This is a genomic window from Synechococcales cyanobacterium CNB, assembly GCA_030263455.1.
GTDB lineage: Bacteria > Planctomycetota > Phycisphaerae > Phycisphaerales > UBA1924 > CAADGN01.
In genome coordinates this window covers 1-230686 of the sequence record SZOZ01000009.1, presented here as the reverse complement: position 1 = coordinate 230686, position 230686 = coordinate 1, and the positions used below count along the sequence as shown (strand labels likewise).

189 protein-coding genes, 5 tRNA genes, 1 pseudogene and 1 riboswitch (1 of these 196 cut by a window edge) are annotated in these 230686 nt (G+C 68.9%); of the genes and pseudogenes, 101 read left to right on the top strand and 94 right to left on the bottom strand.

The features are described 5' to 3' along the window. The 5 genes from FBT69_10705 to FBT69_10685 all read left to right on the top strand — a co-directional run. Positions 1 to 3315, top strand: partial view of a DUF115 domain-containing protein gene (locus tag FBT69_10705; protein MDL1905261.1) — the 3' portion only. 312 nt of this gene lie to the left of the window's left edge; the window shows 3315 of its 3627 coding nt (coding positions 313-3627); its start codon lies beyond the left edge, outside the window; its stop codon occupies positions 3313 to 3315. Between the two features lie 24 nt (positions 3316 to 3339). Further along, positions 3340 to 4098, top strand: a complete 759-nt coding sequence (locus FBT69_10700) for an acylneuraminate cytidylyltransferase family protein (GenBank protein MDL1905260.1) — start codon at positions 3340 to 3342, stop codon at positions 4096 to 4098. Continuing rightward, positions 4095 to 5156, top strand: coding sequence for an N-acetylneuraminate synthase (locus tag FBT69_10695; GenBank protein ID MDL1905259.1), 1062 nt, complete (start codon positions 4095 to 4097; stop codon positions 5154 to 5156). Before FBT69_10700 ends, FBT69_10695 begins: the two co-directional genes overlap by 4 nt. A gap of 9 nt (positions 5157 to 5165) precedes the next feature. Continuing rightward, a complete protein-coding gene (gene neuC / locus FBT69_10690) occupies positions 5166 to 6371 on the top strand; it encodes a UDP-N-acetylglucosamine 2-epimerase (hydrolyzing) (protein ID MDL1905258.1) in 1206 nt (401 codons plus the stop codon). 97 nt (positions 6372 to 6468) lie between these two features. Then, on the top strand, positions 6469 to 7404 hold the full coding sequence (locus FBT69_10685) for an HDOD domain-containing protein (GenBank protein ID MDL1905257.1): 936 nt from the start codon (positions 6469 to 6471) through the stop codon (positions 7402 to 7404). Positions 7405 to 7491: 87 nt separating this feature from the next. Here FBT69_10685 and FBT69_10680 read toward each other — a convergent pair whose 3' ends face one another. The 13 genes from FBT69_10680 to FBT69_10620 form a co-directional block, all read right to left on the bottom strand. After that, the gene (locus FBT69_10680; GenBank protein ID MDL1905256.1) at positions 7492 to 8124 is read right to left on the bottom strand and encodes a hypothetical protein; all 633 of its coding nucleotides are present in this window, start codon (positions 8122 to 8124) and stop codon (positions 7492 to 7494) included. A gap of 43 nt (positions 8125 to 8167) precedes the next feature. Next, positions 8168 to 9712 carry an aspartate aminotransferase family protein gene (locus FBT69_10675; protein MDL1905255.1) on the bottom strand — a complete coding sequence of 515 codons (1545 nt, stop codon included), beginning with the start codon at positions 9710 to 9712 and terminating at the stop codon, positions 8168 to 8170. Between the two features lie 72 nt (positions 9713 to 9784). Then, positions 9785 to 11461, bottom strand: coding sequence for a DUF1573 domain-containing protein (locus FBT69_10670; protein ID MDL1905254.1), 1677 nt, complete (start codon positions 11459 to 11461; stop codon positions 9785 to 9787). Positions 11462 to 11494: 33 nt separating this feature from the next. Beyond that, positions 11495 to 12637 (bottom strand): hypothetical protein, encoded by a 1143-nt coding sequence (locus tag FBT69_10665; protein ID MDL1905253.1) that lies wholly within the window; start codon positions 12635 to 12637, stop codon positions 11495 to 11497. Between the two features lie 725 nt (positions 12638 to 13362). Then, the gene (locus FBT69_10660) at positions 13363 to 14355 is read right to left on the bottom strand and encodes a hypothetical protein (GenBank protein ID MDL1905252.1); all 993 of its coding nucleotides are present in this window, start codon (positions 14353 to 14355) and stop codon (positions 13363 to 13365) included. Between the two features lie 159 nt (positions 14356 to 14514). Then, a complete protein-coding gene (locus FBT69_10655; GenBank protein ID MDL1905251.1) occupies positions 14515 to 15759 on the bottom strand; it encodes a hypothetical protein in 1245 nt (414 codons plus the stop codon). A gap of 317 nt (positions 15760 to 16076) precedes the next feature. Further along, a complete protein-coding gene (locus FBT69_10650; GenBank protein MDL1905250.1) occupies positions 16077 to 16952 on the bottom strand; it encodes a hypothetical protein in 876 nt (291 codons plus the stop codon). A gap of 121 nt (positions 16953 to 17073) precedes the next feature. After that, on the bottom strand, positions 17074 to 18822 hold the full coding sequence (locus FBT69_10645) for a M3 family oligoendopeptidase (protein ID MDL1905249.1): 1749 nt from the start codon (positions 18820 to 18822) through the stop codon (positions 17074 to 17076). A gap of 114 nt (positions 18823 to 18936) precedes the next feature. Beyond that, positions 18937 to 20205: a hypothetical protein gene (locus tag FBT69_10640; GenBank protein MDL1905248.1), complete on the bottom strand. Its 1269-nt coding sequence runs from the start codon at positions 20203 to 20205 to the stop codon at positions 18937 to 18939. Positions 20206 to 20254: 49 nt separating this feature from the next. Next, positions 20255 to 21691 (bottom strand): hypothetical protein, encoded by a 1437-nt coding sequence (locus tag FBT69_10635; GenBank protein ID MDL1905247.1) that lies wholly within the window; start codon positions 21689 to 21691, stop codon positions 20255 to 20257. Between the two features lie 90 nt (positions 21692 to 21781). Continuing rightward, positions 21782 to 23056 carry a CCA tRNA nucleotidyltransferase gene (locus FBT69_10630; protein MDL1905246.1) on the bottom strand — a complete coding sequence of 425 codons (1275 nt, stop codon included), beginning with the start codon at positions 23054 to 23056 and terminating at the stop codon, positions 21782 to 21784. 125 nt (positions 23057 to 23181) lie between these two features. Continuing rightward, positions 23182 to 24096, bottom strand: a complete 915-nt coding sequence (gene murQ / locus FBT69_10625; protein MDL1905245.1) for an N-acetylmuramic acid 6-phosphate etherase — start codon at positions 24094 to 24096, stop codon at positions 23182 to 23184. Next, positions 24093 to 25184, bottom strand: coding sequence for a hypothetical protein (locus tag FBT69_10620; protein MDL1905244.1), 1092 nt, complete (start codon positions 25182 to 25184; stop codon positions 24093 to 24095). Before FBT69_10620 ends, murQ begins: the two co-directional genes overlap by 4 nt. Positions 25185 to 25411: 227 nt before the next feature. On the opposite strand from FBT69_10620, the gene FBT69_10615 reads away from it, so the two are divergent. After that, the gene (locus tag FBT69_10615) at positions 25412 to 26440 is read left to right on the top strand and encodes a prepilin-type N-terminal cleavage/methylation domain-containing protein (GenBank protein ID MDL1905243.1); all 1029 of its coding nucleotides are present in this window, start codon (positions 25412 to 25414) and stop codon (positions 26438 to 26440) included. A 1397-nt stretch (positions 26441 to 27837) separates the two neighbouring features. Here FBT69_10615 and FBT69_10610 read toward each other — a convergent pair. Both FBT69_10610 and FBT69_10605 read right to left on the bottom strand, forming a co-directional pair. Next, positions 27838 to 28059 (bottom strand): annotated as a pseudogene (locus FBT69_10610) (hypothetical protein). 1306 nt (positions 28060 to 29365) lie between these two features. Further along, entirely contained in the window at positions 29366 to 30604 is a 1239-nt protein-coding gene (locus FBT69_10605; protein MDL1905242.1) for a transcription termination factor Rho, read from the bottom strand. Positions 30605 to 30740: 136 nt separating this feature from the next. Between FBT69_10605 and ptsP the strand changes: the two genes are divergently transcribed. The 17 genes from ptsP to FBT69_10520 all read left to right on the top strand — a co-directional run bounded on the left by ptsP (position 30741) and on the right by FBT69_10520 (position 53546). Continuing rightward, complete coding sequence (gene ptsP / locus FBT69_10600) at positions 30741 to 32672, top strand: phosphoenolpyruvate--protein phosphotransferase (protein ID MDL1905241.1); 1932 nt, start codon at positions 30741 to 30743, stop codon at positions 32670 to 32672. Between the two features lie 318 nt (positions 32673 to 32990). Continuing rightward, complete coding sequence (locus FBT69_10595; GenBank protein ID MDL1905240.1) at positions 32991 to 35354, top strand: Rne/Rng family ribonuclease; 2364 nt, start codon at positions 32991 to 32993, stop codon at positions 35352 to 35354. Positions 35355 to 35360: 6 nt separating this feature from the next. Continuing rightward, complete coding sequence (locus tag FBT69_10590) at positions 35361 to 36608, top strand: 1-deoxy-D-xylulose-5-phosphate reductoisomerase (GenBank protein ID MDL1905239.1); 1248 nt, start codon at positions 35361 to 35363, stop codon at positions 36606 to 36608. Continuing rightward, positions 36601 to 38391: a tetratricopeptide repeat protein gene (locus FBT69_10585; GenBank protein MDL1905238.1), complete on the top strand. Its 1791-nt coding sequence runs from the start codon at positions 36601 to 36603 to the stop codon at positions 38389 to 38391. The genes FBT69_10590 and FBT69_10585 overlap by 8 nt, the downstream gene beginning before the upstream one ends. Positions 38392 to 38449: 58 nt before the next feature. Continuing rightward, positions 38450 to 38716, top strand: coding sequence for a ferredoxin family protein (locus tag FBT69_10580; protein MDL1905237.1), 267 nt, complete (start codon positions 38450 to 38452; stop codon positions 38714 to 38716). Between the two features lie 27 nt (positions 38717 to 38743). Further along, on the top strand, positions 38744 to 40483 hold the full coding sequence (locus tag FBT69_10575) for an LptF/LptG family permease (GenBank protein ID MDL1905236.1): 1740 nt from the start codon (positions 38744 to 38746) through the stop codon (positions 40481 to 40483). Beyond that, positions 40231 to 42171, top strand: coding sequence for a hypothetical protein (locus tag FBT69_10570; GenBank protein ID MDL1905235.1), 1941 nt, complete (start codon positions 40231 to 40233; stop codon positions 42169 to 42171). The genes FBT69_10575 and FBT69_10570 overlap by 253 nt, the downstream gene beginning before the upstream one ends. Further along, positions 42168 to 42866 carry a phosphatase PAP2 family protein gene (locus FBT69_10565; protein ID MDL1905234.1) on the top strand — a complete coding sequence of 233 codons (699 nt, stop codon included), beginning with the start codon at positions 42168 to 42170 and terminating at the stop codon, positions 42864 to 42866. The genes FBT69_10570 and FBT69_10565 overlap by 4 nt, the downstream gene beginning before the upstream one ends. Beyond that, a complete protein-coding gene (locus tag FBT69_10560; GenBank protein MDL1905233.1) occupies positions 42863 to 44002 on the top strand; it encodes an LptF/LptG family permease in 1140 nt (379 codons plus the stop codon). Before FBT69_10565 ends, FBT69_10560 begins: the two co-directional genes overlap by 4 nt. Positions 44003 to 44073: 71 nt before the next feature. Then, the gene (locus FBT69_10555; protein MDL1905232.1) at positions 44074 to 44859 is read left to right on the top strand and encodes a DUF1559 domain-containing protein; all 786 of its coding nucleotides are present in this window, start codon (positions 44074 to 44076) and stop codon (positions 44857 to 44859) included. 95 nt (positions 44860 to 44954) lie between these two features. Further along, positions 44955 to 45026, top strand: a tRNA-Thr gene (locus FBT69_10550). A 168-nt stretch (positions 45027 to 45194) separates the two neighbouring features. After that, on the top strand, positions 45195 to 46412 hold the full coding sequence (tuf, locus tag FBT69_10545; GenBank protein ID MDL1905231.1) for an elongation factor Tu: 1218 nt from the start codon (positions 45195 to 45197) through the stop codon (positions 46410 to 46412). Between the two features lie 152 nt (positions 46413 to 46564). Further along, the gene (gene rpmG, locus FBT69_10540; GenBank protein ID MDL1905230.1) at positions 46565 to 46747 is read left to right on the top strand and encodes a 50S ribosomal protein L33; all 183 of its coding nucleotides are present in this window, start codon (positions 46565 to 46567) and stop codon (positions 46745 to 46747) included. 74 nt (positions 46748 to 46821) lie between these two features. Beyond that, a tRNA-Trp gene (locus FBT69_10535) sits at positions 46822 to 46894 on the top strand. A 53-nt stretch (positions 46895 to 46947) separates the two neighbouring features. Further along, complete coding sequence (secE, locus tag FBT69_10530; protein MDL1905229.1) at positions 46948 to 47622, top strand: preprotein translocase subunit SecE; 675 nt, start codon at positions 46948 to 46950, stop codon at positions 47620 to 47622. 54 nt (positions 47623 to 47676) lie between these two features. Further along, positions 47677 to 48342, top strand: a complete 666-nt coding sequence (gene nusG, locus FBT69_10525) for a transcription termination/antitermination factor NusG (GenBank protein ID MDL1905228.1) — start codon at positions 47677 to 47679, stop codon at positions 48340 to 48342. 302 nt (positions 48343 to 48644) lie between these two features. Next, the gene (locus FBT69_10520; protein ID MDL1905227.1) at positions 48645 to 53546 is read left to right on the top strand and encodes a hypothetical protein; all 4902 of its coding nucleotides are present in this window, start codon (positions 48645 to 48647) and stop codon (positions 53544 to 53546) included. Positions 53547 to 53682: 136 nt separating this feature from the next. On the opposite strand, the gene FBT69_10515 is transcribed toward FBT69_10520, so the two are convergent. From FBT69_10515 to FBT69_10485, 7 genes are all read right to left on the bottom strand, one after another. Beyond that, entirely contained in the window at positions 53683 to 54201 is a 519-nt protein-coding gene (locus FBT69_10515) for a DUF1579 domain-containing protein (protein MDL1905226.1), read from the bottom strand. 3 nt (positions 54202 to 54204) lie between these two features. After that, complete coding sequence (locus tag FBT69_10510) at positions 54205 to 54855, bottom strand: DUF1579 domain-containing protein (protein MDL1905225.1); 651 nt, start codon at positions 54853 to 54855, stop codon at positions 54205 to 54207. A 189-nt stretch (positions 54856 to 55044) separates the two neighbouring features. After that, complete coding sequence (gene ribB, locus FBT69_10505) at positions 55045 to 56232, bottom strand: 3,4-dihydroxy-2-butanone-4-phosphate synthase (GenBank protein ID MDL1905224.1); 1188 nt, start codon at positions 56230 to 56232, stop codon at positions 55045 to 55047. A gap of 426 nt (positions 56233 to 56658) precedes the next feature. After that, positions 56659 to 57849, bottom strand: a complete 1191-nt coding sequence (locus FBT69_10500) for a phospho-N-acetylmuramoyl-pentapeptide-transferase (protein ID MDL1905223.1) — start codon at positions 57847 to 57849, stop codon at positions 56659 to 56661. A 19-nt stretch (positions 57850 to 57868) separates the two neighbouring features. Beyond that, positions 57869 to 59377 carry a UDP-N-acetylmuramoyl-tripeptide--D-alanyl-D-alanine ligase gene (locus FBT69_10495; protein MDL1905222.1) on the bottom strand — a complete coding sequence of 503 codons (1509 nt, stop codon included), beginning with the start codon at positions 59375 to 59377 and terminating at the stop codon, positions 57869 to 57871. Then, positions 59374 to 60984: a UDP-N-acetylmuramoyl-L-alanyl-D-glutamate--2,6-diaminopimelate ligase gene (locus FBT69_10490; protein MDL1905221.1), complete on the bottom strand. Its 1611-nt coding sequence runs from the start codon at positions 60982 to 60984 to the stop codon at positions 59374 to 59376. Before FBT69_10490 ends, FBT69_10495 begins: the two co-directional genes overlap by 4 nt. 24 nt (positions 60985 to 61008) lie before the next feature. Beyond that, positions 61009 to 62265: an S-adenosylmethionine:tRNA ribosyltransferase-isomerase gene (locus FBT69_10485; protein MDL1905220.1), complete on the bottom strand. Its 1257-nt coding sequence runs from the start codon at positions 62263 to 62265 to the stop codon at positions 61009 to 61011. Between the two features lie 128 nt (positions 62266 to 62393). On the opposite strand from FBT69_10485, the gene FBT69_10480 reads away from it, so the two are divergent. After that, positions 62394 to 62732 carry a hypothetical protein gene (locus FBT69_10480; GenBank protein ID MDL1905219.1) on the top strand — a complete coding sequence of 113 codons (339 nt, stop codon included), beginning with the start codon at positions 62394 to 62396 and terminating at the stop codon, positions 62730 to 62732. Positions 62733 to 62747: 15 nt separating this feature from the next. Here the strand turns inward: FBT69_10480 and FBT69_10475 are convergent, their stop codons facing one another. The 5 genes from FBT69_10475 to FBT69_10455 form a co-directional block, all read right to left on the bottom strand. Next, positions 62748 to 63461, bottom strand: a complete 714-nt coding sequence (locus tag FBT69_10475; GenBank protein ID MDL1905218.1) for a type II secretion system protein — start codon at positions 63459 to 63461, stop codon at positions 62748 to 62750. Between the two features lie 871 nt (positions 63462 to 64332). Next, positions 64333 to 65484 carry a hypothetical protein gene (locus tag FBT69_10470; GenBank protein MDL1905217.1) on the bottom strand — a complete coding sequence of 384 codons (1152 nt, stop codon included), beginning with the start codon at positions 65482 to 65484 and terminating at the stop codon, positions 64333 to 64335. Positions 65485 to 65813: 329 nt separating this feature from the next. Next, a complete protein-coding gene (locus tag FBT69_10465; protein MDL1905216.1) occupies positions 65814 to 67277 on the bottom strand; it encodes a hypothetical protein in 1464 nt (487 codons plus the stop codon). An 80-nt stretch (positions 67278 to 67357) separates the two neighbouring features. Next, the gene (locus FBT69_10460; GenBank protein MDL1905215.1) at positions 67358 to 68089 is read right to left on the bottom strand and encodes a bacillithiol biosynthesis deacetylase BshB1; all 732 of its coding nucleotides are present in this window, start codon (positions 68087 to 68089) and stop codon (positions 67358 to 67360) included. A gap of 77 nt (positions 68090 to 68166) precedes the next feature. Beyond that, positions 68167 to 68637: a hypothetical protein gene (locus FBT69_10455; GenBank protein MDL1905214.1), complete on the bottom strand. Its 471-nt coding sequence runs from the start codon at positions 68635 to 68637 to the stop codon at positions 68167 to 68169. A gap of 48 nt (positions 68638 to 68685) precedes the next feature. Between FBT69_10455 and FBT69_10450 the strand changes: the two genes are divergently transcribed. Beyond that, positions 68686 to 70044, top strand: a complete 1359-nt coding sequence (locus FBT69_10450; protein MDL1905213.1) for a tRNA-dihydrouridine synthase family protein — start codon at positions 68686 to 68688, stop codon at positions 70042 to 70044. Between the two features lie 11 nt (positions 70045 to 70055). Here the strand turns inward: FBT69_10450 and FBT69_10445 are convergent, their stop codons facing one another. The 5 genes from FBT69_10445 to FBT69_10425 form a co-directional block, all read right to left on the bottom strand. Next, positions 70056 to 70508 (bottom strand): hypothetical protein, encoded by a 453-nt coding sequence (locus tag FBT69_10445; GenBank protein ID MDL1905212.1) that lies wholly within the window; start codon positions 70506 to 70508, stop codon positions 70056 to 70058. A 54-nt stretch (positions 70509 to 70562) separates the two neighbouring features. Further along, positions 70563 to 70742 (bottom strand): hypothetical protein, encoded by a 180-nt coding sequence (locus tag FBT69_10440; GenBank protein ID MDL1905211.1) that lies wholly within the window; start codon positions 70740 to 70742, stop codon positions 70563 to 70565. Positions 70743 to 71105: 363 nt separating this feature from the next. Continuing rightward, positions 71106 to 72194, bottom strand: coding sequence for an A/G-specific adenine glycosylase (locus tag FBT69_10435; protein MDL1905210.1), 1089 nt, complete (start codon positions 72192 to 72194; stop codon positions 71106 to 71108). Beyond that, positions 72181 to 72450, bottom strand: a complete 270-nt coding sequence (locus FBT69_10430) for a scaffolding protein (GenBank protein ID MDL1905209.1) — start codon at positions 72448 to 72450, stop codon at positions 72181 to 72183. The genes FBT69_10435 and FBT69_10430 overlap by 14 nt, the downstream gene beginning before the upstream one ends. 187 nt (positions 72451 to 72637) lie before the next feature. Further along, positions 72638 to 73303: a hypothetical protein gene (locus FBT69_10425; protein MDL1905208.1), complete on the bottom strand. Its 666-nt coding sequence runs from the start codon at positions 73301 to 73303 to the stop codon at positions 72638 to 72640. Between the two features lie 346 nt (positions 73304 to 73649). Between FBT69_10425 and FBT69_10420 the strand changes: the two genes are divergently transcribed. Then, complete coding sequence (locus tag FBT69_10420; protein MDL1905207.1) at positions 73650 to 74234, top strand: hypothetical protein; 585 nt, start codon at positions 73650 to 73652, stop codon at positions 74232 to 74234. 192 nt (positions 74235 to 74426) lie between these two features. After that, positions 74427 to 75032 (top strand): PEP-CTERM sorting domain-containing protein, encoded by a 606-nt coding sequence (locus FBT69_10415; protein ID MDL1905206.1) that lies wholly within the window; start codon positions 74427 to 74429, stop codon positions 75030 to 75032. Positions 75033 to 75157: 125 nt separating this feature from the next. Here the strand turns inward: FBT69_10415 and FBT69_10410 are convergent, their stop codons facing one another. Both FBT69_10410 and FBT69_10405 read right to left on the bottom strand, forming a co-directional pair. Continuing rightward, positions 75158 to 76819 carry a DUF11 domain-containing protein gene (locus FBT69_10410; GenBank protein MDL1905205.1) on the bottom strand — a complete coding sequence of 554 codons (1662 nt, stop codon included), beginning with the start codon at positions 76817 to 76819 and terminating at the stop codon, positions 75158 to 75160. A gap of 457 nt (positions 76820 to 77276) precedes the next feature. Then, positions 77277 to 78731, bottom strand: coding sequence for a UDPGP type 1 family protein (locus FBT69_10405; protein MDL1905204.1), 1455 nt, complete (start codon positions 78729 to 78731; stop codon positions 77277 to 77279). Between the two features lie 59 nt (positions 78732 to 78790). Here FBT69_10405 and rpe point away from each other — a divergent pair, with 59 nt between their 5' ends. The 8 genes from rpe (at position 78791) to FBT69_10365 (ending at position 85954) form a co-directional block, all read left to right on the top strand. Then, on the top strand, positions 78791 to 79447 hold the full coding sequence (rpe, locus tag FBT69_10400; GenBank protein MDL1905203.1) for a ribulose-phosphate 3-epimerase: 657 nt from the start codon (positions 78791 to 78793) through the stop codon (positions 79445 to 79447). 173 nt (positions 79448 to 79620) lie between these two features. Beyond that, on the top strand, positions 79621 to 80235 hold the full coding sequence (locus FBT69_10395) for a histidine phosphatase family protein (protein MDL1905202.1): 615 nt from the start codon (positions 79621 to 79623) through the stop codon (positions 80233 to 80235). 46 nt (positions 80236 to 80281) lie between these two features. Beyond that, positions 80282 to 81124, top strand: coding sequence for an acetyl-CoA carboxylase carboxyltransferase subunit beta (locus FBT69_10390; protein ID MDL1905201.1), 843 nt, complete (start codon positions 80282 to 80284; stop codon positions 81122 to 81124). Then, positions 81121 to 82989: an apolipoprotein N-acyltransferase gene (locus FBT69_10385; GenBank protein MDL1905200.1), complete on the top strand. Its 1869-nt coding sequence runs from the start codon at positions 81121 to 81123 to the stop codon at positions 82987 to 82989. The genes FBT69_10390 and FBT69_10385 overlap by 4 nt, the downstream gene beginning before the upstream one ends. A 125-nt stretch (positions 82990 to 83114) precedes the next feature. Then, positions 83115 to 84182, top strand: coding sequence for a HEAT repeat domain-containing protein (locus FBT69_10380; protein ID MDL1905199.1), 1068 nt, complete (start codon positions 83115 to 83117; stop codon positions 84180 to 84182). A gap of 270 nt (positions 84183 to 84452) precedes the next feature. Continuing rightward, positions 84453 to 85313, top strand: a complete 861-nt coding sequence (locus FBT69_10375) for a hypothetical protein (GenBank protein ID MDL1905198.1) — start codon at positions 84453 to 84455, stop codon at positions 85311 to 85313. A 70-nt stretch (positions 85314 to 85383) separates the two neighbouring features. Further along, complete coding sequence (locus FBT69_10370) at positions 85384 to 85593, top strand: hypothetical protein (GenBank protein ID MDL1905197.1); 210 nt, start codon at positions 85384 to 85386, stop codon at positions 85591 to 85593. Between the two features lie 287 nt (positions 85594 to 85880). Next, positions 85881 to 85954 (top strand) — tRNA-Asp (locus FBT69_10365). A gap of 93 nt (positions 85955 to 86047) precedes the next feature. Here FBT69_10365 and FBT69_10360 read toward each other — a convergent pair. From FBT69_10360 to FBT69_10345, 4 genes are all read right to left on the bottom strand, one after another. Beyond that, on the bottom strand, positions 86048 to 86812 hold the full coding sequence (locus tag FBT69_10360; protein ID MDL1905196.1) for a hypothetical protein: 765 nt from the start codon (positions 86810 to 86812) through the stop codon (positions 86048 to 86050). Positions 86813 to 86821: 9 nt separating this feature from the next. Continuing rightward, positions 86822 to 87397 carry a hypothetical protein gene (locus FBT69_10355; GenBank protein ID MDL1905195.1) on the bottom strand — a complete coding sequence of 192 codons (576 nt, stop codon included), beginning with the start codon at positions 87395 to 87397 and terminating at the stop codon, positions 86822 to 86824. A 102-nt stretch (positions 87398 to 87499) separates the two neighbouring features. Next, positions 87500 to 87715, bottom strand: a complete 216-nt coding sequence (locus FBT69_10350) for a helix-turn-helix domain-containing protein (protein MDL1905194.1) — start codon at positions 87713 to 87715, stop codon at positions 87500 to 87502. Further along, entirely contained in the window at positions 87712 to 88089 is a 378-nt protein-coding gene (locus FBT69_10345) for a hypothetical protein (GenBank protein ID MDL1905193.1), read from the bottom strand. Before FBT69_10345 ends, FBT69_10350 begins: the two co-directional genes overlap by 4 nt. A gap of 112 nt (positions 88090 to 88201) precedes the next feature. Between FBT69_10345 and rpsU the strand changes: the two genes are divergently transcribed. The 4 genes from rpsU to FBT69_10325 all read left to right on the top strand — a co-directional run bounded on the left by rpsU (position 88202) and on the right by FBT69_10325 (position 93183). Then, the gene (gene rpsU / locus FBT69_10340; protein MDL1905192.1) at positions 88202 to 88420 is read left to right on the top strand and encodes a 30S ribosomal protein S21; all 219 of its coding nucleotides are present in this window, start codon (positions 88202 to 88204) and stop codon (positions 88418 to 88420) included. 316 nt (positions 88421 to 88736) lie between these two features. Beyond that, on the top strand, positions 88737 to 91445 hold the full coding sequence (locus FBT69_10335; protein ID MDL1905191.1) for a sodium-translocating pyrophosphatase: 2709 nt from the start codon (positions 88737 to 88739) through the stop codon (positions 91443 to 91445). 147 nt (positions 91446 to 91592) lie between these two features. Continuing rightward, positions 91593 to 92255, top strand: a complete 663-nt coding sequence (locus tag FBT69_10330) for a PEP-CTERM sorting domain-containing protein (GenBank protein MDL1905190.1) — start codon at positions 91593 to 91595, stop codon at positions 92253 to 92255. An 88-nt stretch (positions 92256 to 92343) separates the two neighbouring features. Beyond that, positions 92344 to 93183, top strand: coding sequence for a hypothetical protein (locus tag FBT69_10325; protein MDL1905189.1), 840 nt, complete (start codon positions 92344 to 92346; stop codon positions 93181 to 93183). 72 nt (positions 93184 to 93255) lie between these two features. Here the strand turns inward: FBT69_10325 and FBT69_10320 are convergent, their stop codons facing one another. The 6 genes from FBT69_10320 to FBT69_10295 all read right to left on the bottom strand — a co-directional run bounded on the left by FBT69_10320 (position 93256) and on the right by FBT69_10295 (position 98332). Next, positions 93256 to 94290 carry a threo-3-hydroxy-L-aspartate ammonia-lyase gene (locus FBT69_10320; GenBank protein MDL1905188.1) on the bottom strand — a complete coding sequence of 345 codons (1035 nt, stop codon included), beginning with the start codon at positions 94288 to 94290 and terminating at the stop codon, positions 93256 to 93258. Positions 94291 to 94695: 405 nt separating this feature from the next. Next, positions 94696 to 95316, bottom strand: coding sequence for a cation transporter (locus FBT69_10315; protein MDL1905187.1), 621 nt, complete (start codon positions 95314 to 95316; stop codon positions 94696 to 94698). Between the two features lie 27 nt (positions 95317 to 95343). Further along, on the bottom strand, positions 95344 to 95529 hold the full coding sequence (locus FBT69_10310; protein MDL1905186.1) for a hypothetical protein: 186 nt from the start codon (positions 95527 to 95529) through the stop codon (positions 95344 to 95346). Further along, the gene (locus tag FBT69_10305; GenBank protein ID MDL1905185.1) at positions 95526 to 96431 is read right to left on the bottom strand and encodes a metal ABC transporter permease; all 906 of its coding nucleotides are present in this window, start codon (positions 96429 to 96431) and stop codon (positions 95526 to 95528) included. The genes FBT69_10310 and FBT69_10305 overlap by 4 nt, the downstream gene beginning before the upstream one ends. After that, positions 96428 to 97303, bottom strand: coding sequence for a metal ABC transporter ATP-binding protein (locus FBT69_10300; protein ID MDL1905184.1), 876 nt, complete (start codon positions 97301 to 97303; stop codon positions 96428 to 96430). Before FBT69_10300 ends, FBT69_10305 begins: the two co-directional genes overlap by 4 nt. 21 nt (positions 97304 to 97324) lie before the next feature. Further along, a complete protein-coding gene (locus tag FBT69_10295) occupies positions 97325 to 98332 on the bottom strand; it encodes a zinc ABC transporter substrate-binding protein (protein MDL1905183.1) in 1008 nt (335 codons plus the stop codon). A gap of 233 nt (positions 98333 to 98565) precedes the next feature. On the opposite strand from FBT69_10295, the gene FBT69_10290 reads away from it, so the two are divergent. Continuing rightward, positions 98566 to 98638, top strand: a tRNA-Ala gene (locus FBT69_10290). Positions 98639 to 98668: 30 nt separating this feature from the next. On the opposite strand, the gene FBT69_10285 is transcribed toward FBT69_10290, so the two are convergent. The 3 genes from FBT69_10285 to FBT69_10275 all read right to left on the bottom strand — a co-directional run bounded on the left by FBT69_10285 (position 98669) and on the right by FBT69_10275 (position 101193). Continuing rightward, positions 98669 to 99097, bottom strand: coding sequence for a hypothetical protein (locus tag FBT69_10285; protein MDL1905182.1), 429 nt, complete (start codon positions 99095 to 99097; stop codon positions 98669 to 98671). Next, positions 99097 to 99771: a DUF433 domain-containing protein gene (locus tag FBT69_10280; protein MDL1905181.1), complete on the bottom strand. Its 675-nt coding sequence runs from the start codon at positions 99769 to 99771 to the stop codon at positions 99097 to 99099. Before FBT69_10280 ends, FBT69_10285 begins: the two co-directional genes overlap by 1 nt. Before the next feature lie 291 nt (positions 99772 to 100062). Further along, a complete protein-coding gene (locus FBT69_10275; protein MDL1905180.1) occupies positions 100063 to 101193 on the bottom strand; it encodes a citrate synthase in 1131 nt (376 codons plus the stop codon). A gap of 77 nt (positions 101194 to 101270) precedes the next feature. Between FBT69_10275 and FBT69_10270 the strand changes: the two genes are divergently transcribed. The 3 genes from FBT69_10270 (at position 101271) to FBT69_10260 (ending at position 103979) form a co-directional block, all read left to right on the top strand. Then, positions 101271 to 102482, top strand: a complete 1212-nt coding sequence (locus FBT69_10270) for a rhomboid family intramembrane serine protease (GenBank protein MDL1905179.1) — start codon at positions 101271 to 101273, stop codon at positions 102480 to 102482. Between the two features lie 115 nt (positions 102483 to 102597). Next, positions 102598 to 103239 (top strand): phosphoribosylanthranilate isomerase, encoded by a 642-nt coding sequence (locus FBT69_10265; GenBank protein MDL1905178.1) that lies wholly within the window; start codon positions 102598 to 102600, stop codon positions 103237 to 103239. Positions 103240 to 103256: 17 nt separating this feature from the next. Next, positions 103257 to 103979 carry an SDR family oxidoreductase gene (locus FBT69_10260; protein ID MDL1905177.1) on the top strand — a complete coding sequence of 241 codons (723 nt, stop codon included), beginning with the start codon at positions 103257 to 103259 and terminating at the stop codon, positions 103977 to 103979. 15 nt (positions 103980 to 103994) lie between these two features. Here FBT69_10260 and FBT69_10255 read toward each other — a convergent pair whose 3' ends face one another. Next, positions 103995 to 104906, bottom strand: a complete 912-nt coding sequence (locus FBT69_10255; protein ID MDL1905176.1) for a hypothetical protein — start codon at positions 104904 to 104906, stop codon at positions 103995 to 103997. 141 nt (positions 104907 to 105047) lie between these two features. Between FBT69_10255 and FBT69_10250 the strand changes: the two genes are divergently transcribed. Both FBT69_10250 and FBT69_10245 read left to right on the top strand, forming a co-directional pair. Next, entirely contained in the window at positions 105048 to 106148 is a 1101-nt protein-coding gene (locus FBT69_10250) for a 6-phosphofructokinase (protein MDL1905175.1), read from the top strand. Between the two features lie 54 nt (positions 106149 to 106202). Continuing rightward, the gene (locus FBT69_10245; protein MDL1905174.1) at positions 106203 to 107204 is read left to right on the top strand and encodes a calcium/sodium antiporter; all 1002 of its coding nucleotides are present in this window, start codon (positions 106203 to 106205) and stop codon (positions 107202 to 107204) included. 11 nt (positions 107205 to 107215) lie between these two features. Here FBT69_10245 and mfd read toward each other — a convergent pair whose 3' ends face one another. The 3 genes from mfd to FBT69_10230 form a co-directional block, all read right to left on the bottom strand. Beyond that, positions 107216 to 110557 carry a transcription-repair coupling factor gene (mfd, locus tag FBT69_10240; GenBank protein ID MDL1905173.1) on the bottom strand — a complete coding sequence of 1114 codons (3342 nt, stop codon included), beginning with the start codon at positions 110555 to 110557 and terminating at the stop codon, positions 107216 to 107218. Between the two features lie 102 nt (positions 110558 to 110659). Next, positions 110660 to 110947, bottom strand: a complete 288-nt coding sequence (locus FBT69_10235) for a helix-hairpin-helix domain-containing protein (GenBank protein MDL1905172.1) — start codon at positions 110945 to 110947, stop codon at positions 110660 to 110662. Positions 110948 to 111102: 155 nt separating this feature from the next. Then, the gene (locus FBT69_10230; protein ID MDL1905171.1) at positions 111103 to 112935 is read right to left on the bottom strand and encodes a hypothetical protein; all 1833 of its coding nucleotides are present in this window, start codon (positions 112933 to 112935) and stop codon (positions 111103 to 111105) included. Here FBT69_10230 and FBT69_10225 point away from each other — a divergent pair. From FBT69_10225 to FBT69_10215, 3 genes are all read left to right on the top strand, one after another. Then, positions 112923 to 113903 carry a phosphoribosylaminoimidazolesuccinocarboxamide synthase gene (locus FBT69_10225; GenBank protein MDL1905170.1) on the top strand — a complete coding sequence of 327 codons (981 nt, stop codon included), beginning with the start codon at positions 112923 to 112925 and terminating at the stop codon, positions 113901 to 113903. The genes FBT69_10230 and FBT69_10225 overlap by 13 nt on opposite strands. A gap of 343 nt (positions 113904 to 114246) precedes the next feature. Further along, complete coding sequence (locus FBT69_10220) at positions 114247 to 114990, top strand: hypothetical protein (GenBank protein ID MDL1905169.1); 744 nt, start codon at positions 114247 to 114249, stop codon at positions 114988 to 114990. Positions 114991 to 115156: 166 nt separating this feature from the next. Further along, complete coding sequence (locus FBT69_10215; GenBank protein ID MDL1905168.1) at positions 115157 to 115738, top strand: hypothetical protein; 582 nt, start codon at positions 115157 to 115159, stop codon at positions 115736 to 115738. A gap of 78 nt (positions 115739 to 115816) precedes the next feature. On the opposite strand, the gene FBT69_10210 is transcribed toward FBT69_10215, so the two are convergent. From FBT69_10210 to FBT69_10185, 6 genes are read right to left on the bottom strand one after another with little or no spacing between them, the layout of a single operon-like run. Then, complete coding sequence (locus tag FBT69_10210; protein MDL1905167.1) at positions 115817 to 117796, bottom strand: hypothetical protein; 1980 nt, start codon at positions 117794 to 117796, stop codon at positions 115817 to 115819. A gap of 55 nt (positions 117797 to 117851) precedes the next feature. Then, complete coding sequence (locus FBT69_10205) at positions 117852 to 119774, bottom strand: hypothetical protein (protein MDL1905166.1); 1923 nt, start codon at positions 119772 to 119774, stop codon at positions 117852 to 117854. After that, positions 119771 to 120985 (bottom strand): ABC transporter ATP-binding protein, encoded by a 1215-nt coding sequence (locus FBT69_10200; GenBank protein MDL1905165.1) that lies wholly within the window; start codon positions 120983 to 120985, stop codon positions 119771 to 119773. Before FBT69_10200 ends, FBT69_10205 begins: the two co-directional genes overlap by 4 nt. Positions 120986 to 120997: 12 nt before the next feature. Beyond that, on the bottom strand, positions 120998 to 122377 hold the full coding sequence (locus tag FBT69_10195) for a hypothetical protein (GenBank protein MDL1905164.1): 1380 nt from the start codon (positions 122375 to 122377) through the stop codon (positions 120998 to 121000). Continuing rightward, the gene (locus tag FBT69_10190; GenBank protein ID MDL1905163.1) at positions 122374 to 123438 is read right to left on the bottom strand and encodes a hypothetical protein; all 1065 of its coding nucleotides are present in this window, start codon (positions 123436 to 123438) and stop codon (positions 122374 to 122376) included. Before FBT69_10190 ends, FBT69_10195 begins: the two co-directional genes overlap by 4 nt. A 45-nt stretch (positions 123439 to 123483) precedes the next feature. After that, positions 123484 to 125556: a hypothetical protein gene (locus FBT69_10185; protein ID MDL1905162.1), complete on the bottom strand. Its 2073-nt coding sequence runs from the start codon at positions 125554 to 125556 to the stop codon at positions 123484 to 123486. Here FBT69_10185 and FBT69_10180 point away from each other — a divergent pair. After that, a complete protein-coding gene (locus tag FBT69_10180) occupies positions 125542 to 127296 on the top strand; it encodes a hypothetical protein (protein ID MDL1905161.1) in 1755 nt (584 codons plus the stop codon). The genes FBT69_10185 and FBT69_10180 overlap by 15 nt on opposite strands. 423 nt (positions 127297 to 127719) lie before the next feature. On the opposite strand, the gene FBT69_10175 is transcribed toward FBT69_10180, so the two are convergent. Further along, positions 127720 to 128178: a hypothetical protein gene (locus FBT69_10175; GenBank protein ID MDL1905160.1), complete on the bottom strand. Its 459-nt coding sequence runs from the start codon at positions 128176 to 128178 to the stop codon at positions 127720 to 127722. A gap of 168 nt (positions 128179 to 128346) precedes the next feature. On the opposite strand from FBT69_10175, the gene FBT69_10170 reads away from it, so the two are divergent. From FBT69_10170 to FBT69_10140, 7 genes are all read left to right on the top strand, one after another. After that, positions 128347 to 128430 (top strand) — tRNA-Leu (locus FBT69_10170). A 298-nt stretch (positions 128431 to 128728) separates the two neighbouring features. Then, positions 128729 to 129847 carry a hypothetical protein gene (locus tag FBT69_10165; GenBank protein MDL1905159.1) on the top strand — a complete coding sequence of 373 codons (1119 nt, stop codon included), beginning with the start codon at positions 128729 to 128731 and terminating at the stop codon, positions 129845 to 129847. A gap of 100 nt (positions 129848 to 129947) precedes the next feature. Further along, a complete protein-coding gene (locus FBT69_10160) occupies positions 129948 to 131996 on the top strand; it encodes a hypothetical protein (GenBank protein MDL1905158.1) in 2049 nt (682 codons plus the stop codon). 60 nt (positions 131997 to 132056) lie between these two features. Beyond that, entirely contained in the window at positions 132057 to 133019 is a 963-nt protein-coding gene (locus tag FBT69_10155; GenBank protein ID MDL1905157.1) for a hypothetical protein, read from the top strand. A gap of 169 nt (positions 133020 to 133188) precedes the next feature. Continuing rightward, positions 133189 to 134292 (top strand): hypothetical protein, encoded by a 1104-nt coding sequence (locus tag FBT69_10150; GenBank protein MDL1905156.1) that lies wholly within the window; start codon positions 133189 to 133191, stop codon positions 134290 to 134292. A gap of 62 nt (positions 134293 to 134354) precedes the next feature. After that, entirely contained in the window at positions 134355 to 136307 is a 1953-nt protein-coding gene (locus FBT69_10145; protein ID MDL1905155.1) for a peptide ABC transporter substrate-binding protein, read from the top strand. Beyond that, a complete protein-coding gene (locus FBT69_10140) occupies positions 136304 to 137311 on the top strand; it encodes an ABC transporter permease (protein ID MDL1905154.1) in 1008 nt (335 codons plus the stop codon). The genes FBT69_10145 and FBT69_10140 overlap by 4 nt, the downstream gene beginning before the upstream one ends. A 19-nt stretch (positions 137312 to 137330) precedes the next feature. Here the strand turns inward: FBT69_10140 and FBT69_10135 are convergent, their stop codons facing one another. The 4 genes from FBT69_10135 to accB all read right to left on the bottom strand — a co-directional run bounded on the left by FBT69_10135 (position 137331) and on the right by accB (position 141388). Then, the gene (locus tag FBT69_10135; GenBank protein ID MDL1905153.1) at positions 137331 to 138236 is read right to left on the bottom strand and encodes a hypothetical protein; all 906 of its coding nucleotides are present in this window, start codon (positions 138234 to 138236) and stop codon (positions 137331 to 137333) included. 118 nt (positions 138237 to 138354) lie between these two features. Continuing rightward, a complete protein-coding gene (locus FBT69_10130) occupies positions 138355 to 139167 on the bottom strand; it encodes a PEP-CTERM sorting domain-containing protein (GenBank protein ID MDL1905152.1) in 813 nt (270 codons plus the stop codon). Between the two features lie 254 nt (positions 139168 to 139421). Further along, on the bottom strand, positions 139422 to 140762 hold the full coding sequence (gene accC / locus FBT69_10125) for an acetyl-CoA carboxylase biotin carboxylase subunit (protein MDL1905151.1): 1341 nt from the start codon (positions 140760 to 140762) through the stop codon (positions 139422 to 139424). Positions 140763 to 140911: 149 nt separating this feature from the next. Then, entirely contained in the window at positions 140912 to 141388 is a 477-nt protein-coding gene (gene accB / locus FBT69_10120) for an acetyl-CoA carboxylase biotin carboxyl carrier protein (protein MDL1905150.1), read from the bottom strand. A 155-nt stretch (positions 141389 to 141543) separates the two neighbouring features. Here accB and FBT69_10115 point away from each other — a divergent pair, with 155 nt between their 5' ends. From FBT69_10115 to FBT69_10085, 7 genes are all read left to right on the top strand, one after another. Continuing rightward, a complete protein-coding gene (locus FBT69_10115; GenBank protein ID MDL1905149.1) occupies positions 141544 to 143166 on the top strand; it encodes a hypothetical protein in 1623 nt (540 codons plus the stop codon). A 14-nt stretch (positions 143167 to 143180) separates the two neighbouring features. Next, a complete protein-coding gene (locus FBT69_10110; GenBank protein MDL1905148.1) occupies positions 143181 to 144311 on the top strand; it encodes a hypothetical protein in 1131 nt (376 codons plus the stop codon). Then, positions 144308 to 147370, top strand: a complete 3063-nt coding sequence (locus tag FBT69_10105) for a VWA domain-containing protein (protein ID MDL1905147.1) — start codon at positions 144308 to 144310, stop codon at positions 147368 to 147370. Before FBT69_10110 ends, FBT69_10105 begins: the two co-directional genes overlap by 4 nt. A gap of 120 nt (positions 147371 to 147490) precedes the next feature. Further along, on the top strand, positions 147491 to 148555 hold the full coding sequence (locus tag FBT69_10100; GenBank protein MDL1905146.1) for a MoxR family ATPase: 1065 nt from the start codon (positions 147491 to 147493) through the stop codon (positions 148553 to 148555). A gap of 78 nt (positions 148556 to 148633) precedes the next feature. Then, on the top strand, positions 148634 to 149095 hold the full coding sequence (locus FBT69_10095) for a GxxExxY protein (protein ID MDL1905145.1): 462 nt from the start codon (positions 148634 to 148636) through the stop codon (positions 149093 to 149095). Between the two features lie 3 nt (positions 149096 to 149098). Then, the gene (locus tag FBT69_10090; GenBank protein ID MDL1905144.1) at positions 149099 to 150064 is read left to right on the top strand and encodes a DUF58 domain-containing protein; all 966 of its coding nucleotides are present in this window, start codon (positions 149099 to 149101) and stop codon (positions 150062 to 150064) included. Beyond that, entirely contained in the window at positions 150061 to 152148 is a 2088-nt protein-coding gene (locus FBT69_10085) for a VWA domain-containing protein (GenBank protein MDL1905143.1), read from the top strand. Before FBT69_10090 ends, FBT69_10085 begins: the two co-directional genes overlap by 4 nt. A gap of 104 nt (positions 152149 to 152252) precedes the next feature. On the opposite strand, the gene FBT69_10080 is transcribed toward FBT69_10085, so the two are convergent. The 6 genes from FBT69_10080 to FBT69_10055 form a co-directional block, all read right to left on the bottom strand. Further along, a complete protein-coding gene (locus FBT69_10080; protein MDL1905142.1) occupies positions 152253 to 153620 on the bottom strand; it encodes an NADP-dependent isocitrate dehydrogenase in 1368 nt (455 codons plus the stop codon). A gap of 129 nt (positions 153621 to 153749) precedes the next feature. Further along, positions 153750 to 154958, bottom strand: a complete 1209-nt coding sequence (locus FBT69_10075) for a PAS domain-containing protein (GenBank protein ID MDL1905141.1) — start codon at positions 154956 to 154958, stop codon at positions 153750 to 153752. Positions 154959 to 155032: 74 nt separating this feature from the next. Then, a complete protein-coding gene (locus tag FBT69_10070; GenBank protein ID MDL1905140.1) occupies positions 155033 to 156499 on the bottom strand; it encodes a tetratricopeptide repeat protein in 1467 nt (488 codons plus the stop codon). Positions 156500 to 156544: 45 nt separating this feature from the next. Then, positions 156545 to 157957, bottom strand: coding sequence for a 3-phosphoshikimate 1-carboxyvinyltransferase (gene aroA, locus FBT69_10065; GenBank protein MDL1905139.1), 1413 nt, complete (start codon positions 157955 to 157957; stop codon positions 156545 to 156547). Positions 157958 to 157968: 11 nt separating this feature from the next. Next, positions 157969 to 158343, bottom strand: coding sequence for a co-chaperone GroES (locus FBT69_10060; protein MDL1905138.1), 375 nt, complete (start codon positions 158341 to 158343; stop codon positions 157969 to 157971). A gap of 113 nt (positions 158344 to 158456) precedes the next feature. After that, positions 158457 to 159212, bottom strand: a complete 756-nt coding sequence (locus tag FBT69_10055; protein MDL1905137.1) for a PEP-CTERM sorting domain-containing protein — start codon at positions 159210 to 159212, stop codon at positions 158457 to 158459. Positions 159213 to 159303: 91 nt separating this feature from the next. Between FBT69_10055 and FBT69_10050 the strand changes: the two genes are divergently transcribed. Beyond that, positions 159304 to 159657, top strand: coding sequence for a PadR family transcriptional regulator (locus FBT69_10050; protein ID MDL1905136.1), 354 nt, complete (start codon positions 159304 to 159306; stop codon positions 159655 to 159657). Positions 159658 to 159964: 307 nt separating this feature from the next. Beyond that, positions 159965 to 160504 (top strand): hypothetical protein, encoded by a 540-nt coding sequence (locus tag FBT69_10045; GenBank protein ID MDL1905135.1) that lies wholly within the window; start codon positions 159965 to 159967, stop codon positions 160502 to 160504. Positions 160505 to 160519: 15 nt separating this feature from the next. Here FBT69_10045 and FBT69_10040 read toward each other — a convergent pair whose 3' ends face one another. After that, on the bottom strand, positions 160520 to 161512 hold the full coding sequence (locus tag FBT69_10040) for a prepilin-type N-terminal cleavage/methylation domain-containing protein (GenBank protein MDL1905134.1): 993 nt from the start codon (positions 161510 to 161512) through the stop codon (positions 160520 to 160522). 1131 nt (positions 161513 to 162643) lie between these two features. Here FBT69_10040 and FBT69_10035 point away from each other — a divergent pair. Further along, positions 162644 to 163408: a hypothetical protein gene (locus tag FBT69_10035; protein MDL1905133.1), complete on the top strand. Its 765-nt coding sequence runs from the start codon at positions 162644 to 162646 to the stop codon at positions 163406 to 163408. Here FBT69_10035 and FBT69_10030 read toward each other — a convergent pair. The 3 genes from FBT69_10030 to FBT69_10020 all read right to left on the bottom strand — a co-directional run bounded on the left by FBT69_10030 (position 163378) and on the right by FBT69_10020 (position 167934). After that, a complete protein-coding gene (locus FBT69_10030) occupies positions 163378 to 164700 on the bottom strand; it encodes a DUF1501 domain-containing protein (protein ID MDL1905132.1) in 1323 nt (440 codons plus the stop codon). The genes FBT69_10035 and FBT69_10030 overlap by 31 nt on opposite strands. A 174-nt stretch (positions 164701 to 164874) precedes the next feature. After that, positions 164875 to 166512 (bottom strand): DUF1800 domain-containing protein, encoded by a 1638-nt coding sequence (locus tag FBT69_10025; protein ID MDL1905131.1) that lies wholly within the window; start codon positions 166510 to 166512, stop codon positions 164875 to 164877. Positions 166513 to 166524: 12 nt separating this feature from the next. After that, positions 166525 to 167934, bottom strand: a complete 1410-nt coding sequence (locus FBT69_10020; protein MDL1905130.1) for a hypothetical protein — start codon at positions 167932 to 167934, stop codon at positions 166525 to 166527. A 259-nt stretch (positions 167935 to 168193) separates the two neighbouring features. Here FBT69_10020 and FBT69_10015 point away from each other — a divergent pair, with 259 nt between their 5' ends. The 13 genes from FBT69_10015 (at position 168194) to FBT69_09955 (ending at position 183492) form a co-directional block, all read left to right on the top strand. After that, on the top strand, positions 168194 to 168886 hold the full coding sequence (locus FBT69_10015; GenBank protein MDL1905129.1) for a cytochrome C: 693 nt from the start codon (positions 168194 to 168196) through the stop codon (positions 168884 to 168886). Between the two features lie 37 nt (positions 168887 to 168923). Then, positions 168924 to 172499, top strand: coding sequence for a 4Fe-4S dicluster domain-containing protein (locus tag FBT69_10010; GenBank protein ID MDL1905128.1), 3576 nt, complete (start codon positions 168924 to 168926; stop codon positions 172497 to 172499). 5 nt (positions 172500 to 172504) lie between these two features. Further along, the gene (locus FBT69_10005) at positions 172505 to 174076 is read left to right on the top strand and encodes a hydrogenase (GenBank protein MDL1905127.1); all 1572 of its coding nucleotides are present in this window, start codon (positions 172505 to 172507) and stop codon (positions 174074 to 174076) included. Between the two features lie 2 nt (positions 174077 to 174078). Then, a complete protein-coding gene (locus tag FBT69_10000; protein MDL1905126.1) occupies positions 174079 to 174678 on the top strand; it encodes a DUF3341 domain-containing protein in 600 nt (199 codons plus the stop codon). Then, positions 174675 to 175469 (top strand): cytochrome c, encoded by a 795-nt coding sequence (locus FBT69_09995; protein MDL1905125.1) that lies wholly within the window; start codon positions 174675 to 174677, stop codon positions 175467 to 175469. Before FBT69_10000 ends, FBT69_09995 begins: the two co-directional genes overlap by 4 nt. Next, positions 175466 to 176818, top strand: a complete 1353-nt coding sequence (locus FBT69_09990) for a hypothetical protein (GenBank protein ID MDL1905124.1) — start codon at positions 175466 to 175468, stop codon at positions 176816 to 176818. Before FBT69_09995 ends, FBT69_09990 begins: the two co-directional genes overlap by 4 nt. Positions 176819 to 176938: 120 nt before the next feature. Further along, the gene (locus FBT69_09985) at positions 176939 to 177343 is read left to right on the top strand and encodes a hypothetical protein (GenBank protein MDL1905123.1); all 405 of its coding nucleotides are present in this window, start codon (positions 176939 to 176941) and stop codon (positions 177341 to 177343) included. Then, positions 177333 to 178259, top strand: coding sequence for an SCO family protein (locus FBT69_09980; GenBank protein ID MDL1905122.1), 927 nt, complete (start codon positions 177333 to 177335; stop codon positions 178257 to 178259). Before FBT69_09985 ends, FBT69_09980 begins: the two co-directional genes overlap by 11 nt. A gap of 575 nt (positions 178260 to 178834) precedes the next feature. Beyond that, positions 178835 to 179377, top strand: coding sequence for a c-type cytochrome (locus FBT69_09975; protein ID MDL1905121.1), 543 nt, complete (start codon positions 178835 to 178837; stop codon positions 179375 to 179377). Between the two features lie 61 nt (positions 179378 to 179438). Continuing rightward, positions 179439 to 181229: a cytochrome c oxidase subunit I gene (locus FBT69_09970; protein MDL1905120.1), complete on the top strand. Its 1791-nt coding sequence runs from the start codon at positions 179439 to 179441 to the stop codon at positions 181227 to 181229. A 12-nt stretch (positions 181230 to 181241) separates the two neighbouring features. Continuing rightward, positions 181242 to 181943: a cytochrome c oxidase subunit 3 family protein gene (locus FBT69_09965; protein ID MDL1905119.1), complete on the top strand. Its 702-nt coding sequence runs from the start codon at positions 181242 to 181244 to the stop codon at positions 181941 to 181943. Positions 181944 to 181955: 12 nt separating this feature from the next. Beyond that, a complete protein-coding gene (locus tag FBT69_09960; GenBank protein MDL1905118.1) occupies positions 181956 to 182654 on the top strand; it encodes a hypothetical protein in 699 nt (232 codons plus the stop codon). A gap of 19 nt (positions 182655 to 182673) precedes the next feature. Beyond that, a complete protein-coding gene (locus FBT69_09955; GenBank protein ID MDL1905117.1) occupies positions 182674 to 183492 on the top strand; it encodes a hypothetical protein in 819 nt (272 codons plus the stop codon). 39 nt (positions 183493 to 183531) lie between these two features. Here the strand turns inward: FBT69_09955 and FBT69_09950 are convergent, their stop codons facing one another. Continuing rightward, on the bottom strand, positions 183532 to 183915 hold the full coding sequence (locus FBT69_09950; protein MDL1905116.1) for a hypothetical protein: 384 nt from the start codon (positions 183913 to 183915) through the stop codon (positions 183532 to 183534). A 136-nt stretch (positions 183916 to 184051) separates the two neighbouring features. On the opposite strand from FBT69_09950, the gene FBT69_09945 reads away from it, so the two are divergent. Beyond that, entirely contained in the window at positions 184052 to 184543 is a 492-nt protein-coding gene (locus FBT69_09945; GenBank protein ID MDL1905115.1) for an SRPBCC domain-containing protein, read from the top strand. Between the two features lie 31 nt (positions 184544 to 184574). Here FBT69_09945 and FBT69_09940 read toward each other — a convergent pair whose 3' ends face one another. Both FBT69_09940 and FBT69_09935 read right to left on the bottom strand, forming a co-directional pair. Continuing rightward, on the bottom strand, positions 184575 to 185012 hold the full coding sequence (locus FBT69_09940; GenBank protein ID MDL1905114.1) for a hypothetical protein: 438 nt from the start codon (positions 185010 to 185012) through the stop codon (positions 184575 to 184577). Positions 185013 to 185031: 19 nt separating this feature from the next. Next, positions 185032 to 185436, bottom strand: coding sequence for a polymer-forming cytoskeletal protein (locus FBT69_09935; protein MDL1905113.1), 405 nt, complete (start codon positions 185434 to 185436; stop codon positions 185032 to 185034). A 219-nt stretch (positions 185437 to 185655) separates the two neighbouring features. On the opposite strand from FBT69_09935, the gene FBT69_09930 reads away from it, so the two are divergent. From FBT69_09930 to FBT69_09920, 3 genes are all read left to right on the top strand, one after another. After that, positions 185656 to 186273, top strand: coding sequence for a hypothetical protein (locus FBT69_09930; GenBank protein ID MDL1905112.1), 618 nt, complete (start codon positions 185656 to 185658; stop codon positions 186271 to 186273). Between the two features lie 162 nt (positions 186274 to 186435). Further along, positions 186436 to 186978, top strand: coding sequence for a hypothetical protein (locus FBT69_09925; GenBank protein MDL1905111.1), 543 nt, complete (start codon positions 186436 to 186438; stop codon positions 186976 to 186978). A gap of 189 nt (positions 186979 to 187167) precedes the next feature. Next, positions 187168 to 188904, top strand: coding sequence for a DUF262 domain-containing protein (locus tag FBT69_09920; GenBank protein ID MDL1905110.1), 1737 nt, complete (start codon positions 187168 to 187170; stop codon positions 188902 to 188904). A 270-nt stretch (positions 188905 to 189174) separates the two neighbouring features. On the opposite strand, the gene FBT69_09915 is transcribed toward FBT69_09920, so the two are convergent. Both FBT69_09915 and lepA read right to left on the bottom strand, forming a co-directional pair. After that, positions 189175 to 189756 carry a hypothetical protein gene (locus FBT69_09915; protein ID MDL1905109.1) on the bottom strand — a complete coding sequence of 194 codons (582 nt, stop codon included), beginning with the start codon at positions 189754 to 189756 and terminating at the stop codon, positions 189175 to 189177. A 12-nt stretch (positions 189757 to 189768) separates the two neighbouring features. Next, entirely contained in the window at positions 189769 to 191694 is a 1926-nt protein-coding gene (lepA, locus tag FBT69_09910; protein ID MDL1905108.1) for an elongation factor 4, read from the bottom strand. Here lepA and FBT69_09905 point away from each other — a divergent pair. Next, on the top strand, positions 191645 to 192823 hold the full coding sequence (locus FBT69_09905) for a universal stress protein (protein MDL1905107.1): 1179 nt from the start codon (positions 191645 to 191647) through the stop codon (positions 192821 to 192823). The two genes, lepA and FBT69_09905, sit on opposite strands and share 50 nt — an antisense overlap. Positions 192824 to 192893: 70 nt before the next feature. Here FBT69_09905 and FBT69_09900 read toward each other — a convergent pair whose 3' ends face one another. From FBT69_09900 to FBT69_09885, 4 genes are read right to left on the bottom strand one after another with little or no spacing between them, the layout of a single operon-like run. Further along, a complete protein-coding gene (locus FBT69_09900; protein ID MDL1905106.1) occupies positions 192894 to 194369 on the bottom strand; it encodes a PDZ domain-containing protein in 1476 nt (491 codons plus the stop codon). 54 nt (positions 194370 to 194423) lie between these two features. Beyond that, positions 194424 to 194966, bottom strand: a complete 543-nt coding sequence (locus tag FBT69_09895) for a phosphoribosylglycinamide formyltransferase (GenBank protein MDL1905105.1) — start codon at positions 194964 to 194966, stop codon at positions 194424 to 194426. Between the two features lie 26 nt (positions 194967 to 194992). Next, a complete protein-coding gene (locus FBT69_09890; GenBank protein MDL1905104.1) occupies positions 194993 to 195343 on the bottom strand; it encodes an STAS domain-containing protein in 351 nt (116 codons plus the stop codon). 21 nt (positions 195344 to 195364) lie between these two features. Then, on the bottom strand, positions 195365 to 195751 hold the full coding sequence (locus FBT69_09885; GenBank protein ID MDL1905103.1) for an acyl-CoA thioesterase: 387 nt from the start codon (positions 195749 to 195751) through the stop codon (positions 195365 to 195367). Between the two features lie 62 nt (positions 195752 to 195813). Here FBT69_09885 and FBT69_09880 point away from each other — a divergent pair, with 62 nt between their 5' ends. Then, positions 195814 to 196446, top strand: a complete 633-nt coding sequence (locus FBT69_09880) for a hypothetical protein (GenBank protein ID MDL1905102.1) — start codon at positions 195814 to 195816, stop codon at positions 196444 to 196446. Positions 196447 to 196465: 19 nt separating this feature from the next. Here the strand turns inward: FBT69_09880 and FBT69_09875 are convergent, their stop codons facing one another. The 3 genes from FBT69_09875 to FBT69_09865 form a co-directional block, all read right to left on the bottom strand. Beyond that, the gene (locus tag FBT69_09875) at positions 196466 to 196924 is read right to left on the bottom strand and encodes a hypothetical protein (GenBank protein ID MDL1905101.1); all 459 of its coding nucleotides are present in this window, start codon (positions 196922 to 196924) and stop codon (positions 196466 to 196468) included. A gap of 85 nt (positions 196925 to 197009) precedes the next feature. After that, on the bottom strand, positions 197010 to 197912 hold the full coding sequence (locus FBT69_09870) for an aminotransferase IV (protein ID MDL1905100.1): 903 nt from the start codon (positions 197910 to 197912) through the stop codon (positions 197010 to 197012). Positions 197913 to 197944: 32 nt separating this feature from the next. Then, positions 197945 to 198907: a cobalamin-binding protein gene (locus tag FBT69_09865; GenBank protein MDL1905099.1), complete on the bottom strand. Its 963-nt coding sequence runs from the start codon at positions 198905 to 198907 to the stop codon at positions 197945 to 197947. A gap of 75 nt (positions 198908 to 198982) precedes the next feature. Between FBT69_09865 and FBT69_09860 the strand changes: the two genes are divergently transcribed. The 3 genes from FBT69_09860 (at position 198983) to FBT69_09850 (ending at position 204041) form a co-directional block, all read left to right on the top strand. Beyond that, positions 198983 to 201433, top strand: a complete 2451-nt coding sequence (locus FBT69_09860) for a hypothetical protein (protein ID MDL1905098.1) — start codon at positions 198983 to 198985, stop codon at positions 201431 to 201433. After that, positions 201433 to 203145, top strand: coding sequence for a type II/IV secretion system protein (locus FBT69_09855; GenBank protein ID MDL1905097.1), 1713 nt, complete (start codon positions 201433 to 201435; stop codon positions 203143 to 203145). The genes FBT69_09860 and FBT69_09855 overlap by 1 nt, the downstream gene beginning before the upstream one ends. A gap of 95 nt (positions 203146 to 203240) precedes the next feature. Then, positions 203241 to 204041: a class I SAM-dependent methyltransferase gene (locus FBT69_09850; GenBank protein MDL1905096.1), complete on the top strand. Its 801-nt coding sequence runs from the start codon at positions 203241 to 203243 to the stop codon at positions 204039 to 204041. Positions 204042 to 204123: 82 nt separating this feature from the next. Here FBT69_09850 and FBT69_09845 read toward each other — a convergent pair whose 3' ends face one another. From FBT69_09845 to FBT69_09830, 4 genes are read right to left on the bottom strand one after another with little or no spacing between them, the layout of a single operon-like run. Beyond that, positions 204124 to 207027: a hypothetical protein gene (locus FBT69_09845; protein ID MDL1905095.1), complete on the bottom strand. Its 2904-nt coding sequence runs from the start codon at positions 207025 to 207027 to the stop codon at positions 204124 to 204126. A 48-nt stretch (positions 207028 to 207075) separates the two neighbouring features. Further along, positions 207076 to 207453, bottom strand: a complete 378-nt coding sequence (locus FBT69_09840; GenBank protein ID MDL1905094.1) for a hypothetical protein — start codon at positions 207451 to 207453, stop codon at positions 207076 to 207078. Continuing rightward, the gene (locus FBT69_09835; GenBank protein ID MDL1905093.1) at positions 207426 to 208007 is read right to left on the bottom strand and encodes a sigma-70 family RNA polymerase sigma factor; all 582 of its coding nucleotides are present in this window, start codon (positions 208005 to 208007) and stop codon (positions 207426 to 207428) included. The genes FBT69_09840 and FBT69_09835 overlap by 28 nt, the downstream gene beginning before the upstream one ends. Before the next feature lie 3 nt (positions 208008 to 208010). Beyond that, positions 208011 to 209087 carry a hypothetical protein gene (locus FBT69_09830; GenBank protein MDL1905092.1) on the bottom strand — a complete coding sequence of 359 codons (1077 nt, stop codon included), beginning with the start codon at positions 209085 to 209087 and terminating at the stop codon, positions 208011 to 208013. A 159-nt stretch (positions 209088 to 209246) separates the two neighbouring features. Here FBT69_09830 and FBT69_09825 point away from each other — a divergent pair, with 159 nt between their 5' ends. Beyond that, on the top strand, positions 209247 to 209843 hold the full coding sequence (locus FBT69_09825; GenBank protein MDL1905091.1) for a biotin transporter BioY: 597 nt from the start codon (positions 209247 to 209249) through the stop codon (positions 209841 to 209843). Between the two features lie 46 nt (positions 209844 to 209889). Here the strand turns inward: FBT69_09825 and FBT69_09820 are convergent, their stop codons facing one another. Together FBT69_09820 and FBT69_09815 are read right to left on the bottom strand one after the other, a co-directional pair. Beyond that, complete coding sequence (locus FBT69_09820) at positions 209890 to 210198, bottom strand: hypothetical protein (GenBank protein ID MDL1905090.1); 309 nt, start codon at positions 210196 to 210198, stop codon at positions 209890 to 209892. 156 nt (positions 210199 to 210354) lie between these two features. Then, positions 210355 to 210927 (bottom strand): peptidylprolyl isomerase A, encoded by a 573-nt coding sequence (locus FBT69_09815; protein ID MDL1905089.1) that lies wholly within the window; start codon positions 210925 to 210927, stop codon positions 210355 to 210357. Positions 210928 to 211019: 92 nt separating this feature from the next. Here FBT69_09815 and FBT69_09810 point away from each other — a divergent pair, with 92 nt between their 5' ends. Then, positions 211020 to 211787, top strand: coding sequence for a prephenate dehydrogenase (locus tag FBT69_09810; protein ID MDL1905088.1), 768 nt, complete (start codon positions 211020 to 211022; stop codon positions 211785 to 211787). A gap of 42 nt (positions 211788 to 211829) precedes the next feature. Here FBT69_09810 and FBT69_09805 read toward each other — a convergent pair whose 3' ends face one another. Next, positions 211830 to 213188: a hypothetical protein gene (locus FBT69_09805; protein MDL1905087.1), complete on the bottom strand. Its 1359-nt coding sequence runs from the start codon at positions 213186 to 213188 to the stop codon at positions 211830 to 211832. Between the two features lie 175 nt (positions 213189 to 213363). Then, a riboswitch (TPP riboswitch) is annotated at positions 213364 to 213490 on the top strand. On the opposite strand from FBT69_09805, the gene FBT69_09800 reads away from it, so the two are divergent. From FBT69_09800 to hflB, 6 genes are all read left to right on the top strand, one after another. Continuing rightward, the gene (locus FBT69_09800) at positions 213478 to 214002 is read left to right on the top strand and encodes a hypothetical protein (protein MDL1905086.1); all 525 of its coding nucleotides are present in this window, start codon (positions 213478 to 213480) and stop codon (positions 214000 to 214002) included. (Overlaps the previous riboswitch by 13 nt.) Continuing rightward, positions 213986 to 215917: a phosphomethylpyrimidine synthase ThiC gene (gene thiC, locus FBT69_09795; GenBank protein ID MDL1905085.1), complete on the top strand. Its 1932-nt coding sequence runs from the start codon at positions 213986 to 213988 to the stop codon at positions 215915 to 215917. Before FBT69_09800 ends, thiC begins: the two co-directional genes overlap by 17 nt. Before the next feature lie 187 nt (positions 215918 to 216104). Then, entirely contained in the window at positions 216105 to 216554 is a 450-nt protein-coding gene (locus tag FBT69_09790) for a DinB family protein (GenBank protein ID MDL1905084.1), read from the top strand. A gap of 26 nt (positions 216555 to 216580) precedes the next feature. Then, the gene (gene bamD, locus FBT69_09785) at positions 216581 to 217765 is read left to right on the top strand and encodes an outer membrane protein assembly factor BamD (GenBank protein ID MDL1905083.1); all 1185 of its coding nucleotides are present in this window, start codon (positions 216581 to 216583) and stop codon (positions 217763 to 217765) included. After that, entirely contained in the window at positions 217762 to 218283 is a 522-nt protein-coding gene (locus tag FBT69_09780) for a hypothetical protein (GenBank protein MDL1905082.1), read from the top strand. The genes bamD and FBT69_09780 overlap by 4 nt, the downstream gene beginning before the upstream one ends. Before the next feature lie 55 nt (positions 218284 to 218338). Beyond that, the gene (gene hflB / locus FBT69_09775) at positions 218339 to 220477 is read left to right on the top strand and encodes an ATP-dependent zinc metalloprotease FtsH (protein ID MDL1905081.1); all 2139 of its coding nucleotides are present in this window, start codon (positions 218339 to 218341) and stop codon (positions 220475 to 220477) included. Between the two features lie 58 nt (positions 220478 to 220535). Here the strand turns inward: hflB and FBT69_09770 are convergent, their stop codons facing one another. Continuing rightward, on the bottom strand, positions 220536 to 221669 hold the full coding sequence (locus FBT69_09770) for a hypothetical protein (protein MDL1905080.1): 1134 nt from the start codon (positions 221667 to 221669) through the stop codon (positions 220536 to 220538). A gap of 164 nt (positions 221670 to 221833) precedes the next feature. Continuing rightward, complete coding sequence (locus tag FBT69_09765) at positions 221834 to 222904, bottom strand: aminotransferase class I/II-fold pyridoxal phosphate-dependent enzyme (GenBank protein MDL1905079.1); 1071 nt, start codon at positions 222902 to 222904, stop codon at positions 221834 to 221836. Positions 222905 to 223006: 102 nt separating this feature from the next. Between FBT69_09765 and FBT69_09760 the strand changes: the two genes are divergently transcribed. Then, complete coding sequence (locus FBT69_09760) at positions 223007 to 225868, top strand: aconitate hydratase (GenBank protein MDL1905078.1); 2862 nt, start codon at positions 223007 to 223009, stop codon at positions 225866 to 225868. A gap of 256 nt (positions 225869 to 226124) precedes the next feature. After that, entirely contained in the window at positions 226125 to 227264 is a 1140-nt protein-coding gene (corA, locus tag FBT69_09755) for a magnesium/cobalt transporter CorA (GenBank protein ID MDL1905077.1), read from the top strand. 65 nt (positions 227265 to 227329) lie between these two features. Here the strand turns inward: corA and FBT69_09750 are convergent, their stop codons facing one another. Further along, positions 227330 to 227650: a multidrug efflux SMR transporter gene (locus tag FBT69_09750; GenBank protein MDL1905076.1), complete on the bottom strand. Its 321-nt coding sequence runs from the start codon at positions 227648 to 227650 to the stop codon at positions 227330 to 227332. 99 nt (positions 227651 to 227749) lie between these two features. On the opposite strand from FBT69_09750, the gene FBT69_09745 reads away from it, so the two are divergent. The 3 genes from FBT69_09745 (at position 227750) to FBT69_09735 (ending at position 230475) form a co-directional block, all read left to right on the top strand. Beyond that, the gene (locus FBT69_09745) at positions 227750 to 228199 is read left to right on the top strand and encodes a hypothetical protein (protein ID MDL1905075.1); all 450 of its coding nucleotides are present in this window, start codon (positions 227750 to 227752) and stop codon (positions 228197 to 228199) included. Positions 228200 to 228477: 278 nt separating this feature from the next. After that, positions 228478 to 228987, top strand: a complete 510-nt coding sequence (locus tag FBT69_09740) for a hypothetical protein (GenBank protein ID MDL1905074.1) — start codon at positions 228478 to 228480, stop codon at positions 228985 to 228987. 141 nt (positions 228988 to 229128) lie between these two features. Beyond that, complete coding sequence (locus tag FBT69_09735) at positions 229129 to 230475, top strand: DUF1080 domain-containing protein (GenBank protein MDL1905073.1); 1347 nt, start codon at positions 229129 to 229131, stop codon at positions 230473 to 230475. Positions 230476 to 230686: the final 211 nt, after the last annotated feature.

The window sequence follows — 230686 nt, the reverse complement described above, 5'->3', positions numbered from 1 at the left end:
GCCGCGCTGGCGCGCCGCATGGGCACCGCAGGATTCGTCGTCTGCTTCGAGCCGGACCCCGGCCTGCTCCGGGCCGTGCTCGAACGGGTGGACTGCTCGGCGTGGCTCGGGGGGGGCACGGTGGCGGTGCTGACGGACTGCGATCCGGTCGCGCTCTCGCACGCCCTGTCCGGGGTGGAGGGCATCCTGTCGCTCGGCGTGAAGATCGTCGAGCACCCCGGGAGCAAGGCCCGGCTTGGCGCGCAGGCGGCACGGTTCGGCGAGGAACTCGCCCGCGTGATGCGGGCCATGCGCACCACCGTCGTCACCACGCTCGTGCAGATGGAGACGACGCTCCGCAACCTGCTGATGAACCTGGACTATTACGCGGGATGCCCCGGTGTCGGCGACCTCGCGGGGGCGTGCGCCGATCGGCCCGCGGTGGTGGTGAGCGCGGGGCCGAGCCTGCGCCGGAACATCGACCTGCTGGCGCGGCCCGGCGTGCGCGACCGCGTCGTCATCATCGCGGTGCAGACCGTGCTGAAGCAGTTGCTCGAACGGGGCATCCGCCCGCACTTCGTCACCGCGCTGGACTGGCACGAGATTTCGCGGCGGTTCTACGAGGGGCTGACAGCCGACGACGTGCGCGGCGTGACGCTGGTGGCCGACGCGAAGGGGAACCCGGCGATCCTCTCGTCGTTTCCCGGGGCGATCCGCTGCCCGTCGGAACCGGTGCTCGACTCGGTGCTTGGAAGTGCGCACCGGCACGACCCGGCAGCGCTGCCCGCGGGCGCGACGGTGGCGCACCTGGCGTACTACCTCGCGCGCCACCTCGGGTGCGATCCGGTCATGCTTATCGGGCAGGATCTGGCGTTCACGGACGGGCAGTACTACGGGGCTGGGGCGGCGATCCACGCCGTGTGGGCGGGCGAGATCAACGAGTTCAACACGCTCGAGATGCTCGAATGGCAGCGGATCGTGCGCCACCGTCGGCTGCTGCACCGCGTCGAGGACGCAGAAGGTCGGCCCGTCTACACCGACGACCAGATGGCCGCCTACCTGGTGCAGTTCGAGCGGACGTTCGAGGAGGACGCGCGGCGCGGGCTGACGACGATCGACGCAACGGAGGGAGGGGCACGCAAGCGGCACACGACGCCGCTGTCCCTCGCGGAGGCGCTCGACCGATATTCGGGCGCAGGGGCACGGCGCGTCGCGCTGCCACCGGCGGAGCGTGACGAGGGCGCGCTCCGGCGCGGGGCGAGCGTCGCGGCAGAGCGGGCGCGCGCGCTGCGCCGCGGCGTCTGGCGCGTCGGCGAGATCAGCCGCGAGACGGCCAGACTGCTCGCAGAGATGCGCGACCACCACGCCGACCAGGCCCGCGTGAACCGGCTCATCGGGCGCGTGCAGGGGCTTGCCCGCGAGGTCGAATCGCTCGGCGCGGCGTACGAACTTGTGCAGCGGCTGAACCAGACGGGCACGCTCCGCCGCTTCCGCCACGACCGCGAGATCGGCCTCGACACGGCGCTCTCGCCGCTCGATCGCCAGAGAAGGCAGATCGAGCGCGACATCGAGAACGTGACATGGCTGGCCGACGCGGCCGACGCGATGGGGCGGATGCTCGACGACACGACTGCCGCCATGGAGGGCGGGCCGAAGGTAACGCGCACGCCTGCGCCCGAGCCGGACGGCGTGCGCGTGTCGCGGGACTCGATCCGCGTCGCGGCGGTCGTCGCTGTCGATCCCGACCGGAGCGGGCTGGGCACGCCACGCCGCCTCGAGGACCGCTTCCTCGGGGGGTTGAACCCGCTTGCGCTGCTGCTGCGCCAGCTGGCGCGAACGCAGCGGGTCCGCCGCGTCGTGCTGTTGGCGCAGGACCCGGCCCGCGTGCGCGCGATCGCCGGCGCTGCGCCAACCGGAGTTGATCTCGCTGTTCGGCGGGTCGAGCATCACCCGCTCGGCGAGCGTCGGCACGCGGTGGGACGGGCGCGGCTGTGGGCGCGATCGTGCTGGCGCGGTGGGCTGGCCAACCAGACCTGTTACGACGAGGCCTTCGACGCCGGGACGCTCGCGGGCGTGATGCGCGACGAGGGCATCGACGCCGCGGTGATCTGCGGCGCGGACTGGGCACTGCTCGACCCCGCGCTCGCCGATGCGGTCGCGGATCGCTGCCTGGAGCGACCGAGCGAGCATCGGTTCACGTTCACGCAGTCGCCGCCGGGCCTCGCCCCGTGCGTTATCGAGCGGACGCTCGCGGATGAGATGGCGTCGCAGGCGCCGGGCGCGGGGCCGATCGCGTCGATGGGTGGGCTTCTGGGCTACGTGCCGGTCGCGCCGGTGCTGGACCCGATCGCGAAGGACGTGTGCGTGCACGTCGAGCCGATCGTGCGTGACGCTGGGGTGCGATTCATTCCCGATGAGCCTTCGCGTGCGCTCGCGCTGTCGCGCCTGGCTGCTTCCTGCGGGGTGCCGTGGGACGAGGCGAATGCGGCGGCGCTCTGCCGCGCGGCGGAGGCGTCGCCGCTCTCGCTGGCCGGCCCCGCGCCGCAGGTGCTCACGCTCGAGATCTGCACCGGGCGGCGCACGGGCGGGCTGCGGGCGCGCACGCTGTGGGGGTCGGGAGAAGCGCCGGAGCGGAGGCCGATCTCGCTCGACATGGCGCGGCGGATTCTCGCGCAGTTCGGGCGGCTGCGGCAAGACGCCGCGGTCACGCTGGCCGGCGCAGGCGACCCGCTGATGCACCCGGCGTGGTCTGAGATTGCGGCCATCGCGCGCGAGTGCGGCATCGCGGGCGTTCACCTGCGGACGAACCTGCTCTGCGATCCGTCCGTCGTTGATGCGCTCGCCCGGTCGGGTGTGGACGTTGTGAGCGTGGACCTGCTGGCGACCGAGGCGGAGGCGTACCGTCGCATGGCCGGCGCCAACCTTTTCGAGGGCGCGCAGGAGAACGTGCGCCGGCTGGTCGCAATCGCGAGCGAGGGGGGGAGGTGGGGCAGCCCGTGGGTCGTCCCTCGCATCACCCGGTGCGACGCGGTGTACGGGCAGGTCGAGAGTTTCTACGACCATTGGCTGATGCACGCGTGGGCGTGCGTGATCGACCCGCTGGCGAGGCCGATCTCGGGCGATCGGATCGCGCCACTGCCGCTGCCGGTGGCGGCCCGCGACCGTCTAGACCGCACGACGATGACCGTGCTCTGCGACGGTCGTGTGCCGATGAGCGGGTCCGACCTGCACGCACGCCAGCGGGCGGGCGACCTGGCGCGGCAGCCGTTCGAGGAAGTGTGGCGCGCGCTGGCGCGGGCGCGCCGCCTGAGTTCGCCGCGTCGTGCGGTGGCGTAGTCCGCCGGGCGGGAGGCGTCGCGGATGAGCGGAACGCGGGTGTGTCGCACGATCGCCGTGGCGCTGGCTCGGGCCGGGAGCAAGGGCCTGCCGGGGAAGAACGTTGCGCCCGTGGCGGGCAGGCCGTGCGTGGCGTGGACGGTCGAGGCAGCGCTGTCGGCACGCACAGTGGACACCGTGCTGGTGTCGAGCGATTCGCCCGAAGTTCTTGCGATCGGGCGCGACATGGGCGCGATTTCGGTCGAGCGTGAGGCCGAGCACGCGAGCGACACGGCGGCGGTGGACGACGCCGTCCGGGCGTGCCTGCGCCGCGTGGCTCGACTCGCGCCTCCGATCGTGCTTGATGACCGCGACCCGTCGGCGTGCGTCGTCATTCTCTACGGCAACGTGCCCGTGCGCCCGGCCGGGCTGATCGACCGGGCCGTAACGCTGCTGTGGAGCGCCGGCTGCTCGTCGGTGCAGAGTTACGCGCCGGTCGGCAAGTTCCACCCGTGGTGGCAGGCGAGGCTCGGCGAGAACGGCCGTGTCACGCCGTGGGAGGGCGACCGGCTCTTCAACGGCGTCTATCGGCGGCAGGAACTCCCGCCCTCGTTTGTGCCCGACGGCGGCGTGCTGGTCGTGTCGCGTCGCGCGCTGTTGCTGGACGAGGGCGTCGCGCCGGGGCCGCACGCCTTTCTCGGTCGTGATCACCGGGGCGTAGCGACGGAGCCGGGCGACGTCGTGGACATCGACGACGCGAACGACCTGGCGGTGGCGGAGGCGCGGCTGCGCGGCGTGCGATGAGGATCGGCGATCGAGAGATCGGACCCGGGCAGCCGCCCTACGTCATCGCCGAGATCGGCGTGAATCACGACGGCTCCGCCGAGCGGGCGGTCGCCCTCGCCGAGGCCGCGGCCCGCGCGGGCGCGGACGCAGTGAAACTCCAGTTCTTCCGCACCGACCTGCTGATGAGCCGCGCCGCGAAACTCGCCGCGTACCAGCGTGCCGCGGGCGAGTCCGACCCTGTGTCGATGCTGCGTCGGCTGGAACTGGGCATCGACGGCATGGCCGCGGTGGTCGATCGGGCGCACGCGCTGGGCTTGCAGGCGATCGTGACGGTCTTCAGTGCGGACCTCGTGGTGGAGGCGGAGCGGCTGGCGTGGGACGCCTACAAGAGCGCCAGCCCCGACGCCGTGAATCGCCCCCTGCTGGAGGTAATGGCCGCGACGGGCAGGCCGCTGATCGTGAGCACGGGCGCGTGCGAAGCCCGTGAAGTGGAGCGAGCCGTCGAATGGCTCGGGGGCGTGCGTGATCGGCTCGCGCTCCTGCAATGCGTCAGCTGCTACCCCACCGCCGACGCCGACGCGGCGATCGGAGCGATGGCCGCGCTGCGCCGCGTGTTCGACGGCCCGGTCGGCTACAGCGACCACACCACGGGCGAGGACACGGGCGCACTGGCCGCGTCGCTCGGGGCGTGCGTGCTCGAAAAGCACCTGACCTACGACCCCTCCGCACGCGGGCCGGACCACGCGGCGTCGCTGGACGCGGCAGCGTTCGCGCGGTACGCCGAGGCGTCCCGGTCGAGCGGGAGGCTCGCGTTCGCGGAACATGATCCGCGCATCGGCCCGCCCGAGAAGCGCGTGCTGGCGTGCGAGACGGACGTTCGGCGCGTCTCGCGCCAGTCGATCACCACGCGGCGCTCTCTCTCGGCCGGCCATGCCCTCACGCTCGACGACCTGGCGATCAAGCGCCCCGGAACGGGGCTGGAGCCGTGGCGGCTCGGAGAGGTCGTGGGTCGGCGCCTCGCGCGGGGTGTGAACGCGGATATGCCGCTCGGCGCGGGCGATCTCGCTCCGGAGTAGAGTGCCCGCATGATCGGCGACGGATGGGACGGTGAGCCTTCGTTGCGACCGGGCGAGTACGAGGACTCGTCGTCGAGTTCGCGCAGGCGCGTGATGGTCGTCACGGGGACGCGGGCGGAGTTCGGCCTGCTGCGCCCGGTGATGGAGGCGGTGCGCCGGCATCCCGAGCTGGAGTTGCTGGTCGTCGCTGCCGGGGCGCACCTGATCCCGCCAGCGGAGACGTTCCGCGAGGTGAAGGCGGCGTTCCCGGTGGCGGACTCGGTGCCGATGCAGAAGGCGAGTGACTCGACGCGCCTCGACGACGCCGAGGCGCTGGGACGGGGGGTGGCACGCTTCGCGCGCTCGATCGCCGGGCTGAGGCCGGACTGGGTGGTCGTGCTGGGGGACCGTATCGAGGCCTTCGCGGCTGCGAGTGCTGCCTCTGTCGGCGGCGTGGCCGTCGCTCACTTGCACGGCGGCGATCGGGCCGAGGGCGTCGCCGATGAGGCGATGCGGCACGCCATCACCAAGCTCGCCCACCTGCACTTGGCCGCAACCGAGCAATCGGCCGAGCGCATCCGGCGCATGGGCGAGCGGGCCGAGTTCGTCCGCGTCGTGGGGTCGCCCGCGATCGACGGGCTGGACGCGATCGTGCCCATGAGCGATGCCGAGGTCGGGACGCTCTGCGGCGGTGTGCCCGAGGCGGTCTTCCTGATGCACCCGATCGGCAGGCACGCGGAGGAAGAAGAGGCGGCGGCGTCCGGCGTGCTGGCGGGGCTGGAAGGGATGTGTGTCGCCGCGTTCGATCCGAACCACGACCCCGGCAGGGTGGGGGTGGCGCGCGCGGTCGAGAGCGCGGCGGGGCGTGGCGCGGTGCGGCGAGTCGGACACCTGCCGCGCGAGCGGTTCATCGGGCTGCTGAAGCGAGTCGCGGAGTCGGGCGGCGTGCTCGTGGGAAACAGTTCGGCGGGCCTGATCGAAGCGGCCGCGTTGCGTCTGCCCGCCGTGGACGTCGGGGCGCGCCAAGGCGGGCGCGAGCGTCCGCCGAACGTCGTCGCGTGCGAAGGCGAGGGAGCGCACGCGGTACGTCGTGCGGTGGAACGGGCGCGGCGGCTTGACCGATCCGCTCTCACTCACCCCTACGGCGAGGGGCGTGCCGGTGAACGAGCGGCGGCGCTGCTGGCCTCGACAGACCCGGGATCGGCCATGCTGCTGCGCAAACGCTGCACGTACTGAGGTCGCTCTGGCGCGGGCGTTCGGTCTGCGCGGGCGGTCCCGGCGGTGTTATCACCCAAGCCGCGCCGGCGGGCGAAGTTGAACCCGCCGTGCGCCGATGAACCGCCCTGATGCGCCGGGGCGAGTACCCGAAGGGAGCGGCAGAATGAGCGTTGCAGTGCAGAGCCGGGAAGAGGCGGTGGCGTCGGCGATTCGCGAGGTGAGCCACATCGCTACGTTGCCAGAGGTCACGCTGAAGATCGTGCAACTCGTCGAGAACCAGAGCTCGACGGCGCAGGACCTCAACCGCGTCATCTCGACGGACCCCGCGCTCTGCAGCCGCATCCTGAAGGTCGTGAACTCGTCGTTCTACGGCCTGCCTGGGCAGATCGCGTCCATCAACCGCGCGATCGTGCTGCTCGGGTTGAACGCGGTGAAGAACATCGCGATCGCCGCGAGCCTCGCCAAGCTCTTCCGGGGGGGTGAACTCACGACCGGCTTCTCGGCCCGCAACCTGTGGGACCACTCGAACGCGACGGCCGTGGCGAGCAAGATGATCGCCGATGCGCTCAAGCTCGGCCTGGCCGACGAGGCGTTTCTCGCGGGCCTGATGCACGACATCGGCATCATCGTCGAGATGCAGGCCGATCGTGCTCGCCTCATCGAGGTCGTCGAGAGCGTGCCGCGCGGTCCGGACGGCGCGCCTCGGGCAGATATGCTCGAAGTCGAGGAGCGTGTCTACGGTGCGAACCACCAGAACTTCGGGGCCGCGCTGTGCGAGAAGTGGAAGTTCCCCGCCTCGTTTGCACGGGTGACCGGGCACCACCACAACCCCTTCGACCTGCCCTTCGAGCAGCGGACACTGCCGCTCATCGTGTACGTCGCCGATCGCCTGGCCGGCGAACTCGAGGGCGGCTTCCGGCTGGACCTGGCCTCCCTGGAGATCGACCCGCGGGCGCTGTCCGACCTGAAACTGACCGACGCCATGCTCGACTCGATCCGGACCGCTCTACCCGAGGGGTGCGCGTCGCCGATCCTCTCACTGGAAGCCTGACGAGCCGGGGCGGGCGCGCCGCGGAAACAGACTCTCTTTCTCCCTCCGGGCGGCTGCATGGGAACATGCGGCCGCCTTTTTGCACGTTCACTCCGACGGAGCGGAGGCTCTCATGCGCTTCGCAACCGCGTCCGCGATCCGTGCTTCGAGCCGCTCGTCGCGCGTTGTCGGCACGAGATACCGCCCACCCTGCGATCGCCCGAGTTCCGGATCGAACGCCCGGCGGCTCCTGCCGACCGACTCGCTCTCCAGCCGCCAGCCCTGCCGGTGGAGCCGGTAGACGGTGACCTCGACGCGCCCCACCAGCGGGGCATCGAGCGAGCGCAGGTCGTCCGCCGCGCCGCCGTCGGCCGACGCGAACGTGACGCGGACTCGACGCTGCTGCCGATTCATCGCGTCGTCCCATTCCTGCTCGATCGTCGACTGCTCCGCGTCCCACGGCGTGGCCAGCCCGCTCGACCATTTCCCGGCCGTGGTCACGACGCCCGCGGCCGCGTCAACACGGTCGAGGTCGAAGCGGTAGTCGCGCAGGGTGTCGCGTGTCGCGTCGATCGCCGCGCCGTACGCGCCTGGGGGGATGGTGAACACGCCGTCGTTCTTCCGCGTCGTGCACCCGGATAGCACGAGAAGTGTCAGACAGGAGACACAGACGGCACGGAGCCGGCGGGCTGATTCGATGGACGGACGGCAGGGTGTGGGCGTGCCAGGCTGCGGGTTCATGGCGTGTGGTACCGACGGTCGTCTCGTGCCGCGTGCGTGTGTCTCAGGGTAGCGTGATCCCGTCTGCCGTGGACTGGATGAGGCGCCAGGCCTCGCGGACGTGGCGTTCCTCGGTGGCCGTCGCCCCGATCGCCATGCGGGCCAGCAGCCGCGGCTGGACGCCGGGGGCGGCGAAGGTCGTGTGCGTCAGGAACGCGCGGCCTGTCGCGTTCACCCGGTCGAGCAGGTCGCGCGTCGCCCGGTCGTCGCCCCGCAGTCGGAAGCACACCAGCCCGAGCGAGCGCGGCACGGGCATCTCGAAGCGCGAGTCGCGCCCCACCCAGCGCTCGAACAGCGCTGCGATACGGCAGTGCTCGCGGATGTACGCCCGGAGCCCCTCGGCTCCGTAGTGCCGGATGACGAACCAGAGTTTCAGGGAGCGGAAACGGCGGCCCAGCGGAACCTGCCAATCGCGGTAGTCGATCACGCCGCCGGACTCCGAGGCCGCGTTGCGCAGGTATTCGGGCGTCACGCTCATGGCGTCGGTCAGGTCGCGCCGGGCGCGGGTCCAGAAGAGGTTGCAGTCGAAGTTCGTCAGCAGCCACTTGTGCGGGTTGATGGCGATCGAGTCGGCCCGCTCCACGCCGGCGATCATCGCCCGGTGCTCGGGGCAGACGAGCGCGCTCCCCGCCCACGCGGCGTCCACGTGCAGCCAGCCGTCGAAGGGCCGACCCAGCGCGGTCTGCCACGCTTCGTCCAGCGTGCGCACAAGGTCCGCGATCGGATCGATCGCGCCGACACCCGTCGTGCCGACCGTCGCAACCACGGCGAGCGGCGAGGGCGCGCCGGGTAGACCGAGCCGTTCGTCGAGCACGGCACGCAGCACGCCGAGGTCCATCGCGCCGCGAGCGTCCGTCGGCACGCTCCAGAGGCGGTCGTCGTCCTCCGGGCCGTCGGCAACGCCCGCGATCATCGCGGCCTTGGCGATGGAGGAGTGCGCCGCCTCGGACGCGATGACCGCGAACGGTTTCTCGATGGCGGACTCGGCAAGACCGATCTCGGCGTCCGCGTCGGCGGGCGTGCGTTGTGCCCGCACGCGCCGCCACTTCCGGCGAGCCGCGACGAGAGCGACGAGAGCGGCTTCGCTCGCCGTGCCCTGAATGACGCCCCCTCCGCCCAGCCCTTTGTTGTCCGCGGTGGATCGGAAGCAGTCGGGCAGGCCGAAGAGTTCGGCGCACCAGTCGAGCATCCGGGTTTCGAGTTCGGTGCAGGTGGGGCTGGTCTGCCAGAGCATGCCCTGCACGCCGAGTCCCGCGCTGAGCAGTTCGCCCAGGATGCCCGGGCCGCTGGCGTTGCACGGGAAGTACCCGAAGAACGAAGGGTGCTGCCAGTGCGTGAGGCCGGGGATGATGAGCGACTCGACGTCGCGCAGGATCGCGTCCCACTCGGCGGCTCGTTCGGCCCGTTCCGGCGGGTGCTCGGGCAGGCGGGCGAGCAGGTCGCCCGGGCGGTAGGCCGAGAGCACGGGGCGGCGATCGACGGTGCGCAGGTAGTCCGCGACGAGATCGACCATCCGGTGGCCGAGCGCCCGGAACTCGTCCGGGGTCATATGGGATTGCGCATCCGCACCGGCATTGTGAGCGGCCATGCTCGAAGTGTACAAGCGAAAGCCGGCCCTGCGTCAGAGATCGGAAGCCGTGACGGTCACTCTGACGACGTGCTCGCACCCGTCCGACGCCGCCAGCACGAGCTCGATCTGGTCGGTGATCAGCCCAGCGCGACGCGGCTTGACAACGAGGCCAACCCGAAGCTCAGGTGAACCTTCGGCATCATCCGCCACCTCTGCCTCGACGTCGAGCAGGTGCTTCAACGAGCGACACGACAGCAGTCGAAGCGGCAGCCCGTCGCGATGGACACAGGTGACCGATGCGACCAACGGGGCTTGGGTCGAAAGAAGAACAGAGGACGGCACAACCTCGACGACTTCCACGAATCTTGCGGTGACAGGGATCATCACATGAGGCATGTCGCTCGTTTCCGTGAACAGGTAGGCCTGACCAGCAAAGACGCCTGATCGCGCCCCGGTCGGATCGAGTTGAAGCATCACCTCATACCGGCCTTCAGCTGGAGCGGAGCGGTTCGCGAGTATGGTGGCCGAAATGCGCGGATTGTCGCCTTCTGCGCGGTAAAGTCGGCCGGCAACTTCAGGAAAGGCAGCGGTGACGTGGACGAGTTGCTGTACGACGCCACCCGATACCGGGGTCTCCCCGAACGCGGCCACGCGCGGCTCAATGCTCCACTGCTGAGAGGCATTTGCGACGCATTCGACGAAGAGTGGGATCGCATCATCCCCGGCGCTGGCCATGAGCGAAAGCGACTGTCGGACGTCACCCGTGCGTCCCGCCAGGTTCAGCGTCATTTCGATCGTGGCGGCTTCGCCCGGTTCCAAAACATCCCGGTCAAGACCGCCGGCCGTGCAGCCGCACGTCGTGCTCAAGTCCGACAACCGCACAGTTACATCAAGGGCATTCCAGATGTGCACATAGCCCGTCAGGAGCTCGCCGGAAACCCGCGAGCCGAAGTCGAGCGTTGTCCTCAGCAGCGGTACTCCAACGGCGTTGACGACTACCTCGGTCTCGGGAATCCCCTCGTCGGGACGCATCAGCCCTTCGGCATCGGCGGGCGTTGCGACGGACGCGCCATGCACGCCTGACGCGTCTTCTGCGGACCGCCAGCTGCCCGTTTGGACTTCGGTTGAGCGATTCGCCTCGATGGCGGCCGGGCGCTTGAACTCCGGCTTCGCACTGCCCGAGACGGCGAGCAGAGGGAGATCGGCCAATCGGTGCTCCGACAGGATGGAGGCCAGCCACGTCTCCGGTTCGATGACGAGTGCCGTGGATGGGTAATCCAGGTAGAGCCACCTGCCGTTGCGATCCCGATGCAGCACCACGAAGTGCCCTGCCGTCAGCCGTTCGCCCGAGAGGGTTCGGACCTCCACACCCTGGGGAATCCAGGCCACGAATGTCCCCCGGAGCGATCCTAGTTGTCCCGACGCGACGGCGTGCGCGCGAGTGCCGAACCCGAGGCGCTCCAGGCCCGCTTTGAGTTCCGACATGCTGTTGCCGACACTACGCGGCGGTACCGCTTCGATGCACCGGCTCAGAGGGACGTGGGAGCCGAGGACGGCCGCCGCAACAAACACGCTGTTGGCGCCGCAATGCCTGGGAAGCGCCTCCGAGGCTGCGTCATCGACCTCGACGAGAGGGGGAACGTCAGCGACCGGTTGCCGAGCCGTTGCCAACGGGGACAAGGAAGCCGCGATAGCGATGAGAAGCCGGAGGCCGGTTGTCGAGTGCATCAATATCGCTCCCCCGGCGTCTCGATCGGCCCGCTATGCGCTCTGACGCCTCCAGACCAACCACCACGTCGCACCGGCGGCACAGAAGAGCGCAGCGGCGACACCACCTCCGATGAATATCCACCATGTATGGGAACCGGCCTCAACGATCTCGGTCGCGGCCTCCTCGGCACGCAGCCGACGGTACTCGGCCTCGCTCGCCCGCACCGCATCGGCCACCTTCGGCTCCACGCCTTCGAGGAAGTTGGCGAGTGCGAGAGATGCATCCTCGTCTCGTGGGAGCGATCGGATAGTGGTGATGTCTTCATCCGAGACAAGATGGTACACCTCGTCGCGAACCAGGTCCGTTACGTTCGCGGGCGGCCTGACCATGGATGCGAAGCGCGCGTCGAAGAGGCCCGGTTCGGTGGAGAGGGTGTTCACTTTCATGCTCACAAGCAGCGTTCCCGCCGAAGACCACTCCATCTCGACCGGAAACCACCCGTGCTCGAACTTCCTGAAGCGGATGACGCGGTACTCGTTGAGTATCTGCTCCCCGGCGCCTGTCGACGGATCATCGATGGCGAGCTCGCGCCTGACCGGCAGGAAATCCCGCTCCGGCGCGAGCCAGTACCGCATCACCTGGCGGACGTTTGACTGCTGCGACAGTTCGATGAGGATCGTCTCCAGGCTGTCGATCCATTGGCCGGTTTCGATCCGTTCGGTCTTCCACGCGGGGTCGCGCAGGGCCTCGCCGAGGGGCAGCTTGAACTCATGGAGCCAGGCGCCCCACAGGCAGCGTGTCGCCTCGAGGTCGATCTGGAACCTGTCAAGCCCGGGCGTGATGAGGACGCCGTCCACAGCGTGCTCTCTCGGAATGACTTTCCACGTTTGCTCGCCGTCGAAGCACATCATCCAGCGTTCATGGATCGGGCCGTCTCTGGTTTCACGCCGCAGGTCGCGCGCGATGAAGATGCGGCCGCCGTCCACCGCGAGCGTGTCCGTGTGGACAGACGAGACGAAATGCTGCGTGACGACGTACTCCGCCCCGAATGACTCCCAGCGTGCGCGATACGCATCGAGAGCGTCACAGAGGGCGTCACGGCTCGGTACCGCGTCATCCTGCGCGGCCGTCGCCTCTGCAAAGAGAATAGACAACGAGAGTGCAATCAATACATGTCGTCGCACTATGGCCATGCATCGGCTCCCCATGGCGCTCGACCCATCTCGATGGACTACGGACACGTGTAGTACAAGCCGCACTCCTGTGCAACGGTGACGGCGCAAGCGCCATTGAAGCACGTGCCCCGCCCAGCTGATGGACAGTTGATCATACCGGTGGTGGTGCAGCCGGATGTCTGAGCGTCGCGGCAGATCATCGACGTGGGGCCGGTCACGCACGTTGTGCAGACGTAGGCGCCTTGCGGCGGGCACGGCATGATCGGAGAGCAGCTGGCGGCTGACACGAAACAGTCGCGGGGTGAAGGCTCTCCCGGTCCACCATCCGCACCGAGGTAGAGGCGCAGCTCGGCGTCGGAGAGCGAGCGGAGTCCGTTTGTGCTGGGCGTGCTCATGTGCGCGAATGCACTCGTGTAGGCGTAGGCGATGAGCGCCAGGACGAGGATGGGGATCGCGAAACCGAACGCGGGGGTGAATCGCACGGTTGCCTCCATTTCTGGTGCCTGCCGTCTCGGTGTCCGATAGCCGATGCGCCCAGCCATGATACCTTGGGGGGGGGGGCAAGAGGTTCTCGTAAGAACTTCGATAAACCCGGGGAAAACACCAGCACACGGTGTCGTCGCGACCCTGTCTCCGGAACATCTCTTCTTGGTCTCTGGGGGCTGGTCGTGCGCCTTCCGATATGTTGAAGAGGCGGCCGCTCGGAAAGAGCGGCCGCCGTTTGTGATCGGGTCGTGTGGGGCTTAGTCGCAGCCCGTGGTGTAGGCGTTGAGGAAGGCGAGAACATCGAGCGTGTTGATGGCACCGTCGAGGTTGAAGTCGGCGGAGGCGTCGCCCGAGGTGTAGGCGTTGAGATAGGCGAGCACGTCGAGCGTATTCACCACGCCGTCGCGGTTGAAGTCGGCGATGCAGAACCAGTCCGGCATCCAGGGGCGAAGATCGATCTTGAACGATTCCTGCTCCGAGAGGACGGGCAGGGGGAGGATGAGGTAGATGCCCACCGCCTCGCCGGGGAGCACTGGCGCATCGAAGGCGATGCGGAGCGTGCCGTCGTCGTCCATCCACGACTCCCCGGCGCGGTCGATCGAGCAGTAGGGGGGCATGTAGGGGTCGAAGTACGGTTCGCGGCTGTTGAGCATCAGCCCGTGGATCGGCTCGTGCCCGGCGTTGATGGCGCCTGTGGCGATCTGTGCCGCGCCGGTCGTGACCTCGACGACGCCGGTGTCGCCGTCGCCGAGCGGGGCGACGGAGAGCATGTCGTAGTGGACGCCGTCGCGCTCGGTGGAGAACTTGATGCGGAGCTGCGCGCCCTCCGGCGTCTTGCCGGTGAAGACGATCTTGATCTCGATGGTCTCACCGTCGGCGAAGGAGCCGGGGGTCTTGAGGATGCACTTGGCGACGGAAGAGGCCGGATCGACGACGGTGTCGTTCTCGCTGTCCTGGATCACGCCGTCGCCGTTGTCGTCCACGCGGTCGTCGTTGCGGTCGAGGACGTCGGCCTCCCTGATGAGCGTGCCGGTCTTACCGACGCCCTCGAGGCCGATCGTCACGTCTTCGGCCTTCTGGCCGGTGGTGTTCTTGACCTTCACGATCACCTGTGAGCTGCCTGCGCCGACCTTGACCCCCGCGCCGCCGCGCGGCACGTCGGTTTGGGCGTGGGCGGCGAGGGCGGCGCCGGCGATGGCGAAGGCGGCGAGCAGGCGGCTCGGGCTGGTTCGGGTCGTCTTGCGGTACATGAGAGGCTCCTCGTTCTCGTGGTGCGTTCGCGTGCCGGGCCGGCCCCGGCCACGGTTCGCCAGCGACCCTTCCTGTCGCCGCTCACGCCATTCGGGCGAAAAAACGGCGGCCGCCCGCGAAGGGGCGACCGCCGCGTGGGGTTCAGGCCGGCAGAGTGCTCAGTCGCAGCCCGCCGTGTAGGCGTTGAGGAAGGCGAGCACGTCAAGGGTGTTGATGACCGTGTCGCCGTTGAAGTCCGCGGAGGGGTGCCCGCTGGTGTAGGCGTTGAGGAAGGCGAGTACGTCGAGGGTGTTGACGACGGTGTCGCCGTTGAAGTCGGCGCGACAGGGCACGATGAGCGGCATCAGGTTGAAGAGGCAGGTGTCGTTGTCCAGCCAGCCGGAGTGGTTCTCGGGGATGTAGGCGTTCCCGCCGAGGACGACCGCGCTCTGGTTCGGCATGAACGACGGCGGCAGGATGAAGAACGCCACCGGCTGGTTCTGGATCGGCGGCCCGAAGACCGTGTTGATCTGCACGAAGGCGTGCCCGTAGGGGAACATCGGGTGCTGGTCCGTGTCCGGCACGGCGTCCGTCAGGCCGCCGATGAAGAGGGCGGAGTGGTTGGCGAAGTCCAGTTCGGCCTGTCCGACCGGCACGATGCCGAGGTTCATGGCGAGCTGCTGCGAGATGCTCGACACGGGCGAGGCGATCATGCGGGCGTGGACGGGCTGTCCGTTGAGGTGGACCGGCAGCGCGAAACTGGTCTCCTCGACGATCTCGTCCTCGTAGTTGTCGTCCTGCTGGACGGGTGCCTGCTGCTGCGCCTGCTGCTGGACCTGGACCCAGCCGGTGCTGCGTTCGTTCTTCTTCGGATCATTCGTCTCCTTGTCGTTCAGCACGAGCTTGTGGCCGTCGATGGTCGCGCCGGCGACGTTCGCGCCGACCTTGGTGACGACGGAGTTGGTCTTCTTCGCCTTGGCGGCGTCGTCCGCGCCTTCCTGCTCGGAGGCTTTCTTCGGCACGTACACCTTGACCTCGACCTCGCGGGCGGGGCCGTTGTTGGTGCCGTCCGCGTTCTTGGGCTGCACCTTGATCTTGACCTTGTTGAAGACGTGGCACTTGACCGAGCCGCCGCCGGTGCCCCCGAGGGTGACCGAGCCGTCGGCCGGGTTCTTCGGGTCGCCGTTCTCGTCGAGCAGGCCCAGCTTCTTCGCGTCCTCGAAGGAGATGGTAGTCGTTCCGCCGGAGTCCACGATCCCCGAGGCCTCCTTGTCGCCGATCGCGACGCCGACCGGGTACTTGGTGCCCTGGTCCTCGGGGCCGGCGGCTGCCGAGAACGCGATGCCTGCGACGGCGACGATCATCGCGGCGGCGCGGGCGAAACGGCGAGAGCGGACATTTCGGTTGCTGCACGGTGTGGTCATGGCTCTGCTTCCTTTCCGGTTGATGGTCGGAGCGTCGAACGGACGCGACGCGGAACACCCGCAGGCTCGCACGGCTCGTCGCTTCAATCAGCGGCCCGGGGCGTGCTGCCTTCGGCACCGGGTGTTCAGCGACGGCGAAGGGCTTCGCTCACGCGGTCTCGGGGTTCGTGGCGCAGCACCGGCGACGGCACAGCAAGCGCAACTCCGCGGCGTCCGGCGCACAGGCGAGAGTGTGGGCAAAAAGGAAACGGGGCCTGGAAGGCCCCGCCCCGGAGAAAGACTCTGACGCGATCGTGAAGGTCCGCGACGATTGCGGCTCAGTTGCAGCCGGCGTTGTAGGCGTTGAGGAACTCGAGCACGTCGAGGGAGTTGATCACGCCGTCGCCGTTGAAATCGGCGCGCGGGTCGCGAGCGTTGTAGGCGTTGAGGAAGGCGAGGACGTCGAGGCTGTTGACAACGGTGTCGCCGTTGAAGTCGGCGCGGCATGGGTTCTGCCAGGGGCCGAAGGCGAAGGTGCCGTCCTGGAACCAGTGGATGGCCTGACCGGGGAAGACGGGGATGAGTTGGTCGAGGAACGGGCCGTAGAGCGGCGTCGAGAAGACCGGGATCGGGCTCCACGGCGCGTTGGCGAAGGTGGTCACGATGCCCTCCGGCGTGTGCTCCCACGAGCCGACGAAGTGCGTCTCCATGCCCTGGGGCGTGAAGTCCATGGGCGCGGCGACGGCGACCTCGGAACTGATCCCGCAGTGCTGCTCCCCCTGGCAGTTGCCGGTCTCGGTGATCTCCGCCGAGCCGGCGTCCTGCCCGCCGTCGTTGACCATGTGGAAGTACCCGGCGGGCGGCGCCGCGGAGCGGATGTCCTTGCCGACTTCGAGTTCCTTCACCTTCGAGAGGCCGGTGCCGGCCTCGCCCTGGTTGCCGCAGCCGCCGTCGTCGATGCGCTTCCACTTGACCCACGTGAAACTGCCGGGGAGGCGCACGACGTCGCCCTCGCCCAGCTTGTCGCCTTCCTTGAGGTCGGTCCACTCGTCCGAGCCGGCCTTCTTCACCTGCACCCCCCCGCTGACGCCGGTGATCTCCACCTCGACACCGGCGAGTGCGCCCGGCGCGAGAACGCCGAGAGCGAGCGAGGCCGCGAGCGCGAGACGCGCGAGCGGACGGAACGAACGAGAACGAACGATCAGACGCGCCATGATCCGGCTCCTGTTGGCTGCGTAGGTGTGCGTTGCGACCGGGACGCTCCCGGCCCGAAGGCGGAGCGACAGCGCGGAACGGGACTCACCCGAACGTATTGCAATTGCGCGCCGGGCGGCGCTATTCGGGGAGTTTCTCGAGTTCCGCCTCGACGCGCTCGACGATGCGCTTGACCGTCTCGGGGCCGAAGTCGAACCGCAGCCCCGCGGCGCGGAAGAGTTCCGGGAGCGGGCGCGAGCCGCCGAGGCTCAGGGCGCGGGTGTAGGCGTCGATGGCGGCCCGCTCGCCCTGTTCCACGGACGTGAGCCACAACTGCAGTGCGCCGAGCTGCGCGATGCCGTACTCGATGTAGTAGAACGCGTGCCCGAAGAGGTGCGGCTGCCGCTGCCACGTCCAGCGCTGCGCGTCCTCAAGCCCGTCCCAGGAGACAGCCGGGCCGAAGCGATCGTCGAGTTCGAGCCAGTGGGCGAGGCGCTGCTCGCGGCTGTGGGTCGGATGGCGGTAGACCCAGTGCTGAAAGGCGTCGATCGTGGCGATCCAGGGCAGCAGCACTACGGAGCCTTCGAGCTGCTGCCGGCGCGCCCGGGCGGCGTCCTCGTCGTCGGGGTAGAACGCGCGGGCCTCGCCCCCCCAGTAGGGCATCGTCAGCAGTTCCATCGACATGCTCGCCACCTCGGCGAACTCGATGGGCGAGTGCCGGTAGTGCAGCAGCGGCTCCTGTCGCGTCAGCATCGAGTGGAAGGCGTGCCCGGCCTCGTGCACCATCGTTTCGACGTCGCGGTGCAGGCCCGCTGCGTTCATGAAGATGAACGGCACGCGCGAGCGGTCGCGCATGTACTGGTACCCGCCCGGCGCCTTGCCGCGCCGGCTGTCGAGGTCCAGGCACGCGCCCCCGGCTGCGCCGCGCGTGTTCGAGCCGTCGCCGAGTTCGGCGAGCATGGCGGCCAGCCGCGGGTCCAGCCGCTCGAACGTGCGCACCGACTTGGCCATCAGGTCGCGCCCGCCCTCGAACGGGCGCAGCGGCGCGCGCCCCTTCACGTCCACCGCCAGATCCCACGGACGCAGGCGGTCCACGCCCAGCGACGCGCGGCGCTCCTTGTTCAGCCTGCGAGCAAAGGGCACCACGATCGCCTCGCACGCCCGGTGGAACGCGAAGCAGTCCTCCGGGGTGTAGTCGAAGCGACGCATCGAGCGGAAGGCGTACTCGACGAACGTCGGGCAGCCGGCGTTCTTCGCCATGCGGTCGCGCAGGGCGATCATCGAGTCGTAGGTCTCGTCGATCGCGTCGCGGTCGCGCAGGCGCCGCTCGGCGACGGCCCGCCATGCCGCCTCGCGCACCGAGCGGTCCGTGGACTCCTGGTACCGGCCCATCTGCGGCAGCGTGCGCTCCTCGCCATCGAACACCACGGTCATCGCCCCGGTGATCTGCTGGTAACGCTGGCTCAGTTTCTCGAGTTCCGTCTGGATCGGCACGTTCTGCTCGCGGAAGAGTTCCACCTCCGCCCGCACGTCGCGCTCGATCACCGCGTAGCGCTCCGTCGGCAGCGGGAAACGCGAGTGCAGTTCGACCTGCCGCTTGTCGAGCTCGAACGCCGCGGGCTTCAACCTCGGCGGCACGGTCTCGATGTACCGCGTGAACGCCTCGGAGGCTTCGCGGTTCTCGGTGTCGCACGTCATGGTGACGTAGAGGTTCGCCTCGGCCTCGCGGCACGCCGCCTCGAGCTCACCACGGTCGATCAGCCACCGCTCCAGGTCCGACGCCGACTCCACCCGACGCTCCAGCAACGCTCGAAAGTACGGCTCCACGTTCTCCCAGCGCGTCGCGTCCAGGTCGGCGGGAACGAAATCGGTGCGAACAGCGGTCTGCATCGGCGTCTGCCTCCATGTCGGTCGTGCGGGGCGGGATGATAGCGGCGCGCACAAGAAAGGCCCCGGACGCGCGTCCGGGGCCTCCCCCTCGTCTGGTTCCGAGAGTCGGTTGTGTCAGCGGCGTCGCAACTGGCGCAACAGTTCCTTCTGGTCCTCGAACCACTGCTCGTCGATGCCGGTGAACAGGCCGAGAATCGGGTGCTTCTTGAACGCGGCCTCCATGATGGCCAGTTCGCGTGCTGCCTTGCCGACGAACGCGCCCCGCTCGCGGTCGTCCTGCGCGGAACGGGCGTTGGCGATCGAGATCTGGTACTTGGCGAAGTTCGACTGGAGGTTGGTCTCCGCCTCGCTCATGCTCCGGCGCCACTCGCGCTGGTGCTTCTCGGCCTTGGAGACCGGGAACGGCACGCCGGGCACCGTCTCGCCCACCCATTCGAGTTCCGCGTACCCGAGCTGCTTCCCGAGCTCCTCGATCGTCGCGGCCTGCCCCTTGGCGAACTTGAAGCGGACGGCCTGGCCGGCATCGAAGGTCAGGATGCGGCCCTTCGGGTTCACGAGGAAGTCGCCCTCCTCGGTGTTGTACCACTCGACATCGCCGTTGGGCTTGATCGTGCACGAGAGCGGGTCGTCGATCTGCATCGAACGCATGATGGCGGGGTGGTGCTGGCCCTTGGCGGACACCTTTTCCATCATGTAGAGCACTTCCTCGAGACCGCGGTCCTTCATGGCGACGAGTGCGCCCGAGTAGCCCGTGCACGCGCCGTAGTTGCCCTGGGGCATGAAGTAAATTTCCTCGATCACGTGGGCGGTCATCGCCGCCGCAGAGATCGCCGACTCGATCCACGCCACGACGTGGAACTTCGGCTTGTACTCGTCGTGGATCACGTCCTGAAGGAAGGAGAGTTCGTAGAGGAGACCCCCGCCCGAGTTGATCTTGAAGACCACCACGTCGACCCCCTCTTCTTCGAGCATGGGGATCGCTTCCTTCAGGGGCTTGTGCGAGAACTGGGTGCCCACCATGCCTTCGAGGGTGAGCACGGCGGCGCGCTTCACGCCCGGCATGCGCGGGCTGGACTTGGGCGAGCCGTCCGGGGCGCGGACAGGGTCAATCGACGCGACCGCCGGGGCCTCGGGGGAGCGTTCGACGCTGGCGATGTCCGCCGGGCCGAAGAACTCGGTGCGCTCGATCCCCGCGATCGTGACCTTGATCCAGACCGCGCCCGCGGCTTCGCGGATGATCTCGCCCTCGAAGACGCGGCCGTCCTTGAGAACGACGCGGTCGGCGGCGTCGGCGGCGGGGAGCGGGCCGAAGCCCAGCCACGCGGACGCGAGCAACGCCGCCGCGACGATCGGGCCACACACAGACCTGCGGATGCGATTCATGGTGTTCCTCATCATCATCTCGATCTTCAGGACCAACCCGCCGGGCGGATCACCGCTTGTCCTTCATCTGTTCCTGCCGGATCTGCTCGATCATCACGTCGATCTGCTGAGGCGACGGCACGTTGTCGAGCCGCATCAGGCCCAGTTTCGCGACTTCCTCGAACCGCTTGAGCACCTGCTGGATGCGCTGGAGGGTGCGGATCTGCTGCGCCCGCGCGGCGGAACGCTGGTTGTAGTCGCCCTGCACCTGGATGCGCCCGAACTCCTCCATGAGCCGACGGATCTCGCGCTCGCCCTCGGTGATGTCCTTCCCCCAGCGCTCCCAGATCTGCTTGGCGCGCCCCTCGATCATGTTGTGCCGGCGGTGCATCTGCAGCTCGAACAGCAGCTCGTCAAGGTTGCTGACGGTGCCCTTCGAGACGCCCAGGTCGCGCGCGATCTGGGGGGTCAAGGTGAGGGTGTTCTTGCCCTCGCCTCGAGCGAGCGCCTGGATGGTGTCCTTGAACTCGTCCTTGGTGCCATCGTTGGTCAGGAGGAACTCGTTGGGGCCTTCGGGGAGTCGTTCGAGCAGTTCGGCCCGACCGCCGACCATGCGGTAGGAGAGGACGTAGTCGGTCCTGGCCATGGCGGTGACGATGCGCGGGTCGTACCCGCCGTGGTTGGCCATGCCGCGGGCGTGACCCATGCCCGCCGAGAACAGCTTCTCGCGGACCATCTCGTCGCCCGTCGTGCCGTACTGGTAGATGAGGTTTCCGATGCCGCCCATCTTGCCGTCGGGATGGAAGTAGATCTCGGGGAAGTTGAACGGCAGGAAGCACGCCCCGCCCATGGCCTTCTTCACCCAGATGACAATGCGGGGCATGTAGCCCCATTTCTGCGGGATCTCCTGCGTGAAGATCGGCTCGATGTCCTCGGCGAGGAAGATCTGGCCGAACGCGGCGGCGTCGTCGGGCGCGTCGCTCCCGTCGCCGAACGTCCAGGCGTTGTCGATCACGACGATGAGCACGTCCGGCTTGTGCTGCCGCGCGTCCTCGAGCACGTTGCGGATCGGCGTGACCGAGATGTCGCGCCCGAAACGGCCGGTCATCTCCATCACGTACACGCCAGGCGCGCCGGGGTCTCCCGTCACGCGCGGGCTGGCGTCGCGCCGCTCGTCGCGCACGTTCGGGGCGGGTGTCTGAGGAGCGTCCGTCGTCGCTACGCCGCGCTGCACTTCGAGGATGTCGGCCTTGCGATAGACCGTCGGCGCGGCGATGCTGCCGACCTTCACCTCGAAGCGGATCTCCGTCGCGGTCTCTTCGAGAACCCGACCTTCGACGATGCGTCCGTCCTTGAAGATGATCACGTCCCTGGCGCGGGCCGCCGTGCCGTCCTGAAGCACCCCTGCGGTTGCTTCCTTCGCAGGGATCGGCGTCAGGACCGCGGCGGCCGCGACCACCACGCTCAGCACCGACACGACCCATCCACGCGCGCGCGCACTGCCCATATGTCTGCTTGCCCTTTCAGCCCGTTCGTTCGGAGTCGGGCCCGTTGCACACCGCTCGGACACCCCCTGAGATGCGACCCCGCACAGATATTAGACCCTCGTCCGGGCCGCAAGTTCCAGCGCAAGAGCCAAAGCCTCGTCTCGGGTTCGGATTCTGTCCTCCAGCTGGGCGTCGTAGACCGCCGAGAGGAGGGTCGCGAACTGAGGCCCTGGCGTCAACCCCGAAGCCGTCAGGTCGTCCCCGGTGATGATCGGCTCCGGCGATAGCCCCGAAGGCGTTGCGGTGAGCGCATGGACACATCTGGCCACTTCCGCCCCCACCTCAGGCCTGTACGCGGTCAACAGGGCGAGAGTTTGGGCAAAGTACCGGGTGGAAGCCAGTCGTTTTCGGGCCGCCACGCCGAGACCCGACCAACTCCCGGGCAGCCCGACCGCCCCCCCCAGCACGGCGCGGAGTTCGTCGCGCTCCTCGTTGCTCAGGCAGAGCGCCCTTCGGCGTGAACGGACCAAGGCGGGGAGTTGGGCTTCGCTTGCGATGTCTCCCCGGTCGATCGCCCAGGCACCGAGACACGCCGCGAGCCCGGTCTCGGGTCCGAGTCGGGCGAGAACCGTCGGCTCGGCATGACGGTGGGGGGCATCCAGAACCGGTCCGTCGAGGGCGAGAGACTGGAGCAACAGCACGGCCCGGGTGCGCGAGGGCCGATCCATCATGCTCCGAATCTCGTCGCCGATGCGCTCCCGGCTCACGCCGCCGAGCGCGGCAGCGTGTTCGCGGATTGCCCTCGCCGTTCCCGCCTCGATCTCAAACCCGAGCCTCGCCGCGAAACGGACGGCACGCAAGGCCCGCAGGTGGTCCTCGGCCAGACGCTGGGCCGGATCGCCCACCGCCCGGATGACCTTGCGCTCGAGGTCCGCGACGCCGCCGACGAGGTCGATGACTCGACCGCGTGCCCCGGGCGTGCCGCCCTCGGCGAAGGGGTCGAGGAAGAGGGCGTTGATGGTGAAGTCGCGCCGGCGTGCGTCGGCCGTCGCGTCGGCGAACTCGACGTGGTCCGGGCGGCGTCGGTCGGAATACGGCCCGTCGGCGCGGAACGTGGCGACCTCGACCGCTACATTGCGCTCCTTCACCAGCACGACGCCGAAACTCGCGCCGACCTCGTTGGTGCGGCGGAAGAGCGAGCGGATGCTCTCCGGGCGTGCGTCGGTGGCCACGTCGTAGTCGGTGGGTTCAAGCCCGAGGAGTTCATCGCGCACACACCCGCCGGCCAGGTAGGCCTCGTGCCCCGCCTCGCGGAGGACGCGGACGATGCCCACGGCCGCGGCACGGGCCTGCTCGCTCGTCCAGGGTTGTTTCGCGGCGGGCACGGCCAGAGTGTAGTGGCCGCGCGTGGGAGCCGGCAGCGAGCAGGAACGCGGTGGACGCGGAGGAGCGCGAAGAGGTCTGTGTCACGATCGGCTCCGATGTGATCGTCAGACCATCACTGGTTTACTCACGCTTCGCCGAGCGCTTCGCCGAGCCGACCTCCGCACGCGCGGAGGCGTTCCTCGGCCGATTCCCGCGCGACGCCGAGCCTGTGCATGACGACCGCCGTCTTCACCGCGCCGTCGGCGCGGGCGAGGAGCGAGAGCGCGTCATCGCGGCCGAGTCCCGTGAGCGTGGCGACGATGCGTGCCGCCCGGTCGCGGAGCTTGTCGTTCGTCGCGCGCACGTCGACCATCAGGTTCTCGTAGACGCGCCCGGCCCGCACCATCAGCGTGGTGGAGATCGTGTTCAAGGCGAGTTTCGTGGCGGTTCCCGCCTTCATCCGCGTCGAACCGGTCAGCACCTCGGGTCCGGTGCGGAGCACGATGAGATGGTCCACTCCCGCAGGAGTCTCGATCTCCGCGCAGACGATGAGCGCGGTTACCGGGCGATCGGGCAGCGACGCGGCACGCTCGATCGCGCCGAGGACGAAGGGCGTGGTCCCTCCGGCCGCGATGCCGATGATCGTGTCGCGTCGCGTGAGCCGCAGGGCGTCGAGATCGGTGTGCGCGCCGTCGTGTTCGTCCTCCTTCGATTCGCTCGAGCGAGTGAGCGCGGGCGCACCGCCCGCGATGATGCCCACGACACGCCCCGATTCAACCTGGAACGTCGGCATGGCCTCGGCCGCATCCAGCACCCCGAGCCGACCGGACGTGCCCGCTCCGACGTAGACCAGCCGTCCGCCCGCCGAGAAGCCCGGCTCGGCCGTCTCGATGAGAGCCGTGAGCGATGGGGCGGCCTGGCGCAGGGCGTCGATCACGCGGGCGTCCTCCTCGTTGATCAGGCGGACACACTCCGCGATGCTCATGCGATGGAGTGACGCGCTGCGCGGGTTGCGCTGTTCGGTCAGAAGGTGCGAGCGGTCGGGGAGAGAGTTGCTCATGGTTTCGCCCAGCAGCCGGCGACAGGCGCCGGTCGCGTGCAGCCGGTGACGCGCGGCAGCGTGATCGGAACGCGATCGTCGCAGAGCGCGCCGAGGACAGCCATCGCGACGGCCTCGCGATCGCCGACGCAGACGCCGTGCGCGGAGGTCGTCTCGGCCGGAGCGGCGCAGCGCGCGCCGATTGTCTCGACGAGAGCGCGGTTGTGCGCACCGCCGCCCGCGAGCAGCACGCGATCGCACTCCCCGACAGCCCGCGCAACGGCGACCGCGATTGCCTCGCAGACCGACCGGCACAGGTCGTTCGGCGCGACGCCCGCGCCGAGATCGGCGACCAGAGCGGCGGACTCGTCCCCCGTGCCGAGCGAGCGTCCGCTCGTCCGCTGCGCTTCGAGGCGGGAGGACAAAGCGTCAACGACGCGCGGTAGTGGGCGGCCCCGCGAGGCGGCCGCGCCTTCGGCATCGAACGGAGCGTGCAGAGCCGCGCGAGCAGCCGCGTCGAGCAGATGGTTGCACGCGCACACGTCCGCCGCCTCGATCGTGTCGAGCGAATCGGACGCCGACTCGACGCGAGGCAGGCGCGTCACGTTGCAGAAGCCGCCGAGGTTCACGATCGTGCGCCGCTCGCCGGGGTCGCCGAAGAGGATCGCGTCCGCGATCGGCGTGATCGGCGCGCCCTGCCCGCCCGCCGCCAGGTCCGCGGCCCTCAGGTCGAACACGACGGGCACGCCCACCTCGCTGGCGAGCACGGCCCCGTTCATCAGCTGCCAGCTCAGCGGCGGCGCGTGGAACACCGTCTGCCCGTGCGCGGCCACAAGGTCGATCACCGCGCCGCGCGACGCGTCTCTCACCGCATCCGCGTGAAGCAGCGCCAGGTCGCGCGCCATCGCGGCGATCTCGCCCGCGGTGTGTGCGCGCCCCGAAGCCAGCGACCGCAGGCGCGTGCCCAGATCGCCCAGCGGCCGCCCGGCTGTCCGCTCGACACAGGCGCGAATCCCCAGCCCGCGTCCCTCGACGCGCACCAGCGCGGCGTCGAGACCGTCGAGGCTGGTGCCCGTCATGCAGCCGACGATCGCGCGAGAAGGTGGCACGGCATGAGCGTACGCAGGGCGAGAGCGTCCCGCGCGCAAAGCCCTTGACCGATCGCTTGCGCCGCGGAGCGCGCTCGTTCATCGTTTCTGAACACGGCGGACCGGAGGCTTGTCGCAATCTGAGCGCGACGCTGACCCGAGCGTGACGCATGGCGAGGTAGTGTTCTGCCCTGAACGCGTCGTGGGGCGCGCAGTCTGGAACACACACGGGCCGGAGGCACACGCTCATGGGAACGCGCACGGATCGTCGGGGGTTCACGCTGATCGAGTTGCTCGTGGTGATCGCGATCATCGCGCTGCTGATCGGGATCCTGCTCCCCGCGCTGGGCAAGGCGCGGCAGGCGGGGCAGATGGCGATGTGCGCGAGCAACCAGCGCACCGTCGCGCAGGGAGTGGCGTTCTACACCGCGAGTCACGACTACTTCCCCGCGGCCTACGTCTACGGGTCGGATGAGTACTCGGGGGAGTGGAAGGTGGAGCAGCAGCAGGAAACCAACCCGATCCCGGCGAACGGGTACATCCACTGGTCGTGGGCGCTGTTCGGCGGGACGGACGGGGGTGCGAACGTGCCGGAGGGCGCGTTCGAGTGCCCGACGATGACGAGCCGCGGCGCGCCGCGGACGAACCCCGGATCGAACACCGATGACTGGGAGCCGGGTCAGCAGAATGACCTCGGCAACGGCCCCGGGGCGCAGACGCCGCGCGACCGACAGGCGGCGCGGGTGGCGATCACGGGGAACGCGGCGCTGTTCCCTCGCAACAAGTTCTGGCCGGGGACGCTGCGGAAGAACCAGCTGGCTCGTGTGGCGTGGATCGACGGGGCGCAGCAGGGCGCTTCGAAGACGATCCTGGCGACGGAGTTCTACGACAACAGGGATCGTTGGACGTCGCTGGCCAGCCACTTTGACGGGCGGATCAAGAGCCATCGCTCGGTGACGCCGTTCATCGGTCGATCGTCGGGGAGCGACGTCTACAACGAGCCGAACTCGGGCGGGGTGCCGCGGTTCGTGTACCCGGACAAGGACTCGATCCTGCCGACGAAGAAGCTCGGGCCGAACATGATCGACAACCCGCTGAGCACGCTGAACGCGGTGGGTCGGCACCACTTCAGCGAGAAGGTGAACTTCGTGTTCGTGGACGCGCACGTCGAGTCGCTGACCGTGCAGGACACGATCAAGGACCGGCTGTGGGGGGACAGGTTCTACTCGATCACCGGGAACAACCGCGTGGACCTGAAGTTCAACAAGTGGGATTGACGGAGGACGGGAGAGAGGAACGAGAGAGGTCGTCGTTGTGATGGCCCCCGCCGGGTGGAGACCGGCGGGGGCCGGAGAGCCGGAAGGACGGAAAAGCCTGACCCGATGAGCGGCCGCCGCGCGGCGGTGCGCGATCGTTACGCCCACACCCCGTACAGAGAGAGGATCATCCATGTCCAGGAAGAATCTGCTCACGTTCGTCGCGCTCGGCCTCGTCGGTGGCGCGGCCTCGATCGCCGCGGCGCAGCCGTACATGGTCAACGGCACTGGCGCCACGCTGCTGCAGTTCGTGTTCAAGCGCCCGGCGTCGACCAACGACTTCATCGACGTCGACGGGGACTGCCTGCTGGCGATCGACGGCGACCAGCTGGCGCCGTTCGATAGCAGTTTCCCGTGGCGGCCGGACCAGCACTGGCAGGTGACGTACCGCGTGGTCGGATCGGTGAACGGGTTCGCAGAGTTGCGGGACTGGGGCTTCACGTACCTGACGATGCCGGACCTCGACGCCGGGGCGAACACCTACACCTCGGCGTTCTCGGATGAGTCGCTGTGGAACCGGGACGTGTTCGTGTCGGCGGGCATCCCGCAGGGGTTCTACAACGCCGCGAACCCGGGCGGCACGCCGGTGCGCTCGCTGATGGACGGCACCTTCCGCGTGACGACGAGCACGGACCCGAGCGTGGGCGGCATCCTGGTGGATTTCGCGGCCATCGACGTGCCGATCGGGTGGTCGGTGCGGCAGGAGACCGGCTCGCCGAAGTTCAATCGCGTGCCCGGCGCGCCCGGCTACGGTGACAACCCCGCGCCGATCGTGAACAAGGACGGGACCGAGGTGGAGACGGAGGACAGTCGCCTCCCGTCGCTGTTCGGGTTCAACGGTCCGATCAACGTCAACTACGGCAACCCGGACGAGTACACGGCCTTCGACACGCTGATCGCGAACGCGCCGGTCGGTGCGATGGTGAACTACGGCGTGGGCCGGGACGAGATGCACATGTCGGACCTGCGGTTCCTGTTCGCGACGGGACGGCTGTCCACGGGTGAGAACCTGATGGCCGTGACGCGCGACGTGGGATCGGGGACGCGCAACGCGTGGGCGAACGGCATCTGCCTCGACCCGTCGTGGTGCGTGGGCGAGAACATCGGAGCGCGGACGGTGAGCACGGCGAACGACCGGCTCGGGCCGGACTTCCAGCCCTCGAACAAGGGCGGTTCGAGCCGGGTCGAGGGCACGGTCATCAACCATCGTCTCGGGATCGGGCACACCGGCGCGGAGCGCGGGGCGTCCGCGGGTTGGCTGACGGGCGGGCGCGCAGACTACCTCGCGGTGATTTCCGACCTGAAGGGCGGCGTGGTCGCGGCGCGTCCGAACCTCGTCAACGTGCTGGACGCGGGGATCAACGGGTACAACATCCAGGGGCCGGCGGTGATCGCGACGCTGGGCGACCCGCTGAGCGCTCCGGCGGAACTCGGCGGGTACGGGATGTTCGAGCCGTACCTGGACTGGGGTTTGGACGGCATCTCCGGGACGAACGACGCGGGCGAGGGCAACTGCCAGTACGACGTGGGCGAGCCGTTCGTGGACATGAACGGGAACGGCGTGCGTGACGCCGTCGAGGCGCGCCCGCCCGAGCATGCGCTCAACCCGGCGATGCGGAACCCGCAGGCCGCCGCGTACGTGAACAACATCACGCGGTCGATCCAGGCGTTCTCGGAGGTTCCCAGCGCCGATGAGAACCTGTTCACGCCGGGCGAGTACATGGCGCTGAACTACGTGCTGGTGGCCGCGTCGCTCAACGTGCCGCAAAACCCGCCGCCGTCGGATGCGTCCTGCGTGCCGCTGGTTCCGAACCCGGACTTCAACCCGGCGTTGTACGACTTCATCCTGAACGAGTCCGGCAACGTGCTGGGCACGCCGCCGTTCAACAGTTTCAACTACGCCACGGCGGGCGTTGCGCCCACGCGCAAGACGGGCGAGACGTACTCCGACGGCGTGGTCGGCGGGGGGAACTACGTCGATCAGGCGGGCAACCCTGTTTCCTACGGCAGTTCGCTGAACATGCGCAACAAGGTGTGCGGCGACTTCAACAACGACGGGAAGCGAGACCTCAACGACGCGCTGGAGATGATGAAGGCGTACCGGGCGCGCAACGGGGGGCCGGCGTGGCAGCCGGGAACGCCGGCCGTGATCGAGATCCTGGGCGACTTCAACGGCGACGGGAACTTTGACGCGGCGGACATCCGCTATTGGGCCGATGGCCTGGCGATCGACCCGGCGACGGGCAGAGTCAACCGCGCCAAGGGCTTCAAGGCGGTCGATGACGCCTGGCAGGCGCTCACCGGCAGCAACAACTTCTTCGGGACGACGATCGCGGGCGGCCTGCCGTACATGAGCGGCGACTCGGCGGCGGACGTGTCCGGGCCGGGCGCGAAGCACACACGCGGGTTCGCGCCGATCGGGCACGACGGCGTGATCGACATGCACGACGTGGACTACATCAAGGCCCAGTTCATCGGCAACCCGTTCGTGACCGATGGCGTGGCGGACTGGGAAGACATCAACGAGGCCGTCGGGTTCGACCTCTCGGGCGACGTGACGGGCGACCTGCGCGTGAACCAGGAGGACGTGAACGCCGTGCTGGCGATCCTCGGGATGGACTGCCCCGCGGACTTCAACGGGGACACGATCGTGAACTCGCTCGACTTCATCGCCTTCCTGAACGCCTACACGGCGAGCGATCCGAGGGCCGACTTCAACGGCGACACGGCGATCAACTCGCTGGACTTCATCGCGTTCCTGAACGCGTACGTGGCGGGCTGCCCGTGACGCGAGCCTGATCGAGAAGCCCCGCACGCGGCGCGCCCCGCCGCGAGACGCCCCCGGCCGTGCGCGGGGGCGTTTTCATGCGCCGCGGCGGGCGTTCGTCAGCGGGCGGAGCCGACGAGTTGGGCGTTGGTGGGGAAGCGTTCGAGAGCGGCAAGGAGTTGTTCGACCTGCTGCGGGGGGGGCATGCTCATGAGCCGGCGGCGAAGGGCGGTGATGGTGGCGAGTTCCTGCTCGTCCATGAGCAGGTGCTCCTTTCTGGTGCCGCTGGCGGCGAGGTTGATGGCGGGGAAGAGCCGCTTCTCGGCGATCTTGCGGTCGAGGATGAGCTCCATGTTGCCGGTGCCCTTGAACTCTTCGAAGATGACCTGGTCGCCCTGTGAGCCGGTGTCCACGAGGCAGGTGGCGAGCATGGTGAGGCTGCCGGCCTCCTCGGTGTTGCGTGCGGAGCCGAAGATTTGCTTGGGGACTTCGAGGGCGCGGCTGTCGATGCCGCCGGTCATGGTTCGGCCGCTGCTGGCGTGCTTGCGTGAGCGGTTGAAGGCTCGGCCGACGCGTGTGAGCGAGTCGAGCATGACGACGACGTGCTTGCCGGCCTCGACCATGCGCTTGCAGCGTTCGACGCAGGTGATGCAGACCTCCACGTGGCGCTCGACGTCGTGGTCATTGCTTGATGCGATGAGGCGGACGCGGTCGCCCCAGGGGCGCGGGTCAGGCTCGGCGGGGCGCGGTTCGCCGTTCGTGCCGGGCGGGCCGTTGGGTCGGGCGGGCATGGAGGGGCCGAGGAAGGTCCGACGGAAGTCGGTGACTTCTTCGGGCCGCTCATCGACGAGGAGGAGGAAGACGTAGACCTCCGGATGGTTGCGGAGGATGGACTCGGCGATGTTCTTGAGCAGTGTGGTCTTGCCGGCCTTGGGGGGGGAGACGATGAGGCCCCGCTGGCCGCGCCCGATGGGACAGAAGAGGTCGATGAGCCGACATGCCGCCGGGCAACCGGGGTATTCGAGGGTGAGGCGGGGCTGGGGGTCGATGGAGGTGAGTTCGTCGAAGGGCTTGCACTCGCGGTAGCGCTCGGGGTCGAGTCCCTCGATGGCGAGGAAGCGTTCGACGACGGGACGGGATTGGCGGGGTGCGCCCGGCCGGCCCCGGCGGCGACGCCGCGGCTTGCGGTGCACGACCTCGACGGTGACTTCGAGGCCCGAGCGCAGAGGCAACTGGTCCCCGAAGTTGACGGGAACGAAAGGATCGTCCGCGCTCTCGACGATTGTCGCGCCGGCCATCTGCCGGACACGACCTTCCGAGCGCTGCGGCCACTCAAGGATGCCGGTCAGCGTCTTCATCCAGACCCGGTTGTCTTCGTCCCGGCGCGGGCCGCGGGGTGAACGCCCCCGACCCAGGCCGCGGGCGGCTTTCCCTCCGAGCGGCGCCGCCCGCACCAGCGATGAATGAGAGCCGTGCGAGGGGTTGAAGTCAAGCATGGGCGGAAAAGCCGTACCGAGGGGATCGGGCGGGAGTGGGCCGGGGCTTGAGGGAAGTATCGAGAGCGGTTCGCATAGGATGCGGCCGCGGCGGCCCCGCGGGTGCGTGGGGCGTACAACGGGTCCGCCGACGCCGATCGTGGTCCTTGCCTCGCGGCCTCACTCCATGCACGTGATCCAGGGCATTCCGGTCTCCCCAGGCGTTGTGATCGCGCGAGCGTTCGTGCTGGGCGACGACCGGGTGTGGGTGCCGCGCCGGTCGCTCGCGCCGGAGGCCGTCGAGGCGGAGCAGGCGCGGTTCGATCGGGCGCTGGCGGACGCGGTCGCGGACCTCGACCGCGTGCATGCCGAGGCGGAGCGAGAGATGGGGTCGGAGGCCGCAAAGGTCTTCCTGTTCCACAAGGGGATGCTGCGCGATCGGAGCCTGATCGACCCGATCCGGGCGAAGATCGCGTCGGAGCGCGTGAACGCGGAGCACGCCGTCACGACGGTCTTCGATGATCTGGCGGCGCAGTTCCGAAGGAAGACGGACTCGGCCTTCACGACGAAGGCGGACGACATCCGCGACCTGGCGAATCGCCTGCTCACGTGCCTGGTCGGGCAGCGGCGTTCGCGGCTGGACGAGATCACCGAGCCGACCGTGGTGATCGCGCGCGACCTGACGCCCTCGCAAACGGCGTCGTTCAACCGGCGCACGGTGGTGGGGTTCGCCACGGACGCGGGCGGGCGGACGAGCCACACGGCGATCGTGGCCAACGGGCTGGGGCTGCCCGCGGTGGTGGGGTGCCACAACGTGACGTCGCTCGCCTCGGACGGAGAGCGCGTGGTGCTGGACGGAGATCGCGGCGTGGTGATCCTGGACCCTGACAATGAGCAACTGGGCAAGTACGCGGGCTACGCGGAGCAGCACCGGCTGGCGGAGCTGTCGCTGGCGGAACTGGCGGACCAGCCCGCCGTGACGCGCGACGGCACGCCGGTGGAGTTGCTCGGGAACATCGAGTTCCCGGAGGAAGTGTCGGCGGTGCTGTCTCACGGCGGGACGGGGGTGGGGCTGTACCGGACGGAGTTCCTGTTCCTGGCGGCGAACCGGGAACCGAGCGAGGAGGATCACTTCGAGGCGTACCGGACGGCGATCGGGCTGCTCGACGGGCGGCCGCTGACGATCCGGACGATCGATTTGGGTGCGGACAAGTACACGCAGGCGCGTGCCGCGGTACCGGAGCGGAACCCCGCGCTGGGGCTTCGGTCGATCCGGTACTGCCTGGCGGAGCGGGCGATCTTCAAGCGTCAGTTGCGGGCGATCCTGCGGGCGAGCGCGCTGGGTCCGGTGAAGATCATGTTTCCGCTCATCACGTCGATCGGGGAGTTGCGGCACGCGCGGCTGATTTTGCGCGACGTGATGGAGGATCTGGCGGAAGAGGGGGTGGCCTTCGACCGTTCGGTGCCGGTGGGGATGATGGTGGAGTTGCCCTCGGCGGCGTTGCAGGCGGGCATTTTCGCACGGGAAGTGGATTTTTTCTCAATCGGGACGAATGACCTCGTGCAGTACACGCTGGCGGTCGATCGAACCAATGAGCGGGTGGCTGGGCTGTACCAGCCTTGGCACCCGGCGGTGGTGATGCTGATCCGCCAGGTGGCGCGGGCGGCCCGGAAGGCGGGCATCCCGGTGTCGTGCTGCGGTGAGGCGGCAGGGGAGCAGGCCTACGCGATGTTGCTGCTCGGACTCGGGCTGCGTACCCTTTCGGTGACGAGCGGCGCGATCCCGCAGGTCAAGCGGCTTGTGCGATCGGTCACGATGCAGGAGTGCGAGCGTGTGGCGCGAAAGGCGCTGACGTTCGATTCGGACGTCGAGGTTTCCGCATACGTGCGGGAGCACGTCCGCAAGATTGTCCCGGAGGCCTCCGGCGGTCGTTCCGCCGGGGGGGGGTAGGCGAAGCCCGAAGCGGCGAGCGCTCCCGAAGCCGAAGGGTGAAGACGAAGAGGCGTGACGCCGCCCGGCGTCGTGCCCGACAGACGAAGCCCCCGGCAGGCTCGCGGCGTGACGCCGCCGGCCGATCCGGGTCGGCGCCCCGGCCGGCGCGAGGGCACGCGCCCGCACGCCACCGGCCGGGACAACGGGACTTGCGGCGTGCGCTCCGTGCGGGCGCGGCGCGCGGGTTCCGACCGGCCGCCCGTTGTGTTTCGGGCGGGCGATCGTCCTCCTCGGGGACGGCGGCGCGCGGCGGTCAGGCCGGCGAGCCAGAAGAAGATGCCATCGACACGAATGCTGATCAACTACGTCCCCGGCGAGGAATGCCGCGTGGCGATCGTGGAGGACGGGAAGCTCGAGGAGTTCCACGCCGAGCGCGTGGACGCCGTGAGCAGGGTGAACAACATCTACGTCGGGAAGGTGACGAACGTCGAGGCCGGGATCCAGGCGGCGTTCGTGGACTTCGGCGTGGAAGAGAACGGCTTTCTGCACGTCTCGGACCTGCACCCGCGGTACTTCCCGGGCGAGGAGGACGCGACGGAGCAGGTGGGGAAGAAGACGCCGCGGCGCGAACGCCCCCCCCTTCAGGAGTGCCTGAAGCGCGGGCAGGAAGTGATCGTGCAGGTGCTGAAGGAGGGCGTGGGGACGAAAGGCCCGACGCTGACGAGTTACCTGTCGATCCCCGGGCGGTACCTGGTGATGATGCCGCTGATGGACAAGGTGGGGGTGTCGCGGAAGGTCGAGGACGAGGAGCAGCGCGCGAAGATGCGCGAGATTCTCGACCAGCTGGAACTGCCGGAGGGGTTCGGGTTCATCCTTCGTACGGCGGGCTTCGAGCGGACGAAGGCGGAACTGAAGCGAGACCTGGCCTACCTGCTGCGGCTGTGGAAGGACATGGAGCAGCGGCTGAAGCAGGGGAAGAAGCCGCGGCTGCTGTACTCGGAGAGCGACCTGCTGGTGCGCGCCCTGCGCGACTTCGTGACGAACGACGTGAGCGAGATCGTGATCGACGATGAGGGCGCGCTGAAGCGCGCGAGCCGGTTCATGAAGATCGTCGCGCCGCGTTCGAGCGTGAAACTGCTGCACTACACCGGCCGGAGACCGCTCTTCCACGCGTTCGGGGTAGAGCCGCAGATATCGAACATGCACGCGCGCGAGGTGCCGCTGCCCTCGGGAGGGCGGCTCGTGATCGACGAGACGGAGGCGGTGGTGGCGATCGACGTGAACAGCGGAAAGAGCCGCTCGGCGCGCGACGCGGAGACGAACGCCTACCGGACGAACCTGGAGGCGGCGGACGAGATCTGCCGGCAGATCCGGCTGCGCGACCTGGGGGGGATCATCATCAACGACCTGATCGACATGCGCGCGTCGAAGCACCGCAAGGCGATCGAGCAGCGCTACCGCGAGCGGCTGAAACGCGACCGGGCGAAGAGCACGATCCTGCCCATCTCGGGCTTCGGCATCCTCGAGATGACGCGCCAGCGCATGCGCGGGAGCCACGAGAGCGTGCACTTCCACGAGTGCCCGACCTGCCACGGCCGGGGGCTGGTGCAGCGCCCGTCGTCGGTGGCGTCGGATGCGCTGCGTGAACTGGCCGCGCTGCTGGAGCACGACCAGGTGGCGCGGGTGGAACTCGTCGTCAGCCCGCGTGTGGCGGGCGAGCTGCTCTCGAACAAGCGTCGGAGCCTGTCGCGGGTGGAGCGTCGGAGCGGCAAGCACGCGGACGTTCGGGTGAGCGAGACGCTGCCGGTGGACCGTTTCTCGCTGTACGCCTACGACGCGTCGGGGGCGGACATCGACGTGTCGCGCCTGCCCGCGCCGAAGGCGCCGGAGTCGGAGTTGAAGCCGTGGGAGGACGCGCCAGGTGACGAGGCGTGGGCGCTCGATCCAGGCGAAGCGCCCCCCCCCGAGGCGGAGGCGGCGGAGGAGGAACAGTCCGTCGAGCCGGAGCCGACGCCGCACCCGATCGAGATGGACGGGCCGGAGGAGGGCGACGAGGGCGCGGGCGAGGGTGGGGGGAAGAAGAAGCGTCGCCGCCGTCGCCGCCGTCGCAAGGGTGCGGGGGAGGGGACAGGAAGCGCGCCCGCGGAAGGCGCGGAGGCGCCCTCGACCGCCGCTCCGGTCGAGGGCGGCGTGTGCGATGACGCCGCTGCGAGCGCGGGCGAGAGCGCGCCGGCCGAAGGCGGTGATGGTGGGGGGAAGAAGAAGCGTCGCCGTCGGCGCCGCCGCCGCAAGGGCGCGGGCGAGAGCAGCGGCGAGCCTTCCGGTGCGGAGGGAACGCCCGAGGGGGCGCCGGCGCGCGAGGCCGAGGAGGGTTCCCACGCCCCGGAAGCGGGGGAGGCTTCGGGCGATGGGCCGCCGGATGACGGCGCGGCACAGGGTGAGTCCGGGCTGAAGAAGAAGCGTCGTCGTCGTCGTCGCAGGCGAGGCGGAGGCGGCGGGTCGGAGGGCGTGGGCGCGAGCGATGGCGTCCGCAGCGACGGGATGGAGCGGACGGGCGAGTCGAGCGCGCCCGCGAGCGCGCCGGCGGTCTCGCCGAACGGTCAGCCCGCGCCGAAGCCGCAGCCCCGGACGCTGTATGCTGCGTCGCGGCGCCGCCTGCTGCCGAGCGAGAAGGCGCGTCTGAAGCCGAAGGAGGAGTGACGCGGGATGGCCGGGCGGGGCGCGACATCGGGAACGGAGATGCTCAGCGTGCGCCGGCTCATCGTGCTCGGTTCGACGGGGTCGATCGGGACGCAGGCGCTCGAAGTGGTGCGGCACCTGAACGGGCTGCACCGGGCCGGGGTATCGCCGGTGCGGTTCGAGGTGGTGGGCCTGGCGGCCGGCCGGAACGCGGGTCTGCTGGCGGAGCAGGCGTGTGAGTTCGGCGTGCGTGAGTGCGCGTTGGCGGAGGGGGGGGGCGTCGAGGGCGTGCGCTGCCGGGTCGGGCCTGGCGCCGCCGAGGCGCTGGTGCGCGAGGTCGAGTCGGACGTCGTGCTGGCGTCGATCGTGGGCGTGGCGGGGCTTCCCGCGACGCTGGCGGCGGTGGAACTGGGGCGCGACGTCGCGCTGGCGAACAAGGAAACGCTGGTCGCCGCTGGCGCGCTGGTTGTGCCGGCGGCGCAGCGAGCGGGCGCGCGGTTGCTGCCGGTCGATAGCGAACACTCGGCGGCGTGGCAGTGTCTCGCCGGTCTGCCGGGGTGCGCGGATTGGCCGCCGATGATCGCGCCCGTGTGCGTTCAGCGGCTGGTGCTGACGGCGTCGGGCGGGCCGTTCAGGACGTGGACCTCTGCGCGGGCGTACGACGCGACGCCCGAGCAGGCCTTGGCGCACCCGACCTGGTCGATGGGCGCGAAGGTCACGATCGACTCGGCGACGCTGGTGAACAAGGGGCTGGAGGTCGTCGAGGCGCACTGGCTCTTCGGGCTGGGCGCGGACCGCATCGGGGTGCTGATCCATCCGGGATCGATCGTGCACGCGATCGCGGAACTGGCGGACGGGTCGGCGATCGCGCAGCTGGGCGCGCCGGACATGCGCGTGCCGATCCAGCACGCGCTCTGCGCGCCGTTGCGGCTGCCGGGGTGCGGGCGTTCGCTGGACCTCGACAGCCTGCGGACGTTCGAGTTCGAGACGCCGTGCGAGGAGCGGTTCCCGGCGATCGGGCTGGCGCGGCGCGTGGTCGAGGTGGGGGGCACGGCGGGCGCGGTATTCAACGCGGCGAACGAGGCGGCTGTGGACGCCTTCTTGCGGACAAGGTTGATCCCATTCGGGCGGATCGTGGAGATCGTGCGAGAGGCGATGGAAGCGATCGCGCCGCGGACGGTACGAACGCTCGCGGACGTGATGGAGGCGGACGGCGAGGCACGGGCGTTCGTGGCGTCGCTCGTGGGCGAGTTGGCGGGGCGCAGCGTTGGCTGATCCGAACCGGGCGATCCAGCAGGCGATCGAACTGCACCGCGCCGGTCGCACGGCGCAGGCCCTGGCCGCGGCGCGCCGGGCAGTGGCGGCGGCGCAGGGGAACGCGAACGCGCACAACGTCCTTGGCGTGATCTTGCTGGAGTCCGGGGACGCGGCGGGAGCGGAGCGGGCGCTGCGGCGAGCGGCGTCGCTTTCGGTGAATGCGCCCGGGCCGCACAACAACCTGGGCAACGCGCTGGCCGCGCTGGGCAGGCTGGAGGAGGCGGAGACGGCGTATCGGCGCGCGCTGGAGATCGACCCGGCGTACGTTCCTGGCGCGCTCGGCCTGTCTCGTGTGCTCACGCTCCAGGACCGGAACGAGGAGTCGGCGGAGGCGGCGGGCGTGGGGGCGGCGGCGAACCCGCGCGACGCGAGACTGCGTGTAAACCTCGGCGGCGCGCTGCTGGCGGCGGGGCGCGTGACGGAAGCGGTGGCCGCCCTGCGTGAGGCGGTCGCGATCGCGCCCGCGGACGCCGAAGCGCTTCGGCAACTGGTGAGCGCGTTGCACTACGACGCGAATGCGTCGGCGGACGAGGTGTTCGAGTTGCACCGGCGGCTGGGGCGGCTGGTCTCGGGCGGGCGCACACCGCCCGCGATGCGACCGTCGGACGCGGGCAAGCGGCCCCTGCGGGTGGGGTACGTGTCGTCGGACTTCCGGGCGCACTCGGTGGCGTTCTTCATCGAGCCGATCGTGGAGCGCCACGACCGCGACGAAGTGCACGTGACCTGTTACATGACCGCGCCGCGGCGCGACGACACGACGGAACGGATCCGGTCGAAGTCGGACGCCTGGGTGGACGCCGCCGGGATGAGCGACGACGCGCTGGTGCGACGCGTGCGCGCGGACGGGATCGACGTGCTGGTGGAGTTGGGCGGGCACACGGTGGGCAACCGGCTCGGCGCGCTGGCGGCGAGGGCCGCGCCTGTGCAGGCGACGTGGATCGGCTACCCGGCGACGACGGGCGTGCCCGCGATCGACGCGAGGCTCGTGGACAGCGCGACGGATCCGGACGGCGCGGAGCGGCTCGCAATGGAACGGCTGGTGCGGCTCGACCCGTGCTTCCTGTGCTATCGGCCGCTGGACGATTCACCCGACGTGCGACGGGGGCCGGTGGAGTCGTCGGGCGTCGTGACGTTCGGCTCGTTCAACACGCTGCCGAAGATGGGCGAATGGACGCTCGCGGCGTGGGCGGACGTGCTGCGCCGTGTGCCCGGGTCGAGGCTCGTGCTGAAGAACATGGGGCTTGCGGACGCGCGGGCGCGGGAACGAATCGCGGCGTTCTTCGAGGGGCGCGGCGTGGAACGATCGCGGCTCGACCTGCTCGGGCCGACGCCGGGCCAGCGCGAGCACCTGGAGGTGTACGGCCGCGTGGACGTGGGATTGGATACGTTCCCGTATGCCGGGACGACGACGACGTGCGAGGCGATGTGGATGGGCGTGCCGGTGGTGACTGTGGCAGGCGGCGCGCACGCGTCGCGGGTGGGGCTGAGCCTGTTGCGCGCAGTGGGGCTTGAGGACTTGTGCGCGCCGACGGTGGAGGCGTTCGTTGAGTCGGCGGTCTTGCTGGCGCGGGATCGGGAACGGCTTGCGTCGCTGCGAGGCGGGCTGCGCGACCGGGTGGCACGGTCACCCCTGTGCGACGCGGCTGGCGCGTGCCGGCGGGTGGAGTCGGCGTACCGGAGTCTGTGGTCGTCGGCGTGCGGGGGTGAGGCGGGGCACGGGTCCGAGCGTGGCCGTCTATGATCGGCGGCGCAGGCCCGGGAGCGGGCCTGGCGGAGCATTCACGCGGAGTCGCCTTGCCATGCCGCACATCATCGGCGAGCCATGCATCGGTACGAAGGACACGTCGTGTGTGGACGTGTGCCCAGTGGACTGCATTCACCCGACGAAGGACGAGCCGGAGTTCGAGACGGCGGAGCAGTTGTACATCGACCCGGACACGTGCATTGACTGCGGTCTGTGCGTGGACGAGTGCCCGGTGAAGGCGATCTACCCGCAGGAAGACCTGCCGCCGGAGTGGAGCAAGTACATCCAGGTGAACCTGGAGTACTACCAGAAGAAGGGCTGAACGGGCGGGCGATCGCTCGTGCGCGTGATGCGTCTGACCATGATCCGAACCGCCCCCTGGACGCTCTGGCGGCACACGACGGCGGAGTTGTGGCGGCTGCTCCTGCTCACCACGGCGGTACTGGTGACGGTGATCTCGTTCGCCGCGGCGGTGAAGCCGCTGGCGGACGGGAAGCTGGGACCGGCGGAGGCGATCCGGTTCGTGCTGCTGGCGATGCCGCCGATGCTGGCGTACGCGCTGCCGTTCGCGTCGGGGTTCGCGGCGACGCTCGCGTTCCACCGGATGGCGCAGGACAACGAGGTGCTGGCGGCGCACGCGGGGGGGGTGAGCCACGGGCGCGTGCTCGCGCCCGCGGTGGCGTCGGGGCTGGTCCTGGCGGGCGTGCTGCTGCTGCTCAACGAGTGGGTGATCCCGCACTTCCTGCGTTCGATGGAGCAGGTCGTCCGTCAGGACGTAACGAAACTGATGGTGCGGTCGTTCGAGCGGGGACAGTCGGTCGAGATCGGGTCGCTGATGATCCATGCGGACACGGTGGTGCAGGTCGATCCGAAGGCGGACCCGAGGCTTGCGGAGATGGGAGCGACGCAGTACCTCGTGCTCGGGGGCGTGGTGTTTCTGGACATCGACCGGTTCGGCGACGTCCGCGACGAGGCGGTGGTGCGGCGGGCGCCGATCGTCGTCGTCCCGGACGAGGACGAGCACGGGCGCAGGCAGAGCCTGGCGTGGGTGCGGCCGGAGCAGGGGTCGGGGGTTCGGCGCGACGAAACGCTGATCCTGTTCGAGCAGCTGCGCCCGTTCAGTTTCGTGGTGCCCAGCGCGTTCGAGGACGACCCGAAGTTCCTGACCTTCGGTGAACTTCGGCGTCTTCGCAACGAGCCTGACCGGATGAGTTTCATCCGCACGCGGACGCGCGACTTGGCGTACCACCTGGCCGAGCGGGCGACGACGGACGCGATCAACGACTCGCTGGTGTCGCAGGGGCGGGTTCGGCTCGAGCGGGCGAACGGCGAGCCGATCGTGGTGCGTGCGGCTGGGATCGCGTGGGATCACCCCGAGCGGGCGTGGAGGCTGATCCCCGCGCGCGATGGCGCGCCGGTCGCCGTCGAGGTGTGGCGGCTCGGTCCTGGCGGAGAACCGGGCGGGGGGGGGGTGACGGAGATCGTGGCGGAGCAGGCGTGGCTGGCGACGCACATGGGCGGACCTCGGCTCGAGGACCGCGACCTGACGCTGCGGCTGACGCTGCGCGGCTTCGCGGCGCGCGGGGCGGGCGCGGAGCCGGGAACGATGGGCGAGGCGCCCGGCGGGCAGTTGGCGGAGCGCGTGCTGGACAACATCCGGCCCGGTCAGAACCCGCTGCCCTCGCTGCTGGCGCTGGACGCGCCGCGCCTGCTCGCGATGGCCGGGCCGAGGGTGACGGGCGAGCGCGCGGACCCGTTCCTGCTCCCGCCGACGCGGGAGTTGAAGCGTCGGCTTGAGCACCTGGACCGCGAGATCACGAGCAAGCAGCACGAGCGCTGGGCGATGGCGACGAGTTGCTTCGTGATGGTCATCACCGGGGCGGTGACGGCGGTGAGGCTGCGTTCGAGTCTGCCGCTGACGGTGTACCTCTGGAGTTTCTTCCCCGCGCTCGGGGCGGTGCTGACGATCAGCGGGGGGCAGTCGCTGGTGCACAACACGGGCGCGCCGGGCCTGCTGATGCTGTGGGGCGGGGTCGGAGGGCTGACGGCGTACACGCTCGTGGCGTACCGAGGGCTGAGGAAGCACTAGTGTCGGATGCAGCGTCCACAGCAGGGGTTCGCACGTTCGCGCCGTGGGCGAGCGGGTGGCGTGCGACGCTGCTGCTCGTGCTGAGCGTCACCGCGCTGCGGATCGTGTATCTCGTCTGGCTCTGCCCGTACACGCTGATCGAGGACGAGGCGCACTACTGGGAGTGGAGCCGACGGCTGGCGCTGTCGTACTACTCGAAGGGGCCGGGGGTGGCGTGGCTGATCGCGGCCTCGACGCGGCTCTTCGGCGATTCGGAATGGGCGGTGCGGCTGCCGGCGGCGCTCGCGTCGGGTGCGTCCGCGCTCTGCGTGGCGGGGCTGGCACGCGACGCCTGCCGGGACGGACGCGCGGGGTTCTTCGCCGCGGGCGTGTTCCTGCTGATGCCGGTGTTCCAGGTCGTCGGGCTGCTGATGACGATCGACGGGCCGATGGTGGCGTGCTGGGCGGCGGCGTGCTGGGCGGGGTGGCGCGCGATCGAGCGCGGGTCGGGTCCGGCGTGGGTTGCCCTCGGCGCCGTGCTCGCGGTCGGTTTTCTGTTCAAGTATGTCGTCGTCCTGCTCGTGCCGGGGCTTGCGTGGTACACGCTGATCCGGCGCGGTTCATCGCGTCCGAGAGCGGGGTGGGGGTGGGTAGCGGCGGGCGTCAGCGTGGGGCTGCTGGGCGTCGCGCCGGTCGCGGCGTGGAACGCGGCGCACGGGTGGCCGACCGTGCATCATCTGCTCGGGCATCTCGGGCTGCCCGGGGGCGACGTCGCGCCCACGCAGGCGGAGGGGGGGGGCTGGCGTTACAACCCGAAATGGACTCTCGAGTTCCTGGGCGGGCAGATCGCGCTGGCCGGCGCGCCGCTCCTGCTCGGCGTCTACAGCGCGGTCGTGGCGATCCGGCGGCGGAGCGAGCCGGCGTGGCCGGGGCGGGCGTTCCTGATCGTCTGCGGCGCGCCGGTGCTGGCGATCTACGTGGCGGTGTCCTTCCTGACCGAACCCGAGGGGAACTGGCCGATGGCGGGCTACGTGACGATGGCGGCCCTCTGCGGGTGGGGCGTCGTGGACGCGATGGACGACGTGCTGCGCCGGCGCACGGCGTGGGGCGCGCTGCCCCGCGGTGAGCGTCCTTGGGCTGGGATCGTGCGTCGAAAGCCGGAGTCGCACCGGCAGATCGCTTGGGACGTCTCGGTCGTGCTGGGGCTGGTGATCGGGCTGGGGGCGTTGCGGATCGACCTGCTGTCGAAGGCGCCCCTCGTCGGGTGGATGTTCCCCCAGGGTCGGATGGGGGGAGCGGACGAGCGCGCGGCGGACGCGGCCCAGCGTCTCGACGCGCTGCGCGAGCGCACGGGGGTTGAGCCGTTCGTGATCGCGCAGCAGTACGGTCGCGCGAGCCAGATGGCGTTCTACCTGCCGGGCCGGCCGACGGTGTACTGCGCGAGCAGCCTGACCGAAGGCCGGGCGACGCAGTACGACCATTGGCCCGAGACGGACCTGCGCAACCCGGAAGTGGAGCGAGCGCTGCTCGGGAGGCCCGCGCTGTTGACGGGGGCGACGATCGAACAGTGGCGGCCTGCGTTCGAGCGGGTGGAGCCGGGGCCTCAGCTGCGCGGGGAGAGCAAGGCAGGAAGGCTCGTGTTCGTGGGGATCGGATACCGTGGGTTCGGCGCGGCGGCGCGGCAGGGGACGGAGGAGGGCGAGCGGTGATCCATCGCACGGTGGCCGAGCGGCAGATGCGGCGTTCGCGGGCCATGACGGCCGGCGCGCTGGCGCTGCTCGGTCTGCTCGCGGTCTCGTTGCTCGACCGGGCCGTGTACGACGCGATCACGTGGCCGCCGGAGCGGAGGGCGGCCGGGGAACTCGAAGACTGGTACCAGATGCTGCGCACGGCGGGCTACCTGCCGGCATGGCTGTCGGTCGGGGCTGCGATCGTGCTCCTGGGACGAGAGGGGGGGGATGACCGTGCCGCGGCACGTCGGGCGGCGACGGTCGTGCTCGGCGCGCTGACGGCAGGCCTCGTGGCCGAGGCGGTGAAGATGCTCGTCGGGCGCGAGCGCCCGGAGGTGTCGGGCGTGGACGGGGCGTGGCAGGGGTACGTCTTCCGCGCGCCCTTCGGGGCGTTCATCGATTCGTCGAACCTCGGGTTTCCCAGCTCGCACGCGGCGACGGCGTTCGGGGGGGCGTTCGCGCTGGCGGCCGCGTACCCCCCCCTTCGATGGCTCGCGCTCGTGCTGGCGTGCGGGTGCGGGCTGACACGGGTGCTCTCCGGGGCACACTTCGCGTCGGACGTCTACGGCGGGGCCGCGCTTGGCTGGGTCGCGTCGCGGTGGTGGTGGCGGGGGTTGTCCGGACGGTGGGGGTGGGGCGGCTCCGCGCTGCCGCGCTGGGAGCGGGTGGGATGAGGCTGCTGGATCGGTACATCGCGCGGCAGTTCCTCGTGAACGTGGTCGTGCTGTTCGTGCTGCTGTTCAGTTTCGTGGTGGCGATCGACGTCTCGCTGAATGTGCACAGGTTCATCGCGAACGCGACGAAACTGGCGCAGTCGGGGAGCGACGCGCAGCCTTCGGGCGCACGGGTGGCCGTGGTGACCGCGTTCCTGGTGGCGGACCTCTGGTGGCCCCGTCTGCTGCAGCTGTTCAACTTCATGCTCGGCCTGGTGATGGTCGCCGCGATGGGCTTCACGCTCACGCAACTGGTGCGACACCGGGAACTGGTCGCGATGCTGGCCAGCGGGCTGAGCCTGCGGCGTGTGGCCGCGCCGATCCTTGCGGTCGCGCTCGTGATGACCGGCGTGCAGGCGCTGAACCAGGAGTTCGCGCTGCCGCGCATCGCGCCGCTGCTGGCTCGAGACACGGGGCAGGCCGGGCAGCACGCCATGGGGGCGTCGCGCGTGCCGCTGGTCGCGGACACGCTCGGGCGGGTGTGGTACGCGAGGGCGTTCGACGCGGACACGGGAGTGCTGGAGGACGTCTACGTCTGGGAGCGCGACACGCAGGGCATGGCGATCCGCCGGATTCACGCGGAGCGGGCGCGATGGCGGGCCGGCGGCTGGGACCTGGACGGCGGGATCGCCGAGTCGCGGACGAACAAGGCCGAGCAGCCCGTGCGGGTGGAGCGGATCGAGACGAACCTGGACCCGACGGAGTTGCGGGTCCGTCGGCACGACGCCTATCGGCACGCGCTGAGCTGGCGCCAACTCGGGCAGATGCTCCGCGTGCTCGACCGGCTGGACCGAGACGCTCCCGAGGTGCGAGCGAGGCGGGAACAGATCCAGCGCGAGCGGTGGGGCCGGGTGTCGATCATGGCGTCGAACGTGCTCGCGTTGCTGATCGCTCTGCCGTTTTTTCTTGTTCGCACGCCCGGTAACATGGTCGCTCGGACGCTGCGGTGTGCGCCCGTGGCGATCGTGGCGTTGCTCGGGGGAATACTGGGTGCGTCCGCGCCGGTGCCCGGGTTGCCGGCAGCCGTGGGGGTGTTCGTCCCGACGGTGGTGCTCGGCCTGGTTGCCGTGGCGTCGCTCTCGACGATCCGGACATAAGGCGGTGCAGCTCAAATCGCGGAGGTTCCCTCGGGGCGGGACGCTGTTGCGAGGGAGCGCGGCCCGCTAAGATGGAACGCACAGGAGGTTCCCGAGTGGTGCAGGGTCGTCACCGTTCGCGGCGCGGGTTCTCCGTGGTCGAGCTGATCATCAGCCTCGCGATCGTCGCGATCCTGGTCGGCCTGCTGCTGCCGCTGCTCGGGCACACGCGCAGCATCGCGCACGAGGCGGTGTGCGCGAACAACCTGCGACAGATCGGGCTGGGGTGGCATGCCTACTTCCAGGAACACGAACAGTTTCCACGCCACACGGACGAGCCGGACTGGCAGTACGGCGGGGTGCGGTTTCTCGGCGGCGGGGAGCTGGCCGTGCTGGACGCGGAGAGGCCCATCAATCCCTACATGGCGGGAGAGGCGCACGCAGAGAGCGGGCGCGTGGCGAGAACGTTCGCCTGCCCGGCGGACGTGGGCATCTATCTGAAGGGGCCTCGCAACGCACCGAAGCAGTCGGTTCTGGACGATCGGACGTGCTTCGAGGCGTTCGGGACGTCGTACCGGGCGAACACGTTCCTGCTGGACTCGACGCGGGCGGGGATCGACGATCTGGCACGCCCGCTGAAGGTCGCGGAGGTGACCGCCCAGCCGAGCCGGTTGCTGCTCGTTGCGGACCCCATCTGGTACATCGCGTCCGGGGCCGAGGGTCCGAAGCAGGGTGTGCTGGATGCGTCGTGGCACTCGGAGCCGTCGGGGGGGAACATGGCGGCGTTCGACGGTTCGATCCGGTTCGTGGTCTTCGGGCCTGGGCCGAGCGACCGGTACGAGTTGATGCCGAGGCCTGAACTGGCGGACGGGGACTGAGGCGGGCGGTTCCGGGGCGTGGCTGGGCCGGTTGACCGTCTGGGGGCTCCGGGTATCATCCGTGCTCGCTCGGTGGCCAGCTGGGCGGCGATTGTGCCGCTGTAGCTCAGTGGTAGAGCGCACCCTTGGTAAGGGTGAGGTCATGGGTTCAAATCCCATCAGCGGCTTGTCCTGCTGAACCGGGCGTAGTGTGGTAGGGGCCGCGAGGTGGGGCGGCCGGGACGGGCGGGCCTGTATTCCCGCGGAGGATCGAGCGTACAACCCCTGGGCGGTGGCCCAGCCGGCCGGCGGGATCGTCGCCGGGAGACAACCGGAACCTGTGGAGGTAGTCGGACATGGCCAAGGGCACCTTCGAGCGCACCAAACCGCACGTCAACGTGGGCACGATCGGGCACATCGACCACGGGAAGTCGACGCTGACAGCCGCGATGTCGGCCCGCTCCGCCGTCAAGTTCGGCGGGCAGGTGAAGACCTACGCGGAAATCACCAAGGGCGGCACGGTCCGCGACGCGAACAAGACCGTCACAATCCATTCGTCGCACACGGAGTACGAGACGGCGAACCGCCACTACGCGCACGTGGACTGCCCCGGCCACGCCGACTTCGTGAAGAACATGATCACCGGCGCGGCCCAGATGGACGGGGCGATCCTCGTCGTCTCCGCCGCGGATGGTCCCATGCCGCAGACCCGCGAGCACGTGCTCCTCGCCCGTCAGGTCGGCGTGCCCTACATCGTGGTGTTCCTGAACAAGGTGGACCTCGTTGACGACCCCGAACTGCTGGAACTGGTCGAGATGGAGGTCCGCGACCTGCTGAACAAGTACGACTTCCCGGGCGACAAGACGCCGATTATCCGCGGCAACGCGAAGGCCGCAGTCGAGAACCCGCGTGACGACACGGCCGGGAAGTGCATCGACGAGCTCTTCGAGGCGATCGACAGCTACATCCCCGAGCCCGCCCGCGAGGTGGACAAGCCCTTCCTGATGTCGGTCGAGGACGTGTTCTCGATCAAGGGCCGCGGCACGGTGGCGACGGGGCGCATCGAGCGCGGCGTCATCAAGGTCGGCGACGCGTGCGAGATCGTCGGCTTGCAGCGCGAGAACCGCAACTCGGTCGTGACCGGCGTCGAAATGTTCAACAAGACGCTCGACCAGGGGCAGGCTGGCGACAACGTCGGCGTGCTGCTGCGCGGCGTTGAGAAGAACGATATCGAGCGCGGGCAGGTCATCTGCAAGCCCGGCTCGATCAAGCCGCACACCAAGTTCAAGGGCCAGGTCTACGTGCTGACGAAGGAGGAAGGCGGGCGTCACACGCCGTTCTTCCCGGGCTACAAGCCGCAGTTCTACTTCCGCACGACGGACGTTACGGGCGGGGTGCTCGAGCTGCAGGGCGAGGGCGGGAAGAAGGCCGAGATGTGCATGCCCGGCGACAACGTCACCATGGTCATCGACCTGGGCGACAAGCCCGTCGCCATGGAGCCGGGGCTGCGCTTCGCCGTCCGCGAGGGCGGCCGGACCATCGGCTCCGGCACCGTCACCGAGATCTTGGAGTGACCGACTCCCCCGCTCGGGCGGGGGTCCATCACGCCCCGGATCGGCGCCGAGCCGAGGGGCAGGCCTAGAATCGGCGCGGCCCGTCGGGAGATCCCCGGCGGGCCGCTTTGACGACCGGGGTAGATGCCCCGAACGGAAAGGACCGCTCGACCATGGCCAAGAAGAAAGCGGTGGCACGCGAGTACGTCTGGCTGCAGTGCACCGAGTGCGGCGACCTGAACTACCGCACGAGCGTCAACACCAAGGGCGGCCTGCCCGAGAAGTTGAAGGAGGGCCTGCGCAAGTACAGCCCACGACTTCGCAAGCACACGACACACAAGATCAAGCGGAAGTAGAGAGGCATTTGGCATCGAGCACTGGGAGCCAGGTTGCTTCTGCCCTCCCTGATGCCTGATGCCTGGTGATTGATACGCCAATAGCTCAATTGGTAGAGCAGCGGATTCCAAATCCGCAGGTTGGGGGTTCGAGTCCCTCTTGGCGTGCTTGGGATGGAAACGACACGACGGCGGGCGCGGGCCTGCCGGTGGGGCCGAGCATGGCGATCGGGATCTACAAGCCGGGGCAGGGGTACTGGGTCCGCGTGCTGACGGCCGTTGGTGCGGGCGTGCTGCTGCTCGCGTGCGCGGCATGGGTGTGGAGTCAGGCCGCGCTCATCAAGATTCCGGCCGGCGCGTGGCGCTACACCCTCGGGCCGACGCAGGGGGCGACCGCTGCCGGAGCGCGGCTCGACGCGCTGGCGATCGACCCGGTGACGGCGCAGCGGGCCTCGTTCGGCGAGGCGGTGGTGCGTTCGATCGATCGGCTCGAGGCGGGCGGGACGCTTATCGTCGAGCCGCCCGTGCTGCGCGACGGGACCAGCCCGGCGGCCATCATCGCGTTCCGGGGCGACGGCGGGTTCGAGGCGTCGATCGCGAGCGTCTCGGCCGTGCCCCTGTTCGAGCAGTTGTACCTCCAGGCCGGGATGGTGGCGGTGGTGCTGCTGGTCGGCATGTGGCTGATCTACCGGTTTACGGCCCGCAGCCCGCGCGCGGTCGAGTTCCTGATCGCGACCGACGGCGAGATGAAGAAGGTGAACTGGTCCACCCGGCGCGAGGTCATCGGCTCGACGTGGGTGGTGATCGTCGCCTGCGTCCTGATCGCCGGGTTCCTGTACGTGGTGGATCAGGCCTTCGCCGCGTTCTTCGACGCGGTCGGCGTGCTTGAGCGCTGACCGACGCTTCGCTCCAACCCTCCACCGCCGCGCCCGCGGCCGGGAGACCGCACCATGTCCGAGCACGAGCGCACGACCGCCGAGCAGACGACCGCCCCAGCCTTCGACGGCCGCCCGAACGAGAAGGCGGACCTGATCCCCGAGGAGGAGCCTGTCCGTCACGAGGGGATGGACTGGTTCGTACTGCGCGTGGCTTCGAACAAGGAGAACTCGGTCCGCGAGACACTGCTCCGCAAGGTGCAGATCGAGGGGATGACGAACCTCGTGAAGCGCATCCTCGTGCCGACCGAGAAAACCAAGACGATCAAGGGCGGGAAGCAGAAGATCACGGAGACGAAACTCTACCCGGGGTACGTGTTCGTGGAGATGCGGCTGGAGCCGGACGGGCGCATCCCGCAGGACGTCTTCTTCCTCATCAAGGAGACGACGGGGGTGGGGGACTTCGTGGGCACGGCCGGTCGGCCGACGCCGATGAAGGAGCACGAGATCGAGAAGATGCTCCGCGACTCGCGCAAGCCGGACGAGGAGCCGACGGTCAAGCTGACGTTCGAGAAGGGCGAGCACGTGCTGATCAAGGAAGGGCCGTTCCAGTCCTACGAAGGGACGATCGACGAACTCTTCCCGGACAAGGGCATGGTGCGCGTGCTGGTGACGATCTTCGGCCGCCAGGCGCCGATCGACCTCGAAGAGTGGCAGATCGCCAAGGCGGACGACCGGTAGCGTTCAGCGCCGGCACGCTCAGACCTGACCCTCGGGTTCCTTCTGATCGACGGCAGCAGCGATGCTCATGGGCAAGCGCGAGGCGCGTGCTTCGTATCACGCCACGACGGTTCCGTACAACACCCGGACGCTGGGGGTCATCGCGGGCAGCCGGCCGGGGGTCGGGTCGGTACCCTTTCACGGGGTTCGAGCGCGGAGGGTGAGGGGCCATGGCGAAGGCAACGGCGGGTGCTGGATCCAGCGGGGCAACCGGGAGAGGCAGCGGTGGTGGCGCGGGCAAGCCGCGGCGGCGGAGGCGCGTAGTGCGCGTCCTGATCGTGGTGGCGGCGCTTGTGGTCGTTCTGCTTGCGGTGGGGCCGATGATCGCAGGGCCGATCGTGCGGGCGCGGGTGGAGCGTGCGGCATCCGGGGCGATCGCGGGGCGGGTCGAGATCGGGCAGGTCTCGCTGTCGTGGTTCGGCTCGCAGCGCGTCGAGCGCCTGCGGCTGGTGGACCCCGAGGGCGGCGAGGTCGCGGTGCTGGATGCGCGGGTTGAGCGCGGGCTGCTCGGTCTGGCGACAAACTGGCGCGATGCGGGGCGGGTGGTGGTGTCGGGGCACGCGACGGTGGTGCGGCGGGCGGACGGCTCGACGAACGTGGAGCGGGCGACCGCGCCTGCGACGCCCGCCCCCCCCTCGGTGCCGAGCACGGAGCCGGTCGTGCTGCCGGCGGGGTTGCGGGCCGCGCTGGCGGTGGAGGGCGTGTCGGTAACGGTGGTGGACGAATCGCTGCCGGAGCGGACGGGGGGAACGATCGCGGCCGCGGCGATCCGAGACCTGCGCGGGAGCGCGAGCGTCGAAGTCGGCAGGCCGTGGACGCTGGAGTTGACGGCCCGCACGCAGACCGGGGCAAGCGCGGCGACGCTGACCGACGGCGGGAACCTGAAGATCACGGCTCGGGTTGACGGGCTGACGGATGCGGCCGGGAAGGTGGACGCGGAAAACGCGAACGGGTCGCTGGCATGGGAGGTAACGCTGCCGGGCGTGGAGACGGGCGGCGAGATCGCACTGGAGGGGGGGGTGGCGCGAACGGTGAGGCCGGCGACCCTGAGCGCGGATGCGCAGGCGCTGGCGGCGATGTTCCCCATGCTCGCGGCGGCGTTCGAGGCAGACGAGTCGGTGGCGTTCACGCGGCTGCCGACGGTGCGGGTCGAGGCGGAGGTCGCCGCCCTGCCGGTGCCGCTGGGGGGGGGGCCGCCGGACCTTCGGCGGGCCTCGGCGACGCTGCTGCTGGCGACGAGCGCGGTGGAGGGGACCGCGCTGCTGCCGGCCTCGCCGCGAAAGCCCTTCGCGGTCGAGCCGATGGAGGTGCGCATCGACGCGACGGACCTGGCGTCGGGCGTGCGCGTGGGGGGGGGGACGAAGGCGACGATCGGCGGCGAGCCGGCGGGCGAGTTGCGGATCGTGCTGTCGGCTTCGGGGCTGCTGGATGATGCGGGCGCGCCGCGGGCGGGGCTGCCGGGTCGGGTGGAGGGGTCGGTCGATCTGACGGGGTTTGCTACGCCGATCCTGCAACCGTTCGCGGAGATGGTGGAGGCGTCGTTGCCCGCGGGCGCGGCGATCGACCTTGGCACAGACCTCGGGCCGACGGTGGACGTTTCGGTGCGCGCCGAGGCGATGCCGGGTGCGGACCCGTCAGCGTCGGCAGGCGCGGTGACGGCGGCGGTGCGCTCGGCGAACGTGGAGGTTGACGCCGCGCTGGCGTACGACGGCGAAACGGTCTCGACTCGTGGCGATGGCGTGCGCGTGCTGGTGCGTTCGGCCGCGCCCGCGCTGGATCGCCTGCTGTCGGCGCGCGGCGTGTCGGTGTCGGAGGGCGCACGGGTGGAGATTCGCGTGCCGTCGGCGTCGGCGCGGGTGGCGGGATTGGCGTCGCCGGACGGGCCGGACCTGCGCGGGGTGTCGGCGATAGTCGAAGTGGACGTGGGCGAGACGCGGGCGCAGTGGCAGCCTGGTCCGAGCGAGCCGTCGCGGCGTGTTGAACTCGCGCCGCTCGCATTGCGCGTCGGCGCGGCCAACCCGGATTCGCCGACGGTGGACCTGCGAGCGTCTGCGAAGGTGGACGGTGAGTCGGCGGGCGTGGTGGAGGTCGGGGTGCGAGGAGGGGGGCTGCTGGACACCGCGGGCCGCCCCGGCATGCCGCGCACGGTGGACGGTCGCGTGAGCGTGCGAGACGTTTCGTCGTCGCTGGTGCAGTCGTTCCTCGCCGATGCGCTGACCGCGGCGGGTCTGAACCTGCCCGACGATCTGGGGCCGACTGTGTCGCTGCTGGCGGTGGCGGCGACGACGTTCGATGACTCGGGAGCGCCGGCGGCGGACCTGGACCTGACGGTGCGATCGCGGCACGCGGACGTGACCGCGCCGCTGCGGTGGGCGGACAACGAACTCTCGAACCGGGAGGAGGGCGTGGTCATCGCGCTGCGCCGCCCGGGGCCGGTCCTGCGGAGGTTGGTGCCCGCGGAGACACGAGTTCGCGTCGGAACAACCGGGTGGGCGCGAGCGGTGGTGAGCGATCTTCGCGTGCCGTTCGACGCGGAGTCGATGATGCCGGTGGTGCATCGCTCGCGGTTCGAGGCGACGGTGACGGCGGGCGAGTTGTCGGCGACGTACGACCCGCTGCCGCCGGGCGTGACGCCGCGGGTGCAGCCGGTGCCGCTGGGTCTGAGCGAGTTGCGGGCGAAGATGAAGGCGGCGCCGGAGGGCGCGCCGCGCGTGGAGCTGGACGCGACGATGACGCACCGCGACAAGCCGTTCACGGCGCAGGCGAGGGCGACGCTGGACGGTCTGATCCGCGATCCGGGGGCCGGCGGGTCGGTGATGGACTCCATCGATGCGGCGGGGGTGAAGCCCGCCGGGACGATCGCGTTGGTCGGCGTGCCGGTCGCGCTGGTGGAGGTGCTGCCGCCGGAGTTGCGGCGCGTGGGCGAGCGGCAGGCGGACACGCTGACGATTGCCCGCGAGATCGCGGGTGAAACGATCGACGTGCACGCGGAGGTGAAGCCAGCAGACGACACGACGGGGATCGACGCCCGCGTGGCGTACGCGGAGGGGAACGCAACGCTGGCGGGCCGGTACTCGCCGTCGGCGGTCGCGCTCGAACGGGCGGTCGTGGCGGCGAAAGTCAAGCCGAGGGCCGCGGAACTGCTCATCGATGCGTTCGCGCCCGATCCCGCGTCGCTGCCGCGGTTGTCGAACGTGGCGGACCTTCACCTGAGCGTGGGCGGCCTGACGATCGCGCTTGCCCCGGACGGCTCGCCGGACTGGGAACGCACCCAGGGCAAGGCGGCGGTCGAGGTGCGCGGTCTCATTCCCATGCGAGGCGTGACCGTGCCGATGGGCGAAGGAAGCCCCCCCCTTCGCGTAGACCACATGCGGATCGACAATATGCGCATCACGCTCGACCTGCCGGCGGGCGCTCTGGGCGACCGCGGCGGCGTGGCGGAGGCCAACGTTGTCCTCCGCGGCTTCCTGACAGCCGAGGGCGTGCTGTTCACGCTCGCCGGCAAGGGCGCCGCGCCCGTCAAGGCACGCGCGCTCGCCGGGCCGGCGCAGGCCTCGTTCACGCTCGACCAGGTCAAGACCTCCTGGGTGGACAAGGTGCTCGATCGCCCGGGACTGCTCGCCGGTGCGCTCGGACCGACGGCGCGCATCGACGCCTCCGCCACGCTGCGCTCGCTCGCCGGCGCTCCCGGCTCGGGTACGTCCGCACAGCCGGACATGTTCTCGCTGGCGATCGTCTCGGAGCGAGTGAACACGGCCGCGCCGATCTCGGTCGCTCTGCACGCGGACCGGATGGAACTGTCCGCGCCCGCCGAGGTGCGGGCGATGATCCATCCCGAGTGGGGAAACAGGTGGGTGTTTGCTCCACCGCCGGACGGACGCCCGCGCTCTCTGGCCTTTGCGGCTCCCACGCCTGCGGTCGTGCGCCTCGAACGGCTCGTGGTTCCGCTCGGCGAGGGGACGGGGCCGCTGCGAGCGCCGACGTTCAACGTGCAGGCGAGCGCTGCGCTGCCGGACACGTCGCTGGTAACGGACGAGGGCGTGGCGTTGAAGATCGGCGGGGTCGCGCTGGACGTTCGGCGCGGGTCCAACCCGAGTGAGCTGGCGTTCACGATGGACGTGCCGCGTTGGACGCTGGGCGACCGGCCCGAGGTGCGCCCCACGAAGAGCCGGATCGCCGGAACGATCGCGCGGTTCGCGGACGAGGCGGGGAACCCGTCGTTCGAGACGGCGGTGGTGAACGTCGAGGCGGGGATCGAGCCGATCCCGACGGAACTGCTGGACGGGCTGGCGAATCAGGGCGGGCTGCTGGTCGATGCCCTGGGCGAGCGAGTGAACTTCTCGGCTTCGGCGCAGAACCTGTCCAAGAACGCGGGAATGCTGCGGGCGTCGGCAGGTTCGCCGAACGCGAACGCGACGGTGCAGGGGCGAATGGCGAACGGCGTCTTCGTCGTCGATCCCGCGAGCAACGCGACGGTCTCGCGGGTGACGACGGACCTGACGGACCGGTTCCGTGCGGCGATCCCGATCGTGTCGCGCTTCGAGAAGACCGAGCGAGACGAGCCGCTGCGAGTGACGCTGGACTCACCGGTCGTGGTGCCGATCGACGGGACGTTCGACGCGCTGAACGGTGACCTGACGCTGGACCTGGGCACCGCGAGTTTCGCGACGAGCGACATGTTCTCGAAGGTGCTGCGCGTGGTGCAGCAGCGCGACGCGGGGCAGGTGGGACGCCGGATGCCCGCGATCAAGTTCCACATGCGGGACGGGGTGGTGACGTTCGACCGTTACCCGCTGCCGCTGGGTGAGTTCACGGTGCACACGGAGGGCGTGATCAACCTGAGCAGCCGGCGTGTGAAGATCCGCTCGGGTTCGGACCGCGACGCGAAGAACTTCCTCGAGCCCGGGCACATGGAGGTGCTGACGGTGGTGCCGGCGGGGGCGGTGGCGCTGGAGACGCTGGATGTCCTGGGCAGCGGGCTGCTGAACCTGCCCGGGAGGGTGCTGCCGGGGCTGAACACGCTGACGAACGTGCCGTTTCGGACGCGCGGGCCGATCGCGGACCCGAAGACGGACGTGGCGGTGGACCTGATCGGGAACCAGTTGATCAACAACCTCAGCCGGCCGGACAAGCTGTTCGAGAACATCGGGGGCGGGCTGAGGTAGAGCGAACTCAAGCGGAGGCGCAGAGGCGCGGAGAGGAAAGAAAAAGGGGCACGGGCATGATGGCTGTGCCCCCTTTGCTCCTCCAGGACGTTCCTGCTTCTCTCCGCGCGCTTCGGGCCTCCGCGCGAGGACGCACTCAGCGCTTTCGCGCGTACTCGATGTGCATGCTCTTGGCCCACTGGCCGTCGGGGGTTTCGAAGAGCATCTCCATGGAGTGGTGGTCGGCGTCGCGCAGGCGGATGACGGACTTCTTGCGCATGGGCGCGCCGGTTTCCGGGTTGGTCATGGAGCCGAGCATGGTCCAGGTCTTGCCGTCAGGCTCGCGCCGTCCCTGCTCGGTCATCATGAAGGTGCAGGCAGTGTCGATCCAGACGCCCTCGTAGCGTTTGTCAACAGTGTTGTAGCCCCAGAAGCCCTTGCCGGCGAAGTTCCCGAAGGGGCCGGGCGTGGGGTCGCCGGCGTAGTCCTGGGCGAGGAACTTGCCGCCGAGGGCGAGCGAGTTGGTCATCGTGCCGGTGGTGATCATCGGATCGCCCGGCCCCATCCACATCTTGACCTCGGCGCGGAACGTTCCGACGAAGGGCTTGAAGGACTCGTGGTGCTCGCACAGCATGTTCATCCCGGCGGAGATGTCATGCTTTGTCGTCTCGTCCAAGGCTCACCTCTCCCTCGTATAGGTGATGACGCCGGTGACGTGCCACTCGCCCGGGTTCTGCGGGTCCGGCTCGAGGAACTCGAGGACGTGGCGGTCCTTGCTCTCGATCTTCCAGACGTTGCGCATGGGGGACTCGCCCATGGGCGATTCGGCAACGCCCTCGATCGTGATCGTCGTGCCGGCCTCGTCGGCTTGGCCGGTCTGGATCCACGCGGCCGTGCTCATGGTGTCGAACCAGACGGAGACGTACTCACGCTTCAGGTTGTCGTAGCCCAGGAAGCCGATGCCCTCGAACGGCTCGCCCATGAAGGTCATCTTGTAGTGCGAGCGGAGGAAGCGGCCCCCGAGAACGACGTCGTACTCGCATCGGCCGTGCTCGACCGTCGGCTCCGGGCCGCCCATCCAGAACTTGGCCTCGGCCTTCCAGGCGCCCGCGAGTTGCGCGAGTTGCTCGTGAGGCTTGCCGGGCGTGGCGAGTTTCTTCATGGCCTCCATCATCTGGGCCATGTCGATCTCTTCCGGCTGCGAGACCGCGCGCATGGTTGCGGCCCCGGGTGCCTGCCTGCCCGCGAATCCGACACCCAGCCCAGCAGCGACTGCGATGCCCGCCGCGCACAACGCCACCACGCCCGTTCTTCCAAAACAGCAGCCCATGTCGATCTCCTTGTGTGGGTTCCATGCCCGCCGGCACCGACCCCGGGCCGTGCGACTTTCGGCGCAGCATGATTTGTTCGGTTTGTAGACGGGGCAGTCCCCGAAGTCAAGGTGGTCCCAATGGGCAAAGAGAGACAGGGCCTTCAAGGCTCTCCACCCCTCCGGGACGAAGCCCTCCTTGTGGGCGAGTCAGGGCCGGTCGGGTCGGGCGGGCGCCAAGTCGTGAGCGTTAGTCGAGGGGCGGACGGGGACGCGTTCGACGACTTCGAGACCAAAGGCATCGAGTCCAGGCCAGTCGGTGCCGTGGTTGGTGATGAGCCGGAGTCGGCTGAGTCCGAGGTCGCGGAGGATTTGGCTGCCGGTGCCGATCTCACGGGCGTGGAGGGGGACGGTCTCGGTACCGGGGCGGGTAAGGTCGGGGGTTTCTTCGGGTCCGGTGGGTCTGCGGATGGCTTGGAGTCGCTGTGCGAGGCCGTCGCCAACGCCCTCGGGGCGAAGGTAGACGACCGCACCCCGGCCTTCGCGCTGGATGAGGCGCATGGCGCCGCGGAGGGTGTCGCCGGTGGGACCTTCGGGGGAGGAGGTGGGGTCGCCGAAGACGTCGCCGAGGAGGTGGCGGCGGTGTACGCGGACGAGCGTCGGCTCGGCGATGGGAACGGGTCTGCCCGAGGCGTCGAGCGTGCCGACGCCGCCCGCCGCGAGGACGACGTGGGGCACTGCATCCACGAGGCTCTCGTAAGCGATGAGCGTGAACTCGCCTTCGCTGGTGCGGATCGGCGAGCCGCCGCGCGGCTCCATTCTGCGGACGAGTGATTCGCGCGCGAGGCGATGCTCGATGATCTGTGCGACGGAGCACATCTTGAGGTTGTGGCGGGCGGAGAAGGCTTGCAGGTCGGAGAGGCGTGCCATCTCGCCGTCATCGCGCATGATCTCGATGATGACGGCCGAAGGGTGCAGCCCGGCGAGCCGGCAGAGGTCGATGCTGCCCTCGGTCTGGCCGGTGCGGACGAGCACGCCGCCGGCGCGGGAGCGGAGGGGGTTGATGTGGCCGGGGCGGACGAAGTCGTCCGGGCGCGAGGCGGGGTCGATGGCGAGGCGGATGGTGCGGGCGCGTTCGCGTGCGGAGACGCCGGTGGTGAAGCCGTGCTTGGGATGGCCGTCGATGGAGACGGTGAAGGGCGTGCCGCGGACGGAGGTATTGACGGGGGATTGGGCGGTGAGTTCGAGGCGGTCGCAGTCGTGCTCGGTGAGGGAGAGACAGAGGTAGCCCCTGGCCTCTCTGAGCATGAAGGTGATGGCCTCGGTGGAGACGAACTGGGCGGGAAGGACGAGGTCGCCCTCGTTCTCGCGGTCCTCGTCGTCGGTGAGGACGATCATGCGTCCGGCGCGGAGTTCGTCGAGGATTTCGGGGATGGGGCTGAACACGGGGGATGGTAGGGCGGGGCTGGTTCGAACGAGCTAGCATGATCGTGTACGCGGTTCGCCCTGGGCGAGCGGCGTCGCACAGGCCGAGGCACGCCGCAGCGAGTCGCACGGCGAGGCACAGCCCGGGCCGTCCACCCCATGCCCTCACAATCCGGTTCCGTCTCTCCGGCGCCCCCGAGGGGTGCGCCGAACGCCGGTGCGCCCGCGTCGCGCACCGGCCGGGTCTCAAACACGCGCGGGTGCCTGACGGTGCTCGTCGGGGTCTCCGTGTTGGGGCTGATCGCGTTCGTCGTGACCTGGGCGGCCATGCTGATGACGCGAGCGCTGGGCCTCTGACGCCGGCTGCGTTTCGGGTCCGCGGTGGTCGCGGCTCGCGTGTCATCGCACCTTGATGGATGCGAGCGCGATCACAGTGAGCACGGCGGTGACGATCCAGAACCGGACGACGACCTGCTGCTCGGTCCAGCCGCCCAGGTGGAGGTGGTGGTGGTAGGGGGCGACGCGGAAGAAGCGTTTGCCGTTGGGGTGGCCGCCGGTGAGCTTGAAGCAACCGACTTGGATGACGACGGACCCGATCTCGGCGAGGCAGACGCCGCACATGAGCAGGACAACGAACTCCTGCCGTGTGGCGACGGCGAGGAACCCGATCATGCCGCCGAGGCAGAGCGCACCGGTGTCGCCCATGAAGACCTGGGCGGGCGAGCAGTTGAACCAGAGGAACCCGAGGCACGCGCCCGCGAGCGCGCCCGCGACGACGGCCAGTTCCGCCGTGCCGGGGACATAGGGGACGAGCAGCGTCTGCGCCCAGCTCTGCGTGCCGGCGATGAGGGCGAGGGCGAGCGAGCCGAGCGCGACGACGCCGCTGATGCCCGCGGCCAGGCCGTCCATGCCGTCGGTGATGTTCACGGCGTTGCTCATGCCGGCGACCATGAGCGTGGCGACGAGAACGTATGCCGGCATGGTGAGGACGATGAGCGAGGAGGAGAGTTCGCGCGTCGGCGTGCCGGTGTCGTAGGTCTTCTGGAAGGGGAGGTTGACGGTGTGGGCGGCCTCGACGGGCGCGCCGGTGGTGCCCGCCGCGTAGGCGAAGTAGCCCACGACGAGGCCGCAGCCGAGTTGAAAGACCAGTTTTTCCCAGGCGTAGAGGCCCTGCCTGCTCTTGACGCCGCGGCGCGAGGCGGTGAGTTTGAGCCAGTCGTCCACGCCGCCGAGAGTGGCCATCCAGACCATGACGACGACAGCGAGTTGGACCCAGCGTGTGGAAACGTCGGCGAGGAGGAGCGTGACGACGAGGGCCGCGCCGACGATGAGCAGGCCGCCCATGGTCGGCGTGTTGGCCTTGCCCGCGCTCACGGTGCGCAGGGCGTCCGCATCGGTCATGCCCGGATCGCCGATCTTGAGACGCAGGAGCGCGGCGATGACGCGGCGGCCGAGAAGCAGGACGATGGCAAAGGCGAGGCCGGCGCCGGCGAGCGCGCGGAACTGCACCTGATCGAGCAGGCCGAAGACGCCGTAGAGGCCCAGGTCGTCCAGCCAGCCGCGGAGTGCGTCGAAGATGAGGTAGAGCATCCGGGCGGTTTCCTGGCGGTCAGCGTGTGTCGGCGTGCGCGGCGGCGAGGGCCTCGACGACCCGCTCCAAGCCGATCCGGCGCGAGGCCTTGAGGAGAACGGCGTCGCCGGGCCTCAGGAGCGAGGCTACCGCGCTCGCGCCGCCGTTGTCGAGCGCGGGGATTTCCGCCGGAGTTCCCCCCCCTCCGGCGTCGCGCCATGCGGCAGCCATGTCGGCGGCGCGCGAGCCGACGAAGACGGCGGCATCGGCCACGCGGGCAGCGGCACGGGCGACCTCGCGGTGGGCGTCCGCGGAGGCAGCCCCGAGTTCGAGCATCTCGCCGAGGACAACGACGCGCCGTGCCGCGCCGACGGATGCGCCCCCGAACGCGGAGAGACCGGCAAGCATGGAATCGGGGTTGGCGTTGTAGGCGTCGTTGAGGACGGTGATGCCTGCGATGCACCGGCGTTCGAGCCTCATGCCCGGTGCGGCGAAGCGGGCGAGAGCCTCGCGGACAGCCCCATCCGGAACGCCGAACTCGCGTGCGACCGCGATGGCGAACGCGGCGTTCGCGGCGTTATGGCGGCCGAGGAGCGGGAGGCAGAAGCGTGATCGCTCCTGATTTCGAGAAGGTGCCCGGGTTACCGGGTGCGGTGCCTCTGTTCCTGGGGGCGGGGTCTTTCCATGCCCCGTTGTGCTCGCATCGCGTTCTCGAACACAGAACTCGACACCACACTCGCGCTCCACGATGTCAACGACGCCGAGGTCGGGAGTCGCGCCGGTTCCGATGCCGACGGTGCGCACGCCCCGCAGCGTGGCGACGAGGCCGGGCAGGCAGGGGGCATCGGCGTTCCAGACGAGCAGGCCTCCGGGGGGAATGACGCGGGCGAGGTCGAACTTCTCCTCGGCGATGCGGGCGACGGAGCCGAAGGCCTCGACGTGGGCGCGGCCGATGCTTGTGATGACGGCCACGTCGGGGCGCAGCGCAGCGGCGAGCGTGGCGATCTCGCCCGGCGAGTTCGTGCCGACCTCGCAGACGACGAAGCGGTCGCCCTCACGTACGCCGAGGAGTGTGAGCGGGACGCCGAGTGCGTTGTTGTAGGACTTGACAGAGGCCGAGCCTCGCAGCCCCCCCCCTTCGAGCGCGGCCCGGACGAGCTGCGTGGTCGTGGTCTTGCCGTTCGAGCCGGTGACGGCGACGATGCGCACGCCGTCGAACGCGCGGCGTCGCTCCGCGCCGAGCCGGAGGAGCGCGCCCGCCGCGTCCGGGACGCGCAGGACGGCGAAGCCCGGCGGCAGGTCGGCGGCGGGGGTGCACGAGGCGTCCTCGACGACGGCGATGGATGCGCCCGCGGCGGCGGCCGCGCCGACAAAGCGGTGCCCGTCGGTACGCTCGCCGCGCAGGGCGAAGAAGACCTCGCCCCGCCGCAGCGTGCGCGTGTCGATGGACGCTCCGAACGGCGCGGTGGCGGCGGTCGGGCGAACGAGCCACTCGCCGCCGACCGCGGCTTGGACGCGCTCGGCCGTCCAGAAGCGATCGTTGCTCACGCCGCTCTCTCCTCTTCGGCCTTCCGCCTCTGCAACTCTTCCCGCGCCACCAGCAGGTCGTCGAAGTCGATGCGACGCACGCCCCCCGCGCCGTCGGGGAGGAGTTGGTAGGTCTCGTGCCCCTTGCCCGCGATGACGATCCAGTCGCCGGTGGCGGCCCGCTGAACAGCGAGGGCGATGGCGCGACGGCGGTCAGGCTCGACGAGCACGCGGTCCGACACCCCCCCCTCTATTCCCGACATGACCTCAGCGATGATGGCATCGGGCTGCTCGCGGCGCGGGTTGTCGCTGGTGACGACGACGGCGTCGGCCAGTTCCGCGGCGGCCGCGCCCATGCGCGGACGCTTCGTGCGGTCGCGGTCGCCCCCGCACCCGAAGACGATCCAGAGGCGTTCGCCGCGCGAGGCATCGACGAGCGGGCGCACGGCGCGCAGGGCGTTGCGCAGGGCATCGTCGGTGTGGGCGTAGTCAATGAGGACGCGCACGCCGTCGCCGGGCCGGTGGGCGGGTTCGAGCCTGCCGGGGGGCGGGCGGAGCGTGGTGAGAGAGCGGGCGATCGACTCGCCGGGGATTGCGCAGGCCGCGTGTGCCGCGGCCACCGCCTGCAGGACGTTCATGGCGTTGTGCCTGCCGACAAGCGGGACGAGGCTCTCGATCCGGCCCCACGCCCCGCCGATGCGGAGCCTCATGCCCGAGGACACCGTCGTCAGGACCATGACTTCCGCCGCGGTAACCCTCTCCTCTTTGGCCCTTTGGCTCTCTTGTCCTTTGGCCATCTTCCACTCCCGGCACCGCACCACACCCGCCGCGCACGATCGGATCATGCGCTCGTGCCACGGATCGTCGGCGTTGACGATGGCGGTGGCGTTCGGCGGCAGCGCGTCGAAGAGGCGTGCCTTGGCTTCCGCGTAGTTGTCCATCGAACCGTGGTAGTCCTGGTGGTCGCCGGTGAGATTCGTAAAGACTGCGGCGGCGAAACGAAGTCCCGCTGTGCGGCGCTGGTCGAGGGCGTGGCTGGAAACCTCCATGACGGCGGCGCGGCATCCGTTCGCCACCATTCGGGCGAGCGACGCACTGATGTCGATGGCCGCGGGCGTGGTGAGCGTGGACACTCGCGGGCCGGAGCCATCGTCGGTGAAGACGGTGCCGATCAGACCGCACGGCATGCCCGCCCCGATGAGGAGTTGCTGCACGAGGTGGGCGATGGTCGTCTTGCCGTTCGTGCCGGTAACGCCGATGAGGGTGAGGCGCGTGGACGGATCGCCGTGGAAGCGCTCGGCGAGGCGGGCCGCGGCGAGGGGTACGTCGTCGGCGACAAGCAGCGTCGCGCCGGGCGGCATAGCGCCGGTGTCGACGGTTGGGTCGGCAAGCACGGCGGCCGCGCCGCGCGCGACGGCGTCCGCGATGAACGCCCGGCCGTCGGCGCGCGTGCCGGGGCGGGCGATGAACAGGCCGCCGGGCCGGACTTGGCGCGAGTCCTCTGTGACGGCACGGATCGCGACGCCGGCGCACGCGCCCGCCGCGCGGATGCCCGTCCCTTCGATAAGTCTGACCAGGTTCATGCTCTCGCGTCCACGATCCGTTCCGGGCTGGGCTGGGCCCTGCATGCCCCGTCTTCGACCCTGCTCTCACTACGGCAGCACGATCATCGCATCGCCGTAACTATAAAATCGGTAGCCGCTGTTGATCGCCTGCACATACGCCCGCTTGAGCCGATCGACGCCGCTCTCGCCGAGCCGCGCGGCGACCATCGCCATCAGCGTCGAGCGCGGCAGGTGAAAGTTCGTCATCAGCCCATCCACCCATCGCCACGGGTAGCCGGGCGTGATGAGCAGGCGCGTCTCGACCGCCGGCGGCGTCGCGCCGGTGCGCTCGCGCTCGGCGGCGTAGGTCTCGAGCGTGCGCCCGGCGGTCGTGCCGACCGCGATCACGCGCCCGCCCTCGCGCCGGGTCCGCTGGACCATGGCGACGGCCTCCGGAGTCATCGAGCACCACTCCGCGTGCATGGGGTGCTGCTCGACGAACTCCGTCTCGACCGCACGGAAGGTGCCCGCGCCCACGTGCAACGTCACGCCGGCGACGCGCACGCCGCGCTCCTCGACCTCGCGGAGCAGCGCATCGGTGAAGTGCAGCCCGGCCGTCGGCGCGGCGACCGACCCGGCGGCAGCACTTGGATTCTCCCCGGTCCTTTCGCCCCTAGGCCCTCCTGCCATTTGCTCCCGCTCCGCGTACACCGTCTGGTACCACTCCCGGTCCTCGGGCGCATCGGTCGCCAGGCCCGCCGCCCGGCGAGCGGCCAGGATGTACGGCGGCAGCGGCGCCACCCCGATCCGCTCCAGCACCTCCGGCGCACGCAAGCCTCGCTCCCCGGCGTCGTCCTCTTCGGCCCTCTGGCCATTTGGCTCTTTGGCCATTTGCTCCACGCGCACGACCCACGCACCCGCCGGCTCCGGCGCGCGTTCGAGCAGCACGAGGACGACGCCGGATTCGCTCTTCCCGCCCTGCTCCTCCTCTTTGGCCCTTTGGCCCTTTGGCTCTTTGGCCATTTGCTCCACGCGCACGCGTGCTCCCTCGCGGAACCGCCTCGCCCGCAGCAGGCAGACCCACGTGCCGGGGGTCGGGCCGTCGTGGAGGTAGAGGCCATCGACGCGGCCGCCGGTGTCCTCGCGCACCCCGGCGAAGCGCGCTGGCAGCACCCGCGAGCGGTTCACGACCAGCATGTCGCCGGGGTGGAGCAGGCTGGGCAGGTCGCGCACGGAGAGGTGATCGAGCCGGTCGGGGTCGCTCCGGCTGAGCACGAGCAGGCGCGCCGAGTCTCGCGGTTCGGCGGGGCGCACCGCCACGCGTTCCGGCGGCAGGTCGTACTCGAGGTCCGCCGTCCGAAGCACGCTGCCTCCTCGCCACGCATGGCGTCGCCGGGGGGCAACGCGCGTCACAGGCCGCAACACACCGGGCGCGCGGCTCGCGATCTTATCGGGCGCAGGAGCGTCGGCGCGGCGTTCACAGCGTGTGCCGCATGAAGGTCTGCCGCGACGCCCATGCTCCGATCCCGTTCGACCTGCACCTGGCCTGCGAGAACCGCGCGGCCCACGAGTGCGCCCGCCGCGTGACGCCGTGCCCGCCGACCGTGCGCGCGCCGTGCGTCGATGAGGTTTCACGCAGCACGCCCGCGCTGAGGCCGGAATCGATCGCCCCGCGTGGGCGCTCGCCCGAGGAACGGGCGAAGAGGCCGGATGCGCCGCGCCTCGCCGAGGTCGCGCCGGTGCCTGTGCGCCCGAAGGTTGAGCGTGTGGAGACGGTGTACCGGGCGCGCCGGTTCATGCCGCGCGGGTCGATGGTGGACGTGGTGGGGTGAGGGGGCGGCCATCGGCTACCGCAGGTCTCGCCCGGAGACTCCGCCGACGGTGTGCATGCCGTAGACGCCGAGACGGTGGAAGGTGCCATCGCCCAGTCCATCGCCCGATCGCACAGGAGGCATGATCTCATCGCCGCTTGCTGCCATGGCTGCGCCATCGGCGAGTGCGAGGTTGAGTCGGCGTCGCGAGAATTTTTCCGGAAAGTACGGCACGGTCGGGAACGACTCGACGAAGACTGCCTTGTGCGAAGGGAAGACGACCTCGCCGAGCCGCGTTGCGCGCCACTGGGAGGGGCCGAAGCGTGTGTGCTCGTCCCAGTATCGTGGATCGGCGATCAGCGAACACGAGTAGTGATACGAGAGCAGCCCACCCGTACCCGGGCGGACGACCGACGGGTGGAGGAGGACGCCCCCGTAGTAATCGTCCGCGAGTACGAACTGCCAGTAATAGAACGCGTGAAAGTACGGCACGTCTTCGATGACGTAGTTCTGGATATGCAGGGTCGAGTAGGGCTGAGCCGGGTCGGTGATCGCGGGGAATGAATCGCGCCACTCGCCCGCATACATCTGGACGATCGCGGCGTGGCTGCGGAGATTCGCCAGGGAAGCCGCATCTCTGGATCGCTCTCGGACGAACGACAGCGCCGGGAGTGCAATCGCGATCAGCACCGCCACGATCCCGGCGATCAGGACGATTTCGATGAGCGAGAACGCTCTCGAGAATTTCACGGCTCAGCCTCCGTTCCGCGGGACAGTGGCGGCGTTTTGCCTCAGCAGGAGGCCACAGAGGAAGCATCCAACCAGGAAGGCATTCCTGCCGATGACCCAGCCCGCGCTCGATCGCTCCGACTGGAACGTGGCGAACGCTCCAAAGCAACCACACTCAGGCGGCCCGGACAGGGCGTACTCGACTGTGTATGCGCCGGTGAACGCAGCGACGACTGTCGCGCCGAGCAAGGGACCGAACCAGCCGGTATGAAAGCAGCCGATCGCTGCGGCGAGTTCAAGACTGGGCACAAGAACTGCGATGGCATCCACAGTACCTCGAGGGATTACCCTCCGGGATGTGATTGCGCGAGCGAATGCGTCGAGTTCCAGAAGTTTTGCGACCCCCGCAGCGCCAAGTACGATTCCCGGCAGCACGACGAGTACACAATCCCAGACGCGACTCTGCGCCCGCGGACTGAGTGCCGGCGACACTGTCAGCCGCCTCCCGGGGGGCCGCCGGGGATCGGCGTGCATCCTCCGCAGCAGGGCCACTCGTCGCGGACGTTCCCGCCGGTCAGCACGGTCGAGGAAGTGTCTTCGAAGCAGAACGGTCCGGAGGGCGAACCGTCGAGTGCTTGGCACTTTACCCACTGATGAGCGATGCCTGCGTAACCGGCCTGATTCTGGACTGAGACCTGCCTTGCCGGAGGGTTACTCGTGAACTCGACGATGCATCGCCCCGGTCCGGGAACCGGTGGTGAGATCTCGCACGCGCCGTACTGTGCACCATGGACATAGCAGCCGGTCCCGACCGCGACGGATGCGATGGTGGCAGGCGTGAGCATGGTGAGCAGGCGAATCGTGAGCGGCTTCTTCCTCATCGCGTGTCTCCTCAGGTGCGCGGGTTCAGACGCCGCGTTACCGCGCGGCGATTGCGGATTGCAAAGGCAGCGACAGCGCCGCCGGAGATTGCCAGTATCCACCACCCGACTCGGCGCAGTCGGGACGTGGAGGTGAGGGGAGTCATCGACATTCGACCAACGATGGCGCCGTCCTCGATCTCGAGTGTTTCACGAGCGCCGGGGCGGTAGTCGCTCACGTTCCGGATACTCAGGGCGCCGCGGATCGCATCCTCTCCATCCCAGGTGGGCCGTCGAGTCACTTTGGCCAGTTCCCCGGCAGTGATCGGCTCGATGGAGGTGACCGTCCAAACCTCGCGCAGTCGCATGTCAGGAGTTCGCCTGACTTCGATCCGGTGGGCCACCCAGTGTTTCAAGAGAGGGTCGAATCGCCAATCCTGAAACCGCACATCGGTGGCGGGTGTGTCGGCGGAAGGTTGGGCGGGCTGGATGACAAGCGACTCGGTGAGCGGCACGCCGTCCGGGGCCATGCGACCACGGAAAACCCAGCGCCAGCCGCCCCGTGAGTCGGAAGTGGCGGTCGCGGTCCAGCCGTCTGTGGCGTCCGGCTCGAACGAGGTAGGTGCCGGCGAGTTGGGCAGGCCCCACGCCTCTCCAATGCCACCATGGAACAGCCACGAGACGGCCCGCCGAGAACTCGCGAGAAGGTTCGCTTCAGCGCCCGTCTCATCTGCGCGCTCGACAAGGCTCAGGCTGGTCGGCCCGAGCCGCCATGTCGTCTCGCCGTCGAAGCCGAAGTCGCCGAACGCCTGTGACGGCCGTTGCGGCACATCCTTGGACAACCGCCATCTGCGAGGGCCGATCCACAGGCGGTACTCCGCGACAAAGTCGGCACCTTCGCGGACGACCCGTTCATTTTCCGCCAACAGGGGACGATTGCTCGCGAGTACGTCGGCAGCGTTCGGAAGTTTCTCGATCGACTCCAAACGAGCCGTGTGGGAGCGTGCGAACTCGGGAGCGGGAATCGTGATGCGGTAGTTGACGAGTGCGGTTGCGCCAGGCGTCCACTCGCCACAGCGGCGCCAGTGCTGCTCAAACCACCGTGCATCGTGCTGCCCGCTTGCGACGGGAGCAATCAGCGCAAGACCAAGCAGCCACATGGCCGAGAAATAGCGTGCCAGCACGCGAGGACTGTAAAGAATGAGTGCGTTGGGGTCAAGACATCCTACAGGAGTGCGTGTGTGCTGCCCCCACCCCCCCCCCAACTTGTTTCCGGAGTCGGCTCCGATGGGGAAGCAGGCCAAGACTCGCAGAACCGCATTCTCGCACATCCACCATCCATGCAAGCGAGTCTATATGCGCCTGGCGGGTCATGCAGCCAGCAATGTTCGGCAAGTCGCATTTTGCATGATGTTAGGGCAACGCGGGGTGCGACTCGCCTACCGTGGCTGTGCTTTGTCGCGTGAGTCTCAACCGAAACAGCTACGCACCATGCGCAGGAACCGGGTTGCTCTCACGCAGCCCTCACGCCTGCCGGCAGGCCGAGTTCGTCGGCTCTTCGGCAGCGTTCGAGTTCGCGGAGGACTTCGAGGATGAGTCGGCGGTCCTGGTCGCGGCCGATGAGCCAGGGGGCGAAGCGCATCTCCTCGTCAAGGTCGTCGCGGATGAAGCGGAGGCGTTCGACCGGGGTTGCCGCGCAGAGGAGGCAGACGCCGACGGCGACGCGGCCGAGCGTCGTCGGGGAGTCGTCGCCGCATCGGAGTTCAGACTCGACAAAGGCGGCATGGTCGAGACGCGCGGGCGGGTCGCCTGAACGGAGGAGGCGGTCGGCGTGCATGAGGGCGGAGAGGGCGCGCCGGTCGTCGCCCGCGGCGAAGCGGGCGGCGGCGAGGCGGAGTTGGACCACCGGGTCGGTGCGGGCGTGTGCGGCGCAGCGCTCGACGAGGGGGGGGGCGTGCGCGACGGCCCACGCGGAAACGGCGCGGGCGATGGTGCGCTCGGCCGGGCTTGGTTCGTCGAGGCGGTCGGCGAGACGGTGCATGAGGGCGGCGTGGTCGGCGATGGGCCGGCGTCCGAAGAGGCGATCCGGGAGGCCCAAGCGGGACGGATGGCGGGCGAGCGCGCCGGCCGCGAGCGCGAGGTTGCGCACCGCCGCGGCGTCGGAGACGGAGAGCGGCGCGGGGGCGTCGATGGTTACGCCCTGCGTGTCGATGCGGTACGGGAAGACGGCGGCGAGCGAGGGCGTCTCGACCGCGGCCCAGTCGATACGTGCTGCATCGCGCCCGGCACGCTCGTTGGTCACGATGCGGACCGGCCCCGTGCCGTGGCGTGAGACGACGGCGTCGAGGCGGTGACGGCGGCAGGCGGCCATGAGGTCGGGCGTGTCGCTGACGCGGAACCAGCGGACGCCGAAGCGGGGGGCGTCGCGGGTGATGGCGGTCGCGTCGGCGTCGGAGAGGTCGAGGCCGATGCGGAGCGGACGGGCGGGCCAGCGGATGCGGTCGTGCAGCGAGCAGAGGACGGATTCCGGATCGGTTGTGCGAGGACGCAGGCTGGGTGCGCCTGCGAGAGCGGCGCGGAGGGCGAGGGAGAGGAGTTCGCCGAGGAGGGCCGCGGCGCGGGTGAGGAGTTCGGCGGAGAGCGAGAGAGGAGGGAGGTTGAAGAGGGAGTGAGGAGTGTTGGTAGATGCGGGCGAGACGCCCGCCCCACCAGCAAGGGTAGAAGTAGACGTAGGAGAAGTCGCGATCGGAGTAGAAGGAGAAGTAGCGAGTGATGCGGCGGATAGAGTGAAGGCGGTCCATGCACAAGCGATGGCGATGGCGAGCCAGAGGCCGATGGGTAGGCCGAGAGAGAGTTCGGCAAGGCTCGGCACGCCGAGCAAGTGCGCGGTGGCGATGACGGCGCAAGAGGTGAGGACGATGGCCCATACCGGCGTCTGGGGCTGGCGCGGCGACGGTTCTGTGGTGTGGCTGGGCATCCGGGCGGATGCATCGGCGCGATGAGGGACGGGTTTGAGCCGCGGAGCGCACCACGAGCGTTATCGGTCGGCGCGTGGCGTCAGAGCGGGAGGGAGTCGAGCGAGGTCAGGCCGAGGGGTTCGCGGGCGAAGAAGGGTTCGCCTGCCTGCGTGCCGATCCGTGATCCGTAGAAGCGGGCGGCGTGCATGAGCCACTCCGGCACCGCACGGTTGCGCTCGTTGACGACGAACTGCGAGCGGTAGGCGAGGATCGACTCGCGCTTCGCGTCCTCGAAGCCGGTGGCGTCGAGGATGAAGGACGGCTCGGGGACGATGCGCAGGTGCGTGCAGAAGTAGTGGAAGAGCCAGCGGGGGTAAATGGGGGGGGGGATGGACTTGACCCCCGAGTCCTGAGTGTTGAGGCCTGAGGACGGAAGCGTGGGACCGGAAGGGGAGGGCATCGTGATGCCGGTGAGCTTGGCGTCGAAGCGGGCGTCCTCGGCGATGCGGGTGACGGCGCGGTGATCGGGGTGCGCGTCCTCCGGGTAGGGGACGAAGAGCACCTGGGCCTGGTGCGCGCGGATGGCGCCCGCGACTGCGTGCCGGGCTTCGATGGTGTGTTGGACGAAACGGTTCGGAAGATCAAGGCACACCCGGCGCACCGGCAGGCCGCGCGGGAATCGCGCGGGATCGGGGGAGAGCAGCCGTGCGGCCTCGGCGGCCTCGCGGGCGCGGGTCTCACGGTCTCCGTGCGGCGTCGGCTCGCCGTCGGTCACGTCGAGGATGAGCACGTCGTGGCCCTGCGCGGCGAGGCGCGCGATCGTCGCGCCCATGCCGAGTTCGGCGTCGTCGGGGTGCGGGGCGACGACGAGAACGTTGGCCACGGCGCAGCTCCGAGGGGTAGTGGGTGTCAGTTCTGCCCGCCGACGACCACCAGGCCGTAGATCACGGTCTGATTGTCGGTGGTGGTTTCGAGTTCGGCCATGACGACGCGGTCGGGCTGCTCGGTGGCGAAGAACCCTCCCCCGCGGAAGGCATCGCCGTATTCGTCGCGGAACTGCTTGAGAGGGAGCGTGATGGTCCGGCCGGCCTCGAAGCCGGCGATGGGTCGGCTGTAACGGCGGTTGATCCAGAGCGTGGACGGGCCGAAGGAGCGTGCGGTGGTGTTGGTGAGCGTGATGACGGGGCCGTCGCGCGCGACCTGCACGTCGAGTTGCTCGCTCGGCTCGATCGTTGCCGGGTAGGGGCGGTCGTAGGGGCCGACGGGGCCGCCGACGAGCGCCGTCGGCACGCGCGAGCACGCGACACACAACACCGGCGCGGCGAGAGCAAGCCCCACGAGGGGGATGCGTGCGGCGTGCGTCGACGGACGGTCGGGCATGGTCGCGGCTCCTGGGGGCGCGGGGCGCTCACCCTATCCTCATAGGGTATGGGATGCTCCGGCTCCAACGCGACCGCGCCCTCGCAGGCCATCGCCCCCGGCGCGGAGGCCGTGGACGCGCGCCGGCTCGCCGAGCGACTTGTGTCGGAGCACGGCCCGAGCGGGGTGCATCCTCGCGTGCGTGAGGTCGTGGCGGGGTTTGATGGGCCGTTCTTCCAAGCGGGGCTGGCGGGGTACTCGGACGCGGCGATGCGGATCATCGCGCGTCGTCACGGGTGCCCGTACTGCGTCACCGAGGCCCTTCTGGACCGCACGCTGCTGGCGGGGGGGCGAGGCTTTGCCAAGGCCGACCTGGGCGAGTTGCACGACAATGTGCCGGGCGGTGCTGAGGACCACCCGCTGGCGGGGCAGCTGATGGGGAGCGAGCCGCGTGAGATGGCGGCGGCAGCCCTGAAACTGGTGGAGCAAGGAAAGCGCGCGGACCGCGAGTACCGGCGACTGGCCTACAACGGCGCGCTCGCGCCGGGGGTCGAGCAGCACCTGCGGCTGCCGGGGGGGGAGCAGATCCGAAGCGGCACATGGCCGCATCGCCAAGTGGCCGAATCGCCGAAGGGGAGTGTTGGTGGAGGCGGGGGCGGCTCGAGCGATGAGATGTCCTTCGCGGCGATCGACGTGAATCTGGCGTGCCCGGTGAAGAAGATCGCGAGCAAGGCGAGGGGGGGGCACTGGCTGGCCGAACCGGAGGGGGCGATCCGCATCCTGGAGGCGGTGCGCGAGGCGTTGCCCGCGAGCGTGCCGACGACGGTGAAACTGCGGCGGTCGTTCGACGACACGCCCGAGATGGCGGCGGCGTGCCTGCGCATCCTCGACGCGGCGTACGACATGGGCTACGCCTGGGCCACCGTCCACGCCCGCACCGTCGAGCAGAAGTACGTCGGGCCGAGCCGGTGGGACGCGCTGCGGGAGATCGTGCGGCACGTGCGTCGGCGCGATCCGGACCGCGTGATCTTCGGCTCCGGCGACGTGTGGAATGCCGAGGACGTCTACCGGATGATCGGGTACACGGGCGCGAACGCCGCGGCCGTGGCTCGCGGGTGCATCGGCAACCCGTGGGTCTTCCGGCAGGCGCGGCAACTGCTCGCGGGCGAGACGCCCGCCGCGCCGAGCGTCGAGGAGCAGCGGGGCGTGCTCGAGGAGCACTTCACGCTCGCGCTGGCGGTCAACGCCGGGGCCAGGCGGCCGGAGGTCTACACCGGAAAGGTGATGCGGAAGTTCGGCATCCGCTTCGCTGAGCACCACCCGAGGTCGGAGGAGGTGCGCCGCCGGTTCGTGGGCGTGTGCAGCCTGGAGGACTGGCGGTGCGTGCTGGAGGAGTTCTATGCGACGCCAGCGGCGTGTCCGGAGTGAACGTGCCGCCGTCAGGAATCGTCCCGCATGACTTGCCAGGAGCGCGACATCGAGTCGTACCACAGGGCTTCCGGACCGTTATAGAGACCGGACTGCCGATAACGGGAGAACACGACCAGATTGAAGTGATCCGCTTCGGATCGCATGATGGCATACGACCACGCGCCATCACCCACCGTCGGCGACTCGATGGCCGACAGGAAGTCTGGCGCCAGATCGTCGAGGGACGCCGGGAGTCTTCCGTTCTGCTCGCGAAACGCCTCGATGGCCGCGATGATCGGCTCGGCTCGGCGCTTCGTCTCTCGGATGTCCGAGTCGCTCCATGATTCTCCGATCGCGAGGAACTCTCGCACGAACTCATTGCGGATCAGGTACATGCCGACACCCGCCGCCGCCACAACAATGAACACGAGCGGAAGGCCGATCAGCAGGCATCGCCGAAACCGTTTCCTTCTGCTGCTCATGCGTGCACCACTAGAGTGAACTCTTGACGGTGTATCCCGAAGGCGACAATGCCATCATTCCTGTTGGGAGAGAAGTTCGACTAGATCAAAGATGTCGCCGCTGTCGACGATGCCATTGGCGTTGAAATCGGCGGTTCGGAAGTCGTTGCCGAACTCCAAGATCGCCGAGACCAGATCCATCTCGTTTACAACGCCGTCGCTGTTCACGTCTCCAACCGGGGCTGGGCCGATCACGCCTCCACGTGTGGAAGCGGGTCGATTGTCACTGGGCCATGGAAAATGAAGAGCAACCCCTTGCCGTCGGCGGCATCTGGGTCTGAGACAATCAGATCTGGGACGCCATCGCCAGTGAAGTCGTCTGCGATGAGCAGGGCCTCGCCGTATCGGGCAGACTGTGCTCTGGCCATCTGCGAACCTGCCGCAAGCACGACAAACAGAACACACAGCACCGTTGTAATACGCCGTATCCTGAGCCTCCCGTTCGATTCGGCTTCGTCGTGGTGGTGAGGCAGGATAGCGTATCCGCGTCAAGTTCGCAAGCGGTTGTCTCCGACTCTGCATAGGTGTTCGGTCACCGCATCCTGTCCGTGCTGCTCATCAGATGGGTTCGAGCAGAATCCTCCGCTGCGGCGTCGAGAGGGGCAGGCGGGCCGCGGCGGTGCGGGTGAGCCAGCGCGAGCCGGGTCGGGCGCGGGCCAGAGCGCGGGCGTCGGCGGAAGCGAGGACGCCCGCGGTCCAGGCGGTGAACTCGACGGTGCGGTGCGTGGTGGCGTGGGTGAAGCGGTCGGCGCGTGAGAGCGGCGCGTCGAGCGCGAGCCAGGCGCGGAGGGTGCGCGCGGCCGCGCGCCGGGCGTGGTGCTCGCGCGTCGGCGCCTGCCAGAGGCTCGCCCACATGCCGGCGGGAGGGCGTGGCTCGACGAGGACGCGGCCGCGCCGGTCGCGCGCGAGGACGGCGTCGCAGTAGAGCGTGGCGCGGGCGGGTTGTGCCGCGGGGCGCGGGAGGTCGTGCTGCGAGCCGTCGCGCGCGGCGATGCAGACGCCGGCGAGGGGGCAGGCGTCGCAGCGCGGGGCGCGCGGCGTGCAGACGGTTGCGCCGAGTTCGATGAGCGCCTCGTTGACGAGGCCGGGGTGGGCGTCGCGCGGGAGGGCGTGCATCCACGCGGCGACCTGCTCGCGGGCCGCGGCGCACGCTCGCGGCGAGGCGGCGGCGAGCGGGAGTGCGTGAAGGCGGATCACGACGCGGGCGGCGTTGCCGTCAGTCGCGGGCACCGGGACGCGGTGGGCGAGGGATGCGACGGCGGCAGCGGTGTAGTCGCCGACGCCAGGGAGCGCAGCCAAGGCAGCGGGGTCGGCCGGGATACGGGCGTTGTGGTGAGCGACGATCGATCGGGCGGCGGCGTGGAGGTTGCGGGCACGCCGGTAGTAACCGAGCCCTGACCAGAGGGCGAGGGCGTCATGCTCGGAGGCGCGGGCGAGCGAGGGGAGGTCGGGGAAGCGGGCGAGGAAGAGCGGGAGTCGTTCGGCGACGCGCGCGACCTGCGTCTGCTGGAGCATGAACTCGCTCACCAGAACCATGTACGGGTCGCGCGGGGCGTCGAGCGGGATCGGGCGCCACGGCAGAGGGCGCGCGGCGCGCCGAAACCACGCGAGCAGCGCACGGACCTGGTCGCGTTCAGTCGGCGGCATGGAGAGCGCGCTCGACGCCGGCGCGGATGGCGGACCATCGCGCCCCGGGCGACTTGGTGACGGTGATGAACGCCGCGTGGATGAGCAGCGCGGTCACGCCCGGCACGGCGAAGAGGGCCTGCGCGAGAGCGTCGTCGCCGGAAACTTCCCCGCTGGTTCGGTACGACCGAGGGATGTCGGCCGGGCAGGGTTCAACGAGGCACTTGAGGGCGTTCGGGTTCGGCGTGGACTCGAACGCGAGGACGCGGTAGGGCATGACGCGATGGTACGCGCGGCGAGAGCACGGCTCGCGCACGGAGCAGCGGCGCGAGGTCGCACGAACCGCCGCGCCGCCCGGGGCGCGAGGCCCCGCACGTCCCGGGGGACGGCTCCGCTCTCCCCTCCAGGGGTGGGAGATCGGGGCGGAGAGGTCCGATGTCGTCGTGTGAGGATGTGAACGGCCGTCAGCGGCGTCGTCGGCAGCAGACCAGGCCGGCCAGGGCGAGCACGCCAATGGTGCCTGGCGCGGGGATGAGAACGACGTTGTCCAGGCCGGAGTTCACGCCGATGTCATTCAGGTTCGCGCGGATGCGCAGGTCGTCGAGTGCGGAGAGCGCAGCGGTGATGTCGCCGAGGGTCGCGGGCAGGTTGGTGTCGAGGTTCGTCCAGCCCATGCCGACGCCGATCGGGACGGAGTAACTTGACCAGCGGAGCGTCGTAGGCGGCAGGTCGTAGCCGAGGATGACGCCGTTGCCGGAGATGGTGATGTCGTACGCGTAGTCCACCTGCTGGGGGTTGTTGTTGTGGGGCGGATCCCACACTCGGCGGTCGAGAGTCAGGAAGGTGCCGCCGATCGCGCCGGTCTTGTTGCCGAGGAACTTGGCGGGCGCAACGAAGGCGGCTTCGCCGGGATCGAAGGTGCCCGGAACGGTGATGAAGCCGCCCGGGTTGCCGAAGCCGAGCACGTGGAGCGCGCCGGCCGTAGAGATTTCGCTCGGGGGCAGCATGGAATCGCTGACGACCCATCCTTCGGTGCCCGTGTCGAACGTGCTGGTCACGATGCCCGCCTGGGCGACGGATGCGGCGGCTGCGATGAACGCGGCGGCGTGCGCGTGCATGGAACGGTTCACGGTTGCTCCTCCCACCCCACGGACTTCCACTCACTTCGGGCCGGGAGCCACCACCGACGGTGCGCCCCGGCCCGGAAACCATGCCACACCGTTTGCCGATCGCAAGGGAAAGCGGGGCAGGTCAGGCGAGATTCGTCGTGTTTCCCGCTTTGAACGCGCCAGAGCCGGTGTTACCACGAGGGACTAGACGTCTTGTACGGCGTTTGAACGGTATTTCGGGGCAAACTTCTTTGAGAAAAATTGCGAGAGACCCCTTTCGCGGCGGTGGGGGAGTCAGGTATGATGGACTCGTACCCGCTGCAACGTGGCGGCGGTCGAATGTGTGAGAAGAGAGGAGTAACAAGCAATGCGGAACGTTTGTGCGCTGCTCGCGCTCGCGGGCACTGCGGCCATCGCGTCGGCCCAGTACACCATGCACTGGTACTGGACTGGTCCTGCCACCCTGGATCCGAGCAACCCGACCGGCACCTACACCCTGTGGGCCCAGATGGGCGGCTCCCCGATCGTCGGCTACGCCGGCTCGATCTTCGACATCAACGCCGGCTGCAAGACCTGCGACGGGTTCATCTCGAACGGGAAGGGCAACCCCGCCCTCGGCGCGCTCTCCAACGCGAACGGCACTCAGATTGACGCTGAGAACATCGTGATGGCGGACACCTTCCAGCTCCCGCCGTTCTTCAACCCGAACTTCGATCCCAGCAACCCGATGTGGGTCTACACGCTGGACATCACCGCCACCTCGTTCAACGGCGGCACCTTCACCCTGACCACCCTCAACCACCTGAACCACAGCATCTATGTCGACCAGTTCGGCACCTCCAAGGAGGCGACCCCGACGATCGACGGCCTGCGGATCACCTGCGTTCCGACGCCGGCCAGCCTCGGGCTGATCGGCCTCGGCGGCCTCGTCGCCGCCCGTCGCCGCCGCTGATCGCGGTCGCGAACGAGCGCGAAGCTCCAAGCTTCTCGAACCCCGCTCGGGATACCCCGGGCGGGGTTTGTTTTTTCTCCAGACAGAACGCCTTCGCTCCCGAAGGGGGTTGCGTGGCCCCACGAACCGTGGTATCAAGTTGAATCTGGGCGATGCGGTCTCTGGGGGCCACACGAGACCAAGAGGCGGACCATGACACGGACCATCACGGCGGCTGCTGCGGCGGTGTGTTCCGCCGGCATCGCCTACGCGCAGTACACCATGGACTGGCGCTGGACCGTCAGCGACACCGGCAACGAAGACGGCATCATCGAGCCGGGCGAGCACGCGCTGCTGGCGCTCCTGGCAGCGTGGGACGGGCCGCCCCCCGTCTACTACGCCGGCTCGGTGTTCGAAATCCTCGGTGTCTCGGGCTGGAACAAGGGGACGCTGCTGGTCGCGGACGGGAACGACACGTTCGGCCAGTTGACCAATGAGGACGGCGTCCCCCAGCCGAACAACGACATCCTCGCCATCGACACCTTCCAGTTGCCCAGGTTCTTCAACCCGCAGTTCTGGGAGGGCAACCCGGTCGTCGTCTACTGGATCGAGTGGGTGCCGGACGACTACTCGCCCCGCACGGTCTCCGGCACGTCGGCGAACCACCTGAATCACTCCCTCTACATCGACGACTTCGGCACCTCCGTGGAAGCGACACCGACGATCGAGGGGTTTTCGTTCCAGGTCGTGCCCGCGCCCGCGAGCGTTGCGCTGCTCGCCTCCGGTGTCGTGTGCGCGGGCCGTCGGCGTCGGTCCTGAGTGTCGGAACGCGCCGGACGGCCTTACAGCCGTAGCCGCCGTGCCGGATGTGGCGCAAAGAGAAACGGGGCGCACCCCGGTGAGTGCGCCCCGCATTCGTTGCTGTCATTGTTGTCGGTCGAGAATCAGCGGTAGAAGTTGGTCGTCTCGACCTTGAGGAGCGGCCGTGTGATCTCGTTGCTGGTCGCCTCGGCCCGGAACGAGACCTGCCCCGGGTTCTTGGCGCGGATCACGACGCGGTAGGTCGCCGCACGGCCGGCTTCGAGGCGGGCGATCGCGGGGAAGGTGATGTTGCGGCCCTGGGCGGTGCCGGTGACGCCGCCCTCGCCGGACGCGCTGACGAACTCCATGGTGTCGCCCTCGTCCATCGTGCAGACGAGCTTGACGCCGGTGAGCGCGGCCGAACCCTGGTTGGTCACGATGAGCGTGTAGGTCGTGGTGTTCCCGACCTCGACGGGGTCGGGGTTGTCGTTGCCTTCGAGCAGCAGGGCCGGGATGCCCTCGACCGCAGTGGTGGTCGGGCAGGAGACGGGGTCGGCGCAGTCGGCGACAGCGCTGGCGTTGGCCGTCACGGAGCCGATGGAGGCCGCGGTCGTGTTGACGGTCAGTTTGCGCGAGGCGTTCGGGGCGAGCGTGCCGAGGTTCCAGACGATCCGGCCGTCTCGGACCGCACCGCCGTCGGAGATGCTGCCGATGGTGACGCCTGCGGGGATGGTCTGCGTGACGACGGTGTTCGTCGCCGGCGCGTCGCCGGTGTTGCTGACGGTGACGGCGAAGTCAACCGGGCGGCCGACGAAACGGCGCTCGGGCGACTCGCAGGCGATGGTCAGTTTCGGCGCGACGACCTTGGTCTCGACCGGCGCGGCGTCGGCGGTCAGGGCGCCGCCCTTGGCCTTCGCGCTCGCCGAGTAGGTGCCCGTCGAGGCCGCCTTGACCTGGATGGTCTGGGCCTTGGCCTGCCCGGCGGCGAGGTCGCCGGCGGAGAGAGTGACGGACGTGCGGCCGTCGAGCGTGGTCACGCCGCGCGGCAGGGCAACGTCAACGGTCACGTTCTGGGCGACGCCCGTGCCGGTGTTGCGGACGGTGACCTCGAGGTTGTACGCATCGCAGAGGAGGACGGTCGAGGGGCCGACCAGCGCGAGTTGCAGCGCGGGCTGGACAACCTGGGTCTCGCTGCAGAGCGGCACCTTGTAGCGGACGTCGGCGCAGGCTGCGATGGTCTGGGCGTTCGATGCGCTGCCTCGGATGCGGATGGTGCGCGACTCACCGGGGGCGAGGCGGTCGATGGTCCACTGGCCCTGGCCCGTGGGAGCGGGGTCAGAGGACGCGAACTTGAAGTTGGGCGACATCTGCTCGGTGAGCACGATGTCCTCGATGGTCGAGTCGGTGTTGTTCGTCAGGCGGTACTCGTAGGTGAACTCCTCGCCCAGGGCGACCTGCGCCGGGGCGAACTTCTCGACGAGGAGCTGCGGCGTGCGGGTGTGGCCCGTCGGGTAGGCCGCGATGACCGAGCCGGTGCGCGGTGCAGGTGCAGGGCGGGGCTGCTCGGCCCGAGGCTCGGGCGCGGGGCGTGCGGCCTCCTGTCCGGCGACGTTGCGGCCCATGCCGTGGGAGAAGCCGGCAGCGTGCGGGGACGCGCCGGTCTTCTGCGCACGCTGCCAGGTTTCCGAATCCCTGTGCATGCCGGAGGAGCCGGTCTGCTCGCAACCGACGATGCCCAGAGCGCCGACGAGGGCGACGGAGGCCGCCGCGGCGCAGACCCACCGAGAGATGCTCTGTTTTCTCATGGATTAAACTCCGAAAAAAGGCCGAACGAGAAGTGAGTTTTCGCGTGCCTGTGTTCGGAACGTCTCTCCCCAGGCCGCGACCTGACGCGGACAACTATTGGCCCGCTCCACCCGGAAATCCTCTCAGGTGCACGCGAGAAGTCGCTGCAGGATGACGTCAGAGCGGCGTGTGTCGTCGCGAGAAGGAGCGGATGCGAGAACGCTCATCCCCGGTGGCTGCTGTAAACACTGTTTTCATAAGCACTTGCGATAGTGTTCGGGAATCGCAAGGCAAGCTATGCCATCGGCACGCTCGCGGTCGTGCAAGCGCAAAGGCACTGACTCGCAGGCTTGATCGGGGTCACAACCGTCGTCTGCAACCGCGAGGGACAGCGTGTGGTTGAGAGTTCGCACGACCGTCGTAGATGAGAAGCGGGCAAGTGGCGGGACGACGAAGCAGCGACGGCCGCGGCGCTATTCACACAACGAGGCTGCTACCAGGCTCGATGATGAGGATGCCCCGGCCATGAAGGAGGTCATCTCGTTCCAGGGCCGTCAACGGGCTGAGTTCGATCGTGCAGTCCGGCACGCGGCGGGTGGTCCCGTCGGTCAGCCGCTCTTCGCGCCACGGTACCTTCACCCCCGCCGCTTCGAGCCAGCGGGCGGCGCGCAGCGTTTGGATCTCGCGGCTGGTTCGGGGGCTGTCCACACCCTCGGCATTCTTGATCGGCGCGAACTCCTCCACGCGATCCGCCTCGTACACGATGGATGCGCGGGCGAGCGGCAGGGCGTCGAAGACGAATCGCTCGAGTTTCACGCCGTTCGGCTCGCGCGGCTCGACGCGCTCGCCGGTGTCGGGGTCGATGCACGGCACTTTCTTCTCCGCCCGGTGCCAGGGCAGGGCGAACGCGGGATCGGAGTTCAGCCGCTCGACGAACTCGACGCTCAGGACGTGGATGGCGGGGCTGCCCGCGAGGAAACGGAGCCTGCCGTCGGGGAGGCGTTCGCGCTGGCGCTCTATCGGCAGGTCGGAATACTCGATGATCCGCAGCCGCCCTCCGGCGACGCAGAACACCCCGAGTTTTTCCTCCGGGTAGGCCTTCGCGAGCATCTTGCTCGACATCTCGGCTGAGGAGTCAGGGGCAGTGGCGTGCAGGCCCAGGAAGACGGGATCGGTGACGCGGACGATGGGGTTGTCCACTTGGAAGTAACTGAGGTGCTCGACGCCGCGCCGGCGCATGTCGTCGAGCGAGCCGGAGACCTTCAGCGCACGAAGTGACCCGCCGTGACCGTCAGGGTTCGTGGCGATCTCGCCCGGCGCCGCGAGCAGGATGCGCCCGGTGTGCAGGTCGAAACTGGGCCTCGTGCCCTGCGGGAAGAACATCACGGCGTCGCGACGGAGGCCGAAGTAGCCTCTCTCCTCGAAGAACGCGACTGTGGCGTCGTGGTTGAGCGGGCTGGTCATCACGTACCAGGGCGGGGGCACGCCGTACTTCTCGCCCGTTTTCCGGATGCCCTCGGCGAAGAACTGGAAGAGCGGCTTGCCGGTGACCGCGCCCGCCGGGTAGCAGCCCTTGGGGCCGTCGTAGCCGAGGCGGGTGCCCTGGCCGCCGGCGACCGTGAAGCAGGCGACCTTGCCCGCGCGGAGCAACGCCTCCCCCGCGGCCCGATACGCCGTTCGGTCCCAGGTCCGCACGGGCGATGCCGGGTCGTTGGGGTAGTACGGGGCCGGCTCGATGTCCGCCGGCAGGTCGATGGGTGGCGTGCCGAGCACGTAGTCGCGCACCAGCACGGGAACGGCGTCAAGGTCGATCGCCTCGATCTGGGCGAGGAGTGCGCGCCGAGCGTCGGGCGACAGGCGGTCGTGGAAGTAGAGCAGGTGCTGCTGGCCGGCGCGTTCGAGTCGGTGGCGGAGAGCGTGCAGGTCGGGCATGTGGGGAGGGTAGAGGGTAGAGTCCGCCCGTGGCCGACCTGTTCACGCGACCGCCGCGCCTGCCGTTGATCGCCCCGTCGATCCTGTCAGCGGACTTCGCGCGGATGGGGGAGGAGTGCCGCGGTGTGCTGGCGTCGGGCGCGGACCTGCTGCACCTGGACGTGATGGACGGGCACTTCGTGCCGAACCTGACGATGGGGCCGGCGCTGTGCGCTTCGCTTCGGCGCGCCTTGCCTGGGGCGTTCCTCGACGTCCACCTGATGGTGGAGGAGCCGGAGCGGTTCGTCGGGCCGTTCGTCGAGGCGGGCGCGAACCACATGACGTTCCACGTCGAGGCGATCGGGTTGGAAGCGTGCGTGCGGCTGGCGGAGCGTGTGCGCTCGCTGGGCGCGACGGCGGGCGTGGCAGTCAACCCGGCCACCCCGGCTGAGGCCGTGCTGCCGGAAGTGGCGGCGTTCGACCTCGTGCTGGTGATGAGCGTCAATCCCGGCTTCAGCGGGCAGGCGTTCATCGGTGCGGTGCTGGACAAGACACGGGTGATCTCGGCCTGCCTTCGCCCGGATCAGCGACTGGAAATGGACGGCGGAATCGGACCGGGCAACGCGGCGGGGGTGCGGGAGGCGGGGTGCGACGTGCTCGTGGCGGCGTCGGCCGTCTTCGGCGTGCCGGAGGCACAGCGAACTCCTGTGATTGTTGCCCTACGCGGGTCACGCTGACGAGCAGAAGTCGGCTTGAGTCAAGGGTAAACACCTGGACAATTGTTGATTGTCAACCGACACGGGGTACCGATGCTACACTGAGCGGCCTCGAACCCCGGACCCGGCGCAGCCGGAGAGTCGCGGGGGCGGAGCAGCGGCCGGGATACGCCGCCGGGGCACGACACGGGCCTATGGCCAAATCCACCGACATCAGGCTGTTGCTGGTCCGGACCGGCGCCACCGAATGGGAGGCTGCGGGTCGTCTCTGCGGCACGTGCGACCTCCCGCTCTCGCTGGAGGGTCGGCGGGACGTGAAAGAATCGGTATCTGCCGTCAACGGCGAGACGGTCTCTGTCGTCCTCTGCGGACCGGACGAAGCGAGCGTCGAGACGGCCAAGGCCTTGGCGGAGCGGACCGGCGCGAAGGTCCGAGAACTCGACGATCTGGCCGAGATCGGGCTTGGCCTGTGGGAAGGCATGTTGGCGAGCGAAGTCGAGGAGAAATACCCCACGGCGTACCGCCAGTGGAAGGACGACCCAACGAGCGTGACGCCTCCAGGGGGCGAGTCGCTCGCGGAGGCCGAGGAGCGCATCATCGGTGCGTTGTCGCGCGGACTGGCCAAGGCGAAGGGTGCCACGAGCGTGGTGCTCCGGCCGATGGCGCACGCGCTGGTGCGCAGCGCGCTGCAGAAGGTGCCTCCCTCGAGGCTGTGGGCGATGATGGACGAGGCGCCGGCGGTCGAATGGCGTTCGGCGCGCCGGGATGAACTGAGAGCGGGCGTCGAGCGCGCCCGCGCCGGAAGTTGACACGACCGCCCGCGCGCCGCAGGCGCATCTGGAAGGAAGCAGGGCCATGACACAGCTGGCGAACCGCAGTTGGAGCGACGTTCGGCCGCAGCGGCGTGCCGCGATCCCCGAGGGGCTGTGGATGCGCTGCCCCGGGTGCGCGCAGATGGTCTACCGCCGGCAGATGGAGGCGAACCTGCACGTCTGCCCCGAGTGCTCGCACCACTTCCGGATCAGCGCGACGGAGCGCGTCGCGCAACTGGCCGACCCCGGCTCGTTTCAGCCGATGTTCACTGACCTTGCACCGGGCGACCCGCTCGGATTCCGCGACCTGAAGGCGTACTCGGAGCGTCTGCGCTCGGAGCAGTTGCGGACGGGGCAGACGGACGCGGCCCTCGCCGGCGTCGCCTTCGTGAAGGGCCGGCAGGCGATGCTCTGCTGCCTGGACCTGACCTTCATGATGGGGTCGATGGGGAGCGTGGTGGGCGAGATCGTGACGCGGTCGATCGAGACGGCGACGGACCGGAACCTGCCACTGGTGATCGTGAGCTGCTCGGGCGGTGCGCGGATGCAGGAGTCGGGCCTTTCGCTGATGCAGATGGCCAAGACGAGCGCCGCGCTCGCGCGGCTCGACCGGGCCGGAGGGCTGTTCATCAGCGTGCTGACGGACCCGACGACGGGTGGCGTGACGGCGTCGTTCGCGATGCTGGGGGACGTGATCCTGGCCGAGCCGAACGCGCTGATCGGGTTTGCCGGGCCGCGGGTGATCCAGCAGACGATCCGCCAGGAACTGCCCCCGGGCTTCCAGCGGAGCGAGTTCCTGCTCAAGTCGGGGATCATCGACCGGGTGGTGTCGCGGCACGACCTTCGGAGCGAGATCGCCCGGGTCATCGACTACGCCGGCAAGTGACGCGCACGCGAGCGAATCAGCGGTCGAACGCGCCGCCCTGCCACCCCCCCCTTCGGCGGCGCGTCGCGTTCGCGCTGGGGCTGCTGCACGCCGCGCTGATGGTGGCGGCGTTCTCGCCGGTGGACATCTGGCCCGCCGCGCTGCTCGCCCCCGCGCCGCTGGTGTGGGTAGCGTTGCGTGCCGATCGGCCGGGAAGGGCCGGGTTCTGGGCCGCCCTGGGCGCCTCGGCGTTCTGGGCGTTCGAGCAGCGGTGGATCGCCGGCGTGGCGATCGCGGGCTTGCCGCTTCTCATCGCGTACCTTTCGCTGCAACAGTGGCTGTTCGTATGGGCGGTCGGGCGCGGGGCGAGGGCGTGGCCGCGGGTGGTTGGTGTGTGGGCGGCGGTGGCATGGGTCGGCGTCGAGTTCCTGCGCGGCGAGATCGTCTGGCACGGATACCCGTGGTACCTCGTCGGGCACCCGCTCCTCGACGCACCGTTCGGTCCGGCAGTGGCGTCGGCGGCTGGCGCGTACTGGGCATCCTTGCTCGTGTCGGCGGTGGGATGCGCGGTCGGCGCGTGGGCGGCGGGGGCGCGCGGGAGGGGCGGGGGACCGCTCCCTGACGGTCGCGGCTCGGTGGGGACTCGCCACTCGTTGACAGTCGGGATGATCGTCGTTGCGATCGCGCTGTGGAGCGCGTGCGGGCTGGCACCCGGGCCGGAGCGGGGGGGGGAGTACCGCGTCGCCGTGGTGCAGACGAACGTGCCGCAGAGCGTGCGGGGCACGTGGCCGCCGCTCCAGCGGCTGACCGACCTCGACTCGTTCATCGCCATGACCATCGAAGCGGCCCGCGAAGGGCCGGACCTCATCGTCTGGCCCGAGACGATGTTCCCGGGCGAGTCCCTCGCGGACGAGGATGCGTGGGCGGAGCGTGCCGCCCGCATCGTGTGGCGCGAGGAACGCCGGCCAGATCCGCCGGAGTGGGAGCGCATCATGTGGCGCGGCCTGGACGGCGACGAGGAGCCGACGCGCATCGAACGGGCCGTTGACAGCGGCGAATGGCTCGTCGTTCCCTCGATGGCGGCGTACGACACGCTGCTGGTCTGGCAGGCGGCGATCGGCGTACCAATGCTCGTCGGCGCGGACGGGTACGAGGGGCTGCGCATCGAGGCGGACGAAGAGGGCGTGCGACCGAGTTACCAGCGGCACTACAACAGCGCGTTCGTGCTGCACGAGGGGCGCGTCACGCCCCAGCGCTACGACAAGCTGCACCTGACGCCCTTCGGCGAGGTCATGCCGTACATCTCGGCGTGGCCCTGGCTGGAACGGACGATGCTGCGGATCGGCGTGGGCGCGTCGGGGATGAGTTTCGACCTCTCACCGGGGCGTGCGTCGGTTGTGCTGCGCGTGCCGCGGCCGGGGGGGGGCGAAGTCCGGGCGGCGACGCCGATCTGCTTCGAAGCGACGGTCGCGCGGGTCTGCAGGAGGCTGGTCTACGCCGGCGGCGAGCGGCAGGCGGACCTGATGGTGCAACTCACGAACGAGGGCTGGTTCGGCCGTGCCGACTCGGGGCGCGCGGAACACCTGCGGCTCGCTCGATGGCGGTGCGCCGAACTCGGCACGCCGATGGTCCGGGCAGCGAACACGGGCATCTCGGCGGCGATCGACCCCCGCGGCAAACCGCTCGCCGAGATGCCGTCGAACTCCGAAGGGGTGCTCGTCGTCAGCCTTCCGCTGGGTGCGGGGGGGACCATCTACGCCCGTGTCGGCGACGCGGCGGGTTGGGTGTCGTTGGCCCTGACGCTCGCTGGGCTGGGCTGGACGGCGACTCGGGGCCGCAGGGGACGAAACTTCGCCAGTCCGTCGGCAGACTCTGCCGACCAATGATCCATCGGACTTGAACGCCGGTGGAAGGACCGGCGTATGACGATCCTCACGGTCCCCAAGGGAACGAGCCGCGACCGTCAGGGAGCGGTTCAAACCCGTCGACCCGATCCTCCGAGGCTGCCACCATGAACACACGATCCACGCTCGCCATGACCATCGCCGCCACGCTGATCCTGGGCGGGTGCGGCTCATCGGGACGGCAGGCCGAGAATCCGACGACGCAGCCTCGCACGGCGGCGAGGAGCGACCGAGCGTCCGATCCGGTGCGGATCACGGGGTTGCGCGAGCAGGCGATCGCGACGCTGACGGAGTTGTCGTCGGATATCGACCCGCAGGTGCGTGCGAACGTGCTCGAGGCACTGGTCATCGCCCCGGCGCGGCTCGAACCGATCGCGGCCGCAGGGCTGCGCGACTCGAACGAGGGCGTGCGCGCGGTGGCGGCGATGGCCGTCGGCAAGGCGCGGCTGACGCGCCTCGCCTCGGCGGTCGAGCCGCTTCTCTCGGACCCCTCGCCGCGCGTGCAGACCTCGGCGATCTACGCGCTGCGGCGCCTTGGGCGCGAAGTGGATCCGACGCCGCTGGCATCGTTCGCGCTGGGCGATCCGAGGCCGTCGGTCCGGGCGCACGCGGTCTGGGCGCTCGGAGAGTTGGGCGATCCGTCAGCATTGCCGCTGCTTCGAGAGGCGGCGGCGCGCCCGATGCCCCGCGCCGGCGATGCGGAAGTGCGCCTGATGCGCCTCCAAGTCGCCGAGGCGATGCTCAAACTGGGCGACGACGAGCAGTTGCATCCCCTCCACGCCGCACTTTTCGTTTCCCGACCCGAGCACTTGGAGACCGCCGCGCTCGCCGCCCAGATTCTCGGGGAGGTCGGCAACCGCTCCTCGATCCCCGACCTGCGGAACCTCGCGGTCTTCCGCGACGAGCGCGGGAACCAGATGCCCGCGGAGGTCCGCCTTGCCGCGGTGGGTGCCCTGGCGAAACTGGGCCAGACCGACGGCTCGTTCATCGCCGAGGAGTACGCGGCCCATCCCAGCCCGCTGGTGCGTGCCCAGGCGGCCGTGGTCTTCGGCGAGACGACCGGTCCGAACAACGCCGCTCGCCTTGAAGCCCTGCTCAGAGACCCGGAGGAGCGGGTTCGGGTGGCGGCAGCAGCGGGAGTGCTCCGGTACGCGGACAGGTCGGCAGGGCGGTGAGTACAGGGTCGGCAAGGCCCCACCCCGGAAGGAGGGCCCCCGCCGGCGTGACGGGCGTTCTGGCAGTCCGCGATTGACAGGCTACGATCGGCCCGGTATCAAACGGGACGCGCGTCCGGCCCGTGGGGGGTCGCCCTGCCGGCGGATCGGCAGCCGCGGCGGCTCGGGACGCGAAGAGGAGCCTGGACCCACCTCCCGCCGATGCGCCCGAGCGGCGTGTCGCGGGGTCGCCGCCACGAGAGGCGGGCACACACGCCCGAGGAGCAGACCGTGCACATTCTCACCAAGGTGTTCGTCGTGTTCGCCGCCGTGCTGGCGCTGGTGCTGGCCGCGCTGACGATGACCTACAGCGTCAACGCGGACCGCGTCGAGGCGGACTATCGCAACGCGCTGGCCCGCGCCGCAGAGGCCGCCGCCGCACGCGACGCCGCGACCAGCCAGTTCTCCGAGATGCAGAACCGGCTGACCAGGCAGGTCGACCAGCTGAGCACGGACAACGCGAACCTGCGCTCGCAGATCCGCGACCTGCTCACCGAGAACTCACGCCTGCTCGCCGACAAGCGCAAGGCGGAGGAAGACGCCCAGTCCACGAAGAACCAGATCGGGGACTTCGTCGAGTCAATCAAGGCCCAGGCGTCGCTCATCGAGTCGTACCGGGCCGAGGTGACCGCGCTGCGCACCAGCGAACTGCGCTTGCGCCGTGAGACCCTCAGCCTCGAAGACAGGCTGAACGACCTCGAAAGCCAGCGGCAGGTCTACGAGCAGACCACCCGCGCACTGCAGGAGCAGCTCGTGGCGACGCAGCGCGCGCTCCAGTCGGCCCAGCAGGGCACGCTCACCGCGGGCGGACGGGCCGACCAGCCCTACGAGGCCACGGGCGCGCTCATCACCGGCCGCGTCACCAAGGTCCGAAAGGACCCCGCCACCGGCCAGACGCTCGTCGAACTGAACGTCGGCACCAACGACCGCGTGGCGGAGAACATGAAGCTCTACGTCGGCCGCGGGCGCGACCAGTTCGTGGCGAACCTCGTCGTCGTGACGACCGACCTGAACAACTCGGTGGCGCGGGTGGACCTGCTCGCCGGCGACGCTGTCCGTGAAGGCGACCTCGTCCTGAGCCGACTCTACTGATGATCGATCCCGCCCACGCACCTTCGGCCGGTTCCCTCCGGCCTTCCGCCTCATCTCCCAGGAGCGACCCATGAGCCAGTTCGGGATGCAGATGCCGGGCGGACGTGCCCACCGCGGCGCAAGCCCCGATGTCTACACCGCCCTGGCCGTGCTGGCGACGCTGGCGCTGCTCGCGGCGTGCGCGTTCGTCTACGTCCAAGGCTCGAAACTCAGCCCCAAGGGCGACGCGATCTCGATCCAGGAGCCGGGCAGGATCACGCTGCCGCAGCAGGGGCGGTGAGTCGGCACGCCTTCACGCGACCCGACGCCGCCGACCCGACGAGCCGCGATCGTGAGGGAGCGGTTCGCACGACACCCGCAACGAGCCGCAACCGTGAGAGGGCTGATGCCCAGGAACTCTCAGGCCACGCCACAGGCCGCGTGGTCACCGGTCTCCCGAGGCAGACTTGACCGGCCCCCGGCATGGCGTATGTTTCCGGTACCCCGGCCCCAAGGCCCGGACGAGCGGCCCGGAGAGGCCCGCTCGGCCCGCCGCCCGCCAGGCCGCGGGGCGACAAGCCGACGATTGGGGCGGTAGCTCAATTGGTTAGAGTACCGGACTGTCGATCCGGTGGTTGCGGGTTCGAGTCCCGTCCGCCTCGCTTGAAAACGCCTCTGGCACGATGCCAGGGGCGTTTTTATTGGACCGATGGGTCACTGGTGCGGGAGGCGGGTCACTATCACAAGTTCGATGGTCATGGTGTCATCAGCCGCTTGGACTCAACATGCTGTTGGCCTGTTCGGGTGATTCTGAACCGTTCACCGTCCCGGTGGACAAGGGCTTTGTGGTCCACCAGCCCGCGCAGAGTCCGGCTGAGGTTTCTTCTCATCGACGGACGTGCCCAGGACTCCAGTTCAGCGTACTTTGCTCCCTCCGGCCCGCGCTGATAGAGCAGCAAGAGCACGAAGTCACTGGCCCCAAGGTCGGTTCGCAGCACCTTCAGAAACCCGTCAAAGTCCTCGATTGCGGGGGCAGCGCGCGTAACGATGCTGTCAACAGTCCGCTGCGCAACATTGGCGGGGACCGAGTGGTACAGCCGCACGAACTCGGCAAGCGCCCAGTCCAACACCGCCACTACCAGCCCGGCATCCTGTAGGTTGGGGTCGATGCCATCCGCAAGGTGTGCGTTGTCCCGTTTGTTCCGAATGTCGTAGACCATCCGCAGAGCACGGGGCAGGTGGAGCCGCACAGAGTCGGGATGCTGGCCGTTCGGGATGTTGCTGAGTGTGCGGATCAGGCCGTCAGTGTTCAGTTGGGTTCCCAGCGGCTCGAACGACCCGGTGGTAATCTGTTGGAGCAAGCGGAACGCGGCTTCGCAGAACCGCCCACCCTCCACGGCACTGAGCCGAAGACCGCCCAAGTAGTAGTTCCGTTTGGCCTCTTGGTGTGCCGACAGCATCTCATCAACCAGTTGGTCATTCAGAGAAGCCGTCAACCCTTGGCGGACTTGTTGCAGCATGGGTTAGCCTCACGCGCCGCTCTTTGACTTTCGGCCCGGCTTGCTCTTGCCGCGTGGTCTGCGGCGTTTGGGTGCATCCGCAATAGCCTGCGCCATAGCATCGCGGTCGGGCAGTGCTTTCACCACGTCTTCGCCAAGTGGAGTGAGTTGCTTCTTTCCGGCTCCAGCGTGAGACAGGAAGCCGCTCTGCGAAACAGCATTACGGGCGGTTGCAGAAGCATTCGAGAACTTCGCACCTGCCGCCTCTGTATTCAGCGCCGTGATGTCTTTGGTCTTGAAGTGGGGAGTGTCGCGGGCATGAGTGAGGAAGTACGCCAAGCATATAAGCCGCTCAAGATCGGTGTGGGGCTTCTTCTCGCGGAGGAAGTCTTTGGCGGTCATCGACTTGATGTCCGTTGCATCGGATGTACGGCTGTTCTTGGCCCCCTTTTCCGCTCCGCCGTTGCCTGCGGGTTCGGACATGCCGAGACCCCTGTAGATCATCGACAGGGCAAAGTCCCGCTGGGTGCTGTCCAGAGGTTCCAAAGCCTCAAGGCACGTCTGAATAGCCTTGAAACTCTCGGCAATCATCGTCTTGCTTTCCATTGCAGGTACTCCATAGCGATGCCATGATTGGCGTCGTGCTGTACGGCTATGGTAGCACCTATCTTGCGGTCAAGCCTCAATCATCCCTGCCCCGCTGGCCGGTCAAGTTGCGGGCAGGCCCGGCCTTGTCAGCACCTCCAGCACGTCATCCAGCCGCCCGGCTTCGATGTAGTGCCTGCCCAAGTGGATCAGGCCGGGGCACTCGCCCGCATGGATGAGACGCCACAGGTCCATCGGAGCGCAGCCCAGGCGGGCGGCGGCCTCATCGACGGACAGCAACGGGCACACCACCCCGTAGTTCCATGCCTTGCCCTTCACGCCACCCCCGCCGCCTCATCCCCACCGGCAAGGTGGGCGCGCTGCCGAAGGTTCGCGGCCACGGCGGGAGTGAGACCGAGCCGGTCGGCGGCGGCTACGTCGATCAGCAAGCCCACCGCCGCCGTGGTCACGGTGTTGGGCAGCAAAGGCCCGATGGAATCGAGCACGCGACGAACCAGCCGCCCGAAGTCGGCATCCTTGGAACCGTCGCCCCAGCGGAAGGCCGTGGCGCTGGCGTGGTACTGAATCACGCCGAAGACCGGCGGCTCATCCAGCGTCGCCATGATCTTGGCGCGCGCCAGGTCGGCAACGTCCGGTACCGCTCTTGAAGCCCGAAAGGTCGGCGCGACACCGATTGAGAGGGCATTCGGCACGCGATCGTCATGTGGTTGCCAGTGGACATTGGGGCCTTGATCGGTCGGCCCGGGCTTCCTTTACTCTTGGCCCCGGCGGGAGGCCCTCGGCCGGCGAGAGGACGGAGCAGGTATGGCGATCAGGATCAAGTCACGCGGCGGCGAGTCGGTCGAGCAGATGATGAAGCGCTTCAAGAAGCTCTGCGAAAAAGAGGGGCTGACGAAGGACATCAAGCGCAAGGAGTTCTACGAGAAGCCCTCCGAGCGTCGTCGCCGGGCCATGCGGAAGTCGGTGAACCGCCGCATCCGCACCGAGACGATGCCAGCCCGGCCCCCGCGCCCGCCCCGCTGAGTCTCCACCCGGTCCCGCAGCCTGATCCCGACCGATGACCGAACCCCCCGCTCTGTCGGGGGGTGTTTGTTTTTGGCTCTTCCGGGGTTGTGGGACCGGGAAGCCGGTGGTGTTCCGCAGCGCGGGCTGAAGCCCTGCGGCTCGGAGTTCTGAGCGTCTTCCGACAGGCTCGGAGTGGGGTTCACCGGCGCGTTAGTGGGGGCTATGCTTTGCCCCCTGTGTTCCCCGCCGGTCGCGCGGGGCCGCGATCGGGTCGGTCGCGGCATGGGGTACCCGTCAGAGTGCAGACCCGGAGACCACGCCGATGAGCCTGTCGATGCTCCCCACGCTGGCCGCGATTGAGAACGTCCCGCCGGTTTTTTACCTTGCACCCGCCGCCGCGCTGGCCGCGCTGGTGATGGCCCGCGTGTTCACCGCGAGCGTGATGAAGCGGTCCGAGGGTGACGACGAGATGGTGCGGATCGCCGCGGCGGTGCGCGAGGGCGCGATGGCGTACCTGGTGCGCCAGTACAAGGTCGTCGCGGTCGTGTTCGTTGCCCTTGTCGCGTTCCTGGCGCTGCTCTCCGCGTTGCACCTTCAGCCCGCGCTGTCGATGCTGGGCGTGCCGGTGGCCGGGCTGCTCTCGGGCGTGTGCGGGTGGTTCGGCATGAGGATGGCGACGAACGCGAGCGCCCGCACGGCGAACGCGGCCAAGGAGTCGCTCAACGACGGGCTGACAGTGGCATTCCGCTCGGGCGCGGTCATGGGCCTGAACGTGGTCGGGTTCGCGCTGCTGGACGCTTCGTTCTGGTTCTTCGTGCTCAACATGTTCACGGACTTCGGCATCGCGGACCTGACGACGATCATGCTGAGTTTCGCGATGGGGGCGAGCACGCAGGCGCTCTTCGCCCGCGTGGGCGGCGGCATCTACACCAAGGCCGCGGACGTGGGCGCGGACCTCGTGGGGAAGGTCGAGGCGGGCATCCCTGAGGACGACGCCCGCAACCCGGCGACGATCGCGGACAACGTGGGCGACAACGTCGGCGACGTGGCGGGCATGGGCGCGGACCTCTACGAGTCGTACTACGGCTCGATCCTGGCGACGATGGCGCTGGGGGCTGCCGCGGCGTTCTCGATCCCGAACCTCGGGGGCGGGGCGGAGGGGTTGGCCTTCAAGCTGGCGGCCGCGCCGCTCGCGCTGGCCGGGCTGGGCATCCTTTGCTCGGTGCTGGGCATCTTCACGGTGCGCACGGCCGAGAACGCGACGTTCGCGCAGCTGCTTAAGGGTCTGCACAAGGGCGTCTACGTCGCGTCCGCGCTCATCATCGTGGCGGCGTTCGGGCTGCTCTACATGCTGCTGGGCGGGTCGAGCGGGCAACTGGCCGAGGCGGGGACGGCGTGGTGGCGGCTCGGCCTGTCGATCACGGCGGGTCTGGTCGCGGGCAACGTGATCGCCTACGCGACGGAGTACTACACCTCCTACGAGCATCCGCCGACGAAGCGGATTTCGACGCAGGCGCTGACAGGGCCGGCGACGGTCATCATCGCCGGCATCGCCGAGGGCATGAAGTCCACGTGGGCGTCGCTCCTGACGGTCGTGATCGCGATCATCGCGGCGTTCACCTTCGCGGGCGGGGGCGAGAGTTTCCTGATGGGCCTCTACGGCGTGTCGATCGCGGCGGTGGGTATGCTGGCGACGCTCGGCATCACCCTGGCGACGGACGCCTACGGGCCGATCGCCGACAACGCGGGCGGCAATGCGGAAATGACCGGCCAGCCGCCCCACGTGCGAGAACGGACGGACATGCTGGACTCGTTGGGCAACACGACGGCGGCGACGGGCAAGGGGTTCGCCATCGGATCGGCCGCGCTGACCGCGCTGGCGCTCTTCGCCGCATACGTACAGATCGTGCAGGTGCAGCTGACGCGGCAGGCGGAGGCCTACGTTGCGCGATCGTCCTATGCCGCGCCCGCGTCGGGCGATCACGCGGTCTACACGGGGCACGGGCGGTTTGCGATCGTGGTACCAGGGGCGGCCGGGGCGAAGTCCTACGTCGATTGCGGGATGCTGGTGGACCGCGACCAGCTGGCGGGCATGCACTTCGGGGAGACGGTGAGCAAGGGGACGGTCTTCGACCTGCGGGCGTTGTCGCGCTACGGGCACGAGGACGAGGGTGAGCCGAAGATCGAGTCGTCGCGACGGTTCGTGCTCTCGAAGACGCTGAGGCACGGCGACCACGAGCACGAGCTGGCGTTCGAGGTCGTGGGGACGCGGAACGGCACGCTCGAGGACGTCATCGAGTTCTATGGCGTGAGCCTGACGAACCCCCGGGCGCTCGGCGGGCTTTTCATGGGCGTGCTGCTGGCGTTCCTGTTCTGCGCATTGACGATGAACGCGGTGGGCCGTGCCGCCTACGCCATGATGGGCGAATGCCGCCGACAGTTCGGCAAGATGCGCGAGGCGTTCCGCAAGCAGGGCATGAGCGAGGCCGATGTGGCGAACCCGGAGAAGTGGCCCAAGCGAGTCGAGTTCGAGGGCGTGCAGTACCCCGAGTATGCCAAGTGCGTGTCGATCTCGACGGCGGGTGCGCAGAAGGAGATGATCCTGCCTTCGATCCTGGCGATCTTCGTGCCGATCCTGGTCGGGCTGGTGCTGGGCGTGCCGGGCGTGATGGGCCTGCTCGCGGGTGGGCTGGTGTCGGGCTTCGCGGTGGCCGTGTTCATGGCGAACGCGGGCGGCGCGTGGGACAACGCCAAGAAGTTGATCGAGTCGTTCGGGCGCATCACGGCCGACAAGTTCCTCGACGACCCGGCCCGGGCCGAGGACTACCGCCGCAACGGCAAGGGGTCCGCCTACGTGTACGGCAAGGGGTCGGACGACCACAAGGCGGCCGTCGTAGGCGACACGGTCGGCGACCCGTTCAAGGACACTTCCGGGCCGTCGCTGAACATCCTGATCAAGCTGATTTCGATCGTGTCGGTGGTGTTCGCGGGGCTGATCGTGGCGTACGGGCCGATTGTGAGTGAGATGCTCGGATTGCACTGACAGAACACGAACGAGAGGTTGCACCCGATTTCGGCTCCGGTCTTGAACGAGTGTCCTAGGCCCGGGTAATCTAGTGGCACTCCGCTCGGGCGCATGAGGCCCAGCTCGATCGGCGTTGGTTCCGTGGGGCCTCGGAGAGGGACAGTCATGAAGAAGACAGTTGCGTTGGTCATGGTGTGCGCGGCGGGTGTCGCTTCCGCGCAGACTCCCATCGGCCCGTTCTCGGGCGCGATGTCCGAGACTTGGGAAGGGTTCCCGACCTACTCGCAGAACCCCAACTTCTACGAGGACGCGTTCGGCCCGATCTCGACCTTCGGCGGGAACGCGATGGTCTCGTCGCCGTGGTCCGGTCAGGGCGGCATCCTCGTCGTCTACAGCCCGTTCATCGACGGCTTCGGGCTCGGGAACTACGGCGGCGCCCAGGTGAGCGACGGCCAGAACGGCATGGGCATCAACACCGGCTTCCCCGCCCAGCCCGTCAAGATCGACTTCAGCACACCGGTGACCGACTTCGGCGGCTACTGGGGCGCGGCCGACATCTTCGGGTTCCCCACCGTGCCGATCGTGTTCGACTTCTACGACGCCGGCGGGAGCCTGATCGGCTCGGCGACAGAGAACTACTCCGCTCCCGGAAACGGCGCGCTGATGTGGTTCGGCTGGAACTTCAACAACATCGGCGCGGTCAAGACGATCGTCTACACGGGCGACTATGTCGTGAACGACGGCCTGCAGGCCAACCCGGTACCCGCCCCTGCTTCGCTCGCCCTGGCGAGCCTCGGCGTGTTCGCGCTCGGCCGCCGTCGCCGCTGAGCGTCCTCGTCAACCTGGTCCTTCACAGGGGTCGGCCCGTGCCGGCCCCTTTTTCGTGCGCCCGCGGCGCGCCGGGTAGACTGCGCGCATGTCGCCATCGCTCACCATCCTGCTCGTGACGCTCGCCGCGATGCTCTTCGGCGCGGGCCTGCTGCACCTCGTGCCGCGCCTGGGGCCGGGGGGGCGTGCGTTGTCTGGCGCGCTCAGCCGCGCGCCGCTGCTGGACATCGTGGTGACGTACTTCACGGTCGCGCCCCTGATCGCGGGGCCGATCGCGGGGGCGAGGCTCTCGCCGGAGACGCCGTGGCTCGGCGCGGGTCTGGGCCTGCTCGCGGGCGTGCTGGGGCAGATCGCGGCGGTCATGGTCTGGACCGTGCTGCACGAACTCGCCCACCCGGAGGCCCGGCGCGGGCCGCGCATCGTCCACACGCTGAACCGCAAGGTCGGCCGCGTGCGGAACCACGCGGCGGTGTGGTGGACGGCGTGGGCGGTGCCGGTGTTCTGGGTGATCCGGGTGGCGCAGTACTTCGTGTATCCGCCGCTGACGTGGCTGGTGCGGCTGCCGAGGTACCGGGCGTCGGAGTGGGTGAACGTCTCGCGCCACAAGTTCCGTGGGCTTGTGGGGCACGACCTCATCTGGTGCCTCTACTGCGACTGGATGACGGGCGTGTGGTCGCTCGGCGGCGAGATGCTTCGCAACGTGGAGAGCTTCTGGTGCCCCATCAGATTCGACTCGGGCAAGAAGTGTGACAACTGCCGAGTCGATTACCCGGACATCGCCGGCGGGTGGGTTGCGGCGGACGCGGACATGGCGGCCGTGGCGCGCGTCCTGGACGAGAAATACCCGGGTCCGGGCGGCACGAACGCCTGGTTCGGGCACCCCGCACGGCTGACGGTGGAGGGGAAAGAGAGGAGTCCTGAGTCTTGAGTTCAGAGTCTTGAAGCGATCTGCACCACGTTCTTTCCGGCGCCTCAGGACTCAAGACTCAAGCCCCAGGACTCAGGACTCCGCCAGCCGGATCAGCTCGGGCACCGTTGACAGGTCGAGGTTGCCGCCGCTGATGATGACGCCGACGGTTCGGCCGGCAACTTCGTCGGGCTGCTCGCGGGCGAGGCGGAGGAGGCCCGCGAGGGCGAGCGCGCCGGTCGGTTCGACGACGAGTTTCAGCCGTTCCATGGCCAGCAATGCGGCACGGGCGATCTCGCCTTCGCTCGCCGTCATCATGTCGTCCACGTGGCGCGTGACGAGCGCGAAGGTGTGGCGGCCGAGGGACGGGGTGCGCGCGCCGTCGGCGATCGTCGGCGGGTTGCGGACGGTGCGCAGCACGCCGTCGCGGAAACTGCGGGTGGCGTCGTCGGCGAGTTCCGGCTCGACGCCGATAATTCGGCAGGCGCGGCACACCGCCCGCGTGGCGACGGCACACCCCGAGAGCAAGCCCCCGCCGCCGCACGGAACGAGCAGCACGTCGATCGGCCCCGCGTCCTCGCAGAGTTCGAGCCCCGCGGTTCCCTGGCCGGCGATGACGGCGGGGTGGTCGTAGGGAGGCACGACCGTCATGCCGCGCTCGGCGGCCAGGCGCGCCCCGAGTTCCTCGCGCACCGTCGTCGCGGGGTCGTAGAGCACGACCTCGCTCCCCTTCGGCGCGCGCTCCAGGTACGCCCGCGTCGCCGCGAGTTTCACGCGCGGGGCGTTCTCGGGCATCACGATGACGGCGGGCGCGCCGAGCAGCGACGCCGCGAGCGCGACCGCCTGGGCGTGGTTGCCGCTGGAGTAAGCGAGCACGCCGGCGCGGCGTGCGTCGTCGCTGAGCGAGGCGATGGCGTTGTACGCGCCGCGGAACTTGAACGCGCCGACGCGCTGGAGGTTCTCGCACTTGAAGCGGGCGAGTGTGCCCGTGATGAAGTCGATGGAGCGCGACGACACCACCGGCGTGCGGTGCGCCACGCCGTGCAGCCGGGCCGCGGCGGCGCGGACGTCGTCAATGGTGACGCGGTCGCGCAGCGAAGCGTCGGGAGGCGTGCCTTCGGCGGGCATAGGCAAACGATAGCGGGTGGACGAAAAAGGCCGCCGCCCGGAAAGGGACGGCGGCCGAGATTCGGACTCCGTAGGAGTCGCTGTGGGCTGCACCGCGGGCAACCCGTCGGTCTGCCCGCTTCTAGCGGGGCAGCCCTCGCGTACAGGCATGCTTCACTGGATCACCTCCTTCAGAAAGAGCCATCCCAGCCGCGCGGCGCTGCACACGCCGCCGCCGGGCTTCTCCCCCCCGGGCCGTCGCCCGGGGCACACCGCCCGCAAGGCGTTCGCCCTGCGGTCGTCGCGGGTCGTCCGGCCGCCTCGGGGAGTGGTTCTCACGCCCTCGGCCGGGTCGGCGCTGGCCGCGATGTCGGCATTATCGTCCGACGATTTCCCTACGCAAGAGAAAAGTCGCGGGTTCCTGGGTCACGGGTGCGGTTGGTGCGGCGTGGCGTCGCGGTACTCGCGTCTGGCCGCACCCCAGACCTCCCAGGCCGCCCCGGCGTTGATGGCGACGATGCCGACGCCGACAACGAGGTCCGGCCAGATGGAAGGGCGAACGAGCGTCAGAAGTCCGGCGGCGACGATCGCGACGTTGGCGAGAGCGTCGTTGCGTGCCGAGAGAAACGCCGCGCGGGTGAGGCTGCCCGAGTGGGTGCGGAACCGAGCGAGCAGGAATGCACAGAAGAGGTTCACGGCCAGCGCGCCGCCGCCGGTCGCAGTCAGCGGGTACGGCGCGGGCGGCACGGGGTGCGCGATCTTGCGCCACGCCGTCCAGAGCGCGGCGAGCGCGGGTACGAGCAGAATGCAGGCGAGAGCCATGCCGACGCGGGCACGGTTGCGGGGCGACCAGGAGAGTGCGGCGAGGATCAGAAAGTTGACGGCGGCGTCTTCGAGGAAGTCAACGCTGTCGGCGAACAGCGAGACGGAGCCGATGGAGACGGCGACCGCGAACTCGACGCCGAAGTAAGCGAGGTTCAGGAACGCGACGACACGCAGTGCGGCGCGGAAACGGTCGTGCGAGAGAGTATCCAAAGAGGGTTCCATACGGTGGTCCGGACCGTCGCAACACGATCAATCCTCGAACTCGTCGAACGCCCCCTGCGCGGCCTGCTCGTCGAGGTACTTCTGGAACTCGCCCATCTTGTAGGAGACGAAGCAGAAGACATGGTGCAGCGTGAGCCACTCGACGTCGCTCGGGTCCTCGTCGAGGTCTTTGCGCAGCCGGTTCAGCTCGGCGAGGATCGTTTCGGCCTTCATGCGGGTCTCTCCTGTTGGGTCGCGCGCCGGGCGAGGATGGTCGAGCAGGCTCGGGCCGCGACGAACATCGCTGTCAGTGAAAGAACGATGCTCGGGCCTGGCTGCCAGTTCATCTCGAAACTCAGCACAAGTCCGGCGGCGACGCCCAGCACACCGACGGCGAGCGCGATGGCGTAGACAGGGCGGAGGCGGTCGCTCAGTTCGAGCGCCGCCGCGCCGGGGAGAACGAGGAGAGCGGTGGCGAGCACGACGCCGGCGAGGCGCATGGTGACGACGATGGCGAGCGCGAGAACGATGAGCAGCAGGGATCGCATGGCGTGCGAGGGCACGCCGAACGCTGCGCTCGCGCCCTCGTCGAACGCCCAGAAGAGCATCGGGCGGCGGTACCACCAGGCCGTGGCAAGAACACCCGCAGTGACGATGGCGGCCAGCACGGCGTCCGCGGTGCCGACGTTCAGCACCGAGCCGAAAAGGATGGACTCGACGCCCGGGGGGGGGGGTAGTCCCGCGTCGCGCATCCTGCCCGCCACGCCGCGGATGAGCAGGAATCCGACCGCCATCGACGCGGCGAGTACGATGCCGATGGCCGTGTCCGTGCGCGCCCCGGGCCGGTCGCTGAGCCAGGCGATGCCGAGCGCGGCGGCGACGCAGAAGAGCGTGACGACGGCGAGCAGGCCGGCGCCCTGCGTCGCCCACCCAGCAACCATGCCGAGCGCGAGCGCCACGCCCACGCCCCCGAAGGCCGCGTGGCTCACGCCCTGCCCCACGAACGCCATGCGCTTGAGCACGACGGGCACGCTGAGAGCCGAGCAGAGCGTGCCGACCAGCAGTCCCACCAGCACCGGCGGCCAGAAGGTGGCCCGGAGTTCCGGCGCGCCGAAGAGGTATTCGAGCGTTCTCATGCCCCGCTCCCCCCCTTGGCGTGGTCGAGGTCGTGGTGGTGGTGCGCGGGGTCGTCGCAGCCCGCGGCGGGGTGGGCGTCCACATGCACCTCGCCGAAAACGCCCTCGACGTCGTGCCGGAAGACCTCGGCCAGCACCGCGGGAGTCAGCCCCTCTGGCGCGACATGCGAGTGCAGCGTGCGGCTGAGGCAGGCGACGCGGTCGCTCGCGGCAGCGATCGTGCGCAGGTCGTGGCTCACGACGACGATGGTGACGCCGAGCCGGTCGCGCAGGCTGGTGAGCAGGTCGGCGAAGCGGCGCTGGCCGGTCACGTCGATGCCGACGGTCGGCTCGTCAAGCAGCAGCACTCGCGCGCCGACGGCGAGCGCGCGTGCGATGAGCGTCCGCTGCAACTGCCCGCCGGAGAGTTTGCCGACCGGCCGCTCGGCGAGGCCCGCGATGCCGAGCAGCGACATGGACTCCTCGACGCGCCGCCGGTCCTCGACCGAGAGCCGCGCGAAGCCTGTCAGCCTCCCCGCCGGCCCGAGTTCGACCGCCTGCCGCACGCTGATCGGGAAGGCAAGCTCCGCGTCGCTCCGCTGGGGCACGTAGCCGATGAGGCATTCGCGCCGTGCCTGCTCGGGCGTGCGTCCGAAGATGCGCACCGTCCCGCGCTGGCACGGCAGGAGGCCGAGCGTGATGCGCATGAGCGTGGTCTTGCCAGCGCCGTTGGGGCCGAGGATGCCGAGGCGCTCGCCGGGTTCGACGCGGAGGGTGATGTCGCGCAGGGCCTCGACCGCGCCGCCGTCGCCGCCCGCGACCGGGCGCGGGTATGCGAAGCCGACGCCGACGTAGTCGATCGCGGGGACGGCGTTCGCTGGCGCGTCGGGCATCGCGTGGAGTCTACGGCCGATTCACCCCGCGTCGGCCGGCGCAGTGGCTTCGGCGAGCCTAGTCTCGATTTCGTCGAGGTTGCGGAGCATGAGGCGAACCCAGTCGGAGTCGCCCTCGGGGTCGATCTCGCCGAAGGGCACGCCGGCCAGCCGCGCGAGCCGCTCAGCCGCGGCGCGGTTGAGTTGCGGCTCGGAGAAGACGGCCGCGACGCCCTCGCGCTTGATCGACTCGGCGGCGGCTGCGAGGTCGGCGGGGCTGGGGTCGTGCGCCTCGACGGGCATGATGACGCGGGCGACGACGAGGCCGTAGCGGTCAGCAAGCCGTCCCCACGCCGCATGCTGCGTCACGATCTTCGCGCCTTGGTACGGCGAGAGGCGTTCGCGGTACACCGCGTCCACCTCGGCGACGCTGGTGCGAAGCAACGCCGCACCACGCTCGACGGCAACCAGCGCATCCGCCGGTGCGGACCGGACGCGGAGCAGAGCGGAGATCGCCTCCTCTGCTTCGCCCACGAACGACGCGACGAGCACCGGGTCCAGCCACAGGTGCTCGTCGATGGGTCCGTGGTCGCAGTCGTCGTCGTGTTCGTGGTGGGCGTGGTCGTGCTGAGGCTCGCCGCCGATGCCCAGGGCTTCGGCCATGCAGAGTTGAGCCGGCGCGTCCTTGCCGCGTCGCGCGAGGGCCTTGACCACACCCGGCTCCAGCCCGAGGCCGACGTAGACGACGAGGTCCGCCCGGGCGAGCGCGGCGGCATCGTCGGGCGTGAGTTCATACCCGTGCGGCGAGGCGCCCGGCGGCACGAGCGCACGAACCTGCGACCCCTCCGGCAACAACGGGGCGATCAACCCCGCAAGTGGCGGGATGGTGACGACGACACGTAGCGCGCCCGGCGTCGGCAAGGCGTCGGCAGCACGTCTGTTCTCCGACCGCTCGCACGAGCCGAGCAGCACGCCCAATGCCGTCAGGGCGGCCGCGAGCGGTGCGAGCGAGAGACCGATCAGTCGCGGCTGCCGGTCGATGGTGCTCATGCGATTGCTCCCTGCGATCCTGGGCCTGCCGACGCGGGAGAAATGCCCCGGCCCGACCCATGGCGACACTGCAGCCTACGCCCACGCCGCGGAGTAGTTCGCCCGCGCGGGCTGGCGTGAGGCCGTTGCCGCCCTTGCCTCCGCCCGTGTCGGCGTGCTCCGGGACTCCCCCATCCCCCCGGCGTACAATGCCGCCCCCCGCCCCGGCCCCCCGGCCGCGGCGGGGCGACACTGGGGCGGTAGCTCAGTTGGTAGAGCGCATCGTTCGCAATGATGAGGTCGTGGGTTCGACTCCCATCCGCTCCACTTCTCGAAATAGCGTCTCGTGCGACACGTTCACGCGCGGCGGCGGCTCGCACCAAGGTTATGGGTGAACGCCATGAACTCCACCTTTTGTGCTGAAACCGGGATGCGGTAGATGCTCGGACGAGGGGGTGCGGCGGCCGAAACTACTTCCGGCCATACCTTGATCGCCTTCCACGCGAACTCCGACCATCTAAGATTGAACCACGCCCCCGCGAAAAGGAAGAATGTCAACGGCAAGTCGCGAAGAACTTGAAGTTCGGCCGGGTTTTTGAGGATGCGACCGTCACCTGAAATGACCACTGGAACGGGATCCCATCCCGCAATCAGTTTCAGCCACTCAGTGTCAGCGGTCGTTTTCTCGAAGCGATCGTCGTGGTAAATGACCGTGTGATTGCGGTCGTAGTACCCCAGCATTCGGGCCAACTGCTCCGGCACGTTTCGGTCGATGAAGAAGTGCATTAAGCGGCGATTCCACCGGCGTAGTCGCGCTCGAACGCAACGGCCTGCTGGACCGCCGCTGGCGACACGTCGAACAGGTCAGCGACGAGGTCCACGTTTTCATCGTTGGCGTAGTACGAGCGGGCGAGAACGAACGTAGTCGTGCCTTCGGCGGCGATAACGGGCTTGCCAAACGATCGAGCAGGGTCAATCACGACCCCGTGCGCGATATTCCATCGCGTGGCAGTCTGGGTGTCCCGTGCGTACTCGACTTGCTTCAAGTACGGCTTCAGTATCTCCGGCATTGCTCTCTGTCCAGTGAGCACTTCTTCGAGAAGTCGGTCACCGACGTGGTCGAGGGTCTCCATGAAGACAGTTCGCCCATCGGTGAGAAGCCTTTGATGACCGAACGGGTGCGGTGTGTCAAGGGACTTGCGGAGTTGTGAATAGACGCGCCGAATCGTCTGTAGAGAAATCCCCGCCTCGCGGAAGCGCCCGACGACGAGGAGGTCGATCAGATCCAAAAACGAGACCGCGTGTCTACCCTTCACAGGGGGGAGGTCGGGCTGAAATAGCCGATCGCGCCGCCCTTCACCGGACCCGGTCATCCAACGATTCGCGGTGCGCACATTCACGTGCGCGAAGCGGGCCGCTTCGGGGATGCCATACGAGCCTACTCCGATCATCGTCCTCACAGTACTCTCCGTCGGGCCCTTGTGCATCATACCTACAGATCGACAGGCTTGGTGTGGCGGCTTGCTCAGACCCGGAGTTCGCCCCATTGGAACGGCTCAACACCCCCTCTGACTCGATTGGGCAGGGAAGCAAGGGATTCCCCGTAGGCGAATCCGAGGTTTGGGGTTGACTGACCGGCGACTCGCAACCTACCCGTCTCGCAGCCATCGAAGTGGTATGCGGGGATTGACCCATGGCCCGGTGCAGAACCACCTGGGACATGTCCTGCGATCTCCTTCTCGCACAACTGCTTACCGCTTCTCCATCGCCACGTACGGCTGGTCGTGCGGGCCGACGTAGAGGGCCTTGGGCCTGAAGAGGCGGTTGTCGGCGAGTTGTTCGAGGATGTGCCCGCTCCAGCCGGCGAGGCGGCTGAGGGCGAACATGGGGGTGAAGAGGTCGAGCTTCAGGCCGATGCAGTGGTACGTGGTGGCCGAGTAGAAGTCCACGTTGGGGTAGATGCCCTTGGCGGCCAGTTCGCGGGCCATGATCTCCTCGATCCGCTGGCTCTTGGCGAAGAGGTCGGTGTTGCCGGTGTCCTCGGCCAGTTTCTTCGCCAGTTTCTGCAAGTCCGTCGCGCGTGGGTCCTTGGCCTTGTAGACCCGGTGGCCGAAGCCCATGATCTTCTCCTTGCGCTCGATCTTGCCCATGATGTAGGGTTCGACGGCGTCGAGGGAGGGGATCTCATTGAGCATGTGCATGACGCCCTCGTTCGCGCCGCCGTGCAGCGGGCCGCGGAGCGATCCGATCGCGCCGGTGAGGGCGGAGTAGACGTCGCTGAGGGTGGAGATGATGACGCGGGCCGTGAAGGTCGAGTTGTTAAAGCCGTGGTCGGCGTGGAGGATCATGCAGACGTCGAAGGCGCGGGCCATTGTGGGCGTGGGCTTCTCGCCGTTGAGCATGTAGAGGAAGTTGTCGGCGAAGGGAAGAGAAGGGTCCGGAGGGACGAGTGGCAGTCCACGCCGGTGGCGGTCGAAAGAGGCGACGATGGTGGGGGCGTGGCCGAGGATTTTGAGGGACTTGTCGCGGGCGGAGTCCACGTCGTTGGCGTTCGGGTTGGGGTCGTGAAGCGAGAGCGCGCTGACGAGCGTGCGCAGGGCGTGCATCGGCTGGGCGGTCTTGGGAGTCGAGAGGATGCGCTGCTCGAAGCCCTCGGGGAGCGCGTAGCACGCTCGGAGTCGGCGGCTGAACTCGTCGAGTTCGGCCTTTCTGGGCAGGCGGAGGTTCCAGAGGAGGAAGACGGTCTCCTCGAAGGTGGACTTACTGGAGAGCTCCCCGATCGGGATGCCGACGTATTCGAGGACGCCCTTCTGGCCGTCGATGAAGGACATCTGCGACTCGGCGGCGATCACTCCCTCAAGGCCCTTGGCGTACTCCGTCATGGGGCACTCCCTCTGCTGCTCGTTGGTCGTCGTGCCGGGCCGCGGCCACCGCCCGCGGCGTGGGGGGACTATAGGGGATGCGGAGCAGATCGGGCCACGCGGGGGAGTTCCGGCGCACCAAGCCGTACCATGCCTCGGTGTTCCTGCCGCTGGGCACAGATCGCCCCCGTCGCCGCCCCACGCTGGTGACGCACGCGCTCATCGCTTCCAACGCGGTGGTGTTCATCGCGATGGTGCTGCTGGCGGCTTTCGCGCCAGCGCTGCACGAGCGTGCGATGGCGACGCTGCACCTGTCGCGCGGGTCCGGGGCGTGGTCGTGGGTGACCTACGCCTTCCTGCACGCAGGTCCGGTTCACCTGCTGGGCAACCTGCTCTTCCTTTGGGTCTTCGGGCCGAACGTGGAGGACCGGATCGGGCGGCTCGGGTTCACGGCGTTCTATCTCGTGGCGGCGGCGGCTGCGGGGCTGGGGCACGTCGCCGCGTCGCCCGCCCCGGTGGTGGGGGCGTCCGGGGCGATCTCGGCGGTGACCGGGGCGTACCTCGTGCTCTTTCCGCGCACGCACGTGCGCACGCTCATCATCTTCTTTTTCATCGGTGTGTTCATGATCCCGGCGTGGTGGTTCATCGCGTTCGCCATCTTCTGGGACTTCGTGCCGATGTTGCGGACGGGCCGCGTGAGCCAGGTTGCGTATGAGGCGCACCTCGCGGGGTACGGGTTTGGCATCCTGGTCAGCGTGGCGCTGCTGTGGACGCGGGCGATCCAGCGCGAGCCGTACGACCTGTTCACGATCGGCCGGCAGGCGGCGCGCCGGCGACAGTTCCGCGAGGTGGAGCACGCTCGGCGGCGCGAGCGAGAGCAGGCCGAGCGAAGGGTGAAGGCCACGGCCGATGCTCCGCCGGACCCCGCGGCCGAGGCGCGGGCGAGGGTCTCGACGGCCGCCGCGTCGGGGGACATGGCCGCCGCGGCGGCGGCGTACCGCGACCTGCTCCGCGAGTTCGGCGACAAGCCCGCAGCGGTCACGCTCACCCGGCGCACGCAGTACGACGTCGCCAACCACCTCTTTGCCGCGGGCGACCACGCGACGGCCGCCATTGCCTACGAGCGATTCCTCGGCGGCTATCCCAGCGACGCCGAAGCGCCGACCGTGCGACTCATGCTCGCGCTCATCAACACGCGCTACCTGAACGATCCGGTGGCGGCACGAGCGCTCCTCGATGGGCTGCACGACGCGCTCGCCCGCGACGAGGAACGGACGCTCGCCCGCGAACTGCTGGATGAACTGGGGTGACGGAGTGACGGGGGCGGATTATGCTTGAGGTCGCCCCTCTTGCCGATCCCTTCGCCCGGCTCGCGCCCTTCGCGTTCGATCTTCCTCCCTTTGCCCTTCCGGAAAGGTCCAGCCCGTGCCACGAACACGCGTCAAAGTATGCGGCATCCGGGACCTGGATGCCGCGCTGGCAGCCGCCGAGGCGGGCTCGGACGCGATCGGGTTCGTGTTCGTGCGCGGCACGCCTCGATACATCGCTCCGGACGAGGCGTTCGAGATCATGTCGTGCCTGCCGCCGATGGTCGGCACTGTCGCCGTGCTGCGCGATTCGACGATCGACGAGTTTCTCGAGATCGAGCAGCAGTGTCCGACCGCGTGGACACAACTGCACGGCAGCGAGCCGGAGAGCCTGGTGCGAGACTGCGGGCCGGGTGTCATTCGCGCCGTCCGTTTCCGCGCCGACACCATCGAGCGTGACCTGAAACGGTGGGATGCCGTCGAGGAAGTGGACGCGATCCTCGTGGACGGCTCGGCGGGCGGCACGGGCGAGGCGTTCGACTGGAACGCGCTCGCGCCGCACATGCGTTCCGTCCGCAAGCCCGTCATCATCGCCGGGGGCCTGACGCCGGAGAACGTCGGCGAGGCGATCACCGCATGCCGGCCCTACGCGGTGGACGTGTCGAGCGGTGTTGAGTCGTCGCCGGGCGTGAAGGACCACGCGAAGATAGCGGCGTTCTGCCGGGCCGTGCGCCGCGCGGACGCGGCCCTGTTCGGCTGAGCCGCGGGAAGAACGAGATGGCGAGCGACAACAGGCCTGCGGCGTTGGTGACCGGCGCGGGATCGGGCATCGGCCGCGCGATCGCCCTGCAACTCGCCGAGCGCGGCTACCGGCTGCTGCTCGTCGGCCGTCGTGCCGAACCGCTTGAGAAAACGGGCGCGATGCTCCCCGGTGAGCGAGGCATCGCGTGGCGGACGCATTGCGCGGACGTGAGCGATCCGACGGCGTGCGCAGGGGCGGTCGTCGCGGCCGCGGCGTCGTTCGGGCGGCTCGACGCGCTCGTCAGCAATGCCGGCATGGCGGAACTGCGCGGCGTGGGCGAGCACTCGGCACAAGACGTGCGTCGCACGTTCGAGGTCAACGCCCTCGGCCCGGCGTGGCTCGCCGCCGCCGCTTGGCCGCTCTTTGTCCGACAGGGGGGGGGCTGCATCGTCTTCGTGTCGAGCGTCGCCTCCGTCGATCCGTACCCCGGCCTCGGCGTCTACGGCGCGGCCAAGGCGTCGCTGAACACGCTCGCCCGCGCCTGCGCGAACGAGGGGGCGCCCTTCGGCCTCCGCGCGTTCTCCGTCGCACCCGGCGCGGTCGAGACGCCGATGCTGCGTTCGATGTTCACACCGGGCGACCTCCCGCCGCGCGAGTGTCTCACGCCGGAGCAGGTCGCGGCGGTTGTCGTCGAGTGCATCATCGGCGAGCGCGACGCCGAGAACGGCCGGACGATCCTCGTGCCAAGCCCCGGATGATCGCCGGGCAGCGTCCTACAGGCTGCCGCGGCGGGCCAGTTCCAGCACGAACACCGCGTCCCGCTGGTCCACCGTGCCGTCGCCATTGAAGTCCGCGCTGGTGTCGCCCGCGTTCACGCGGTCCACTGCCCGAGCGGCCTCACCCGCGTCGATCACGCCGTCGCCGTTGGTGTCGATGCGACGGAAGGCACGCCGCTCCGCGTCGCGGGCGCGCTGCGCCTGCCGCATCAGATCGCGTTCACGCTCGTTCAGCCGTCCGTCGCCGTCCAGATCGAACTCGGCGAGCATCGCGGCCCGTCGCTCCTCGCCCTCGCGCCGCATCGTTTCGCGCATGGTGCGCCGCTCGTCGTCGGAGAGCACGCCGTCGCCGTCGGTGTCGAACCGGGCAAGCATTCGCGCCTCGTTCTGGGCGCGCATTTCCTCGCGGATGATCTCGAAGGCTTCGCGCGCGGCCTGGCGCTCGGCATCCGAGAGTGCGCCGTCGCCGTCGAGATCGAACGTGCGCAGCATCTGCTCTTCCACCTGGGCGCGCATCTGCTCGCCGCGGGCGCGCATCGCGGCGCGTTCCTCCTCGGTCAGGTCGCGCCCTTCGCCCCACCGCGGGCGGCCGTCTTCGCCGCGCCAGCCCTCGGGGCCGGGGCCGCGCCCCTCGCCGAACATCATCGGGAACTCGCCGGGTCCGAAGCGACCGAACCCCTCGGGTCCGGGTCCCGGGGACGGACGTTCATCGGCCGGTGCGGCCGCGATCGGTGCCGGAGCCGCTCGGCGCACGGGGGCGGGTGTCGGCTCCTGGGCAGGCTCGTCGTCGAGCGTGACCGGCGACAGAGGCTCCAGTTTCGGTTTCGTCAGCACCGGCTGGATGGCGATAGCCAGTCCGGCCGCGGCAACCACTCCGAACGCCACCAGGATCGTCTTGCTGCGGGTCATGGTCGATTCCCTCGAAAGCGGGCCACGGACGGGGGGCGCACGGCCGCCCGCCGCGGGAGCAACGGCCAGCAGGCAGAACGCCCCGGACAGACAATCATTGCCCCTTCGGCATACCGGCGTCGGAGGTATTACGATCCACGAATGGGCGAGATCGGCCGAATCGGCGTGCTGACGGGGGGCGGGGACTGTCCGGGGCTGAACGCCGTCATCCGGGCCGTGGTCAAGGACGCCCTCCGCGACGGCATCGACGTGATCGGCATCGAGGATGGATTCCTCGGCCTCATCGAGAATCGGGTGAGACCCCTCACCGACGAGGACGTCTCGAACATCCTCCACACCGGCGGCACGATCCTCGGGTCGAACAACCGTGCCAACCCCTGCCGGTTCGCCACCGGCCGCAACCCCGACGGCACGCCGAAGTTCGAGGACGTCACCGACCTGTGCATGCGCCACGTGCGAGATCACGGCCTTGACGCCCTCGTCGTCATCGGCGGCGACGGCACGATGGCGTGCGCCGCTCCGTTCGCCGAGCGCGGCGTGCCCTGTGTCGGTGTACCCAAGACGATCGACAACGACCTCTGGGGGACCGAGATCACCTTCGGCTTCCAGACCGCCGTGCAGACCGCCACCGAAGCGATGGACCGCGTGCGCACCACCGCCGCGAGCCACCACCGCGTGATGGTCGTCGAGGTCATGGGTCGCAACGCCGGCTGGATCGCGCTCCACTCGGGCATCGCGGCCGGCGCGGACGTGATCCTCGTCCCAGAGATACCCTTCGACCTCGACGCGGTGGCGAGCGGGATCGTCGAGCGCCGGCAGCGCGGGAAGCGGTTCTCGATCGTCTGCTGCGCGGAGGGCGCCAAGCCCCTCGGCGGCGAGCGCATGGTCGAACGCGTCGATCCGACCAGCCCGGACCCGATCCGCCTCGGCGGCATCGGGCGGTGGCTCGCGGGCGAGATCGAGAACCGCACAGGCATCGAGTCGCGCTACGTCGTGCTCGGGCACGTCCAGCGCGGCGGAACGCCCGTGGCCGCGGACCGTGTGCTGGCGACGCAGTTCGGCGACCGCGCGCTCGACCTCCTGCAGGCCGGGCGCATGAACCGGCTGATCGTGATGCAGGGCGGGCGGCTGGGGGACATCGACCTGCTCGAAGCGGCGGGGAGGCAGCGTCTGATCGAGCCGACCGAGCCGCTGCTCGCGGCGGCGCGGGCGGTGGGGACGAGTTTCGGACAGCGGGAGTAGCATTCCAGCGAGAAGCGTTGTGCGCTTGCGCGCCGCAGCGCTCGGGGGTGGAAGATGCTGGTGCAACTCGGGCTGCTGGCGGGGTCGCTCCTGGTGCTCACGCTGGGGGCGGAGGGGCTGGTGCGCGGCGCCGCGTCGCTGGCGAAGCGGATGGGCGTGTCGTCGTTCTTCATCGGCCTGACCATCGTCGGGTTCGGCACCTCGACGCCGGAACTCGCCACGTCGGTGACAGCCGCCGTGCGCGGCAGCGCTGACATCGCCGTCGGCAACGTCGTCGGCAGCAACATCTGCAACATCGCCCTCATCCTCGGCGTCGCCTCGCTCATCTGCCCCATCGCCCTGAAACTGGACCTGGTCCGCCGCGAGACCTTCATCGTGATCGCGGTGGCCTGCGTGCCGTGGATCGCGCTCACCTCCGGCGGGCGGCTCGAGCGCTGGCACGGGACGCTCATGCTGCTCGCCCTCCTCGCCTACGTCTGGTTCGGCTACGTCCGCGGGCGGCGCGACGCCCAGCGAGAGGCCGAGGCCGCCGCCGAGCGGGAACTCGAGCACGAACTCGGCCTCGACAAGCCCGGCCCCATGACGCGCCCGCTGGTCTGTGTTGCGATGGTGCTGGCGGGGCTGGCGATGCTCGTCGGCGGGTCGTACCTGCTCGTCGCGTCCGCCAGCGAGATCGCGCGCACCCTGGGCGTCTCCGAACTCGTCATCGGCCTGACCATCGTCGCGGTCGGCACGTCCGCGCCCGAGTTGTTCACGTCCGTCGTCGCAGCCATGCGCGGGCAGCCCGACCTCGCCGTCGGCAACATCCTCGGCTCGAACGTCTTCAACATCCTTGGCATCCTGGGCATCACCTGCCTCGCCACGCCCCAAGCCGTGTCGCGCCAGGTCCTCTGGTTCGACGTGCCTGTCATGCTCGCGGCGAGCCTCGCCTGCCTGCCGATCATGCTGAGCGGGGCGAAGATTTCGAGGACGGAGGGTGCCGTGCTGCTGTGCGGCTACGGACTGTACGTGGCGGGGCTGTTCACCGTGGTGGGGGGGTGGTTCGGGGAGGGGTGAGGGTGCCCCATCTACCGAACGCGTGATGGTTCGACGCGCGTCAGAGGCTCGCGGCGGTCGGAGTCGTTCAACCGTGTTCTCAGCACCCGCAGCAGCGTCTCCGGTTCCAGGTACTGCTCCGGCGGTCTGTAATACACCTCGTGCAGCGAGTCGTGCGCCTTCGGCGGCAGGGCCGTAACGGTGCCCCGCGCGGGGCGGAGGCGCTCGGCGATCGGCGCGGGGTCGGCCGTGCGAAAGACCACGTCCCGCTCGCGGACGATGACCGCGCGCACGCTCAGCGCGGCGGCGAGCGCACGCAGTTCAGCCAGTTCCAACAGCCGGCGGACCGCGGGCGGCAGCGGGCCATAGGCAGAGGCGAGGTCCGCGGCGACAGCCTCGAGTTCCGCGGGCGCCGCCGCCGCGGCGATCCGGCGGTATGCGTCCAGCCGCCTCGCGTCACTGGGGATGTACGCGCGCGGGATCGTGCCGGCGACGCCGATCTCGACCGCCGTCCCGCTCGTCGGCTCAGGCGGCTTCTCGTTGCGCAGTTCGTGGACGGCGCGTTCGAGCAGTCGGCAGTACATCTCGTAGCCGACGGCCGCGATGTGCCCGGACTGCTCGGCGCCGAGGAGGTTGCCCGCGCCGCGGATTTCGAGGTCGCGCATGGCGATCTTGAAGCCGGCGCCGAGCATGGCGTACTGCTCGACGGCCTGGAGCCGCTTGCGGGCCGTCTCGCTGAGTGTGCGTGTGACGGGCAGCAGCAGGTAGCAGTAGGCCCGGCGGTCGGATCGCCCCACTCGCCCGCGCAACTGGTGCAGGTCGGCAAGGCCGAAGCGATCGGCGTCGTTGATGATCATGGTGTTCGCCGTCGGGATGTCGATCCCGCTCTCGATGATGGTCGTGCAGACCAGCACGTCGGTCTCGCGGCGCATGAATCGGAGCATGACGGCTTCGAGCTCGCGTGCGGGCATCTGGCCGTGACCCACGTCGATGCGGGCGTCCGGGGCCAGTCGGCGCACCTCGTCTGCGATGCGCCGGATGTTGTGGACGCGGTTGTGCACGAAGTAGACCTGCCCGCCGCGCGTCAGTTCGCGTGCGATCGCCTGCGCGATGCGCCGGTCGTTCCAGGGGACGACCTCGGTCACGATCGCCCGCCGGTCGAGCGGCGGCGTCGCCAGGCTGGAGATGTCGCGCAGCCCGAGCATCGCCATGTGCAGCGTGCGCGGGATCGGCGTGGCCGAGAGCGTCAGCACGTCCACGGTCATGCGCAGGCGGAGGAGTTTCTCCTTGTGCTCGACGCCGAAGCGCTGCTCCTCGTCCACGACGACCAGCCCGAGGTCGGCGAAGGCAACGTCGGCGGAGAGCAGCCTGTGCGTGCCGATCACGACGTCCACGCGACCGGCCCGCAGATCGGCGAGAATCTCGTTCTGCTCGCGCCCGGTCTTGAAGCGCGACAGGCTCTCGACGCGGAAGGGGTAGCCTGCGAAGCGGGCGCGGAAGGTGCGTTCGTGCTGCTCGGCGAGAACCGTCGTCGGCACCAGCACCGCCGCCTGCCGGCCCGACTCGACCGCTTTGAACGCCGCCCGGATCGCCAGTTCCGTCTTGCCGAAGCCCACGTCGCCGCAGAGCAGCCGGTCCATCGGCCGCGGCGAGGCCATGTCCTTCTTGATCTCGGCGAGCGCGGCGAGCTGGTCCTCGGTCTCCTCGTACGGAAACTCCGCCTCGAACTCCTTCTGCCAGGGTGTGTCGGCGGGATATCGGATCCCGGGCATCGCCTCACGGGCGGCGCGCACGCGCAGCATCTCGGCCGCGAGGTCGCGCACGCCCTCGGCGACGCGGGCCTTCTGCGTCTGCCAGCGCGTGCCGCCGATCGTCGAGAGCTGCGGCTTGCCGCGGAACCCGCCGACGTAGCGCTGCACCAGGTCGATGCTCGTCGCGGGGACGTGGAGTTTCGACCGCCCGGCGAACTCGAGCGTGAGATACTCCTGCGGGTCGTCGTTGGCGACTGCGGCGCGGCCAGGCATGGCGCGCGGCTTCATCGCCGTCAGCCCGACGAAGCGGGCGATGCCGTGCTCGGCGTGCACGACGAAATCGCCGGGCGCGAAGTCGAGGAACGTATCCATCGCGCGCCCCGCGCGGAGGCGCCCGGGCGCGGCCCGTCGGCGCACGTCGAAGCGGTGCAGCAGCTCGTGAACCGGAACGAGCGCGAGCGAGGCGTCGCCGTCACCCCACACGAACCCGCGGTGCAGGTAGCCGATCGTGCGCTCGACCCGCGCAGCCGCGGCCGGGGCGAACTCGTCGAGCAGTTCGCCCAGCCGCTGGCGTTCGCCCTCGTTGCGACAGAGCGCGACCACACGTCCTGCCTTGATGGCAGCCAGTTCGCGCACCGCCGCCGCTGCGTCGGCATCGAAGTGGGGGAGCGGCGCAACGGGAAGCGGAACGCGCACGTCCGCCGAGGCCGCTCCCGCGGAGAACTGGTTGATCTCGGCGAATCCGCTCGTGCGCGTCTCGAGAGCCTTGAGGACCGCGGGCGGTGGGAAGATGCCCCTGCTGTCCGTCGTGCGCTCCCAGTAGCCCCGTGCCTGTTCGACGACCTCCATCGTCTCGGCGAGCACGGCGGCCGTGCTCCTCGGGAGCAGGTCGAGAAAGAGCGTGGAGCGGTCGTCGGGCACGACACGCGCCGGGTCAGCAGCGACGAGGCTTACCGCGTCCGTGCGCCGGTCGGAGGCCATCGTCGCCGGGTCGATCTCGTTGATGCGCTCGACCTCGTCGCCGAAGAAGTCGAAGCGCACCGGCGCGTTCGTGCCGGGCGAGAAGGCGTCGAGGATGCCGCCGCGCACGGCGTACTGCCCCGGCTCGTCAGCGGCGTCGGCGCGCGTATAGCCCGCGCCGTCGAGCCAGCGGGCCAGGTCCGCCGGGCGCAATCGCTCGCCCGTGCGAACGGTCCGCCAGATCGCCGCGAGTCGGTCCGGCATCGGCACGCCCTGCATGAGCGCCTGCACAGGGCAGATGACGACAACGGAGGCTGCCGGGTCGAGCGTGCGGGCGCGCTCGATTACGGCGCTACGCTCCGCGAACAGGTCCAGGCTTACGTTCGTCTCGCCGGGGAGAACTTCGAGCGCGGGGAGGCGCAACGCATCCACACCGACGGACTCGAGCTCGTCCAGCGCGTCCTCGGCCTCGTCGGTGTGGGCCATGACAAGCACGACAGGCCGGCGAAGCGCACGAGCCAGCGCGCCCGCGACGATCGGCGTGGATGAACCGGAGATGCCGTCAGCGACGACGCGCCGGCCCGCGTCCATCGCGCGGGCGAGGTCGCGCAAGGCTGGGTGGGCCGCGATGGCGTCGAGCCGGTCTGTCGGGCGGTTGGGCATGAATCACTGCGGCGCGCGCAGGCGCACACGCGGCCGGGGGTTCTTGCCCGGCCTTCGCCACGCGCGTTGGAACGCCGCCATCATACCCGCCGGCCGACACGGTCAGCGCGTCGTGGCGAGCGGGCGAATCTTCTCGATCGTGATCGGCCCGATGCCGCGGACGCGTTGCAGGTCGTCCACCGAGCCGAACGGGCCGGTGGCGTTGCGGTCCTCGACGATGCGTGCCGCCAGCGCGGGTCCGATGCCAGGCAGGGACTGCAACTCGGCGGCGGAGGCCGAGTTGAGGTCGATGAGCCGGGCGATCGAAGAGGCGGGCGCGGCCCGGTCTTCGGATGAGGTACGGCCTGGCTCGTGCTGGGGGGAAGCACCCGGTACCGCGCTCAGGGGCATGGCCGTCGTGTCGGCGGCGCGCGCCGGTGCAGGCCCCGAATGTCGCGTGGCGATCGACCAGCCGATGCCGACGATCGATGCGCCGCCGAGGATCGCGACCGCCGCCCATTTCGACGGCCCACCCGTCCAGTCCACGCTCGAAGCGGCGCGTTCCTTCACGAGAGCAATCCCACGGCCAGGTCCGGCGGCGTGCGACCGGCGATCAATGCCGCACGCAGCTCGATCAGGCGAGCCAGCGCGGCCTTCGGCTGGCCCGTTGCCGTCATCAGCCCGCAGTCCGGCGCCTCGGGGCGGGCCGAGGCGTCCGCCAGTTCAGACCAGCACACGCTATGGACGAACGGCTTGGCCAAGGCGATCGCCATCGCCTTGCTCAACCACTCCGCCTGCGTGGATTCACTCCACGGCGATCGCCAACGACCAGGCTCTACCTCCTCGGTCGCAGGCTCAGCGCGGCTCGGCGCGGCCAGCGACGACACCACGATCGGTCGCTCCAGCGCGGCGTAGCGGTCCAGGATCGACGAGAGAGCCATCAGGTCGCGCGTCGAGCAACCCGGCTCCGGCGTCCCAGCGTGCAGCCGGAGCGCGTACGCGTCCACCGTGATCCCGGCCTGCGCCATTGTGTCCGCATACACCAGCGGCGGCAGCGACTGCCGGTTCGTCGCGTAGTACTCGCCCCACGGCTGGTCGATCTCGACCTGCACCTTGGCCGAGGGTTGCAGCTTGCGCACCAGCAGCACGCACAGTCGCGTCAGGTCCAGCATCTGCTCGTACGACAGACGGAAACTCGAGTTCACGTGCAGCCCGGACGCGACCGTCCAGCGTGCCACGGTGCGCCGATATCGCGTCACGATGGTGCGCACGTGCTCGTACACCAGTTCGCGCAGCGTCTCGTAGTCGTTCTCCCAGATGTAGAGCCAGTCCGGCACGCTCGCCGGGCGGAAGTCCACGATCGGCCCGGCGTGCACCGGCAGCTTCGCCCTGCGCACCGCCCACTCGATCCACCGGTCCGTGCCCGTGAAACTGTACTCACCCTCGCCCGGCTCCATGTCCACCCAGCGCATCGGCAGCGAGATGAAGTCGCACGCCGAGACGACCGCCCGCTGGTGCGCCTCCGTGAACGACCGCGGCGAAACCTCGCACCCCACCAGCCCGCGACCCGGCAGCGTCACGCCTACCGAGTTCTGCAGGATGATCGGCGCGTTCGCGGGCGGTGTATCGCCGGATGCCGCCGCGTACCGCTCGGCCGCCTCCGCGTACAGCCGGCCTGAGAGCCGTCGCTCGAGTTGCCGTTGTGCGTTCAGCAGCGCGAGCCGTTCGCCCGCGTCGATCGCCAGAGCGAGCGATTCGCGCGCCAGCCGGTCGGCCTCGGCTGAGTAGCCGTGCGGGTCCTGCTCCGTCGGCTGCCGCGGCGCGACCAGCGCGGCCGTGAACGTCTGACGGGCACGCTCGAACTGTCGCAGGATCGGATCGTCCGTCGGCAGGTCGAACAGCCCCCAGTCCTCCAGCCGGTTCAGGAACGTCATGATCCGATGCCGGGCGAGTTCGAGGCTCAGCAGGTACGGGCTTTCGCGCTGCGGCAGCAAACAGGTCTGCACAGTCACCAGCCCGATCGTCGGAACCACGCCGCCGTCCGGGGCGGGGGGCAGGCCTTCGAGAGCGAACTGCAAAGCCAGCCCCGCCGAGCCGTCCGCGCCCTTGTCGCAGTGGATCAGCCCGTTGTCGGTCCTGAGGGAAGCCGGTGAGGGGACGTCGTCCGGACCGATCAGGTAGGCGTGCCCGAGGTTGAGGGCGGTCTCCGTTCCGCCGTTGAAGACCACGAAGTTCAGCATGGCGAGCGGCGTCCTCCCTGCGCCCCCCGGCGGCCGCCGGACGACTGCGGCATTGTCCCCGGCCGGCGGCGGACTGCAACCCTGCTGGAGACAGGATTCTCGGCGCGCCGATCCCGGGGCACGGCACCCGGCTCTACGATCCGCCCATGACCACCTCATGCGGGTCTTGCTCGGGGTCCGACGCCGCGCTTTTCGAGTCCCGACTTTCCCTCCCCGGCCGCCGTCGGGGAAAGGTCCGGGACGTCTACGACCTGCCGCCGGACGGCCAAGGGAGGCCGCGTCTGCTGATCGTGGCTTCCGACCGCCTCTCGGCTTTCGACGTCGTCATGCCCACGCCGGTACCGGGCAAAGGGCGGCTGCTGACGGCTATCGCCGCCTTCTGGCTGCGCTGGGTGGAACAGCGGGGCCTCTGCCAAACGCACCTGCTCTCAACCGACGCGGATGAGGTGCCCGCCTCGGCGTTCGGACCGGGGGACACACCGCGCGCGAGCCTGCACGGCCGCGTGATGATCGCCCGGGCCTGCCGCGTCGTGCCCGTCGAGTGCGTCGTGCGCGGCTACCTCGAAGGCTCGGGGTGGAAGGACTACCTCGCCACCGGCTCGGTCTGCGGCGTGCCGCTCCCCGCCGGCCTGCGCCAGTGCGACCGTCTGCCCGAGCCGATCTTCACGCCCGCGACCAAGGAGGAGCAGGGCAGGCACGATGAGAACATCCCGTTCGAGCGTGCGGCGGCGATGGTTGGGGAGGGGGTGATGCACCGTCTGCGCGAGGTCTCGCTGGCGATCTACAGCGCGGCGGCGGCGCACGCGCTCGAGCACGGCATCATCATCGCCGACACCAAGTTCGAGTTCGGCGTGCCGATCGGCGCGGACGGCCGGCCCGAGAGCGACGAGCCGATCCTCATCGATGAAGCCCTCACGCCCGACAGTTCGCGCTTCTGGCCCGCGGACCGCTACGAGCCGGGCCGGGCGCAGGCCAGTTTTGACAAGCAGTTCGTCCGCGAGTACCTCGAGGGGCTGGTCGCCGCGGGCACTTGGGACAAGCGGGCGCCGGGGCCGGAACTGCCGCCGGAGGTGGTGGCTGGGACGGTGGCACGGTACGAGGAAGCGGCGCGGCGGCTGACGCGGTAGGGAAAGCAGATGGAATAGGAGTCGTAGATCACTCTGCACGGACGGGCTCAACAGTAGGTTGGTAACTTATTGATAATCAAGACCTTGTAAGTCATGGGAACGAACAACATTTGTGCTTGACAGCATGGCTCAAGGACGGTATCTTGCGGTAAGAGCCTATTGGCGGAGTGGTTGACTCGAGGCCTGATCGTGCGTTGCTGGTGACGCACCTTGAGGCGGTATGGACGCGCCTGCTGGACGGAACAGAAAGGAGGCAAGCCATGACTTGCGATCGGACCTCGGACCTCGGACCTCGGACCTTGGATGTCGGGTGTCAAGCCTCATAGGGGGTGCTGTGGCAGTGGTGGTGATGCTGCTGTCCATCACTGCGGCGTCCATCATGTTCACCGGCTGTCAGTCCACGCCTGGCGACACCTTCGAAAGGAGCATCACAGGGCCGGGGTTCAAGTACGATGATCGGTGGACGCGCGATCGCAAGATTCTGCCTACGCTTCCACAGGGTTGGGTGAAGTGCGAGGAGTTCACGGCGAGGGGCATTCCGATCTGCATCTTCTGCTCATTACCCGGTGCCCCGAGCCATCCCGACATACCTGACGGCTGCGTGCTCGTGGACCTGAAGTGCGACGGTGGGCCATTCGAGGTCTGGTGCGGCACTGTTGTGCCGCAGAACGTGGATGAGTACACGGCACTCCGGCTGCGGTTCATCGATCCGATCGGACCGACGCTGGACGATGACGGCCGGGTGCAGATGCTGTTGCAAGTCCATCAGGACGAGGTCTTCCCGCCGGTCGCGCTGCGCGGCACCGTAGGCGTTCTTTCGACAATCGGCGCGGGATACTCCCCCGGCGGTGGGATTCCCGCTGAGAGCATCGTCGACATGCGTGGCACGGCATCGGACCTGGCATTCAACCTTTACTACCTGGGGTTCGATCGCTTGGCGTTCACAAATGCTGATGGCTCGTGGGAACTCGTCACGCTGAAGTATCTGTGTGAAGAGGCCGGCGCTCAACCGATCGACCTCCCGCTAGTCTTCCTGACCCACAATGGCGTCTTCTACGATGAGCCTTACGAAGTCACGTCGGAGTGAGCGTTCGCAGCCAGCCCGTCCCTCTCCGGGCATCGTTCACGTACCCCTGGAGTGGGTCGCGTTCGTTTGTGCGGCAATGCTCGCCGATGGTGGGTGCACAACTGCGCCATCCTCAGGACGATGCGGGACCGTTGGCGATCGATCCATTGCGCTCTCGGTCCCAGCCGTGCGCAACGGTGAGTTCGGTCGGGCCGAGGGGTTCGGCGTCATGGCTGCCCCAGGGCTGCTGTGGACTGTTGCTCATCTGCTGCCCGACTCAGAATCAGGTGGGATCACGATCGACGGCATTGGATCGAGTTTCGTCACGGGAAGCCGGCAAGTGCTCGTCAGTCCGGGACGGAACTGGATTGTCGGCGATTGGGCGGAAGTGCGAATCGGCTGGCTTCCGCGGCCGGATTACGGTCTCGAGTCCGGTGTCCTGGATGTTGCATCAGCTGTCCCGCTTGGCGCCTCGGTAATCCTACGAATGGACAGTTCGGAGTTCGGTGGTTCCGTTGTCGGGGTGATCGACGCCGCCGAAGCCGATCGAACCGGGCAAAGACCCCGAGTATGGCGAGATCGTGTGGTGATCGTCAAGTTTGAGGAGGAGAGTGCAATCCGCGAGGGGAGGTCCGGAAGTCCTGTGCTGATCAACGACAATGGATCGTACAAGTTCCTCGGGCTGATTTCCGGCTGCATCGAGTGGCCGGAGGCGGGCCGCGGATGGCACACAGCAGTGACGCGACCGCCATGCCGAGCTTGCCCGTGATCTCACCAGCGTGCTCAACCGTCGTGCCTCGCGCCTGCCGCAACTGCGTTTGCACAAATCAGGGCACAATGCCCACCGCTACTTCGGCGCGACGTCGATGCGTTGCTCGGCCCGTTCACGGGCGCGCTGCTCCATCATGGCGCGGTGGGCGGCCATGCCGGGCGGCTCGGGGAAGAGGTCGTTGAACGACTCGCCCGTCTGCTCGCGGGCCTGGGCGTCCATCGGCTCGCGATAAACCTCGGCCAGCAGGTCGTACACGAACCGGCGGAGGTCCTCGGGTGCACGGTTGTACATCGCCGAGGCGTCCGCGACCGGCACCAGCAGGATCAGTTCACGGAAGACCTGCCCCGCCACGATTCGGAAGTCGCGGTCGAGGAACTCGGTGCGCCCGGCCTGCGCGCCCATCGCCACGGTCTCGCGCAACTGCCGCTGCATGTAGAACGCGTGCGCGGTGCGGGCGTAGTCGAACTGTGCGCGGAACAGCTCCTCGTCGTCGCCCAGCAGGCCCGAGGCGTAGGCCCCCTGGAGCGCGCCGACGATCTCCGAGACGGCGACGTACGCCGAGAGAATCCGCTCGTTCTGCAACTCGAAGTGGACGAACTCCTGCAGCGGTCGCGAGTAGTCCCACGCCCGCATCGGATCGTTCAGGTTCTGGAAGTACTGGTCGCCGATCATCAGCGTGCCGAGTTTGCGGTAGTGGCGTTCGGCCTCGTCGAACTGGCCGCGCCGGTAGAAGAAACGGACCGCGTCCTTCAGGAAGTTCTCGTACCCCGCGGCGTAGACGGAGTACGCGCGGTCGGCGCGGTCCGCCCACGAGCGTTGCACGAGTTCGGCCAGCACGTTGCCGTAGGAATCGACGAAGTGCGGGTTCACCGAGGCCATGTAGAAACTCTCCATGCCGCTCGTGAACTCGAGGAAGTTGAAGTAGATCTCGCCGGAGCGGTACAGCTCCTGGAGCGACTGGATCACGATGCGATCCGAGTTGATGAAATCGAAGTCGCGCTTGTTCCCCTCGTGCCAGCGGCCGAGCGCCTCTTCGACGCCCTTGGCGCCCCAGTAGAGCGAGTGCGCCGCCGGGTGGCGCCAGTCGATCGGGCCGTATTTGCGCGTGTAGCGGATCATCCGCAGCGGGTCCATGCGGTACTCCGCCGTGAGCGTCTTTCGACGCACGAACGCGAGCGCCTCGGGCCAGGCGTCGGCGTACTGCGGGTCGCGCATCAGCGAGAGCATCGCCGAGTTGTTCGGACCCATCGACGCCTCGATCTGCCGGCGGTGGGCCGAACGCTCCAGCGCCCTGAGCCTCTCGTAGCGCCGCAGCAGCGTGCGGTCCGGCGGGTCACCAACATCCGCCTGGATGCGCCGCAGCAACGCCGCGGCCGGGGGCGAGCGGCGGGCGAGCTCCTCCGGCGTCTGCGCCGCCTCGGCGATGGGCGTCAGCCATTCGACGTAGCGGTTGATCGCGTTGGCCGTGCTCCGGTCCTTTGGCGTCGGAGGGGGTGGCTCGCCGAGGTTGACCGTCCATTCCTCCGCGACCTTGCGCTTGTAGAACTGGTTGGCGTCGTCGGTGATGCCCGCGATCTTGTGGAGGTAGATCCACGCCAGCTCCTTGTGCAGGAGCATGTCGTTCGGGTTCGCGGGGATCGCCTCGTCGCGCAGCAGCCGGATGCCGGCCTGCACCCACTGCCAGCGCTCGTCGGGCGTGTGCGTTGAGACCGAGATGTTGTACGCCATGTTCCAGGCGTGGAAGACCCACACCTGCGGGAACCGAGGCTGCAACCGCGTGATCGCGCGGGCAAGTTCGAGCGCCTCGTAGAACTTGCCCTCTTCCTTGAGGGTGTTGGCGCGCAGCCAGAGGAAGTTCACGAACACGCCCCGGAACGCGCCCATGGCGATTCCGACCGCGACCTGCGGCGGGTCGCCGTCCTCCGCGCGGTCGGTGTAGACCAGCTTGTGCTGCCCGGCTGAAGACGTGAGCTGCGCGCCGAGGAGGGCCGACGCGCCCAGCGCGATGAAGGCGGCCGCCGCGGCGATGATCTGCACGAAGGTGTCGCGTCTCATGTCGCGTCTCCGTCGCTCGCGCCCTTTGTACGCCCGAGGGCGGGTGCGGGATCGGTCAGTGGCCCGAGTAGGTGGCGAGTTCGCGCCGGCGGAAAGCGAGGACGGCCGCGCCGTACAGCGCGGCTGTGATGGAGGCGAGGATGGCGACGCCCCGTGCGACCTCACCCCACGGGATCAGCTTCCCTTCGACGAGTTTCACGGTCGGCCGGATCTCGCCGTAGCCCGAGAAGACCCAGGCAACGCCCATGGTGATCCACTCGGCGACGACCAGCAGGTAGTTGACATTGCCGTGCTCGTCCTCGGTGCGGAAGTGCTCCAGCGCGCCGGTCATGTAGAGCGAGCCTTCCGCCGCCAGGAACGCCCCGAAGGCGACCAGGCACGTCACCGGAAAACTGAGCGACGTGGAGGCGAGGATGGTGAGCATCGAGAGGAAGGCGAGTTTCACCCAGAGCAGCAGGACGCCGCGCACGAAGTTGGCACGGTAACTCCCCGCGGAGTAGGAGAGTTCCAGGCCGCCGGGGGGGAAACTGATCGTGTCGTCGTTGGGCACGCCGTTCTCGAGGTTGCCGTTGGCGACCGCGAGCCGGACTTCGCCGCTGGATTCGACGACGGCCGCGGGAATGGTCATGGAGTGGTAGAAGCCGAGGCTCAGGCGGCGGACGTAGATCTGCGGGCTTTCGGCCCCGAAAATGAACGAGACGTAGACGAACTCGTCCGGCGCGTTCGAGCCTGCATCGACGCGGTGGCGGAACGTGATGGGGGCGTTCGCGGCGCGGGCCGGCCCCAGACCGCGGTAGACGTAGTGCTTGATCCCGCCGGGCGGGACGGCCCGGAACGCGCGCTCCCAACTCTTGTAGAGGTCATCCTCGACCTTCTTTCGCTCGGACGGATCGCGGGCGAAGGACTCGTTGCCGACGCGCTCGTTGCGGATGAACTCCTCGACGGCGCGGCGGAACTCGGCGTCCGTAGGCTTGACGGGCGGGTCGATGTCCACCGTCACGCGAGCCGCGAGCACCTGTGTTTCCAGCACCAGGCGATCCTCGGTGACCCACTCGTCCGGCGATGCGGCGACGTACGCCTCTCGCTCGCCGATCGCCGGCCGCGTGCGCAAGTAGTCCACGAAGAGGAAGACGCCGGATGCGCACACGGCGAGCAGCACGCCGCTCAGCGCGACGACGCCGAGCCACTTGCCCAGCACGTACTGCCACGGGGCGACGGGCTTTGTCATCGTCTGCCAGATGATTCGGTCGCGCTGCTCGAAGGCGACCGTCGCTGCCGAGAAGAGCACGGTGAGCACCGCGATCACCCAGTACGACAGTCCCGTCCCGAAACTCATGAACGTCTGAACGCGGTAGCGCAGCGGTTGCGATTCGTCGAGCACGCCGGGCAGCGCGGCCAGGCCCACGATCAGGATGACGATGAAGACCAGTGAGAACTTCATCCGCACCGCTTCGGCGAGGACGTTGCGGGCGACGGCGCGCACCGGGCCGCTGCCGGAGAGCGCGACGCGGGCGGCTTCGAGCAGGATCGTGAACGCGGCGGTGAGGGCCGCCGCGCCGCCGATCAGCAGGCCGAGGCTCCGCGAGCCGTCCACGAGCATGAGCGGCACGGCGACGAGCGCGACGACCGCGAGCAGCGCGAGATACGTCAGCGCGAGGCCGAACCAGGTCACCAGCAGCGCGAGACCGGCGACCACTGCTACGCCGACGCCGAGCGCGGTCGTGTCCGTGCGTGCGGCCAGGATCTGTTCGAGGGCGAGCCGGGTGGACTCGATCGGGTCGTCGGTTGCGCCCGGGCGCGTCGCCGCCGGCGTCTCGCCGGGTTCGATGATCGGCGAGGCCAGCGGGGCCGTGCGGTAGACGGCATACGCGGCGAACCCGACGATCGCTCCGGCCACCATCACGATCGACGCGATCACCTTGAAGGCGAACGATCGCTGCACGAGGTTGAGTCGGCGGATCGCGTCGCTGATCTTCACGGCGTGCGCCCCGGCTGCTCGTCTTCGCGCGGTCGATCCAGCAGAGACGAGATCACGGATTCATCCACGCTCTCGTCGGGTGTCGCAGGCTCCGCGCTCCGCGTGGGCGCGGCACCCGCGTCGGGCTTTCCGCCTCCCTGATCCACGAGCGATTCGAGCACGCTCATCGGGGCAGGCTCTGCCGGGGGGGCGGGCTGTGCGGGTGGTGGCGGCGGCTCCTGCGCCATCAAATCCGAGATGAGCGCGTCGCCCTCCGTTGTCCCCGGGCCGCGCAGGAAAGCCGCCGTCGCGCCGCCGTGGACGACGCCGCTCGTCGCGGCGCGCTCACGCTGCGCCTGCTCGACGATGTCGAGGAACTTCTCTTCGAGTGTCTGGCGCGGGTGCCCGACGCGGAGGATCGCCCGTTCGCCCCCCGATCGCCGGCGCAGGAGGGCGTCGATCTCTGCGATGGTGGCGTCGTCCAGCGCGTCGGTCTCGATCGTGGTGCGCGAGCGGCGTTCGAGCATCGAGTCGCACGTGCCCTCGTCGCGCTTGCGGCCGCCGTAGAGGATCACGAGGCGGTCCACGCAGTCCTCGACGTCGGCGAGCAGGTGGCTCGAAAGCAGGACCGTCTTCCCGCGCCGGCCGAGTTCCACGATCAGGTCTTTCACCTGGCGCGTGCCGATCGGGTCGAGGCCGGTGGTCGGCTCGTCGAGGATGAGCAGGTCGGGATCGTTGATGAGCGCCTGCGCGATGCCGATGCGACGCTGCATCCCCTTGGAGTAGTCGCGCACGGGCCGGTACTGCGCGTGCGTCAGGCCGACCATGTCAAGCAGTTCGTCGATGCGCCGACGGCGCACGGCGTGGTCGATCTCGAACAGCTTGCCGTAGTACTCGAGGGTCTCCCGGGCGTTGAGGAAGGGGTAGAGGTAGGACTCCTCGGGGAGGTAGCCGATGCGGCGCTTGATGACGACGTCCGAGGGCGGGCGTGCGAACACCGCGATGCGGCCCGACGTGGGACGCAGCAGCCCCAGGATCATCTTGATCGTGGTGCTCTTCCCCGAGCCGTTGGGGCCGAGCAGGCCGAAGACCTCGCGCGGGTAGACCTCGAAGGTGAGAGAGTCCACCGCGCGGGCGCGGTCGCGCATCCAGAAGTCCTTGAAGACCTTGGTCACGCCCTGGCACGCGATGACGGGCTGCCGGCGTGGAGGGGGCGTGGCGGGTTCGGACATCGTTCCTCCGCGTCAGTCGGGCGTGGCGGTGAGACCTTCGTGCGTGCGGAAGCGCTCGCGGCGCTGCTCTTCCATGCGCTGCTGCATCGCCTCGCGGTTGAGTTGCAGGCGTCGGGCGCGCTCTCGCTCCTGCATCGCGAACGGGTCCTGGTTGATCACGATCTCGAGATGCCCCACGCCGCGCGGGTTCAGGATGGTCTGCAGCCCGTCGTTCTGGTAGAAGGCGCGCACGGCGTTCGCCCACTCGGAGTGGACCATGACGGCGGGGTTCGTGCGGTACTGGGCCAGTTTCGCCTTGTAGAGCGAGACTTCCGCGCGCGAGCGGCTGACCACGCTCGAACGGTACTGCCGCGCCTCCGCGATGATCCGCGAGACCTCGCCCGAGAGCAGCGCTTCGCCGGTGTGGTCCGGCGGCGCCTCTCCGTCCAGCAGCGCGTTGATGCGGGCGAGCGCGGCGTCCGCGCCGGCGTTGTCACCCAGCGCCAGCGCGGCCTCGTACTCGTCGATCGCGGCGATGATGTACGGCGCGGCACGCCCCGCCGTCTCGTTGAGCAGCTGGTTCGCGGCGCGCTGCGCCGTCTCGCGCGAGGCGCCCTTCTTCGACTCCGCGGCCTGCACGTTCGCGAAGCGGTCACGCAGGTAGACCGGCGGAATCTTTCGCTTCAGCGCGAGCCGGTCGATCTCGATCCCCGAGTCCAGCGCGTCCAGCGTCTGCTGCGCGATGGTTCGCGCCCGGGTCTCCACCGAGCCGTCCCCTTCGCCCGATTGCGTGAGCAGCCCGGTGATCGAGACCTCCGCGACCGCCTGCACGATGCCTCGCATCACCGCGCCGCGGACCAGCTCCATCTCGTTCTGCGTGTAGACGTTGCGGAGGTACGCGGTCGGGTTGGCGCGCCGGTACTGGATTTCCCATTGCGTGTGCGCGAGGTTCCCGTCGGCGGTAATGAGTGAGCCGTCCTCCGCCGGATTGATGTTGGCCAGCCCCCGAAGCCGGTCGATCGGTGTCGTCTCCTCGCGCCCGACCTCCGTGTAGGGCCAGTACTCCCGGTTCAGCGGCTGCGCGTTCACGCCGGTGTTCACGCGCACCAGCTCCCCGATCGGATACGGCGCGGCGAACCTGAAACCGGGCGGCAGCTCGGATGCCACGACCCGCCCGAACAGCAGCGCCACGCCGCGCTCATTCGCTTGGATCGACTGGAAACCCGTGAGGAAGTACGCCGCGACCAGCCCGATCATGATGAGTTGCAGGATGCGGAACGTCAGCCGGAGCGCTTCGGCGAGCGACTGGTTCGCCGGGTCCATCAGCGAAGCGTCCGTCTCTGCCACGCCGGGGCGCAGCGTGACCGAGGCCTCCCGTTCCGGCTGCGGCGCTCCCGTCTCGTGCTCGCTCATCGCGGCTCCTCCGACGAAGGCTCGGACCCCGGCTCAGCGCCGGGCGAGCCGGAGGCGGGCGCCGCGCCGGCCGTACGACCCGCGGCCGCGGTCATCCACTCGGCCGGCAGCCGGCTCGGCGGAATCTGGCCCGGCGTCAGGCCGCTCAGCGCGTCGGGCGCGAGCAACGACAGCCCCGGCGTCCCCGTCGTCAGCACCAACGTCACGCGCTTGCTCCACGTCTGCTTCAGCAGGTCGATCTCACGCAGGAAGACCGCGAGTTCCGGGTTCTCGTTCATCTGCGCAAGATACTGCCCCGCCTCGATGTCCCCCTGCGCCTGGATCTCGCGCGCCCGGGCACGGGCGAAGTCGAGGATGCGCTGGCGGTCGGACTCGGCCTGCGAGCGGATCGCCTCGGCGACGGCCTCGCCCTCGCTCTCGATCTCCCGGGCTAGGCGGTCTCTGTTCGCCGCCATCCGTTCGTTCACCGCCTGCGTCGTCGACTCCGCGAGGCGAATGCGGTTGATCCCGACAAGTTCGGCCTCGATCCCGTAGTCCTTCAGGCTCTTGCCACGCTCGTCCGGCGAGCCGAGGGCGGCGAGGATCCGCCCCTCCAGTTCGGCCAGTTTCGATGCCCCAGCGTCCGGCGTGAAGAGTTCGTCGAGCCGAAACTTGCCCGTCTCCGCCATTGCCGACCGCAGCAGGTTGTTGAGGCTCTGCTCCGCCTTGCGGTAGTGGTCCTCCGGCCTCGCGCCGGCGTTGCTGAACGTGCGGAAGAACTCCAGCGGATCCGACACGCGCCACACCAGGAACGTCTCCATGATGATCTGCCGGTCGTCGCGCGTCTGCTGCGCCTCGGGGCGCGACTGGAGCACGCGCGATCGCGTGTCGTACTTCGTCACCGCCTGCACCGGGTAAGGCCACTTGAACTTCAGCCCCTCGTCCTCGACCGGCTGCTCGGCGGGTTTGCCGAACGTCGTCAGCACGGCCTTCTCCGTGAACCGGACGGAGTACGTCACGGTGAACGAGAGCAGGGCGAGGAGGAAGACGATCGTCATCAGAATGGAGATGGCTCGCTGCACGTGGTCGCTCCGTTGGGCCGAGCGGCGCTCGCCCCGGCGGTGGGGTTACGGGCTTTCAGAAGTCTCGTCGGTGAAGATGGTGCTTCCGGCCGTCGTGCGGTCCTGCAGTTCGACTCGCACGTGGACGTTGCCGAGGTCTTCGGGCGTGACGTACAACCGGGCGTCCTTCATCGCCTCCAGGAGCGCGGCGTAGTACAGCCCCGCGCGGTACACCATCGGCGACGCCCGGTACGCCGCGACTCGTCCCGCGTACTCGGCCGCCTGCGACTTGGCCGCCATGTGCGTCCGCCACCGCTCCGCGCGGGCCTCGGCCAGAATCTTCGCAGCTTCGCCTGCCGCCTCTTCGATCAGGCGCTCGGCTTCGAGCGTGAGTTCCGGCTGCGCTTCCTGCGACGCCGCGTCTCGGGCGGCGATCGCCCTGGCGATGCGCCGCGCCGCCTCCACGCTCCCGGCCACGCGGGAGAGGGTCTGCGCCTCGTCCGCCCGCGCGGCTTCAATCTTCGCCGCGCGGTTCTGCTGCGCGATCACCACCTGCTCGAACTTCGGCGCGACCTCCCGCGGCGGGTGCACGCCCGCGACGCCGACCTGCAGGATGTCCACGCCCGCTCCGCGCGGCCTGCCCGACACGTCCGGGTTCAGCGAGTCAAAGGCCGCCTGGATTTCCACGCGCAGGCGGTCGGACAGCTGCGCCCGGTTCATGCCCACGGCGTCGTCGATCGACACGCTCGACACGAACCGCGTCACGGCACGCTGACCCACGCTCCGCAGCAGGTCGTCGCGCATCGCCGGTGGACCGAGCTCGTCGTACAGGCGAGGGTTGCTCACCGCGTACTGCAGCGGAACCTCGATCGCGATCAGCGCCAGGTCGCGGGCACGCTCCTGCCCGGCCCGGTCGACCCCGGACGGCTGGCATACGAAGAAAATCTCGTCCTTGGCGTGCTCGGTGGTCCACAGGATCGGACCTGTGCCCTCGGCGGGAGGGGTGCCGAGGTTGAGCGTGCGCACCCCCGTCGCCGTGCGGGCGACGACTCTCGGGCGGCCCGCCGAGTCGAGCTCCATCTGTTCGGGCACCACCAGCCGGTCGATCGGCCACGGCGCCTTGAAGTGCAGCCCGGGGCCGAGGTCTTCGTGCACCACACGGCCGAATCGCAGCAGCATCCCGCGCTGGTGAGGCTGCACCACCGCCAGCGAACTGAGCAGCCAGACCACGCAGACGCCGAGCAACGCGAGCAAGACCCATGCCCGCGTGATGAGCCGGTAGAACCACGTCCCGCGGACCTCGAACCCGAACTGGTAGTCCAGCGCCTCCCCGACCGAACGCGCCAGCCGATCCGGCGCGGCGAGGAACGCCAGAATCTGCGAGTCGAACGCGGGCCTCGGATGCTCGCCCTTCTTGCGCGGGCGGTACATCGCCAGCAGGAAGTTGAGAACCACTTCCACGCCGAGCGCGAGCATGAAGACAGGGATGATCGCGGGCAGCACGCGTCGCAGGGCGTCCGAGCCGGCAACGTCGATGAAGTGGGCGAGGACGACGACTAGGCCGACGAGCGCCGCCCCGACGGAGTAGGTCGCCCCGCCGCGGAGGTTGGCCCAGATGGGCTGCTTGGCCATCCCCGAGACGAAGCGGGCGAAGACGAACCCGATGAACGAGACGCACAGCCCCACGGCGATCGCCCAGCCCGGGAGCGCGGCGTCATCGAGGGAGCCGGGCTGGATCAGCTCGCGCCCGCTCTGGAGCCGCCAGTAGCCGACCCCGAGCAGCACAACCGCGATCAGCAGGCTGACGACCGGGAGGACGAAGCGGTAAATGGCGTTCAGCCGCTTGGCCGCAACGCGGAGTTCGGCCGAGCCGGCCTCGAACACCGAGGACGACTCGACCGCGGCGAAACTGTCGGCCTCCTGGGCCTCGAGGCGCTCGCGCCGGTGCTGGTCGAACAGGATGATGAGGATGAGCCATGCGGGAAGGCCGATCAGGATGAAATACGCGCCGGTGAGCGCGGCGTGGTCTTTCCCGTAGATGCCGTAGAGCAGCATGGCGACCGCGAGCACGATCTGGATGGAAAGACCAAGCGTTGCGACCCGTGCCGCGCGTCCGTAGCTCTGATGGTCGGCTTTCATGGAGTCTTCCGTTCCCCTGGCGCGATCGCCCGGCGGGTCGATCCCTGGTTGACGCCGCCACGGCGGCCGAGCGGCCGGGCGTCTCCCCCCCCGATCCGAAGCGGTCCCCCCGGGGGGTGCTATTCTCAGGCCCAACCCCGGTGGTGTCCAGCGGGCGTCTCGATCGACGCGCGGGATGCAGGCCGCGGGCGGAATCCCGCGATACGCGGGTCTACGCCGACCTCACTCGCGGGTTCGCGCAGGCCCGAAAAATCTGCACCGGTCCGCCGATCCCCGCGTTCCGGGTCGCACGGACGCGCCAAGGATCATCCCCCGATGCCCCAGCAGGTGCTCGCCATCGCGCGGAATGCGTTCGTCGAGAGCCTTCGACAGCCCATCTTCTTCATTCTCGTCGTGCTCTCCGGCATCCTGCAGGTGTTCAACACCTGGGGCACCGCGTTCAGCATGGGCTATTCCTCCTCGGCCGAGGTCTCGGGCGACGACAAACTCCTCCTCGACATCGGCATGGCGACGGTCTTCGTCTGCGGGACGCTGCTCGCGGCCTTCGTCGCCACCGCCGTCATCAGCCGCGAGATCGAGGACAAGACGATCCTGACCGTGGTGAGCAAGCCGATCCCGAGGCCCGTGGTCGTCGTCGGGAAGTTCCTCGGCGTGTCGGCCGCCATCCTCATCGCCGTCGCCACCATGATTCTTTTCCTCTTCATGGCCATCCGTCACGGGGTGATGACCACCGCCGGTGACCGACCCGACCAGCCCGTGATCCTGTTCTCAACCATCGCCGTGCTGCTCTCCATCGGCATCGCCGGGTGGTGCAACTTCTACTACGGATGGTCGTTCCCGCAGGTCGCCTCCGTCCTCATGTTGCCCGCCATGGCTGTCGCCTTCGGCCTCGTCATCCTCTTCGACAAGGAGTGGAAGTTCCAGCCCCTCTACGAGGTGTCCTACTGGGTGGGCGGGCACCCCAAATCCGAGGAGGAGTACGCCCGCCTGCTGGCACGCGGCGACGCCCCCCCCCGCGATGACCCCGAGCTGCTCCGCACGGTGAAGTATCTGACCTTCAAGCCGCAGATCGCCATGGCGTGCGCGGCGATGACGATGGCGATCATGGTGCTCACCTCGGTCGCCGTCGCGGTCTCCACGAGGCTCGGACAGGTGATGACGATCGTCGTCTGTGCGGGCGTGTTCTTCGTCGGCCTCATCTCGAACTACGCCTTCGGGAGGCAGGCCTACCAGAACCGGCACGTCGCCGTCGTGCAGGAGTCTGACCCGGTCCTGCTCTCTCGGCGAGACTTCGACACGGACGGCGACCGCTACGTCGTCCTCCTCGAGCGCGCGCCGGAGGCAGACCTGGCCTCGGGCACGCCGTTCTACTACGGCCCAAGCCCCAATGGCTTCCGCATGGCCACGCGCGACATGCAACCCGACGGCACAAGGGGCATCTACGTCGTCGAGACCACAGACAGGCGAGTAACGGTCGAAAACCGCGGCGGGGCAAGAGTCTCACGCCCCCCGGCGACCGGGGACTTCGTCTTTGTGACGCCGACGAAGGTGTCGCCCCTTCCCGCCATCCTCCACGGCCTGATCCCCAACATGCAGCATTTCTGGCTGGTGGACGCCGTGACGCAGAACAACCCCATCCCCCCAGGTCACCTCGCCTCGCTCGCGATCTACGCGGTCCTCCTGATCGCGGCGTTCCTCGCTGTCGGCGTGGCTCTCTTCCAGCGGAGGGATGTCGGCTGAGCACGCCCGGAGCCGCTATCATGCTTTCTGGTTGAATCCATCCTCCGACCCATTCACGGTCGGAGACGAGGCCCGGAACTCCACCGATCGAACAGCGCCGGTGTCACACGGCGTGTCCGTCCCGGACGGGCCGAAACGGAGGCATGCATGGCCGGAAGACAGTCGCTCTACAACGAGAAGGATTTCGGGACCGCAGCCCCGGCCAAGCGATCCGGCGGCGGTGGCGGCGGCATGAGCCAGAAGGACAAGATCAAGGCGGGCGCGGCCGTCGTCCTCCTCCTCATCGCCGGGCTGCTCCTTGCTTGGCAGTTCGACGCAGCAGGCCATCGAGGAGCAGCAACGCCAGATGGAGCAGATCGAGAGCCAGATCGAGAAGACCCAGATCTACCAGGGTGATTCCTGATCGACACACTCCGGCCGCGGTTAAGCACCTTCTTCTTCATCGCCGCCGGCCATGTCCCCCAAGGCGCGGAAGCACGCCTCGTACGCCAGCAGCCATCGCGCCGCAGTCCCCGCATCCTCGGATGCGATCGGCGAGCGGAACGTGAACAGCCGATCGTCGGAACGAAAGTGCTCGACGACGGGCCGTTGCGCGTCGAGGCCCTGCTCGACGAGTTCCTCTTCCAGCAGTTCCTCCACGTCGTCGCCCGTGTGCATCAGGTCCGCCTCGATCGACTCGCTCAGCCAGCGGTCCGGCGTCACCAGCGAGACCCATAGCCGGCCGCCTTCCCATCCCAACCGGTACTCGGCGTGCGCCGCCGAATCTCGAGCGAGGCAAGTCAACCTGGACTCGTCAACCGCGATCGGCCCGAAGACCCCCGCCCTGAGGGCCTGCTCGGCAACGGATTCGAGGAGGGAGCGTCGGGTCGCTTCCATGGGCATGACAGACTCCGGGAGGCAGAGAGGGGCCGCCTCAACGGTAGCGGTCGGATCGCGTCCCGACGCGTCGCTCCCACGATGAAGGGCGGTCTCTCGACGGTTTCCTTCCGGCTGCCGAGAGGTATACTCTGCCTCGCGCGATCCGCCCCAGGCGGACCCTGCGTGCCACTGGCCCAGGTGGCGGAACTGGCAGACGCGCTACCTTGAGGTGGTAGTCCGGGAAACCGGGTGGAGGTTCGAGTCCTCTCCTGGGCATTCCGGGCGGGCGGCACACCCCGCCCGTCCGATTTGGCAGCGAACGACGACCCCCGCGGGCACGGACGGCACCCCCGCGGAGGCACGAGCCACGATGCGACACGGCGAGCCACCCCTACCGCTCGTGGCGGGACTCCGGGCCGGTGCGGCCATCGCCGTCGCTTCGGCCTGCCTCATCGTCGCTCTGGCACCACACCGAGCGCCGCCGCCTCCCGCAGTCTCGGCCGTCTCTTGGCGGCAGCCCGAAGCAGACGAATCCGCCGCTCGCCAGCCCCAAGAAGAGCCTGAAGTCAACATCGTGCTTCTCGACGGCCGGATCGTCTCGGGCCTGCTCGTCTCGCGCGATTCGTCCAAGGTCGTGGTCCGCATCGCGGGCATCCCGACCTCATTCGACGCCGACCTCGTGGATCGCGTGATGGTCCTTGCTCCCGTGCTCGAGCGCTACGAGCGCATCCGCGAAACGATCGACGATCGTGATGCCGATCGGCTGCTCGTGCTCGTCGAGTGGCTGATCGACCGTCGGCAGTTCGAGGTCGCCCTGCGCGAGGTCGAGCACGTGCTGACGGTCCAGCCTTCGAACCCGAGGGCGCGCGAGCTCAAACATCTCGTCGAGAGCCAGTTGATGCTTGTCGATCGCGCCCGCGGCGGGGAGGAGCGGGCGGGCGGCGACGGAGAGGATGCGCCCCGCGCCGGCCGAACACCCTTCCCGCACCTCACCCCCTACCAGATCAACCTCATCAAGGTGTACGAGACCGACCTCGCCGACCCCCCGAAGCTGCAAATCCAGCAGCAGGTCATCACCCGCCTCATGGACGAGTACGCCGGCCACGAACTCATCCCGACGACGCGCGAGGGACGGGCCGCCATGCTGCGGATGCCACCCGCCCGCATCCTCGACCTCATGTTCCGACTGCGGGCGCGACAGTACTACGGCGAGGTCCAGGTGCAGGGCGAGCCGAAGTCCATGCGCCTCTTCCGCGACAACGTCCACGGGGCCTGGCTCATCAACTCGTGCGCGACCGCGAACTGCCACGGCGGTCCCTACGCCGGCCGGCTCTGGCTCAGCGCGAACCGCCGCAACGCCGAGGACACGATCTACACCAACTTCCTCATCCTCGAACGCTTCCGACTTGCCGACGGCACGCCGCTGATCGACTACGACGCGCCGGCCCGCTCGCCTCTCCTCCAGATGGGCCTGCCACGCGAGGACTCACTCCACCCGCATCCCCTGGTCGCCACCGGCCGGACCTCCCGCTGGCGTCCTGTCTTCCGCACCACGGATGAGGCCCGCTACCGCGACTCGATCGCGTGGATCAACTCCATGTACCGCCCACGCCCCGAGTACCCGATCGAATACACGCCCCCGAAGCCCCCGGACAACCTCCCTCTGCCCACGCCCGACAATGCCGAGCGGTGAGAGGGGAGGTTCTGCTACAGTTTTGACCGTTCCGCACGCCGGGGCCGAGTCCCGCGGCCGGACCCCTGACCCCCGACCCTGGACGCGATTCAAGAACGCCATGAGCATCACACCCCCGCCGTTCCGAACCGCCCGCCGCCTTGCCGCCGCCCTGCTGAGTGCGTCGGCGATCGTTCTCGCCTCTTGCGGCGAGCGTGAATCGCAGGCCGGGGCGGCGGTGCGCGACGCCTCGTACAAACTCGCCGCCCTGAACGCCGGCGTCGGCAACGACCCCGTCGATGAGCACGCGGTTCGCGTCTACACCTCGGTCCGCGAGAACCTGAAGCGTGCGGCGACGTCCGGCTCGGCGGACGAGACCGGCGCGGCGGCCATCCTCGTCTCGCACGCCGAGCGTGGGCTTGCGGCCGTTCCCGCCGCCGAGCACATGCGGCTCGAACGCGAGGCCGCCCACCAGAAGGAACTCATCCTCGCCGAGCACCGCGCGTGGATCGGGCACAGCGCGCTCGCCGTGGCCGCGGCCACCTACGACCCCGCGAACGATCTCGCCGAGATCGAGCGGCAGGTGCGCGAGCGTCAGGCCGAGGTCGAGAAGGAACGTGCACGTCAGGCGGAACTCACCGCCAAGGTCGAGCAGTTGCGCTCCCGCGCTCGGGCGCTCCAGGCCGAGGCCCGCCAGCACCGCGACGAGGTCGGCCGGCTCGAACTCCGCGTGCCCACGGTCTCCGACACCGAGGGGCTGGAACTCGTCAAGCAGGCCCGCGAACACCGTCGCAAGGCCGACGGCCTCGAACTCCAGGCCCAGGAGCTCGTCGTCGAGGCAGACCTGATGATGCCCGAGGTCAACGAGTCGGGCGTGATCGTCGAGAAACTCCTCCGCCAGATCGAATCGCTCGGCGAGGTGCGCGTCGGCGTGCAGGCGCGCGGGCGCACCGCGCAGGAGCAGGCGACCGCCGCCCGCGCGGACGCGCAGGCCGCCGCCCAGCGCCTCGCCGCCCTGCTCGAAGGCTCGGGGGGAGAGCCGGGGCTGCACGCTTTCCGACAGGCGCGGCTGGTGCAGGCCTACGACGAGGCCTCGCGCGGGTTCGATGCCTCGGCCTCCGAGGCTCGCAAGGGGATGACCGCCGATCGTGCCGGCGCGCAACTCGCGGTGGGGCAGGCCAGGCAGGCCGCGGGCGACCTGCACTGGAACCGCGCCCGTGGTCTGGCGTCATTCGCGGAACTGCTCGAAGCCCTGGTCGGCTCTACTCCGGCCGTCCCGAACGCGGACCGTTACCGCGCGTGGGCCGCCGAGGCGCGGCAGGCGGAGCGCGAAGCGCTGGAACGGGCAGCGCAGGCCTACTCCGATGCCCGCGAGGCATACGGCGCGACCGGTGCGCGGGGAGAGGCCCGCGAACGCCTCGAACGAGTCACGCGCCAACTCGAACTGCTGACGCAGAGCGTCGGCGGCTCGGTTGTCGATTCGTCCGCCTTCGACGCTCAGGCGCCGGCGGCCGTGGCCCATGAATCGTCCGGCGACACCGGCGCGACGCCCAGCGGCGGCGGCGATCTCGCAGCCGAGATCGACCGTGTGATCGCCCTCGTGAACGAAGGTCGCTACCTCGCCGCGCTGGAGTTCGTGCATCCCGCGACCGACGCGGACCTCGCGTTCGTCCAGGCCGTTCGTCCTGCGGTCGAAAAGCAGGAGCGCCTCGACCGCATCACGCGCGAGAAGTTCGGGGCTTCGTTCACCGACTACGTCGCCGAGAATCCCGCCGCAGCCCAGGGCATGGTCGGCGGCATGGGCGACCTCGGCGGCGGCTTGGACGTTCGTGGCGTTCGCGCCGCCGACCTCGACATCCGAGTCCAGGGCGACGAGGGCCTCGTCCTCGCCGGCAACGGGCAGCGCATCCCCTTCCGGCGCATCGACGGCTCTTGGCGGCTCATCTTCAGCATCAACGACCTCGGCCTCGGCGGCCCGGAGATGCAGCAGATGATGGGCATGATGGAGCCGATGATGCGGGCCACAGCCCAGGTCTACGACGACCTTGCCGGCATGGTCGAGCGCGGTGAACTGCAGTCCAATCAGGCCGTCATGGCCGCCATGCAGAACAAGATGATGCAGGTGATGATGGAACTCATGGGCCAGATGCAGCCCCCCGGCGGCGGCTGATCCCTCGCCACGCTCCGGCCGCTCCTTTGCTCTCGCCCTCCGTCGCGGAACAATCCCCGGATGAGCCACGAAGCCCCGATCCGCATCCCCGGCCCCGCGCTGCCGGAGGTGCGGATGCACCTGCACACCCCGGCGGACCCCGGTGTCGGTGTTGTCGTCGAGACGCGTGTCTGCACCGCGCGCAAGGCCGCAGGCTTTGTCCGACACGTCGCCATCGATGTGGGCCGAACGAAACTCGCCGGAAACTTCCGTGTCGGTCAGTCCTTCGGTGTCATCCCTCCGGGCCTCGACGCCCACGGGAAGCCCCACAAGGTCCGTCTCTACTCCATCGCCTGCCCCACGGCGGGCGAGGACGGCCGTGGCCAAGTCCTCTCCACCACCGTCAAGCGCACCATCGACGAGCACTGGGAAACCCACCGCCTCTTTCTCGGCGTCGCCTCCAACTGGCTCTGCGACCTGCGCGAAGGCGACGAAGTGCCCGTCACAGGCCCCAGCGGCAAGCGATTCCTCCTCCCCGCCGACCCGGCGGCACATGATTACCTCTTCTTCGCCACGGGCACAGGCATCGCGCCCTTCCGCGGCATGATCCTCGAACTCCTTGCCGCCGCCGTTCCTTCGCGCATCGTGCTTGTGATGGGCGTCGCGTACCAGACCGACCTGATCTACGACGCCGAACTCGACGCCTTGGCTGCTTCGAGCGGCGGTAGGTTCACCTACCTCCGCACCCTGAGCCGGCAGCCCCAGATCGACGGCGGCCCTCCCATGTACGTCCAGGATCGGCTCAGAACCCACGCCGATCTTCTCGGACCCCTCCTCGCGAGCGAACGAACGCTGGTCTACGTCTGCGGCATCGCGGGGATGGAACTGGGCATCTTTCAGTCGATGGCCGGAACCCTCCCCCCGAGCACGCTCGAGGGCTATCTGCGCGTCGAGCCGGATGCCGGGGAGCCGGGGGCGTGGACCCGTCGAATGATCCATCGTCAGGTCAGCCCAACCCGCCGGGTCTTCATGGAGGTCTACTGATGCCCTTGGCAGCCCTTGGGGCATCCGGATTGACCCGCAGGGGCGGCACTGGTAGGTTTCCGGCTCTCAGGGGGTGTCGTTGGCAGGGCGGGCGGTCGTGGCGCCGGCTCCGATTGGCTGCCGTGTGCGGGCCGCGTGCCCGCTGAGCGGGCGTAGCGAGGATCAAGCCTTGGGCGCGAGGATCGTGAGACTGGCCGGGTTGGTGCGGGCGGGAACGCTCGCCGTCGTGCTCCTCGCCGCGCACGCCTCGGCCCAGCCGATCGGCGGTCTGCGCGACGACCTCATCACCAAGATCACCGCGCTCTCGTCCGCCGAGACCGACGAAATCCGCCAGTTCACCGAGCCTCGGCTCGTCGCACTCGCCGGCGAGGACGCCGCGGCCCGAGAGCGGGCGCGAGCCGAGCTTGTCGCTTCGCTCCGCAGACCAGGCGTCTCGGTCGCGTTCAGGCAGGCATATCGCGGCGTGATGCTGGACCGCCTCACCCCGCTCGCGAGCGACGCACGCGACGAAGTGGCGATCAACGCTCTGCTTATCCTGGGCGAACTGGCCGACGACGCGGCGGCCCGCGTGGTGATGGAGCGAACGGGCGACGACCGACAGACCGTGCGCTACGCCGCGATCGCCGCGCTGACGACGAGTTTCCGCGCCGCGCGCGACCAGGCGCCCGCGCTCACGCCCGCGACGGCCGGCCGCATCGTCGATCACCTCGGCGAACGGCTCAGGACGGAACGCGACGCGTGGACCGCCGACGCCGTCGCCCGCTCGCTCATCGCGGCCGGGTCCATCGGTCGCGCCGAGTTCGCCCCATCGGCGCAAAACGCCTGGGTCGCGCTCGCCGAGGGCGTGGGCGACCGTCTCTACGCAGCCCAGCCTGGACCCGAGCGGCGGATCGCGCTGCTCACCGCCATGCGCGCGGGCGAAGCCATGCGCGACGCCATCACGACCCCGGCGGGCATCGGCGACCGCGCGACCCGCGCCGCCGCCTCGCTCGGCGGGGAGACCATCGGCTTCGTCGCCCGCCTGCTCGAACGTGGCGAACTCGCGTCCGGTGAACGCCGCTTCGAGACCGACCTCGTCAACGTCGGTGAGAACCTGGTCTTCTTCTCTCGCCAGAAGTTACTCCCAAACCCGCCCCAGCAGACGCGCCTGGCGGACACGCTCGGTGCCGGGCAGGACAGCGACTACCGCAACACGGCACGCCGGCTGGTCGCAGAACTGACGCAGCCTCCCGTCTCCATGCCGCAGAACCGCGCGACACGCTGGTTCAACTGATGAGCCGCCGCGAGGATCCCTGACAGACCCCTGTTGGTCCCGCCGTGGTATCGTTCCCGCGGATGCTGCGCGCGCTCGTGCCGGTTCTGCTGCTGGTTCTGCTGGTCGGGCTGTCGGTCGCGCTGGACCGGCCGCAACCGCCCGCCGACTTCACCTTCGGCAACGGCAACGACGTCACCACGCTCGACCTCCAGAAGATGAGCTGGATGCAGGACCTCCGCGTCGCCCGCCTGCTCTTTGAGGGGCTGGCCGCCAACGATGTCTTCACCGACGGCTACGACCCCATCCCCGCCGCCGCCGAACGCTGGGAGGTCTCCGAGGACGGCCGCGAGTACGTCTTCCACATCCGACCGACGGCGAAATGGTCCAACGGCGACCCGCTTCGCGCCGGCGACTTCGTCTTCGCCTGGCGACGCGCCATCCTGCCCGACACCGCCGCCGACTATTCCGGCCTGTTCATGTTCATCGAGGGCGCGCAGGCCTTCGCCGATTGGCGGACGGAGGCTCTCGCCGAGTTCGCCCGTTCGCGCCCCGTCGGCCAGAGCGCAGGCGCCCGCGCCCAGGCCGCCCGCGACCTCTGGGCCGAGACCGAGCGCCGCTTCGACGAGATGGTCGGCGTGCGCGCCGTGGACGATCGCACGCTCCGCGTCCGCCTCGACCGCCCCGTGCCGTACTTCCTCGACCTGTGCGCGTTCGCCACGTTCTACCCGGTCTACCCCCCGCTGGTGCGGCAGTACGACCGGCTGGACACCGAGACCGGGCGCATCATCGCCGAGGCAGGCTGGACGCAGCCGCCGCGTCTCGTGAGCAACGGCCCGTTCAAACTCACGGTCTGGCGCTTCAAGCGCGACATGCGCCTCGAGGCGAACGAGCACTGGTGGGACACCGACTCGCTCGCGATCCGCTCCATCGCCATCCCCTCGATCGAGGAGCCGAACGCTCAGGTCCTCGCCTTCCGCACCGGCTCGGTGCAGTACCTCGCAGACGTCACCGTCCCCTATCGGCGCGAGATGCACGCCCGCAAGCAGGAGTTCTACCGCGAGCGCTGGGACGACTACGTGCGTCTGCTCGCCGAGGGGCACGACCAGTTCGAGATCGACCGGCGACTCCCCGACGACCCCCGCGCGCACGTCCACGTCGTGCCCGCGTTCGGGACGTACTTCTACAACTTCAACTGCCGCCCCGCGCTGCCGGACGGGCGGCCCAACCCCTTCGCAGACGCCAGGGTTCGCCGGGCCTTCGCCATGTGCATCGACAAGCGGGCTATCACCGACGAAGTCCGCGGCCTGGGTGAGCCGGTGGCCCGCACACTCATCCCTCCCGGCTCGCTCGGCGATTACGAGTCGCCGCGAGGCCTGGACTGCCTGAGCGACGCGAGCGACGAAACGGGCAGGCAGGCCATCGCGGCACGGGCGCGCGCCCTGCTCGTCGAGGCAGGCTACGACGACCCGTCCCGCTTCCCGGCCGTCGAGGTGCTCTTCAACAAGGACGCGGGGCACGACCTCATCGCGCAGTCCATCGCACGCAACTGGCAGAAGTACCTCGGCGTGCCCGTCCGCCTCGCCCAGAAGGAGATCAAGGTCTTCCGCGACGACCTCAAGAACCACAACTTCATGACCAGCCGCGCCGGATGGTACGGCGACTACGGTGACCCCACGACCTTCCTCGAAATCAACCGCACGGGCGACGGCAACAACGACCGCGCCTACTCGTCCAGCGAGTTCGACGGGCTTCTCGACCAGGCAGCCCGTGAAACCGCCCCCGTCCGTCGCATGGCATTGCTCTCTGAGGCCGAGCGCATCCTCATCGAGCGCGATCTCCCCCTCGTTCCCATCTTCCACTACTGCACCGTCACCATGTTCAACGCCCACGAACTCAGCGGCCCCAACCCGCACCCGCGCACCAACGAGAACATCTTTCTCTACGACGTCCTGGGCGACGGCAAGGGGAGCGACCGCGTGCGCGCGATGCCGATGCACCCGCGCGGGCCGGCGGTGGGGGGGGCCGCGCCGTGATCGTCATGATCGTGCGAAGGCTCGTGCAACTCCCCCTCATCGTGGGCGTGATCTACACGCTCACGCTGGTGCTCGCTTGGAAGGTGCCCGGCAACCCGCTCGAAAACCCCGAGGGCCGCAAGCCCGCCCCCGAGGTCGTCGAGGCCATGAAGGCCCAGTACAACCTCGACAACTTCTGGAAGTTCTACTGGTCATACCTCGACAGTGCGACCGGCGTGAAGTGGGTCCGCGAGAGCCTCGGCGGCGAGGCCGAACGCCGCGAGCGCGAGGCTCTCGACAGCGGCCTCATCCCGCCCGCGCGCTTCGTCTTCGACCTCGGCCCATCGCTCCAGTACAAGGACTACCGCGTCAACGACATCGTCGCCGCCGCGCTTCCGGTGTCGGTCACGCTCGGCGCTGCCGCGATGTTGCTGGCTGTCGTCATCGGCGTCACCGCGGGCGTGGTCGGCGCGGCCAGGCCGAACTCGATCGCCGACCTCGCCACGCTCGCCGTCGCACTCGTCGGCATCAGCCTCCCGAGTTTCGTCATCGGCACGGTGCTGCTGCTGGTCTTCGGGGTCTGGGCGGCCGCCCTCCCCGTCGGCGGCTGGGGTCGCCCCGAGCAGATGATCCTCCCAGCCGTCACGCTCTCGCTCCCCTTCGCGGCGTACATCGCGCGGCTCACGCGCATGGGCATGGTCGAGCACCTCAGTTCCGACTTCGTCCGCACCGCCCGCGCCAAGGGCGTCCACGAACTGCGTGTGCTGCTCCGCCACGCCCTCAAGAACGCCTTCCTGCCCGTGCTCAGTTACCTCGGCCCGGCCACCGCGCTGGCCATGACCGGCTCCTTCGTCGTCGAACGCGTCTTCAACGTCCCCGGCCTCGGCCAGCACTTCGTGAACGCTGTCCAGAACAAGGACCTGTTCCTGATCATGGGCGTCGTGCTGGTCTTCGCGACGATGCTCATCCTCTTCAACCTCGCCGTCGACGTCCTCTACCGATGGGTGGACCCGCGCATCGAGTGATTGCGGCGAGACGGCGTGCTCAGCCCCCGCCGTCCTTCTTGCCGCCGAGCAGATTGCCGATGCCCTTCGCCGCGTCCTCGATCTGCTTCGTCGCGTCCTCGCCCGCCTTCTTGAGGTCTTCCAGGTTCTTGGCCGCGTCGCCGATCGAGCCGGTGATGTTCTGGAGGCCCTGCCCGAAGTCCGCAGCGAAGTTCACGCCCAGCGACTGGAGCGATTCCAGCTGCCCGAGTTGCGTGGTCAGGTCGTTCACGAAGTCCGTGGGCAGCAGGTTGCCCGCGTTGGCGGCGATCGAGGCCAGAACGGCCTTCGTGATGATGTTCGCAGCCTGGCCGAGCGTCACGCCGCTCCCGTCCGAGCCGACGTCGGTGAGCACGATCTCCGGCACGACGACCTGCACGGTGGTGAGCGAGCCGCCGACCGGCAGCATGGAGACGTTCGCGCGCACGTTGCGCACGTCCACGCGCCGGATGACGAAGCGTTTCTCCTCGCCCGTGGAAGGCTTGTCCTTGCCGGACTCGAAGCGCTTGAGGTTGTCGATGATGGCCTGGTAGTTCGCCTTGCCGTCGGCGCGTTCGAGGTTCACGGTGAGATCGGCGAGTTCGAGGCGAGGGAGTTCGACGACTTCCTGCCGCAGCGTGCCGAACGAGACCGAGACCCCGCCCGAGCCGAGCGACATGAAGGTATCGCTCTTGAAACCCTGAGGGTTGGCGACGCGCAGGCCCTGCATGTCGAACGAGCCGGACATGATGCCGACGTTTGCGCCCGCGAGTTTCGTGTCGACGCCGAGGGCGTAGGTCGCGCCGGCCTCGACGCCGCGCCGGGCGATGGAGTCCGCCGCCATGCCGACTGCGGCGATGCCGCCCACGACCACGACGACGATCAGCACGACGAACGCCGCGACGAGCCGGACCAGCATCTTTCGCATGGCAAACCCTCCCCGCACGCCGGAATCGGCGCGACCAATGCTATGCGCAACGATTCGGGGCCGACCCCGGTGTGGGGCCGGCCCCGCGAGGGACGGGTCGGAGTCGATCACATACCGATCAGCGCCGCCGGCGAGCAGCCGCCACGCCGCCCAGGCCGAGGAGCGCCAGCGTGCCCGGCGCGGGCACGAAGGCAGCGGCCGAGAAGGTGCCGCTGCCCGTGAAGGGCGACGGGAGCGTGCCCAGCTGCACGCCTGTGTTCGCATCGAAGATGTAGAAGTTCGGCTGCGTCGTGTTCGGGCCGTCCGTCACGTAGTACGCGATGCCGTTGTGGACCGCCAGCCCGTCGATGTCGGTCTCGCCGGCGGGGTACGGCGCCTTGAGCGTGACGGTCTGGTTGGTGTCGTCGATCAGGTACAGGCCGCGGCCGTCGCTCGGCGTGTCGCTCAGCCCGTACAGGTTGTTGTTCGTCGCGTCGACGTCCACCCCGCCGAAGTCGAACGTGCTCGAGTACACGTAGGTCTGCGTGGCGATGAGCGTCACGGGGTCGATCTCGTAGACCGCCTCGGTGGCGATGTTGCGCGTTCCGACGAGCAGCCCGTTGCGGAAGCCCAGGCCGACGAAGTTCACGGACGAGTTGTTGTACATCATCGTCCCGAGCGAAACGGGATTCAGCCCGTTGATGTCGTACGGGGACGCGTAGAGCACCGATCCGTTGTTCCAGTACAGCGTGTTGGTGCCCGGGTCGTACGCCATCCCCCACGGCTTGGCCGTGTTCGTCGACGACGAGTAGATCGACGTCGCCACGCCCGTGTTCACGTCGACGTGGTAGATGTGCGCGGTCCCGGACTGGTCGTTCCCCACGATCAGCTGCCCGGAGGCCAACGAGGCGGCGAGACCAACGGCGGCGAAGGTGCTGGCGATCAGACGCATGGTTCTCTCCTTATGTGCAATGTTCCTGCCTGCCGGCCGTGAGCAGGCGAGTTCACGACGGCCGAAACGACGCGCGGCCACGAGGCGGGCGCGATCGTCCGATGATCACGGCGGTCCCTCCACGATCCCCTTTATCAGCCCGCCCGAGACGGGGCAGGCGCTACTCCGGATACGAGCGTAGCGATCCGAACCGTCTGCCGCAAGGGAATTCACGCGCGGCAGGCCAAGTGGTTCTGCCGGCTCCGCGGCGGTCATCACTTCAGCAGCCGCTCGAGGAAGTGGATGTCCACTCCGCCTGTGCGGAAATCGGAGTTCTCCATCAGGCGCAGCTGCAGCGGGATGGTCGTCTTGATCGGCCCCACCCGGAACTCACGCAGCGCCCGGGCCATCCGCGCCAGGCACGCCTCGCGGTTGTCCGCGTGGACGATCAGTTTCCCGACCATCGAGTCGTAGTTCGGCGGCACCCGGTAGCCGGTGACGACGTGCGAATCGACACGCACGCCCGGTCCGCCCGGCGGCTCCCACAGGTCCACCGCTCCGGCCGAGGGCATGAACCCGCGATCCGGGTCTTCCGCGTTGATGCGGCACTCCATCGCGTGCCCGCGAAACGACACGTCCTTCTGGCGGAACGGGAGCGGCTCGCCCGCCGCGATCAGGATCGACATCTTCACGATGTCCACGCCGGTGATCATCTCCGTCACCGGGTGCTCGACCTGCACCCGCGTGTTGACCTCGAGCATGTAGAAGTTCTGCTTCTCATCCATGAGGAACTCGACCGTGGCCGCCCCGGCGTACTCGGCCGAACGCACGAGCCGCGCCGCGCCATCGCCCAGCGCGGCGAGTTTGCGCCGGTCAACGCTCGGCGCCGGTGCCTCCTCGATGAGCTTCTGGTGGCGGCGCTGCACCGAGCAGTCACGCTCGAAGAGGTGAACGGCGTGGCCGTGCTTGTCGCCCAGCACCTGCACCTCGACGTGCCGGGCGTGCTCGAGAAACTTCTCGATGAACACCGACCCGTTGCCGAAGGCGGCCTGGGCCTCCTGCTGCGCCGCCCGGATGTTCGACCGCAGCGACGCCTCGTTTCGGCAGATGCGCATCCCGCGACCGCCGCCGCCCGCAGCGGCCTTGATGATGACCGGGTACCCGACCTCCTCGGCCACCTTCGCCGCCTCGTCCTCGTCCTCGATCGCGCCCTCCGAGCCGGGGAAGATCGGAACCTTCGCCGCCCGTGCCGTGCGCTTGCACTCGACCTTGTCCCCGAGCTTCCCCATCGCCTCGGGGCTGGGGCCGATGAACTCGATCTTGCAGTCGCGGCAGATCGCTGAGAAGTCCGCCCGCTCGGAGAGGAACCCGTAGCCGGGGTGAATCGCGTCCACGTCGGCGATCTCGGCCGCCGAGATGATCCGGCTGATGTTGAGGTAACTCTCCTTCGCCGGCCCCTCCCCGATGCAGATGGCCCGATCCGCGAGGCGCAGGTACGGGGCGTTGGCGTCGGCCTTCGAGTACACGCACACCGCCTCGACGCCCAGTTCACGGCAGGCGCGGATGATGCGGAGAGCGATCTCGCCGCGGTTCGCTATGAGGATGCGTCGGAACATGGTGGGGAAGGGATTAAGGGGAAAGGGGTCGAAGGGTCGGGGGCATCGAGGGTGCGGGCATCAGGGTTTTGGCATCAGGGTTCCGGGGTGGGGCGTCCGACTCTCGGCGCCTCGATCCCTTGATCCCTCGTCCCTCGACTTCTCTCTTCTCACGCGGGCCGGATCAGGAACAGCTTCTGCCCGAACTCCACGGCCTCGCCGTTGTTCACCAGGACTCGCTCGACCGTGCCCGCGCACTCGGCCTTGATCTCGTTGAACACCTTCATCGCCTCGACGAGGCACACCACCGTGTCCGCGGAGACCGCCGACCCGACCGAGACGAACGGCTCGGCGTCCGGCGTCGCCGCGGAGTAGAACGTCCCGACCATCGGCGACTCGATCGCCACCAGTCCCGCGTCGTCCTCGTCGCCGGCTCGGGCCGCGCCGTTCTCGCTCGCCGGAGAGACCTCCGCGCCGACCGCGCCGACCGCCCCGGCCGTGCCGGCGTGCGGGTACGCCGGCGCCATCACGATCCCGCTTGGCCCGCGCTTGATGGTGACCGTCTCCTGCTGGTCGCGCAGGTCGAGTTCAGAGAGGTCGTTCTCGACCATCAATCGGACCAGTTCCTTCAGTTTGCGGATGTCGATCATGGGTCTTGTCCGTCGCACGCCGCCCAACGCTCATTGGGGCCGCTGCAGAGATTGGAGAGAACCCCCGGCACAGGGCGGGCATGATATCGGGGCCACGCGGGGCGTGCGCTGCCGCCCGCGGGGGCGTTCCGCGGGCGTGTAGACTCGGCCCGATGCCGGACGAACCGCACACGCCCGCATCGGCACGCGCGATCCGGTTCGTCGCGTATTCACCCCCGGCGATCGTGCTGCTGCTTGTCGTCGGCGTCGCCGTGCTCTGGCCCGCGGGTTGGGCGATGGTCGGCGTCGTGCGAGGCGTGCACGACTTCGGCGCGGCCGACCTGGTCCTCACGCGCGGACGTGCCGCCGCGCTCGCGCGGTCCCTGGCGTGGGCGGTCGGCGTCGGCGTGCCTGCGGCCGCGCTGGCCTGGCCGGCCGCATGGGCGCTGCGAGCCGCGCGATCGGCCTGGGCGCCCCTCCTGCTCGCGCCCATGCTCCTGCCGAACTACCTCGCCTACGCGGGGTGGAATCTCCTCCGAGCGCCCGGCGGATTCCTCGCGGGCGTTGTAGAAGATGCAATCCATCGCGGTGCGACATGGGCGCCGCTGGCGATGGGGCGTGCCTTCGCATGGCTCGGGCTGGTGCTGTGGGTCTGGCCGGTCGCTGCCGTTGTGCTCGCCATCGCGGCGCGCCGGCTCGACCGCGCCGTGCTCGATGCGATCGCGCTCGAACCCATGCCCGGATGGCGCCGAGCGGCGTTCATCGTCTCGGCGACGCGGTGGGGGTGGTTCGCCGCGGCCGGGTGTGCCGCGCTGCTCACGCTCGCTTCGCCCGTGCCGCTGCACGTCGCCAACGTGCCGACGTACGCCGTCGAGGTCGTCTGGTTCTCGCTGGATTTCCACCCGTTCGCGGAGCGATGGCGGTCATGGGCCTCGGCGTGGCCGCTCGTCACGGTCGCCCTCGCCGCCGGCGTCGCCATCGCCGGTCCGATCGCTCGTGCGGCCTCGGCTCGCACAGGTGATGACGCAGGCGACGAACGTCACGGCGTTGGCGCGTTCGCGTGGTGCGCGGCCGCCGTGGTGTGGTCGCTCAGCGTGGCCGTGCCGTTCATGCTGCTCGCGCGCGACGCGGGTAGTCTCCGAGCCATCGCCAATACGGCGCGCACCATCGCGCCGGCAGTCGCGAGCAGCGCGGCGTGGGCGGCGGTGGCGGGTGCAATCGCTGCCCTCGTCGCCGTGTGCGTTGCGTCGATCGGCAGCTCTCGTCGCCGCGCCCACCGCGGGATTGCGGCGTGTGCGCTCGCGTCGTGGCTCACGGCCGCGCTGCTGCCTGGTGTCCTCATCGGTTCGGCCGTCGATGCGGCTTACGGCCGGACGCCGATCGTCGGCGGGTCGATCATGGTCGTGGCGGTGGGGGAGGTGGCGCGGTTCGGGTTTCTGGGCGTTCTGATCGGTTTCGTGCTCGCCCGGCTCCAGCCGCGCGAACTGGCCGACCTGCGCCGCCTCGACGGGGCCGAGGGCGCGCGCGGCTGGTGGCGAACGGCGTGGCCGATGCAGGCCGGCGCCCTGGCAGGCGCGGGGCTGGCGACCGCCGCGCTCGCCTTCCACGAAGTCGAGGCCGCGAGCCAGCTCCAGCCGCCCGGGCTGGGAGGACTCGCCACGCTCATGCTCAACTTCCTGCACTTCGCCCGGCAGTCGGACCTCTCCGCGGCATCTGTCTTGCTCATCGCTGTCGGGCTTGCGATCAGCATCGGCGCGATCGTCCTGACCACACGCACGACACGCCAGGGGTGCTGAAAGACGCCGCCCGAATGGTCCGGGGAACCGCCGGGCGGGGCGGCCGGTACCCTGTCAGGGACATGCGAGCCGGGGTCGGGCGAGGACGGCGCGGGGTGGCCGGGCGTGGAGCGCTCAGCCTGTCATGCGCCACTGCGCTCACTCCCGGCGTGCTCTCCGTCTCGGGATGCGGCCCCGAAACAGGTGGGCCGATCGAGGTCCGCGTCGAACTGGGCGAGCCGGGCGGGGCACCGGGCCAGTTCGCCTACCCCCGCTGCATCGACGCGGACGGCGAATCCCTCTGGGTCATCGACAAGACTGCCCGGGTGCAGCGGCTCGACCCGCGAACAGGCGAGTGCCTCGCTTCGTTCCGCATGCCCGAGTGGGAGCTGGGCAAACCCGTCGGCATCACCGCCGCTCCGTTCGGTGACCCGCCCGAGCCTGCCCTCTATATCGCCGACACGCACTACCACCGCCTGATGGTCTATCGCCCGCCGACGAAGGTGGACGGCGAGGCGACCCTGCTCGCCTCCGTCGGGCGATACGGCAAGGGCGAAGGCGAGTTCATCTACCCTACGGACGTCGCGGTCGTAACAACCGAGGGGGGGGGTGTCGAGCGCGTCTACGTTGCCGAGTACGGCGGGAACGACCGCGTCAGCGTCTTCGACGCCCGACTCAACTTCCTCTTCGCGTTCGGGGCGTTCGGCTCGGGCGGGGGGGTCGAGTTCAACCGGCCCCAGTCGATCGCCTGGGAGCCGACCCGCCGCGAGATCATCGTCGCCGATTCCTGCAACCACCGCGTTGGCCGCTTCACGCCGGAGGGCGCGCTCGTCGCCTGGTACGGCTCGCCCGCACACGCCGGCGCGGAGCCGGGCCGGTTCCGCTACCCCTACGGCCTGGCGGTCCTCCCCGATCGCACCGCCCTCGTCGCCGAGTTCGGCAACTCCCGCGTTCAGCGCATCGATCTCGACACGGGTGACGCCCTCGCCGCGTACGGCCGCGCCGGGCGAGGGCGCGGCGAACTCGCCTATCCCTGGGGCGTCGCCGTCCTGGAGCGCACCGTCTTCGTGCTCGACTCGGGCAACGGCCGTGTGCTGGGCTTCGATCGTCCCTCACCGCGCACCGTGCGAGCGGCCCGGCATGACACGCAGGGAGGCGGCGGGTGACGCTGGCCGCCCTCACCATGGGACCGATCGAGTTTCTCCGGCCGATCTGGCTGATCCTGATCCCCGTGCTCTGGGCGCTCACCGTCTGGCTCTCGCGCCGCAGCCTGAGCGGCCTCGGCGGGACGACCCGCCGTGTCGCCGTCGGCGTGCGGATGCTCGTGATCGCGCTCGTCGCCGGCGCGGTCGCCGAGCCGCAACTCCGAAAGCAGAGCCGCGACGTGGCAGTGAGCGTCATCCTCGACGTCAGCCGCTCCGTCCCCGTTGAGTTGCAGGTCCGTGCCGACCGCTTCATCGACCAGGCGACCGCCGAGAAGAAGACCGACGATCGGCGCGGCCTCATCGCCACCGCGCGCGAGGCATACGTCCAGCACCTCCCGAGCCGTCGCGTCGATCGCGTCGAGCGGCGCATGGTCGGCGCGACCGACGGCACGAACCTCGCCTCCGCCGTGCAACTCGCCCTCGCCACCGCCGCCCACGACGCCGCCAACCGCATCCTGCTCGTCAGCGACGGCAACGAAACCGAGGGCAGCCTCGTCCGCGCGGCCGAGGCGGCCCGCGCCGCTGGCGTGCCGATCGACGTGCTCCCGCTGCGCTATCGCTATGACAACGAGGTCATCGCCGATCGTCTTGTCGCACCGGTGCTGGCGCGCGAGGGCGAGATCGTTCCGCTGCGCGTCGTCCTCACTGCCACGCGCCCCGCACACGGCCGCCTCTCCATCCTGATGAACGACCATCCGATGGACCTCGACCCCGACTCGCCCGAGGTGAGCGTCCCCGTCGAGTTGCGCGCGGGCACGAACGTGCTGAGCGTGCCGGTCCAGATGCCCGGCCGCGGCGCGCACCAGTTCCGGGCGGTGTTCGAGCCGGAGCTCACCGCGGCGGGCGTGCCTAACGACGGCATCATCGAGAACAACCAGGCCCTCGCGGTCACGTTCGTCTCCGGCGAGGGCCGCGTGCTTGTCCTGCGGAGCGACCGCGGGCCGGTGGACGAATCAGCCGCCCTGGTCGGCGCGCTCGCCGAGTCCGAGATACGCGCCGACGTGCGCACGCCCGAGAGCGCGCCCGTCGATCTCGCCGGCTTCACAGCCTACGACGCGGTCGTCATGGTGAACCAGGCCGCCTACGACTACTCCGAAGCCCAGCAGCAGGCCCTGCGCCAATACGTCCACGACACCGGCGGCGGCCTGCTCATGATCGGCGGTGACCAGTCCTTCGGCGCGGGCGGCTGGATCGGATCGCCCCTCGAAGACGCGCTCCCCATCCGTCTCGACCCGCCCCAGAAACGCCAGATGCCGCGCGGTGCGCTCGCCCTCGTCATCCACTCCGTCGAGATGCCCAACGGCGTCTACTACGGCAAGCAGGTCTGCAACGCCGCCGTTGATGCGCTCAGCCGACTTGACTACGTCGGCATCGTCGAGTATGGCTGGCAGGCGGGCACCGACTGGACGTTCCCGCTCCAGCCCAAGGGCGATGGGATGGCCGTCAAGCAGGCCATCAACCGCCTTGTCTTCGGCGACATGCCGAGTTTCGACCCGTCGCTGCAACTCGCCCTTCAGGGCCTGCTCGCCGTGGACGCCGGCCAGCGACACGTCATCGTCATCTCCGACGGCGACCCGTCGCTCTCCACCGCACTGCTCGACCAGTACCGCGCCAACCGCGTCACCATTTCCGCCGTCGGCGTCTACCCGCACTCGATGCGCGACCTGAGCACCATGAGGCTCATGGCCACGCGCACCGGCGGCGAGTACTACGAGGTCACCACCAACGCTGCCCTCGCCAGCCTGCCGCAGATCTTCGTCAAGGAGGCACAGGTCGTCCGTCGCAGCCTCATCTGGGAAGGCCCCGCCTTCGCGCCCACGATGACCGGCTTCTCCGAGACCACCGCCGGAATCGACGGCCTGCCCCCCATCACCGGCTACGTCGTCGCCGCCGAACGCGAGGGGCTGGCCCAGGTCACCATCCGCGGCAAGGAGAACGACCCGATCGGGGCGCAGTGGCAGTACGGCCTCGGACGCGTCGTCACCTTCACCAGCGACGCTACCGCACGCTGGGCCACAAACTGGCTTGCGTGGGGCAAGTACCGCCAGTTCTGGGAACAACACGCGCGATGGGCCATGCGACCGAGCGGCTCCGCGAATCTTCGCGTCACCACCGAAGACCGCGGCGAACAGACGCTCGTTGTCGTCGATGCGGTGGACGCCGAAGGGCGGCGCCTGCCGTCGGCCGTCTTCCGTGGACGCGTAGCCGGGCCGGGCGGCGGCGGCGTGGATGTCGATCTTCGCCAGGTCGGTCCAGGACGGTTCGAAGCGCTCGTCCCCACCGCGGATGCCGGCACCTACGTGATGAGCCTGCGCTACTACGCCCCCCCCACCGAAGAGGGAGGACCCGCGACCGAGGGCACCGTGCAGGCCGCCATCACGAGGCCATTCGCCGAAGAGTTCCGCTCACTCCAGGACAACACGCCACTGCTGATGCAGGTCGCCGAGATGACCGGCGGCCGCGTCCTCTCGCTGGACGCCGCGCCCGCCACGGCGGAACTCTGGCGGCGCGAGGGGCTGACGATGCCCGTGGCAACGAAGCCGATCTGGCTCTATGTCGCGCTCGTCGGACTCGGGCTGTTCGTCATGGATGTCGCCGTGCGGCGCGTGCGGATCGACGTCATCGGCGCCTTCAAGGCGAGCCGCAAGGCGCTCGAACGCAGCAAGGCCCAGGCGGGCATGAAACTCGAGACCCTCCAAGCCGTGCGCCAGAAGACGCAGGAACGCATGACCGCCCGTCCCGAAACGGCGGACCCCGACCTCGTGCGCTCGGGCGGGAGCGGCGGCCCGGGCACAGCCGCGCCGCATGTCGCCAAGCGCAAGTTCGAGGCTTCCGCAGAGCAGATCGCTCGCGCTGCGTCCGGCCCGGTCGCGCTCGGCGGCGAGCCGATGGCGCCCGACCAGCCGAAGCAGCACGCTCCGAAGACCGAGGCCGAGGACGAAACCGCCGAGGCCGGGATGTCGCGGCTGCTCAAGGCCAAGCAGCGAGCGAGGGAAGGCATGAAGGAAGAGGAGAAGTGACGAAGTGACGAACCACGACTCTATCGCGGATCTCCGGTCCCTCGCGATCTTCGCGTCCGTTCTCATTACGGCAGATCACGAATAAGACGACCGATCGACCAGCCAACGCAGGAGTTCACCATGGCCCCGAATCCAGCACACGAGCAGACACCCAGCGAAGTCCGGGCGGCATGCGACAAGTTCCGCGACGATTTCCAGCGCCTCCGGGCCGAAGTCGGCAAGGTCATCGTCGGCCACAACGAGGTCGTCGAGGGCGTCCTCATGGCCCTCTTCGCGGGCGGCAACGTGCTCCTCGAAGGCGTCCCCGGCCTGGGCAAGACGCTCCTCGTGCGCACGCTCGCCCAGACGCTCGACCTCCCCTTCAACCGCATCCAGTTCACGCCCGACCTCATGCCCGCCGACGTCATCGGAACCAACATCGTCACCGAGAATCCCGACACGGGCCGCCGGCAGTTCGAGTTCCAACGCGGCCCCATCTTCGCCCAGATCGTCCTCGCCGACGAGATCAACCGCGCCACGCCCAAGACCCAGTCCGCCCTCCTCGAAGCCATGCAGGAGCACGCCGTGACCGTCGGCGGCGTCACCTACCGCCTCACCGAGCCGTTCCTGGTGCTCGCCACGCAGAACCCCATCGAGCAGGAGGGCACCTACCCGCTCCCCGAAGCGCAGTTGGACCGCTTCATCTTCAAGATCGTCGTCGGCTACTCGCAGCTCGACGATCTCATCACCATCCTCGACCGCACCACCGGGCAGGAGACGCCGCACCCCGCCAAGATCATGGACGGTCCGCGCATCCTCGAAGCCCAGCGGCTCGTGCGCGGCGTGGTCGTCGCGCCGCACGTCAAGGAGTACGCCGCACGCCTCGTGCTGGCGACGCACCCCGAGGGCAAGCACGCCGCCGGCGGGCCGAACGGCCCGACGAACCGATATGTCCGCTGCGGCGCCAGCCCGCGCGCGGCCCAGGCGCTGCTGCTGGGCGCGAAGGTGAAGGCCGTCACAGACGGTCGGTACCACGCCGCCTATGCCGACGTGCAGCACGTGGCGCACATGGCTCTGCGCCACAGGCTCATCCTCAACTTCGAGGCCGAGGCCGACCGCGTGAGCGGGGACGCCATCGTGGACGAAATCCTCAAACTCACGCCCACCGAACAGGCCGGCGTCCCTCTCGCGGCTGGAAGGGCGTAAAGCAGAACGCGGAGTTCGCGGAGAGGAACGCGGAAATCGCAGAGAGGAAGAACTGGTTTGGACACACGGCACCCCGACATCCCCGACGCCCTGAACAAGGTCAGCGAGCGCATCATCGGTTGTGCGATCGGGGTGCATCGGACGCTCGGCCCGGGATTGCTGGAGCGTCTCTACGAGGAGGCCATGCTCCACGAACTCGCGTCCCAGAACCTGCGAGTGGCGCGCCAGGTCGCCGTTCCGGTGCGGTACAAGGGCGTGGACCTCCACGGCCAGCGGCTCGATCTGGTGGTCGAGAGGGCGGTTGTCGTGGAACTGAAGGCCGTCGAGGCCGTGGCCGACGTGCACCTCGCGCAACTGCTCACGTACCTCCGCGTCGCCGACCTTCCGCTCGGGCTGCTCATCAACTTCCACGTTCCGCTGCTCACAAAGGGCGTCTATCGCCGCATCAACTCCCAGGCCCTCGGCCGAAGGGTTTCCCACCCCGATCCCGTCTCCGTGTCCTCTGCGCCTTCTTTGCGTCCTCTGCGTTCGGACCCCTGACCCATGCTGCGAACAGAGAACCCCAAGCGACCCGCATCCCTCGACGAGCTGCTTGACAGCCGACTCATCTCACGAGTCTCGCGCCTGGACGTCACCAGCCGCAAAATGTTCTCCGGCAAGCTCAAGGGCGAGCGCCGCAGCAAGAAGCGCGGCGAGAGCGTCGAGTTCGCCGACCACCGCCCCTACGTCGTCGGCGATGACCTGCGACACATCGACTGGAACATCTTCGGCCGACTCGACCGCCTCTTCCTCAAACTGTTCCTCGAAGAGGAAGACCTCTGCCTCCACGTCGTCGTCGACTGCTCCGCCAGCCACGACTGCGGCCAGCCCAACAAGTTCTTCTTCATGCAGCAGGCCGCCATGGCCCTCGGCTACGTCGGCCTTGTCAACTACAACCGCGTCGCCATGACCGCCATCGGAACGCCCGCCACGCCGGGGACGAGCGCGAGCGAATCCGGGGATGCCCCGCACACCGGCATCATGTCCGCCGTCCGCGACCTGCGCGGCCGCCGGCGCACCCACGAACTCGCCGCCTGGCTCTGCTCGCTCCGCCCCGAGGGCGGGAGCAACTTCCCCGAGGCCGCCAAGCGCATCGCCCTCTCGCGCCGCGGCAAGGGCGTCATGGTCGTGATGTCGGACTTCTTCTACAAGGAGGGCTATGAGACCGGCCTCCGACTGCTCATGGGGCGTGGCTACGACGTCTTCTGCCTCCAGGTGCTCAGCCCGCAGGAACTCGAGCCCGACATCGCCGGCGACCTCCGCCTGCGCGATGTCGAGGACGCCGACTTCGCCGAGATCACCGTCAGCGCGCCCCTTCTCAGACGCTACAAGGCCAACCTCGCCGCCTACTGCGACCAGTTGCGAACCTTCTGCGCCCGCCGCGACATCACGCTCCTCACGGTCCGCTCCGACACGCCCATCGACGTGCTGCTCCTCGACTACATGCGGCGAAGGGGGGTACTGCGATGACCTGGCTCACCCCGCTCGTTGCCGCCGTTGCAGCCGCGATCGCGGTGCCTGCGCTCATCATCCTTTACTTCCTGAAACTCCGCCGTCGCGAGGTCGAGGTCTCCACGACGCTGCTCTGGAAGAAGGCCGTGCAGGACCTGCAGGCCAACGCCCCCTTCCAACGCCTCCGCCGCAACATCCTCCTGCTGCTCCAACTCCTCGTGCTCGCGGCCGCGCTCGTCGCGGTCGGCCAGCCCGAGATGCAGGGCAAGGTTCCCCGCGGCCTGCAGCACGTCATCCTCATCGACCGTTCCGCCAGCATGTCGAGCACGGACGGCGAGGGCGGTGTGTCGCGCCTCGACGCCGCCAAGCGTGAGGCCGTCCGGCTTGTCGATTCGCTCCGCGGCGAGAGCCTCCTCGGATCGGACCGCGCCGATGAGGCCATGGTCATCGCCTTCGACCAGACCGCCGAGGTGCGCCAGCAGTTCACGGGCGACAAGACCGCGCTCAGGGCCGCCATCAACGCCATCGAGCCGACCGCCGCGCCATCGAGCCTCGACGAGGCCGTCCGCCTCGCCCGCGCCCACCTGCCCGACCAGACGCTCGTCGAGGAAACCGGCGCGGTCACGGTCGAGGGCCTCAAGACCCGCGGCGTCGCGCTCCACCTCTTCTCCGATGGCCGGCTTCCCGATGCCCAGCGCGTTCTCACCGGCGTCGAGGACAAGGTCCAGTTCACGCGCCTCGGCACGCCCGACGCCGCCAACCTCGCCGTCACCGCTTTCCGCGCCGAACGCACCTACGACAACCCCACGGAACTCACCGTCTTCGTCGGCCTCCAGAGCACCGACCGCACCGAACGACGCGCCGAACTCGAACTCGTCATCGACGGCGTCGTCGAGCGAATCAGGCCCGTCACCATCCCCCCCGCGACCACCCACGCGCCCACGCTCGCGGACGGCACGTCGCCCCCCCCCGACCTCTGGCGGCCCGGCACGGCCAGTCTCGTCTTCCGCCTCGAACGCCCCGAAGGCGGTCTCTTCGCCGTGCGCCTCCTCCCCGGCGACGGACCGGACGTGCTCGAAATCGACAATCGCGCCTGGCTCGTCGTCCCCCCGGCCCGCCAGCTTTCCGTCGCCGTCGTCACCGAGGGGAGCCTCTTCCTCGTGTCCGCGCTCCAGGGCTTGCCGCTGGCGAAACTCATCCAGTACACGCCCGACGAGTACCTCGCGGCCTCGCGCCGCGGCGAAACCGGCGCATACGACGTCGTTGTGCTGGATGCCTGGCTCCCACCACCGGGCGACCGCCCGACCATGCCCCCCGGCCGCTACCTCGTTCTCGGTGCTGTCCCCCCCCCTCCGCTCGGCGCGGCCGACCTCGGCCCGGACGAGCCGGGCGTCCTCATCGACTGGCGACGCGACCACCCCGCGCTCCGCGGCCTCGTCCTCGACAACGTCGTCGTCTCCACCACCCGCAACGTCCAACCCGGACCCGAGAGCGCGATCACCGTCATCGCCGAGACCGACCGCGGCCCGGCCATCCTCGACCTCGCCTCCGCAGACCTCCGCGCCGTCATCGTCGCCTTCAACCCCGCCGACTCCTACTGGCCCTTCTACGTCTCATTCCCCGTCTTCATCGCACAGGCCCTCAACTACCTCGGCCAGGATCCCTCCCACCTCGGCCTCGACGCCCGCTCCGTTCGCCCCGGCAGCGTCCTCACCGACCGCCTCCCGCAGGGCGCGGCCGACGTCGCCATCCGACTGCCCGACCGCACCGAAGTCTCGCTCACGCCCGCAGCCGACGGGCGCATCGTCTACGGCCCAGTGCGACAGGCCGGCGTGCACGAGGTCACCTGGCGCGGCGAGCGCACACCCGCGGACCTCGCCGTCGGTACGCGCGCCCTGCGCCCCTTCGCCGCCAGCCTGCTCGACCCCGACGAGTCCGATGTCGGCGCGGCCTCATCTCTCTCGCTCGCTGGCACGGACGTCGTCGCCATCGACCCCTCGCGCTCGAACGTCAACCGCCGCCTCTGGCCCTGGCTCCTGCTTGCCGCTCTCGGCGTGATGATGCTCGAGTGGTTCGTCTACAACCGCAAGGTCCAGGTCTGAAACCCCGTGCATCGCGTGCCAACACCGTCGCGTTGCGTGCCACCACGGACGCCATCCCCCATCTCCCCTTCTGAATTCCGCTTCTGCAGCGGTGGCGTCATGCTTCACCCCATGTGCTTCACCACCGCCTCGCCGAACTCCGAGCACTTCAGTTTCGTCGCGCCCTCCATCAGCCGGTGGAAGTCGTACGTCACCGTCCTGGCCCCGATCGCCCCGTCCATCCCCCGGATGATCAGGTCCGCGGCCTCGGTCCAGCCCATGTACCGCAGCATCATCTCGCCCGACAGGATCACCGAGCCTGGGTTCACCTGGTCGAGGTTGGCGTACTTCGGCGCGGTGCCGTGCGTCGCCTCGAAGATGGCGTGCCCGGTGTCGTAGTTGATGTTCGCGCCCGGCGCGATGCCGATGCCCCCGACCTGTGCCGCCAGCGCGTCGGAGAGGTAGTCGCCGTTGAGGTTCATGGTGGCGATGACGTCGAAGTCCTTCGCCCGTGTCAGCACCTGCTGGAGCGTGATGTCCGCGATCGTGTCGCGGACGAGCAGTTTCTTCTTCCACTTGCCGTCGCCGTGCGTGGGCCACAGCCGCAGCGCGGCCTCGACCTCACCGACGACACGCTTCTTCTGTTCCGCCGTCATCATGTCGAAGCCGGGGTCGATCATGCGGGCGTTGGCCTCCGGCGTCAGGTCTGGGTTGGCCTCCTTGTTGCCGAGAATCCACGACTCGCGCTCGCTCACGGCCTGGGCGCGGAACTCGCGGGCCGCGAGGGCGTAGCCCCAGTCGCGGAACGCGCCCTCGGTGAACTTCATGATGTTGCCCTTGTGGACGAGCGTGAGGCTCCGCCGGCCCTCGCGCAGCGCGTAGTTGATCGCCGCGCGGATCAGCCGCTCGCTCCCCTCGCGGCTGACGGGCTTGATGCCGATGCCGCTCGTCGCGGGGAATCGGATCTTCTTCACGCCCATCTCGTTCTGCAGGAACGCGATGACCTTCTTCGCCCCCTCGCTCTCGGCCTCCCACTCCACCCCCGCGTAGATGTCCTCGGTGTTCTCGCGGAAGATCACCATGTCCACGTCGTCCGGTTTCTTGACCGGCGAGGGCACGCCCTTGAAGTAGCGCACCGGCCGAAGGCACACGTACAGGTCCAGCATCTGCCGCAGCGCGACGTTCAGCGAGCGGATGCCCCCGCCGACCGGCGTCGTCAGCGGCCCCTTGATGCCGACGAGGTACGTGCGGAAAGCGTCCAGCGTCTCGTCCGGCAGCCAGTTGCCCGTCGCGTTGAACGCCTTTTCGCCCGCGAGGACTTCCTTCCAGTGGATGCGCCGCTTGCCCCTGTACGCCTTCTCGACCGCGGCGTCGAACACGCGCACGCTCGCCCGCCAGATGTCCGGCCCCGTGCCGTCGCCCTCGATGAAGGGAAGCACAGGCTCGTCGGGGACGCGCAGGCCGTTGGCGGTCATCGTGATCGGTGCGGGCATCGGGAACTCCTCCTGGAACAGCGGGCAGTGGACAACGGACAGTGGGCGTGAAGAGACACCGGCACGGGTGGTCGTGTCCGCGGGGCCGGGGCGGAAGGATACGCGGCGGCATAACGGTCGGCGGCCCGGTCAGCCGGCACGCGGCGAGCCGCCGCCTTGCTTGTCCGCGAAGTCATCGTCGCGGAGAGCGTCCGCGAGGTTCGGGGGCCGATCCGCCTCGGTGGCAACCGCGACCGCGCCCACCACGCGCCCCTCCGCGTCGCGCACGGGCACGATCCTCGCGTCAAGATCGAGCCTGCCCACCGGCAGCCTCGCGGCGACCGATCGGCCCTCCAACGCGCGGCGGCAGGCGGCGACGATCTCGGGTCGGCCCGCGAACAACTCGAAGATGCTCCGACCCACCAACCCGCCCGGCTTGTAGCCGACCTCGGGGAGCAGCTTCCCCTCCGCAAGCACGACGACGCCCTCCTGGTCGATCGCTGCCACGATCGCCTGCACGTGCGTGACGACCGTGTTCAGCCGCTGCTCGGCCGCGAGCAGGTCCGCCGTCAGCACGTGCTTCTCGGCTTCGAGCTTCTCACGCTCGACCGCGAGGCGATCACCGTGCCGCCGCAGTTCCGCCGCCTCGGTGTGCAGAGCCGCGATCCGCCCGTGCAGGTCGCGCACGGCCGCGGCCAGCGCGGCCGAGCGCCGCCGCACCACGTGCTCCAGGCTCTGCCGAACCGCCGTCCCGAGGTCAGGAGACGTCACGTCCTCGCCGGCGATGCCGACGACGCCGACGCACCGCCCGCTCTCATCGGTCACGCGCGCGCGCAGCACGGCGATCGTCCGCGGGATGCCCGCGACCGGGAGCACGTCCTGCGATTCCGTGATCCCGTGCGAGTGCATTGCACGCCGATCCGCCTGGCGCAGCGCCGCCGCTGCCTCGACCCCGAACAGCGATTCGTCCGTCTGGTTGACGATCTCGCCGGGGGTCAGCCCGAGCAGCCGGGTGAATGCCTCGCTCGCCAGCAGGTATTTCCCGTCCGGATCCTTGACGAACACGCGCATCGCCGGGTGATTGAACACCATCAGCAGGTTCGATTCCGCCCGGTGCTGTGCCGCCGCGCTCGCGACGGCACGCCCCATGAAATGACGGACCAGGAAGTAGATCAGCACGCTCGAAGCGGCGACGAAGAACCACCCCTTGCTCGTCTGGAAGTACGTGAGCCGGGCGGCATCCGTCGTGAACGCGGCCACCACCTCGTCGGAAAGGAAGATCCACAGTCCGCCGACGACGCCGTACACCGCAGCGACGATCAACGCTCGCTCCGAAACCGTCGAATCTCGCTCTGCCATGGTCCGTCCCCCGGGCCGTGGTCCTTCCAGCGACGGGAGATTCTACCAAAGGGCGGGCGTCCGGCGGACCCGGCTCAGGCATCCACGCCCTCACGCCGCAGCGCCTGCCGGAGCGGTTCCAGCCGATCCCCGTACCGCTCGTGTCGGGCCACCGCCGACGCGTACAGCGGCCGTCTCACCTGCTCCATCGACAGCGTCATCGCCATCCGCGGGTTCTCGTAGAACCGCAGGCACGCGTCATCCCACTCGACCCCGATCCCCTCGACGATCCGGCGGCTCTGCGGCTCCTGCTCCGCCACAAGTCGCTCGTAACGCACCTCGAGCACGGGAACGCCAAGCCCCTCCGTCCAGTGTCGCATCAGACGCAGGTAGTCCGCGTAGAACGCCGCGAGGTTGTCGAAGTCGTATGCGAAGTGCATCGGACCCGCGAAGTTGTGCGTCCAGCACGACAGGCACGTGTCCACCGGATCGCGCAGGCAGTGCACGATGTGCCCCGAAGGGAACATCCGCGCGATCAGCGGCAGGTACAGGAAGTTCAGCGGCAACTTGTCCGTCACGCGGTCAGCCGTCCCCTCGATCGACTTCAGCGCGCGCAGGTAGAACGCCGCCGCCTGCACCACGTCATCCGGGCCGATCCGCGAAGGCGGCGGCAGCGGCAGCACGCTCGCCGATGACGTGTTGTGCAGCCGCGCCATGACGTGCCGCGTGATCCCAAGCTCGCCCGCGCCGTAGCAACGCGGATGGCTCGCGATGATCTGCTCGACCAGCGTCGTGCCCGAGCGAGGCATCCCCACGATGAACACGGGCCGGTCGCTCGGCATCGGGCACGGCGACACGTTCGAGAACGCCTCACGCGACCAGTCCGCGATCGCACGATCCACCGACGCTCGAAACCCCGCCCGATCCCACCGACCTTGGTGCAGCCTGTTCGCCGAATCGAACGCATCGAACGCCTCGTCGTACCGCCCCAGCGCCTGGTACACATGCCCCAGCTGGAACAGCAGCCTCTGCCTGCCCAGCGGGTGCACGTTCGGGCGATCCACGTGCCGCCGCAGATTGCCAAGCCCCTCCTCGGCACGACCCAGGTGCAGGCACAGTTCCGCATGAACCGCGACGGCCTCCGGGTGTGCATCGTCGCGCGACGCCGCCGGGGCAACCAGTGCCAACGCCTCCTCCCGCTCACCCATCGCCCCCATCAGGTGGGCAAGCCCGCCCACAGCGCCCGTGTGGTCCTTGTTCAGCCAAACCGCCTTCTCGAACGTCGCCCGCGCCTCCTTCATCAGGCCGATGTTGCGGTACACGTTCGCCAGCACGAACACCCGCTCGGCCGACATCGGCTCCAACTTCGCCGCGCGCTGCATGTGCTCCACCGCCTCGCGGTGCTGCCCGATCTGCAGGTACGCAAGCCCAAGCCCCTGATGCGCGTCCGCGTTCCGAGGCTGCGCCTTGATCGCTGCCTGGTACATCTGGATCGCGGACTGGACCTGCCCGCTCGCTTGCATCCGGCGGGCCTGCTGCGTCAGTTCGGCTGGTGTCGGCATCGTGCGCTCCGGCGTCCCGTCCTGCTCCGGTTTCGAGCCACAAGCCTATCCACCGCGCCCCCGCAGGCTCTCCAGATCACGCCAGTACCCCGGATACGTCTTCGCCACGCAGCCCGGATTCCTGATCCAAACGCCGGGCCGCCGAAGGCCCACCAGCGACAGAGACATCGCCATGCGATGATCGTCGTATGTCTCAAACTCCACCGGCGCGACGCCCTCCGAGCAGTCGATGCCCCCGGCCGGAGGCGTGATCGTCAGCGTCCCCGCATCGCCGCCCGTTCCCGGTTCCACGCGAACACCCACCTTCCCCAGCTCACGCTCCAGCGCGGCGATCCGGTCGCACTCCTTGTCCCGCAACGTCCCCAGCCCGCGGAGCACCGACGTCCCCCCCGCGAAACCCGCCACCACGGCCAGCGTCATCGCCGCGTCCGGCATCCGCGACAGGTCAGCCATCACAGGCCGGAGCGATTCAACACCTGTCACCGTCGTCGAAACGACGCCGCCGGCCGACCCGTCCGTCACCCGGCACCCCATCCGCGAGAGCAGGTCGGGGAAGCGAGCGTCCGCCTGGAGCGAGTCCGTCCCGAGCCCGACGACCCGGCACGACGCGCCGGCAAACAACGCCGCCGCGCCCCAGAAGTACGTCGCGCCGGAGGCGTCCGGCTCCACGTCGTACTCGAAGGCGTCAAGCCCGGGCCGAGCATCGCCGTCCGGCGATTCCGGCGGGCCGACACGCGCCACGCGCATGTCCTCGCTTGTCATCACCGACGCCCCGAGCGCGCTCAGCAGGTTCAGTGTCATCTCCACGTACGACGCGCTCGTCACTTCTCCCAGCAGTCGCACCGTCACGCCGCCGCGAAGCCACGGGGCGGTCAGCAGCAACGCCGACACGAACTGGCTCGACCGCGTCGGCGCGATGTCCAGTCGCGCGGGCGCGCGCACCCCGCCCTCCGGCGGAACCAGGCGCACCGGCGGACACCCCGCCGTCTCCAGGTACTCGGCGCGAACGCCGAACGCTCGAAGCACGTCGATCAACTCGCCGATCGGACGCCGTCGCATCCGTTCGTTGCCGTCGATCGTCACCGATCCGTCCGCGAGCATCACCGACGCCGCCAGGAACCGTGTCGCCGTTCCCGCGTTCCCCAGGTCCAGCCGCACGCCGCCGGTCGGGACCCGCCACTTCCCCCCGACCCCGGTCACGCGCACCGCGCCGCCGTCTCGCTCGACCGTAGCGCCGAGCGCGGTCGCCGCGGCCGCCATCCGCTCGGAATCGTCCGCGTCGATCAACGCCCCTCGGATCACCGACGTTCCCCGGGCCAACGCCGCCAGCAGCACGACCCGGTTCGTCAGGCTCTTGCTCCCCGGCGGCCTCACCGTCACGTCAAACGGGGCGCCGCCGCGCGCCACGCGAAGCGGCGCGACCGGCAACGGATCGGGAAGCGAAAGCGGAGGGGTCATCGACGCCATGCTCACCTCGGAGGGGCCTGACCGTCCGATCCACCCTCGGCATCCGCGGCGGAACGGAACACGGCCACCACGTCCTCCACCGGAATCACGAACAACCGGTTGTCACCCTCGAAGTCCACCGGCACCGCGCCCTTCGGGTTGAACAGCACCCGGTCATAACGCCGAACCGGGTAGTCAGGGTCACGCTCAACTTGCGACGAAACCGCGACGATCCGCCCCGTGAGCGTCGGAATCTCGATCTTGTCCGGCAGGTGAAGACCGCTCTTGGTCTGCTTGCGGTCCTCGTCCTTGCGCACCAGCACGCGCTTGCCGATCGGCTCGACCGTCTCGAGTCGAGACGCCGGGGCAGTCCGCCTGGGTTTGTCACGACTGGTCATCGTCTCACTCTATCTCGGCGCGTTCCGGCCGCAAAAAAACCCCCGCCCGCCGGAGGGCGGACGGGGGCGTTCGATCGGAACCCGGACCCATGCCCGGGCATGCGGATGATCGATCAGGCGCGACGGCGACGGGCCGCGACCAGGCCGCCGAGGCCGACGAGGGCCAGCGACGCCGGGGCGGGGACCACGTCAAACTTGAAGCCCTCGATGGTGGGCGTGAACTCCTTGGAGGTGCCGAAGGTGTCGATGTAGACAGAGTGGTTCAGGTGGTTGGTCGTGCCGCCGCTCACCGTGCGGTTCGAGTAGTCGTTCGGCTGCCAGGTCATGGAGTACACCATGATCGGGTTGCTCTTGTCGATGCCGGCGTTGAAGAACTCGGGGAGCTGGAACGTGTCGCAGACGAGGATGTCGTTGTTCGCCTGCAGATTGCCGTCGCCGTTCGACAGTGCCTTCAGCTTCGGGTTGGCGCCGCGGGACGTGTACGTGCCGGTGTCCAGGTTGCCCGTGCCCTTGATGTCAAAGATCGAGCCGGCGTAGTGCAGGCCGGGGGCGGTGAACTGGGCGTAGAGCGTCAGGACGGCAGACTCGCCGGCGCTGATCACGCCGTCGTTGTTGCCGGTGTCGCCGACCGTCCAGTACCAGTGGATCTGCTGCTGAGCCGAGGCCGCGCCGGCGATGCCGGCCAGAGCGAGAACTGCGAGAGCGCGCTTCATGCTGAATCTCCTCACTTCTTCAGTGACGTTGATGGGACCGTGTCCGGTTTCCGTTCGAGCCTCACATGGGCTCGTCTTTCCTGACCCGCTGGAACATGCCCCACACTCCGCACTTCGGCAAGCAATCTTGTCGCTGCAACCCAAAAAAAATGCCATCCCGCCCGCCCTCCGCCTGAAAGGTGCATCCCGGGCCTCAGGCAGGGACGTATACTATGTGTTGCATAGTCTGTGACACAGGAATCAAGCCATGAGGCTCGAACGGGAACTGATGCGGGGTGCCGGCCCTGTGGCCGTACTCCGGCTGTTGTTTGTGCGGCCTATGTACGGGTATGAACTCGTCGACACCCTTGCAAGCCGCACCGAGGGCGTCCTCGCCATGGGCCAGAGCACCCTCTACCCCCTCCTCTACAACCTCGAAGCCAAGGGCCTGATCCAGGCCGAGTGGCGCGAGGGCGAAGCCGCCCGTCCCCGCAAGTACTACTCCCTGACGGGTGCCGGAAAGCGGCGCCTCGAGACAGACTCGAAACAGTGGGCAGCGCTGGCCCAGGTCATGACCGCGCTCGGGGTGATCGGGCCGGAAGCCGCGGGGGTGGGAGCCTGAATCGTGACCACGACCCCGGCCGGGTGGCCTCGTTGGGAGGGTCACACACTCCCGTCCGGCCGGCGCGCTGGAGACTTGCGACTCGTTCGGCCTTCCCGGCCGCATCGCCGATCTGGTCGGGCGCACGGTGAACGGGACGCGCCTGTGGTGCTCCGAGCAGGCCGAGATCGCCGCCTCGCTCACGACACAGATGGGCCGCGACCGCCACCGGGGCGACTGGGTCTTCTGGCCCGTCATCAACCCGCCGGAGGAATAGCCGCCGCGTGCGCGATCCGGGCACGCTTGCCACCTACCATCGCGCAAGCCCATGCGCAGGCGCGTGCTGCTCACGCTCTTCCTCGCCGCACCGATCCTCGTGGTGGCCGGGCTTCTCTACGCCGTCGCCCTCTCGCTCGAACGCGGCGTGCGCCTCGCCGCCCCGCCCGTCGGCGCGGGCGCGGGCCAGACCGGCGGCGCGAACGCCCTCGGCGAATACCTCGCCGGACGATCGCGCCTCGTCCCCGCCGAGTCCCTCCCCGGCGGCGTCGCGATCGTCCTGCACGACGCCTCGGGCCGGTCCTCCGAGGCACGCCCGGTCTTCATCATCATCGACGACGCCGAGCCGCGCCGCATGGCCCGGCGCGCCGACGGCGCATGGATCGCCCTGCTCGACCAGCGCACCGAACCAGGCCGCGCCGCGCTGCGCTTCGCGCTCGGCGAAGAGCACGCCCCCGAAGTGGATGCCGAAGCCCGCGAGATCGGGCCTCGCCGTCTCCCGCTGACCGACCCGGCCGCCCGCCCGCCGGGATCGGAACCACCCACCTTCGAGTTCACGGCGGTGGGGTTCCTGGAGCATCGAGGAGGCTGAGGCTCGCTCCGTGCCTCAGTCGCGATCGCGCCCGTGCACGCCCCACGGGGTTGTCCCGAAAGGGATGTAGGGCCAGTTGGGGTAGCGATACACGACCGGCGTGGCGTCGCGCGCATGCATAAGGCGAACGTGTCCATCGACGAACCACACGGCGCCGGGCCTCGGAGAGGTGTAGAGAGCGAGGTCGGTATAGTCGATGAAACCGCTGGCGGAGTGTGCCGAACCGCCCCAACCGTGCCAGACAAAGATCTCCCTTGCCCCGGCCTTGAGCGAGGGAAAATGAACGGATGAGATGCGCTGAACGCGCGCGCCGAGTCTGTTACGCCAATCAGGCTCAGGCAGGGAGGGATCGAGGTATCGCACATCGGCGTACCACGATTCGCTCAGCCAATAGTCGATCGAGCGGGATTCCGGCGGGAACTGGTTCGCGGGGCAGTACAAAACATCGGAAAAGGGGAGTTCGAGCCCGGTCACCTCCTGCCATGCCTTTGATTGCAGCGCGTCGGCCATCTGGACCGAATACTCGACCCAGCGGGAGGGGTCTTGCGTCACCTCGGGAGAGTCGGGTACGATGACGATCGGAGTGTCGCGGAAGTCGAGTGCATACATCGAGAGGTGCTGTCCGACGCTTGAAATGTGAGCGCGGCAGGCGATCTCGGTCGCCGAGAGACGCGCTTTGTCGAGAGCGGGGAGAACAAGCGAAAGCAGGATGGCGACAACCCCGAGGCACACGAGCAGTTCGAGGAGTGAAAAACCGGCTTTGCGCATCGAGGACGAATCGCGCAATCCCATGCTAGAACAGGGGATACATTGAATCGAGGGCCTACGGTCCATGGATTCAACTTCTCCCTTGACACGCCTGGGGGGGGGGGCGCGGTAGAGTGCGAACATGGAAAAGAGGCTCTTCATGGGCAGGCCAAGTGGTGCTCGTTGCTGCTGCTGGATCCTCGCGGTCCTTGCAGTCGCCGGCGGGGTCGCGGTCGGGAGCAACTGCAACAAGTCCATCATACCGGTGATCGAAACCTTGAGCGAGAACCAGTCCTGCGATTACTATGCGCTCTGCGACTTGGGGGAGTCCTGTGCGGGTTTCTCGCCGCCGTTCCAGGCGTACAAGGAATGCGGCGATCAGGTGCCGTACCAGGGCTCCTGCGTCGTCTTTACGGGAGGCTCGTGGGATCCAGATCTTCAGACGTGCGTCGGAGGCGATGTGTACGATCACTATGTCCTCCAGGCTCAGCTCGTGGCCTACCCGAATCCTGTGCCGTGTGTCGGCAGTGGGGGTGGTGGCGGCGGACAGTGAACTACGTGGGTGTTGGATAGTCCGGATGGCGACCATGAGTGGTGGTGCATTGTCGATGCCGCAACGACTCGTTCTGGTTGCGTGTTGGATGCTCTGCTTCCTCTTCCTCCCTTTGGCGAGGGGGCAGGCGTCCCATTCTTCGGCGGATGCGGTGCTCATGAAGTGGGCATCACAGTACGCGCGCGTCCGTTCGGCAGAGATTGTCTGGGAGAGACCGATCGGTACCTTCGACCAGAACGGCGGACTGATCGAGGTGCGATGGCTCCGGGAGACGACGAGGTTCCGCTGGCCCGATGCGTTCCTGCAAACCGGCGACATGGTTGCCGCGGAAGCAAAGAACACGACGGGAGCAGCACTCACTGCGCGGCGCTTGCCATCCCGTTTTGGTAGGGCGATCGAGCCGGGAGGACGGGCGGTCTCGCTCCTGCCTCTCTCCCGAGTGGGCGGGAGAGAGGAGTTCGTGCTCGGAAGTGCGCCACAGGAACTGCGAACCGAAGCGTTACGTCTCGCGTCGAACCTGCCCGTCTTGTTCGCGCTGGCAGTTCTTGACGGTGATATCGGAATCAAGTGGACATCGGTCGAGCCCTGGCGCGTTCTGGGGGTTGCGAGTCAGCGCGGCCATGATTACGGATTTGTGATAACTCATGGCGACTTGGGTTGGATTCTAAGCGAGTGGTCGTCGCTCGACAGGCAGGGCAGACAGACATCGACGACGACGTACCTTGCCTACGAGTTCGTGGATTCGATGGGTGCCGCCGTGCCCGTCTCATGGCGGCACACTGTCGCTCCGGACGCGATCGCCCGCCTCGGTCTGAAGATAAGTCCCGAACCGAACACGGATGAGCGCTCGCCGGCCCGTCTCGTTTCCGCCGTCGTTCTGGACGACATTCCCGATGAGCAGCTGCGGCTATCGCTCGGTGATGCTGTCCGGATCGAAGGTTCCACGGGAGCGATCCTTGATGCCTCGGGTGCCGTGCTCGGCCGACTGCCCACCGCCGCTCGCGGACGCAGCGCGCCGATCCGCTGGTCGGCTGTGCTGGGAAGCGTCGGCGTGGGTCTTCTCGCGGTTGGTGCCGGGTTATGGGTGTTCAAGCGGTTCGGCGCAAAGTGACGCCATGATGAATCGGTTCGCGCGCGTTTTCGGCCGAGCGGCTTGGTCGGTCGTGGCCGCAGGGTTCGCGTATGTGTTCATCGCATCCGGTGTTCGGAAGCTGACGGACGCCTCCGCCTTTTACTCGTCACTCCGCGGGTTTGCGCTCATTCCCGAGGTCATGATCCGACCCGTTTCGTTCTGGATCCCAATCATCGAATGCTTGATCGGCGCCTTGCTCGCGGTTTCGCTTGTCTGGATCCGCTTGGCGGCGCTCGCGTCATCGGTCGGTGTCGGAGTTCTTCTGGGGTTTGCGGCGTTTCTATCGTGCGAGGCGATTTTCGGCGATGCCGAACTCCCTTGCGGATGTCTCGGGGGAGAGTCATCCGGGACTGTTCTGCAAGGCGCGATCCGCAACGCAGGGTTCGCGATCGTTCTGATGCTGGCGGGCCTTGCGGGCTGGAATACACGTGGAGAGCCGGGTCAGGTGCGCACGAGTTGCAGTGTCCGGTAGTTCCCTTCCAGAATCTCCTTCGACGGCGCGCCCATCCACCGTTCCAGCACGGTCGCGTAGACCTGCCGGAAGTCGATGCGGAACTTCAGGTCGCCGTCGTCGAGGTCGCGCATGGAGGGGTGCTCGCCGTGCAGCCCCGCGCGCACCATCGGCCCCAGCACGAACATCGGCGCGGCCGTGCCGTGGTCCGTGCCGCCGGAGGCGTTCTGCCCCACCCGGCGCCCGAACTCCGAGAACACCATCGTCATCACGCGCTTGTCGTTCTCCTGCGCCTTGAGGTCCGCGTAGAACGCCCGCACCGCCTCGGCGAACGTCCGCAGCAGGTTCGCGTGCTGGCCGTTCGCCCCCCCCTGCCCGGCGTGCGTGTCGAAGCCGCCGAGATCGCAGTAGTACACGCGCGTCTTCAGCCCCGCGCGGATCATGCTCGCGATCATCGCCAGGTTCCGCGCCAGCCCCGACCCCGGGTACTGCACCAGCGGCCGCTGCGCCACCGCCCGCCGGATCAGGTCGCTCGACACCTGCGCATCCAGCGCGGTGCGCATGAGGAACGACGCCTGCGAGTTCGCGTCCGCGCCCTCGGGCACGCCCGCCGTCGTGATCGCGCGGTACGGCTCCTGCAGCGACTCGTGCACGTCCTGCCCCGTCCAGCGGAACAGGTTGGGCGTCTCGAACGCGACCGGCTGCAGCCGCCGCCCCTGCATGGCCAGCGGCGCGGTGCGCCCGATGGCGATGCCCGGCTGCGGGTTTGTCTGCGTCTGTTCCGCCGTGCCGGACTCGCCCTTGCCGAAGCCGCAGCACTGCGAGTCGTAGTACCGCCCGATCCACCCGTCGCCGGTGCCCGAGGTGTCGGCCGTGTGCCAGATGTCCATGCTCTTGAAGTGCGAGCGGTTGGGGTTCGGGTAGCCGACGCCCTGCACGATCGCGGCCAGCCCCTCGTCGTACATCTCCTTCAGCGGCGCGAGCGCGGGGTGCAGCCCGATGCCGCCTGCGCGCGCATCGAGCCGCAGTGCCTGCTGCTGCGTGACGGCGATGCCCTGCCTCCGCCGAAAGTACTCGTCCTCGCCGAACGGCACGACCGTGTTCAGCCCGTCGTTGCCGCCCGAGAGTTGCAGCACCACGAGGATGTGGTCCTCCGGCACGCCGGGGATGGACGACATCCCGAGCGCAGGCATCGGCAGGCCGAATGCGGAGCGCTGGAGGAACGCCGGCAGCGTCGCCGCGGCCGACGCCATCACCAGCCCGGAATGCAGGAACTGACGACGAGTGAACGCGGCAGGATCAGAGAGCGGCATGGGAGTCTCCCAAATCGCCAAATGGCCAAATCGCCAAATGGCCAGATCAGAACTGCGTCAAGGGCACGGCATTCGGTGTGGTTCAACTTCCATCGGCCGACACGTCATCCCCAGTGTGCAACATACTCCATTCCGAATTTGGCCCTTTGGCCATTTGCTCATTTGGCCATTTGCTCACGTCAACTGGTATTCCGGCATCGCCGTGATGATCAGCAGCAGCCCGGTGATCATGTCGTTGCTCACCCTGCCGCCGTGCGATGCGACGAACTGCTCGAGCGTCGCCCGGGCGTGCGCCGGCGAGCCGCCGATCGTGAACCGCAGCAGGTAGTCGATCACCCGCGACGGGTCCGTCCGTGCCGACTCGTCCAGCCCGCTCAGCAGCGGGGCGGGGTCGTACTTCTGCTCGTCCGCCAGCGGGTCGTACCCCTGCGGCCGCTTGCCCGTCAGCAGGTACGCGAGGATGTTCTGGCGCACGAACAGCGTCGAGGTGTTGATCCACGCCCGCCCGCCGGCCCACCCCGCCACGCTCGGCGGGAAGAGCAGGCTCTGCCCCATCAGGTCCATCGCGTCGAGCAGGATGGACAGGTCGCGCGCCGGCGTGAGCAGCGAACGCACCGCGCCGACCACGAGCTCCGTCGGACTCTTGATGTGCTGCCCCATCACCTCGGGTGAGTAGAAGTGCTCGCTCAGGAAGAGCCGCCGCAGCACGGGCTTCACCGCGTACCGCGAGCGCAGCATCTCCGACGCCATCTCGCGCAGCGCCGCCGATGAGTCCCGCGAGAGGTCGCGGTCGTTCTCCGGCAGTTCGGCGGCGAAGAACGCGTACAACTTGCGGCACATGAACCGTGAGCACGCCGGCCGGGCCAGGATCGCCCGCACGAACCCGTCGCCGTCGAGGTTCCCTCGTACGCCGAGGATGTCCTTCGCGCCCGTGTCGTGGTTCCCCTGGTCGAAGAAGAACTCGTCGTCGCGGAAGGTGTAGCCGGTCAGGGCGCGCGCCCCCTCCTTGATGTCCCGCTCCGTGTAGTTCCCCACCCCGAGGCTGAACAGCTCCATCAGTTCCCGCGCGAGGTTCTCGTTGGGCCGGTCGCGGCGCGAGTCGTTGTTGTCCAGGTACGCCAGCATCGCCGGGTCGCGGATGATGCGGAACATCAGGTCGCCGTAGTTCCCCAGCGCGTGCGACCGGAACATCTGATTCTGCTGGAACATGTGGTACGAGTCTTCGATCGTCCGGTACGACGTGGCGAAGTGCCCGTGCCAGAAGAGCGTCATCTTCTCCTCGAGGGGCCGTGGCGTCTCGATCATCCGCGCCAGCCACCACCGCTGCACTTCGCGGATCTGCCGACGGTCGTCCCGCTGTCGCCGCTGCTGCTCGAGCCGCAACTGCGCCAGCGCGTTCTCGTCCTGCGTCTGCCGAGCGCGGCGGATCGTCGCCTGCTCCTCCGCCGTCGGCGGGCGCATGATCGAAGAGTTGAACTCGTCCGCACGCACCTCTCGGAACGCGACCTTCTCCGCGTCCAGCAGGTAGTCCACCGCTCTCGTCGGCCCCCACGACACCAGCGTCTGCACCTGCTCCGGGGTCCCACCGAACCCCGCCCGCCACAGCAGGTGCCGGGCCTGGTCATAGCCGAACGCCTCGGGGCGAATCTGGCTGGTCGGGCTTCGAGTCGAGGCCTGCTGCATCGATGCCTCCGAAAGTTCGATCCGCACCCCCGCCCGAGGGGATGCCCGCGCCCGTCCGGTCAACGCCGCCACGCCGACCGGATTGCACCCTTCCTCCAGTATGAGGTCGGGCGACCGGTGATGGAACATTCGTCTTCGGGTTTATCCGGCTTTCTGGGCGGCATTTCCACGCCCCGCACGCCACGCCAGGCGCGTCCAGACCACCGCCAGCGCGGCCAGAGCGAGCAGCAACGCCCCGTTCGCCTGGTGAAGCGTCCCCGCAAGCGCTTCCGCCAGCGGCACCGCCTCGGCGTGAGGCAACTGCTCGCTCGTCGGCACAGGCCCCCGCCGCGGCGTCGAAAGCACCGCCCAGAACGCCACCCACCCCAGCGCGAACTGCACCCCCACGACCACCACCAGCCCAGTCCCGAGCCTGCGAACCAACCGCGACACCGCGTCCGCCCCGGACCTGCTCCGGAGCACGAACCCGGCCGCGAACGCCAGCCCGACCACCACAAGCGAGAATCCGATGTGCGTCCAGAGGGCGTGCATCGCGCCCGGCGAGTCCTCGCGGCGCAGGTGCCGGAACGCAGCGCCGAGCAGCAGTTGCATGAGCAACGCGTGCAGCGTGCCCGTTGCCAGCGCCTTGCGCCTGCGGTCGGCCGGGTCCGGTGCGATCTCGGCGGTGCGAGAGAGCGGTGCGAGCCACGCCGCGACACACACCGCCAGCGCGAGCACTGCCTGCCCAAGCACGCCGTGCACGATGCCGAGTTTCGCGCTCCCTTCCGTCACGCGCAGGCCGCCCAGCACGCCCTGCAGGCACACGACCGCGAACGTCAGCGCCACCCAGAATCGGACCGGCCTCCCTGCCGGCGACAGGCCGGCCATCACCGTCAGCGTCAGGAAGCACAGCCCGACCATCGCGCCGAACAGCCGGTGCGTGTGCTCGAAATACACCCGCGGTTCCGACATCAGCGAGATCGGATACAGGAACATGTTCGCGCCGAAAGTGTCGGGCCACCCCGTGACCGCCAGCCCGCTCTCCGTGCTCGTCACCGTCCCGCCGATCAGGATCAGCGGCACGACCGCGACCGCGGCCACCAGCGCCAGTCGCCCAAGCCACGACTCGCCCTCGCGCAGCACGGGCCGAGGCCCACGCGTCGCGGAGCCGATCGCACCACCGATCGTGCCGACGACCGCGCCGAGTGCGACGAACCCGGCCGCCGCAAGCGCGGCATTCGGTCTCACCGCCGGCTGCCCCCCCGTGTAGGTCGCGGGGTCCGCCTGCTCGACGAGCAGCGATCCCAGCGCCAGTAGATTCACAAATGCGGTTACAACGCCGCCTGCCGCACCCGTCATCGCGCTTGCCCCCCACGCGCTCGACAGCCCTGCCGCTGCGCCCAGCCATGCCAGCAGCAGCACGATCGCCACCGCGATCGGCGGCATGTTCAGCCCCGGGAGGTGCGTCAGGAACCACGCGCACCACATCGCCACCGCCGTCCCGAACCCGAGCGCGAGCGGGGCGGTAATCCGATCCGATTTCGGGAGAGCAGCGGAGGACTCGGCAGCCATCGGCGTCCTTTGTAAGTGTTGTGTACGGTATCGATGTTGTTGCGATCGCGTCTCATTTACTACGCAACCGGTCGCCCGGACTTGACAGACTACACGCAACCTGCGGACATTTCTGCCTCACAGCAACGGCGCATGGAAAACCGGACGGCCACCGTGCCAGGTCCGGACCTCCCGCGTCCGGCTTTTCCGGGGTCCGAGTCCCCGACAGTTCCCGCCCGCCCGTCGGCCCCGCGCGGGTCGACCAAGAGGAGCGTTCAAGGTGTCGGCACTCTTCCCGAAATGGATGAACGCCCTGCCGACGCTCGGCGCCGGCGCGGCGTTCTTCGGGCTGATCGGCGTCGTCTGGGGAACCTGGTACTGGGCCACGCCCGACTACACCCGTGTCGGCTACATGCCCACGCAGCCCGGGACGGGCTTCAACCACCAGTTGCACGCCGGCCAGTTCGGCATCGACTGTCGCTACTGCCATACCAAGGTCGAGAAGTCCCCAGAGGCGAACATCCCCAACGTGGCGACATGCATCGGTTGCCACGCCGAGGAGCGACTCCGCAACTGGGACATCCACCGCGTCGGATTCGTCCGCGAGGCCTATGCGGAAGACCGCTCCATCGAGTGGCGACGCATCCACAAGCTCCCCGACTACGTGCGCAACTTCCCGCACGACGCCCATGTGAAGGCGGGTGTTTCCTGCTTCTCCTGCCACGGCCAGATCATGGGCATGCCCGTCGTCTACCAGGCCGAGGGGCTGCACATGGGCTGGTGCCTCGACTGCCACCGCAATCCCGAGAAGAACATGGTCCCGCCGGACAAGGTCACCGACCTCGTCTGGGTGGAGACGGAGTGGCTCGCGCGCCCGATCGCCAGCCGAAACTACAACGGCGTGACCCCGCAGCAACTCGTGGATTCGCTGCGGCGCTCCCCCCCCCAGACCTGCGGAGCCTGCCACCACTGACCCCCACGGCCCACACGACCGACGAGCGAGCGGACGCATGACGCAACACCAGTGCCCATCCACCAAAGGCAAGGTCGAGCCGCCCTCCGGCCCGCGACACCTGGCGCGCCTGAACGGCCGCGCCGCGTGGCGCAGCACCGAGGAGTTCGTCGATGCCCCCGAGTTCCGCGACTTCCTCGAGCGCGAGTTCCCCGCCGGCGCGAGCGAACTCCTCGCCACCTCTCGACGCGACTTCGTCAAGTTGATGGGCGCAAGCCTCGCTCTCGCCGGCGCTGCCACCATCCCCGGCTGTCGCAGACCCGACCACAAGATTCTCGCCTACTCGCGCGAAGTGCCCGAGGAAGTCATCCCAGGCAAGCCGCTCTTCTACGCCACAGCCATGCCGCTCCCCTGCGGAGGCGCGGAAGGCCTCCTCGTCGAGACGCACGAGGGTCGCCCGACCAAGATCGAGGGCAACCCGCTCCATCCCAACAACCGAGGCCGCGCCGGCGCGGAGGCCCTCGCCAGCATCCTTGGCCTGTACGACCCCGACAGGCTTGTCAACCCGCGCTACGACAACCCGGCGCGGGGTCGGCTCAACGCCACCTGGGACGACTTCCGTGTCTGGGCCGAGCGCGAACTCAAGGCCTACGACGCCACCCGCGGCGACGGCATCGCCTTCATCGCCGAGCCGACCGAAGGCCCCGCCTGGGAGCACGCCCGCGCGATGCTGCGCAAGCGGTGGCCCAACGCCGAATGGGTCGCCTGGAGCCCGGCCTCCGTCGATGAGCCGATCGCGGGCGCTCGCATCGCCTTCGGCGAGCCGCACCGCGAACTCTTCTTCACCGAACGTGCCCGCGTCATCGTCTCTCTCGACCGCAACTTCCTCGAAGACGAGCCGGGCGCGATCGCCAACAGCCGCGGCGTTGCCTCGATGCGCCGCCCCATGAGCTCGCACGACGAGATGAGCCGCATCTACGTCGCGGAGTCCGCCTTCAGCACGCTCGGCGGGCTTGCCGACCATCGCGTGCGCCTCGCGCCTTCGCGCATCGCCGCCTTCGCCGTCGAGCTCACACGCGCCCTGCTCCGTCGTAAGCCCGACCTCCCCGGCGCGTCGCGTCTGCGCGATGCGATCGCCGCGGTCAACATTCCCGCGGGCGACGACCTGCACATCCCCGTGGCATCCGGCGAGTCCGGTTCGTTCTTCGACGCGCTCGCCGCCGACCTGCTCGCGCCCGAGCACCTCGGCCGAAGCCTCATCGTCGCCGGCGCGACGCAGCCTGCCGCCGTCCACGCCCTCACGCACGCCCTCAACGCCGCGCTCGGAAACGTCGGCACGACCGTGGCGTACATGCCCGTTTCCGAGGAACGCGCCGCCCCGGCGCACGCCGGCATCCGTCGCGTCACCGAGCGCATGCGCTCCGGCGGCGTCACCGCCGTCTTCTGCCTGAACGTCAACCCCGTCTACGACGCCCCCGCAGACCTCAACTTCGCCGAGGCTTTCGCCCGCGTGCCCGCCCGAGTCTGCCTCAGCGTCGGCGCGAGCGAGACCGCAGCCGCCAGCACCTGGAGCCTCAACGGCTCGCACTACCTTGAGTCCTGGGGCGACGCCGTCGCGAACGACGGCACCATCAGCGCGATCCAGCCCATGATCGCGCCCCTCTACGAACCCGCCCACAGCGCGCTCGAACTCCTCGCCATGCTCGCCACCGGCGAGACCGTCAGCGGCCACGACCTCGTTCGCGCCGCCTGGCGCGAGCGCCTCGGCTTTGCCGAGGGCGACGCCCGCTTCGAGAAGGTCTGGCGCCGCGCCCTGCACGACGGACTGCTCGCCAACTCCGCCCCCTCGCCCGTGCGACCGTCCGTGCGGTTCGACGCCGTTGCCGAGTCCCTCGTGAGTCTCGACATCCCAGCGCCGCCCACCACCGCGTCGATGGAACTCGTCTTTACGCTCGGCGCGGTCGGCGACGGCCGCCACGGCAACAACGGCTGGCTCCACGAGAAGGGCGACCCCGTCACCAAGGTCGCGTGGGACAACCCCGCCGCCGTCAGCCCTGCCACCGCCAAGGCCCTCAACCTCGAACCGGACCCCTACACCGCTCGTCAGGAGCCTCGCGCCCGCGTCGCCACGCTTGCCGTCGGCGGGCGCACCATCCGCGTCCCAGTCTGGATTTCACCCGGCATGGCCGACGGCGTGATCTCGCTCGCGTTCGGATACGGGCGCGAGGTCTGCGGCCTCGTGGGCACCGGTGTCGGCGTGAACGCCTACGCCGTCCGTCAGGCGGGACAGGGGCGCGTGGTTCGTGGCGCGACCCTCACCCGCACAGGCGAGCACTACCCGATCTCGAGCACGCAGAATCACTGGTCCCTCGAAAGCCGCACCGCCGTTGCACGCGAGATCGACCTCCCGGTCTTCCGCAAGCGCATGGCAGACCTTGAGCACGTCGGCAAGGCGACCGTCAAGGATCCCTACGCCACCGGCGTCGCCGAACTTGGACTGGCGGAGAAACTCGGCGAACTCAGCCACACTCCGCCGAACCTCAGCCTTTACGAGAACCCCTACAACCAGTCCCGCGGCAATCCCGATCCCCGCGCCATCGACCCCAAGACCGGCGCTCCGCCCGCTTATTCGACGCGGCCGCAGTGGGGGATGACGATCGACATGAGTTCCTGCACAGGCTGCGGTGCGTGCATCATCGCCTGCCAGAGCGAGAACAACATCCCCGTCGTCGGCAAGAAGGAAGTCGCCAAGGGACGCGAGATGCACTGGATCCGCGTCGATCGCTACTTCGTGGGCGACGACCTCAACGACCCCGAGGAGATGCTCGCGCAGCCCGTCGCCTGCGTCCAGTGCGAGAACGCGCCGTGCGAGACCGTCTGCCCCGTCAACGCCACCGTGCACGACGAGGAAGGCCTCAACGTCATGGCCTACAACCGCTGCATCGGCACCCGCTACTGCATGAACAACTGCCCCTACAAGGCGCGGCGGTTCAACTTCTTCGACTGGGCGCAGAGCAAGTTCAACGGCGGCCTCGACCCCCGCTACGTCCCCGAGAGCATGGCCAAGGACTCCGCCACCCGCATCAGATTCAACCAGAACTTCATCCCCCCGCGCCTCCGCGCCAAACTCGACGAAATCTCCAAGATGAAGCAGAACCCTGACGTCACCGTCCGCGGCCGCGGCGTCATGGAGAAGTGCACCTTCTGCATCCAGCGCATCAACCGCGCCCGCGTCGAGATGAAGCTCCAGGACCTCGACAACGTCCCCGACGGCTTCTTCCAGGTCGCCTGCCAGCAGGCCTGCCCGAGCGAGGCCATCGTTTTCGGCGACATCCTCGACCCCGACAGCGCGGTGACGAAGAACCGCACCAGCCACCGCGGCTACCTGCTGCTCGGGTACCTGAACACTCGCCCTCGCACCAGCCACCTGCTCCGGGTACGCAACCCCAACCCCTCCATCCGTGCCGCGGTGGACAACTTCCACGACCACGGCGGGCACGACAGCCACGGCCACGATGAGCCGCCCGGAGACGCACAGCACTCATGGAGACACGATCCCGTGCGACGAACCGATGACGGCGGCTACGCCCTCAGCCTGCGAGTCCTGCCGATCTCGATGGGAGCGCCGGCATGAGCGCCATGCACCCCGACAGGATCACCGCCGAGCGGCTCGCCGGTCTGGCCCCGGCCGTCGCCGCCCTGCGCGACGCGCCGACCGGCGACGGCACCCTCATCGAGGACCCCGCAGTCCGCGCCCCGCTCGTCCTCAACGACCGCTCGATTCACGATGTCACCGAGATCGTCTGCGGCTACTGCGAGCAGAAGCCGCCTGGCGGCTGGTGGCTGCCCGCGTTCTGCACCGCAGCGACCGTCGCCGGTGTCGGGATGCTGATGATCCTCTACCTCATCATCACCGGAATCGGCACCTGGGGCCTGAACAACCAGGTCGGCTGGGCGTGGGACATCACGAACTTCGTCTTCTGGATCGGTATCGGCCACGCCGGCACGCTTATCTCCGCCATCCTCTGCCTCTTCAAGCAGAAGTGGCGCACCGCCGTCAACCGTTCCGCAGAGGCCATGACCATCTTCGCCGTCATGTGCGCCGGCATCTTCCCCGCCATCCACGTCGGCCGCATCTGGTTCATCTGGATGGTCTTCCCCATCCCCAACTACAACTGGATCTGGCCCAACTTCCGCTCGCCTCTCCTCTGGGACGTCTTCGCCGTCAGCACCTACTTCACCGTCTCGCTCCTCTTCTGGTACATGGGCATGATCCCGGACTTCGCCACGCTGCGCGACCGCGCCGACCGCCGCCTCCGCCGCGGCCAGAGCGCCCGCATCCGCCTCGAAGCCCCGGGCCCCGTCAAGTTCGCCGTCGAGCTTCCCATCCTCGCCGATCGCATCCGAGCGATCGTCTACGGCCTGCTCGCCGTGGGCTGGCGATTCTCCAGCCGGCACTGGCACCGCTACGAGAACGCCTACCTCATCCTCGCCGGCATCTCCACGCCGCTGGTCCTCAGCGTGCACTCGATCGTGTCTTTCGACTTCGCCACCAGCATCCTCCCAGGCTGGCACACGACCATCTTCCCGCCCTACTTCGTCGCCGGCGCCATCTTCGGCGGCTTCGCGATGGTGCTGCTCCTGCTCATTCCCGCCCGTGAGCTCTACCCGAACTTCAAGGACCTGCTCACGCTCCGCCACCTCGAGAACATGGCGAAGATCCTGCTCGTCACCGGCATGATGGTCGGCTTCGCCTACGCGATGGAGTTCTTCATCGCCTGGTACGGCGCCAACGAGTACGAGCTTTACGCCTTCATCAACCGCGCCACCGGCCCGTACTGGTGGGCCTACTGGACCATGATCACCTGCAACGTCGTCAGCCCGCAACTCTTCTGGTCGCGGGCCATGCGCACCAACCCCGTCGTCATCTGGATCGTCGCTCTCCTCGTCACCATCGGCATGTGGTTCGAGCGATTCGTCATCATCGTCACCAGCCTCCACCGTGCGTTCCTGCCCGGCGAGTGGCACATGTTCTTCCCCACCTGGGTGGACATCCTCATCTTCACCGGGTCGCTCGGCATCTTCGTCTCGATGTTCATGCTCTTTATGCGGTTCCTCCCGCAGTTCCCGATGGCCGAGGTCAAGGCCGTCATGCCGCAGGCCGACCCGCACGGGCACCACGGCTCGCACCAGCACGGAGGGGGGCACTGACCATGGCTCTTTCCCACTACCTCCCGTTCCTCTTCCGACCGCCGACGCCGCGCTTCGTCACCGAGGCCGGCACGCCCGTCCACGGCGTGCTCGCCCAGTTCGACGACGTGGCGAAGGTCTACCACGCCGCCGAGAAGATGCGCGACCAGGGATTCACCAACTGGGATGTCCACTCCCCGTTCCCCATCCACGGCATCGAAGAGGCGATGGGACAACAGCGCACGAAGCTCCCCTTCATCGTCGGAGGCGCGGCCTTCACCGGCGTCGCCGGCGCACTCCTCATGCAGTGGTACATGAACGGCTTCGATTTCCGCTTCGTCGTCCAGGGCAAGCCCGACTTCGCCTGGGAACCCTTCCTCATGGTCACCTTTGAACTCGGCGTCCTCTTCAGCGCGTTCGCCGCCCTCTTGGGCATGCTGGCCCTCAACGGTCTTCCCCGCTGGAACCACCCCCTCCTCGCCAGCGAACGCTTCCTCTCATCCAGCGACGATACCTTCTTCATCGTCGTCGAGGCCGCCGACCCGAAGTTCGACCCCCTCGCCACGCGGCGACTGCTCGAATCCCTCGGCGCGTCCGCCATCGAACTCGTGGAGGAATCATGAGCACGAGCACGTGGCGAAGCGATCGGGCGACCAAGCGGACAGGTGCCGCCGTCCGCGCGTCCACGCACGCCCTGGCGCTGCTTCTCGCCGCAGCCTCCCTCCCCCTCATCGGTTGCCGCGGCGATCGCTCCGACAACCCCCCGCGACAGTTCTTCCCCGACATGGACGATCAGCCCCGCTGGAAGGCACAGGATCGCAGCGAGTTCTTTGCCGACGGTCGCACCATGCGCCAGCCCCCGCAGGGGGCGGTCGCCTTCGGCCGCAGCCCGGTCGTCTCCGACGAGCCTTGGGCCGCCACCTACACGCTCCAGCGCGCCCAACTCCTCAAGGCCGACGATCGCGTCTACCGCGGCGTCGATGACAACGGCAACCTCCTCACCACCATCCCCGTCGAAGTCACACCGGCCCTGCTCGACCGCGGCCAGAACCGCTTTGACATCTACTGCGCCGCCTGCCACGGGATCAAGGGCGACGGCAAGGGACTCGTCGGACAGACCTGGGCCTACCCGCTCCCCTCCTTCCACGACGATCGCTTCCTCCCCGGCGGCGCATCCAGCGCGGAAGGACACATCTTCGACGTCGCTCTGCACGGCTTCATCGGCCCAACCGGCCGACAACTCATGCCCGGCTACGCCCACGCCCTCACCGAGCACGACGCCTGGGCCATCGTCGCCTACATCCGCGCTCTGCAGCGCGCCCACCGCGCCGGCCTCCAGGACGTCCCCGAAACCGAACGAACGCAACTCCAGGGCGCGCCCAGACCCGCGCCCGCCGCGGAGGGCGGCTCATGACCACGCTCAGCGCCGAAGCCTACCAACGCCAGCTCGACGCCATCGCCGCCGAGCCGCGCATGCGCGACGAGAACGTCCGCCTCGCCGGCACGGGCGCGGCCGCCATCTCACGCTCGCTCCTCTTCGTCGGCGCGGCCGGACTCGCCCTCACCGTGATCGGCGCGTTCGTCTACGGGCTGCGACACGCCCTCGCCTCCTACCTCGTCGGCGCGGCCGCCGTTCTCGCCCCATGTCTCGGCGCGCTCCTCTTCACCATGGTCCTCCACCTCGTCAACGCAGGATGGGCAACCTCCGTCCGCCGACAGGTCGAGAACCTGATGAGCATGCTGCCACTCGCCGTCGGGCTGATGATCCCCGTGCTGCTCATCGAGACCCTTACCAGCGGCACGCTCTACGCCTGGATGGACCCGGACCTGCGCGCGCACTCCTACCTCCTCGAAAAGAAGGCGCCCTACCTCAACGTTACCTTCTTCCTCATCCGCGCTCTCTTCTACATCTTCGTCTGGACCTATCTCGCTCGACGTCTCTGGTGGTACTCGACGGAGCAGGACCGCACCGGCGACCGCTGGCTCACCGCCCGCGCCCGCTGGACCAGCGCGTGGGGCATCCCCGTCACCGCTCTCACCCTTGCCTTCGCGGCCTTCGACTGGCTGATGAGCCTCGACTACGAGTTCTTCAGCACCATGTGGGGCGTCTACTACTTCGCCGGCGCGTTCATGTCCTGCTTCGCCATCGTCGTGCTCACCCTCTTCTCGGCCCGGTTCGTGGGCAGACTCAACGGCCTCGTCACCGAGGACCACTTCCACGACGTCGGCAAGCTCCTCTTCGGCTTCACCGTCTTCTGGGCCTACATCGCCTTCAGCCAGTACTTCCTCATCTGGTACAGCAACATCCCCGAGGAGACCCGCTTCTTCCTCGACCGCAAGACGGGCGGGTGGGAGAACCTCTCCTTCATCCTCGCCGCCGGACACTTCATCGTGCCCTTCATCTACCTCATGGCCCGGCGCATCAAGCGCACCCCCGTTCTTCTCTCGCTCGGCGCGTGCTGGCTCCTGCTCATGCACGTCCTCGACATGGTCTGGGTCGTGCGGCCGACGGTCTACGTCCACCCGATGAACGAAGCCTGGCTGGAGGCGATCCGGGCCGGTGCGGGTGCCGAGGCCGCCCAGGCCGCTCGCGACGCCCAGGCCGGTCCCGGCCCGTCCGCGTGGTGGCTCGACGTTGCCGCCACCGTCGGCGTCATCGCCGTCTTCGCAGGCTTCTATGTCCGAAAGGTCGCTTCCGGGCCCCTCCTTCCCCTCAAGGATCCCCGCCTGCCCGAGGCGATGGAGCACAAGAACTATGTCTGACCACCCCCGGACCCAGCCGACCCAAAACCCGGGTCCGGGCCTGCTCGTCCTGTCGGACAGGAATGCATATTGTTTGGCAAGAGTTACCCGGGGCCGGGGGGCCGCATCGGAGACCGGTCGATGAGCGCGCACCAAGAGCCGCACGAGACGCCGATCGTCCACGAGGAGCCGGATGCATGGCACCGGCACACCTTGGACGAGGGCAAACCGCAGCACGAGCACGGCGCTCGCGCCAAGCCCGCCATCCTGGCGGTCGTGTGTATCTCGATGATCGTTTCGGTTGTCGCAATGGTGCTCGGCGTCGCCGTCTACTTCGAGTGGTACGTCACCCGCCTCAAGGCCCAGCGCACCGAGACCATCACCGCCGCGACGAAGGCACGCAGCGAGAAGGAAGCGGCCCGCAACGCGCTCGCAGCCCCGAGCGTCTGGGTGGACCGCGACACGGGCACCGTCACCATCCCCATCGAGCGAGCCAAGCGTCTCGTCGTCGAGGAGTACCGGAGGTCCGGCACGAGTGGCAGCTGACCGGTTCACAACCAGCGTTCGTGCATGGGCGGCACGCTTCGCGCTGCTCGCCGTTCTCGCTGCGCAGGCCGCGAACGCGCAACTGCTCTCGAAGGAACTCCCCGAGCAGGTGCGCGGCCTCGAAGTCGTCGATCGCCGCGGCCAGCCCACGCCACCCGACGCCGTCCTCGTCAACCACGACGGCAAGGCGGTTCCCTTCGGCTCCTACTTCAACACCGACGGCCGTCCGATCATCCTCGTCCTGCAGTACTACCGATGCCCGATCGTCTGCCCCGTCGTGCAGCAGAAACTCGTCGAGTGTCTCAACCAGCTCGACTACACCGCCGGCAAGGACTTCCAGGTCGTCGTCGCCAGTTTCGACCCGAGCGAGCGCACGCCCGTCGCCGCCTCGGCACGCCAGCACACACTCGAGTCCTACGACCGCGAGAAGACGCCCGGAGTCCGCGCCGGCTGGGCCTTCCACACGGGCGAGGAGCAGCACGTCCGCCGTCTCGCCGACGCCGTCGGCTACGACTACCGTGCCCTGCCCAACGGCGAGTACAGCCATCCCGTCGCCTTCTTCGTGCTCACGCCGGACGGCCGCGTCTCGTCCGCTGTCTACGGCTTCGAGTACCCGCCGCGAGAGGTCCGCCTCGCGCTGCTCGACGCCTCCGGCGGTCGGATCGCCCAGTCGATCGGCGACTATTTCCTCCACTTCTGCTATCGCTACGACCCGACCGCGGGCACGTACACGCTCGCCGCATTCCGCGTCATGCAGATCGGCGGGGTGCTCGCCATGATCGGCGTCTTCGGCCTCATCGCCGCCCTCCTCGCCCGCGAGCGCATCGTCCGTCGCAGGCGAACCCGGGGCCGGCGCTCCGACGCTTCCACAACGCAAGCGCCCGCACGCGGCGCGCTGGCAGGGCAGACCACATGACCGCAACAACCCTCACAACCCTCGCGCAGCGAACCGGCCCCGTCCACGACATGTTCTTCCGTGGAAGCGCGGCGTGGGACAAGGGCGTCGCCACCGACAGCCTGTTCATGTGGGTCTTCTGGTTCTCCACCTTCTGGTTCGTCCTCCTCATGGGCCTCATGGTCTGGTGGGTCTACAAGTACCGCCGCCGTCCCGGCGTCCCCGCCCCGCGCAGCGTTTCGCACAACGCGCCGCTCGAAGTTGTCTGGACCGTCGTTCCCTCGCTCTTCCTCGGCTACATCTTCTTCCGCGGCTTCCACGCCTACATCGACAAGCTCGTCCCCCCCGCCGACTCGATCGAGATCGTCGTCAAGGGCATGAAGTGGAACTGGACCGCTACCTACCCCAACGGCGCCATCTCCCCCGAAACGACGCATCTCGGCGCGAGCAACGTTCCCGTCATCGTGCTCCCCGCCGGGCGTGCGATCCGCTTCAAGATGTACAGCGACGACGTGATCCACTCCTTCTGGATCCCGGACTTCCGCATGAAGTTCGACGTCATGCCCAACCGCTACACCAGCTTCTGGATCCAGCCCATGCAGCCCGGCGAGACCCACTGGGTCTTCTGCGCCGAGTACTGCGGCGACCAGCACTCCGAGATGGCCGCCGTCATTCGCGTTGTCACCGAGGCCGAGTACAACGACCTCGTCGGGCAGTGGGGTATGGTCGGCGGCACCCCGCAGGAGATGGGCGAACGCGCCGCACGCAAGCACGGCTGCTTCGCGTGCCACTCCATCGACGGCACACGCAACGTCGGCCCCACCTGGCGCAACGCCTACGGCAACCCCGTCCCGCTCGCCGACGGCTCCTCGATTCCCGGTGACGACCGCACCGCCTGGGATAACTACATTCGAGAGTCCATCCTCGTGCCGGGAGCAAAACTGCACGCGGGCTACCCCAACCAGATGAACTCCTTCCAGGGCATCATCACCGAGGACGAGATCCTCTGGATCACCGCCTACATCCGCAGTCTCAGCGACCACCCGCTCGGCGCGGCCGCGCTCGAAGCCGAGCAGGCCGCAAATCCCGAAGGCGACGCGCCCGCGAACGGCCAGGGAGCCAACGGGGGGCCGAACTGAACCACCCGGCGCGCCGAGACGCGCCATTCCGGGAGCGACCGGCTCCGAAGGCGAGCGACCGATGAGCACCATACCTGCCGCACACGACACCGCCCACGGGCACCACGACGAGGGGAGCTACCTCACCCCGCGCGGACCGTTCCTCTCCACCGTCGTCGCGTGGGCCACCACCATCGACCACAAAAAGATCGGCGTCATGTACCTCGTCGCCGTCCTCACCATGTTCTTCCTCGGCGGCGTCGCCGCCATGGCCGTCCGCGCCGAACTCTGGACGCCAAACCGCTACGTCGAGCAGGTCCAGCCCGACGGTTCCGTCCAGACCGTCCTCCAGGGCGACCTCCTCGGCAAGCTCTTCAAGGCCGACGGCCTCGGCGCGGCCAACAACATCTACAACCGCGTCTTCACCCTCCACGGCGCCATCATGGTCTTCATGGTCATCGTCCCGGGCGTGCCCGCCTCGCTCGGAAACTTCTTCCTTCCCATCATGCTCGGCGCCAAGGACGTCGCCTTCCCGCGCCTGAACCTCCTCAGTTGGTACATCTACGTCACCGGCTCCATCTTCGCCGTCCTCTCCATCATCCTCGGAGGCGTGGACACCGGCTGGACCTTCTACACCCCGTACAGCTCCACACACGCCGCGGGACACTGGAACGTCGTCTTCATGATCCTCGGCGCGTTCATCCTCGGCTTCAGTTCCATCCTCACCGGACTGAACTTCATCGTCACCACCCACAAGCTCCGCTGCCCCGGAATGGGATGGTTCGACATGCCCCTCTTCATCTGGGCCATCTACTCCACCTCCATCATCGCCGTGCTGGCCACGCCCGTCATCGGCATCACGCTCCTGCTGCTCATCTTCGAGCGGCTCTTCCACGTCGGCATCTTCGACCCAGCCATGGGCGGTGATCCCGTCCTCTTCCAGCACTTCTTCTGGTTCTACTCGCACCCCGTCGTCTACGTGATGATCCTCCCCGGCATGGGCATCATCAGCGAACTCATCGCCGTCCACTGCCGAAAGCCCATCTTCGGCTACCGCGCCGTCGCCTTCGCTTCCCTCGGCATCGCGGCCGTCTCCTTCATCGTCTGGGGGCACCACATGTTCGCCTCCATGGGCGAGCTTGCCTCCGCCGTCTTCTCCTTCCTCACCTTCCTCGTCGCGATCCCCACCGCCGTCAAGGTCTTCAACTGGATCGCCACGCTCTACAAAGGCTCCATCGCCATCAACACCCCGATGCTCTACGCCATGGCGTTCCTCTTCCTCTTCTCCATCGGCGGCCTGACGGGCCTCCCCCTCGGCGCGCTCGCCACCGACCTCCACCTCCACGACTCCTACTTCGTCGTCGCCCACTTCCACTACGTCATGATGGGCGGCACCATCATCGCATTCGTCGGCGGACTCCACCACTGGTGGCCCAAGATGTTCGGACGCATGTACAACGAGAAGTGGGCCATGCTCGGATGCGCCCTCGTCTTCATCGGCTTCAACGTCACGTTCTTCACCCAGTTCTTCCTCGGCACCCAGGGCATGCCGCGCCGCTATGCCAGCTATGTCGATGAGTTCCAGTTCCTCCATCAGCTCTCCACCGTCGGGTCCTGGTTCCTGCTCCTCGGTTTCCTCGTCCACCTCGCCACCTTCATCCACTCCCTCGTCGCCGGGCCGAAGGCGCCGCCGAACCCTTGGGGCGGCCTCACCCTCGAATGGGAGACCGAAAGCCCGCCCATCGAGCACAACTTCCACCACGAGCCGATCCTCAAGCACGGCCCGTACGACTTCGACAAGACCGTCCCGCCGCACTACGACCCGGCCGACTATCCACTCGACACCTCCACGCCGCACCGCTCGGGCCACTGACCGGAGACGACGATGACCAGCATCCCCACGCACCACGATCATCAGCCGTCGCCGGCCGACCCCTCGGTCCCGGGCTGGAAGCGCTACGTCGCCGCGTCACACTTCCGCTCCGCCGCCGACGAGTTCGACGCCTGCAAGCTCGGCTTCTGGCTCTTCCTCGCCACCGAAGTCCTGCTCTTCGCCGGCCTCTTCTGCGCCTACGCCATCTTCCGCATGATGTACCCCGAGGCCTTCGCCTCCGGCAGCCACTCCCTCGACGTGCGCTGGGGCGGGCTGAACACCGTCGTCCTGCTCATCTCTTCCTACACGGTGGCTTCCAGCATCCGCTGCGCACAGCTCAACAAGCGCTTCTGGCTGCACTTCAACCTCATCATCACGCTCATCTGTGCGGCAGCGTTCGTCGCCATCAAGTTCACCTTCGAGTACGGCCCCAAGTGGGCCGAGGGCAAGCGGCCCGGCGTCCTCTTCGACTACCCCTACTGGGGCCACCCGCAGGAGCCGATCTGGTGGAGCGTCTACTACTGCGCTACCGGCATCCACGCCCTCCACGTCGTCATCGGCGCGTGCCTCCTCGCCTGGTGCCTCTACCGCTCCGTGCGCCACAAGGCCTACGGCCCAACGCACTACACCATGCTCGAAAACTCCGGACTCTACTGGCACCTCGTCGACCTCATCTGGATCTTCCTCTTCCCGCTCCTGTACCTCATCCACTGACCGGACCCACCCATGAGCCACAGCAAGCCGACCCACCACAACGGCGACGAGTACGACCCCAACAATCCACACGGGTTCACCTACGTCGACCACGGGCATCACGTCATGAGCGGACGCACCCTCCTGCTCGTGCTGCTCGCGCTCCTCGCCTTCACGGGCCTGACCGTCGGCGCGGCCGAGGTCGAGACCTACATGATCGAGGTCATGGGCTGGAACATCCCGCACTGGGCGAACGTCATCATCGCCATGACCATCGCCACGGTGAAGGCCTTCCTCGTCGTCACCTTCTTCATGGCCCTCAAGTACGACAACCCCCTCAACACCATCGTCTTCCTCTTCTGCCTCTTCGCGTTCGCCATCTTCCTCTCCTTCACCGCCCTCGACCTCGGCAACCGCGACCGCGTCGAGGCGTACCGCGCCCAGCAGATCACCGCCGGAGGCACCGGCGTCAACCTCACACGCAAGTCCGGGGAGGTTGACGAGCACGGCAACCCAAGGGTAGAGAACATCGTCGGCCCCATCGCCGGTTACGTCCGCAACGTCACCGTCGAAAAGAAGGGCGCGGACTACGTCGAGAAGAAGCTCGCCGAGAAGCACCCGCACCACGAGGACGCCGCTGTCGGACCCAACCGCTCGCGCCCGCAACGCGGCCTGAGCGGCGCGCTCGACGAGCACGCCCCGGCCCCCGACGCCGCGCACGGCGGGCACTGATGCGCTCCTATCCTCGCGCATGAGCCGCGCTCGCGCCATCGCCGCCGCGGTCGCTTTGCTCGCCCTCTTCGGCGCGATCGCCTCCGGCTATCTGATGGCCCGCCGGCTTGCGGCCTTCGTCGAGCGCCACGGCCGCACCGTCTACGCCTTCCGCCCGGTCGCCGACACGCGCTTCGAGTACGCCGGCCGACCGGTCGCCTTCGACGATCAGCCCGCAACCGAGGCCGAGCCGTTCGGGGCGCTGTTGCTCCGCTACGGCGAGGAGCAGGTGCGATTGCGGGTCACCGTCGCACCCCGCGCGCACGCCGCGAGCCTGCCCGGCCTCGTCCGCCACGAGGACTGGATGCGTGTGCTTCGCTTCGCGCCCCTCAGTGGCCGCACCGACCGCGAGTTCGCCGACGCCCTCACTTCGGGCGAGATCGCCGACCGCATCGCCGTCGTGACCCGCACCCCCCCTCCGGGGGCGGACCCCGAGACCTGGGGCCGCATCTGGCGCAAGGACTGGACGTTCGACGTGTACGAGCTCCTCCCCGAAGGCACGATCCGGCACGAGCGCTTCGCCTACCCGCAGGGACGGCCCTACTCGCCCGACGCGCCGACGGTCCACAACGGCCTGCCCACGCTGCGACCGGACTCATGGCAGTTCGACGCCGCCTTGCACGTCATGCCCGAGGGGAGCGGCCCGCGCATCATGGCCGCCGACAGCGCGATCCGTGCCGCAGGCTGGACTCTCCCCGCGGCCTCCATTGCCATCTTCGCCTTCGTCGCCGCGATCCTCGTCGCCGTCGCACCGAACCGACCCACAACGAACCCGACCGTCAACCAGTCGCGACCGTAAAGGAGCGTTCGCGCTCTTGTATCGGCGCGTGAGCCGCCCTCACTCGGACTCGTCTCGCTCAAAGCCCGGCAGCCCGCACTCCGGGCACCGGCCCTCCGAGTCCGGCGTCGGGTATCCGCACCGCGGGCACCCCGTGGCAGGAACCGGAACCACCCAGCCCGCGACGCGCCGCGAAAGCAACGCGAGAACAGAGCCGACCACCATCAGCGCGAGTCCGCGCGATGTGGAGTGCATGTCGCCGTCGTCCATGTAGACGCGGAACATGTGCGTCAGATCCCCGATGCTCACTGCAAGCAGGGCCTTCTTGAGAAACAGGTACGCTCCGAACCCGAGGCACCACACCGCCACCCCCCGCACAACCAGCGTGGCGATCGCACGCAGTGCGTTGATCCGCTCGGGCGGGATGGCGGCGCGATGCGGCATCGCCGCAGTGTACCGGAAACGCATCAACAAGGAACAACCCGACCCATCGGGCCGCGTGCGAACGCTGCGCACGCCGCATCCTCGCCATCCGCGTCCCCCCGCCTCCGCGTGAGCGTCTCAGCGGCCCGGACCGGGTATGCTCTGCAAACGGAGGGCGGAGGCCACCATGATCCGGCGCGAGGACGATGGCTACTGGATCGAGCACGAGCAGCGAATCGCCGTGCATCACGAGCTGACCTTCGCCTGCCTCACAACGGGCGCGGGACTCTCGACGTGGTTCCCTGTCTCCGCCGAGGTGGACCTGCGCCAAGGTGGTCTCATCACCCTCGGATGGGACGAGAAGGCCAAACGCCGCACCACCATCGCCATTCTCGACTACGACCCCGGCGGCCGCATCACCTGGGACTGGTACGCCGCCCACCGCGACCAGCACGCACCCATCTACTGGGAAGTCGTACCGGACGTCGAGCGAGGCTCCATCCTCCGGTTCCGCCAGGGGCCGTTCGCACCGGACGAGGACTCGCTCGTCGGCATGGCGCTCGAAGCCCAGTTCTGGGCCTGGCACATCTGCAACCTCCGAGCCGTTCTCGAAGCCAAGCACGACATGCGCGCCGTCCGCCCCCTCTAGCGCACCGTCGTTCTACTTCTGCTCCTTACCCTCAGCGCCCCTGCGCCTCCGCGTGCGGTTCTTCCTCCCCCAAACCCAGCGGATCGTCCGGCACCGCGAAACGTCCCCCGATGATCCGCGCCCCGGCCTCGACCCGCAGCGTCCGTGCCGCCAGGTCCCCCTTCCACGTTGCCTTCGGCCCGATCCGCACGCCCCCCCCCGTGACGGCGTTCGCCTCCAGCACGCCCAGCACCTCGATCCCCGCGTGGGCTTCCACCAGCGACGCCATCACGTGCCCGCGACGCTGCACCACCACCCGGCCGCACGTCTGCAGCTTCGTGTAGGCCTGCGCGTTCTTGATCACCAGGTCCTCGATCACCAGACGCTTGTGGCAGCCAGGACACGACACCGTCACCGCCCGCACGCCGACCTCGAACCGTCGGCGGCAGTGGTAGCACTGCACGCTGCGCTGGGCTGTCTCCGCCGGCATCGCTGGCGCGCTCTCCGTCTCAGGCCGTCGGCACGCCCGCTCCCTTCGCCGCAGGCTTCGCCTCCGCCACGCTCTTGGCGTGCTCCTTGCCCGCGTCCGGTCCCACGCGGCAGTGCCCGTAGAACGACGCCCCCTCGTTCACCACCAGTTTCGGCGCGGTCACGTCGCCCGTCACGCGCGCCTTGGCAGTCAGTTCCACCCGGTCGCGCCCCACGACGTCCCCCTCCACTGTGCCGTCCACGGTCACGCGACCCGCGTCGATCGCCGCCCGGCACGTCGCACCGCTCCCGATCCGCAACTCCCCCTTTCCGACGATCTTCCCCTCCACCCGCCCGTACACCTGCGCCGCCGACTCGAAGCAGATCTCCCCCGTGATGCTCGTGTCCGCTCCGATGGTCGTCGTCTGGTTCGTGCTCTCGGCCATGATCTCCTCCGTGGGTTCGGCGTGCGTGCCCCCGACGCCGGGCAGTCTACCCGACCCCCGAACCCCTCAAAAAAAACCTGCCGACCGCGTGAGGCCCGTCGTGCTCCGTCGCTCTGCACCGGAGCCGCGAGACACGCGGCACACGATCCCCGACCCGACGCATTCCCGGGTGTTCCGGTTCGGCGGGGGAGGGAACTCCTCACACGAAAGGCCCGTCCCATGAACCGTTCGCGCACGCTGTCTCTCTGTCTCGCCTTCGCCGCTGCCGCCGCCTCGGCCAACGCCTCCATCGTCGCCACCACCGGGCTTTGCACCCAGATCGCCGCCCCGCCCAGCGCGGTCATGGGGCCGCTCAACGCCACCAACGCCTGGGCGTGGGACGAGCAGCAGGGGATCAGCCTCGCCCTCATGCCCGTGGACCTCAGCACCAACCCCAGCAACAGCAACGCCGCCGTCCCCGGCTTCCTCACCGGCACCTTCGACTCGCACATGGTCCACTTCGACGGCCCGCCCGGCATCGTCATCTTCGGCACCGTCACCTTCAAGGATCCCATCGCCGCCGTCCAATACTCCGACTTCAACCTCGACCTCTCCGACGCCATCGCCACGACCGGCACCATCTACCCCACCGGCATGCCCTTCCGCGGATTCAACAACTGGACCGGCGCGGACTTTGTCGACATCAACGGCAACGTCCTCACCTTCCAACTCTCCACCGTCAGCCCCGTCGCCGACATCGAGCAGATCCGCGTCTTCACCCGCGTCATCCCCGCGCCCGGCACGTTCGCGCTCCTCTCACTCGCCGGCCTGGTCGCCGCACGCCGCCGCCGCGCCTGAACCATCACGGCTCACACGCATCTCCTCTCTCTCTCCGTTCCGTTCACCGCCGAAGGCCCGCCGAGGGCCTTCCGGTGCGCGCACTGACCGCCTGCAACCGAGCCGCAACCCGGCGGCCCAAACCTTCGGTATACTGACCCTCAAGACCCCCGAGGAACCACAATGACCCGTGCCACGCTCACCGTCGTCTGCATCGCGCTGCTCACCATCGCCGCGTGCTCGTCGCAGCCCGCGCGCCGCGCCGCCTCGCCCGAGCGCGACGCCGAAATGTTCGCCCGCATCGCCGCCCTCGAGGGCGAATGGGAACCCGCTTCCCCCGACGCCGACGTGCCCTACACGGCCGTTTTCACCGTCTCCTCCGCCGGCTCCGTTGTCCGTGAGATCATGTTCCCCGGTCACCCGCACGAGATGACCAACCTCTACCACATGGACGGCCGCGATCTCGTCCTCACCCACTACTGCGCCGCCGGCAACCAGCCCCGCATGATCGCCCACGAAGTGCGCGAAACCGCCGAGGGCACGGTCTACGAGTTCGACTTCGACTCCGTCTCCAACCTCCGCCCCGAGCACGACCACTACATGGGCCGCGTGACACTCACCCTCCTCCGCGACGGCACCATCCGCCAGGACTGGCGATCCTACGACCGCAACGGCAAACTCACCGAACCGACCGCCTTCGCGCTGAAGCGAAAGCGCGGCCCGTGATCCACACGCCCCACACCCCACGCCCAACGAGCCGCGACCGTGAGGGAGCGGCTGAGGGGATGGCTTGTACCGGCGGGCCGGCGTGATCTGCTTGGATGTGCCCTTGCCGAAATCACCGCATGTCTGGGAGTCGGGGCCCAACCAAGCGGTATCGGGTACGATTCACTCCCTTGATCCAGGAGTTACGGCGTGGCAAAGGGCGAAGCCAGCGTTGAGGAACTCGTAGCCAAGATCGAACGGGGTGAGTTGCGCCTGCCCGAAATGCAGCGGCGGTATGTGTGGCAATCGACGCGCGTGCGGGATCTCCTCGACTCGCTCTACCGCGGTTACCCGTCGGGTGCGATCCTGCTCTGGGAGACCGACGAAGCGGTCCCGCTTCAGGAGTTCGCTGTCGAGCAGCAGAGAAACCCCTACCAGAGCGCTCTGCTCCTGCTCGACGGCCAGCAGCGACTCACATCGCTCGCCGCCGTCATCCGAGGAAAACCCGTCAACGTGCGCTGGCGCAAGAGACCCATCGAGCTGCTGTTCAACCTTGAACACCCGGAAGAGCTCGCCGTGGTTACCGAGGTCAACGAAGATAGCAAGGACGACGAGAGCGATCTCTTCGACGACGAGACGGACTCCAGCGAAAACGAACTGGATGCGCGTCTGAATCGCATGACATTCGTGGTTGCGACGAAGAAGCTGGAACAGCATCCTCACTGGGTGAGAGTCACGGACGTCTTCAAGACCGATGAGGACGCGCCATTTCTTGAGAGAGCCGGCATCGAACGGGTCAGCGATCCACGCTTCAAGAAGTATAGCCAGCGACTGGCCAGGCTCCGCGGCGTTCGCAACTACGTGTACCGCATGGACATTCTGGAACGGTCGCTCTCATACGATGAAGTGACGGAGATATTTGTCCGCGTCAACTCACTGGGCGCGAAGCTCCGGAGTTCGGACCTTGCGCTCGCTCAGATCACCGCGAAGTGGCGCGGTGCTCTCAAAGTGTTCCAGGGCTTCCAGGAGCAGTGCGCGCAGACGGGCTTTGACCTCGACCTTGGCCTGCACCTGAAAAATCTCATCGTATTCGCGACGGGTCAGTCGCGGTTCCTGACGGTTGGCGGACTCTCTGCCAATGACCTGAAAGCGGCATGGGAAGCGTGCGTGCCCGGCATGGAGTTCGCCATCGATTTCGCTCGGAGCAATGTTGGGATCGGCAGCCCGGTGCTGCTGTCATCGCCGTTCCTGCTTGTCACGCTCGGGTACTACGGACACAAGCGAGAGTACAGCATTACGTCTGAGGATGCCCGGCGCCTTCGACACTGGACACTCGTTGCGAACGCAAAGGGGCGATACTCGCGAGGATCGAGCGAAACCATTCTGGATCAGGATCTGGCAACACTGCGGGACGGACGCGGCGCGGACGATCTGATTGAGCGACTTCGGCAGCAGGTGGGGCGCCTCGACGTGGCGCCGGAGGATCTCGTCGGCCGCAATCAGCGAAGCGCCCTCTTCAAAACGATGTTCCTTGCATTTCGGGCAGCAGGTGCTCGGGACTGGCGATCGAATCTCGCCATTTCACTCGACCATAGCAGTTCCCAGCACCGGCTTCAGTTTCACCATTTCTTCGCCAAGTCGGTGCTGAAAGGACGGTACACGTCCAGAGAGGCAGACGATATAGCAAACCTCACGTTCATTGGAGGGAAGACCAACCGGACGATCAGCGATAAGCCACCAGTCGATTACGTTCCCGGGATAGTTGAGCGCCAGGGCGTCGAGGTCTTCGACGCCCAGTGCATACCGACCCGTGAAGATGTGCTGCATGTGGATCGCTATTCCGACTTCTTGGCAGAGCGGAGGCGCCTCATCGCAACACGGCTCAATGAGTATCTGGGATCTGATGGGCAACACCCTGAAGCGGGATTGTCTGAGCAGTCACATTGAGGAGGGACTTCAATCCGCTGATCGAGCAGGAAGCTACGTAGACCAGCGGCTCGGTCCAATGCAACCCACCCTGCGAGGCGGATGCGGTATAATCGCCGCCTACGGTGGAGTGCTCAGTGCTCCGCCTTTGACGACGGCTGCGGCCGCAACGCCTTCCTACGCTCCGCGACTTCCGCTGCCCGCCGCAGCGCTTCGCGCATGATCTCGCGATCGCGGATGACTTCGCCAATCGGACGGCGTGATTGATCCCGAGCCGGGTTCGCAATGGGCTTATTCATCGCCGCAGCCTCCTCGGAGCCTCTTCCACTGCGACTGAAGGACAACTCGCTCAACAATCATCCCGCTGCCAACGGCCATCAGGTCAGGTGTTCGACCCGCATTATCGTAGACGCTCCAGTCATCCGCCAGCGGCAGGTAGAGGTTCCACAGGTTCCGCAACCCCCGCGCATAGCGCCGCCGCACGACCGGTTCCGGCACGTCGTGGCCGCCCTCCGCGACCCGGCCGCGGACGCGCTCGACCGCCGCATCTGCCGACGGCAGGGAGAGGAACACCAGCGTCGCTCGGTACCCGGTCTGACGCATGCGCGACAGCCACGGCGCGTACGACCGCGTCGCCAGCGTTGTCTCGAACGCGAATGTCGCCCGAACGCCCGCCAGTTCGCGCATCCGGGCGAGCATGATCCGCCCCGCCGCGACAGCACTGCGCTCCGGAGCGAACCCCGATAGCCCGCGGGCGATGTCGTCCGCGTTCACGAACTCGTCGACCCCAAGAGCGTCCCGCAGCACGAACGGCGCGGCCGTCGTCTTCCCGGCCCCGTTCGGCCCCGCCAGGATCACGACGCTGGGCGGCATGTCCGCCACAGCCTACTCCTCCCCCGTATCCAGCACCGCCATGAACGCTTCCTGCGGGATGTTCACGCTCCCGATGGACTTCATGCGTTCCTTGCCCTTCTTCTGCTTTTCCAGCAGTTTTCGCTTGCGCGTCACGTCCCCGCCGTAGCACTTGGCCGTCACGTCCTTGCGGAACGCCTTGATCGTCTCGCGGGCCACCACCTTCCCGCCGATCGCGGCCTGCAGCGGGATCTCGAACTGGTGCCGGTCGATCTGCTTGCGCAGCTTCACCAGCAGCTGCCGACCGCGATGCTCGGCCCGTTCCCGGTGGCAGATGAACGACAGCGCCTCGACCGGGTCGCCGTTGATCAGCACGTCCACCTTCACCAGCCGATCCGCGCGGTAGCCGACGACCTCGTAGTCCATCGTCCCGTACCCGCTCGTCAGCCCCTTGAGCTTGTCGTAGAAGTCGTAGATCAGCTCCGCAAGCGGCACCTCGAATGTCAGCATCTGCCGTGTCTCGGAGACCACCATCTGGCTCTTGTACACGCCCCGCCTGTCCAGGCACAGCTTCATGATCTCGCCCACGTACTGGTTCGGGATCATGATCTCCACCCGGCAGATCGGCTCACGGATCTCCTCCACCAGTCCCATGTCCGGCAGGTCGGCCGGGTTGTGCACCTCGACCTCCTCGACGACCCCCCCCTTGCCACGCACGAGCACCTTGTAGCTCACCGTCGGGGCCGTCTGGACCACCTCGACCCCCCCCTCGCGCTCCAGCCGCTCCTGCACGATGTCCATGTGCAGCAGCCCCAGGAACCCGCACCGGAACCCGAACCCAAGCGCCTCCGAGTGCACCGCCTGAAACGTGAACGACGAGTCGTTCAGGCTCAGTTTTTCCATCGCCTCGCGGAGTTCCTCGAAGTCGTTCCCTTTCTTCTCCGTCGTCGCGGGGTAGAAGTCGCAGAACACCATCTGTCTCGGCGGCTGGTACCCCTCCAGCGGCGCCTCCGCCGGGTCCAGTTCCAGCGTGATCGTGTCGCCGACACGAACGTCGCCCAGCGTCTTGATCGCCGCCACCAGGTAGCCCGTCTCGCCCGGCCCCAGTTCCTGCACTTTCACAGGCTTGGGCGTGTACTTCCCGAGTTCCGTCACCTGGTACGTCCGTCCCAGCCCCATCATGCGGACCTTCTCGCCCACGCGAAGCCGCCCGTCGAACACCCGCACGTACACGATCACCCCGCGGTAGTCGTCGTACACCGCGTCGAAGATCAGCGCCCGCGTCTTGCTCGTCTCCGGCGTGCGCGGCCCGGGCAACCGCTCGCAGATCGCCGCCAGCAACTCACGTATCCCCTCGCCGGTCTTCGCCGACACACGCAGGCAGTCCTCCGCCGCGAACCCGAGCACCTGCTCGACCTCCATCGCCACCTCGTCCGGCCGCGCCGACGGCAGGTCGATCTTGTTCAGCACCGGGATGATCTCGAGATCCTGCCCGATCGCCAGCAGCGCGTTCACCACCGTCTGCGCCTCGACCCCCTGCGTCGCGTCCACCACGAGCAACGCGCCCTCGCACGCCTTGAGTGCCCGCGACACCTCGTAGTTGAAGTCCACGTGCCCGGGCGTGTCGATGAAGTTCAGCATGTACAGCTCGCCGTGCTCCTCCGGCGAGCCTTTGCGGGCGCGGTGCCGACCCTCCTCGTCGGTCGGCTCCTCGTAGTCCGCCTCCAGTTCGTCGCGCTTCGTCCCCGGCCGGTGCCGGTGCATCACCGTCACCGCCGACGCCTTGATCGTGATGCCCCGCTCGCGCTCCAGGTCCATCGAGTCGAGCATCTGCTCCCGCGCCTCGCGCGCGGAAACGGCGTTCGTCGCCTGCAACAGCCGATCCGCCAGCGTGGACTTGCCGTGGTCGATGTGGGCGATGATCGAGAAGTTGCGGATGCGCGGCGTCGGGTCGGTCATCGCGGGCGGCTTCGGGATGCGGGGAAGGGTCGCAGTGGGGGGATTCCCGCCACACACGCGGCGGTGGCGCCATCATAGGCGAACCCCGAACGCTAACCGCCCCGCTCGCCCGCTCCCGCCACGATCGCGTACAGCCTCGCACCGCCGACGGTCGATAAGACGATACCGTTCAGTCCCGGCCGGGTCGGACTCGGAGGTCACCATGCCCACTGACACACTCCGCCAGATCAAAACCATCCTCGTCGGCTCCGGCCTCACCCCCGAGTCCATCGGCGGCGTCGTAACCGCTCGCCTCCTTGCTCACCGATACGGCGCGGCCCTGCACCTCGTCCACGTCGTCGAACCCGTTTCAGAGGTCACCGAACGCGCCATCCCGGGCCTCGCCGAAAAGCACGTCCAACTCGCCGAGGAAGAACTCCGGCTCTTCTGCCAATCGCACGGCCTCGCCGACGGCGTTACGCTCCACGTCCTGCGCGGCGACCCCGAGTCCGAAATCCTCGCCCTTCGCGCCAAACTTCACGCCGACCTCATCGTCGTCGGACGCTATGGCAAGGGCGGCCTCAAGCGCGGCCGGCTCGGCAGCGTCGCCGACAGGCTCCTCCGCGCTTCCCCCGTCAGCGTCGTCATCGCCCTCCCCGAGTTCCGAGGCGACATCCAGCGCGTCGGCATGGCCTGCGACCTCCACGCCGACAACGACGAGTTCCTTATCCGAGCCGTCGAGGTCGCCTCGCGCCTCGGCGTCCCGGAGGTCGTCCTCCTCGGCTCCTACGAAGTCCCCAGCGGATACCACATGGTCCTCACCTGGGAAGAAGCCTGCGAGAAGATCGCGCACGCTCTCCGCGAACGCGCCGACGCCATGATCGCCCGGGTCGCCCGCATCGCGCCCGGCGTCGCCGTCCGCGTCCGTATTGAGGAGGGCCTCCCCGCCTCGCGCATCCCCGCCCTCGCCCTCGAAGAGCGCCTCGACCTCCTCGTCCTCGGCACCCACACTCGAACCGCGCCAGCGCAGGTGCTCCTCGGTCGTATCAGCGAGAAGATCATCGACGCCGCGGGCTGCTCCGTCTGGGCCGAGAAATCTCCGAAGCGCTTCCAGCGCTTCGTCGACGCCCTTGCCCACCTCCTCGACTGACCCGTCCGGACGTTCATCGAGTGCGCCGCCACCATCGGTTGTTCTGGACCGATGGTGGTGCCGAGTCGGATCACTCCGCCTTCTTGAGCGTTACCTCCGCCGTCCCGTGCAGCCGGCCGCGCCGATACCCTACCTCCACAGTCTCCCCCGGCGAACGCTGCGCCAGCACACGCACCAGCTCGTAGTAGTCCCGCACCGCGCGCCCGTCCACGTGCGTGATCACGTCGCCGACACGCAGCCCACCCGCCGCGCTCCGAGGCACGAACGCGCTGATCGTCAGCCCCTCTCCCGTCCCCGTCGCGTCGATCTGCACGCCCAGCGACGCCGACCCCACCCGCACCTCCTCGGGCGCCTTCGGCAGCGACAGCAGCCAGCGTCGATACTCGCTGTCGATCTCCTCCGCCGACATCTCCAGCGCGGCCTCCAGCGACGCCAGACCCGTCGGATCGTCCCGGAAGTGCTCCGTGAAGTGCTTGTACCACCCCGACAATCTGCCTCGCGAGTGCAGGAACAGAAACAGCGTCCTCGCCTGACCATAGAATGCCAGCGGCCTCGTTCCGGTGAAGTGCTCCCGAGGCACCGACACCAGGTCGCGCACCTTCAGCAGCTTCCCCGCCTCGGCCAGAAACCGCGCCTGGTTCGTCCGCCACGACGGCACCGGCACCGGGCGTCCGTCGGGTCCGGGGTCGTAGTCCTCGACCAGCGAGCACAACCCCTCCTGCACCCACACCGGATGAATCTGCCCCAGCCGCGTCGTGCTGCGCCAGTGCAGCACGTGCATGAACTCGTGCCGCAGGCTCGCCCCGAGGTCGCCTGTCACCAGCTGCTTCGTGTCGTGGTTGTAGTGCCCGCCGATCCCCTGCGTGTAGCCCCGCGCCGCAGGCCCATACGTCTCCACCGCCCACCGCTCGAAGTCCCGCCGGGTCGGCAGCGCGACCAGCACCCACGCGTCCTTCGAACCGGCCAGTTCCGTGTGTGTCTCGCCGAACACCTCCGCCATCGCCCACTCGTAGATGCGCTCCACCTCCGCCCGGCACTGCGCCGTCGTTTCTGCCGTGAACCCGGACGCGAACAGCAGCCGCAGACGCCCGTCACGCTCGTACAGGTACCCCGCCCCGAATCGCTCCCGCGCCCTTTCGAGGTCTGTCGCCGCCCGCCGTTCCAGGATCTCGTCCCACCGCTGCACGATCGCCAGGTATCGAGGGTCGCCCCGCAGCGGCGCGAGGTGCGGGTCGTGCGTCAGCTGCCGAATGTCCGTGAACCCGTGCTCCACCGCGCGAATGAGCATCTCCCCAGCCTCGGCCGTGTCCCCGCGCATCGCCCGCACGCACGCCAGGTTGTACATCGCCACGAAGTTGCCCGGCTCCTCCTCCAGCTGCAGGTGCAGCGCGGCCTCCGCCGCCTCGTAGTCCCCCGCCGCGAACGCACGGATCGCCCGCTCCTCCAGCGACCCGCCCGCGTCCTGACCGAGCACAGCGCTCGGACACGCCGCCGACAGCGCAGCCGCCACGACCACAACGCCCGCCATCCCGCGAAACGCTCGCATCGCTCACTGCCTTCCGCCCAATCCTATCGGCCGGTTGCGGAGTCGGATGCGTCGTCAGGTCTTCCCCTCGATCAGACGCCGCAACGCCTCGGGATACACCCGACACTCCAGCTCGAACACCCGCTCCGCCAGCGCCTTCACGGTGTCGCCCGGCAGCACCGGGCACCGAGCCTGAAGGACGATCGGCCCGTGGTCGTACTCCTCGTCCACGTGGTGAACCGTGCAGCCCGTCTCCGTCGCTCCGGACGCCAGCACCGCGGCATGCACGCGCTCGCCGTACATCCCCTTGCCCCCGAACGCGGGCAGCAGCGCAGGGTGTATGTTCACGATCCGCCCACGGTACGGCTCCGCCACGTGCACGTACCGCAGATACCCCGCCAGTACGACCCAGTCGATCGCCCGCTCATCGAGCAGCGCCGCCAGCGCATCGCGCCCGATCTCACCGGGCACGACGACCGTCTCGAACCCGCGCGCTCTCGCCCGTTCCGCGCCGCGGCACTCGCGCGACGCGATCACCAGCGCGATCGTTGCCCGCAGCCGACCCGTGTCGATCGCGTCGGCGATGTTGAGGAGCGTCCGCCCCCCCCCGCTGATCATCACGCACAGCCGGGCCGCCGCGCCGCTCACGCCACCGCCTTCACCGCCGCCTCGAGGTCCGTCTTGATGACCAGCATCCGGTCCAGGCGGCTCAGTTTCAGCGCGCCCAGGATGTCCTCGCTCACCCCGCAGATCGCCATCTTCCCGCTGTTGTCGCGGCACTTGCGGTGCAGCGTCACCAGCATTCCCAGCCCCGCCGACGCCAGCATCCCGACCTCCGTCAGGTCCACCACCATCCGCCACGCGCTGCCCTCCGCTGACCCGCTCAGTTCCGCCTCGATGATCGGCGCCTCGCGCTCCGTCACCTTCGACGACACTACCCGCCCGACCAGCGCAGGCCCTGTCCGCCCGATCTCCACGAACATCGCCCCCGACATTACCCCAGTCTACCCGATCTCTCACGCCCCGGTCGTCGGCTTGTCCCGGAACGGGATCGGCCTTCCCGCCGCGTCCACCGACACCAGCGTCACCGTCGCGCTCGTCACCGGCACCGTCTCCCCCGTTGTGTACCGCTCCGCCTCCACCTCCACCCGCACCGTCACGCTCTTCGTCCCCAGCCGCTCCGTCGAGGTGTGGAACGACACGATGTCCCCCAGGTGCACCGGGGCCGTGAAATCCACCCGGTCCATTGACGCCGTGACCCACCGGTGCTGCCCGTGCCGCCGAGCCTCGACGAACCCCGCCTGGTCGATGTAGCTCAGGATCACCCCGCCGAAGATCGTCCCGTACTGGTTCGTCTCCCGCGGCATCGTCACAACCCGCAGGGCAAGGCGCCGTTCGCTCATGTCCTCAGCCTATCCACCCTTCGCCTCGTCGCCCGCACCTCTCCGCCTGCGAACAATCCCCCATGACCACCTCATCCACTCCCGTCGGCGCGGTCGCCGGTCACCCCGAGATCGGACGCGAGATCGACACCCTCGACACCCCATCGCTCATCCTCCGCTACCGCCGCGGCGTCGAGAACTTCGACCCACGCCTCTTCGACCTCGACGACGGGCAGCTCGACACCGCCTTCCTTCCCGACTCCGGCGTCGGCCGCTGGCCCGTCCGCGTTCTCCTGGGCCACCTCGCCGACGCTGAACTCGTCATGACCTTCCGCATCCGCCGCCTGCTCGCCGAGGACAACCCCGTCATCGCCGTGTGGGACGAGATGGCCTTCGCAGACAGCCCGCTCTACACCCCCGATCTTCGCCAGCCCGTCGCCGGCTTCATCGCCGCCATCCACACCCTCCGCCGATGGACCACCGAACTGCTCATGTCCCTCTCCCCCGAGCAGTGGTCCCGCCCCGCCATGCACCCCGAGCGCGGCCGCATCACCCTCCGCGACGTCGTCGTCGGCACCACCTGGCACCTCGAACACCACAACGTCTACCTGCAGGCCAAGATCGACCGCTTCCTCGGCCCCCGCGCCGAGTGCCCGCCCGAACAACAGACCCGAACCCCTTGCGGCCCCTCCTGCGGCTGCCACGGGAAGTCGTAAGAACGATCGGCGCGGACGCTCAGGACTTCGCGCCGCTGTCGCGCTTCTTCAGAACCATCGTCGCCCCGACCATCACGCCCGTCGCGCCGATGAGCGCGTTGAGCACACCCATCCACGCCGGCGTGCGCGCGTTCTGCATCGCTTCCATCGCGGGCACGTCCGCCGGGCGAACCACGACCTCCTGAGGCCCCTTCAGGCTCCCCGCCGCGTAGGCAAGCCCGAAGACCAGCAGCAGCGCCGCCAGAACCTGCGCCGCCCGCTTCGACCGCCCGATCAGGGCGCATAACGCCCCGCCCAGCAACGCGGCCGCCACCCCGATCACGACGCTGCACGCGATCCACACCGGGGACGGCTCGTACGTTCCCTCGCGGAACGCGCCGTCCACCCCAACCACCGCGTACAGCCCGAAGAACGCGACGACCGTCACCATCGCCATGACCAGGTAGGCCACGATCACACCCGCTATTGCCCTTACCATGCGTCAACCTCCCGGAAGGCGTGCATCGGGCCACGCGCCTCACAGTCTCTCTTGGGATTGCCCTCCCCGCAAGTTCACGCGTGTTTCACCCCACCACCCGCTCCCCCTCGCTCGCCGTCAACTCGCGGAACAGGCCCTGAATCCGCCGCGTGACAGGCCCCGCTTCTCCCGCGCCGATCGTCCGTCCGTCTACCTTCACCACCGGCACGATCTCGCCCATCGTCCCCGTGCAGAAAGCCTCGTCCGCCCGGTACACCTCCGCGAGCGACACGTCGCGCTCCTCGTGCGCGATCCCGTGCGCGAGGCACAAGCCCAACACCGCCGCCCGCGTGATCCCTTCCGGGCACGCCACCGTGCGGCTCGTCTCCACCTTCCCCCGCGTCACGATGAGGACGTGCGTCGCGTTCGTTTCCGCCACGAACCCGCGCACGTCCAGCATCAGCGCATCGTCCGCGCCGGCGTTTGTCGCCTCGATCTTCGCCAGGATCGACTGGATCAGGTTGCAGTGGTGGATCTTCGGGTCCAGGCAGTCCGGCGGGAACCGTCGCACGCCGCTCGTCGCCAGCGCGATACCGCCCGATCCGTACACAGGCGGCTTGTGCTCCGCCAGCACGATCAGCGTCGGCCCGCTCCGGTTCAGGCGAGGGTCCATCCCGCTCGTCACCTTCACGCCCCGCGTCAGCGTCAATCGGATGTGCACGCCGTCGCGCATCCCGTTCGCCTCCAGCGTCCGCCGCACCTGCTCCGTGATCTCCGCGTGGCTCGGGATGGTCTCGAACGCCAGCGCGAGCGCGCTCCCCCGCAGCCGGTCCAGGTGCTCCGTCAGCCGGAAGATGCGCCCGTCGTACACGCGCAGCCCTTCCCACACCGCGTCCCCCCCCTGCACCGCCGAGTCGAACGGTGATACTCCCGCCTCGTCCCGATGCACGAGCCGACCGTTGATGTTCACCAGGATGTCGCGGTTCCGAGGGTCAAACTGCTGCAGCATGCCCGCATGGTACGGGACGCTCGCGCCCCAGCTCACCCCTCCCACGCCCGCCACGGAAACCCGCGCGGCATCAACTCCCCACGCCCCTGCAGCCACCCCACCAGCCACTCGAACGCATCCACCAGCCGCGGCCCGGGACGGTTGAACATCTGGTTCCCGTCCACCACCGAAACGCGCCCCGCGCGCACCGCCGGCAGCGATCGAAACCACTCCTCTCTCGCCAGCCGCGCCATCTCCTCCCACGCCCGCTCCAGCCCGAGCCCGCACGGGCACACCACCAGCCACTCCGGTCGCACACCCGCGAACACCTCCGCGGGCACGGCGATGGACCGTCCCGCCGTGCGCTCCGCCTGCTGGGGCCCCTCCGCCGCGCCGGCGTCCTCGCGTGCCACCGTCGGGTTCAGCGGGTGCCGCCCGCCCGCACGCTCGATCAACTGCACCGTCCAGTGGCCCGCGATGAAGAGCGGGTCCGTCCACTCCAGGAACCCGACCACCGGCCCATCCACATACGGCGGCACGAACTCCTGCGCCCGAAACAGCCGCTCCCGCAGCCGCAGCGCTGCCGCGTGCGCCTCGCGCGCCAGTCCCGCCGCCTCGCCCACTGCCATCACGTCATCCAGCACGCCCTCGACTGTCTTCGGGTTCAGGCTCATCACCCGAGGCCGCGGTGTCATCCGCTCCGCCAGCCGGCGCACCGTCGCAAGGTCAATCGAGCAGACCGAGCACACATCCTGCGTCAGGATGAGGTCCGGCTGCAATCGCTCGATCTCCGCCTCGTTGATCGTGTACAGCGGTCGGCCCTCGGCCAACTGCTGTCGTACCTCCGCGTCGATGGCCGCGACGTCGCCACGCCCCGTCCGGGCCGCCGTCAGTGTCGGGACGCCCTCCAGACCGGACGGGAAATCGCACTCGTGCGACCGCCCGACCAGCATCCCGCGCCCGCCGACGAGGCACAGCGTCTCCGTCGCCGATGGCACCAGACTGACGATCCGCATCGCGGTTTCCCGGGCCTTCAGCCGTTCCCGACCAAGTTGGTATAACCTAGCGGCCCCGTGCAAGGAGGGACGCCCGTGACAGCCCAACGCCCCGTCTGTTCGCCTCGTTCCCGCCCGCTGTGGGGGAAGTGGGGGAGGTCTCTCGCGGTCGCGATCGCGGCAGCCATGCTCTCCACGCCGTGTGCCGCGCTCGCGTTGCAGGACGCTCAACCCGCCGACGCCGGCCCGCTCGGTCAGCCCGACGACGACATCACCATCCCTGCCTTCTCCGAGGCCGTGGAACTCATGGCACTCGTTGACTACGTGACCGAGACGCTCGGCATCAACGTTTCGGTCAAGGGCACGCTCACGGGCCAGGTCACCTTCAACGCTTCGCAGACCGTCAAGCGATCCCAACTCCTCACGCTTCTCGAAGCGCTCCTCGACCAGCACGACTACTCCATCGTCCGTGACGCCGCGGGCTTCTACCGCATCCAGCCCGCCAACGAAGTGCCCCAGTCCTTCGCCGAGGACTTCGCCACCACCCGCATCATCCCCACACCCAACGTCCGACCCTCCGCGCTCCGTACCGCGCTCGAACCCGGTGCCGTACCCGGCCAGCCCAGGCAGAGCGGGTCGCAGATCGCCTATCTCGACGACCTCGGCCTGCTCGTCGTCACCGACTCCCCGCGCCGGGTCCGCCACGTCGAAGAGATGGTCTCGCGCCTCCTCCGGCACTACAACGGCATGGTGCAGTCGCGCATCGACCTGCGCTTCGTCTCCGCTTCCGCCGCACGCGAGCGCGCCATCGAACTCGTCGGCCAGAGCCAGGCCGCACGCCAGCGCACCCAGCAGCAGGACCCCGCCGCCGCCGCCGCCGGCCTCGCGGGCGGACTCGACAACCTCGCCGATCGCCTCACCGTCGATCCGCAGTCCAACGCCCTCTATTTCCGCGGTTATCCCGCGGAGGCCGACCGCGTCCGTGGCGTCATCGAGATGATCGACCGGCCCACGGAACTCACCCCGAAGCAGTTCTTCGCGGGCTCCTCCGCCCGCGCCATCGCCGACCTCGCCAGCCGCCGCGGCATGGGACAGGTCGTCACGCTCGACACGCAGGCGACCGCCCAGCAGCAGTCGCCCTTCGCCGTCTTCACCGCCCAGCAGCAGCGCCAGCAGCAGGCCGCCGGAATCCTCGGGCAGGCCGAGCCGGGCGGCGGCGGGTCCGTCATGGTCGTCGATGAACGCCGAGGCCTGATCGTCTACTACGGCACCGAGGTCCAGCAGGAACAACTCGCACGCCTCATCGAGACCTTCGGCACCGAGGACGAACGCATCGTCATCCGCGAGTACAAGGTCCGCAACGTCGATGCCACCGCCCTCGCCGATCTCATGATGGGCCTCATCGAAGGCTCCACCGCCACGGGCACTTCGCCGCTCCTGCCGGGTGTCGGGCGTGCCGCTGCCGGCGGCGCGCAGCCCACCTCCGTCTTCATCACCGCGCCCGGCCAGGAGGACGCCGGCTTCACCGCGACCGCAGAGACCGCCTTCGTCGTCGCCTTCGAGCCGACGAACACCGTCCTCGTCAAGGCCCAGCAGCGGCTCCAGAAGCAGTTCGCCGACCTCATCGACAAACTCGACCAGCGCAGGCCGCAGGTCTACATCGAGGCGCGCATCCTCGCCGTCAGCGACGCCACCGACTTCCGCCTCGCCGTCGAGAGCCAGCTCAAGGCCGGGCAGTTCCGCGCCGGCACCAACTTCGGCCTCAACGACCTCGGCAACGGCGCGGAGTTCACCGACCCCAAGACCCCCGCGGCCAACCTCGCCGGTTTCACCGCCGCCCTCATCAAGAGCGAGTATGTCCCCTTCATCATCAGCGCCGTCCAGCGCGACACCGACGCCCGCATCATCTCGTCGCCCCAGCTCCTCGTGAACGACAACGAAGAGGCCGAGATCGTCAGTCTCGAAGAGCAACCGACCACGACAACCACGATCGGCACCCAAACCGATCAGGTCTCGTTCTCGGGGTACGAATCCGCCGGCACGACCCTGCGCGTCACCCCCAGTATCTCCGAGGCCGGATACATGCGCCTCAACTACTTCATCGACCTCTCCAACTTCGCGGGCAGCGGGCAGGGCGGCGTGCCTCCCCCGCGAATCAGCCGCACCATCCGTTCCGACGCCGTCACCATTCCCTCGGATACAACGATCGTGGTGGGCGGGATCACCGTTGAGGACGCGCGGAACACGGTCGCCAAGGTCCCCCTCATCGGCGACGTCCCCCTCCTCGGCCTCCTGTTCCGCGACACCAACAAGGTCAAGAGCAGCACTCTCCTCTACGTCTTCATCACCCCGCGCATCCTCACCGACACCGACTTCTACGACGCGCGCCTCCTTACCCGCGGCCCCCTCGAGCGCACCGGCCTCGCCCCCGACCTCCCCTCCCTCAAGCCCTCCCCCATGCGACTCATCGACCCGGCAACCGACGCCCCCGAACCCCCCCCCCTTCCCGGCACCGTCCACCGCATCCGACCCGAGGACGGCCACTGATGCGCATCCGCCGACTCCTCGGCCCCGGCGAGCGAACCAACGGCCCACGCGCCGCCACCACCCCCGCGCGCGCGCTCGCCGCCGACGAGTTCTCCCGCGTCGCCGACCTCCTCGGCCCGCTCCGCGTCAGCCCCGACAAACTCCGTCAGTTCCCCCGCGCAGAAGGCTCCGACTCCGACCCCTGGGACGTCATGCTCGCCATGCTCGCCATGGACGAGCAGCAGGCCCTCTCACGCCTCGCCGAACGCACCGGCCTCCCCTTCGACCCCGAGCCACGCCTCCAGGACTCCGCCAGCCGCTTCTACGAGGTCGTCCCCGCCGACCTCGCACGCCAGCAGCAGGTCGCGGGCCTCTCCAGCGACGGCCAGACCATGACCGTCGTCACCAGCCAGCCCATGCAGCCCGCCGTCTTCAACCTCGTTGAAGACCTCCTCTCCATGCCCCTGCGCATCGTCCTCGCCCCCCGCGTCGCCGTCGCCAACGTCCTCAACCGCGGCTACGAGCAGCGCGGCGACCTCGTCACCGAGATCATCGAGGAGCTTCCCCTCGACCAGTCCGCCATCGAGTCCGCCGCCGCCGGCCTCTCCTCCTCCACCGACCTCCTCTCCCTCGCTCGCCAGACGCCCGTCATCCGCCTCGTCAACATGATCCTCTTCGAGGCCCTCCGCCGCCGAGCGAGCGACGTCCACGTCCACCCCCAGGAGAACCGCCTCGTCATCCGATTCCGCATCGACGGCATGCTCGTCGATGCCTTCACGCCCCCCATGTCCCTCGCGGCAGCCATCTCCAGCCGCATGAAGGTCATGACCGAACTTGACATCGCCAACCGACACAGCCCGCAGGACGGCCACACCTCCGTCCGCATCGGCCAGAAGAAGGTCGACGTCCGCCTCTCCTGCATCCCCACCGTCTTCGGCGAGCGCCTCGTCCTCCGACTCCTCGACCAGAGCCAGACCCAGCTCTCCCTCGACGAGATCGGCATGGCCAAGCGCATGCAGGCCCAGCTCCTCGACCTCATCGACCGCCCCACAGGCATGATCCTCGTCACCGGACCCACCGGCTCAGGCAAGACCACCACCCTCTACGCCGCCCTCGGCCGCGTCGATCGCGGCTCACGCAACGTCATGACCATCGAAGACCCCGTCGAATACCACCTCGACGGTATCAGCCAGATGCAGGTGAACCCCAAGCGCGGTGTCACCTTCGCCACAGGCCTCCGCGCCCTCCTCCGCCAGGACCCGGACGTCATCCTCGTCGGTGAAATCCGCGACAAGGAAACCGCGCAACTCGCCATCCAGGCCTCCCTCACCGGCCACCTCGTCCTCGCCACGCTCCACACCAACGACGCACCGAGCGCGATCCCCCGCCTCATCGACATCGGCGTCGAGCCGTACCTCGTCACTTCCTGCCTGCTCGCCGTCCTCGCCCAGCGCCTCGTGCGCCGTGTCTGCCCCGCCTGCGGCGGCGCGCAGACCCACGACGGCGCACGCTGCGACGCCTGCTTCGGTGCTGGCTATCGCGGCCGCGTCGCCGTCTACGAGATCATGTCCATGAACGACGAACTCCGTCGGCTCACCGCCCGGCGCGCCGACGGCGTCACCCTCTATCAGGCCGCCGTGGACGCGGGCTTCCACCCCATGCGCGACGACGCCGCCGAGAAGGTCGCCCAGGGCCTCACCGATCAGGCCGAGGTCTACCGCGTCCTCCACTGATCCCGCCCCCGCACGCCCCCCGGCTCCGAGCCGCGGACTTCAGTCCGCGCGCCCCTTCTCCACTCTCTCTACTCGCCTTCCTACTCTGCCCCCACATGGACACCACCGGCGGAGGCTTCTACGACGACCCTCGCATCTACGACATCCTCCACGCCGACGGCACCGCCGAAGAAGTCGCAGGCCTCGAATCCATCTGCCGACGCTTCCTCCCTCGCTGGCGACCCGGTCGCGGAACCTGGCTCGAACCAGCCTGCGGCACGGCGCGCTGCCTCCGCGCCGCCGTCCGCCGCGGCATCGACTGCATCGGCATCGACATCCACCCCGCCTCGGTCGAGTACGCCCGGGCCCGCCTCCGCGCCATCCGCTCTTCCGCCCGCTGGCGCATCGAACTCGGCGACATGACAGACCTCTCGGCCTTCGTCAACGCAGGCTCCATCTCGTTCGCCTTCTGCCTCATCAACACCATCCGTCATCTCCCTGATGGCCGCTCGCTCGCCGCGCACCTCCGAGAGATCGCCCACGTCCTCCGCCCCGGCGGCGTCTACGCTGTCGGGCTTAGCATCACCGCCTACCGCTGCGAACAACCGTCCGAGGACCACTGGCAAGGACGCCGTGGCGATACGCACGTCCATCAGGTCGTCCAATACCTCCCACCCGGCGACGCCGCCAATCCCGAGCCTCGCTCCGAACTCGTCGTCAGCCATCTCACCATCACGCGCCGAGGACGAGTCGAGCACCGCGACGCTACCTACCGCTTGCGAACCTACAACCTCTCACAATGGCTCGGCGTCATCGCTCGCTCACCATTGTGCGTGCTCGCCGTCGTCGATGAACACGGCGACGACGCCTTCGCCCACGAACCCGGCTACGCCATCTTCGTCCTCGGCAAGCGCTAGGGCCGGGGCGGGGCCGCGCAAGCCCAGTCTCCTTCCCTCTCTCGGAGCCGCGGGCTTCAGACCGCGCACGACGCCCTCATGCCTATGGCACGCTCACGCCCTTGTTGAGCCGCGCCGACCCGTCGATCGCCGACACGCTCACCACCACGCGCTGCCCGTGCAGCCGTTGCATCCCATCCTGGAACGGGAACGCCCGCACGGTCTGCTCGCCAGGCCCGAGTTCCGTCACCGCCGTGCGCGCCCGCGGGTATCCCGGCGCGGTCGCCGACGCTTCGAGCGTGATCGGTTCGTCGCTCGAGTTCGTGATCACCGCCTCGACGACCACGTGCGGCCCCTCCGGCCCCGGCGCAGGCCGCGCCACGATGTCCAGTTCCAGCCCCGTGACGCCCAGTTCCGCCGTCGAGGCCACGCGCACCCAGCCGTAGTCCGCCGTCGCGCGCAGGTGGAAGTCCAGCACGAATCGCACCGGTCCCGCCTCTTCCGTCGGCCTCATCGCCACCGAAAGCGGGATCGTCACGCGTTCCCCGGGCGCGGCGCTGAACGCCGCCGTCCGCGGCGTGATGCTCCACTGCCGCTCGCTCACCGACGCGTCGCCGTGATACCCGCCCGGGCTGACCACGATCATCCGCCCCATCAACCCCACCGGCCACGGGTTGTTGAACACCACCAGGTGCTCCCGCTCCGTCGCCGCCGACTGCACCTCCGTCGGGTCGATCCGCACCGACGCCAGGAACCGCACCAGGTCCGCGTCGATCCCCTCCACGAACGTCGGCGATGCCCCGATCGGCACCCGATGCACCAGCCGAAGCCCGTCCGCCGAACGTTCCGGCTCGACCACGCTCGCATTCCCGTACACGTCGAACGCCGTGATTGCTCCCTCGCCCAGCGTCGCCTCGATCGCCACGCTCCCCCGCTCGCGCGGCTGCTCCAGCCACGCCACGATCGCCCCCCCCCTCTGCGACGACGCCCACGGCGCGGGCGCGAGCACGTAGCACCGCACGCCCTCCGCCACGGGCCACTCCGCCACCACCTCACGGTCCGCCAGCCGGCCCACGGTCGCGCGCAGCGCGGGCAGCGCAGCCGTCGGCATCACCCGCGGCCTCCGGTCGCCCACCACACGCCACGGCGCCTCAACCACCAGCCGGTTCCGAGCGTCACCATACTCGTTCGTCCGACGCTCGAACGACGCCCAGAACAGCACCGCCCGCTTCACGTAGTCGTCCGCCACCGCCCGGTGCCCGTACACGTCCCCATCCAGCGTCCCGATCACCAGCGACAGGTCAGGACGCCCCGTCGCGTCCGCTCCGCCCGCCAGCGGCGCGGCCCACCCCTCCGCAAGACTCGCGATCGCGTCCGGCGGCAGGTCCGGCTCCACCAACACACTCAGCGCGTTCAAACCCGAGTGCTGCTCCAGCAGCGGCTCGGATGCCGGAAGGTCCGCGCGCCACCCCGCCGCCAACGCCGGCGCGGCCGCAAACCGCGACATCCCCGAACGCGCCGCGCGCAACGCCTCACCCAGCCCGGGACGCAACGCGGCGAACTCCGAACCCGGCGGCCCCAACTCCCAACGCTGTACCTTCTGCCCCAGCCGGTACAGCGCATCCGCCAGATACGGCTCCCACGCCGTCCCGGACGCGAGCGCCCCCGCCACGTCCTCAGGCCCCACCCCCGACGACGCCGCCAACTCCTCCGGCACCACCGGCAGCACGATCGAGAGCCGCTGCCAGTCCGCGTACAACGCGCCCAGCAGCGGCTCGACCACGCTCAGCCGCGACTCCAGCCCGTCCACCCCCAGGTCCGCGCTCCACAACGGCAGCGAGATCGAACCCGTCCCCGCACGACGCGTCAGTTCCACCAGTTCATGCGTGACCAGCGGGTGCAACTCCCGCACCGTCAGGCCGAACCGCGCCCGGTCGGGCGATCCCGCGATCGTCGAGCCGCGCCTGCCCGCCGAGTCGCGCCCCCCATACCGCGGCGCGACCGGCAACACCTGCTCCACGTACGCAAAGTCCACGAACGCCGAGCCGATCCGTCCCTCTTCGGTGTGCAGTTCCGCGATCGCCCGGTACCACCCGTACCCGTCGAGCGCCGGACGCCACGGGATCGTCGCTCGCCCCCCGCCGAACTCGTCCGTCCGCTCGTCGATCTGCCGACCCCGCGCGTCGTACACCGCGACGCGGCTGCGCACCCGCTCCCCCGTCAGATCGCGCACGTGCAGCGTCAACTCGGGCGACTCCGGGTACGCCACCACGTTCCCCGGCGACGCCGTGCTCAACTCCACCTTCGGCAACTGGATGATCGCCACGTCGTCGAACCACGCCGAACCCGAGAAGTCCTCCGGCCAGACCTCGAAACGCTCGTGCGCGCGCGGTTCGTGCTCGCGCGGCTGCAGCAACTCCAGGTCGATCTGCAACGACACCGCGTCCGAGTGCAGCCCGGGCAGCACCACCTCGATCCGCTCCCACCGGCCGTCCGTGCTCAGCGCGGCGCTCCGCGCCTCCGACGCCGCGATCGGCCTCCCCTCGCCGTCCAGGAACCGCGCCGACACTCGCGCCCGCGCGTGCTCCACGCCCTCCGTCCGCACCTGCGCCACCACCAGGTAGTCCGCATCCGGAAACACCAGCACCACGCCCGGGTCGAGACGCAGGCTCGCGCTCCCGCCGCTCACCGGCAGACGCACCGATCCCTCGCCGCGAGCCGCCACCCCGTAGTCCAGCGCCGCCCCGTTCCACAGCGGGAACCCCGGACGCTCCCGCGGAACACGCGGGTCGTGCTGCGCCCGAAGCCAGCCCATCGGGATCGGAAGCGGGTTCGTCCCGCGCTCCTCGAAGTCGAACACCCGCACCAGCCGTCCCGCACCGCTCGGCCTCGACACCGCCTCTTCATCGCCATCCGGTTGTGCGCCCGCGCTCACTCCCACGCCCGCAAGCGCGGCCGCCAACGCCATCGCCACGCGCGCACCACAACTCAGACGCCGGCGTCCCATGCCCACGATATCGGCCCAAACTCGACGTGCCCTCCAGACCCGCCCACCTCACAGCCTGTCGAGCCACTCCCCAGAAAACCGCAACCACCCCAGCGTCGGCTCCCCATCGAACCCGTTGCGCACCGCAGCCGCACCGTTCCCGTCCGCAAGACTCCGGAAACCGACCAGCGACACGGCCTCCTCCGGCAACCCTCGCGGCTCGTCCCCGGCGATCGGCAGCGAGTCCTCCCGAATCCCCGCCGGCCCCGTCGAAGGCAGCCCCACGACAACCGCCAGCGCAGCGAGACCCACCACGCCCGCCGCCACGCCCGCCATCGCAGCCCGCCGACGCCGACCCCGCCGCCGCACGCGCCCGATGAACGTCTTCGGCACGGGCGGCGTGTGGCTGGTCATCCCGCTCAGCCGCCGTTCGAGATCGTCGTGCATGGCTCGCTCCTTCGTCCCGTGTTCGACCCGTCCCCGTCCGCTCCCAACGCGTTCCGCAATCGTTCCATCGCCAGCCGATGCCGCGACGCCACCGTGTTCCGGTTCACCCCCAGCGTGAGCGACACCTGCTCGAACGTCAGCCCCGCCGTGTGCCGCAGCACCACAACCTCCCGCAAGTGCCTCGGCAGCGCCGCCAGCGCGGCCGTCAGCCCCGCCTCGCGCTGCGAGGCTCCAATCGCTCGACCGCCGTCGTGTTCGCGCTCGCGCACCGCTGCTCTTCTCGCCGCCCGCAGCATGTTCAGCGACTCTCGCCGCGTCATCTGCGCCAGCCACGCGCCCGGATCGCGCACCGCCCGAACCGATCGTCTATCCAGTTCCAGCACGCGGCAGAACACCGCCTGCACCGCGTCCTCGGCGTCGTTCGCGCCGCATCGCCGCCCCAGCACCGCCCGCGCAACCGCAACGAGCCGCGGCGCCTGCGCCTCCCACAGGCGCCGCGCCGACGGCTCGTGGCCCCGGTGCGTTCTCAGCAGCAGTGTGCACAGATCGTCCACTCGCTACCTCGCGGGCTTCACCGCCGTCCCCGGCGCCGGCCGGTACGCACGCACCTTCTGGAACGCGCTCGCCGTTTCGCCGCGCACCCGCCGGTCCGACTCGTACGCCTTCGCCACGCTGGCGCAGATGTGCTTCCCGATCGGCCCGTACCCGCCTCCCGTCGCCACCTGTCCCAGCGCGGCGAGCCGATCGACCGCGTCGGCCTTCTCCCACAGCTCGTACGCGTGCTCGTAGTACTCCACCGCGTGACCGACCGCAGCCGTCGCGTCCGCCTGCGACAGCGAGCGCAGCCGCGCCGCTTCCCCGGCTTCGATCCCTCCGGGCGAAACGAACCCGATGAATCGCTCCATCCCGTCTTTCGCGATCAGGTCCGAAAGCCACACCCTCACGATCGCTCCTTCCATCGCGATCGCTCGCCGCATGAAGAACGGATCGTCGTCGCCCAGCCGCTCGAACGCCGACACCAGGGCGGCCTTCCCCTTCTCGCCCACCTTCCCCTCGCTGACCAGCCGCTCCACGCCTTGGTTCGCCAGCGACGCGATCGATACCCCGACGAGACTGCCGATCAGCGTCCCGTCGTCGGCCACATGCCGCGCGATCCCGTACAGGGCGGCAAGCCGCGCAGCCGCCGCATCCGCCTCGCCCGCCTCCGCCAGTCTCACCGCATCGCTCGCGATCAGCCGCGCCGCCATCCGCATCTTCCCCAGGTGCGGCAGCAGCAGCTCGAACCCGTGGTCGAAATCCAGCCCGAAGTCGCACTCTTCCAGCGCGGCCGCGCGGCAGAACGTGTTGATCGCGCCCTGCAACTCCTCCAGCTTCTTCACGGCAGCCTCGCGCGTCATCACCGACTCGTCCCCGTCGAGCATCGCCGCCTTCAGGTCGCCGTCGTTGAAACTCGGCAAGCCGATGATCGCGCGGTAGTACACCAGCGCGGCGTTCGTCGGCCCCGCGGCGTGCAGGTCGTCCATCGTTCGGATCGTCGCCAGCGGGTCCGTCGGCGGCCCGCCCGCCCCCGCGCCAGCGCACACCCCGGCAAGCGCCACCACCGCCGACGCCGCCATCCTCGTGTAGCCCTTCATGGTGTCCTCCGTCCTGCCCGGATCGGGCCTTGGTTGTTCGCTCTTCCGCCCGTTGACCGGGCGTCACCAGGCAGGACACCGCGACCGCCTCTCCGTGTCACCATTCGCCCCGAATTCCTCCCAGATTCCTCGTTTCCTGCCTTCCCTACACTCCCGCCCATGCCCCCCGCGCACCCTCAGCCCGTCGCGCCGGCCGCAGCGACCCGTCTCGCCGCCGAACTCCGCATCGTCGGCGTCCTCCTCTTCACGCTCTTCACCTCGCTCAGTGCGCAGGTCGCCGTCCCGATGCCGCCCTTCGGCGTTCCGCAGACCCTCCAGACCCTCGCCGTCGTTCTCGCCGCCCTGTGTCTCGGCCCGCGGCTCGGCGTCGCCAGCATGGTCCTCTACTTCGTCGTGGGCGCGATCGGCGCGGGCGTCTTCGCCGAAGGCAGCGCGGGACTCCGCGTCATCCTCGGCCAGACCGGCGGCTACCTCCTCGGTTTCATCACCTGCCAGCCCGTCATCGCTGCGCTCGCCCGGCGCACGCGCGGCCCGCTCGCCCTCAACCTCGCCCTCGCCTCGATCGCCGGGCACGCCGTCATCTTCACGCTCGGCGTCCCCTGGCTCTACGCTGTCCGCAACGCCGACCCCGCAACCGCGGTCACTGCCCGCGAAGCCCTCTTCGGCGGCTTCGTCGTCTTCATCCCCGGCACGATCATCAAGACCGCACTCGCTGTCCTCATCGGTCTCTACATCGTCCCCCGCACACCGCGCTGACTCCTTGCCGTCTCCACGCTGCGCCCTCCACGCCTCCGCGTGAGATTCAGAATCCGCTCTTCGACTTGTAGATCACCTTCCCGTCACGGAACAGGATCGTCACCGTGCGCCCGTCCTCTTTCCACAGGTACTCCGCCCGGCTGTCCTGCTGCGAGCGCGACATCAACCCCGACGAATCGATCCCCACGCCCGCCGCCGCCTGCTTCTCGCCGTCCCCCAGGATCGAGAACACCTCGTCGATCGTCATCCCGTCCGCGATCGACTCGTAGTTATCCTCCGTCAGCCGCTGCTCGCACCCCGTGAGCAGCAGCGAGCACGCCACCGCCAACGCCGCCAATCCCCGTGAAACACGCATGACCGACCTCCTTTCCGGCCAGCATACCACAAGCGCTCGCACCACCCACGGAGCGACGGATCACACCCTTCCCTACTCCATCGACTCACCCGCAGCCCCCGAAGGGGGCGACAGGAATGCAGCAACGGGTGAAGCGGCGCAGCCGTGCAACCGTGGCTACGGTCTGACCCGCCGCGCTCGCTTCACCGTCACCGTCTCCGCCGGCACGTTCTGGAAGTCCTCCGACACCTCCCGCGTCGCGATCCCCGCGATGGCGTCCACCACGTCCATCCCCTCCACCACACGCCCGAAGACCGCGTACCCCGCGTTCCCGCTCACTTCGCGCGCGATGTCAAGCCGAGCGTTGTCCGCCAGGTTGATGTACCACTGCCGCGTCGCCGAGTCCGGCTCCGTCTCGCGCGCCATCCCGATCGTCCCGCGCTCGTTCTTCAGCCCGTTCCCCCACTCGTTCACGATCGGCTCGTGCGACGGCAGTTCCGTCAGGTCCGCCGTGTGCCCGCCGCCCTGGATCACGAACCCTGCCACCACACGGTGAAAGATCGTCCCGTCGTACGCCCGCTCGTCCACATACCGCAGGAAGTTCGCCGTCGAGATCGGCGCCCGCTCCCCGTCCAGTTCGAGCACGATCCTCCCCTTCGTGGTCTCGAGCGCGACGCGCGTCGCCCCCCCCGCGCCGCCGGTCTTCCCGCCCGATGCGCACCCGAGCGCGCACGCCGCCGCCACCACCATCGCCGCCGTCACCATCGACCGCATGATGCACACTCCTTGTTGCTGCTCCCGTCGCGCGATGATACCTTGAGGCAGCATCGCCCGGACTTCCCATGCCCAACGACCCGCACACCCTCGCCATCCTCGGCTACGGCCGCTTCGGCGCGGCCGTTGCCGACCTTGCGGAGTCCGTCGGCATTCGCCCCATCGCCTTCGATGCCGCCGCGCCTGTCCCCGCCGGCCGCAGCGCCGATTCACTCGCTGACCTCGCGCAGCAAGCACGGACCATCCTCCTCGCCGTGCCGGTCCCCGCGATCCCCGCCGCGCTCCGCGATCTCGCCCCGCGCCTGACGCCGGAGCATCTCGTCCTCGACGCCGGCAGCGTAAAACTCGCCCCTATAGCCGCGATGCGATCCGCGCTCGGCACGCGCGTCTCGTGGATCGGCACTCACCCGCTCTTCGGCCCCATCAGCCTCGCCCGCAACGAGCGTCCACTCCGCGTCGTCGTCTGTCCCAACGAACAGCACCCCGCCGCGCGCACCCGCGCCACCGCCCTCTATGAAAGCCTCGGCTGCGAGGTCATCGCGCAGGACGCGGACGCCCACGACCGGCTCATGGCCGAAACGCACGCCCTCGCCTTCTTCATCGCCAAGGGACTCATCGACGTCCGCGCCGGCGAGAACGCGGCCTTCGTCCCTCCCTCCTTCCACGCCATGCGCGCCGCCGTCGATGCCGTCCGAGGCGACGCAGGCCATCTCTTCTCCGTCATCCAGCGCGACAACCCCTACGCCCCCGCCGCGCGCCGAGCCCTCCTCGACGCCCTCGAACGAATCCACCACTCTCTCGCTGGCCACGACCCCCTCGACATCCCCACTCCGTAACCACTCCCCTCTCAACTCCTCTGCGCGCTCCGCGCGAGCCTCTCATTCCCTCCGCATCGGCAGCGACGGATCCCCGAACAGCATGAACTTCATCCCCTGGAAGAACACGCTCGCCGGGTACCAGCTCTCCGTCGGCACGATCGTCGCCAGCCCTTCGCGCTCGTAATAGAACGACACCGCGTGCGCCCAGCAGTCCCCCAGCCGCGCGCCATCGACCGTCGCAAGCCCGTCCACGAACCCGTCGATCAGCGTCAGCCCGCACGGCTGGCTCCCCGTGTTGCACCCGATGTACGCCACCGCCCCCCCCTCACCTGCACGCAGCAACTGTTCCCCAAGCCCCGTCAGGTTGAACTCACCCCGCGCATAGCACGCGGGCGGCGGCGGAGGCTCCGTGAACACCTGCCCGCTGTTCGTTCCCGCGTGCCGCGCGCCGTGCACGTCCTCATACGCCTCGTACGGCGGAAGCGTCGCGAACCGCGCCGTCGAGCACCCGGCCGACATCATCACCGGCAGCATCTCCCCGTTCCGCATCCGTTCCAGGCTCCCGACACTCAGGCAGTGCTCCCACAGGTCGTCGTTCCCGTGCCCCGCGTGCAGCACCAACCGAACCCCGCCGTTGATCAGGTCAACCAGCCCCGGCTCCGTCGGCCCCGGCACGCCGTACGCCTCACCCTCGTAGTACATCCGCTCGACGCCCCACGCAGGCTCCAGCCGCGCACGTACCGCCTCGAACCGCGGTCGCGCATCGATCCACCCGCCCACCATCACCAGCCCCGCACGCCCGAGCCACTCCCCCTCGCCCCGCTCGACCGCACGCTCGTGCCGCGCCGTCTTGGCCGCGACCTGCCGCGCCTCCTCAGGCGTGCTCACCGGCCACCGCCCCAGCCCGACCTCCGGCCGGTAGTCCACGCCGTCGAAGTTGATCGGGTCGTCCTTGTTCGTCTCTCCGCGCACCTCGCCGAAGTAGTGCGCGTGAAACCCGTCCGCTCGCCCGTTCCAGTCCTCGAACGATCCGTCCGTCTTTGCCAGGTCCGCGTAATAGAGGTCGCTCGGATAGAACGCGTAGTGGAACGCCGGCTCTGTCCACCGGTCGAGGACCATGTACCGCACCGGCATCACGTCCGCATCGCCCACCAGCAGCACGTACCGCACTCCACCCTCGCGCCACCGCTCGTAGAGAAACCGCTTCAGCCGCTCCGCGTCGTCCACGCCCTCGCCGGCGGCAAGGGCATCCTCGAGCGTGACGAGTCTCGTCGCCAGCCGCTCGCGCTTGAACTCGACGAACTCCCCGAGCGCATCCGCCAGCCCAGCCGGCGCGACGATCAACAGCCCATCCTCAGCCGCGGCCACCGCCGCAATCGAGGAGAGAAGTCCGCACACGAAGCCATGCCGTCTCTTCATGCAGCAATGATACAAACCCCGTTCCCCGGGAATCGTCGCATGTCCGTCGGCACCACCCCCTCACCACCGGGGCCGAACAGCACCGCGATACCCCCGGGCTCCTCCGCTACAGCGAAGTCGCCTGCAGCGTCAAACGCAACCTCGCCTCCAGCGCGTCTGACCGACCCCTATACTCGACCAACGCACGGGGCGCGGCCCCGAGTGCCTGGCGCCCGGTGCCCAGGGCCTCATCCGCCGCTGAGAAGCACCCGTAGAACCTGATCCGGTTCGTACCGGCGGAGGGAATGCGATGCAGCCATCGGACCCGCTCCACGTCCTCGCTCGCTTCGACCGCTGGGCCACCGAACGCCTCTTCGCCGCGTATCGCGCGCTCGACGACGCCGCCCTCGACCGCACCTTCGAGATCGGGCTCGGCTCCATCCGCAGAACTCTCGTCCACGTCGTCGCCAACATGGAGTGGTGGCTCGACCGCGCCGACAGCAGAGCGCCACGCCCCTTCAACTCTGAACCGTCGGTATCCTTGGATGCCATCATCGACCGGTACGAGCACGCTTGGGACGACCTCTCGTCGCTCCTCTCACGCTCAACCTCCGCTCGACTCGCCGAAGTCATCGCCAGCGACTTCGAGCAGCCCGACGGCAGTGTCGTCACCGTTCGCTTCATCAGGGCCGCCGTGCTCCTCCACGTCTTCAACCACGGCACGCACCACCGCGTCCAGTGCCTCAACATGCTCCGCAACCTCGGCGTAGCCCCGTTGCCGGAGATCGATCTCATCGATTCGACTCAGGAGACAGTCCATGCTCCCGACCGCTGACCCCCGCTTCTATCTCCCCGCGATCGGCGGCAATCCGGGGACTACGCCGAACACCACTACTCCGGGTTCGTTCGCAAATCCTCCGCGAGTCGGTACGCCCTGGGCCTACTCCTCCCCCGACACCCCCGGCATGCCTCCCCCCTCCCCCTACACCGCCTGGGACTTCCTCCCCGAAGGCTGGACCATTCAATCCGCACCCGACCACGCCACCGGCTGCGCGGGACACAACCACCCCGACATAGGCCGTTTCATTCGGGCTGTGCCTGCTCCCAACCTCAAGACGCGGGACGCAGCACTCACCGCTCCCCTCACCCAACTCGACCACGCCCGCCTCGGCCTCATCACCCCACAGATGCGCCGCGCCGCCGAGCGCGAGCCGCACCTCACGCCCGAGCAGGTCCGCGACGAGGTCGCCGCCGGCCGCATGGTCATCCCCGCCAACTTCAACCACCTCCGCCACCGCCTCGACCCCATGTGCATCGGCCGCGCCAGCCGAACCAAGGTCAACGCCAACATGGGCGCGTCCCCCATCTCCAGCGGCACCGCCGAGGAACTCGAGAAACTCGACTGGGCCGTCCGCTGGGGCGCGGACACCGTCATGGACCTCTCCACCGGCGGCGACCTCGACGAATGCCGCGAGGCCTTCTGCCGACATTCCACCGTTCCCATCGGCACCGTCCCCATCTACTCCATGATCATCGGCCGCCGACTGGAAGACCTCGACGAGGCCGCTGTCCTGGAGATGCTCGAACGCCAGGCCGCACAGGGCGTGGACTACTTCACCATCCACGCCGGCGTCCGTCGCGCGCACCTCAAGTACGTCCGCAACCGACTCATCGGCATCGTCTCGCGCGGAGGCTCCCTCCTCGCCAAGTGGATGCTCCACCACAACCGCGAAAACCTCATGTACGACATGTGGGACGACATCTGCGAACTGATGCGCCGCCACGACGTCACCTTCAGCATCGGCGACGGCCTCCGCCCCGGCGGACTCGCCGACGCCACCGACGACGCACAACTCGCCGAACTCGAAACACTCGGCGAACTCACCGAGCGCGCCTGGCGCCACGGCGTCCAGGTCATGATCGAAGGCCCCGGCCACGTCCCCTTCGACCAGATCGAGTACAACGCCAAAGTCCAGCGGCGACTCTGCCACGGCGCGCCCTTCTACGTCCTCGGACCCCTCGTCACCGACATCTTCCCCGGCTACGACCACATCACCTCCTGCATCGGCGCCACTGCCATCGCCTACCACGGCGCCAGCATGCTCTGCTATGTCACGCCCAAGGAGCACCTCGGCCTTCCCAAGCGCGATGACGTGAAGCAGGGCTGCATCGCCTACAAGATCGCCGCGCACGCCGCCGACGTCGCCCTCGGCATCCCCGGCACGCGCGACCGCGACGACCAGCTCACCAAGGCCCGCGCCGCCCTCAACTGGGAGAAGCACTTCGAGCTCGCCTTCGACCCCGACACCGCGCGCGCCTACCACGACGAAGACCTCGACGTCGATACCGACTTCTGCGCCATGTGCGGCCACGACTGGTGCTCCGTCCGGATCAGCAAGGAAATCCAGGACTTCGCCAGCGGAAAGGCCGAGGGCTTCGAACGCCTCGGCGGCCGCGACGGCACGACGCCCGGCGCGCCAAAGCGCTCCGCGCCACTCACCCCCGAACAACAGGAAATCCTCCGCCAACGAGGCGTCCTCACCCCCGACGAAATCCACAAACTCGCCGCCAAGAACAAGCCATCGGCCGCCGGGCATCAGGCACCAGACGAAGGGCGAGCCGCCGCCAAACTCTCCTGCCACAGCGACTACGCCGACGCCGAAACCGCCAAACGCCTCCAACGCGAACACCTTGTCAACGTGGACGTCCGCCCCGCCCTCGGCATCGCGAAGGAAGATCGGGTCATCTGAAAAACAGAGCGCATGTGCAACCCTGCTTGTGCCACCGGCGTCGGCCGCCCCCGAGCCGACATGGGTGCTCGGGCACCCAGCCTCTCCGTGGTGGCGCTTCGCCTGCTCATCTCCTCCTCGCGCAAGGGCTCACGCCGTCCGTATCATCCGTGCGCACCGCCGACGCACGCACGATGGAGCCGCACTCATGCACCCCGAAGCCCGCGCTCTCATCGCCTCCTGGTGGGACGAAGTCCTGACCGAAGGCCACTGGGCCGCGCCGTGGCGTGCCTCGATCGACGGCCTCACCGCCGAGCAGGCCGCCTGGTCCCCCGCGCCGGGCCGCCACTCGATCTGGCAGATCGTCCTGCACATGGTCTTCTGGCGCGAGGCTGCGCTCCGCCGCGCCCGCACCGGCGAACGCACCACGCCCGATGAGCGCGCCCGCCTCAACTTCCCCGAGATCACCGACCGCTCCGAATCCGCCTGGGCCGAGGCTCGGCAACGCCTCGACGACACGCACGCCCGCGTCGCCGGCGCCCTTCGCGACCCCGATCCCGCCAACGATGTTCTCGCCGAGTTCCTCCCTCACGACGCCTACCACTTCGGCCAGATCAACTACCTGCGCGCGATGCAGGGCATCCTGACCGTCGAGTGACGCCGCGCAAGCGAGATGCAATCGGGATGAGCCACCGACCCCCGGCCGCTCTGGCCCGTCGCCGGCACCCCGACGGGCAGGGCTTGTCCCTCACCTGCCTCGCTTCTCGCAGCCTCCTCCTCCACCGATCCCGGGTATCCTTCCTGCCCATGCGTCCGTGCGCCCCGCACCACCGCTTCGCGGCCTGCTTCACGCTCTGCCTTGCGTGCGCGTCGGTGGTTGCCCAGCAATCCACCTACGAACTCGACGAATCCGGCGACTGGGTCCGCACCCGCGCTCCGGACCCCGACTCCGACGAGGGCCGAATCGCGGAGGCACGACGCCTCCTCGCCGCCGGCGACACCAAGGCAGCCCGTGCCATCGCCGCAAGGTGGCTGAACGACAACCAGCGCTCCGACAGCCCTTGGCTCGCCGAGGCCTACCTCCTCCGCGGCGACGCCCTCACCGCGGCCGGCGATGAGTACAAGGCCCTTTACGACTACGAGATGGTCATCAACTCCTTTCCCGGTTCCGGCGCGTTCGCCGCCGCCGTCGAACGAGAACTCGAGATCGGCACACGCTACCTCCACGGCCTGAAGCGCAAGGTCTTCGGCCTCCGTATCGACAGCGGCAAGACCATCGGCGTCGAACTCCTCATGCGCGTCCAGGAGCGCCTCCCCGGCAGTGCGATCGCCGAACGCGCCGCTCTCGAACTCGCCGACTACTTCTACCGCGAACGCGAGCTCGAAATGGCCGCCGAGATGTACGGCATCTTCCTCACCAACTACCCCCAGAGCCAGCACCGGCGCAAGGCCATGCTCCGGCGCATCTACGCCAACCTCGGCCGCTTCAAGGGGCCGGAGTACGACGGCACCGGACTCGTCGAGGCGCGCGCCCTCATCGAAGACTTCCGCGCCGCCTACCCCGCCGATGCCGAGGATGGCGGCATCACCGAGGCCCTCCTCGCACGCATCGACGAGTCCGCCGCCGCCGAACGGCTCGCCGCCGCACGCTGGTACCTCGCCAGGGGCGACGGCGTCAGCGCGCGCATGTCCCTCAAACGCCTCGCGCGACGCCACCCGCACACCGTCGCCGCGACACGCGCCATCGCCGTCCTCGAACAGTACGGCTGGCTTGAACCCGCCGACCTCGAAGCCGGCGCGCCAGACCTTCCGTACTACGACGACGAGCCTGCCGAAGCGAATCCCCCGGCGGAGGGCGATCAGCCGTGACGCGCACCGCAGCCGTCGCCCTTGCCCTCATCGCCTGCGCGCTCGCCTGCGCCTGCTCCTCGGACCCGCGCTCCGGCTACGCCTTCGCCACGACTCACGATCCCCACGTGCGCACCATCGCCGTGCCCGTCTTCGAAAACCGCACCTTCTCCACCGGCATGGAAGCCCGCCTCACCGAGGCCGTCGTCAAAGAAATCCAGCGCACCACGCCCTGGCGCGTCGTCCGCTCCGGCGAAGCCACCACCACGCTCCGCGGCGCCATCACAGGCTCGGACCTCGAGAGCGTCACGCGCCAGCGCACCACCGGCCTCGTCCAGGAACAGGGTGTCCGCATCACCGTCGAGTTCGAGTGGATCGACAACCGCACCGGCCAGCCCATCGTCAGCCGCCGAAACTTCTCCTCGCTCGCCACGTTCGTCCCACACCGCGGCGTCCAGGAACGCCTCGAAGTCGGCCAGAACGAGGCCATCCGCGAACTCTCGCGCGACATCGTCGCCGAACTCCGCGCCAACTGGTGACCCCGGCGCACGGTCGAAGCGCAGCCTTCCAACGCCTACCGTTTCCCGTCCGCGGGTGAACCACCGACCGCTCCTGTCCGAAGAAGTCCTCGGAGACCTCGCCCAGATGCGTCCAGACCCGCCATCAGACCGCGCACAGGCGCCAAACCCGCTGAGCCACCCCATGGCCCAGCAGGGCGGCGGCCACGATGACCGTTCGCGCGATCAGAAGTCCGGCGGCCCTTCAGGCCCCGGCAAGCCTACCGGCACCCAGCCCAGCCGGGGCCTTTTCGGCCTCGTCTCCCTCCTCCTCATCGCTGTCCTCCTCTTCATGTTCCTCAACTCCCCCGGCGGCGGGCAGCAGATCACGCTCGCCCAGTTCGAGACCCACTGGGCCGACGGACAGATCGTCGAGGACAGCGTCGTCATCCGAAGCAACGCCGTCACCGCTCGACAGAAGCCCGGCCCCGACAGCCGTTCAGAGACCGCCCTCTCAGTCCCCTTCAACGCCGCCACCGGCGAGACCGTCACCAAACGCGTCCTCGAAATCACCGACAACCGCGCCAGAATCCAACAGCCTTCCGCATTCATGCCCTTTCTCCTCACCTTCGGCCCGCTCGTCCTCATCCTCCTTCTCATCTGGTTCTTCGTCATCCGCGGCCTCCGAAACGCCGGCGCAGGCCCCGGCGGGATGCTCGGCTCCTTCGGCAAGAGCCGACACCGCGTCATGAACAAGGAGATGACCGGCGTCACCTTCGCCGATGTCGCAGGCATCGACGAGGCCAAGGAAGAAGTCGCCGAGATCATCGAGTTCCTCCGCAACCCCCGCAAGTTCACCAAGCTCGGCGGGCGAATCCCACGCGGCGTCCTCCTCATCGGCGAACCCGGCTGCGGCAAGACCCTCCTCGCCAAGGCCATCGCGGGCGAGGCCGACGTCCCCTTCTTCTCCATCTCAGGCTCCGACTTCGTCGAGATGTTCGTCGGCGTCGGCGCAAGCCGCGTCCGCGACCTCTTCAAGAGCGCCAAGGAAAGCGCCCCCTGCATCATCTTCCTCGACGAAATCGACGCCGTCGGCCGCAAGCGCGGCTCCGGCTTCTCGCACGGCGGACACGACGAACGCGAGCAGACCCTCAACGCCATCCTCGTCGAGATGGACGGCTTCACACCCGTTGATGGCGTCATCGTCATCGCCGCAACCAACCGCCCAGACGTCCTCGACCCCGCACTCATCCGCCCCGGCCGCTTCGACCGGCAGATCGTCGTCCCCCTCCCGGACGTCAAGGGACGACTCGAAATCCTCCGCGTCCACGCCAAGAAAGTGAAACTCGGCCCAGACGTCGATCTCGAACGCCTCGCCCGCATGACCCCCATGTTCAGCGGCGCGGACCTCGCGGCCATCATCAACGAGGCCGCCATCGCCGCTACCATGCACAACAAGGACTTCATCGAGCAGGAAGACCTCGAAGAAGCCCGCGACAAGGTCAAGTTCGGCCGCGCCCGCAAGAGCCGCGTCCGCGAGGCGGAGGAGAACCGCGCCACCGCATACCACGAGGCCGGGCACGCCGTCCTCCAGGCCCTCCTCAAGGACGCCGACCCGCTCCACAAGGTCACCATCATCCCACGAGGGCAGGCCCTCGGCGCCACCTTCAGCCTCCCCGAGAAGGACCGCCTCGGCTACAGCCTGCGCTATCTCAAGGCCACCATGCGCGTTGCCTGCGGAGGCCGAATTGCCGAGCAACGCGCCGTCGGCGACGTCTCCTCCGGCGCGGCCATGGACATCTCGCAGGTCACCCGCCTCGCCCGCGTCATGGTCGAGGAGTGGGGCATGAGCGAACGCCTCGGCTTCGTCCGCTACGGCGCGGACGACCGCCGAGAGTCCTTCTTCCCCGAGCGCGGCTACTCAGAGGAAACCGCTCGCATCATCGACGACGAAGTCCGTCGCCTCGTCGACGAGGCCTACAGCGATGCCGAGCGAATGCTCAACGAAAACTGGGACAAGGTCGAGGCCGTCGCCCAGGCTCTCCTCAAGCACGAGACCCTCTCCGGCGACGAGGTGCATCGCCTCATGCGCGGCGAATCACTCGGCCGCTCGACCACCGCAGACCTCCTCGCCGCAGAAGCCCGCAAGCGTGCGCCAGGCGACCGCCCTGCCCCAGACCCGCGCACCGATACCGAAGGAGACGCCCCCCCCGGCCTCCTTCCGACTCCCGCATAACGCAACACGAAACAACGGGCCGCGACCGTGAAGGGGCGGTTCCTCCTCACGTGCGACTTCACTCCCCGGCAGCGATCGCGTTCGCACTCGATGCCGGCGTCCCCCCCCGAACGACAACCGCCCACCGCGTCAGGCCGGTCGCGACCAGCGCGTTCCACAGCACCGCCGCGCCGAAGACGGTCACGCCAGACCGGTCCGGCATGATCGTGAGCAGGGAGCAAGCCACCGCGCCGAACGCCGCCAGCAGCAGGACGGTCCCCGAACCTGTGAGCGCAAACAGAGCAACGGCCATCGCCAGCGAGGTCGTCGCCACAGCGAAACTGATCGGGATCATCGGGATCACCGCTTCGGGCAACCCACCCAGCGGCAGGCTCCACGTCTGGATCGCGAGTTCGATCGCGCCGACCCACTCGGGGAACCAGACACCGAACGTCGCCCCCAGCGCGCCGATCGCCAGCGCGGGAGGGTCCAGCAGACGACGCGCCACCGTCATCGCGCCGAAGAACACCGCCGCGAACCCCAGCCCCAGCGACATCGCCGCCTGTTCCGGCGACGTATACGTCAGCCCGATCCAACCCGCGTGCGCCACCAGCCCCGCCAGGCTCATCCAGATCAACGCCAGCGCGCACGAACGCATCGACGACGACCAGCGCGCCTGCCTCGCCGCGCGCCGCGCCCGTGCCTCTTCCCGCTCCGCCTGCTGGCGGTACGGGTCGTCCCGCATCTCCTCGATGCGTTTGCGAAGACGTTCGCACTCTTCCTCGAGTTCGCTGCAGCGTGCCTCCGCACGTTCCGCCTCGCCCGGCGCTGCCTGCCCGTCCGCCGCCGTCTCCGCCGCGCGCGCCCGCGCTGATGCCAGTTCCGCCCGCGCGGCCTCCAACTCCGACACCGCCGTCTGACGCTCCGCCTCCAGCGCGGCACGCCGCTCCTCCAGTTCCCGCGTCAGTTCCGCGATCCGCCGCGCACGCTCCGTCAGCTGCCGCTCGCGCTCGGCCGCCTCCGCCTCGCGTTGCTCCAGCGCGGCACGCTCCGCCTCCTGCTGCACGTGAATCCGGCGGACCTCTTCGAGCCGCCCCTCGATCGTCGAGACGACCTCGAGAATGCCCTCCGCGTCCAGCCCCGGCGCCTCCCCCTGCGCCCGCTCGACGCCGTCCACCGCACGCTCGTGGTCTGTGTTGTTCGTTGAAGCCATCGCGCTCACCCGCGGCAAGGGTTCCCGGTGCGCACCGCCGCCGCCCACTCCGGCCCGGCGCCTCATCGTGGTATCGGCACGCCCCGCCCCGCCGAGCATCCCCGGGCCGCGAACCCGCGTAGACACTGACGATCGTGCGGGCTGTGCCGATCGCGCCGACGCCCTCAGGCCAGCACGTTCGCGATCACCTCGCCCGCCCGCGAGACATCATCCGCCGTCACGTCCAAGTGCGTTACGGCACGAATCCTGTGCGGCCCCTCCGACAGCACGCCCACCCCCGCCTCCCCGAGCCGCGCGCACACCGCATCCGCCCCGCCGAATCGCGGATCGACCCCGAAATACACGAGATTCGTCTCCACCTCCGCCGGATCGACCGACACCCCCGGAACCCGCGCCAGCCGCTCCGCCAGCGCGCGCGCTTTCGCGTGGTCCTCCCCCAGCCGCGCCACGTGATGATCCAGCGCATACAGGCACGCCGCCGTCAGAATCCCCGCCTGCCGCATCCCCCCCCCGAACATCTTGCGGAACCGTCGCGCCCGCGCGATCGTCCGCTCATCGCCCGCCAGTGCGCTGCCCACCGGCGCGCCGAGGCCTTTGCTGAAGCAGGCCGACACCGTGTCCGCCAGCGACCCGTACTCCGCCAGCGGTACGCCGGACACCACGTGCGCATTCCAGATCCGCGCCCCGTCAAGGTGCAGACGCACGCCCAGCCTCAGACACTCCTCCCGCACCGCTCGCAGTTGCTCCAACGGCCACACCCGGCCCCCGCCCCGGTTGTGCGTGTTCTCCACCGCCACCAGCGCGGACGGTCCGTAGTGCGCGTCCCGCGGCCTCACGCACCCCCGCACCTCCTCCGCGGTGAAGGTTCCCCGTGGCCCTTCCGCATAGCGCAACGTCACACCCGACAGTGCGGCCGGCGCGCCGCTCTCGTACAGCGACACGTGGCTCTCCGGGTGCGTGATCACCTCGTCACCCGGCTCCGTCTGCGCGCGGATCGCCAGCTGGTTCGCCATCGTCCCGGACGGTACGAACACTGCCGCCGCCTTCCCGAACAGCCCCGCGAACCGCTCCTCCAGCAGGCGCACCGTCGGGTCGTCCCCGAACACGTCGTCGCCCACCGGCGCCTCCGCCATCACCCGGCGCATCGCCGCCGTCGGCCGCGTGATCGTGTCCGAGCGAAGATCGATCACGCGCGTCACCCTCCGGGCCGCACTCCCGCGGCTCGAGACGAGCATATTCCACCGCCCCCGACGCCGGACAATCGCCGATATTTGATTCACCGACCCGCGCGCCGATAGTGTCGGATAAACGCCCGTAACGCAGACGGAGGCCGGCCGATGCCACGCAACCCCTTCAACTCCCGCAGCACCCTCCGCACCTCGGCCGGCGAGTTCGTCTGGTACGACCTCGGCGCCCTCGAACGCGCCGGACTCGCGCGCATCGAACGGATGCCGTATTCCGTCCGCGTCCTGCTCGAATCCGTCCTCCGAAACGTGGACGGCTTCATCGTCACCCAGGACGACGTCGCCGGCCTCGCCGGGTACGACGCCTCTAGGGTCGATCCCGTCGAGATGCCCTTCATGCCGGGCCGCGTCGTTCTGCAGGACTTCACCGGCGTCCCCTGCGTCGTCGACCTCGCCGCCATGCGAGACGCCATGAAGCGACTCGGCGGGGACCCCGCCCAGATCAACCCCGCCGTACCCTGCGACCTCGTCATCGACCACTCCGTCCAGGTCGACGACTTCGGCACCCGCGTCGCCCTCACCATCAACGCCCAGAAGGAGTTCGAGCGAAACAACGAACGCTACCGCTTCCTCAAGTGGGGGCAGGAGTCACTCTCCAACTTCAGAGTCGTCCCGCCGGCCACCGGCATCGTCCACCAGGTCAACCTCGAGTATCTCGCGCAGGGCGTCCTCACACGCGCGCAGGACGACGGCGCCACCGCTGTCTTCCCGGATTCCCTCGTCGGCACCGACAGCCACACCACCATGATCAACGGCCTCGGCGTCCTCGGCTGGGGAGTCGGCGGCATCGAGGCCGAGGCCGTCATGCTCGGACAGCCTGTCTACATGCTCACCCCCGAGGTCATTGGCTTCAAACTCAAGGGGCGACTCCCCGAAGGCGCAACCGCCACCGACCTCGTCCTCACCGTCACCCAGATGCTCCGCGAGTTCGGCGTCGTCGAGAAGTTCGTCGAGTTCTTCGGCCCGGGCATGGCCGAACTCTCCATCCCCGACCGCGCCACCATCGCCAACATGGCGCCCGAGTACGGCGCTACCGTCGGCTTCTTCCCCGTTGACCAGAAAACCCTCGACTACCTCCGCTTCACCGGCCGCGACGAGGCGACCGTCGAACTCGTCGAGAAGTATTGCAAGGCCAACCGCATGTTCTGGACCCCCGGCTCGCCCGATCCGGTGTTCACCGCGGTCCTCGAACTCGACCTCTCCACCATCCAACCCTCTCTCGCCGGTCCGCGCCGTCCGCAGGATCGTGTCCTGCTCGCCTCCATGAAGGCCCAGTGGCGCAAGGACCTCGTGGACACCTTCGGCAAGAAGGCGCCCGGTGAAAGCGTCAACCTCAACGAGTGGGCCGGAGAGGGCGGCCAGTCCAGGGGCGCGCCCGTCAATCCCGAAAAGGCCGCCCAGGGCAACAACCACGGCGAGCACGGCGTCCGCGTCACCCTCACCGAAGCAAGCCGACCCGAGAAGCCCGGCCAGGAAGTCACCCTCCGCCACGGCTCCGTCGTCATCGCCGCCATCACCAGCTGCACCAACACCAGCAACCCCGACGTGATGATCGCCGCCGGACTCGTCGCGCGCAAGGCCCGCGCCCTCGGCCTCAAGCGCAAGCCGTGGGTCAAGACCAGCCTCGCCCCGGGCTCCAAGGTCGTCACCGAGTACTTCGACAAGGCCAACCTCACCCCGGACCTCGACGCTCTCGGATTCCAAACCGTCGGTTACGGCTGCACCACCTGCATCGGAAACTCCGGCCCCCTCCCCCCCGAGATCGAGGAAGCCGTCAGGAAGGGCGACCTCGTCGTTGCCAGTGTCCTCAGCGGCAACCGCAACTTCGAGGGCCGCGTCCACCCCTCGGTCCGCGCCAACTACCTCGCAAGCCCCCCCCTCGTCGTCGCCTACGCCATCGCCGGCACCGTCGATCTCGACCTCACGCGCGAGCCGCTCGCCCGTACCCAGGACGGCCGCGATGTCTTCCTCCGGGACCTCTGGCCCACGCACGCCGAGGTGCAGGACGTCAAGAACGCCTGCGTCGCCCCCGACCAGTTCCGATCGAAGTACGGCGCGGTCTTCACCGGCAACGACACCTGGAACAAGGTGCCCGTCAGCCGAAGCGAACTCTACCCGTGGGACGCGAAGTCCACCTACGTCCAGAACCCGCCCTTCTTCGAGGGCATGAGCGAGTCCGCACCGGGCGCGACCCCCATCCGCCGCGCCCGCGTGCTCGCCTACCTCGGCGACAGCGTGACCACGGATCACATCTCGCCCGCAGGCTCCATCGCCGAGAACTCACCCGCAGGACAGTACCTCCTCTCCCTCGGCGTGCGCAAGCAGGACTTCAACTCCTACGGCGCGCGCCGCGGCAACGACCGTGTCATGACCCGCGGCACTTTCGCCAACGTCCGCGTCCGAAACCGCATCGCAGCCGGGCAGGACGGCGCGATCCCGGAGGGCGGGTGGACCCGCGACTTCACCCGCGGCGCAACCCTCACCGACGCACCCGTCTGCTGGATCTTCGACGCCGCGGAACGCTACAAGGCCAAGAACGTCCCCCTCGTCGTCCTCGCGGGCAAGGACTACGGCATGGGCTCCAGCCGAGACTGGGCCGCCAAGGGCGCGTACCTCCTCGGCGTCCGCGCCGTCATCGCAGAGTCCTTCGAACGCATCCACCGCTCAAACCTCGTCTTCATGGGCGTCCTCCCGCTCGTCTTCAAGGACGGCCAGAGCGCATCCTCCCTCAGCCTCCGCGGCGACGAACTCTTCGACATCCACCTCCCCGACCCCATCGACCCGCGCTGCGACGTCCCCGTCACCGCCACGCGCCCCGACGGCTCCGTCGTCAGTTTCACCTGCCGATGCCGCATCGACACACCCATCGAAGCCGAGTACTACCGCAACGGCGGCATCCTCCACACCGTCATCCGCAAGAAACTCAACGAAGCAAGAGCCGGCGCGGGCGTCTAGCCCTTCTCACCCTCTCTCCTCGGCCCATCCGAGATCAAGGACAAATCACTTCCGAAGCCTCTTCGCCCCGAAGGGCCGGACGCCAGGGATCAGGCATCTCCCCGCCTTGACCCTGAAAGGGTCGCCACGCCGTCCGTTCCACGCAAGCCACCCCCCCCTTTCCCCGAACGACGCCGCCACGCTTCATCACAACACCTCCCGCGGGGGGCACACCGGCGAATCGGTTACCATCCCGCGTGCTTCCCGGAGACGCCCGATGACCCGGCTCCCGCTCAGGCTCCGCGCCCGTGTCCGTCGCCTCAAGCGCCCTCCTCGCGGCTCGCCGCCCGGCCTCATCCAGGCCCAGCCCGATGCGCCGCGACCGAGCCTTCGCGTCATGCGCTACACCGAGCAGAGCCTCGACGAGAGCAGGCCCGCCTCGCCCGACGCCCCCACGCCGACTCACGAAGCGAAGGTGACCTGGCTGAACGTCGACGGCCTCGGCGACGCCGCCGTCATCCAGCGCATCGGCGAGGCCTACACCCTCCACCCCCTCGCGCTCGAAGACACCGTCAACGTCCACCAGCGACCGAAAGTCGAGGAATACACGGACGTGCTCTACCTCGTCGTCCGCATGCCGCGCGAAAGCAGCCCGGGCGGCGCGCTCGACACCGAGCAACTCTCCATCTTCCTCGGCCGCTCCTTCGTCATCACCTTCCAGGAGCACGAGGGCGACTGCCTCGAACCCGTCCGCGAACGCATCCGCCGCGGCCAGACCCGCGTCCGACGCTCCGGACCCGACTTTCTCGCGTATGCCGTCATCGACGCCGTCCTCGACGCCTACTTCCCCCTCCTCGAAGCCTTCGACGATCATCTCGAACGGCTGGCGGAAGAAGCCGCGACGAAGCCCTCCGAGCAGACCATCGTGCGCCTCCAGCAGGTCAAGCACGACCTGCTCACCATCCGCCGCGCCATCTGGCCGCTGCGCGACGCGCTCACCCAGCTCTACCGAGGCGAGCACGAGCTTATCCGACCGGAAACCAGACCCTTCATCCGCGACGCCGCCGACCACGCCTTCCAGATCATGGACCTCGTCGAGACGCAGCGCGAGATCGCCGCGAGCCTCGTGGACCTCTACCTCTCCACCATCAACGTTCGCATGGGCGAGGCCATGCGACTCCTCACCATCATCGCCACCATCTTCATCCCGCTCACCTTCGTCGTCGGCATCTACGGCATGAACTTCGACCCCGAAGCCTCGCCCTGGAACATGCCCGAACTTCGCTGGCGGTTCGGCTACCCCGTCGTCATGCTCGCCATGGCCGCCATCGCCGTCGCCATGATCGTCTGGTTCGCACGAATGGGCTGGCTCCCGAAACGCCCCCCGAAGCGCCGCCGCGATCAATCACCACACTGACCCCTTCTCCCGTCCCCTCCCCCATCCGACCCGTGCTCCTCGCACATGTGCCATTTGCCCATTTGCTATTTGCCATTTGTCACCTTCAGCCCCACGATCCCCGCCACGATCAGCCCGATGAAGAGAAGCCGAGCGGGCGTGACAGGCTCCTTCAGGAACGCGACGCCGAGCGCGGCCACGCCGACAGTGCCGATCCCCGTCCACACCGCGTACGCCGTGCCCGCGGGCAGGTCCTTCATCGCACGCGAGAGCAGGTAGAAACTCACGATCATCAGCGCGATGGTGAGCAGGCTCGGCCGCAGCCGCGTCCAACCCTCCGACTGCTTCATGGTGAACGCCCACCCCGCCTCGAACAGCCCCGCCACGAAGAGCATCGCCCACGCCATCGTTCGCCTCCCCGTCCGCCGCGCCGCGTCGCCGGGCGGGCGTTGGTGTGTCGGGCACAGGCTATCGTGCGCGCACCCGCACCGCCGAGGAGGCCGATCATGCCCGCGCTCCCGAGCCGACTGGACCGTCTCGACGCCGCCATCGCAGGCTGGATGGACCGGCACGGGCACGGCGCGCACCGCATCACCCTCGGCGTGTACTTCGCATGGATGGGCCTGCTCAAGGTCTTCGGCCTCAAGACCGGTTCCTCGCTCCTCGCCCACACGATCTACCTCGGCTCACCCGACGTGATGGTGCCCGCGCTCGGCTGGTGGGAAGCGGCGATCGGCATGACGCTCATCGTGCGCAGGCTCAATCGGCTCGCACTCCTGCTCCTCGCCATCCGCCTGCCGGGCACGTTCCTCGCGCTCGTCCTGCGCGCCGACGTCTGCTTCGACCACGTCCCCCTCGGCCCGACACCGGAGGGGCAGTACCTCATCAAGGACCTCATGCTCTTCGCGGCGGCAATGGTGATCGGCGGCACGGTGCGCAGGCGCGACCCGGTGTGATGCCTGCCGACCAACGCGCGAACACTCCTGCGAACATGACCCCTCCACATCGTCAAACTTCCCGCGTGGCGCGTGCGCCGGGCGTGTTCCGAGCCGAACCGGGTAAACACCCTGCCGGGGCGCTGCGTATTGATCTCAACGAAGCGGCGGGCAGCGTGCCCGCCCGCATGTGAGTGGGATCGAGACAGCCAGGGAACTCCGTCGGATGCGTGAACGGCGCGATTGGTGCGCGCGTGCCGCACCTCGGCCGGGCATGATCCGGCGACTGGAGACTCGCAATGAAGCGAACGAAAGTGCTCACGGGCGTTCTGGGTGGAGCGGCGATCGGCGCGGCCGTGCTGGCGGGCTACCCCGAGTCAGGAGGCTCGGGCGCTCCGCCCTCCATCGAGGGCACGTACCGGCTCGTCATGCGAGAACTGCCCGACGGCACGGTGCTCCGCGCGCCCGAGATCGACGGTCTCCTGACCTTCACGCGGCAGTACCGCAACATGAACGCCTACTGGACGACGAGCGACGGCGAGGTCCACTCCATCTCGTCCATCGCGCGCTACACCATCAACGACGAGAACTACTCCGAGGAGAACATCCACTTCCTCGTCTTCAACTCCGCCGACCAGCCGGTGCGGGACGCCGAGCGGAACACGGCCACCGCGCGGGTCGAGCGCGATGGCGAGGCGGTGACGTTCGACCTTCCGCTGCGCGGTGAGATGCGGCTGACGTTCAAGAACCGCACGATCACCGCGTCGCGCGAGGGTGAGTTCATCGACCACTGGCAGCGTGTCGAGTAGGCAGGACGGTCTCTCTCCGGGCTGCCGCGCGCGGGGAACCCGTCGCGCGACGGCGGCTCCCGGGCGGCCCCGGGCACGAGCGGGGCTGCCCCACGGGGCGCGGGCGATCCTTCCCCCGCGCCCCTTTCGCGCGCAGGCGGGATGTCTGGTATGCTTTCTCACGCTGTCGCCTCGCGGGTGTACGCCCGCGGGTCGCGCCGCCGAGAGGAGCCTGCCATGAAGCCTGTAACGCTCGCCGTTCTTGTCGCCGCGGCCTGCACGCCCGTGATCGCGCAGCCGGCCGCGGTTGGTCCCGCTGAGACGCTGCTGACGGGGGCGGAGGGGATGAAGCACTGGCGCGGGTACAGGAAGGACTCGTTCCCGGCGTCGGGGTGGACGCTGAGCGAGGGCGTGCTGACGCACGCGGTCGGCGGCGGCGGGGGCGACATCATCACACGCGAGCAGTTCGGGGACTTCGATCTCGTGTTGCAGTACCGTGTCGCGCCGCGGGCGAACAGCGGGATCATCTACCGGGTCGTGGAGCGCGGCGACTATACATGGCAGACGGGGCCGGAGTTCCAGGTGCTGGACGATCACGGGCACAACCTCGCGGGGAACCACCCGCACTCGGCGGGCGCGCTCTACGACCTGTTCACACCGGCGGAGGGGAAGCTGTCGAAGCCCGCGGGCGAGTGGAACGACGCGAGGGTGGTGATCCGCAACGGGGTGATCCAGCACTGGCTGAACGGGGTGAAGGTCGTCGAGGTCCGGGCGTTCAACGATGACGGGTCGCCCACCGCCGAGTGGGCCGGCGCGATCAAGCGGAGCAAGTTCGCGCAGATGCAGGGGTTCGGTGTCCAGCCGCGCGGGCACGTCGCGCTGCAGGACCACGGGGACGAGGTCTCGTTCCGGAACGTTCGGGTGCGTGATCTCGGCGCGCGGATGCCCGGGGAGGTTGCGCTCTTCAACGGTCGGAATCTCGACGGGTGGACGGTGGTCGGGACAGAGGCCGACAGTGGGACGTGGACAGTGCGCGACGGCGTGCTGCTCTGCACCGGCGATCCGGCCGGGTACATTCGCACGAACGAGGCGTATACGAACTTCATCCTGCGGGTCGAGTGGCGGTGGGATCCGGAGACCAGGCAGACCGGGAACAGCGGGGTGCTGGTCCGCGTCGTCGGTGAGGACAAGGTCTGGCCGCGTTCGGTCGAGGCCCAGTTGCACGCCGGGAACGCGGGCGACTTCATCTGCATCGGGGGGACGGAGGTCGTGGGTGATCCCGCGCGGACGAGCGGGCGTCGGATCGTGAAATCCCACGCCGCGGAGAGGCCCGCGGGCGAGTGGAACGAGTACGAGATCGTCGTCAACGGTGGCGAGATCACGCTGATCGTGAACGGTGAGACCCTCAATCACGCGACCGGTGCGGAGGTCGTGGCCGGGACGATCGCGCTGCAGTCGGAGGGGACGCCGATCCAGTTCAGGAACGTGAGGCTGGTGAGGTTGGATTGAGGGGGAGCGAGCGAGTGCGGTGATCGAACGGGGCCTGCCGGGCCACGCCCCGGTTTGAGAGTAGCCGGGATCGATTCGCTCAGGGGCTGCTCCGGGGGAGGATGTGGAACGAAGGAGTTGCGCGGCGGCGCGGCGCGAGGTTTCGCGGCGTCGCTGGACGATGGCCGGGGGGTCGAGCCGCCGGCCGGGTTCCTCGACGGCGAGGCACTCG

What these genes read in the sequence shown, in the direction of transcription:
- mfd (MDL1905173.1), bottom strand. Translation starts at nt 110,557, where the DNA reads ATGCCCAACCGCCCGACAGACCGGCTCGACGCCATCGCGGCCCACCCA.
- thiC (MDL1905085.1), top strand. Translation starts at nt 213,986, where the DNA reads ATGCTCCCGACCGCTGACCCCCGCTTCTATCTCCCCGCGATCGGCGGC.
- FBT69_10510 (MDL1905225.1), bottom strand. Translation starts at nt 54,855, where the DNA reads ATGGGCTGCTGTTTTGGAAGAACGGGCGTGGTGGCGTTGTGCGCGGCG.
- FBT69_09745 (MDL1905075.1), top strand. Translation starts at nt 227,750, where the DNA reads ATGCCCGCGCTCCCGAGCCGACTGGACCGTCTCGACGCCGCCATCGCA.
- FBT69_09995 (MDL1905125.1), top strand. Translation starts at nt 174,675, where the DNA reads ATGAGCACGAGCACGTGGCGAAGCGATCGGGCGACCAAGCGGACAGGT.
- FBT69_10300 (MDL1905184.1), bottom strand. Translation starts at nt 97,303, where the DNA reads ATGCCCGACGCGCCAGCGAACGCCGTCCCCGCGATCGACTACGTCGGC.
- FBT69_10480 (MDL1905219.1), top strand. Translation starts at nt 62,394, where the DNA reads ATGAAGGTCTGCCGCGACGCCCATGCTCCGATCCCGTTCGACCTGCAC.
- FBT69_09770 (MDL1905080.1), bottom strand. Translation starts at nt 221,669, where the DNA reads ATGGCTTCAACGAACAACACAGACCACGAGCGTGCGGTGGACGGCGTC.
- FBT69_10010 (MDL1905128.1), top strand. Translation starts at nt 168,924, where the DNA reads ATGACGCAACACCAGTGCCCATCCACCAAAGGCAAGGTCGAGCCGCCC.
- FBT69_10415 (MDL1905206.1), top strand. Translation starts at nt 74,427, where the DNA reads ATGACACGGACCATCACGGCGGCTGCTGCGGCGGTGTGTTCCGCCGGC.
- FBT69_10270 (MDL1905179.1), top strand. Translation starts at nt 101,271, where the DNA reads ATGCGGAGCAGATCGGGCCACGCGGGGGAGTTCCGGCGCACCAAGCCG.
- FBT69_10380 (MDL1905199.1), top strand. Translation starts at nt 83,115, where the DNA reads ATGAACACACGATCCACGCTCGCCATGACCATCGCCGCCACGCTGATC.
- FBT69_09940 (MDL1905114.1), bottom strand. Translation starts at nt 185,012, where the DNA reads ATGCCGGCGGAGACAGCCCAGCGCAGCGTGCAGTGCTACCACTGCCGC.
- FBT69_10670 (MDL1905254.1), bottom strand. Translation starts at nt 11,461, where the DNA reads ATGCACTCGACAACCGGCCTCCGGCTTCTCATCGCTATCGCGGCTTCC.
- FBT69_10420 (MDL1905207.1), top strand. Translation starts at nt 73,650, where the DNA reads ATGCGGAACGTTTGTGCGCTGCTCGCGCTCGCGGGCACTGCGGCCATC.
- FBT69_10195 (MDL1905164.1), bottom strand. Translation starts at nt 122,377, where the DNA reads ATGAGCGAGCACGAGACGGGAGCGCCGCAGCCGGAACGGGAGGCCTCG.
- FBT69_10355 (MDL1905195.1), bottom strand. Translation starts at nt 87,397, where the DNA reads ATGGAAAGCAAGACGATGATTGCCGAGAGTTTCAAGGCTATTCAGACG.
- FBT69_10210 (MDL1905167.1), bottom strand. Translation starts at nt 117,796, where the DNA reads ATGAGACGCGACACCTTCGTGCAGATCATCGCCGCGGCGGCCGCCTTC.
- FBT69_10685 (MDL1905257.1), top strand. Translation starts at nt 6,469, where the DNA reads ATGAACCGCCCTGATGCGCCGGGGCGAGTACCCGAAGGGAGCGGCAGA.
- FBT69_09890 (MDL1905104.1), bottom strand. Translation starts at nt 195,343, where the DNA reads ATGTCGGGGGCGATGTTCGTGGAGATCGGGCGGACAGGGCCTGCGCTG.
- FBT69_09970 (MDL1905120.1), top strand. Translation starts at nt 179,439, where the DNA reads ATGAGCACCATACCTGCCGCACACGACACCGCCCACGGGCACCACGAC.
- FBT69_09985 (MDL1905123.1), top strand. Translation starts at nt 176,939, where the DNA reads ATGAGCGCGCACCAAGAGCCGCACGAGACGCCGATCGTCCACGAGGAG.
- rpmG (MDL1905230.1), top strand. Translation starts at nt 46,565, where the DNA reads ATGGCCAAGAAGAAAGCGGTGGCACGCGAGTACGTCTGGCTGCAGTGC.
- FBT69_10490 (MDL1905221.1), bottom strand. Translation starts at nt 60,984, where the DNA reads ATGCAGGGCCCAGCCCAGCCCGGAACGGATCGTGGACGCGAGAGCATG.
- FBT69_09945 (MDL1905115.1), top strand. Translation starts at nt 184,052, where the DNA reads ATGCTCTGCAAACGGAGGGCGGAGGCCACCATGATCCGGCGCGAGGAC.
- FBT69_09815 (MDL1905089.1), bottom strand. Translation starts at nt 210,927, where the DNA reads ATGGTGGTGGCGGCGGCGTGCGCGCTCGGGTGCGCATCGGGCGGGAAG.
- FBT69_09735 (MDL1905073.1), top strand. Translation starts at nt 229,129, where the DNA reads ATGTCTGGTATGCTTTCTCACGCTGTCGCCTCGCGGGTGTACGCCCGC.
- FBT69_10575 (MDL1905236.1), top strand. Translation starts at nt 38,744, where the DNA reads ATGCGTCTGACCATGATCCGAACCGCCCCCTGGACGCTCTGGCGGCAC.
- FBT69_09880 (MDL1905102.1), top strand. Translation starts at nt 195,814, where the DNA reads ATGACCACCTCATCCACTCCCGTCGGCGCGGTCGCCGGTCACCCCGAG.
- FBT69_10650 (MDL1905250.1), bottom strand. Translation starts at nt 16,952, where the DNA reads ATGGCGCGTCTGATCGTTCGTTCTCGTTCGTTCCGTCCGCTCGCGCGT.
- FBT69_10185 (MDL1905162.1), bottom strand. Translation starts at nt 125,556, where the DNA reads ATGAAAGCCGACCATCAGAGCTACGGACGCGCGGCACGGGTCGCAACG.
- FBT69_10060 (MDL1905138.1), bottom strand. Translation starts at nt 158,343, where the DNA reads ATGACCAGTCGTGACAAACCCAGGCGGACTGCCCCGGCGTCTCGACTC.
- FBT69_10115 (MDL1905149.1), top strand. Translation starts at nt 141,544, where the DNA reads ATGCCGGACGAACCGCACACGCCCGCATCGGCACGCGCGATCCGGTTC.
- murQ (MDL1905245.1), bottom strand. Translation starts at nt 24,096, where the DNA reads ATGAGCAACTCTCTCCCCGACCGCTCGCACCTTCTGACCGAACAGCGC.
- FBT69_10460 (MDL1905215.1), bottom strand. Translation starts at nt 68,089, where the DNA reads ATGGGCGCGACGATCGCGCGCCTCGCCGCGCAGGGCCACGACGTGCTC.
- FBT69_09790 (MDL1905084.1), top strand. Translation starts at nt 216,105, where the DNA reads ATGCACCCCGAAGCCCGCGCTCTCATCGCCTCCTGGTGGGACGAAGTC.
- FBT69_09760 (MDL1905078.1), top strand. Translation starts at nt 223,007, where the DNA reads ATGCCACGCAACCCCTTCAACTCCCGCAGCACCCTCCGCACCTCGGCC.
- FBT69_10020 (MDL1905130.1), bottom strand. Translation starts at nt 167,934, where the DNA reads ATGGCTGCCGAGTCCTCCGCTGCTCTCCCGAAATCGGATCGGATTACC.
- FBT69_09870 (MDL1905100.1), bottom strand. Translation starts at nt 197,912, where the DNA reads ATGCTGCAGCAGTTTGACCCTCGGAACCGCGACATCCTGGTGAACATC.
- FBT69_10590 (MDL1905239.1), top strand. Translation starts at nt 35,361, where the DNA reads ATGGCCGGGCGGGGCGCGACATCGGGAACGGAGATGCTCAGCGTGCGC.
- FBT69_10555 (MDL1905232.1), top strand. Translation starts at nt 44,074, where the DNA reads ATGGAACGCACAGGAGGTTCCCGAGTGGTGCAGGGTCGTCACCGTTCG.
- FBT69_10040 (MDL1905134.1), bottom strand. Translation starts at nt 161,512, where the DNA reads ATGATGGACTTGTTGCAGTTGCTCCCGACCGCGACCCCGCCGGCGACT.
- FBT69_09750 (MDL1905076.1), bottom strand. Translation starts at nt 227,650, where the DNA reads ATGGCGTGGGCGATGCTCTTCGTGGCGGGGCTGTTCGAGGCGGGGTGG.
- FBT69_10665 (MDL1905253.1), bottom strand. Translation starts at nt 12,637, where the DNA reads ATGGCCATAGTGCGACGACATGTATTGATTGCACTCTCGTTGTCTATT.
- FBT69_09830 (MDL1905092.1), bottom strand. Translation starts at nt 209,087, where the DNA reads ATGAAGGGCTACACGAGGATGGCGGCGTCGGCGGTGGTGGCGCTTGCC.
- FBT69_10580 (MDL1905237.1), top strand. Translation starts at nt 38,450, where the DNA reads ATGCCGCACATCATCGGCGAGCCATGCATCGGTACGAAGGACACGTCG.
- FBT69_10200 (MDL1905165.1), bottom strand. Translation starts at nt 120,985, where the DNA reads ATGTCCGAACCCGCCACGCCCCCTCCACGCCGGCAGCCCGTCATCGCG.
- corA (MDL1905077.1), top strand. Translation starts at nt 226,125, where the DNA reads ATGACCCGGCTCCCGCTCAGGCTCCGCGCCCGTGTCCGTCGCCTCAAG.
- FBT69_09850 (MDL1905096.1), top strand. Translation starts at nt 203,241, where the DNA reads ATGGACACCACCGGCGGAGGCTTCTACGACGACCCTCGCATCTACGAC.
- FBT69_10295 (MDL1905183.1), bottom strand. Translation starts at nt 98,332, where the DNA reads ATGAGCACCATCGACCGGCAGCCGCGACTGATCGGTCTCTCGCTCGCA.
- FBT69_10000 (MDL1905126.1), top strand. Translation starts at nt 174,079, where the DNA reads ATGGCTCTTTCCCACTACCTCCCGTTCCTCTTCCGACCGCCGACGCCG.
- FBT69_10080 (MDL1905142.1), bottom strand. Translation starts at nt 153,620, where the DNA reads ATGCCCGCACCGATCACGATGACCGCCAACGGCCTGCGCGTCCCCGAC.
- FBT69_10370 (MDL1905197.1), top strand. Translation starts at nt 85,384, where the DNA reads ATGAGCCAGTTCGGGATGCAGATGCCGGGCGGACGTGCCCACCGCGGC.
- FBT69_10260 (MDL1905177.1), top strand. Translation starts at nt 103,257, where the DNA reads ATGGCGAGCGACAACAGGCCTGCGGCGTTGGTGACCGGCGCGGGATCG.
- FBT69_09960 (MDL1905118.1), top strand. Translation starts at nt 181,956, where the DNA reads ATGAGCCACAGCAAGCCGACCCACCACAACGGCGACGAGTACGACCCC.
- FBT69_10005 (MDL1905127.1), top strand. Translation starts at nt 172,505, where the DNA reads ATGCACCCCGACAGGATCACCGCCGAGCGGCTCGCCGGTCTGGCCCCG.
- FBT69_10225 (MDL1905170.1), top strand. Translation starts at nt 112,923, where the DNA reads ATGACCACCTCATGCGGGTCTTGCTCGGGGTCCGACGCCGCGCTTTTC.
- FBT69_10595 (MDL1905240.1), top strand. Translation starts at nt 32,991, where the DNA reads ATGCCATCGACACGAATGCTGATCAACTACGTCCCCGGCGAGGAATGC.
- FBT69_10235 (MDL1905172.1), bottom strand. Translation starts at nt 110,947, where the DNA reads ATGCCCCTGAGCGCGGTACCGGGTGCTTCCCCCCAGCACGAGCCAGGC.
- FBT69_10175 (MDL1905160.1), bottom strand. Translation starts at nt 128,178, where the DNA reads ATGCCCATGGAAGCGACCCGACGCTCCCTCCTCGAATCCGTTGCCGAG.
- FBT69_10395 (MDL1905202.1), top strand. Translation starts at nt 79,621, where the DNA reads ATGGCCAAATCCACCGACATCAGGCTGTTGCTGGTCCGGACCGGCGCC.
- FBT69_10605 (MDL1905242.1), bottom strand. Translation starts at nt 30,604, where the DNA reads ATGAAGACGCTGACCGGCATCCTTGAGTGGCCGCAGCGCTCGGAAGGT.
- ptsP (MDL1905241.1), top strand. Translation starts at nt 30,741, where the DNA reads ATGGGCGGAAAAGCCGTACCGAGGGGATCGGGCGGGAGTGGGCCGGGG.
- FBT69_10035 (MDL1905133.1), top strand. Translation starts at nt 162,644, where the DNA reads ATGAGCGCTCGCCGGCCCGTCTCGTTTCCGCCGTCGTTCTGGACGACA.
- FBT69_10255 (MDL1905176.1), bottom strand. Translation starts at nt 104,906, where the DNA reads ATGACCCGCAGCAAGACGATCCTGGTGGCGTTCGGAGTGGTTGCCGCG.
- FBT69_09840 (MDL1905094.1), bottom strand. Translation starts at nt 207,453, where the DNA reads ATGCACGACGATCTCGAACGGCGGCTGAGCGGGATGACCAGCCACACG.
- FBT69_10055 (MDL1905137.1), bottom strand. Translation starts at nt 159,212, where the DNA reads ATGGCATTTTTTTTGGGTTGCAGCGACAAGATTGCTTGCCGAAGTGCG.
- FBT69_09875 (MDL1905101.1), bottom strand. Translation starts at nt 196,924, where the DNA reads ATGGTAAGGGCAATAGCGGGTGTGATCGTGGCCTACCTGGTCATGGCG.
- FBT69_10130 (MDL1905152.1), bottom strand. Translation starts at nt 139,167, where the DNA reads ATGCGTCTGATCGCCAGCACCTTCGCCGCCGTTGGTCTCGCCGCCTCG.
- rpsU (MDL1905192.1), top strand. Translation starts at nt 88,202, where the DNA reads ATGGCGATCAGGATCAAGTCACGCGGCGGCGAGTCGGTCGAGCAGATG.
- FBT69_09935 (MDL1905113.1), bottom strand. Translation starts at nt 185,436, where the DNA reads ATGGCCGAGAGCACGAACCAGACGACGACCATCGGAGCGGACACGAGC.
- FBT69_10450 (MDL1905213.1), top strand. Translation starts at nt 68,686, where the DNA reads ATGGGATGCTCCGGCTCCAACGCGACCGCGCCCTCGCAGGCCATCGCC.
- FBT69_10085 (MDL1905143.1), top strand. Translation starts at nt 150,061, where the DNA reads ATGACCTGGCTCACCCCGCTCGTTGCCGCCGTTGCAGCCGCGATCGCG.
- FBT69_10500 (MDL1905223.1), bottom strand. Translation starts at nt 57,849, where the DNA reads ATGCTCTACCTCATCTTCGACGCACTCCGCGGCTGGCTGGACGACCTG.
- nusG (MDL1905228.1), top strand. Translation starts at nt 47,677, where the DNA reads ATGTCCGAGCACGAGCGCACGACCGCCGAGCAGACGACCGCCCCAGCC.
- FBT69_09810 (MDL1905088.1), top strand. Translation starts at nt 211,020, where the DNA reads ATGCCCAACGACCCGCACACCCTCGCCATCCTCGGCTACGGCCGCTTC.
- FBT69_09800 (MDL1905086.1), top strand. Translation starts at nt 213,478, where the DNA reads ATGCAGCCATCGGACCCGCTCCACGTCCTCGCTCGCTTCGACCGCTGG.
- FBT69_10310 (MDL1905186.1), bottom strand. Translation starts at nt 95,529, where the DNA reads ATGAAGGCCGAAACGATCCTCGCCGAGCTGAACCGGCTGCGCAAAGAC.
- ribB (MDL1905224.1), bottom strand. Translation starts at nt 56,232, where the DNA reads ATGATCGTCCTCACCGACGACGAGGACCGCGAGAACGAGGGCGACCTC.
- neuC (MDL1905258.1), top strand. Translation starts at nt 5,166, where the DNA reads ATGATCGGCGACGGATGGGACGGTGAGCCTTCGTTGCGACCGGGCGAG.
- bamD (MDL1905083.1), top strand. Translation starts at nt 216,581, where the DNA reads ATGAGCCACCGACCCCCGGCCGCTCTGGCCCGTCGCCGGCACCCCGAC.
- FBT69_10700 (MDL1905260.1), top strand. Translation starts at nt 3,340, where the DNA reads ATGAGCGGAACGCGGGTGTGTCGCACGATCGCCGTGGCGCTGGCTCGG.
- FBT69_10360 (MDL1905196.1), bottom strand. Translation starts at nt 86,812, where the DNA reads ATGCTGCAACAAGTCCGCCAAGGGTTGACGGCTTCTCTGAATGACCAA.
- FBT69_09820 (MDL1905090.1), bottom strand. Translation starts at nt 210,198, where the DNA reads ATGCGTGTTTCACGGGGATTGGCGGCGTTGGCGGTGGCGTGCTCGCTG.
- tuf (MDL1905231.1), top strand. Translation starts at nt 45,195, where the DNA reads ATGGCCAAGGGCACCTTCGAGCGCACCAAACCGCACGTCAACGTGGGC.
- FBT69_10335 (MDL1905191.1), top strand. Translation starts at nt 88,737, where the DNA reads ATGCTCCCCACGCTGGCCGCGATTGAGAACGTCCCGCCGGTTTTTTAC.
- FBT69_10100 (MDL1905146.1), top strand. Translation starts at nt 147,491, where the DNA reads ATGGCCCCGAATCCAGCACACGAGCAGACACCCAGCGAAGTCCGGGCG.
- FBT69_10160 (MDL1905158.1), top strand. Translation starts at nt 129,948, where the DNA reads ATGAGCATCACACCCCCGCCGTTCCGAACCGCCCGCCGCCTTGCCGCC.
- FBT69_10655 (MDL1905251.1), bottom strand. Translation starts at nt 15,759, where the DNA reads ATGACCACACCGTGCAGCAACCGAAATGTCCGCTCTCGCCGTTTCGCC.
- FBT69_09895 (MDL1905105.1), bottom strand. Translation starts at nt 194,966, where the DNA reads ATGATCAGCGGGGGGGGGCGGACGCTCCTCAACATCGCCGACGCGATC.
- FBT69_10680 (MDL1905256.1), bottom strand. Translation starts at nt 8,124, where the DNA reads ATGAACCCGCAGCCTGGCACGCCCACACCCTGCCGTCCGTCCATCGAA.
- FBT69_10050 (MDL1905136.1), top strand. Translation starts at nt 159,304, where the DNA reads ATGAGGCTCGAACGGGAACTGATGCGGGGTGCCGGCCCTGTGGCCGTA.
- FBT69_10180 (MDL1905161.1), top strand. Translation starts at nt 125,542, where the DNA reads ATGGTCGGCTTTCATGGAGTCTTCCGTTCCCCTGGCGCGATCGCCCGG.
- FBT69_09765 (MDL1905079.1), bottom strand. Translation starts at nt 222,904, where the DNA reads ATGCTCGTCTCGAGCCGCGGGAGTGCGGCCCGGAGGGTGACGCGCGTG.
- aroA (MDL1905139.1), bottom strand. Translation starts at nt 157,957, where the DNA reads ATGACCCCTCCGCTTTCGCTTCCCGATCCGTTGCCGGTCGCGCCGCTT.
- FBT69_09905 (MDL1905107.1), top strand. Translation starts at nt 191,645, where the DNA reads ATGTGGGCGATGATCGAGAAGTTGCGGATGCGCGGCGTCGGGTCGGTC.
- secE (MDL1905229.1), top strand. Translation starts at nt 46,948, where the DNA reads ATGGCGATCGGGATCTACAAGCCGGGGCAGGGGTACTGGGTCCGCGTG.
- FBT69_10045 (MDL1905135.1), top strand. Translation starts at nt 159,965, where the DNA reads ATGCGCAGGCGCGTGCTGCTCACGCTCTTCCTCGCCGCACCGATCCTC.
- FBT69_10315 (MDL1905187.1), bottom strand. Translation starts at nt 95,316, where the DNA reads ATGGAACCCTCTTTGGATACTCTCTCGCACGACCGTTTCCGCGCCGCA.
- FBT69_09740 (MDL1905074.1), top strand. Translation starts at nt 228,478, where the DNA reads ATGAAGCGAACGAAAGTGCTCACGGGCGTTCTGGGTGGAGCGGCGATC.
- FBT69_10025 (MDL1905131.1), bottom strand. Translation starts at nt 166,512, where the DNA reads ATGTTCCATCACCGGTCGCCCGACCTCATACTGGAGGAAGGGTGCAAT.
- FBT69_10660 (MDL1905252.1), bottom strand. Translation starts at nt 14,355, where the DNA reads ATGTACCGCAAGACGACCCGAACCAGCCCGAGCCGCCTGCTCGCCGCC.
- FBT69_09885 (MDL1905103.1), bottom strand. Translation starts at nt 195,751, where the DNA reads ATGAGCGAACGGCGCCTTGCCCTGCGGGTTGTGACGATGCCGCGGGAG.
- FBT69_09990 (MDL1905124.1), top strand. Translation starts at nt 175,466, where the DNA reads ATGACCACGCTCAGCGCCGAAGCCTACCAACGCCAGCTCGACGCCATC.
- FBT69_10330 (MDL1905190.1), top strand. Translation starts at nt 91,593, where the DNA reads ATGAAGAAGACAGTTGCGTTGGTCATGGTGTGCGCGGCGGGTGTCGCT.
- FBT69_10030 (MDL1905132.1), bottom strand. Translation starts at nt 164,700, where the DNA reads ATGCCGCTCTCTGATCCTGCCGCGTTCACTCGTCGTCAGTTCCTGCAT.
- FBT69_10145 (MDL1905155.1), top strand. Translation starts at nt 134,355, where the DNA reads ATGCTGCGCGCGCTCGTGCCGGTTCTGCTGCTGGTTCTGCTGGTCGGG.
- FBT69_09865 (MDL1905099.1), bottom strand. Translation starts at nt 198,907, where the DNA reads ATGCGGATCGTCAGTCTGGTGCCATCGGCGACGGAGACGCTGTGCCTC.
- FBT69_10560 (MDL1905233.1), top strand. Translation starts at nt 42,863, where the DNA reads ATGAGGCTGCTGGATCGGTACATCGCGCGGCAGTTCCTCGTGAACGTG.
- FBT69_09825 (MDL1905091.1), top strand. Translation starts at nt 209,247, where the DNA reads ATGCCCCCCGCGCACCCTCAGCCCGTCGCGCCGGCCGCAGCGACCCGT.
- FBT69_09900 (MDL1905106.1), bottom strand. Translation starts at nt 194,369, where the DNA reads ATGCGAGCGTTTCGCGGGATGGCGGGCGTTGTGGTCGTGGCGGCTGCG.
- FBT69_10325 (MDL1905189.1), top strand. Translation starts at nt 92,344, where the DNA reads ATGTCGCCATCGCTCACCATCCTGCTCGTGACGCTCGCCGCGATGCTC.
- FBT69_09805 (MDL1905087.1), bottom strand. Translation starts at nt 213,188, where the DNA reads ATGAAGAGACGGCATGGCTTCGTGTGCGGACTTCTCTCCTCGATTGCG.
- FBT69_09855 (MDL1905097.1), top strand. Translation starts at nt 201,433, where the DNA reads ATGCGCATCCGCCGACTCCTCGGCCCCGGCGAGCGAACCAACGGCCCA.
- FBT69_10615 (MDL1905243.1), top strand. Translation starts at nt 25,412, where the DNA reads ATGGGAACGCGCACGGATCGTCGGGGGTTCACGCTGATCGAGTTGCTC.
- FBT69_10695 (MDL1905259.1), top strand. Translation starts at nt 4,095, where the DNA reads ATGAGGATCGGCGATCGAGAGATCGGACCCGGGCAGCCGCCCTACGTC.
- FBT69_10245 (MDL1905174.1), top strand. Translation starts at nt 106,203, where the DNA reads ATGCTGGTGCAACTCGGGCTGCTGGCGGGGTCGCTCCTGGTGCTCACG.
- FBT69_10640 (MDL1905248.1), bottom strand. Translation starts at nt 20,205, where the DNA reads ATGAATCGCATCCGCAGGTCTGTGTGTGGCCCGATCGTCGCGGCGGCG.
- FBT69_10435 (MDL1905210.1), bottom strand. Translation starts at nt 72,194, where the DNA reads ATGCCGCCGACTGAACGCGACCAGGTCCGTGCGCTGCTCGCGTGGTTT.
- FBT69_09930 (MDL1905112.1), top strand. Translation starts at nt 185,656, where the DNA reads ATGAACCGTTCGCGCACGCTGTCTCTCTGTCTCGCCTTCGCCGCTGCC.
- FBT69_09950 (MDL1905116.1), bottom strand. Translation starts at nt 183,915, where the DNA reads ATGCCGCATCGCGCCGCCATCCCGCCCGAGCGGATCAACGCACTGCGT.
- FBT69_10430 (MDL1905209.1), bottom strand. Translation starts at nt 72,450, where the DNA reads ATGCCCTACCGCGTCCTCGCGTTCGAGTCCACGCCGAACCCGAACGCC.
- FBT69_10230 (MDL1905171.1), bottom strand. Translation starts at nt 112,935, where the DNA reads ATGAGGTGGTCATGGGCGGATCGTAGAGCCGGGTGCCGTGCCCCGGGA.
- FBT69_10135 (MDL1905153.1), bottom strand. Translation starts at nt 138,236, where the DNA reads ATGCGAAAGATGCTGGTCCGGCTCGTCGCGGCGTTCGTCGTGCTGATC.
- FBT69_10305 (MDL1905185.1), bottom strand. Translation starts at nt 96,431, where the DNA reads ATGAGAACGCTCGAATACCTCTTCGGCGCGCCGGAACTCCGGGCCACC.
- FBT69_10275 (MDL1905180.1), bottom strand. Translation starts at nt 101,193, where the DNA reads ATGACGGAGTACGCCAAGGGCCTTGAGGGAGTGATCGCCGCCGAGTCG.
- FBT69_10390 (MDL1905201.1), top strand. Translation starts at nt 80,282, where the DNA reads ATGACACAGCTGGCGAACCGCAGTTGGAGCGACGTTCGGCCGCAGCGG.
- FBT69_10075 (MDL1905141.1), bottom strand. Translation starts at nt 154,958, where the DNA reads ATGGCAGAGCGAGATTCGACGGTTTCGGAGCGAGCGTTGATCGTCGCT.
- FBT69_10110 (MDL1905148.1), top strand. Translation starts at nt 143,181, where the DNA reads ATGGTCCGGGGAACCGCCGGGCGGGGCGGCCGGTACCCTGTCAGGGAC.
- FBT69_10675 (MDL1905255.1), bottom strand. Translation starts at nt 9,712, where the DNA reads ATGACCCCGGACGAGTTCCGGGCGCTCGGCCACCGGATGGTCGATCTC.
- FBT69_10635 (MDL1905247.1), bottom strand. Translation starts at nt 21,691, where the DNA reads ATGGGCAGTGCGCGCGCGCGTGGATGGGTCGTGTCGGTGCTGAGCGTG.
- FBT69_10645 (MDL1905249.1), bottom strand. Translation starts at nt 18,822, where the DNA reads ATGCAGACCGCTGTTCGCACCGATTTCGTTCCCGCCGACCTGGACGCG.
- FBT69_09965 (MDL1905119.1), top strand. Translation starts at nt 181,242, where the DNA reads ATGACCAGCATCCCCACGCACCACGATCATCAGCCGTCGCCGGCCGAC.
- FBT69_10465 (MDL1905216.1), bottom strand. Translation starts at nt 67,277, where the DNA reads ATGCCCAGCCACACCACAGAACCGTCGCCGCGCCAGCCCCAGACGCCG.
- FBT69_10285 (MDL1905182.1), bottom strand. Translation starts at nt 99,097, where the DNA reads ATGCACTTCTTCATCGACCGAAACGTGCCGGAGCAGTTGGCCCGAATG.
- FBT69_10070 (MDL1905140.1), bottom strand. Translation starts at nt 156,499, where the DNA reads ATGCCGACACCAGCCGAACTGACGCAGCAGGCCCGCCGGATGCAAGCG.
- FBT69_10250 (MDL1905175.1), top strand. Translation starts at nt 105,048, where the DNA reads ATGGGCGAGATCGGCCGAATCGGCGTGCTGACGGGGGGCGGGGACTGT.
- FBT69_09955 (MDL1905117.1), top strand. Translation starts at nt 182,674, where the DNA reads ATGAGCCGCGCTCGCGCCATCGCCGCCGCGGTCGCTTTGCTCGCCCTC.
- FBT69_09845 (MDL1905095.1), bottom strand. Translation starts at nt 207,027, where the DNA reads ATGGGACGCCGGCGTCTGAGTTGTGGTGCGCGCGTGGCGATGGCGTTG.
- FBT69_10155 (MDL1905157.1), top strand. Translation starts at nt 132,057, where the DNA reads ATGAGCCACGAAGCCCCGATCCGCATCCCCGGCCCCGCGCTGCCGGAG.
- FBT69_10090 (MDL1905144.1), top strand. Translation starts at nt 149,099, where the DNA reads ATGCTGCGAACAGAGAACCCCAAGCGACCCGCATCCCTCGACGAGCTG.
- FBT69_09925 (MDL1905111.1), top strand. Translation starts at nt 186,436, where the DNA reads ATGACCCGTGCCACGCTCACCGTCGTCTGCATCGCGCTGCTCACCATC.
- lepA (MDL1905108.1), bottom strand. Translation starts at nt 191,694, where the DNA reads ATGACCGACCCGACGCCGCGCATCCGCAACTTCTCGATCATCGCCCAC.
- FBT69_10405 (MDL1905204.1), bottom strand. Translation starts at nt 78,731, where the DNA reads ATGCCCGACCTGCACGCTCTCCGCCACCGACTCGAACGCGCCGGCCAG.
- FBT69_09915 (MDL1905109.1), bottom strand. Translation starts at nt 189,756, where the DNA reads ATGCCGCCCAGCGTCGTGATCCTGGCGGGGCCGAACGGGGCCGGGAAG.
- FBT69_10445 (MDL1905212.1), bottom strand. Translation starts at nt 70,508, where the DNA reads ATGAGCAGCAGAAGGAAACGGTTTCGGCGATGCCTGCTGATCGGCCTT.
- accC (MDL1905151.1), bottom strand. Translation starts at nt 140,762, where the DNA reads ATGTTCCGACGCATCCTCATAGCGAACCGCGGCGAGATCGCTCTCCGC.
- FBT69_10410 (MDL1905205.1), bottom strand. Translation starts at nt 76,819, where the DNA reads ATGAGAAAACAGAGCATCTCTCGGTGGGTCTGCGCCGCGGCGGCCTCC.
- FBT69_10320 (MDL1905188.1), bottom strand. Translation starts at nt 94,290, where the DNA reads ATGCCCGCCGAAGGCACGCCTCCCGACGCTTCGCTGCGCGACCGCGTC.
- FBT69_10455 (MDL1905214.1), bottom strand. Translation starts at nt 68,637, where the DNA reads ATGCCCGACCGTCCGTCGACGCACGCCGCACGCATCCCCCTCGTGGGG.
- FBT69_09975 (MDL1905121.1), top strand. Translation starts at nt 178,835, where the DNA reads ATGCAGCCCGGCGAGACCCACTGGGTCTTCTGCGCCGAGTACTGCGGC.